The sequence below is a fragment of the Paenarthrobacter ureafaciens genome, assembly GCF_004028095.1.
GTDB lineage: Bacteria > Actinomycetota > Actinomycetes > Actinomycetales > Micrococcaceae > Arthrobacter > Arthrobacter ureafaciens.
In genome coordinates this window covers 1,533,716-1,759,525 of the sequence record NZ_SBHM01000007.1, presented here as the reverse complement: position 1 = coordinate 1,759,525, position 225,810 = coordinate 1,533,716, and the positions used below count along the sequence as shown (strand labels likewise).

At 63.6% G+C, this 225,810-nt stretch carries 226 protein-coding genes, 3 tRNA genes and 1 riboswitch (2 of these 230 only partly in view); of the genes, 109 read left to right on the top strand and 120 right to left on the bottom strand.

Features of this window, described 5'->3' with window-relative positions; all coding sequences use genetic code 11:
* The 10 genes from AUR_RS12585 to AUR_RS12540 all read left to right on the top strand — a co-directional run.
* Positions 1-1,543: the 3' portion of a GcvT family protein gene (locus AUR_RS12585; protein WP_021471080.1), read on the top strand. It extends 950 nt beyond the left edge of the window; 1,543 of the gene's 2,493 nt are visible here — the last part of the coding sequence; its start codon lies beyond the left edge, outside the window; its stop codon occupies positions 1,541-1,543.
* Positions 1,544-1,651: 108 nt separating this feature from the next.
* Positions 1,652-2,278 (top strand): cyclodeaminase/cyclohydrolase family protein, encoded by a 627-nt coding sequence (locus AUR_RS12580; protein ID WP_021471081.1) that lies wholly within the window; start codon positions 1,652-1,654, stop codon positions 2,276-2,278.
* Complete coding sequence (locus tag AUR_RS12575) at positions 2,275-3,177, top strand: bifunctional 5,10-methylenetetrahydrofolate dehydrogenase/5,10-methenyltetrahydrofolate cyclohydrolase (protein WP_021471082.1); 903 nt, start codon at positions 2,275-2,277, stop codon at positions 3,175-3,177. Before AUR_RS12580 ends, AUR_RS12575 begins: the two co-directional genes overlap by 4 nt.
* A 28-nt stretch (positions 3,178-3,205) precedes the next feature.
* Positions 3,206-5,527 carry an FdhF/YdeP family oxidoreductase gene (locus tag AUR_RS12570; RefSeq protein WP_062094853.1) on the top strand — a complete coding sequence of 774 codons (2,322 nt, stop codon included), beginning with the start codon at positions 3,206-3,208 and terminating at the stop codon, positions 5,525-5,527.
* 224 nt (positions 5,528-5,751) lie between these two features.
* On the top strand, positions 5,752-6,969 hold the full coding sequence (gene fdhA / locus AUR_RS12565) for a formaldehyde dehydrogenase, glutathione-independent (RefSeq protein ID WP_021471085.1): 1,218 nt from the start codon (positions 5,752-5,754) through the stop codon (positions 6,967-6,969).
* Positions 6,970-7,137: 168 nt separating this feature from the next.
* The gene (locus tag AUR_RS12560) at positions 7,138-8,505 is read left to right on the top strand and encodes a molybdopterin molybdotransferase MoeA (protein ID WP_082694389.1); all 1,368 of its coding nucleotides are present in this window, start codon (positions 7,138-7,140) and stop codon (positions 8,503-8,505) included.
* Positions 8,493-9,374 (top strand): formate dehydrogenase accessory sulfurtransferase FdhD, encoded by an 882-nt coding sequence (fdhD, locus tag AUR_RS12555; protein ID WP_021471087.1) that lies wholly within the window; start codon positions 8,493-8,495, stop codon positions 9,372-9,374. The genes AUR_RS12560 and fdhD overlap by 13 nt, the downstream gene beginning before the upstream one ends.
* Before the next feature lie 62 nt (positions 9,375-9,436).
* Positions 9,437-10,243 (top strand): IclR family transcriptional regulator, encoded by an 807-nt coding sequence (locus tag AUR_RS12550; RefSeq protein ID WP_021471088.1) that lies wholly within the window; start codon positions 9,437-9,439, stop codon positions 10,241-10,243.
* A 258-nt stretch (positions 10,244-10,501) separates the two neighbouring features.
* Positions 10,502-12,523 carry a BCCT family transporter gene (locus AUR_RS12545; RefSeq protein WP_241650919.1) on the top strand — a complete coding sequence of 674 codons (2,022 nt, stop codon included), beginning with the start codon at positions 10,502-10,504 and terminating at the stop codon, positions 12,521-12,523.
* 39 nt (positions 12,524-12,562) lie between these two features.
* Positions 12,563-12,790 (top strand): hypothetical protein, encoded by a 228-nt coding sequence (locus AUR_RS12540; protein WP_021471090.1) that lies wholly within the window; start codon positions 12,563-12,565, stop codon positions 12,788-12,790.
* A gap of 97 nt (positions 12,791-12,887) precedes the next feature.
* Here the strand turns inward: AUR_RS12540 and AUR_RS12535 are convergent, their stop codons facing one another.
* Positions 12,888-13,574 (bottom strand): fasciclin domain-containing protein, encoded by a 687-nt coding sequence (locus AUR_RS12535; RefSeq protein ID WP_062094849.1) that lies wholly within the window; start codon positions 13,572-13,574, stop codon positions 12,888-12,890.
* A gap of 266 nt (positions 13,575-13,840) precedes the next feature.
* On the opposite strand from AUR_RS12535, the gene AUR_RS12530 reads away from it, so the two are divergent.
* Positions 13,841-14,419, top strand: coding sequence for a GNAT family N-acetyltransferase (locus AUR_RS12530; protein WP_062094847.1), 579 nt, complete (start codon positions 13,841-13,843; stop codon positions 14,417-14,419).
* Between the two features lie 114 nt (positions 14,420-14,533).
* On the opposite strand, the gene AUR_RS12525 is transcribed toward AUR_RS12530, so the two are convergent.
* A complete protein-coding gene (locus tag AUR_RS12525) occupies positions 14,534-15,331 on the bottom strand; it encodes an IclR family transcriptional regulator (RefSeq protein ID WP_021471093.1) in 798 nt (265 codons plus the stop codon).
* Positions 15,332-15,502: 171 nt separating this feature from the next.
* Between AUR_RS12525 and AUR_RS12520 the strand changes: the two genes are divergently transcribed.
* From AUR_RS12520 to AUR_RS12510, 3 genes are read left to right on the top strand one after another with little or no spacing between them, the layout of a single operon-like run.
* A complete protein-coding gene (locus AUR_RS12520; protein ID WP_062094845.1) occupies positions 15,503-16,231 on the top strand; it encodes a CoA transferase subunit A in 729 nt (242 codons plus the stop codon).
* A gap of 32 nt (positions 16,232-16,263) precedes the next feature.
* A complete protein-coding gene (locus AUR_RS12515) occupies positions 16,264-16,962 on the top strand; it encodes a CoA transferase subunit B (RefSeq protein WP_062094843.1) in 699 nt (232 codons plus the stop codon).
* Positions 16,959-18,188, top strand: coding sequence for an acetyl-CoA acetyltransferase (locus AUR_RS12510; RefSeq protein WP_062094841.1), 1,230 nt, complete (start codon positions 16,959-16,961; stop codon positions 18,186-18,188). The genes AUR_RS12515 and AUR_RS12510 overlap by 4 nt, the downstream gene beginning before the upstream one ends.
* Here the strand turns inward: AUR_RS12510 and AUR_RS12505 are convergent.
* A complete protein-coding gene (locus tag AUR_RS12505; RefSeq protein ID WP_241650918.1) occupies positions 18,161-19,006 on the bottom strand; it encodes an ankyrin repeat domain-containing protein in 846 nt (281 codons plus the stop codon). The two genes, AUR_RS12510 and AUR_RS12505, sit on opposite strands and share 28 nt — an antisense overlap.
* A gap of 9 nt (positions 19,007-19,015) precedes the next feature.
* Positions 19,016-19,591 carry a GlcG/HbpS family heme-binding protein gene (locus AUR_RS12500; RefSeq protein WP_062098965.1) on the bottom strand — a complete coding sequence of 192 codons (576 nt, stop codon included), beginning with the start codon at positions 19,589-19,591 and terminating at the stop codon, positions 19,016-19,018.
* 186 nt (positions 19,592-19,777) lie between these two features.
* Between AUR_RS12500 and AUR_RS12495 the strand changes: the two genes are divergently transcribed.
* The 5 genes from AUR_RS12495 to AUR_RS12475 all read left to right on the top strand — a co-directional run bounded on the left by AUR_RS12495 (position 19,778) and on the right by AUR_RS12475 (position 24,127).
* On the top strand, positions 19,778-21,064 hold the full coding sequence (locus tag AUR_RS12495; RefSeq protein ID WP_082694387.1) for a sensor histidine kinase: 1,287 nt from the start codon (positions 19,778-19,780) through the stop codon (positions 21,062-21,064).
* Positions 21,061-21,687 (top strand): response regulator, encoded by a 627-nt coding sequence (locus AUR_RS12490; protein ID WP_062094839.1) that lies wholly within the window; start codon positions 21,061-21,063, stop codon positions 21,685-21,687. Before AUR_RS12495 ends, AUR_RS12490 begins: the two co-directional genes overlap by 4 nt.
* A gap of 54 nt (positions 21,688-21,741) precedes the next feature.
* Positions 21,742-22,308: an HdeD family acid-resistance protein gene (locus AUR_RS12485; RefSeq protein ID WP_021471101.1), complete on the top strand. Its 567-nt coding sequence runs from the start codon at positions 21,742-21,744 to the stop codon at positions 22,306-22,308.
* Between the two features lie 82 nt (positions 22,309-22,390).
* Entirely contained in the window at positions 22,391-23,197 is an 807-nt protein-coding gene (locus tag AUR_RS12480) for an exodeoxyribonuclease III (protein WP_031216106.1), read from the top strand.
* A gap of 33 nt (positions 23,198-23,230) precedes the next feature.
* Positions 23,231-24,127, top strand: coding sequence for a DUF8083 family protein (locus AUR_RS12475; RefSeq protein WP_021471103.1), 897 nt, complete (start codon positions 23,231-23,233; stop codon positions 24,125-24,127).
* 51 nt (positions 24,128-24,178) lie between these two features.
* Here AUR_RS12475 and AUR_RS12470 read toward each other — a convergent pair whose 3' ends face one another.
* The 5 genes from AUR_RS12470 to AUR_RS12450 all read right to left on the bottom strand — a co-directional run bounded on the left by AUR_RS12470 (position 24,179) and on the right by AUR_RS12450 (position 28,955).
* The gene (locus AUR_RS12470; RefSeq protein WP_021471104.1) at positions 24,179-25,231 is read right to left on the bottom strand and encodes a LacI family DNA-binding transcriptional regulator; all 1,053 of its coding nucleotides are present in this window, start codon (positions 25,229-25,231) and stop codon (positions 24,179-24,181) included.
* A gap of 166 nt (positions 25,232-25,397) precedes the next feature.
* On the bottom strand, positions 25,398-25,604 hold the full coding sequence (locus tag AUR_RS12465) for a hypothetical protein (protein ID WP_062098963.1): 207 nt from the start codon (positions 25,602-25,604) through the stop codon (positions 25,398-25,400).
* Positions 25,605-25,669: 65 nt separating this feature from the next.
* Positions 25,670-26,554, bottom strand: a complete 885-nt coding sequence (locus AUR_RS12460; protein ID WP_128397165.1) for a carbohydrate ABC transporter permease — start codon at positions 26,552-26,554, stop codon at positions 25,670-25,672.
* Between the two features lies 1 nt (position 26,555).
* Positions 26,556-27,575 (bottom strand): carbohydrate ABC transporter permease, encoded by a 1,020-nt coding sequence (locus tag AUR_RS12455; protein WP_021471107.1) that lies wholly within the window; start codon positions 27,573-27,575, stop codon positions 26,556-26,558.
* 84 nt (positions 27,576-27,659) lie between these two features.
* Positions 27,660-28,955 (bottom strand): ABC transporter substrate-binding protein, encoded by a 1,296-nt coding sequence (locus AUR_RS12450; RefSeq protein WP_021471108.1) that lies wholly within the window; start codon positions 28,953-28,955, stop codon positions 27,660-27,662.
* Positions 28,956-29,211: 256 nt separating this feature from the next.
* Here AUR_RS12450 and AUR_RS12445 point away from each other — a divergent pair, with 256 nt between their 5' ends.
* Positions 29,212-29,616, top strand: a complete 405-nt coding sequence (locus AUR_RS12445; RefSeq protein ID WP_031216108.1) for a helix-turn-helix domain-containing protein — start codon at positions 29,212-29,214, stop codon at positions 29,614-29,616.
* A gap of 27 nt (positions 29,617-29,643) precedes the next feature.
* On the opposite strand, the gene AUR_RS12440 is transcribed toward AUR_RS12445, so the two are convergent.
* From AUR_RS12440 to AUR_RS12410, 7 genes are all read right to left on the bottom strand, one after another.
* Positions 29,644-30,351, bottom strand: a complete 708-nt coding sequence (locus AUR_RS12440; protein WP_062094837.1) for a DNA alkylation repair protein — start codon at positions 30,349-30,351, stop codon at positions 29,644-29,646.
* A 94-nt stretch (positions 30,352-30,445) separates the two neighbouring features.
* Positions 30,446-31,060, bottom strand: coding sequence for a hypothetical protein (locus tag AUR_RS12435; protein ID WP_062094835.1), 615 nt, complete (start codon positions 31,058-31,060; stop codon positions 30,446-30,448).
* On the bottom strand, positions 31,057-31,704 hold the full coding sequence (locus AUR_RS12430; RefSeq protein WP_021471112.1) for a DUF6286 domain-containing protein: 648 nt from the start codon (positions 31,702-31,704) through the stop codon (positions 31,057-31,059). Before AUR_RS12430 ends, AUR_RS12435 begins: the two co-directional genes overlap by 4 nt.
* The gene (locus AUR_RS12425) at positions 31,701-32,081 is read right to left on the bottom strand and encodes a hypothetical protein (RefSeq protein WP_062094833.1); all 381 of its coding nucleotides are present in this window, start codon (positions 32,079-32,081) and stop codon (positions 31,701-31,703) included. Before AUR_RS12425 ends, AUR_RS12430 begins: the two co-directional genes overlap by 4 nt.
* Positions 32,078-32,269, bottom strand: coding sequence for a DUF2273 domain-containing protein (locus AUR_RS12420; RefSeq protein WP_021471114.1), 192 nt, complete (start codon positions 32,267-32,269; stop codon positions 32,078-32,080). The genes AUR_RS12425 and AUR_RS12420 overlap by 4 nt, the downstream gene beginning before the upstream one ends.
* Positions 32,266-32,691 (bottom strand): Asp23/Gls24 family envelope stress response protein, encoded by a 426-nt coding sequence (locus AUR_RS12415; RefSeq protein ID WP_052474348.1) that lies wholly within the window; start codon positions 32,689-32,691, stop codon positions 32,266-32,268. The genes AUR_RS12420 and AUR_RS12415 overlap by 4 nt, the downstream gene beginning before the upstream one ends.
* A 143-nt stretch (positions 32,692-32,834) precedes the next feature.
* Positions 32,835-33,356 (bottom strand): hypothetical protein, encoded by a 522-nt coding sequence (locus tag AUR_RS12410; RefSeq protein WP_062094830.1) that lies wholly within the window; start codon positions 33,354-33,356, stop codon positions 32,835-32,837.
* 176 nt (positions 33,357-33,532) lie between these two features.
* Here AUR_RS12410 and AUR_RS20730 point away from each other — a divergent pair, with 176 nt between their 5' ends.
* From AUR_RS20730 to AUR_RS12395, 3 genes are all read left to right on the top strand, one after another.
* A complete protein-coding gene (locus AUR_RS20730) occupies positions 33,533-34,210 on the top strand; it encodes a DUF6318 family protein (RefSeq protein ID WP_277749644.1) in 678 nt (225 codons plus the stop codon).
* Between the two features lie 127 nt (positions 34,211-34,337).
* Positions 34,338-35,159, top strand: a complete 822-nt coding sequence (locus AUR_RS12400) for a hypothetical protein (protein WP_241650917.1) — start codon at positions 34,338-34,340, stop codon at positions 35,157-35,159.
* 217 nt (positions 35,160-35,376) lie between these two features.
* Complete coding sequence (locus AUR_RS12395) at positions 35,377-35,676, top strand: DUF4193 domain-containing protein (protein WP_021471120.1); 300 nt, start codon at positions 35,377-35,379, stop codon at positions 35,674-35,676.
* Positions 35,677-35,691: 15 nt separating this feature from the next.
* Here the strand turns inward: AUR_RS12395 and AUR_RS12390 are convergent, their stop codons facing one another.
* Entirely contained in the window at positions 35,692-36,504 is an 813-nt protein-coding gene (locus tag AUR_RS12390; RefSeq protein WP_062094826.1) for a glycerophosphodiester phosphodiesterase, read from the bottom strand.
* Positions 36,505-36,537: 33 nt separating this feature from the next.
* Positions 36,538-37,251 carry an MgtC/SapB family protein gene (locus AUR_RS12385; protein ID WP_062098959.1) on the bottom strand — a complete coding sequence of 238 codons (714 nt, stop codon included), beginning with the start codon at positions 37,249-37,251 and terminating at the stop codon, positions 36,538-36,540.
* Positions 37,252-37,718: 467 nt separating this feature from the next.
* On the opposite strand from AUR_RS12385, the gene AUR_RS12380 reads away from it, so the two are divergent.
* The 6 genes from AUR_RS12380 (at position 37,719) to AUR_RS12355 (ending at position 44,199) form a co-directional block, all read left to right on the top strand.
* Entirely contained in the window at positions 37,719-38,654 is a 936-nt protein-coding gene (locus AUR_RS12380; protein ID WP_021471123.1) for a carbohydrate ABC transporter permease, read from the top strand.
* Positions 38,651-39,532 carry a carbohydrate ABC transporter permease gene (locus AUR_RS12375; protein WP_062094824.1) on the top strand — a complete coding sequence of 294 codons (882 nt, stop codon included), beginning with the start codon at positions 38,651-38,653 and terminating at the stop codon, positions 39,530-39,532. The genes AUR_RS12380 and AUR_RS12375 overlap by 4 nt, the downstream gene beginning before the upstream one ends.
* A 57-nt stretch (positions 39,533-39,589) precedes the next feature.
* Entirely contained in the window at positions 39,590-40,954 is a 1,365-nt protein-coding gene (locus tag AUR_RS12370; protein WP_069696081.1) for an ABC transporter substrate-binding protein, read from the top strand.
* A gap of 78 nt (positions 40,955-41,032) precedes the next feature.
* Positions 41,033-41,761, top strand: a complete 729-nt coding sequence (locus AUR_RS12365; protein ID WP_082694557.1) for a GntR family transcriptional regulator — start codon at positions 41,033-41,035, stop codon at positions 41,759-41,761.
* A gap of 87 nt (positions 41,762-41,848) precedes the next feature.
* On the top strand, positions 41,849-43,042 hold the full coding sequence (locus tag AUR_RS12360) for a CaiB/BaiF CoA transferase family protein (RefSeq protein WP_021471127.1): 1,194 nt from the start codon (positions 41,849-41,851) through the stop codon (positions 43,040-43,042).
* Complete coding sequence (locus AUR_RS12355) at positions 43,039-44,199, top strand: acyl-CoA dehydrogenase family protein (protein ID WP_021471128.1); 1,161 nt, start codon at positions 43,039-43,041, stop codon at positions 44,197-44,199. Before AUR_RS12360 ends, AUR_RS12355 begins: the two co-directional genes overlap by 4 nt.
* A gap of 189 nt (positions 44,200-44,388) precedes the next feature.
* Here the strand turns inward: AUR_RS12355 and AUR_RS12350 are convergent.
* From AUR_RS12350 to AUR_RS12340, 3 genes are all read right to left on the bottom strand, one after another.
* Positions 44,389-44,464: transfer RNA gene (locus AUR_RS12350), tRNA-Phe, on the bottom strand.
* Positions 44,465-44,512: 48 nt separating this feature from the next.
* Positions 44,513-44,586 (bottom strand) — tRNA-Asp (locus AUR_RS12345).
* A 105-nt stretch (positions 44,587-44,691) separates the two neighbouring features.
* Positions 44,692-44,764: transfer RNA gene (locus tag AUR_RS12340), tRNA-Glu, on the bottom strand.
* Between the two features lie 233 nt (positions 44,765-44,997).
* On the opposite strand from AUR_RS12340, the gene AUR_RS12335 reads away from it, so the two are divergent.
* A complete protein-coding gene (locus AUR_RS12335) occupies positions 44,998-45,999 on the top strand; it encodes a DMT family transporter (protein WP_021471129.1) in 1,002 nt (333 codons plus the stop codon).
* 14 nt (positions 46,000-46,013) lie between these two features.
* Here the strand turns inward: AUR_RS12335 and AUR_RS12330 are convergent, their stop codons facing one another.
* Positions 46,014-46,937 (bottom strand): carbohydrate kinase family protein, encoded by a 924-nt coding sequence (locus AUR_RS12330; RefSeq protein WP_062094818.1) that lies wholly within the window; start codon positions 46,935-46,937, stop codon positions 46,014-46,016.
* Positions 46,934-48,004: a LacI family DNA-binding transcriptional regulator gene (locus AUR_RS12325; protein WP_021471131.1), complete on the bottom strand. Its 1,071-nt coding sequence runs from the start codon at positions 48,002-48,004 to the stop codon at positions 46,934-46,936. Before AUR_RS12325 ends, AUR_RS12330 begins: the two co-directional genes overlap by 4 nt.
* A gap of 127 nt (positions 48,005-48,131) precedes the next feature.
* Between AUR_RS12325 and AUR_RS12320 the strand changes: the two genes are divergently transcribed.
* The gene (locus AUR_RS12320; protein WP_021471132.1) at positions 48,132-48,581 is read left to right on the top strand and encodes a metallopeptidase family protein; all 450 of its coding nucleotides are present in this window, start codon (positions 48,132-48,134) and stop codon (positions 48,579-48,581) included.
* A gap of 10 nt (positions 48,582-48,591) precedes the next feature.
* Entirely contained in the window at positions 48,592-49,512 is a 921-nt protein-coding gene (locus AUR_RS12315; protein ID WP_062094816.1) for a cation diffusion facilitator family transporter, read from the top strand.
* A 39-nt stretch (positions 49,513-49,551) separates the two neighbouring features.
* On the opposite strand, the gene AUR_RS12310 is transcribed toward AUR_RS12315, so the two are convergent.
* Both AUR_RS12310 and AUR_RS12305 read right to left on the bottom strand, forming a co-directional pair.
* The gene (locus AUR_RS12310; RefSeq protein WP_062094814.1) at positions 49,552-52,401 is read right to left on the bottom strand and encodes a PEP/pyruvate-binding domain-containing protein; all 2,850 of its coding nucleotides are present in this window, start codon (positions 52,399-52,401) and stop codon (positions 49,552-49,554) included.
* 21 nt (positions 52,402-52,422) lie between these two features.
* On the bottom strand, positions 52,423-53,460 hold the full coding sequence (locus AUR_RS12305) for a universal stress protein (protein ID WP_062094812.1): 1,038 nt from the start codon (positions 53,458-53,460) through the stop codon (positions 52,423-52,425).
* 423 nt (positions 53,461-53,883) lie between these two features.
* Here AUR_RS12305 and AUR_RS12300 point away from each other — a divergent pair, with 423 nt between their 5' ends.
* Positions 53,884-54,492, top strand: coding sequence for an FAD-dependent monooxygenase (locus AUR_RS12300; RefSeq protein WP_021471136.1), 609 nt, complete (start codon positions 53,884-53,886; stop codon positions 54,490-54,492).
* Between the two features lie 147 nt (positions 54,493-54,639).
* Here the strand turns inward: AUR_RS12300 and AUR_RS12295 are convergent, their stop codons facing one another.
* Positions 54,640-55,425 (bottom strand): NlpC/P60 family protein, encoded by a 786-nt coding sequence (locus AUR_RS12295; protein WP_021471137.1) that lies wholly within the window; start codon positions 55,423-55,425, stop codon positions 54,640-54,642.
* Between the two features lie 3 nt (positions 55,426-55,428).
* Positions 55,429-55,591: riboswitch (cyclic di-AMP (ydaO/yuaA leader) on the bottom strand.
* A 179-nt stretch (positions 55,592-55,770) separates the two neighbouring features.
* Positions 55,771-56,409: a copper resistance CopC family protein gene (locus tag AUR_RS12290; RefSeq protein ID WP_128397164.1), complete on the bottom strand. Its 639-nt coding sequence runs from the start codon at positions 56,407-56,409 to the stop codon at positions 55,771-55,773.
* 113 nt (positions 56,410-56,522) lie between these two features.
* On the opposite strand from AUR_RS12290, the gene AUR_RS12285 reads away from it, so the two are divergent.
* The 5 genes from AUR_RS12285 to AUR_RS12265 all read left to right on the top strand — a co-directional run bounded on the left by AUR_RS12285 (position 56,523) and on the right by AUR_RS12265 (position 64,940).
* A complete protein-coding gene (locus tag AUR_RS12285) occupies positions 56,523-57,965 on the top strand; it encodes an NCS2 family permease (RefSeq protein WP_021471139.1) in 1,443 nt (480 codons plus the stop codon).
* A gap of 155 nt (positions 57,966-58,120) precedes the next feature.
* Positions 58,121-59,068, top strand: coding sequence for a formimidoylglutamase (gene hutG / locus AUR_RS12280; RefSeq protein WP_062094806.1), 948 nt, complete (start codon positions 58,121-58,123; stop codon positions 59,066-59,068).
* Between the two features lie 65 nt (positions 59,069-59,133).
* Complete coding sequence (locus tag AUR_RS12275; RefSeq protein WP_021471141.1) at positions 59,134-59,625, top strand: hypothetical protein; 492 nt, start codon at positions 59,134-59,136, stop codon at positions 59,623-59,625.
* A gap of 67 nt (positions 59,626-59,692) precedes the next feature.
* Positions 59,693-64,615 (top strand): NAD-glutamate dehydrogenase, encoded by a 4,923-nt coding sequence (locus AUR_RS12270; RefSeq protein ID WP_062094804.1) that lies wholly within the window; start codon positions 59,693-59,695, stop codon positions 64,613-64,615.
* A gap of 103 nt (positions 64,616-64,718) precedes the next feature.
* A complete protein-coding gene (locus tag AUR_RS12265) occupies positions 64,719-64,940 on the top strand; it encodes a hypothetical protein (protein ID WP_021471143.1) in 222 nt (73 codons plus the stop codon).
* 195 nt (positions 64,941-65,135) lie between these two features.
* Here AUR_RS12265 and AUR_RS12260 read toward each other — a convergent pair whose 3' ends face one another.
* From AUR_RS12260 to AUR_RS12250, 3 genes are all read right to left on the bottom strand, one after another.
* The gene (locus AUR_RS12260) at positions 65,136-65,384 is read right to left on the bottom strand and encodes a hypothetical protein (protein WP_021471144.1); all 249 of its coding nucleotides are present in this window, start codon (positions 65,382-65,384) and stop codon (positions 65,136-65,138) included.
* A gap of 188 nt (positions 65,385-65,572) precedes the next feature.
* Complete coding sequence (hutH, locus tag AUR_RS12255) at positions 65,573-67,165, bottom strand: histidine ammonia-lyase (RefSeq protein ID WP_062094802.1); 1,593 nt, start codon at positions 67,163-67,165, stop codon at positions 65,573-65,575.
* The gene (locus tag AUR_RS12250; protein ID WP_062094800.1) at positions 67,166-68,887 is read right to left on the bottom strand and encodes a urocanate hydratase; all 1,722 of its coding nucleotides are present in this window, start codon (positions 68,885-68,887) and stop codon (positions 67,166-67,168) included.
* Positions 68,888-69,115: 228 nt separating this feature from the next.
* On the opposite strand from AUR_RS12250, the gene AUR_RS12245 reads away from it, so the two are divergent.
* A complete protein-coding gene (locus AUR_RS12245) occupies positions 69,116-69,547 on the top strand; it encodes an SRPBCC family protein (RefSeq protein WP_062094799.1) in 432 nt (143 codons plus the stop codon).
* Between the two features lie 10 nt (positions 69,548-69,557).
* Here AUR_RS12245 and AUR_RS12240 read toward each other — a convergent pair whose 3' ends face one another.
* On the bottom strand, positions 69,558-70,358 hold the full coding sequence (locus tag AUR_RS12240) for an IclR family transcriptional regulator (RefSeq protein ID WP_062094797.1): 801 nt from the start codon (positions 70,356-70,358) through the stop codon (positions 69,558-69,560).
* A gap of 265 nt (positions 70,359-70,623) precedes the next feature.
* Between AUR_RS12240 and AUR_RS12235 the strand changes: the two genes are divergently transcribed.
* Positions 70,624-72,063 (top strand): amino acid permease, encoded by a 1,440-nt coding sequence (locus AUR_RS12235; RefSeq protein WP_062094795.1) that lies wholly within the window; start codon positions 70,624-70,626, stop codon positions 72,061-72,063.
* Between the two features lie 104 nt (positions 72,064-72,167).
* Here the strand turns inward: AUR_RS12235 and AUR_RS12230 are convergent, their stop codons facing one another.
* Together AUR_RS12230 and AUR_RS12225 are read right to left on the bottom strand one after the other, a co-directional pair.
* On the bottom strand, positions 72,168-72,917 hold the full coding sequence (locus AUR_RS12230; protein WP_021471150.1) for a 3-hydroxybutyrate dehydrogenase: 750 nt from the start codon (positions 72,915-72,917) through the stop codon (positions 72,168-72,170).
* Between the two features lie 4 nt (positions 72,918-72,921).
* A complete protein-coding gene (locus AUR_RS12225) occupies positions 72,922-74,304 on the bottom strand; it encodes an MFS transporter (RefSeq protein ID WP_021471151.1) in 1,383 nt (460 codons plus the stop codon).
* A gap of 145 nt (positions 74,305-74,449) precedes the next feature.
* Here AUR_RS12225 and AUR_RS12220 point away from each other — a divergent pair, with 145 nt between their 5' ends.
* Positions 74,450-75,367 (top strand): LysR family transcriptional regulator, encoded by a 918-nt coding sequence (locus AUR_RS12220; RefSeq protein WP_128397163.1) that lies wholly within the window; start codon positions 74,450-74,452, stop codon positions 75,365-75,367.
* A gap of 49 nt (positions 75,368-75,416) precedes the next feature.
* On the opposite strand, the gene AUR_RS12215 is transcribed toward AUR_RS12220, so the two are convergent.
* A complete protein-coding gene (locus AUR_RS12215) occupies positions 75,417-76,265 on the bottom strand; it encodes a spermidine synthase (RefSeq protein WP_062098955.1) in 849 nt (282 codons plus the stop codon).
* 205 nt (positions 76,266-76,470) lie between these two features.
* Here AUR_RS12215 and AUR_RS20315 point away from each other — a divergent pair, with 205 nt between their 5' ends.
* Positions 76,471-76,644: a hypothetical protein gene (locus tag AUR_RS20315; RefSeq protein WP_164888680.1), complete on the top strand. Its 174-nt coding sequence runs from the start codon at positions 76,471-76,473 to the stop codon at positions 76,642-76,644.
* Between the two features lie 4 nt (positions 76,645-76,648).
* Here the strand turns inward: AUR_RS20315 and AUR_RS12210 are convergent, their stop codons facing one another.
* Entirely contained in the window at positions 76,649-77,320 is a 672-nt protein-coding gene (locus tag AUR_RS12210) for an O-methyltransferase (protein ID WP_062094793.1), read from the bottom strand.
* 39 nt (positions 77,321-77,359) lie between these two features.
* Positions 77,360-77,692: a thiamine-binding protein gene (locus AUR_RS12205; RefSeq protein WP_062094791.1), complete on the bottom strand. Its 333-nt coding sequence runs from the start codon at positions 77,690-77,692 to the stop codon at positions 77,360-77,362.
* A gap of 92 nt (positions 77,693-77,784) precedes the next feature.
* On the opposite strand from AUR_RS12205, the gene AUR_RS12200 reads away from it, so the two are divergent.
* Complete coding sequence (locus tag AUR_RS12200; RefSeq protein WP_021471157.1) at positions 77,785-78,414, top strand: TetR/AcrR family transcriptional regulator; 630 nt, start codon at positions 77,785-77,787, stop codon at positions 78,412-78,414.
* Between the two features lie 38 nt (positions 78,415-78,452).
* Here AUR_RS12200 and AUR_RS12195 read toward each other — a convergent pair whose 3' ends face one another.
* The 4 genes from AUR_RS12195 to AUR_RS12180 all read right to left on the bottom strand — a co-directional run bounded on the left by AUR_RS12195 (position 78,453) and on the right by AUR_RS12180 (position 80,898).
* Positions 78,453-78,764: an AzlD domain-containing protein gene (locus AUR_RS12195; RefSeq protein ID WP_021471158.1), complete on the bottom strand. Its 312-nt coding sequence runs from the start codon at positions 78,762-78,764 to the stop codon at positions 78,453-78,455.
* The gene (locus AUR_RS12190) at positions 78,761-79,522 is read right to left on the bottom strand and encodes an AzlC family ABC transporter permease (RefSeq protein WP_021471159.1); all 762 of its coding nucleotides are present in this window, start codon (positions 79,520-79,522) and stop codon (positions 78,761-78,763) included. The genes AUR_RS12195 and AUR_RS12190 overlap by 4 nt, the downstream gene beginning before the upstream one ends.
* Positions 79,519-79,902 (bottom strand): DoxX family protein, encoded by a 384-nt coding sequence (locus AUR_RS12185; protein WP_021471160.1) that lies wholly within the window; start codon positions 79,900-79,902, stop codon positions 79,519-79,521. Before AUR_RS12185 ends, AUR_RS12190 begins: the two co-directional genes overlap by 4 nt.
* Before the next feature lie 105 nt (positions 79,903-80,007).
* Complete coding sequence (locus tag AUR_RS12180) at positions 80,008-80,898, bottom strand: glycerophosphodiester phosphodiesterase (RefSeq protein WP_062094789.1); 891 nt, start codon at positions 80,896-80,898, stop codon at positions 80,008-80,010.
* A gap of 49 nt (positions 80,899-80,947) precedes the next feature.
* Here AUR_RS12180 and AUR_RS12175 point away from each other — a divergent pair, with 49 nt between their 5' ends.
* Positions 80,948-82,303: a DUF445 domain-containing protein gene (locus AUR_RS12175; RefSeq protein WP_062094788.1), complete on the top strand. Its 1,356-nt coding sequence runs from the start codon at positions 80,948-80,950 to the stop codon at positions 82,301-82,303.
* A 67-nt stretch (positions 82,304-82,370) separates the two neighbouring features.
* Here the strand turns inward: AUR_RS12175 and AUR_RS12170 are convergent, their stop codons facing one another.
* From AUR_RS12170 to AUR_RS12160, 3 genes are read right to left on the bottom strand one after another with little or no spacing between them, the layout of a single operon-like run.
* Positions 82,371-83,162, bottom strand: coding sequence for a 5-oxoprolinase subunit C family protein (locus tag AUR_RS12170; protein WP_021471163.1), 792 nt, complete (start codon positions 83,160-83,162; stop codon positions 82,371-82,373).
* A 30-nt stretch (positions 83,163-83,192) separates the two neighbouring features.
* On the bottom strand, positions 83,193-83,942 hold the full coding sequence (locus tag AUR_RS12165) for a LamB/YcsF family protein (protein ID WP_062094785.1): 750 nt from the start codon (positions 83,940-83,942) through the stop codon (positions 83,193-83,195).
* Entirely contained in the window at positions 83,926-84,765 is an 840-nt protein-coding gene (locus AUR_RS12160) for a hypothetical protein (protein ID WP_062094783.1), read from the bottom strand. Before AUR_RS12160 ends, AUR_RS12165 begins: the two co-directional genes overlap by 17 nt.
* Before the next feature lie 93 nt (positions 84,766-84,858).
* On the opposite strand from AUR_RS12160, the gene AUR_RS20310 reads away from it, so the two are divergent.
* Positions 84,859-85,029 carry a hypothetical protein gene (locus tag AUR_RS20310; protein WP_164888679.1) on the top strand — a complete coding sequence of 57 codons (171 nt, stop codon included), beginning with the start codon at positions 84,859-84,861 and terminating at the stop codon, positions 85,027-85,029.
* 30 nt (positions 85,030-85,059) lie between these two features.
* Here AUR_RS20310 and AUR_RS12155 read toward each other — a convergent pair whose 3' ends face one another.
* The 3 genes from AUR_RS12155 to AUR_RS12145 all read right to left on the bottom strand — a co-directional run bounded on the left by AUR_RS12155 (position 85,060) and on the right by AUR_RS12145 (position 89,196).
* A complete protein-coding gene (locus AUR_RS12155) occupies positions 85,060-86,058 on the bottom strand; it encodes a LacI family DNA-binding transcriptional regulator (protein ID WP_062094781.1) in 999 nt (332 codons plus the stop codon).
* Between the two features lie 535 nt (positions 86,059-86,593).
* On the bottom strand, positions 86,594-88,036 hold the full coding sequence (locus AUR_RS12150) for an SLC13 family permease (RefSeq protein WP_062094779.1): 1,443 nt from the start codon (positions 88,034-88,036) through the stop codon (positions 86,594-86,596).
* Positions 88,037-88,068: 32 nt separating this feature from the next.
* Positions 88,069-89,196, bottom strand: coding sequence for a PrpF domain-containing protein (locus AUR_RS12145; RefSeq protein ID WP_062094777.1), 1,128 nt, complete (start codon positions 89,194-89,196; stop codon positions 88,069-88,071).
* A 238-nt stretch (positions 89,197-89,434) separates the two neighbouring features.
* On the opposite strand from AUR_RS12145, the gene AUR_RS12140 reads away from it, so the two are divergent.
* The 4 genes from AUR_RS12140 to AUR_RS12125 all read left to right on the top strand — a co-directional run bounded on the left by AUR_RS12140 (position 89,435) and on the right by AUR_RS12125 (position 92,682).
* On the top strand, positions 89,435-90,373 hold the full coding sequence (locus AUR_RS12140) for a LysR family transcriptional regulator (RefSeq protein WP_062094775.1): 939 nt from the start codon (positions 89,435-89,437) through the stop codon (positions 90,371-90,373).
* An 80-nt stretch (positions 90,374-90,453) separates the two neighbouring features.
* Positions 90,454-90,666 carry a hypothetical protein gene (locus AUR_RS12135; RefSeq protein WP_062094774.1) on the top strand — a complete coding sequence of 71 codons (213 nt, stop codon included), beginning with the start codon at positions 90,454-90,456 and terminating at the stop codon, positions 90,664-90,666.
* 73 nt (positions 90,667-90,739) lie between these two features.
* On the top strand, positions 90,740-91,897 hold the full coding sequence (locus AUR_RS12130) for a Gfo/Idh/MocA family oxidoreductase (protein WP_062094772.1): 1,158 nt from the start codon (positions 90,740-90,742) through the stop codon (positions 91,895-91,897).
* A complete protein-coding gene (locus AUR_RS12125) occupies positions 91,894-92,682 on the top strand; it encodes a TIM barrel protein (protein ID WP_062094770.1) in 789 nt (262 codons plus the stop codon). Before AUR_RS12130 ends, AUR_RS12125 begins: the two co-directional genes overlap by 4 nt.
* Before the next feature lie 82 nt (positions 92,683-92,764).
* On the opposite strand, the gene AUR_RS12120 is transcribed toward AUR_RS12125, so the two are convergent.
* Complete coding sequence (locus AUR_RS12120) at positions 92,765-93,760, bottom strand: Gfo/Idh/MocA family protein (RefSeq protein ID WP_062094768.1); 996 nt, start codon at positions 93,758-93,760, stop codon at positions 92,765-92,767.
* Position 93,761: 1 nt separating this feature from the next.
* The gene (locus tag AUR_RS12115; protein WP_062094767.1) at positions 93,762-94,946 is read right to left on the bottom strand and encodes a Gfo/Idh/MocA family protein; all 1,185 of its coding nucleotides are present in this window, start codon (positions 94,944-94,946) and stop codon (positions 93,762-93,764) included.
* A gap of 126 nt (positions 94,947-95,072) precedes the next feature.
* Between AUR_RS12115 and AUR_RS12110 the strand changes: the two genes are divergently transcribed.
* Together AUR_RS12110 and AUR_RS12105 are read left to right on the top strand one after the other, a co-directional pair.
* On the top strand, positions 95,073-96,098 hold the full coding sequence (locus AUR_RS12110; RefSeq protein ID WP_062094765.1) for a LacI family DNA-binding transcriptional regulator: 1,026 nt from the start codon (positions 95,073-95,075) through the stop codon (positions 96,096-96,098).
* Positions 96,099-96,166: 68 nt separating this feature from the next.
* Complete coding sequence (locus AUR_RS12105) at positions 96,167-97,981, top strand: thiamine pyrophosphate-requiring protein (RefSeq protein ID WP_062094763.1); 1,815 nt, start codon at positions 96,167-96,169, stop codon at positions 97,979-97,981.
* A gap of 68 nt (positions 97,982-98,049) precedes the next feature.
* On the opposite strand, the gene AUR_RS12100 is transcribed toward AUR_RS12105, so the two are convergent.
* On the bottom strand, positions 98,050-99,399 hold the full coding sequence (locus AUR_RS12100) for an MFS transporter (RefSeq protein WP_062094760.1): 1,350 nt from the start codon (positions 99,397-99,399) through the stop codon (positions 98,050-98,052).
* 245 nt (positions 99,400-99,644) lie between these two features.
* Here AUR_RS12100 and AUR_RS12095 point away from each other — a divergent pair, with 245 nt between their 5' ends.
* The 3 genes from AUR_RS12095 to AUR_RS12085 all read left to right on the top strand — a co-directional run bounded on the left by AUR_RS12095 (position 99,645) and on the right by AUR_RS12085 (position 102,144).
* A complete protein-coding gene (locus AUR_RS12095; RefSeq protein WP_128397161.1) occupies positions 99,645-100,121 on the top strand; it encodes a MaoC/PaaZ C-terminal domain-containing protein in 477 nt (158 codons plus the stop codon).
* Between the two features lie 36 nt (positions 100,122-100,157).
* The gene (locus AUR_RS12090; RefSeq protein ID WP_082694535.1) at positions 100,158-101,354 is read left to right on the top strand and encodes an acyl-CoA dehydrogenase family protein; all 1,197 of its coding nucleotides are present in this window, start codon (positions 100,158-100,160) and stop codon (positions 101,352-101,354) included.
* A gap of 175 nt (positions 101,355-101,529) precedes the next feature.
* Positions 101,530-102,144 (top strand): TetR/AcrR family transcriptional regulator, encoded by a 615-nt coding sequence (locus AUR_RS12085; RefSeq protein WP_062094757.1) that lies wholly within the window; start codon positions 101,530-101,532, stop codon positions 102,142-102,144.
* 109 nt (positions 102,145-102,253) lie between these two features.
* Here the strand turns inward: AUR_RS12085 and AUR_RS12080 are convergent, their stop codons facing one another.
* From AUR_RS12080 to AUR_RS12055, 6 genes are all read right to left on the bottom strand, one after another.
* Positions 102,254-102,733: a MaoC family dehydratase gene (locus AUR_RS12080; protein WP_062094755.1), complete on the bottom strand. Its 480-nt coding sequence runs from the start codon at positions 102,731-102,733 to the stop codon at positions 102,254-102,256.
* Positions 102,734-102,777: 44 nt separating this feature from the next.
* Positions 102,778-103,647 (bottom strand): HpcH/HpaI aldolase/citrate lyase family protein, encoded by an 870-nt coding sequence (locus tag AUR_RS12075; RefSeq protein ID WP_062094753.1) that lies wholly within the window; start codon positions 103,645-103,647, stop codon positions 102,778-102,780.
* Positions 103,647-105,413: an acetyl/propionyl/methylcrotonyl-CoA carboxylase subunit alpha gene (locus AUR_RS12070; RefSeq protein ID WP_062094751.1), complete on the bottom strand. Its 1,767-nt coding sequence runs from the start codon at positions 105,411-105,413 to the stop codon at positions 103,647-103,649. Before AUR_RS12070 ends, AUR_RS12075 begins: the two co-directional genes overlap by 1 nt.
* A 33-nt stretch (positions 105,414-105,446) precedes the next feature.
* Complete coding sequence (locus AUR_RS12065; RefSeq protein ID WP_062098950.1) at positions 105,447-106,268, bottom strand: fumarylacetoacetate hydrolase family protein; 822 nt, start codon at positions 106,266-106,268, stop codon at positions 105,447-105,449.
* Positions 106,265-107,800 carry a class I adenylate-forming enzyme family protein gene (locus AUR_RS12060; RefSeq protein WP_062094749.1) on the bottom strand — a complete coding sequence of 512 codons (1,536 nt, stop codon included), beginning with the start codon at positions 107,798-107,800 and terminating at the stop codon, positions 106,265-106,267. The genes AUR_RS12065 and AUR_RS12060 overlap by 4 nt, the downstream gene beginning before the upstream one ends.
* A 141-nt stretch (positions 107,801-107,941) precedes the next feature.
* Positions 107,942-108,532, bottom strand: a complete 591-nt coding sequence (locus AUR_RS12055; protein WP_031216133.1) for a TetR/AcrR family transcriptional regulator — start codon at positions 108,530-108,532, stop codon at positions 107,942-107,944.
* A 160-nt stretch (positions 108,533-108,692) separates the two neighbouring features.
* Between AUR_RS12055 and AUR_RS12050 the strand changes: the two genes are divergently transcribed.
* The 3 genes from AUR_RS12050 to AUR_RS12040 are packed head-to-tail and all read left to right on the top strand — an operon-like array spanning position 108,693 to position 111,686.
* Positions 108,693-109,793, top strand: coding sequence for an alkene reductase (locus AUR_RS12050; RefSeq protein ID WP_031216134.1), 1,101 nt, complete (start codon positions 108,693-108,695; stop codon positions 109,791-109,793).
* A 26-nt stretch (positions 109,794-109,819) separates the two neighbouring features.
* On the top strand, positions 109,820-110,596 hold the full coding sequence (locus tag AUR_RS12045; RefSeq protein ID WP_021471188.1) for an SDR family NAD(P)-dependent oxidoreductase: 777 nt from the start codon (positions 109,820-109,822) through the stop codon (positions 110,594-110,596).
* A 4-nt stretch (positions 110,597-110,600) separates the two neighbouring features.
* The gene (locus AUR_RS12040; protein WP_062094746.1) at positions 110,601-111,686 is read left to right on the top strand and encodes an MBL fold metallo-hydrolase; all 1,086 of its coding nucleotides are present in this window, start codon (positions 110,601-110,603) and stop codon (positions 111,684-111,686) included.
* A 75-nt stretch (positions 111,687-111,761) separates the two neighbouring features.
* Here AUR_RS12040 and AUR_RS12035 read toward each other — a convergent pair whose 3' ends face one another.
* The 6 genes from AUR_RS12035 to AUR_RS12010 all read right to left on the bottom strand — a co-directional run bounded on the left by AUR_RS12035 (position 111,762) and on the right by AUR_RS12010 (position 117,012).
* Entirely contained in the window at positions 111,762-112,100 is a 339-nt protein-coding gene (locus tag AUR_RS12035; RefSeq protein WP_021471190.1) for an EthD family reductase, read from the bottom strand.
* Positions 112,101-112,110: 10 nt separating this feature from the next.
* Positions 112,111-113,688, bottom strand: coding sequence for an acyl-CoA carboxylase subunit beta (locus AUR_RS12030; protein ID WP_062094744.1), 1,578 nt, complete (start codon positions 113,686-113,688; stop codon positions 112,111-112,113).
* Positions 113,689-113,765: 77 nt separating this feature from the next.
* Positions 113,766-114,218 (bottom strand): cupin domain-containing protein, encoded by a 453-nt coding sequence (locus AUR_RS12025; RefSeq protein ID WP_021471192.1) that lies wholly within the window; start codon positions 114,216-114,218, stop codon positions 113,766-113,768.
* Between the two features lie 167 nt (positions 114,219-114,385).
* On the bottom strand, positions 114,386-114,964 hold the full coding sequence (locus AUR_RS12020; RefSeq protein WP_062094743.1) for a PIN domain-containing protein: 579 nt from the start codon (positions 114,962-114,964) through the stop codon (positions 114,386-114,388).
* A gap of 13 nt (positions 114,965-114,977) precedes the next feature.
* The gene (locus AUR_RS12015) at positions 114,978-115,652 is read right to left on the bottom strand and encodes a helix-turn-helix domain-containing protein (RefSeq protein WP_021471195.1); all 675 of its coding nucleotides are present in this window, start codon (positions 115,650-115,652) and stop codon (positions 114,978-114,980) included.
* Positions 115,653-115,755: 103 nt separating this feature from the next.
* Positions 115,756-117,012, bottom strand: coding sequence for an FAD-dependent oxidoreductase (locus AUR_RS12010; RefSeq protein WP_062094740.1), 1,257 nt, complete (start codon positions 117,010-117,012; stop codon positions 115,756-115,758).
* A gap of 107 nt (positions 117,013-117,119) precedes the next feature.
* Here AUR_RS12010 and AUR_RS12005 point away from each other — a divergent pair, with 107 nt between their 5' ends.
* The 5 genes from AUR_RS12005 (at position 117,120) to AUR_RS11985 (ending at position 122,029) form a co-directional block, all read left to right on the top strand.
* Positions 117,120-117,941, top strand: a complete 822-nt coding sequence (locus AUR_RS12005; RefSeq protein WP_021471197.1) for an IclR family transcriptional regulator — start codon at positions 117,120-117,122, stop codon at positions 117,939-117,941.
* 103 nt (positions 117,942-118,044) lie between these two features.
* The gene (locus AUR_RS12000) at positions 118,045-119,175 is read left to right on the top strand and encodes a cupin domain-containing protein (protein WP_062094739.1); all 1,131 of its coding nucleotides are present in this window, start codon (positions 118,045-118,047) and stop codon (positions 119,173-119,175) included.
* Positions 119,175-120,008, top strand: coding sequence for a fumarylacetoacetate hydrolase family protein (locus tag AUR_RS11995; protein ID WP_062094737.1), 834 nt, complete (start codon positions 119,175-119,177; stop codon positions 120,006-120,008). Before AUR_RS12000 ends, AUR_RS11995 begins: the two co-directional genes overlap by 1 nt.
* Entirely contained in the window at positions 120,008-120,775 is a 768-nt protein-coding gene (locus AUR_RS11990) for a maleylpyruvate isomerase family mycothiol-dependent enzyme (protein ID WP_062094735.1), read from the top strand. Before AUR_RS11995 ends, AUR_RS11990 begins: the two co-directional genes overlap by 1 nt.
* A 162-nt stretch (positions 120,776-120,937) precedes the next feature.
* The gene (locus AUR_RS11985) at positions 120,938-122,029 is read left to right on the top strand and encodes an AAA family ATPase (RefSeq protein ID WP_062094734.1); all 1,092 of its coding nucleotides are present in this window, start codon (positions 120,938-120,940) and stop codon (positions 122,027-122,029) included.
* Between the two features lie 180 nt (positions 122,030-122,209).
* Here AUR_RS11985 and AUR_RS11980 read toward each other — a convergent pair whose 3' ends face one another.
* From AUR_RS11980 to AUR_RS11930, 11 genes are all read right to left on the bottom strand, one after another.
* Positions 122,210-122,422, bottom strand: a complete 213-nt coding sequence (locus tag AUR_RS11980; RefSeq protein ID WP_021471202.1) for a hypothetical protein — start codon at positions 122,420-122,422, stop codon at positions 122,210-122,212.
* A 46-nt stretch (positions 122,423-122,468) separates the two neighbouring features.
* Complete coding sequence (locus AUR_RS11975) at positions 122,469-123,989, bottom strand: NAD-dependent succinate-semialdehyde dehydrogenase (protein ID WP_062094732.1); 1,521 nt, start codon at positions 123,987-123,989, stop codon at positions 122,469-122,471.
* Between the two features lie 23 nt (positions 123,990-124,012).
* Positions 124,013-124,816 carry an HpcH/HpaI aldolase family protein gene (locus tag AUR_RS11970; protein WP_031216140.1) on the bottom strand — a complete coding sequence of 268 codons (804 nt, stop codon included), beginning with the start codon at positions 124,814-124,816 and terminating at the stop codon, positions 124,013-124,015.
* Positions 124,801-125,586 carry a 2-oxo-hept-4-ene-1,7-dioate hydratase gene (gene hpaH, locus AUR_RS11965; protein WP_021471205.1) on the bottom strand — a complete coding sequence of 262 codons (786 nt, stop codon included), beginning with the start codon at positions 125,584-125,586 and terminating at the stop codon, positions 124,801-124,803. Before hpaH ends, AUR_RS11970 begins: the two co-directional genes overlap by 16 nt.
* A 112-nt stretch (positions 125,587-125,698) precedes the next feature.
* Positions 125,699-126,505, bottom strand: coding sequence for an IclR family transcriptional regulator domain-containing protein (locus AUR_RS11960; RefSeq protein WP_021471206.1), 807 nt, complete (start codon positions 126,503-126,505; stop codon positions 125,699-125,701).
* Positions 126,506-126,581: 76 nt separating this feature from the next.
* Positions 126,582-127,445 carry an alpha/beta fold hydrolase gene (locus AUR_RS11955; protein ID WP_021471207.1) on the bottom strand — a complete coding sequence of 288 codons (864 nt, stop codon included), beginning with the start codon at positions 127,443-127,445 and terminating at the stop codon, positions 126,582-126,584.
* Positions 127,442-128,431, bottom strand: coding sequence for a DODA-type extradiol aromatic ring-opening family dioxygenase (locus AUR_RS11950; RefSeq protein WP_021471208.1), 990 nt, complete (start codon positions 128,429-128,431; stop codon positions 127,442-127,444). The genes AUR_RS11955 and AUR_RS11950 overlap by 4 nt, the downstream gene beginning before the upstream one ends.
* A gap of 12 nt (positions 128,432-128,443) precedes the next feature.
* Complete coding sequence (locus AUR_RS11945; protein ID WP_021471209.1) at positions 128,444-130,054, bottom strand: bifunctional 3-(3-hydroxy-phenyl)propionate/3-hydroxycinnamic acid hydroxylase; 1,611 nt, start codon at positions 130,052-130,054, stop codon at positions 128,444-128,446.
* Between the two features lie 56 nt (positions 130,055-130,110).
* The gene (locus tag AUR_RS11940) at positions 130,111-131,163 is read right to left on the bottom strand and encodes an ABC transporter substrate-binding protein (RefSeq protein WP_021471210.1); all 1,053 of its coding nucleotides are present in this window, start codon (positions 131,161-131,163) and stop codon (positions 130,111-130,113) included.
* Between the two features lie 10 nt (positions 131,164-131,173).
* Positions 131,174-132,340 carry an ABC transporter ATP-binding protein gene (locus tag AUR_RS11935; RefSeq protein WP_062094730.1) on the bottom strand — a complete coding sequence of 389 codons (1,167 nt, stop codon included), beginning with the start codon at positions 132,338-132,340 and terminating at the stop codon, positions 131,174-131,176.
* Entirely contained in the window at positions 132,337-134,163 is a 1,827-nt protein-coding gene (locus AUR_RS11930; RefSeq protein WP_021471212.1) for an ABC transporter permease, read from the bottom strand. The genes AUR_RS11935 and AUR_RS11930 overlap by 4 nt, the downstream gene beginning before the upstream one ends.
* Positions 134,164-134,315: 152 nt before the next feature.
* Between AUR_RS11930 and AUR_RS11925 the strand changes: the two genes are divergently transcribed.
* Entirely contained in the window at positions 134,316-135,134 is an 819-nt protein-coding gene (locus AUR_RS11925; RefSeq protein WP_082694536.1) for a CPBP family intramembrane glutamic endopeptidase, read from the top strand.
* Between the two features lie 31 nt (positions 135,135-135,165).
* Here AUR_RS11925 and AUR_RS11920 read toward each other — a convergent pair whose 3' ends face one another.
* Positions 135,166-135,729 carry a MarR family winged helix-turn-helix transcriptional regulator gene (locus AUR_RS11920; RefSeq protein WP_062094727.1) on the bottom strand — a complete coding sequence of 188 codons (564 nt, stop codon included), beginning with the start codon at positions 135,727-135,729 and terminating at the stop codon, positions 135,166-135,168.
* A gap of 85 nt (positions 135,730-135,814) precedes the next feature.
* Between AUR_RS11920 and idi the strand changes: the two genes are divergently transcribed.
* The 6 genes from idi to AUR_RS11890 are packed head-to-tail and all read left to right on the top strand — an operon-like array spanning position 135,815 to position 141,662.
* Positions 135,815-136,363: an isopentenyl-diphosphate Delta-isomerase gene (idi, locus tag AUR_RS11915; RefSeq protein WP_021471215.1), complete on the top strand. Its 549-nt coding sequence runs from the start codon at positions 135,815-135,817 to the stop codon at positions 136,361-136,363.
* Positions 136,360-137,469 carry a polyprenyl synthetase family protein gene (locus tag AUR_RS11910; protein WP_069695564.1) on the top strand — a complete coding sequence of 370 codons (1,110 nt, stop codon included), beginning with the start codon at positions 136,360-136,362 and terminating at the stop codon, positions 137,467-137,469. The genes idi and AUR_RS11910 overlap by 4 nt, the downstream gene beginning before the upstream one ends.
* On the top strand, positions 137,466-138,371 hold the full coding sequence (locus AUR_RS11905) for a phytoene/squalene synthase family protein (protein WP_062094722.1): 906 nt from the start codon (positions 137,466-137,468) through the stop codon (positions 138,369-138,371). The genes AUR_RS11910 and AUR_RS11905 overlap by 4 nt, the downstream gene beginning before the upstream one ends.
* Entirely contained in the window at positions 138,368-140,041 is a 1,674-nt protein-coding gene (gene crtI / locus AUR_RS11900; RefSeq protein WP_062094721.1) for a phytoene desaturase family protein, read from the top strand. The genes AUR_RS11905 and crtI overlap by 4 nt, the downstream gene beginning before the upstream one ends.
* Positions 140,041-140,436, top strand: coding sequence for a lycopene cyclase domain-containing protein (locus AUR_RS11895; RefSeq protein WP_062094719.1), 396 nt, complete (start codon positions 140,041-140,043; stop codon positions 140,434-140,436). The genes crtI and AUR_RS11895 overlap by 1 nt, the downstream gene beginning before the upstream one ends.
* Positions 140,433-141,662: a prenyltransferase gene (locus tag AUR_RS11890; protein WP_062094717.1), complete on the top strand. Its 1,230-nt coding sequence runs from the start codon at positions 140,433-140,435 to the stop codon at positions 141,660-141,662. The genes AUR_RS11895 and AUR_RS11890 overlap by 4 nt, the downstream gene beginning before the upstream one ends.
* Here AUR_RS11890 and AUR_RS11885 read toward each other — a convergent pair.
* Positions 141,657-142,241 (bottom strand): MarR family winged helix-turn-helix transcriptional regulator, encoded by a 585-nt coding sequence (locus AUR_RS11885; RefSeq protein ID WP_082694537.1) that lies wholly within the window; start codon positions 142,239-142,241, stop codon positions 141,657-141,659. The two genes, AUR_RS11890 and AUR_RS11885, sit on opposite strands and share 6 nt — an antisense overlap.
* A gap of 89 nt (positions 142,242-142,330) precedes the next feature.
* Here AUR_RS11885 and AUR_RS11880 point away from each other — a divergent pair, with 89 nt between their 5' ends.
* The 4 genes from AUR_RS11880 (at position 142,331) to AUR_RS11865 (ending at position 144,824) form a co-directional block, all read left to right on the top strand.
* On the top strand, positions 142,331-143,167 hold the full coding sequence (locus AUR_RS11880) for a tryptophan-rich sensory protein (protein ID WP_375338549.1): 837 nt from the start codon (positions 142,331-142,333) through the stop codon (positions 143,165-143,167).
* 41 nt (positions 143,168-143,208) lie between these two features.
* A complete protein-coding gene (locus AUR_RS11875; protein ID WP_062094715.1) occupies positions 143,209-143,949 on the top strand; it encodes a GAF and ANTAR domain-containing protein in 741 nt (246 codons plus the stop codon).
* A 150-nt stretch (positions 143,950-144,099) separates the two neighbouring features.
* Entirely contained in the window at positions 144,100-144,588 is a 489-nt protein-coding gene (locus tag AUR_RS20560) for a hypothetical protein (RefSeq protein ID WP_225740066.1), read from the top strand.
* The gene (locus AUR_RS11865) at positions 144,588-144,824 is read left to right on the top strand and encodes a YegP family protein (protein ID WP_021471224.1); all 237 of its coding nucleotides are present in this window, start codon (positions 144,588-144,590) and stop codon (positions 144,822-144,824) included. Before AUR_RS20560 ends, AUR_RS11865 begins: the two co-directional genes overlap by 1 nt.
* Here the strand turns inward: AUR_RS11865 and AUR_RS11860 are convergent.
* From AUR_RS11860 to AUR_RS11845, 4 genes are all read right to left on the bottom strand, one after another.
* Positions 144,786-147,149 carry a glycoside hydrolase family 65 protein gene (locus tag AUR_RS11860; protein ID WP_021471225.1) on the bottom strand — a complete coding sequence of 788 codons (2,364 nt, stop codon included), beginning with the start codon at positions 147,147-147,149 and terminating at the stop codon, positions 144,786-144,788. The two genes, AUR_RS11865 and AUR_RS11860, sit on opposite strands and share 39 nt — an antisense overlap.
* Positions 147,150-147,179: 30 nt before the next feature.
* Positions 147,180-147,905, bottom strand: a complete 726-nt coding sequence (locus tag AUR_RS11855; RefSeq protein WP_062094713.1) for an HAD family hydrolase — start codon at positions 147,903-147,905, stop codon at positions 147,180-147,182.
* Positions 147,906-147,919: 14 nt separating this feature from the next.
* Positions 147,920-148,960 carry a LacI family DNA-binding transcriptional regulator gene (locus AUR_RS11850; RefSeq protein ID WP_021471227.1) on the bottom strand — a complete coding sequence of 347 codons (1,041 nt, stop codon included), beginning with the start codon at positions 148,958-148,960 and terminating at the stop codon, positions 147,920-147,922.
* Positions 148,961-149,173: 213 nt separating this feature from the next.
* Complete coding sequence (locus AUR_RS11845) at positions 149,174-149,797, bottom strand: alpha/beta hydrolase (protein ID WP_031216152.1); 624 nt, start codon at positions 149,795-149,797, stop codon at positions 149,174-149,176.
* Positions 149,798-149,823: 26 nt separating this feature from the next.
* Here AUR_RS11845 and AUR_RS11840 point away from each other — a divergent pair, with 26 nt between their 5' ends.
* Positions 149,824-150,246 (top strand): helix-turn-helix transcriptional regulator, encoded by a 423-nt coding sequence (locus AUR_RS11840; RefSeq protein WP_021471229.1) that lies wholly within the window; start codon positions 149,824-149,826, stop codon positions 150,244-150,246.
* A gap of 48 nt (positions 150,247-150,294) precedes the next feature.
* Positions 150,295-150,696 carry a VOC family protein gene (locus tag AUR_RS11835; RefSeq protein WP_021471230.1) on the top strand — a complete coding sequence of 134 codons (402 nt, stop codon included), beginning with the start codon at positions 150,295-150,297 and terminating at the stop codon, positions 150,694-150,696.
* 39 nt (positions 150,697-150,735) lie between these two features.
* On the opposite strand, the gene AUR_RS11830 is transcribed toward AUR_RS11835, so the two are convergent.
* The 3 genes from AUR_RS11830 to AUR_RS11820 all read right to left on the bottom strand — a co-directional run bounded on the left by AUR_RS11830 (position 150,736) and on the right by AUR_RS11820 (position 153,399).
* Positions 150,736-151,851 (bottom strand): glutamate--cysteine ligase 2, encoded by a 1,116-nt coding sequence (locus tag AUR_RS11830; RefSeq protein ID WP_062098944.1) that lies wholly within the window; start codon positions 151,849-151,851, stop codon positions 150,736-150,738.
* 39 nt (positions 151,852-151,890) lie between these two features.
* Entirely contained in the window at positions 151,891-152,346 is a 456-nt protein-coding gene (locus AUR_RS11825; protein ID WP_062094711.1) for a hypothetical protein, read from the bottom strand.
* A gap of 276 nt (positions 152,347-152,622) precedes the next feature.
* The gene (locus tag AUR_RS11820) at positions 152,623-153,399 is read right to left on the bottom strand and encodes a GAF and ANTAR domain-containing protein (protein ID WP_062098942.1); all 777 of its coding nucleotides are present in this window, start codon (positions 153,397-153,399) and stop codon (positions 152,623-152,625) included.
* A 188-nt stretch (positions 153,400-153,587) separates the two neighbouring features.
* On the opposite strand from AUR_RS11820, the gene AUR_RS11815 reads away from it, so the two are divergent.
* The 6 genes from AUR_RS11815 (at position 153,588) to AUR_RS11790 (ending at position 158,864) form a co-directional block, all read left to right on the top strand.
* Positions 153,588-154,016 carry a hypothetical protein gene (locus AUR_RS11815; RefSeq protein ID WP_069696047.1) on the top strand — a complete coding sequence of 143 codons (429 nt, stop codon included), beginning with the start codon at positions 153,588-153,590 and terminating at the stop codon, positions 154,014-154,016.
* 23 nt (positions 154,017-154,039) lie between these two features.
* Positions 154,040-154,249, top strand: coding sequence for a hypothetical protein (locus tag AUR_RS11810; protein ID WP_069696046.1), 210 nt, complete (start codon positions 154,040-154,042; stop codon positions 154,247-154,249).
* Between the two features lie 509 nt (positions 154,250-154,758).
* On the top strand, positions 154,759-155,547 hold the full coding sequence (locus tag AUR_RS11805) for a DeoR/GlpR family DNA-binding transcription regulator (RefSeq protein WP_128397160.1): 789 nt from the start codon (positions 154,759-154,761) through the stop codon (positions 155,545-155,547).
* The gene (locus tag AUR_RS11800; RefSeq protein WP_062094700.1) at positions 155,544-156,530 is read left to right on the top strand and encodes a 1-phosphofructokinase family hexose kinase; all 987 of its coding nucleotides are present in this window, start codon (positions 155,544-155,546) and stop codon (positions 156,528-156,530) included. Before AUR_RS11805 ends, AUR_RS11800 begins: the two co-directional genes overlap by 4 nt.
* 2 nt (positions 156,531-156,532) lie before the next feature.
* Positions 156,533-158,560, top strand: a complete 2,028-nt coding sequence (locus tag AUR_RS11795; RefSeq protein WP_062094698.1) for a PTS fructose transporter subunit IIABC — start codon at positions 156,533-156,535, stop codon at positions 158,558-158,560.
* A gap of 28 nt (positions 158,561-158,588) precedes the next feature.
* Positions 158,589-158,864, top strand: coding sequence for an HPr family phosphocarrier protein (locus tag AUR_RS11790; RefSeq protein WP_021471238.1), 276 nt, complete (start codon positions 158,589-158,591; stop codon positions 158,862-158,864).
* Positions 158,865-158,943: 79 nt separating this feature from the next.
* On the opposite strand, the gene AUR_RS11785 is transcribed toward AUR_RS11790, so the two are convergent.
* On the bottom strand, positions 158,944-159,900 hold the full coding sequence (locus AUR_RS11785; protein ID WP_021471239.1) for a DNA topoisomerase IB: 957 nt from the start codon (positions 159,898-159,900) through the stop codon (positions 158,944-158,946).
* 44 nt (positions 159,901-159,944) lie between these two features.
* Positions 159,945-160,424 carry a Dps family protein gene (locus tag AUR_RS11780; RefSeq protein ID WP_021471240.1) on the bottom strand — a complete coding sequence of 160 codons (480 nt, stop codon included), beginning with the start codon at positions 160,422-160,424 and terminating at the stop codon, positions 159,945-159,947.
* Between the two features lie 313 nt (positions 160,425-160,737).
* Between AUR_RS11780 and AUR_RS20305 the strand changes: the two genes are divergently transcribed.
* The 4 genes from AUR_RS20305 (at position 160,738) to AUR_RS11765 (ending at position 162,598) form a co-directional block, all read left to right on the top strand.
* Positions 160,738-160,908: a cytochrome c-type biogenesis protein gene (locus AUR_RS20305; protein ID WP_164888678.1), complete on the top strand. Its 171-nt coding sequence runs from the start codon at positions 160,738-160,740 to the stop codon at positions 160,906-160,908.
* Positions 160,909-161,049: 141 nt separating this feature from the next.
* Positions 161,050-161,565: a DUF6328 family protein gene (locus AUR_RS11775; RefSeq protein WP_021471242.1), complete on the top strand. Its 516-nt coding sequence runs from the start codon at positions 161,050-161,052 to the stop codon at positions 161,563-161,565.
* 3 nt (positions 161,566-161,568) lie between these two features.
* On the top strand, positions 161,569-162,279 hold the full coding sequence (locus AUR_RS11770) for a DUF6766 family protein (RefSeq protein ID WP_021471243.1): 711 nt from the start codon (positions 161,569-161,571) through the stop codon (positions 162,277-162,279).
* Between the two features lie 52 nt (positions 162,280-162,331).
* Positions 162,332-162,598, top strand: coding sequence for a DUF7218 family protein (locus tag AUR_RS11765; RefSeq protein WP_021471244.1), 267 nt, complete (start codon positions 162,332-162,334; stop codon positions 162,596-162,598).
* Positions 162,599-162,695: 97 nt separating this feature from the next.
* On the opposite strand, the gene ku is transcribed toward AUR_RS11765, so the two are convergent.
* Positions 162,696-163,580: a non-homologous end joining protein Ku gene (ku, locus tag AUR_RS11760; RefSeq protein WP_062094697.1), complete on the bottom strand. Its 885-nt coding sequence runs from the start codon at positions 163,578-163,580 to the stop codon at positions 162,696-162,698.
* 38 nt (positions 163,581-163,618) lie between these two features.
* Here ku and AUR_RS11755 point away from each other — a divergent pair, with 38 nt between their 5' ends.
* The gene (locus AUR_RS11755; protein ID WP_128397159.1) at positions 163,619-166,138 is read left to right on the top strand and encodes an ATP-dependent DNA ligase; all 2,520 of its coding nucleotides are present in this window, start codon (positions 163,619-163,621) and stop codon (positions 166,136-166,138) included.
* 71 nt (positions 166,139-166,209) lie between these two features.
* Here the strand turns inward: AUR_RS11755 and AUR_RS11750 are convergent, their stop codons facing one another.
* Entirely contained in the window at positions 166,210-166,470 is a 261-nt protein-coding gene (locus AUR_RS11750) for a hypothetical protein (RefSeq protein ID WP_021471247.1), read from the bottom strand.
* Between the two features lie 45 nt (positions 166,471-166,515).
* The gene (locus tag AUR_RS11745; RefSeq protein ID WP_062094694.1) at positions 166,516-166,713 is read right to left on the bottom strand and encodes a hypothetical protein; all 198 of its coding nucleotides are present in this window, start codon (positions 166,711-166,713) and stop codon (positions 166,516-166,518) included.
* Between the two features lie 269 nt (positions 166,714-166,982).
* Here AUR_RS11745 and AUR_RS11740 point away from each other — a divergent pair, with 269 nt between their 5' ends.
* Entirely contained in the window at positions 166,983-167,753 is a 771-nt protein-coding gene (locus AUR_RS11740) for a putative protein N(5)-glutamine methyltransferase (RefSeq protein ID WP_062094692.1), read from the top strand.
* Between the two features lie 275 nt (positions 167,754-168,028).
* Positions 168,029-169,651, top strand: a complete 1,623-nt coding sequence (locus AUR_RS11735) for an MFS transporter (RefSeq protein ID WP_021471250.1) — start codon at positions 168,029-168,031, stop codon at positions 169,649-169,651.
* Positions 169,652-169,767: 116 nt separating this feature from the next.
* On the opposite strand, the gene AUR_RS11730 is transcribed toward AUR_RS11735, so the two are convergent.
* From AUR_RS11730 to AUR_RS11705, 6 genes are all read right to left on the bottom strand, one after another.
* The gene (locus tag AUR_RS11730; RefSeq protein WP_062094690.1) at positions 169,768-170,922 is read right to left on the bottom strand and encodes a fumarylacetoacetate hydrolase family protein; all 1,155 of its coding nucleotides are present in this window, start codon (positions 170,920-170,922) and stop codon (positions 169,768-169,770) included.
* 7 nt (positions 170,923-170,929) lie between these two features.
* Entirely contained in the window at positions 170,930-172,420 is a 1,491-nt protein-coding gene (locus tag AUR_RS11725; protein WP_021471252.1) for an aldehyde dehydrogenase (NADP(+)), read from the bottom strand.
* A 51-nt stretch (positions 172,421-172,471) separates the two neighbouring features.
* On the bottom strand, positions 172,472-173,659 hold the full coding sequence (locus tag AUR_RS11720; protein WP_062094688.1) for a mandelate racemase/muconate lactonizing enzyme family protein: 1,188 nt from the start codon (positions 173,657-173,659) through the stop codon (positions 172,472-172,474).
* A gap of 10 nt (positions 173,660-173,669) precedes the next feature.
* Positions 173,670-174,503 carry a carbohydrate ABC transporter permease gene (locus tag AUR_RS11715; RefSeq protein WP_062094686.1) on the bottom strand — a complete coding sequence of 278 codons (834 nt, stop codon included), beginning with the start codon at positions 174,501-174,503 and terminating at the stop codon, positions 173,670-173,672.
* Complete coding sequence (locus AUR_RS11710; RefSeq protein WP_062094684.1) at positions 174,500-175,375, bottom strand: carbohydrate ABC transporter permease; 876 nt, start codon at positions 175,373-175,375, stop codon at positions 174,500-174,502. Before AUR_RS11710 ends, AUR_RS11715 begins: the two co-directional genes overlap by 4 nt.
* 107 nt (positions 175,376-175,482) lie before the next feature.
* The gene (locus AUR_RS11705; protein ID WP_062094682.1) at positions 175,483-176,742 is read right to left on the bottom strand and encodes an ABC transporter substrate-binding protein; all 1,260 of its coding nucleotides are present in this window, start codon (positions 176,740-176,742) and stop codon (positions 175,483-175,485) included.
* Positions 176,743-176,852: 110 nt separating this feature from the next.
* Between AUR_RS11705 and AUR_RS11700 the strand changes: the two genes are divergently transcribed.
* Positions 176,853-177,593, top strand: a complete 741-nt coding sequence (locus tag AUR_RS11700) for a FadR/GntR family transcriptional regulator (RefSeq protein WP_021471257.1) — start codon at positions 176,853-176,855, stop codon at positions 177,591-177,593.
* A gap of 17 nt (positions 177,594-177,610) precedes the next feature.
* Here the strand turns inward: AUR_RS11700 and AUR_RS11695 are convergent, their stop codons facing one another.
* A complete protein-coding gene (locus AUR_RS11695) occupies positions 177,611-179,020 on the bottom strand; it encodes an aminotransferase-like domain-containing protein (RefSeq protein WP_062094680.1) in 1,410 nt (469 codons plus the stop codon).
* Here AUR_RS11695 and AUR_RS11690 point away from each other — a divergent pair.
* Both AUR_RS11690 and AUR_RS11685 read left to right on the top strand, forming a co-directional pair.
* Positions 179,019-179,951 (top strand): DMT family transporter, encoded by a 933-nt coding sequence (locus AUR_RS11690; protein ID WP_062094678.1) that lies wholly within the window; start codon positions 179,019-179,021, stop codon positions 179,949-179,951. The genes AUR_RS11695 and AUR_RS11690 overlap by 2 nt on opposite strands.
* A gap of 22 nt (positions 179,952-179,973) precedes the next feature.
* Positions 179,974-180,597, top strand: a complete 624-nt coding sequence (locus tag AUR_RS11685) for an FMN-binding negative transcriptional regulator (RefSeq protein WP_062094676.1) — start codon at positions 179,974-179,976, stop codon at positions 180,595-180,597.
* A 57-nt stretch (positions 180,598-180,654) separates the two neighbouring features.
* Here the strand turns inward: AUR_RS11685 and AUR_RS11680 are convergent, their stop codons facing one another.
* On the bottom strand, positions 180,655-181,203 hold the full coding sequence (locus AUR_RS11680) for a GNAT family N-acetyltransferase (protein ID WP_225740067.1): 549 nt from the start codon (positions 181,201-181,203) through the stop codon (positions 180,655-180,657).
* Positions 181,204-181,381: 178 nt separating this feature from the next.
* Here AUR_RS11680 and AUR_RS11675 point away from each other — a divergent pair, with 178 nt between their 5' ends.
* Positions 181,382-182,425, top strand: a complete 1,044-nt coding sequence (locus AUR_RS11675; RefSeq protein WP_021471262.1) for an FUSC family protein — start codon at positions 181,382-181,384, stop codon at positions 182,423-182,425.
* 135 nt (positions 182,426-182,560) lie between these two features.
* Here the strand turns inward: AUR_RS11675 and AUR_RS11670 are convergent, their stop codons facing one another.
* From AUR_RS11670 to AUR_RS11635, 8 genes are all read right to left on the bottom strand, one after another.
* Entirely contained in the window at positions 182,561-183,346 is a 786-nt protein-coding gene (locus AUR_RS11670) for an SDR family NAD(P)-dependent oxidoreductase (protein ID WP_062094674.1), read from the bottom strand.
* Between the two features lie 82 nt (positions 183,347-183,428).
* A complete protein-coding gene (locus AUR_RS11665; protein ID WP_062094672.1) occupies positions 183,429-185,306 on the bottom strand; it encodes an IucA/IucC family protein in 1,878 nt (625 codons plus the stop codon).
* Entirely contained in the window at positions 185,303-185,893 is a 591-nt protein-coding gene (locus tag AUR_RS11660; protein WP_062094670.1) for a GNAT family N-acetyltransferase, read from the bottom strand. The genes AUR_RS11665 and AUR_RS11660 overlap by 4 nt, the downstream gene beginning before the upstream one ends.
* Positions 185,890-187,224, bottom strand: coding sequence for a lysine N(6)-hydroxylase/L-ornithine N(5)-oxygenase family protein (locus AUR_RS11655; protein ID WP_062094668.1), 1,335 nt, complete (start codon positions 187,222-187,224; stop codon positions 185,890-185,892). The genes AUR_RS11660 and AUR_RS11655 overlap by 4 nt, the downstream gene beginning before the upstream one ends.
* Positions 187,221-188,783 carry a pyridoxal phosphate-dependent decarboxylase family protein gene (locus tag AUR_RS11650; RefSeq protein WP_128397157.1) on the bottom strand — a complete coding sequence of 521 codons (1,563 nt, stop codon included), beginning with the start codon at positions 188,781-188,783 and terminating at the stop codon, positions 187,221-187,223. Before AUR_RS11650 ends, AUR_RS11655 begins: the two co-directional genes overlap by 4 nt.
* A gap of 186 nt (positions 188,784-188,969) precedes the next feature.
* On the bottom strand, positions 188,970-189,389 hold the full coding sequence (locus tag AUR_RS11645) for a hypothetical protein (protein WP_128397156.1): 420 nt from the start codon (positions 189,387-189,389) through the stop codon (positions 188,970-188,972).
* Positions 189,386-192,925, bottom strand: a complete 3,540-nt coding sequence (locus AUR_RS11640) for a DUF11 domain-containing protein (RefSeq protein ID WP_241650916.1) — start codon at positions 192,923-192,925, stop codon at positions 189,386-189,388. The genes AUR_RS11645 and AUR_RS11640 overlap by 4 nt, the downstream gene beginning before the upstream one ends.
* A gap of 380 nt (positions 192,926-193,305) precedes the next feature.
* Positions 193,306-194,919, bottom strand: a complete 1,614-nt coding sequence (locus AUR_RS11635; RefSeq protein ID WP_241650915.1) for a sigma-70 family RNA polymerase sigma factor — start codon at positions 194,917-194,919, stop codon at positions 193,306-193,308.
* Between the two features lie 139 nt (positions 194,920-195,058).
* On the opposite strand from AUR_RS11635, the gene AUR_RS11630 reads away from it, so the two are divergent.
* Positions 195,059-195,661: a hypothetical protein gene (locus AUR_RS11630; protein ID WP_062094661.1), complete on the top strand. Its 603-nt coding sequence runs from the start codon at positions 195,059-195,061 to the stop codon at positions 195,659-195,661.
* Positions 195,662-195,664: 3 nt separating this feature from the next.
* Here AUR_RS11630 and AUR_RS11625 read toward each other — a convergent pair whose 3' ends face one another.
* Positions 195,665-196,021 (bottom strand): GNAT family N-acetyltransferase, encoded by a 357-nt coding sequence (locus AUR_RS11625; protein ID WP_128397154.1) that lies wholly within the window; start codon positions 196,019-196,021, stop codon positions 195,665-195,667.
* Positions 196,018-197,358: an acyltransferase family protein gene (locus AUR_RS11620; protein ID WP_021471273.1), complete on the bottom strand. Its 1,341-nt coding sequence runs from the start codon at positions 197,356-197,358 to the stop codon at positions 196,018-196,020. Before AUR_RS11620 ends, AUR_RS11625 begins: the two co-directional genes overlap by 4 nt.
* Positions 197,359-197,527: 169 nt before the next feature.
* On the opposite strand from AUR_RS11620, the gene AUR_RS11615 reads away from it, so the two are divergent.
* On the top strand, positions 197,528-197,947 hold the full coding sequence (locus tag AUR_RS11615; protein ID WP_031216166.1) for a VOC family protein: 420 nt from the start codon (positions 197,528-197,530) through the stop codon (positions 197,945-197,947).
* A gap of 14 nt (positions 197,948-197,961) precedes the next feature.
* Here AUR_RS11615 and AUR_RS11610 read toward each other — a convergent pair whose 3' ends face one another.
* The 5 genes from AUR_RS11610 to AUR_RS11590 all read right to left on the bottom strand — a co-directional run bounded on the left by AUR_RS11610 (position 197,962) and on the right by AUR_RS11590 (position 203,321).
* The gene (locus AUR_RS11610) at positions 197,962-198,354 is read right to left on the bottom strand and encodes a DUF1304 domain-containing protein (RefSeq protein ID WP_062094660.1); all 393 of its coding nucleotides are present in this window, start codon (positions 198,352-198,354) and stop codon (positions 197,962-197,964) included.
* A 55-nt stretch (positions 198,355-198,409) separates the two neighbouring features.
* Entirely contained in the window at positions 198,410-199,285 is an 876-nt protein-coding gene (locus AUR_RS11605) for a class II fructose-bisphosphate aldolase (RefSeq protein ID WP_062094658.1), read from the bottom strand.
* Positions 199,285-200,754: a GntP family transporter gene (locus AUR_RS11600; RefSeq protein ID WP_021471277.1), complete on the bottom strand. Its 1,470-nt coding sequence runs from the start codon at positions 200,752-200,754 to the stop codon at positions 199,285-199,287. Before AUR_RS11600 ends, AUR_RS11605 begins: the two co-directional genes overlap by 1 nt.
* A 141-nt stretch (positions 200,755-200,895) precedes the next feature.
* The gene (locus AUR_RS11595; RefSeq protein ID WP_021471278.1) at positions 200,896-201,795 is read right to left on the bottom strand and encodes an NAD(P)-dependent oxidoreductase; all 900 of its coding nucleotides are present in this window, start codon (positions 201,793-201,795) and stop codon (positions 200,896-200,898) included.
* Positions 201,796-201,818: 23 nt separating this feature from the next.
* Positions 201,819-203,321 (bottom strand): four-carbon acid sugar kinase family protein, encoded by a 1,503-nt coding sequence (locus tag AUR_RS11590; RefSeq protein WP_128397153.1) that lies wholly within the window; start codon positions 203,319-203,321, stop codon positions 201,819-201,821.
* Positions 203,322-203,454: 133 nt separating this feature from the next.
* Between AUR_RS11590 and AUR_RS11585 the strand changes: the two genes are divergently transcribed.
* Entirely contained in the window at positions 203,455-204,258 is an 804-nt protein-coding gene (locus AUR_RS11585) for an alpha/beta fold hydrolase (protein WP_128397152.1), read from the top strand.
* A 71-nt stretch (positions 204,259-204,329) separates the two neighbouring features.
* Positions 204,330-205,031, top strand: a complete 702-nt coding sequence (locus AUR_RS11580) for a FadR/GntR family transcriptional regulator (RefSeq protein WP_062094652.1) — start codon at positions 204,330-204,332, stop codon at positions 205,029-205,031.
* Positions 205,032-205,104: 73 nt separating this feature from the next.
* Here AUR_RS11580 and AUR_RS11575 read toward each other — a convergent pair whose 3' ends face one another.
* The gene (locus AUR_RS11575; RefSeq protein ID WP_241650914.1) at positions 205,105-206,076 is read right to left on the bottom strand and encodes an AraC family transcriptional regulator; all 972 of its coding nucleotides are present in this window, start codon (positions 206,074-206,076) and stop codon (positions 205,105-205,107) included.
* Between the two features lie 161 nt (positions 206,077-206,237).
* Here AUR_RS11575 and AUR_RS20300 point away from each other — a divergent pair, with 161 nt between their 5' ends.
* The 6 genes from AUR_RS20300 to AUR_RS11550 all read left to right on the top strand — a co-directional run bounded on the left by AUR_RS20300 (position 206,238) and on the right by AUR_RS11550 (position 212,802).
* Positions 206,238-206,393: a hypothetical protein gene (locus tag AUR_RS20300; protein WP_021471283.1), complete on the top strand. Its 156-nt coding sequence runs from the start codon at positions 206,238-206,240 to the stop codon at positions 206,391-206,393.
* A 145-nt stretch (positions 206,394-206,538) separates the two neighbouring features.
* Positions 206,539-207,327: an SDR family oxidoreductase gene (locus AUR_RS11570; protein WP_062094648.1), complete on the top strand. Its 789-nt coding sequence runs from the start codon at positions 206,539-206,541 to the stop codon at positions 207,325-207,327.
* 58 nt (positions 207,328-207,385) lie between these two features.
* Complete coding sequence (locus AUR_RS11565; RefSeq protein WP_062094646.1) at positions 207,386-208,624, top strand: styrene monooxygenase/indole monooxygenase family protein; 1,239 nt, start codon at positions 207,386-207,388, stop codon at positions 208,622-208,624.
* 42 nt (positions 208,625-208,666) lie between these two features.
* Positions 208,667-210,385 carry a flavin reductase gene (locus AUR_RS11560; RefSeq protein WP_062094644.1) on the top strand — a complete coding sequence of 573 codons (1,719 nt, stop codon included), beginning with the start codon at positions 208,667-208,669 and terminating at the stop codon, positions 210,383-210,385.
* 13 nt (positions 210,386-210,398) lie between these two features.
* Positions 210,399-212,003 carry a phytoene desaturase family protein gene (locus AUR_RS11555; RefSeq protein ID WP_062094642.1) on the top strand — a complete coding sequence of 535 codons (1,605 nt, stop codon included), beginning with the start codon at positions 210,399-210,401 and terminating at the stop codon, positions 212,001-212,003.
* A gap of 7 nt (positions 212,004-212,010) precedes the next feature.
* Positions 212,011-212,802: a cyclase family protein gene (locus AUR_RS11550; RefSeq protein ID WP_021471288.1), complete on the top strand. Its 792-nt coding sequence runs from the start codon at positions 212,011-212,013 to the stop codon at positions 212,800-212,802.
* A gap of 68 nt (positions 212,803-212,870) precedes the next feature.
* Here the strand turns inward: AUR_RS11550 and AUR_RS11545 are convergent, their stop codons facing one another.
* The gene (locus tag AUR_RS11545; RefSeq protein WP_062094639.1) at positions 212,871-213,302 is read right to left on the bottom strand and encodes a universal stress protein; all 432 of its coding nucleotides are present in this window, start codon (positions 213,300-213,302) and stop codon (positions 212,871-212,873) included.
* Between the two features lie 154 nt (positions 213,303-213,456).
* On the opposite strand from AUR_RS11545, the gene AUR_RS11540 reads away from it, so the two are divergent.
* A complete protein-coding gene (locus AUR_RS11540) occupies positions 213,457-214,263 on the top strand; it encodes an SDR family oxidoreductase (protein ID WP_021471290.1) in 807 nt (268 codons plus the stop codon).
* Between the two features lie 94 nt (positions 214,264-214,357).
* The gene (locus tag AUR_RS11535; RefSeq protein ID WP_031216171.1) at positions 214,358-214,567 is read left to right on the top strand and encodes a dodecin; all 210 of its coding nucleotides are present in this window, start codon (positions 214,358-214,360) and stop codon (positions 214,565-214,567) included.
* Between the two features lie 67 nt (positions 214,568-214,634).
* On the opposite strand, the gene AUR_RS11530 is transcribed toward AUR_RS11535, so the two are convergent.
* Entirely contained in the window at positions 214,635-215,516 is an 882-nt protein-coding gene (locus AUR_RS11530; RefSeq protein WP_021471292.1) for a helix-turn-helix transcriptional regulator, read from the bottom strand.
* A gap of 185 nt (positions 215,517-215,701) precedes the next feature.
* Between AUR_RS11530 and AUR_RS11525 the strand changes: the two genes are divergently transcribed.
* The 5 genes from AUR_RS11525 to AUR_RS11505 are packed head-to-tail and all read left to right on the top strand — an operon-like array spanning position 215,702 to position 220,512.
* Positions 215,702-216,523 carry an aldo/keto reductase gene (locus AUR_RS11525; protein ID WP_021471293.1) on the top strand — a complete coding sequence of 274 codons (822 nt, stop codon included), beginning with the start codon at positions 215,702-215,704 and terminating at the stop codon, positions 216,521-216,523.
* 26 nt (positions 216,524-216,549) lie between these two features.
* Entirely contained in the window at positions 216,550-217,521 is a 972-nt protein-coding gene (locus AUR_RS11520) for an aldo/keto reductase (RefSeq protein WP_021471294.1), read from the top strand.
* Positions 217,518-218,585 (top strand): SDR family oxidoreductase, encoded by a 1,068-nt coding sequence (locus tag AUR_RS11515; protein WP_021471295.1) that lies wholly within the window; start codon positions 217,518-217,520, stop codon positions 218,583-218,585. The genes AUR_RS11520 and AUR_RS11515 overlap by 4 nt, the downstream gene beginning before the upstream one ends.
* 47 nt (positions 218,586-218,632) lie before the next feature.
* Entirely contained in the window at positions 218,633-219,463 is an 831-nt protein-coding gene (locus AUR_RS11510) for an aldo/keto reductase (RefSeq protein WP_021471296.1), read from the top strand.
* Between the two features lie 23 nt (positions 219,464-219,486).
* Positions 219,487-220,512 (top strand): lactonase family protein, encoded by a 1,026-nt coding sequence (locus AUR_RS11505; protein ID WP_021471297.1) that lies wholly within the window; start codon positions 219,487-219,489, stop codon positions 220,510-220,512.
* A gap of 72 nt (positions 220,513-220,584) precedes the next feature.
* Here AUR_RS11505 and AUR_RS11500 read toward each other — a convergent pair whose 3' ends face one another.
* The 8 genes from AUR_RS11500 to AUR_RS11465 all read right to left on the bottom strand — a co-directional run.
* Positions 220,585-220,815, bottom strand: a complete 231-nt coding sequence (locus AUR_RS11500) for a hypothetical protein (RefSeq protein WP_062098936.1) — start codon at positions 220,813-220,815, stop codon at positions 220,585-220,587.
* Positions 220,812-221,000, bottom strand: coding sequence for a hypothetical protein (locus AUR_RS11495; protein WP_082694541.1), 189 nt, complete (start codon positions 220,998-221,000; stop codon positions 220,812-220,814). Before AUR_RS11495 ends, AUR_RS11500 begins: the two co-directional genes overlap by 4 nt.
* Before the next feature lie 139 nt (positions 221,001-221,139).
* A complete protein-coding gene (locus AUR_RS11490) occupies positions 221,140-222,162 on the bottom strand; it encodes a hypothetical protein (RefSeq protein WP_062094635.1) in 1,023 nt (340 codons plus the stop codon).
* A 5-nt stretch (positions 222,163-222,167) separates the two neighbouring features.
* Positions 222,168-222,677 (bottom strand): RNA polymerase sigma factor, encoded by a 510-nt coding sequence (locus AUR_RS11485; protein WP_021471300.1) that lies wholly within the window; start codon positions 222,675-222,677, stop codon positions 222,168-222,170.
* A gap of 69 nt (positions 222,678-222,746) precedes the next feature.
* Positions 222,747-223,802 (bottom strand): HoxN/HupN/NixA family nickel/cobalt transporter, encoded by a 1,056-nt coding sequence (locus tag AUR_RS11480; protein WP_062094633.1) that lies wholly within the window; start codon positions 223,800-223,802, stop codon positions 222,747-222,749.
* Positions 223,802-224,689: an urease accessory protein UreD gene (locus AUR_RS11475; RefSeq protein WP_062094630.1), complete on the bottom strand. Its 888-nt coding sequence runs from the start codon at positions 224,687-224,689 to the stop codon at positions 223,802-223,804. Before AUR_RS11475 ends, AUR_RS11480 begins: the two co-directional genes overlap by 1 nt.
* The gene (ureG, locus tag AUR_RS11470) at positions 224,686-225,303 is read right to left on the bottom strand and encodes an urease accessory protein UreG (protein ID WP_062094628.1); all 618 of its coding nucleotides are present in this window, start codon (positions 225,301-225,303) and stop codon (positions 224,686-224,688) included. Before ureG ends, AUR_RS11475 begins: the two co-directional genes overlap by 4 nt.
* A 16-nt stretch (positions 225,304-225,319) precedes the next feature.
* A protein-coding gene (locus AUR_RS11465; RefSeq protein WP_062094625.1) for an urease accessory protein UreF crosses the window boundary here: on the bottom strand, positions 225,320-225,810 show its 3' portion. It continues 190 nt past the right edge of the window; only the last 491 of its 681 coding nucleotides appear in the window; its start codon lies off the right edge, out of view; the stop codon is at positions 225,320-225,322.

The window sequence follows — 225,810 nt, the reverse complement described above, 5'->3', positions numbered from 1 at the left end:
GATCCTTCCGGCCCTGCGTGAAAGCGAAATCGAAGACGGCTTCAACGGCATCTTCTCCTTCACCCCGGACGGCGGTTCCCTGGTGGGCGAGTCCAAGGAACTGGACGGCTTCTACGTGGCTGAGGCCGTGTGGGTCACCCACTCCGCAGGCATCGCCCGCGCCGTTGCCGAGGTCCTGGTTGACGGCAAGTCGCAGATCGACCTGGGCGACTGTGACATCCACCGCTTCGAGGAAGTCCAGCTCACCCCCGAGTACGTCAGCGAAACCTCGCAGCAGAACTTCGTGGAGATCTACGACGTCCTGCACCCGCTCCAGCCCAAGCTTTCTCCGCGCAACCTCCGCGTCAGCCCTTTCCACGCCCGCCACAAGCAACTGGGCGGCTACTTCCTGGAAGGTGCCGGCTGGGAGCGTCCTTACTGGTTCGAGGCCAATGCCGAACTGCTGAAGGAAATGCCGGACGAGTGGCAGCCGCCGGCCCGCGATGCCTGGTCCGGAATGTTCAGCTCCCCGATCGCGGCTGCTGAAGCCTGGAAGACCCGTACGGCAGTGGCCATGTACGACATGACGCCGCTCAAGCGCCTGGAAGTTTCCGGCCCCGGCGCCTTGAAGCTGCTCCAGGAACTCACTACCGGCGATCTCGCCAAGAAGCCCGGAGCAGTTACCTACACCCTCCTGCTGGACCACGCCGGCGGCATCCGAAGCGACATCACCGTTGCACGCCTGGATGAGAACACCTTCCAGCTGGGCGCCAACGGCAACATCGACACCGCCTACTTTGAGCGTGCTGCCCGCCAGCAGACGGAGAACGGCGGCGCGGGCGACTGGGTGCAGGTCCGCGACACCACCGGCGGCACTTGCTGCATCGGCCTGTGGGGTCCGCTGGCCCGCGACCTGGTCAGCACCATCAGCAGCGACGACTTCTCCAACGACGGCCTGCGCTACTTCCGCGCCAAGGACGTGGTGATCGGTGGCGTTCCCGTCACGGCAATGCGACTGTCCTACGTTGGCGAACTCGGTTGGGAGCTCTACACGAGCGCGGACAACGGCCAGCGCCTGTGGGATGCGCTGTGGAAGGCCGGCCAGCCGTTCGGCGTCATCGCCGCGGGCCGCGCCGCCTTCAGCTCGCTGCGCCTCGAGAAGGGTTACCGTTCGTGGGGCACGGACATGACCACGGAGCACGACCCCTTCGAGGCCGGCCTCGGCTTCGCGGTCAAGATGGCCAAGGAGAACTTTGTCGGGAAGGCAGCCCTGGAGGGCCGCAGCGAGGAAAGCTCCGCCCGCCGCCTGCGCTGCTTGACGGTCGACGACGGCCGCAGCTTGGTGCTGGGCAAGGAACCGGTGTTCTACAAGAACCAGCCGGTGGGTTACGTCACCAGTGCGGCGTTCGGCTACACGGTTCGCAAGCCGATCGCGTACGCGTACCTCCCGTCCGCAGTGTCCTTGGGTGATTCGGTGGAGATCGAGTACTTCGGCCGCCGCATCCAGGCGACCGTCACCGAGGATCCGCTGTACGACCCCAGCATGAGCCGGCTCCGGGGCTAGTCCCCCGCCGCACCCACGGCTTCCAAGACACGCGGCCCGGACCCTATCCCTCGCAACCGGGTCCGGGCCGCTGTCTGTCCCCTTTCTTTCTCCAGCCCAGGAAGACACATGATCAGCTCAGAAACAGTCAACGATTATTTGGCCAGGCTCGCCGCCCGCCAACCCACACCGGGCGGCGGAGCGGCTGCGGCGTTGCATGCTGCCCAAGGTGCCGCACTGGTGGCCATGGTGGCCCGTTACACCACGGGTGAGAAGTACGCGGAGCATGCAGGACTGGTTGCCCGTATCACCAACAGCGCCGATCACCACCGCACCGAAGCGCTCCGGCTGGCCGATGCCGACGAACACGCCTTCCAAGGGGTCATCGATTCCTACAAGCTTCCTTCCGACACCCCGGAGCTCAAGACCGCGAAGAAAGCGGCGATCGACGCTGCCCTGGTCCAGGCCGCGCAAACGCCCGCCCAGCTCATCAAGCTTGCCGGCGAGATCGTGGACCTCGCCACGGAACTTTTCGAAGCGGCCAACCCGAACGTCATCAGCGACGTCGCCGCTGCCGCCGACGCAGCCCGGGCGGCTGCCACCACCGCACGCATCAACATCGACATCAACCTTGTGGCCATCAAGGACGATGCCACCCGGACCCGCCTTGCCGGGCAGACCGACGGGCTGGAAGAGAAGGTGGTCCTCGCCGCTGACACCCTGTCCCGCCGCGTCCGCGAAAGGATCCTCGCATGAGTGCAGAAGTGCTGTCCGGCAAGGGGCTTGCAGGCCTCATCCGGCAACGCGCCCAGGAAGAGGCCCACGCCCTGGATAGCCAGGGAGTCCGTCCCACGGTGGCCGTCGTGGTCGCTACCGACGACGAATCAACCCACTGGTACGTCCGGTCGATCGAACGCGCCGCGGAACGTGCAGGGATCGACTGCCGGATTGTGGACCTCGGCCACGACGCCACCGAACAGGTCCTGGCCGCCGTGCTCCGTGACCTCAGCGCGGAGGCCTCGGTGCATGGCATCATCCTCCAGACTCCCCTGCCTTCGGGTGTCCGTGCGGACAGCCTGGTCGGGCTCATCGCCCCTGAAAAGGACATCGACGGCGCCAACCCGCTGAGCCTCGGCCGCCTTGCCGTGGGGCAGCCGGCCTTCGCGCCCGCAACAGCGCGGGCCGTCGTCGAGCTTCTGGACCACTTCGAGGTTCCGACGGCGGGACGCAACGTGGTCGTCGTCGGACGTTCTGCCGTGGTGGGCAAGCCGTTGTCGCTGCTGCTGCTCGCCAAGGATGCCACCGTCACCGTCTGCCACTCCCGCTCAGGTGCGCTGGAGCCGTTCACGCGGCCCGCCGACGTCGTGGTGGTGGCCGCCGGCCGCACCGGGCTGCTGACCGGCAGCCACGTGACGGAAAAGACCGTGGTGGTGGACGTCGGCACGAATGTCCTGCCCGACGGTTCCCTGGTGGGCGATGTGGACGAGGCGAGCGTCAGCGGCGTCGCAGCGGCCTTGACGCCTGTTCCGGGTGGCGTAGGCTCGGTGACCACGGCATTGTTGCTGCTGCACACCACCGAAGCCGCCCGTCGGCAGGCACGTGTTACCGGCGGCACCGTACCCGCCGTCCAGCCTGTACCTGCCGGCGCCGCCTGACCATTTCCTGATCTGGAGGGAAGATCACATGGCTTCCAAAGCCCCCCGTGAAAACATCGACGAGTCGAAGCTGACCGTCACCAAACCCAAGACCAAGGCCGTTGGTATTCCGGCCGTTGCCAATGCCTTGAAGATCTCGTTCGAGCAGATGGGACCGATCCGCAGCGCGCAGACGCTGATGGCCGTGAACCAGCTGGATGGTTTCGACTGCATGGGATGCGCCTGGCCGGAGCACGAGAAGCGCAACGCGGCGGAGTTTTGCGAAAACGGGGCCAAGGCAGTGGCTGAGGAAGCCACCCGGCGCAGGGTCACGCCCGAATTCTTCGCCAAGCACTCCGTCGCTGAGCTGAAGACCCGCGACGACTACTGGCTGGGACAACAGGGACGCCTGACCCACCCCATGGTCCTGGAAGAAGGCGCCACCCATTACAAGCCCATCAGCTGGGACGACGCCTACGACCTGATGGCCGAGGAACTCCGCGGCATGGACAACCCGGACGAAGCGGTGTTTTACACCTCGGGCCGGACCTCCAACGAAGCGGCGTTCGTCTACCAGCTCCTGGTCCGCGGCCTGGGCACCAACAACCTGCCGGACTGTTCCAACATGTGCCACGAATCGTCCGGCTCCGCCCTCGTGGAGACAATCGGCATCGGCAAGGGCTCCGTGAGCCTAGCCGACCTGGAAACAGCGTCGCTGATCTTCGTCGCGGGCCAGAACCCGGGCACCAACCACCCGCGCATGCTCAGCGCGCTGGAAAAGGCCAAGAAGAACGGAGCGATCATTGTCTCCGTCAACCCGCTTCCCGAAGCCGGGTTGCTGCACTTTGAAAACCCGCAGCATGTCAAGGGCGTCGTTTCCGGCACCAAGCTCACCGACGACTTCCTGCAGATCCGCGCGGGCGGCGATCAGGCCCTCTTCCAGGGTCTCGGCAAATACCTCCTCGAAGCCGAAGCGGGAGGCCGCGCAACTCCCGGCCTGGACACCGTGCTGGACCACGATTTCATCAACAACTACACGGTGGGCATCGACGAATACCTGCGCTACCTCGAGAAGGTTGAGTGGGACGACATCGTCGAAGCGACCGGCCTGCCCCTGGAGCAAATCCGGGCCACCGGCGAACGGCTCCTCGCCTCCAACGCCACGATCGTTTGCTGGGCCATGGGGCTGACACAGCACAAGCACTCCGTGCCCACCCTGCGGGACGTGGTGAACGTCCTGCTGCTCCAAGGCAACATCGGCAAGCCGGGCGCCGGCGTTTGCCCCGTTCGAGGGCACTCGAACGTCCAAGGCGACCGGACCATGGGCATTTTCGAGAAGATGCCGGAGAAGTTCCACGACCGCCTGGACCATGAGTTCGAGTTCCTTTCACCGCGCGCTCACGGTTACGACACCGTCGCGGCCATCAGGGCCATGCGCGATGGCAAGGTCCGGTTCTTCATGGGCATGGGAGGTAACTTCGTCCGCGCAGCCCCGGATTCACAGGTAACAGAGGACGCGCTGGCCAACACGGCGTTGACCGTCCAGATCTCCACCAAGCTGAACCACTCCCACCTGTCCACCGGGCGCCGCGCACTCATCCTGCCTACGCTGGGCCGGACGGAGAAGGACACGCAGGTGACGGGCGACCAGCGGGTCACAGTGGAAGATTCCATGAGCGCAGTGCATGCCTCCCGTGGACGGCTGAAGCCCGCCAGCGAGCACCTGCACTCCGAGGTGGCGATCGTCTGCAACCTTGCGCACCGCCTGTTCACCGATGCCCAAGGCCACCCGCTGCCGGGCGCACCCCGCGCGGCATGGCTCTCCATGAGGGACGACTACACCCTGATCCGGAAGCACATCGAAGGCGTGATTGACGGCTTCGAGAACTTCGAGGACCGCATCCAGCACCCCGGCGGCTTCGTGCTGCCGCACCCGCCCCGCGATGCCAGGAAGTTCGATACTGCCTCGGGCAAGGCCCACTTCACGGGAAACGAGTTGGAATACATCAAGATTCCGGCCGGCCGCCTGGTCCTGCAGACCCTCCGCTCGCATGACCAGTACAACACCACCATCTACGGCAAGGACGACCGCTACCGTGGCATCCACGGCGGCCGCCGGGTGGTCCTCATCAACGAAGCCGACATCAGGGAACTCGGCTTCGCGGACGGGGACATGGTGAACCTGATTTCCGAGTTCGACGGGGTCGATCGACTCGCGGAGAACTTCCGCATCGTTTCCTACTCAACGCCCAAGGGTTGCGCCGCCGCTTACTACCCGGAAACCAACGTTCTGGTTCCCTTGGACTCGGTGGCCGACACCAGCGGCACGCCCACGTCAAAGTCGGTCATCATCAGGCTCGAAAGGAGTTAGGAAAAGCTGTACATGCTGTGACCACTGTCATAGTATGTGACTGATATATCTTTTAGGTTCTTCAAAAAATATCAGATCGAGAGGATCGGAAGCGTCAGCTGTCCAATTGTCCGTGAACGGTGCTTCGGTGGCCTGAAACCTGGGGAGGTATTCCTCATCGAAGCATCGCTTTCGGGCAGTTGGACCCCATAGTTCCCGCAACACCAACTGTCCAAGGAGTGTTCATGTCAGGAAACAGAGCAGTCGCCTACAAGGAACCCGGCGTCGTTGAAATCATCGACACCGAGTACCCGACGTTCGAACTCAAGGACGGACCGGGCGTCAACCCGGCCAACGTCGGCAGGAAGGTGCCCCACGGCGTCATCCTGCGCACCGTGACCACCAACATCTGCGGATCGGACCAGCACATGGTCCGTGGCCGCACCACGGCGCCGAAGAACCTGGTGCTGGGCCACGAAATCACCGGTGAAGTGGTTGAAGTGGGACCCGACGTCGAGTTCATCAAGGTGGGCGACATCGTTTCGGTGCCGTTCAACATTTCCTGTGGCCGTTGCCGGAACTGCAAGGAACGGAAAACCGGCATCTGCCTCAACGTCAACCCGGACCGCCCCGGCAGCGCCTACGGCTACGTGGACATGGGCGGCTGGGTGGGAGGCCAGGCAGAATACGTCCTGGTCCCCTACGCGGACTGGAACCTGCTGCGCTTCCCGGACCGTGACCAGGCCCTTGAGAAGATCATGGACCTCACCATGCTCTCGGACATCTTTCCCACCGGCTTCCACGGTGCCGTCACCGCGGGCGTGGGCGTTGGCTCCACCGTGTATGTTGCAGGTGCCGGTCCGGTGGGCATCGCTGCTGCCGTCGGCGCCCAACTGCTCGGTGCCGCCGTCGTGATTGTGGGCGACATGAACGAAGAGCGCCTGGCGCAGGCGCGCTCCTTCGGGTGCGAAACCGTCAACGTCTCCCAAGGCGATCCCAAGGACCAGATCGAGCAAATTCTCGGCGTTCCTGAGGTCGATTCCGGCATTGACGCCGTGGGCTTCGAGGCCCGCGGACACGGCAAGGACGCCTCGCACGAGGCACCCGCCACGGTGCTGAACTCCCTCATGGACATCACGACGGCCGGCGGCGCGCTCGGCATCCCGGGCCTGTACGTCACCGGCGATCCCGGCGGAATCGACGAGGCAGCCAAGCACGGCTCCCTGTCCTTGTCCCTGGGCACCGGTTGGGCCAAGTCCCTGTCCTTCACCACGGGCCAGTGCCCGGTCATGAAGTACAACCGCCAGCTCATGATGGCCATCCTGCACGACAAGGTACAGATCGCCAAGGCAGTCAACGCCAAGGCCATCCCGCTCGAAGACGCACCCCGCGGCTACGCCGAATTCGACGCCGGTGCGGCAACAAAGTTCGTACTGAACCCCAACGGCTACGTGAAGGCCTAGCACCAGTACGTCAGCCCGGATACCGGGGGCGGCACGGCACAACGGGAAGGCCGGCCGCCCCCGGCGTCCGTTTTTAAGGCTTTATCAACAGTTTTGGCAGTTGTCAGGCAACGACTTTTAGGGAGTCGTCAGGCACCGGCCTTGATCCAACCCAGGAGATGGAGATCCATGCTTGTCCGGGAAGTCTCCGACGTTTCGACCGCAAACGGGTCCTGCAACAAGAACCACGGAGCTACGTGGTCCGCAGCGCGCCAGGCAGCCTTTGACTGTGCCCGCCCCCTCGGAGCTGCTTTGGTACCGCTTGCAGAAGCCATCGGGAGTGCCCTGGCTTTGGAGGTGAGGGCCCGCCAGGACATTCCGCACTATGCGTCCTCGGCCATGGACGGGTGGGCGGTCAGGGGCTCCGGCCCCTGGATTCTGGTTGAGCGCGGCACCCGGCTTGAACGCGGCACCCGGCTCTTCCCGGGCGAGGCAAGCACCATTGCCACGGGTGGCGTTGTCCCCGAGGGCGCAACGTCCATCCTCCGGAAGGAAAGCGGAATGCTGACCGGGGACGCCCCAGGCGCCCGGAATCTCGTCCTCATTCCCGAAGCGAAACCGGGTGAGGTATCTGCCGGCCGCCACATCCGTCCGGCTGGTGAAGAAGCAGCCGCCGGTGATGTCCTCATTCCCGCGGGAACCCTTTTGAACCCCGCCCACATTGCCCTCGCCGCCGTAGCAGGCCACGACGAGGTGGCCGTGCAGCGCAAGCCGCTGGTCGCCGTCGTGCTGACCGGCTCGGAAGTGGTCACTTCGGGTGAGCCCGCGCCGGGACAGGTGCGCGATACGTTCGGGCCGCAGCTTGGCGCCGTCATTTCGCGGCTTGGCGGCGTTCCGTCCGGGCAGCGCAGGATCGGCGACTCCTATGAAGAATGGCTGGCCGCCCTGGGCGGTGCTGCCCTGGGCGGTGCAGGCAGCCCGGCTGGTTCAGTCAGCGCGGCTGTTTCAGGCAGCGGCCAACCGGCGGATGTCATCATCACCACAGGCGGCACCGGCAAGTCCGGGACCGATCATTTCCGCACTGTAGTTGAGGCCTTGGGTGGGCGCCTGCTGCTTGACGGGATCGCCATGCGGCCCGGCCACCCCGCCGTGCTGGCCGCGCTCCCGGATGGCCGCTTCATCATCGGACTGCCGGGAAATCCGCTGGCGGCCATGGTTGCCCTCATCACCATCGGCGAACCGTTGCTGGCCGCCCTCGGCAACCGGCAGCCGCCCGACACCGTGATCATGACCTCCGGCGCGGATTTCGAGCCGGATCCCGTCAGGACCCGGCTTGTCCCCTGCACTTTTGTCCACGGCTTGGCCATCCCGGCCTCCCACACCGGCCCCGGCATGATGCGTGGCCTCGCATGGGCGGACGGAATCATGGCGGTGCCGCCCCAGGGGGTCGAGGCCGGCCACGCTGTGCAGGTCATGCCACTGCCGTGGGTCCAACCACCGCAGTTCACGGACAGGCCTGTCACCAACGAACAAAGGCACGCCCCATGGCACGCATGACGCAACGCCGGAAGATCCACCGTTTCCAACTGGACGGGACCGGCGCCGAACACCCCATCCGGTTCAAGGAAGACGTACTGGCCGCCGAAGAGCCGCTGGAAATCCGTTTGGGCGGCACGTCATTTTCCGTGACCATGAGGACTCCGGGCGACGACTTCGACCTCGTGGCGGGGTTCCTGGTGTCCGAAGGCATCATCCGCCACCAGGCCGAACTCGTGTCCCTGCGCTTCTGCGCGGGCGAACGGGACGGCATCCAAACCTTCAACGTGGTGGAAGCACAGCTCCGACCGGACGTTCCCTTGCCGGACACCATGAGGCACGTCTACACCTCCAGCTCATGCGGCATCTGTGGCACTGATTCCATTGAAGCTGTCCGGAAGACCATCCATTTCGACGCATCGCAGGACGCCCTCCAGGTGCCTGTGGACGTGCTCGCCGAACTGCCCGAACGGCTGCGGGACGCACAGGCCGTCTTTGACAGGACCGGCGGAGTCCACGCCGCAGGTCTCTTCAAGGTGGACGGCTCCCGGCCGGAACTGTTGTGCCTGCGTGAAGACGTGGGCCGTCATAACGCGGTGGACAAAGTGGTGGGCTGGGCGCTCAGGCAGGGCCTGCTGCCGTTGTCCGGCCTGGTCCTGCAGGTCTCCGGGCGGGCGTCGTTCGAGCTCGTCCAGAAGGCCGCCCTCGCGGGAATCCCCGTCCTGTCAGCGGTCAGCGCCCCGTCCAGCCTGGCAGTGGAACTCGCGGCCGAAACGGGACTGACCCTGGTGGGCTTCAGCCGTGGACGCAGCCTCAACGTGTACGCCGGCAGGGAACGGGTGGGCCTCCCGCTCCGCACGGGCCTTGAGGAGGCCACCGTGAGTCCCTGATCCCCTAGACCCGGGACGGGCCCCAACGCCGGCCCCGTGACGGGCCAGTCTAGGATGTGACCATGGCCGCACGCAGCAACCCGGACATCGACAATGACGCAGAGACCCAAAGCGGAGGCGTCCAGTCTGTAGACCGCGCGCTCCAAATCCTGGAGATCCTCGCCCGCAAGGGTGATGCCGGCGTCAGCGAGATCGCCGAGGAAATGGGCGTGCACAAGTCCACGGTGTCGCGGCTGGTGGGTTCGCTGGTCACCCGGGAGCTGGTCCGCCAGAACAGCGAACGTGGCAAGTACCAGCTTGGGTTCGGCATCCTGCGCCTGGCCTCGTCCATTCCCGGCAGGCTGAGCGTGGTGCACGAGGCCCGCGAAGTCCTGGAAGCCCTCGCCGGTGAGTACAAGGAAACCGTCAATCTTGCCGTGCTGCGTTCCAACTACGCCGTCAACGTGGATCAGGCCATGGGTCCTTCCACCCTGGCCACCTACGACTGGGTTGGCAGCCTCACGCCCCTCCATGCCACGTCCAGCGGGAAGGTGCTCCTGGCTGCGTTGACCGCGGACGAGCGAACCCAGGTCTTCAAAGCAGTGGGCCTGCCTGCCCGCACGCCCCGGACCGTGACCAACCGTGGAGATCTCGAGAAGCAGCTCCACGATGTTGCACGCCAGGGCTACGCGATAGTGCATGAGGAATTCGAAATTGGCCTCACCGCTATTGCCGTGCCTGTCTTCAACCATTTGGGGACCGTCATTGCGGCCGTCAGCATCTCCGGCCCCGCATTCCGCTTCGCTCCCGAAGACCAGCCCGGCCTCATCGAGGGGCTCCGCGAGGCAGGCCTCGCCATCAGCGCCAAGATGGGCTACCGGCACCAGTAATTTCGGCCGTCCGTAACGCCTTTTTGCATAAGTCCAGCTCAAAGCCAACTGGTATATCAATGTGCGTCAAAGAAGCGAAAGTGCTTGACTTTCGGGTGTGACGGGGCGCACTCTGTTGCATAACGCGAATGTTGTTGATTCTTGCGGAACGCTCACCGGCCCCAATCCGGTAGCAATCCGCCCGTTATCCGGAATCGGTCCCACAACCGGGCCTCGTAGAAACGCAAGCCCATGACTCGCCGAGCAAAGGACCCGCTCATGGCTATAAGCAGTGACACAAAATCCCTGACACCAGAAGAGTTACCGGCAGACAATACGCCGGCTGAAACTCCGGCTGACAAGGAGCCCACCACCAGGGAAACGCTTGATGAAGTCATCAGCGTTTCCCCCGATGAATCAAACCCCGCAGTCCTCGACCCCGAGGAAGGCACGGCAGAAACCCTCCCCGACTCTGAAGAGTACGAACAGATCCTGGAGGAACTTCGCAACGCCAAGACCGAGCAGGCCGTCTCAGCCCGCCGGAACCGCAAACTTACCCTCGACAAAGTCACCTTCGGAATCACAGGCGCCATCGCCGTCGCCTTCGTGGTCTGGGGATTTGTTGGCAGGGACAGCCTCTCTGAAACCTCCAAGGGGGCCCTCAACTGGGTCATGGAGTACACGGGATGGCTGTTCATGGTTCTCGCCTCGCTTTTCGTGATCTTCGTGCTGTGGCTTGCCTTGGGCAAGTTCGGCAACATCCCGCTGGGCAAGGACGGCGAGAAGCCCGAGTTCCGCACCATCTCCTGGGTAGCGATGATGTTCGCAGCCGGCATGGGCATCGGGCTCATGTTCTATGGAGTTGCCGAGCCGCTGTTCCACTACATCTCGCCTCCGCCCGGCACGGTGGATGGCCGTACGCCCGATGCCATCCAGACCGCCATGGCCACCTCGATTTTCCACTGGACGCTCCACCCATGGGCGATGTACGCAGTAGTCGGCATCGCCATGGCCTACGGCACCTACCGCCTCGGCCGGAAGCAACTGGTCTCCGCGGCCTTCACCTCGCTGTTCGGCATCCGGATGGTGGAGGGACCCCTCGGGAAGTTCATCAACATCCTGGCCATCTTTGCCACGCTCTTCGGAACGGCAGCTTCCCTGGGCCTCGGTGCCCTCCAGATCGGCAGCGGCCTGACGTCCAACGGTTGGATGGGCGAAGTCGGCACCCCCGTCCTTGTAGTCATCGTTGCCATCCTGACGTTCTGCTTCGTGGCCTCGGCCGTGTCCGGCATCAGCCGCGGCATCCAGTGGTTGTCCAACATCAACATGGTCCTGGCCGTTGTCCTGGCCTTGATTGTGTTCGTTGCCGGCCCCACGCTCTTCATCCTGAACCTCATTCCCTCCGCCGTAGGCGACTACGCCCGCGACCTGGCCGAGATGTCCTCCCGGACCGAAGCAGTGGGAGATGACGCCCTGCGCAGCTGGATGACCAGCTGGACCATCTTCTACTGGGCCTGGTGGATCTCCTGGACGCCCTTCGTTGGCCTGTTCATCGCCCGCATCAGCCGTGGCCGTACCATCCGCCAGTTCGTCACCGGCGTCCTGCTGGTACCGAGCATCGTCAGCGTCATCTGGTTCTGCATCTTCGGCGGCACTGCCTTCCACGTCCAGCAGGAAGCAGACAAGGCGGGGACTCCCGGCTTGGTGACAATGGTCGACGGCGCCCCCTCCATCAACTTCGACGGCGCCCTTTTCGATCTGGTCAAGAACCTGGGCATGCCCGAGTGGCTCACTGTGGGTGTCATCGCGCTGGCCATGGTCCTGGTGGCGATCTTCTTCGTCACCGGTGCGGACGCCGCTTCCATCGTCATGGGATCCCTCAGCTCCAACGGTGCCGAACACCCGCGGCGCGGAGTAGTGATCTTCTGGGGAACCCTCACCGGTGCAGTTGCAGCTGTCATGTTGCTTGCCGGCGGTGATGAACCCTCGGAAGCCTTGTCCGGCCTCCAAAGGGTCACCATCGTGGCCGCCCTGCCGTTCATCCTGGTCATGCTGCTGCTTTGCTTCGCGCTCGCCAAGGACCTCAGGCGCGATCCCCTGTCGCTCCGGCGTCGGCTGGCAACCTCCGTGGTGGAGCGGGCCATCCGCACCGGCGTCGAACAGCACCGCGGTGTCCAGTTCGACCTCGTCACCAAGCACGAATGCGCGGAGACCTGCCCGGATTCGGACTGTCCCGGCGGTACGCCTACCGGCAGCATCCCAACCGTTGACAGCACGCCGCGGTCTCCTGAAGACAAGTAGCGAACACTCCCCCAACCACCAGCAGTAAGGTGTCACATCATGACCTCAACCTCCGTGGCCTCCGTGGCTTCAGACGCCTCCGTGGCCTCCGGCGCTTCCCCGGCGCACAGCACCCTCCACGTCATCAAGGATTCCAAGGACCAGGTATCGTTCACCGTTGATTCAGCCAACCCCGTGACGGTGCGCATCGAGCTCAGCGGCGGGTGCCCGTGCGGCTCGGAACACTCACGGCCAGGTTCCTACGTGGACAGCGACCTGGGAAGGTAGGCCGTTGCCCCGGGACATAAGCCCGGGGCCAACATAGAGACAGCAACAGGGCGGGTGCCGGATTTCCGGCACCCGCCCTGTTCATGCGTGGAGGGGTTTACTTGGGCATCAGCACGGAGTCGATCAGGTAGACCGTGGCATTGGCAGTCTGCACGCCACCGCAAATGACGTTGGCGTCATTGACGGTCAGGGCGTCCTTGCTGCCACCCACCGTCACTTCGCCGCCCTGGACGGTCTTGTGGGTTCCCACTACCTGGTCCGGGGTCAGCTGTCCGGGGACAACGTGATACGTGAGGATCTTGCTCAGCAGGGCATCGTCGGTCTTGAGCGTTTCGATCGTAGCGGGGTCAATCTTGGCGAACGCGTCGTCAACGGGAGCAAACACCGTGAACTCGCTGCCGTTCAGCGTGGAGACGAGATCCACCTTGGGGTTCAACTTGCCGGATACTGCGGCGGTCAGGGTCTTGAGCAGCGGGTTGTTGGAGGCGGCCACGGCAACGGGATCCTGCGCCATTCCCGCAACCGAACCTGCGCCGTCGGGAACCTGGGCGGCGTAGCCGGCGCAACCCGGGCCGACCAGGTTGCTGGCGGGATCCATGGCTGCGCTGGAACCCATCGATTCGCTGGCGGAGGCTGATGGCGACGGTGCCATGGAGGAGGTCTCCGGGGCCGCAGAGGACGAGGGGGAGCTGGAGGTGCTCGAACCACCACAGGCCGTCAGTCCCATGAGGGCGGCTGCGGTGAGGCCAACGAAGGCGAGGGCGGGGCGCTTGGTGGACAACATGTCATTCTCCTTGCTCTGAGGAACCTGGTGCTGGGTCCATTCGGGTGTGGGACACGGGCGGTCCGGCGTCGCTTCCGCTCTTCCGGTTTTGTTTGTGTCTCATCAGCTATTCGGAGGTGATGTCCGGGTGGATGGGTGTGGATTGAAAAAATTTCAAAGGTTACTTTCTTTCACCTGTTTTCCCACGTCAGGTCCGGGCCCGGCGCCCTCTCCCCCATCCCGCCTGACTATGGCTAAATGCCCCATGCCGGTGACAGGATGGGCGGATGGCAATCGAAGTGCGGCCCGCTACGGTGTTCGACGACGTCAAAACCATGGTCGGCCCCAGGAATCCAGGCTCAAACGTGTGCTGGTGCCTGAGTTACCGCATCCCGTCCAAGCTGAACCAGAGCCTCCAGCGGGAAGAGCGCGGCAAGTTCGTGGAAAAACTGGTTGCCGAAGACCCGCCTCCCGGCGTGTTGGCGTACGACGGCGGCGAGGTAGTTGGATGGGCGGCCGTCCACCCGCGCGCGGACACCAGTTTCGCAACGAGCCGGAAGATCCCCCATGTGGACGATTCCGAGGTTTGGTCCGTGTGGTGCATCCGGGTGCGGCCAGGCCACCGGGGCAAGGGAATTTCCCATCACCTGCTTCGCGGCGCCGTCGAGCTGGCCAGAAGTCATGGCGCTCCCGCGATCGAGGGCTACCCCGTGGACAACAGGGGCAGCAAAGTGGACCTCACCATGGCGTACGTCGGCACACGAAGGCTTTTCGAGAAGGCGGGTTTCACGAAGGTCGCTGAAACCACGTCCGTCCTTAACGGCTTCCCGAGGGTCCTGATGCGCTTGAACCTCGATTCCGCCTAACAACCCCGTCCCGCTTACCCCCACCTACCCCGACCTACCCCCACCTACCCCCACCTACCCAACTAGGTCGCATTTGTGCGCGTTTTGCCCGCTCAAAACGCGCACTAATGCGACCTAGTTGGGGGCGGAGCGCTGCAACCGTGACGTCATCCTGTGGGCTTCCTCGAGCAGGAGCTTGCCCAGGAACTCCTGGCGGTCGCCCCTGAACCGGGGTTCGATTCCGGTCAGGGAAAGCGCCCACGCCGGACGTCCTTGGGGATCGAACACAGCGGCGCCCATCCCCCAGCTCCCCTCAAGGACCAGCCCCGGGTTTACCGAATAACCAGCCAACCGGGTCTTCTCCAGGTTCTCCCGAACCACCCCGGCAGGATGTCCGGCCGCAAAGTCGCCGGCGTGCGCTTCCCAGTCCGTGAGCAGCACGTCCTGTTCCTCCTCCGGCAGGAATGCCATGATCGCCGTCCCGGCCGAGGCCACCCCCAGCGGGAACCGCACGCCTTCATGCAAAACGAATGACCGAACAGGGAAGGAACCTTCCTCCCGCAGGACGCACACCGTCTCGTTGCCGCGCCTGATGGAGAAGAACGCGCTCTCCCCCGTCTCGGCCGCGAGCCGCCGCAGGGACGGTCGTGCGATGTCCTCCATGGGAAAACGGGCAGCGGCCACGGACCCAAGCAGGAAAACTTCAGGTCCCAGGACCCATTTTCCGGTGGCTTCCTCGTGTTCCACCAACCCCTCCGCGGCCAGGGACGTCAGCAGCCTGTACGCAGTTGGCCGGGTCAGCCCGGACTCGCGGACCAGCCCTGCCAAGGACATGCCTTCCGGCTTGCGGCCGACGAGCCTTAACAGGGCAGCGACCCGCCCAACCACCTGGGCACCCTGAACGGGAACGGCGGGAACGGTGTGTGCGGCCAATGGGACTCTCCTTGAGATTTCGTCCACATTATGGACAGCTTTCAGTCTAGCGTCCACAGCGTGAAGTGCTCAAGCTTCCGGCTATTGCCACACAAAGGCACCGCTCCTAGGCTCGAAAGCCACAACGCTAACGTCCACAAAGTGGATTACCCACTCAAAGAGGAGTCCGGAATGTCCAAGATCCATCCCGACGCGCCCCAAGCGCTGCAGGACCTTTTGACGGACGGCATGACAATCGCCGTCGGCGGCTTTGGCCTCAGCGGTATCCCGGCGGACCTTATCGGGGCCCTCCGCGATTCAGGCGCGAAGGACCTCACCATTGTGTCCAACAACATGGGCATTGATGGCAAGGGATTGGGTGTCCTCATTGAGGCCGGCCAGGTCCGCAAGGTCATCGCTTCCTACGTCGGCGAGAACAAACTCTTCGCCGAGCAGTACCTTGCCGGAAAGCTCGAGGTCGAGTTCACTCCGCAGGGCACGCTGGCCGAACGCCTGCGCGCCGGTGGCGCCGGTATCCCCGCCTTTTACACCCGGACCGGTGTGGGCACCTTGGTTGCCGAAGGCAAGCCCCATGAAGAGTTCGACGGCGTCACTTACGTCCGCGAGCGCGCCATCACCGCCGATGTCAGCCTGGTCCACGCCCAAACCGCGGATACCGACGGCAACCTCATTTACCGCTACACCGCCCGGAACTTCAACCCGGTGGTGGCCACGGCAGGCAAGGTGACCGTCGCCGAGGCGGAGGTGATCGTGCCCTTGGGCGAACTCGATCCGAACCACATCGTGACCCCGGGCGTCTACGTTCAGAGGCTGGTCCAAGCAAGCAACAGGATCAAGGACATCGAGCAGCGAACGGTCCGTCAGCGGCTCGAAGACCCTGCCGTCCAAGAAGCAGTCTAAGCAGCCGTCCACGCAGAAAAGGAGCACACACCATGGCATGGACACGTGACCAAATGGCCGCCATCGCGGCCGAAGAACTCAACGACGGCGACTACGTCAACCTCGGCATCGGCATCCCCACACTAGTAGCCAACAACCTCCCGGACGGCGTTCGGGTGGTCCTCCAGAGCGAAAACGGCCTGCTTGGTATGGGCCCGTTCCCTTACGAAGGCGAGGAGGACGCCGACCTCATCAACGCCGGCAAGCAGACTGTCACCATCAATCCCGGCGGCAGCATTTTCGATTCCGCCACCTCGTTCGGCATGATCCGGGGCGGGCATGTGAAGGTCGCGATCCTGGGCGCCATGCAGGTGTCCGGCAGCGGCGACCTCGCCAACTGGACCATCCCCGGGAAGATGGTCAAGGGCATGGGCGGCGCCATGGACCTCGTCGCCGGAACACCCCGGGTCGTGGTCCTGACCGAACACAACGCCAAGGACGGTTCAGCCAAGATCGTCCGCGAATGCACGCTTCCCCTCACGGGTTTGAACTGCGTGGACAGGATCATCACGGATCTCGCCGTCTTCGACATTGAGCCGGATGAGACGCACGACGGCGGCACGCGCCTTGTGCTGACCCGTCTCGCCCCGGGCGTCACTGTGGAAGAGATCCGCGGGAAGACCGAGGCAGAGTTCGCTGTGGCGCTTATGGACACCGCTGTTGAAGAGACCCTCGAAGGAGCTACGGCATGAGCCTCAAAGACCGGTTTGGCAAGGACATCCTGCTCACGGGGTGGGGCCACAGCAAGTTTGGCAAGCTCACGGACCAGACGCTCGAAACGTTGATCGTCCAGGTGGCCGGTGAAGCCATCGCGAACTCCGGACTTGAGCCCAAGGACATCGACGAGATCTACCTGGGCCAGTTCAACTCAGGCATGCAGCCCCTGGGGTTCACGTCGTCCCTCGCGCTGCAACTTTCGGCAGATCTCGCCAACGTCCCCGCCACCCGGACGGAGAACGCGTGCGCCTCCGGTTCGGCAGCGTTCCAACAGGGCGTCAAGGCGTTGCTCGCCGGGACGGCAAGGAATGTGCTGGTGATTGGTGCGGAGAAGATGACCGACGCCGGCGCGGACGTCGTGGGGGCCGCGCTCCTGGGTGCCTCGTACGAGATGGCGGGAAAACCGTCCACTACGGGATTCACCGGCCTGTTCGCGGAAGTGGCCAAGCACTACGACAAGCGGTACGGCGCGGGTACGGCAGGTTCAGGCATCGCCGGTCCGGGCTTCGAGAATGGCCTGGGCGATGTGCTCGGTTCCATCTCCGCCAAGAACCACCACAACGGCATGAGCAATCCATACGCCCAGATGCATCGCGACTTCGGCGTGGAGTTCTGCCGGACCATCTCGGACAAGAACCCGATGGTGGCCGATCCCTTGCGCCGCACTGACTGTTCGCCCGTCTCCGACGGTGCCGCCGCCGTCGTACTTTCAACCCGGGAAACCAACGGCGCAACCGCAGCTGTTCGCCTTGCCGGTTTCGGGCATGCCAACGACTTCTTCCCCGCGGAGAAACGCGACCCCACCGAATTCGAGGCAACGCGCGTCTCTTGGGAGCGGGCATTCACCATGGCAGGAGCCGGGGTGGATGACCTGGACTTCGCCGAGGTCCACGACTGCTTCACTATCGCCGAGCTCATCATGTACGAAGCCATGGGACTGGTCCCCCGCGGCCAGGGTGCCTGGGCCATCAAGGAAGGCTGGGTGTACAAGGACGGCAAGCTGCCGGTCAACGTGTCCGGCGGCCTGAAGGCGAAAGGACATCCGGTGGGTGCCACCGGTGTATCCCAGCACGTCATCGCTGCCATGCAGCTCAGTGGCACCGCCGGGGACATGCAGCTGGCCAATGCCCGTCGCGGCGCAGTCCAGAACATGGGCGGCGTCGGCATCGCCAACTACGTGAGCATCCTCGAGGCGCTGTAGCACCCAAGTAAGTCGCAGCAGAGCGCGTTCTGGACGTCCAAAATGCGCTCTACTGCGACCCAGTTGAGCGGTCCCGGATTAGCTAAGCGGTTCCGGATCAGCTCAGCGATCTCCGTGAACCCCAGCCGCTCCGCGTTTTGCAGGGCAGTCCGGCCCTCCCGATCCCGGATGTCCGGGTCTGCTCCGGCCTCAAGGAGTTGCCGCACGACGTCCTGTTGCCTCGGCCCGCCGTCATTGAGCAGGACCGCTTCCTGCATGGCAGTCCAGCCCAGGTTGTTCACGTGGTTCACCGGAACGCCCGCGGCGATCAGGATCCGCACCGTCTCCGTATGCCCGTGCTCGCTGGCGGGGATCAGCGCTGTTCCGCCGTACCGGTTGGTGCTGCGGACATCGGCTCCGGCTTCCAAGGTCAGCTGCAGGACCTCGTTGAACCCTTCCGCACCGGCGTACAGGAATGCCGAGTCCTGGATTGCGTCCTTGGCGTTCACGTTGCCGCCGGCAGCGATCAGCTCCCGAACCCGGACGGGATCGTTGGCTTTCGCGGCAAGTATCAGCTGCCGGTCGGTTTCCATCTGTGCCTCCGCGGACAGGGTTGGTGGTTTCGCCGGGGCAGCAGCCGACGACGCCGGACCCGCCCTTGCGCTCGACGGCCCGGCCTGGGCGGGGGCTGCTTGGGAGGCATTCGGCGAGGCGGTCGCCGTCGGGCTTGTCGGTTCAGGTGGCGCAGTCGGGGCGCAGCCGGCGACGAGCCCGGCAATCAGCACCGTCGTCATCAGCACGGTTCCACCAGCCCGGCCGCTCCCGTTCCACGCACCCATGCTCCGAGGCTACTTCGCGGCCGCGGCCAGCGCATCGGCTCCGGCGGCTGCGCAGGCCTCGTCGAGGGCGCCGTCGGGAGCGCCCCCGACGCCGATGCCCGCCACCGAGGCGCCGTTCACCTTGAGCGGCACACCCCCGGCCAGGAAGAGGGTGCCGGGAAGGTCTGCGATGGACGGACCGTTGCCGTTGACGCGCTTGGCCAGTTCACTGGTGGGCGCACCGAACGCAGCGGCCGTGTAGGCCTTCTGCTTCGCTGCTTCGATGGTGTGCTCGGCGGCGTTGTCACCGCGGAGGAGGGCTTGGACCGTCCCGAAGCGGTCCACCAAGGCCACGGTCACGAACGGCAGTTTGTCCGCCTGGCATTTGGCGAGCGCCGCAGTGACTGCCTTGCCCGAAGCGCCCACGGTGATGCGGTTCTGTGCAACCACATTCTCCGGGGCAGGCTGGACATCGGCCGGCACCTTCGCGGCAACGGTCGCCGGTGCAGCAGGGGCGACGGCGTTGGCCACAGCGGTGACACCGCCGGTGAGCAGCAACGCTCCGGCAGCAGCAGCACCGGCAATCATCTTGTTCGACTTCTTCATGGTTCTCCTCAGGTCGGCCATATGCGTACCCCTCCATGTTTCCCGGGGTCAACCGACGCCCACATCGGCCGGTCGCCGCTCGCACGCTCAGCCTTTTGGGCGGCCGTATCAGCCAAAAGGTGGAGAGACCAGCGGGGGCGCGGGATCTAGCATGGAAAGAGCGCCCTCAACACACCAGGAACTCCCATGAAACCCGCCCGTCCCAGGCCCGACACCACGCCTCCGGCCCCACTCCAGGGGGATGGCCGCATCGATGTTGTGGTGCATTGCGGGTTCGCTGTGCTCATGGTGGCCTCGGGGGTCCGCTACGTCATGCGCCACTCCCCCGCGGACAACCTCTGGACCATGGCTCTGGCGGGTGCGGTCTGCGTCCTCTACGCAGCCACGGCACTCCCCGCCCGCCGATCTGGCGCTTACAGCCCGGCTCGGGACCGCCCGGGGACGCAGCCCACACCATGGCTCCCGTGGACCGTGGCTCTGCTCGGAGCCTGGGCAGTGCTCGTAGTGGCCGCCCCCAGCTTCGCCTGGTGTTCCTTCGCGATCTTCTTCCTCGGCAGGAGCGCCCTCAGCGGCTGGGCCGCATATGTGGCGGGCGGCGTGACCGCGGCCGCCACCGCCGTCGGGCTTTTCCGCATGAGTGACTGGACCGACGTCGCCATGGTTCTGGGTCCGCTGGCCGCCGCTGCGCTCCTCACGCTGATTTACGACAAGATCGAACGCGATGCCGCACTGCAACGCCGGCTCCTTGCTGATGTCTCGCAGGCGCAGGAACAACTGGCAGCCAGTGAGCGCGCTGCGGGGATTGTCGCCGAGCGGGAACGGGTTTCCCGCGAAATCCATGACACTGTGACGCAGGGGCTGGCCAGCAGTTTGCTCCTCCTTGAGGCCGCGCAACGATCTTGGCCCGAGGCGTCGGCCAGGGACGATCTGTTCAAAGCCACGGACCTCTTGCGCCACAATCTTGCCGATACGCGCAGCCTGGTCCATGAACTGTCGGCGCCCGGCCTCGAGACTGGCCCCTTGGCGGAAGCGCTGGAGCATGCGGCCCGGCAGTATGTGGAGTTGATTGCCGTGCACGTCACCGGGGACCCCCGCCCCGTCCCGCCGGAGGTCCGGCACACCCTGTTGCGCGTCACCCAGAGCGCGGCAGCGAACATCAAACTCCACGCCGGCGCGCGGAACGCGAGCATCACACTGGGTTACTTGCCGGACGCGGTCACCCTGGACGTGTACGACGACGGTCGCGGCTTTGATCCCGCAGCGGTACCTCCCCCGTCGGCGGCCGGAGGGTACGGCTTGCGGGCCATGCGGCAGCGTGTTCACCGGCTGGGCGGAGAATTGTCCGTGGAAAGCAGTCCCGGCGAGGGCACCATCATCGCCGCGCAGTTGCCACTGACCGGATCCAGCACCGGTTCCAACTCCAGCACCGGCTCCGCCACCGGTTCCAACTCCGAGACAAAGGGATCGCCATGACCACCATCTCCGTGCTCGTCGTGGATGATCACACCGTGGTCCGGAGCGGGCTCAAGGCGCTGCTGGGCACCCAACCGGACATCGCCGTCGTCGCCGATGCCGCTTCCGGCGAGGAAGCGCTTATTGCCGCGGCAGAGTATTCTCCCGACGTTGTGTTGATGGACCTCGCGATGGGTTCGGGCATGGACGGCATCGAGGCCATCAAGCAGTTGCGCGGACGCCGCCCGCGGCAGGCGATCATCGTCTTCACCACCTACGATTCCGACGCCGACATCGTCAGGTCCGTGGACGCCGGCGCAATGGGCTATTTGCTCAAGGACGCAGCACCGGACGAGATTTTCTCCGCGGTGCGCGGCGCGGTCCTGGGCAAGAGCGTCATGAGCGCTCCGGTGGCATCGCGGCTCTTCCAGCAGCTCCGCAACCCCGATGAAGTCCTCACGCCGCGGGAAGCCGAGCTGCTCAGCCTCCTCACCCAGGGACTCAGCAACCGCGATCTCGGCAAACGCCTCTTCATCTCCGAGGCCACTGTCAAGACCCACTTGGCGCACATTTACGCCAAGCTCGGAGTGGACACACGGGCGGCAGCCATCGCCACGGCCATACGCCGGGAAGGAATGCGGTGAAATTCCCGGCTTCTCCCTATACCTCCTGCGTTGAGCCGGGATTAAACTGACGCTATGTCGGAGGCCGTTGGTCGCAAGATGTTCAAGCATTCCGGTACGGCTTTGCTGTTCCGGGGAGTCCTTGCCGTGCTGTTTGGCCTTCTGGTGGCGGCGCTGCCGGTGGCCACGGTGTTCGCGCTTATTTTCGTGTTCGCGATTTTCGCCATCACGGACGGCCTCACCAACATCGCGCACTATTTCTACGATCCGTCGCGCCATTCCCGCTGGACCATGGTGGGCGGCTTCATTTCCATCGCCGCAGGCATTGTGGCGCTGGCGTGGCCGGGTATGACCGCCGCTGCGCTCGGAGTGCTGATCGGCCTGTGGGCTTTGGTCCTTGGACTGTCCGAGATTGTCCTGGCCTTCGCCGCGAGGAACTCCGTGAACGGCTGGCCCGTGTGGTTGCTGACCGGCGTGGTCACTGCCCTCTTCGGCCTGCTGGTACTGGTCAATCCTGGTCTCGGTTTCCTGGGCATGGTGGGCATGTTGGCCGCCTTCGCAGTGGTTGCCGGACTGCTCTTGATTGTCTGCGGTTTCAAAATGCGCCGGGGCTCCACCAGCCCCCTGATCTACGCGCACTGACCTCCGCCCGCCGCAGCGTCCCCGCAGCAGCAATCCTCCGGTTGGGGATGCACTCTGCGCCAAGTTCGGTAAGTTAGTGGCTGTGAAGATAGCTACCTGGAACGTGAACTCCCTCCGCGCCCGCGCCGACCGCGTTGAAGCCTGGCTTGAGCGCAGCGACTGCGATGTCCTGGCCATCCAGGAAACCAAATGCAAGGACGACAACTTCCCGTGGGAGCTGTTCGAACGCATGGGCTACGAGGTAGCGCACTTCGGCGTCAACCAGTGGAACGGCGTCGCCATCGCCTCGCGCGTCGGCTTGGAAGACGTCGAGCGGACCTTCGTGGATCAGCCGGCCTTCGGCAAAGCCGGCAAGGATCCGGCCCAGGAAGCCCGTGCCATCGCAGCTACCTGTGCCGGCATGCGTATCTGGAGCCTGTACGTCCCCAACGGCCGCTCCCTGGACGACGAACACATGCCTTACAAGATTAAGTGGCTTGAGGTCCTCCGTGGCCAGGCGGCTGAATGGGTCCAGGCTGACCCGAACGCCCAGATCGCCCTCATGGGCGACTGGAACATCGCGCCCTTCGACGAGGACGTGTGGGACATCCAACTGTTCCGCGACAACAATTTCACCCACGTCAGCGAACCGGAGCGGGCAGCGTTCCACGCCTTCGAGACCGCAGGCTTCACCGACGTCGTCCGCCCCTACACCCCCGGCCCGGGCGTCTACACCTACTGGGACTACACCCAGCTGCGCTTCCCCAAGAAGGAAGGCATGCGGATCGACTTCTGCCTCGCCTCGGCACCGTTGGCCGCCCGCGTCACAGGTGCCTCCATTGATCGTGAAGAGCGCAAGGGCAAGGGCGCCTCGGACCACGCACCCGTGATCGTGGAGCTCGCAGACTAGGCACCGAACCGGACAAGAAAGGGGCTGGCTGACATGGGTGGAAAGCTGTACCGAGGCCAGGCCGGCCTGCCCTTCTCTTCCTCCCTCCGCATCTACGAACCCCTCGAGGCATTTCCGCCGGAACAGCAGCGCCAACTCGTCGCCGACGGTGACCGCATAGGTTCCAGGGCCGCCGTCGAGAATGCGGAGCTGCAGGCGTCCCTGGGACGCATCACGCGTTCCGGCGGCGACCCCTTCCCTACCGGCCGAACGGACCTCGTGCGTATGACGCGGGTTCCGGGCGGGCGGCATGCCGCCCCCGGTCCGGGACAGGAAGAAGCAGCGCACGACGCCGGACGCCTCCTCTACTGCCCCAGCCAGCTGGTGATTCGGGCCGGTTTGGCAGCGAATGCCTTGATGGACGGCGTTCACGGACCGTTGGCTGATCTCCTCATCCCGGTTTCCCAGCGGGACAAACACCAGCAGCGGATCGACCGCATCAACGCAGGTGACGATGCTAAGCGTGTGCATACGCGGGCTTCCACCTGGGGGATCCCCTTCAGCTGGTTCTCCCTGTTCGCCGAATCGGACCGCAAGGAAGTGGTGGAGTCCGATGGCCATATCCAGACCGTCAGGGTGTGGACTCCCCTGACTGAGGCCCTGGAACGGGCACGTTTCGCGGTGGCCCACTTGGCTCTGGCTGCCCCGGACCTGGACATGCTGGACGATCTCACCCAGTTGACCGAATGGCTGGAGCTGTTCCACGTCCAATCCATGGTTGAACTGGATTACGGTGCCGTGGCAGACAAGGTCTATCCCGACGAGTCACCCATGGATGTTCGTCTCGGAATTGAGTGCCTCGCGGAAGGGGACATGACGGGAGCGGCTGCGGCCTACCGTCGTCTTGCCTCGCGGTGGATCCCCATCAGGCAACTGGCACGGGCTTCGTAGTTACCGGCCGCTCAGCGGCAGGGCGGGCCGCTCAGCGGATCGCGGGGCAGGTCAGCGGCAAGGCGGGGCCGTGGTCTCCCTGATGATCAGTTCATGCGGAGCAACCTGCGATCGGACAGCGCCGTGATGGCCGTCCAGCTCGTCCAAGAGCATCTTGGTGCCCAGTTCAGCCTGGTTGTCCGGTCTCTGGCCCACCGTCGTCAGCCCGAGTGAAGCAGAAAAGTCGTGATCGTCGATGCCGATCACGGAGAGGTCCTGCGGAACCCGGACGCCGTGCCGGTACGCCTCGAAAATTACGCCCATGGCCATCTCGTCCGAGGAGCAGAAGATCGCCGTCGGCTTGCGGCCGGGCTGATTCCACAGGCGGGTGAACGCCTGTTGCCCACTGGCGACTGTGAAGTCACCCCACTGGTCCCATTCGGGGCGGACCTCCAGTCCGGCGTCGGACATCACTTCCTGAAAGGCCCGGATCCGCACCCGGGGAACATCGAAGTTCAAGTCCGTCTCGTCGTCGCCGTGGAGCAGGGCGATGTCCTTGTGCCCCAGGTCCAGAAGATGCCGCACGGCGGTGGAGGCGGCGTCGTAATCGTTGATCCCTATATAGGGGCAGTTCTCAACGTGGCCACCCACCACCACCAACGGGATATCCAGCTTATGGAGGTGTTCCTGTTCGTCCTCGCTCAGGGCCATGCAGAGCACCAGCAGGGCGTCGATCTGTTTGTAGACCATGGTGGAACTGAACAGCCGTTCGCGGTTGCTGCCGTGGCCGCCGAGGTTGAACAGGGAGAGGTTGTATTTCCTGGAATGCAGTTCCCTGTCCGCCCCCTCGATAGCTTTCGAGAAGAACCAGCGGCTCACGAACGGGGCCAGCACGCCGATGGTGCGGGTCCGCCCGGTAGCCAGGCCCGACGCCGAGGACGATGCCACGTATCCCAAGGAAGCCGCGACATCCAGGATCTTTTCGCGTGTTGCCGGAGATACCCGCGGCAGCCCCCGGACGGCCCGGGAAACGGTCGCCGTCGAGACCCCCGCGGCCGCCGCGACATCCTCGATGCTGACCCCCGTATGACCGCCACGCTGGGACCGTTCGTTAGTTTTTGCCACTTTAGCCCCCTCAAAGGTGCATGCCGAAGGCCGAGGGCTCCTTCCCGAACGGCGCGTTAAAGCCTATCTGTCCCGGGAGCCCTTCTTCATTTCGCGCAGGGATTGTTTCGACCCGCTGTTAATTCGACCCGCTGTTAAGTTGAGGTGCCGCCTTGTTGCGGGGGCCTCAGCTGAGGCGACGCGAAGTCCTTTCAGGTAGTTTGCGGCGGAGCCTGATCATGCCCCACAGCGCGAGTACCGTGGCCAGGAGGCCCAAGGCCCAACCCAAGGCGGGCTGGGTTGTGACTTCCATATAGATGGTGACTGCCAGGAGAACCAGCGCCCAGAAGCCAAGGAGTCCGATGATGATGTCGAAGTCCTCCCCGGAGCGCACGCGCTTTGTGTGGGGATCGACCTTCCGGGCTGCGGCGGCTTGCTGGCGTCGGTTTGCTGAGCTGCTCACTTCACTGCACCTGCCGTCAGGCCGGCGACGATCTTGCGTTGGAACACCAGCACCAGGACGACCAAAGGAATGGTGACGATGGTGCCGGCTGCCATGATCGCGGTGTACGGCTCCTGTTGTGGCTGGGAACCTGCGAAGTAGGCAATGGCCACCGTAACCGTCCTGGTGTCATCGTTGGACAACTGGCTGGCAATCAGGAACTCGTTCCATGCGGAGATGAAAGCCAGGATTGCCGTAGTGAACGTGGCCGGGGCCGCGAGCGGCAGGATCACCTTGCGGAATGCCTGCCCTTGGGTGCAACCGTCGATCCGGGCCGCTTCTTCGAGTTCCCACGGCATTTCACGGAAGAACGAGGTCAGCGTGTAGACCGTCAGCGGAAGCACGAAGGAGATGTTCGGGATGATCAGCGCCTGGTAGGTGCCCATCCAGCCAATGTTCGTAAAGAGCTGGAACAGCGGGGTCACCAAAGCAACACCCGGGAACATCGAGGCACCCAGGATGAAGCCGAGCACCACGAACTTGAACCGGAAGTTCAGTCGTGCCAGCGCATAGGCTGCAAAGACGCCGACGATCAAGGCGATCAGCGTGGTGACAGCACCAACAAAGAGGCTGTTGAGCAGGTTCTTGCCGAAGTGGTTGCCGAGGCTCTCGTCAAACACCGTAGCGAAGTTATCCCACGTGAAGTGTGTGAAGAACGGCGTTGTGTCAAAAGTGAACCCAACGTCCCGGAACGCCGTGACGATCATCCAGTAGAAGGGTGCCAGACACCAGATCAGGATGACGATTGCGCTGATGTAGGTGCGGAACGATCCCCAGTTGAACGGGCGCTTCGGCCGCTCTGCAGGAGCAGTGGAAGTCCTTGAAGCTGTGGCTGTGGCCATGTCACTTTGCCTTTCCGGACGAAGAAGCGGCATCGACCGCGTTTGCCCCCAGGAATCTGACGAAGATGAAGGCAACGATGAAGATGACTATGAACGTGATGGTCGATAGCGCCGCGGCCGAATTGAACCCTTGCCGGATTTGTTGCACTACCAGGATGGAGAGAGTGGTGGTGCCGTTGGCGCCTTGGGTCATGATGGCCGGGAGGTCGTACATGCGGAGGGCGTCCAGCACGCGGAAGAGGATCGCAACCATCAGTGCGGGCTTGACCAGCGGAAGCGTGATGAGGCGGAAACGCTGCCACGTGGACGCGCCGTCCACCTTCGCTGCCTCGTAGACCTCATCCGGGATCAGTTGCAGGCCGGCAAGGATCAACAGAGCCATGAACGGAGTGGTCTTCCAAACATCCGAAATGACGATCGCCCACTTGGCAGGCCATTCCGATCCGGTCCACAGGATCTGGGTGCCGAAGAGTTTGTTGGCAATGCCCTCAAAAGCGAAGATGAAGAACCACAGCTTGGCCGTCACTGCCGTGGGGATGGCCCACGGAACCAGGACGGCTGCGCGGATGATGCTCCGGCCACGGAAAGCGCGGGCCATGATGATGGCCATCCAGAAGCCGAGGACCGTTTCGAAAGCCACCGTAACTACGGTGAAGAAGAACGTGGTGCCCATGGCGTCCCAGAATTGCGCACCCAGGGTTCCTGGAGGACAAGCCACGGCGCCACCACCGGGGGCGGTGCATTGCTGTGCCAGCCAGTGTACGTAGTTGTCGAAGCCGGCGGGGCCGCCTTCGGAGAAGAAACCCGTTGCCGGATCAAGTCCCGAGTCCTTCTGGAAGGACATGATGATGGCGTTGATAACCGGGTAGATGATGACGATTGCCAGCAGTACCAGCGAGGGTGCCAGCAGCGTGTACGCCCAGCGACCCTGGGTCACCTGCTTACGGTCGGCGCTTTCGCGCCCTGGCATCTTGTGGCCGGCATCCGCCGTCGACTGCTGTTTTTGCAATTCTGTTGACATGGCAAGACTCCTGTCAGGGAGAAGGCCGTAGCCGAGTCCGGCCGTCCGCCTGGAGGGCGAACGGCCGGACGTGGGCCCGGGTGGTTACTTGGCTCCGGCCGACTCGATTGCCGCCTGCATGTCGGAGATCGCCGAATCAACGGTCTTCTCACCCTTGAGTGCTGCGTAAGCGTTGTCCTGGACAGCCTTGGTGACGGCCGGGTAGAACGGCGTTACGGGACGCGGCACGGCGTTCTCGATGGACGTCTTCAGCACCGGCAGGTAAGGCAGCGCGGTGACAAGTTCCTGATCGTCATACAGCTTGGTCAGCACCGGGGCGAGTGAACCCTGGGTGGCGTAGAACCGCTGGGTCTCTTCGCTGGTGATGAACTTGATGAAGTCAGTAACCGTTGCCTTGTTCTTGGAGTAGACGCTCATGGCAATGTTGTGGCCACCCAGCGAGGAAGCGCCAGGGCCGTCCTTGCCGGGAAGCGGAGCCATCTTGAAGGTGTCCTTCACGGTGGAGGAACCATCAGTCTTGGCCAGGTTGTAAACGTACGGCCAGTTGCGGTGGAAGAGGAGCTTGCCGGCCTCGAATGCCTGGCGTCCCTGCTCTTCCTGGAAGGTGATGGCCTCGGTGGGGATGTTGCCGTCCTTGTAAGCCTGTACCAGGTTGTTCAGGCCTGCCTTGGCCTCGGCGGAGTTAACTGCGGCCTTGCCGGAATCGTCAACGATCTTGCCGCCGGCAGAGTTGATGGCCTCCGCGGCGTTGACCGTAAGGCCCTCGTACTTCTGGAACTGACCGGCGTAGCAACCGATGTTGTTCTGCTTGGCGATGTCGCACATCTGCATCATCTCGTCCCACGTCTTGGGCGCATTGGGCACCAAGTCGCCGCGGTAGTAGAGGATGCCGCCGTCAGAGCTTTGCGGGGCTGCATAAAGCGTGCCGTTGTAGGTGGCGCTCTTGACCGTCGACTCCAGCATGCCGTCGGTTGAGATAGCCGTCTTGTCCTTGAGCGGCTGCAGCCAACCCTTGGCAGCAAATTCGGCTACCCAGATCAGGTCAACGCTCATGACGTCGTAGTTCGGGTTCTTTGCCTGGAAGTTCTGGACGAGGTCATCATGCTGCTGGTCAGCCTGGTCCGACTGCTCCTTGAACGTTACTTTCTCGTCCGGGTGCTCGGCGTTCCACTTTTCGATCAGGGGCCGAACAACGTTGCTGTTGTCCTTGCCTTGTACGTAGGTGATCGGCCCACGGCCGTCAAGGTTGTTGGCCGCGTCGCCGCTTGCACCGCCGCCGCCGTTGGTGCTTCCGCCCCCGCCCCCGCCGCCACATGCAGTGAGGGACATAGCCAAGACTCCGGCGATCGCTGCCGGAAGAAGGTACTTCTTCGATTTCATGCTGGGAACTCCTCAGTGAGTGGACCAGGTGATTTCCGCGGTGCGGTTGATGTGGTGAGCCTCACACTAGCGAGGTGCCCGTATCGAATGCAAGCGCTTACACCTAAGTTAATCACACTGATACCAAGCAACCTGCCCATTTAGTTTTTTGGTATCTTCCCGGGCGTGAATTAGCACCCTGGACGGCCCTTGATCCAAGCATTGAAGCGGCCCCTCGATTTGATTGCCCATGGTTGCCTATGGAACAGTGGGAAGTGTGGATGAACTCGAAGCACTGCAAACCATCGGACGACTCATCAAGGAAGAGCGGTTGGCCCAAGGGATAAGCCAGGTGCAATTGGCCAAGCAGGCCGGTACTGCCATCAAGACCGTCAGGACGCTGGAGTCGGGCACCCGCCGGACCCAGGAGATCAATCAGCGCAAGCTGGAGAACGCCCTGGGGTGGCGTGCCGGGTCGGTTTCGGAGGTCCTCAAGGGCAAATCCACCTTCGCGCCGGACCAAATCACTCCCGACGACATGCGGACCACTGACGGTTCCCGGCAGGCATCCAGCCCACGGATGGCCGTTCCGGCAGCCTCGAACGCCCGGGCCTCGCACCTCTCCGACGAGGAACTCCTTGCTGAACTGACGTACCGGATGATGCAACGCAACAGGGGCTGACCCGGCAAGGCTGGCTCTCCGCGGGGGCTACAGCGACTTGCGGCGCACCATCTCGTTGATCCAAACGGGTGCAAAAGGCGACGTGCAGTTGGGCGGAGTCGGGTAGTCCTTCAGGACCTCCAGGCGTTCGCCGATGTCCAAGGCCCGGGCGCGGTGCTCCGGGTGTTCGATGCCGATCTGGGCGAGGCACTGGTTCATGGCCCACTGCAACCGGTCCGGAACGCCCTTCATGCGTGCCTCGATGATGTCCAAGAGACTTTCCAAATCCAGGCCTTCAGGTTTCTTGACGACGCGCTCGGAGGTCAACGCCCACCCGGCACTTGCCACCACAGGATCCGGGTCAGCGAACCAGGCGCTGCGGAGGTCCTCGGCGTGCGGGCTCTTCTTCACCACATAGTTCACGAGCCAGTCCTGCACCTTGGGAGTGCGGGATTCCCGCAGCATCCGGTCCAGTTCCCCGCGGTCAGAAGCCTTCGGCCGGCAGATCAACAATGCCAGCAACCGGGCCGCGGTGTCGCCGGTAGCCCATAGCTCCCGGGCAAGATCCTGTTGGGTCTTCAGCCGCTTTGCAACGGCCCGCAATTTGCTGAGATTGACCCCGTGATCGTCGCCGTGTTTCACATTGACTTCGCGGTGCCTCGGTTCTTCCAGCGCAGCCAACTCCGCCATGACATCGGACAACACCGGGGCGTCGGGAACGGTTTTAGCCGCTGTTCCAGCGGAACTCACAGCCATCGGAACCTCCTGTCTACCTGGCCGCCAAACTTAAGGGAATGCCCCGGTAACGCTTCACCCAGGCGACGTGGGGCAGGGCAACTCGGGGCAAGATTCAGCGCACGCGCTCAGCCTTGGTGAACTTAGCGCGTGCTCCGGAAACCATGTGGACCAGGACAGGCGTCTTCTTGCCGATCACAAGGTCCAACGCCTCAACCATCTGCGAGATCTCCGCGGCCAGAAGGTGCGGAGCAACCCCTTGCCTCGGTTGAACCCGGATGCGCAGACCCGGCTGCCCCTTGTACTCGTAGGTGGCAACCGAGGCCCCGGCAAGGTCCGGCCGGTCCGACAACGCGGCCCGGAGTGCCTGCTCAGCCACGCCACCGCCGATCCGGACTTCGCCTGCAACCTGGCTGTCGTCGTCGTTGCCGGCTACCAACAGGTTGGCCCGTCCCTTGCCCTGCTGCGCAAGCCAGGCGACCATCCCCACGATCACCACAACAAGCACCAAGCCCGCCACAATCCAGAGCCAGCTCTCCTCGCGGCCGGGAAAACGCGTCCGGCGGAAGGCGTCCTCAGTTCCGGCCCACACGGACCCCGCCCAGCCGTGCCACCACTCGGCGACCGCCGGGACGGTGGCCAACAGCACCAAGAGCAGGCCGATAGCCAACAATTTCGCACCAATAATGAAGAGCAGGATGCGGTTCAGGGCCCGGGGTGTTCCGTTCATGCGCCGATCACCCCCGAGGTGCCCAGGTTGACCCGGACGGCGGGCATGGGCACGGGAGACATTTCCTCCAACTCAGCTTGGACAGCGGCAAGGACGGCTTCCTCGCTGACCCTGCTGCCCGACGTCGGGCGCACATTAACCACCACCAGGCGCTGCGAGACCACCACCATCACTTGTTCCTGCGTGACGTTCGCAGCCAGCCGCGCACGGCGCGCCAGGGCGGAGGCCAGCACCTCATCATCAACGACGACGGCGATCCTCGGGTCCCGTAACAGGTGCCTGGCGCGTCGGCCGGGAAGAACTGCGTGGAGGAAGAAGTACAGGCCCACCATGGCGACAACTGCCCCGCCAGCGCCCAGGAGGAGTGGAGAGATGCCGGCGGGAAGTGCGATGATGCGTTCGGCTGCCGTACCGGGATCGACCAGCCACGGCGGTTGGCCTACTGCGCGAACGCCCGCTTCCAGCAACGCGTAGACACACAGCAGAATCACCAGCACGGCTGCGATTCCCGACGCACCGGCCCTCGATGAGTGCGTTTCCCTCCGCAGGATCTGGCTCATTGTTGCGTCTTCACCGGCTACAGGCGGTGTTTCCGGGGGTTGGTTTGCCAGCGTGGGCGCTTCCGTTTCCTGATCCTGGGTCACTTGACCCGACCCCCTTCCGTGACGTGGGCTCCGCTGATCCTGATGTCCACACGGCTCAGCTGCGAGCCGCTGAGCCGCATGACACTGTCCAGGATGCTCGCTTTGGCGGCGACTGCCCGGTCCCAGATGGAACCGCCGAACCCTTGGACCCGCTGGGGTTGGCGAAGAACTTCGCTTAAGGCGGGGACGCTGATCGGTGCCACGATGGACAAAGCCAGCAGGCCGTCGTCGTCCGCCCAATCAGCGCGGATGTCCGACGCAGGGACGCCGAGAGCCTCGGCGGCCGCCGCCTGCGCCAACGATGTCAGAGCCTGGGTGCTGATCCGGTTATGGCCGGCCAGGCTGGTGGTGGTTTCCACAGCCTCAGCCACGCTCATGAGGACGAGCGCCGGCCGGTGATGGCATCGAGGACGCTGCGGAGATCCAACTTGCCGTCAGCTGCACGCCCCAAGAGGGCACCAATGCCCATGAACAGCAGCGAAATGACAAATCCCCAGAATCCGAACTGGAATGACATGAACGCCACGAAAGCGCCAATAGCGATACCCACAACTGTCATGCTCATTGGAGTACCTCCTTATCCACCGTGACCGCCTTGGCGGTGGTTGGTTTTTGTGGCGGGGCTATATAGACGTCCGTGATTTCGACGTTGACCTCTATGACCTGCAGGCCCACCAGTTCCTCGACCGCACGGTATACAGCCGCGCGTACCTGGTTGGCTACGCCGTGGAGCGGGTGCCCGTAGAGGGCCACCAGGTTGATGTCCACAGCCACTTGGGTTTCGCCCACTTCGGCGCGGACGCCGGCGGCGTGGTCCGAGCTGCCCACGGCATCACGGATGGCACCGAGCGCACGGGAGGGACCTGAGCCCAAGGAGTACACGCCCGGCACCGCGCGGGCGGCGATGCCGGCCACTTTGGCGACGGCGGCCTCGGAGATGATGGTGCGGCCCGTACCGGGAATGGCGCCTTCAGGCACGGGATTCATCTGGACGTTGTGATCGGGCACGTTGTGTTCCGGCACGCTTTGACCGGGCACGCTCTGGTCTGGCATGAGCACTCCCCTTCTCTTGGATACCACCCTAGCGCCTGCCCCCGACGCTTTGTGAGAGAAGTATGTGCGCGGCGCCTCTACTTGCAGTTCTTGTCCATCCAGTGCTCGATCGGCTTCAAAAGCTCCTCGAATTCCGGCTCCCCGAATTTGCTGAAATCACTACCTGCAGATTCCGTGTAGGCACGCAGCTTTTCAAATGCCGGCTTCAATTCCCCGGGCACCTTGTCCTCCAATTGGGACAATTCCTGCCGGGCCTTCTGCAAGTCATCGGGATTTCCACCCGCGAGTGCCGCCAACGGCAGGAGCGTCACGCTGAGCATGGTGGCGCTGACTGCCAGGCATGCCTCGGACAACGACGAGAACTGGCCGTAGTTCCCGTCTACCCCGGGGCCGGTAGCACTGGCCTCCGCAGAGGGCACAGCAGAGGGCGCGGCAGAGGGCAGGTCAGCCGCCGGCGCCGGACTGGACGCGGCAGACTCCGCGGCCGCAGGAGTTCCCTGCGGAAGGGGTAAGGGGATGGCGCACGCCCCGAGCGCCATGGCCGCTGCCACCAGAATCCCCGCCAGCGTGGACTTTCTTGAACGGCTCGTTGCGGCCATGATGCACCCCGTTTGGACTATTGCGATGACGAGCAGGCGAGGGCAAGACTACGCCCGACGCCCCGCCCTGAACAGAGTCCGAGTTATCCACATATGGGAAATTTCGCCGTGATTCCATCGGGGGCTGCTGCCTAGACTGGCCGACACTACGCCAACCTGCTTCCGGGGGATTCTGCATGCCATACCGCCCAACCGATTCGTTCGCCCCTGCCCGCCTTCGCGGCGCCGGCCTTGCGCTGGCCGCGGCGCTGTTGCTGACGGGCTGCCAAGGCGGCACACCCTCCCCACCAAACACGACGACGGCGGAACCCACCTCCAGCGCTACGCCGACCGGCGCTCCTGCGCCCGGAGCGTCTGAGTCCGGGGCAGCTGGCGCTCCTTCCGCAGGCGAGTACAAGCCGGCTGACGCGAAAGGCAAGGCCGAGAACGTACCCGTGCCCGTCATGCCTGAGCTGGCGAAGGAGAACTCGAAGGAGGGGCTGGAGGCGTTTATCCGGTACTGGTACGCGCAGCAAAACTACGCCGCAGAAAGTGGAGAAACTCAACGATGGGCAGAGTCCTTCGAACCAGGATGCCGTGCATGCAACAGGATATTGGAAGGTATCACGGACAGTCACAGAGACGGCCGGTGGTTGGTTGGCGGGCGAATTACCCTCCCAGCTATAGAACCGATTTCGAACGGCGGTGGAGCAAGCCAACTAGTGAGGGTGCAAGTCGTCCAGCAAGAGATTGACTACTTCAATGCTGATGGAAGCGTCGGCAGGGCCTCCGAAAGCTCCACCAATTCAGCTTTCGAGCTAACAGCCGCGTACAGCGACGAATGGAAAGTAGTTGACCTTGCTCTCATCCGCTAAGTCGCGCCCAGCGCTGCTCTGGCTTATGGTTTCAATTCTCTTTCTAGCTGCGATATCGCTGGAGGCGCCGGCCCGAGCCGATACAGGTAACTGGGCAGGAACGAATAACGCGACTGGGACGCTGGACGTGGGCCGAACGACCACCATCGATGCTTCGACCGGCCAGTTGGCGTCTCAGCTTTCCAGCGGAAACGGAGCCGCTGCTGCATCCGAGGACCCGAACCAGTACATGGCCGATACCCACTGCCGCGCCGACGGGCCAGACACCGTGGACCCCGGCTGCCTCACCCTCGCCTGCCCACCATCACCCAACGGCGCCACCGGCACACCCGTGATCTGGAAAGAAGCCCCCAAAGCCATCACCAACCCCGGCTGGACCGACTGGATCCCCGTCACCGGCCCCACCTGCCTCTACGGCCCCGAACCCCACAACATCCTCGACGACATCGCAGCCCGCATCCTCACCGACTTCCGCCAACTACCCCTCAACCCCGGAACCCTCACAACCCAACCCTTCCCCAACACCCTCATCGGGGCACCCACCAACTTCTACGCCACCACCACACCCCAAACCTTCAACCTGACCATCCTCGGACAAAACGTCCACCTCACAGCCACCCCCACCACCTACACCTACACCTACGGCGACGGCCAAACCCTCGGACCCACACCCACCACCGGCCACCCCATCCCCGACACCCAATGGCTCACCACCACCACCCAAACCAGCCACACCTACACCACCACCGGCAACTACCCCGCAACACTCACCACCACCTACACCGGCACCTACACCGTCAACAACGGCCCACCCCTACCCATCAACGGAACCCTCAACCTCACCACCACACCCCAAACCATCCACGTCTGGAAAACCGAAACAGCACTCGTCGCCGACACCTGCGAACAAAACCCCCACTCCTGGGGCTGCCCCGGCACCAACGACTAAAACCACCAACCCGGGCACCAGAAACACAGCCGCACCGCCACCACCCACATCGACGGCAAAACCCACCCAAATCGACGGAAAACCGCACACTGCGGCATCAAAGAAGGTCGCAACGGCACAGCCAAGAGACAAATGAGGTTGCACAATTCATAAGCATGCTTACAATGAGACACCGGGGCCGCATCGGCTCACCCATACTTCGTGAAGGAGCGCAGCCATGGCAACGGATTACGACGACCTTCGCCCGGAGGTCAAAGAAGCCCAGGAACAGTCGCTGGAAGCCTTGCAGACAGCAAGCGCCCCCACAGCAATGACTGCCGTCCTTGAGGTGGAAGAAAGCGATGAGCCGGACTCAAGCACACCGGCAGGCGAGTTCATCGCCGAGGAGCTGGTAGTCGCCGTCGTTCCGCCTCAGGAGGACGAATTCACGTGTTCCTCCTGCTTCCTGGTTCACCACCGGTCGCAGATCGCACGCGAAAAGGGCGGACAGTATTACTGCACGGAATGTGAAGGCTGACCACCGGACTTCACATCACCGCAGCATGGGCAGGCTTATGGGCCTGGGAACAGGGACCTCCCGCCCCAAGCCCGCGAAGGTGGTCCGGGCCAAGGCAACATCGTTGACGCATACTCCGTCCACACCCAGACTGACTGCGTTCGCAATCTGCTCCGCCGTGACCAAAGTCCACGGGTATACCTTCAGCCCGGCAGCGTGCGCCTGAGCCACGAGCTTTTCGTCCAGGAGGTTGACCTCGGGGGCCACCGCCTCTGCTCCGGCGGCGAGCGCAGCTTCGATCAGCGCGCAGGTGTCGGACGGGTACAGGCCCGGGTCCGGAACAACAGCGTCGCGGCACAGCGCCACCCTGGGGACACTGGGAATCTCCTCCCCCATGGCCTTGATGACGAGGGGATCGAAGCTGCGCACACGAAGCGCCTGCCCGGACTCGTGAATCCTCAGGATGTTGGCCAGCCACCACACGATCGAATGGCTGTACTCCCTCCCCTTCGCCCGATCGGTCTTGACCTCAATGTCCAGGACCACATCGCCCGCGTTCGCGAAACGCATCAGTGCCAAGAGCTCTTCCAACGTGGGAGTCCTTGCCTCAGCGCCGACGCGATGGACGGCCTCGGGCAGCACTTCCACGGCAGCCTCCCGAAGTCGGCCATCACGAATGTCGCGTCCATTGACGATGGAATCGTGACGGAGTGCCAATTGGCGATCAGAGGTAAGCCAGATGTCCACTTCGATGGCGTCAACGCCAAGCGTCAGTGCCTCGACGAAGCTGGCCAAGGTGTTCCCGTGTTGCGTTGCAAGGACACCCCTGTGGCCTTGGATTTCTATCATGAAGTGATTCCTTGTGTGGGTTGAAGGTTGCAGCTACTCGGCGTCATCGACGATGGACACCTCGGTGACCGCTGCGAGTTGCGAAAGCCTGCTGACGACGTTCGACGCGGCCATGGTGCCTTCGATCTCCAGTTCGATCTCAATGGACCCGGTGGTCGAGGCGTCCTCATGCTTCATTAGTCTTTCCACCACGCGTTTCGTTTCGTCGGAGGCCCTGATGGTCGCAAAACCCTGGACGCGGAACCCTTCCTCCGTGCACGTGGTGAGGACGTCCCGCAAAGCCCCAACGCCGTCGTCGTAAGTCACTCGGAGGACCCACTGCTGCGGGAGTCCGGAGCGCAACTTGGCCGATAGAACCGGGTAGGCATAAACGATGAGGAAATGGGCGGCCGTTACGAAGACCGCGGGAAGCGCCAATCCGGCGCCGGCCGACGTCCCCACGGCGGCCGTAATCCAAATCGAGGCCGCGGTGGTGAGGCCTCGTACTTGGTTCCTCCGGACGAACACGAGCCCGGCCCCGATGAAACCGATGCCGGAAACGACCTGGGCCGCCAACCTCGACGGGTCCAGCCTGACAAGGTCAGCCATCAAGACATCGCTAAAACCATATTTGCTGACCACCATGAAGAGGGCAGCACCCAGACCGACCATTGCGTGGGTCCGCATTCCGGCCGATTTATTCTTGCTTTGGCGTTCAAACCCGATAGCCGTGGATAGAACCAACGCCACCGCGAGCGCCACACACATCTGCCACCATTGCGTATCCCCATCAAAGATCAAGCCGTTGCTCCAGTTCCAGTTCTGCGCTTGGGAGTCCCCAACAGCCCATGGTCAGCTCGGGATCCCTGGGGCGGGGACACCGAAGACCATGAACAAAGTCCTCAAGCTTTCCGGCATTGCCGGTCCATTCTGAGCGGAGGTCTGGAACTCTCGCTCGGGCTGCCCGGTCGGGCTGCCCGGTCGGGCAGTGCAGGATATTTGTAAGGACGTTAGCACAAGTCACGCAAGCGGCACTTCCGAGCTATTGCGTTGGGACAGTCTGGGCGGTAGGTTAGCAGCAGAAGAAAGGCAGATTGTCAGGTCAACCGCCCAAAGACCCGATCAGCCACGATGAGCGTTGCCCCCAGACAACATGACTAAGAAGTCAGAGGTCTGTGGTGAGCGCTGTAGGCACCAATCGTCCGGAGACTGCCCGGGAGCCAAGCAACCCCGGCATGCGAAGCCCGTCCGGTGGACGCGGAGAACCGCCCGGCCTCAAGCGGAACAGCCGGTGGAACAGACGCACACGCCGGGACGCATGGTTCTTTATCCTGTTCGCCGCACCCAACGTAGCCCTGATCCTCCTCTTCACTTACAGACCCCTGCTCACGAATTTCTATTACTCCACCCTGGACTGGACGCTGGGAGCAGCAACCGCCACAAACGTGGGGTTTGCGAACTACGTCGAGTTCTTCTCATCGGCTGATGCCGCAAACGTCCTGGGAACCACGGCAGTATTCACCGCCACGACGGTAGGTGGCGCCATGGCGCTCGGCCTGGTGGTGGCGCTCGTCTTGAATCAAAAGCTGAAGGGCAGGACCTTCGCCCGGGCAGTTGTCTTTGCCCCCTATGTCCTTTCGGGCGTCGGGGTCGGATTGGTTTGGCTCTTCATTTTCGATCCGACCTACGGAGCATTGTCCTGGCTCCTCCGCTCCGTGGGGCAGGCGAGTCCTCAGTGGGTCAACGACCCCAAGCTGGCGCTGACGATGGTCATCATCGTTTACGTCTGGAAAAACCTGGGCTACTGCGCCGTCGTTTACCTGGCCGGGTTGCAGTCCATCCCGCCCCAGCTGATGGAAGCGGCCGCCCTGGATGGGGCCTCGAGCCTGCGCCGGTTCTGGACGATCGTGGTGCCCCTGCTTTCTCCCACTACGTTCTTCCTGCTGATTACATCCCTGCTGAGCTCGCTTCAGGCGTTCGACATCATCCGGATCATGACGCCATCGGGCAATGGCACCAGCACGCTCATCTTCGATTCCTATCTCCAAGCCTTCGGGTCATATAACCGGGCAGGCTACTCCGCGGCCATTTCGGTGGTCCTGTTCGCAGGTCTGCTGGTCATGACGGCTGTGCAACTCCGGTTCGTGGAACGAAAGGTTCACTACTCATGAGCACTACTCCCGTTCAGCCCCTTCCAGCCGATGCAAAGCCTTTGTCCTGGCGGAACCTTGGCCGGACGATTGCCACTGGTTACGTACCACTCGCCCTCGCCACCCTTGTGGTATTCGTTCCTCTCCTGTGGATGATGCTCTCGTCGTTGAAGGCACCGGGAGAAATTGTCACCACCGAACTGGCTCTCCTCCCAAAAGAGCCAAGCTTCCAAAACTATGCGGAGGCCACGTCCACCGTTCCCTTTCCGAGGTTCTTCCTCAACAGCGTGATCGTGACGGCAATCGGCTCAACGGTGAAGTGTGTACTGGCCATCTTCACCGCCTACGCGCTGGTCTTCATCCGCTTCCCCTTCAAGAGGGTGATCTTTCTCCTGATCCTGGTCGCATTGATGGTTCCGCCGCAGGTAGCCGTGCTGCCCAACTACGTCCTGATCGCCGGCATGGGCGGACTGAATACTTACTGGGGAATCATTGTTCCCTCCCTGGGCACAGCCTTTGGCACATTCCTGCTGCGCCAGCACTTCCTTACACTCCCGCCGGCCATTCTGGAGTCTGCGGAAATCGACGGGGCCGGGCATTGGCGCAAGCTCTGGAAGATCGTGGTTCCAGTCTCGATGCCCAGCATCGCCACGGTCGCGCTGGTCACGATCGTGGCCGAGTGGAATGAGTACATCTGGCCGCTGATCGTCACTGACCACCCGGACATGATGACACTGCCAGTGGGGCTGACGCAGCTCGTCAACAGCGAAGGAAGCACCCAGAACTGGGGCATGCTCATGGCCGGCTCGGTGATCGTCCTGCTGCCGATCCTGATCGTCTTCGCTGCTCTCCAGAGGTACATAGTGTCCGGCCTGACGCAGGGCTCTGTAACCGGCTAACGCTCCGTTCGAACTTGCCATCAACTTTTCAGCACCCAATGAAAGGCACCTATCGTCATGTCCACTACATTCACCCGCAAGCAGTTTCTCACCGTAGCCGGCGCGGGCCTCGGCACCCTGGCATTGGGAGCTTGCGCCGGCCCCTCAACGGATGGCGGCGGTCCGGACACCAAAGCCGTGGCGGTGGACTGGTCTACCATCAAGCCGGCCAGCAGCATCAGCTACATGTCCAGCCACCCGGGCAAGTCCCGGGATACGGAGCTGCTGCTGATCGAGTCATTCCAAAAAGAAAACCCCGGAATCACAGTGAACCTCGTTACCGGTGGGGCGAACTATGAAGAGGTTGCCCAGAAGTTCCAGACCTCGCAAGCAGGCAACGACGTCCCCGATGTTCTGCTCGCATCGGACGTCTGGTGGTTCCGGTACGCACTCTCGGGTGCGATTCTGCCCCTCAACGAACTTCTGAAGGCCACCAACACTGACATCTCCGGTTATGTCCCTGGACTGGTCAGCGACTATGAGTACGACCAGAAACAATGGGCCATCCCTTACGCCCGCTCCACTCCGCTCTTCTATTTCAACAAGGACCATTTCAAGGCAGCCGGGGTACCCGAAGGGGCTCCGGCTACCTGGGAAGAATTCGCGGAGTGGGCACCGAAGATCAAAGCCGCCAACGCTTCCGCGTCCGGCTACCAGAATGCCTACCAGTACCCTGCGATTGCGGGGTACGCGGGCTGGACACTCCAGAACCTCCTGTGGGGACGCGGAGGTGCGTGGTCCAAGGAGTGGGAAATCACTGCCGACTCCGAGGAATCAGTCGCTGCCATGCAGTGGGTGCAGGATTCCATCATCAAGGACTCATGGGCAGGCGTTTCCTCCAAGAATGCCCTCACCGACCTCCAGGCCGGCGCGGTCAGCGCAACGATCAGTTCCTCGGCCGACCTCGCCACCGTCATGAAAGCCTCGAAGGAGTCCGCCATGCGCATCGGTGTGGGCGTCCTCCCCGGCGGAGACGTCAGCAAGTCTCCGGTATCACCAACCGGCGGGTCCGGGCTGGTCATTGCCAGCAAATCCACCCCTGAGCGTCAACTCGCAGCCGCCATGTTCATCGCCCACGTCACCAATGCCGGGAATACTGCCAAACTGTCCGCTGCCACGGGGTACGCACCGGTTACCCAAACCGCGGACGTTTCGGCAATCCTCGCCCAAACGCCGGAGTTCCAGGTGGTTGTTGACCAGCTCAAGCAGACCCGGAACCAGGATTACGCCCGCACCTTCCTGCCGGGTGGGGACCAGGAGCTGGCCAAGGCAGCGACCAAAATCATGAACGAGAAGGCCGACGTGAAAACCACCATGTCGGAACTCAAAGCATCCTTGGAATCGATCTACAACAAGGACGTGAAGCCGAAGCTGAAGTCCTGACGACGGCGACGTCGGCACCCGGCCGGGTGCCGACGTCGTAATCTCTGCACCGCAGAACCCAGACCGTAGAATGCCTGCATGAGTAGCATGCAACAGATCGACCATGGCCAATCCCTGACGGTTCAGGTCACCAACATGCTGCGTGCAGCCATCACTTCCGGCGAGATGGGCCCGGAAGAACACTTCTCGGCAATCGGATTGGCGGAGAAGCTGGGAGTCTCCCGAACGCCGGTCCGGGAAGCGCTTCAATTGCTCGAAAAAGAGGGAATCGTCCGCATCGAGAAGAACCGCGGTGTGCGGGTGCTTCAGATGTCCTTGGATGAGATCGTGCAGATCTTCCAAATCCGCATCATCCTCGAGCCGCCTGCGGCAGCCCGCGCGGCGGAGGTGGCCACCGACGAAGATTTGGCCAACTTCCGAACCCTGCACGGCCGTATCCTTGACGCTGCCGCCCGCGAGGACGGGCCGGCAACTTTACAGGCTGACAAGGACTTTCACCTGTTCCTGATGGAGCTCGCGGGCAACCCCCGCCTGTTGGCCTTGGACGGCGAACTACGCAATATGGTGCTGGCCCATGGGCTGGTCACTATCCCGTCGGCCCGAAGCAGCCAGGACCTGGCCTGTGACCGCAAGGACATCCTGGCCGCGTTGGAGCGCAGGGATTCCCGGGCAGCAGCCGGAGCCGTACGGGACCATGTCACCCGGACCGCTCACTTGTTGATCAGCGGGGTCTGCGCCCGGACGCCTGGCCTGTCAGCAGACGAGTACCTCTCTCAGCTCGAGCAGCTCACCAAATTCTCCCGCTGACTCCACGGGTATTTACAGCTTTCCGAAAGTGCCCTACAGTTGCATGCAACCTCAGTAGCATGCAACATACAAGCGAAAGGATGCGAAGTGGCATCCCCCAGCTCCTCCGAGTCCCCCCTGAGCCAACCGCTGGCCGGAATCCGGATCGCGGATTTCTCGCGCGTTTTGGCAGGTCCCCTGTGCACCATGATGCTGGCGGACTTTGGCGCCGAGGTCATCAAGATCGAAAGCCCGGCCGGCGACGACACCCGGGCATGGGTACCGCCCGTGGACCATCACGGACGGGGAACGTATTTTGCCAGTGTCAACCGAAACAAGCGATCGGTGGTCGTGGATCTTAATACGGACGACGGACTGGCTTACGCCCGCGAACTGACTGCGGAATGCGACGTAGTGGTGGAGAACTTCCGGCCGGGCGTCATGGCCAAGTTTGGGCTGGACTACCAGACCTTGTCCGCCGGGCGGCCCGACCTGGTGTACTGCTCCATCTCCGGGTTTGGAACGGGCGCCGGATCCGCACTCCCCGGGTACGACCTCCTCGTCCAAGCGCTCGGCGGCCTGATGAGCATCACCGGGTCGCCCGAGACGGAACCGACCAAAGCCGGCGTCGCACTGGTTGACGTACTCACCGGACAGAACGCCTTGACGGGCATCCTCATGGCACTGCGCGTCCGTGACACCACCGGCCACGGTCAGGAAGTCCACGTCAATCTGCTCTCATCGCTTCTTGCCGCTTTCGTCAACCAGGGAACAGCAACGCTCGCTACCGGGAACTCCCCGGCCCGCATTGGCAACGCACACCCAAGCATCGCCCCCTATGAAACTTTCCGGACCAGAGACGGCCTGCTTGCCATCGCGGTCGGCAACAACAGGCAGTTCGGTGCGTTGACTGAAGCCCTTGGGTTGAACAGCCTGACCGAGGACCCCCGCTTTCGCACCAATGAACTTCGGGTGGCATCACGCGTCCCCTTAAAGAGGATCCTCGAACAGGCACTGGAAACTGATTCCGCCGCTCATTGGCAGGCCAAGCTTCTCGAAGCCGGGGTACCGGCCGGCAAAGTCAATGACATCGGCGAAGCTTTGGCGCTCGGTCACTCCCTGGGTCTTGAACCTTCCGTTCACTTCACGGACCCAATCACCGGCCGCTCATCAGTCCAACTGGCCAATCCCATCCGTTTGTCCGCTTCCCCCGCCACGTACCGGCAGGCACCGCCCACCCTTGGTGAACACCAAGGCAGCACCTTCACTTCCATTTCCCCGAACACGAGAGGTTCCGCATGAACAGCATCAGCGATCTGATTGACTTCGATTCCTTGCTCACCCCGGAAGAACGGAAGCTGCGGGACAGAGTGCGCGCCTTCGTGGACGCGGACATCAGGCCGAACATTGCGCAATGGTACGAATCGGCCACTTTCCCGTTGGAGATAGTTCCGGAACTCGGTCGGCTGGGCCTGTTGGGAATGCATTTGCAGGGCTACGGCTGCGCCGGGGGCTCCGCGGTCGATTACGGATTGGCAGGCGCCGAACTCGAGGCCGGCGACTCCGGCCTACGGACCTTCGTCTCAGTGCAGGGCTCGCTGGCCATGAGTGCCATCTACAAGCACGGTTCCGAAGAGCAGAAGCAGGAGTGGCTGCCCGCCATGGCCAAGGGCGAAGCAATCGGCTGCTTCGGACTGACCGAGCCCACCGCCGGCTCCGACCCCAGCGGCATGAAGACCTTTGCGCGTCGCGACGGAAACGACTGGGTCCTTAACGGCTCCAAGCGCTGGATCGGCCTGGCATCGGTAGCCCAGGTTGCTGTTATCTGGGCCCAGACCGAAGAAGGCATCAGGGGGTTCGTGGTTCCCACGTCCACCCCGGGCTTTACCGCGACGCCGATCGAGCCGAAGCTGTCCATGCGCGCCTCCATCCAATGCGACATCGATCTGGTGGACGTGCGCCTGCCCGAGTCCGCGGTGCTGCCGAACGTGGTGGGGTTGAAGGGTCCTTTCAGCTGCCTTAACGAAGCACGCTACGGGATCATTTGGGGTGCCATGGGCGCGGCCCGTGATTCTTTCGAGGCCGCCCTGGCCTATTCACAGGAGCGCTTGCAGTTCGACAAACCCCTTGCGGGCTACCAGCTCACGCAGCAGAAGCTGGTGGACATGGCGCTGGAAATCAACAAGGGCTTCCTGCTCGCGCTGCACCTTGGCCGGAAGAAGGACGCCGGAACCTTGCAGATCGACCAGATCTCCGTGGGCAAGCTCAACAACTGCCGCGAAGCCATCAAGATCGCCCGCGAGGCCCGGACCATCCTTGGCGGCAACGGCATTACCTTGGACTACTCACCGCTGCGGCACGCGAACAACCTGGAGTCGGTCCGCACTTACGAGGGCACCGACGAAGTGCACACCCTCATTCTCGGCAACAAGCTGACCGGCATTCCCGCCTTCCGCTGACAGGCTGCGGGTTACCGGCGGACAACTGACTGGGAAATGCTCGACGGCGGCGCCCGGCCACCGGAACAAAAGGCCGGGACCGCCGCTGCCGTAGCCCATAAGACATAGGGCCAATGCGGCAACGAAATTCCCCAACGCAAAAACCCCGCTATTTCCAAAGTCCTGACGACTGGAAATGCGGGGTTTAGCTGGTGGCTCCGACCGGCGTCGATCCGGTGACCTTTCGATTTTCAGTCGAACGCTCTACCAACTGAGCTACAGAGCCTAGGTGACATGTCACCTTGAGAACCGGAATTCCTTCCGGCGCTCAGAGCGACCCTGACGGGACTTGAACCCGCGACCTCCGCCGTGACAGGGCGGCGCGCTAACCAACTGCGCTACAGGGCCTTGCTTTGCGGTATCTCTACCGCGCTTTGCAGTATCTCTACCGCGTTTTTTTCAAGGCTTCCAGCTTACCAGACTTTTTCAGTCCGATTTACCACTTGCCTTGCGTACCCCCAACGGGATTCGAACCCGTGCCGCCGCCGTGAAAGGGCGGTGTCCTAGGCCGCTAGACGATGGGGGCCTGAACTCAATTCGAACTCGCAGCAGAAGACAACGCTTTATGCGTTCTTTTCCGCTCTCGCTCGTCCGAACTGGACTCTAAAACCTTAGAGCATGGATGGCGATAATCCAAAATCGAGAGGAGCGTGACCTCGGACACGTCCAAAAACAGCGCACAGGACATTGGCAGTTTTTTGCTCTGACGCGTCCGAAATCCGCCAGCCCCACGGTCGGATGCCGCGCTAGATTTGCCCTATGACAACCCCCACCCCGGCCGGATCCGGCCAGCCCTCCGGCGACCAGGAGCGCAGCATCCCCGCGCCGGTCGCCGCGGCAACCATCAGCAAAGCCGGCATAGCCGCCGTCGTGGTCACCGTAGTCCTGTGGGCTTCGGCTTTCGTCGGCATCCGGGCGGTCGGCCCCAGCTTCTCCCCCGGCTCCTTGACGTTGGGACGCTTGGCCGTTGCCGCCGTCGTGCTTGGACTGGTGGTGCTGCCGACGCTGAAGGTGTGGCCGAAAGGCCGCCAGTGGCTGCCTATCGCAGCCTACGGGGTGATGTGGTTCGCCGGCTACAACGTGGCGCTGAACGCCGCCGAGCACATGCTCGACGCCGGTACCAGCGCCATGCTGATCAACGTCTCACCGATCCTGATAGCGGTCATGGCCGGCTTCATCCTGAAGGAAGGCTTTCCGCGCTGGTTGCTGATCGGCAGCGCGGTGGCCTTTGGCGGGGTTGCGATGATCGCGTTGGGCTCCGGGCAACGGTCGACGGCGGACGTGGCCGGCGTGTTGTTGTGCCTGCTGGCCGCTGTGCTCGCGTCTGTCAGCGCCATCCTGCAGAAACCCGTCCTGCGCACGTTTACCGCGGGTCAGGCCACCTGGTTCGGCATCATGGTTGGCGCCGTGTGCTGCCTGCCCTGGACAGGCCAGCTCATCAGCGAAATTCAGTTGGCGCCGATGGCAGCCACGTTGGGCCTGGTCTACCTCGGCGTTTTCCCGACGGCGATTGCCTTCACCACATGGGCTTACGCGCTGTCCTTGATTCCTGCCGGAAAGATGGCCGCCACGACGTACCTCGTCCCGGGAACCACCATTCTTATTTCCTGGGCCGTCCTGCAGGAAGTGCCCACGATCTGGGGTTTGCTGGGCGGCGTGGTGTGCCTGCTCGGCGTAGCGCTGACCCGCAGGACCCCCAAGGCGGAGCGCACAACAGTACTGCGCGCGTCCAAGTCGAGGACGCGCGCAGTAAAAGGTTAGGTTTCAGCGAAAAGTCAGCGGGCCATTCCGGCCAGCAGTTCCCGGTGCGTGGGCGGGTTCGCCCCGGAGCGGCCCACAGTGATGGATGCCGCCATGGAGGCGGTGGTGCCGATCCTCTCCAGCACTGTCGGAGCCAGGCCATCGCTTCCCCGAAGGAGCAGTCCCAGGATCAGCGCGGACATGTACGAATCCCCCGCTCCGATCGTGTCGGCCACCGTGGACGGGATGGCCGGGACATTCAGCTGGGTCTCCCGCGTGGCCATGAGGGATCCGTTCGCCCCCTGCGTCACCACGGCCAGCACGGTCCCCAGGGACAGCAGGTGGCGGGCCGTTCCCGCCAGGTCCTTGCCCGGATACAGCCAGCGGGCATCGTCTTCACTCATCTTGACGACGTCGGTCAACGGCACCAGTTCCTCAAAGAGGGAGAGGGCCTCGTGGTGGCTGCCCAGGAGGTCGCGGCGGATGTTGGGGTCGTAGGTGACCATGCATCCGCCCTGCGCCTGTTCAAGCATGCCGCGCACGACGCTTGCTCCCGGCTGCAGGAACGTGGCGATGGAACCGGTGTGCAGGATCCTGGGCGCGTAAGGGAGCACCACGGGAGGCAAGGACCAGTCAATGTCGAAGGTGTACTCAGCGGACCCGTCGTCGCCGATCTGTGCCGTAGCCGTGGCCGTCTTCCCCAACGACCTGGAACCGGGAAGCAGAACCACCCCCGCGCTCTGGAGGTGTTGGGTGATGGCGTCACCGCGGTCGTCGCGTCCGATCGCCGTCAACAGGCCGGCTTTGATGTCCAGGCGCCCCAGGCCGTAGGCCACATTGGCAGGTGAACCGCCCGGATACTCGATCTGCCCATCCGGAGACTGCACGATGTCGATCAGCGCCTCACCCACCACGACGACGTCGAGGGGTTCGGGTGCGAGGGAGGGGGTGGCGGTCATGCGGTTCCTGTTCGTTGGTTGGGGAGGTGTGGAGGTGCGGCCACGGAATGACGTTCAACAAGGGGACATTCGAACAATTCAGTGTGGCCCGGGGTTGGCGTACCGGCAAGGATCAACTCCACGGCACGCCTTCCCATGTCAATGAAGGGCAGTTCCAAGGTAGTCAGGCCGGGCCGCAGATGGGGTGCGAGTGACTCCTGGTTGTCGAAGCCGACCACGGACACGTCATCCGGAACGGCCAGCCCTTTCGACGCCAGCGCCTGGTAGGCGCCCCACGCCGTGCGGTCATTACCGCAGAAAATCGCTGTGGGCGGGCGATCCCCGGCCATCAGCTCAAGCGTCCTCCGGTAACCGCCGGCTTCGTCGCCGTCCCCCGCGAGGTGCAGTCCGCCGTCGTATGCAATACCCGCCTCTGCGAGCGCCTTCCGGTAGCCTTCAAGCCGCCCGACGACGGCAGGCAGTCCGTCCTCCACCGCACCGATGTTGATGAAACCGATCCTTCGGTGCCCTGCCCGGATGAGGGTCCGGGTGGCGGTGTACCCGCCGAGCACCTCCGACGGCGCGATGCTCGCGAAGGCGCCGCTGCGGTCCTGCGCGTTAAGCACGACGGCGGGCAGCTCACCCAGGACGTCCGGAACATCCACCTTCCGGTGATACATCGAGGCGTAGACCACCCCGGCCACTTTGTGCGAGAGCATGGCTTCGAGGGACGCAGCCTCCAGCCCGCGGTCTCCGCCCGTGTTCACCGTGAGCAGCAACATCCCGGCCTCCCATGCCCGGGCTTGTGCGCCTTCGATGATCTTCCCGGCAAAAGGTGCGGTGGCCACGTGGTCCCCCACGAAACCGATCATTTCAGCAACGCCTTCGCGGAGAACCTTCGCGTGGGCGTTGGTGCGGTACCCCAGCTCCTTGGCGGCCTGATGGACGCGCCGCCGGGTTTCCTCCGAGACCCTGGCTCCCCCCACGTCGTTGAGGACCAGCGATACCGTGGCTTGGGAAACGCCCGCAGCGGCCGCCACGTGGTGCATCGTGGGGCCGGACTTGCCGCTGGTGCCGGGCCGGGTCATGGAAGCCTGTCTGTCGTGCGGCTCCGGCTTGATTCAGGGGTTCAGTTATACGCATAACCGGGCCTCGAAAACAGTAACTCTCATCACACCCCGCGTCAATGCCGCACGCGGGCGTTACAGTCGGAACATGCCCGCAAATCTTCCTCCAGGCCTGCCTATCATCCCTGACGGCGACCTTCCTTCGTCCCCGTTGCGGGGCCGGGCCGCCCCCTTCCGGATGACGCCGGAGGAGTTCGAGGCCGCCGTCGAAGATGCTTTGCACATGATCCCGCCCAAGGCAGCCAGCGCCATGGACAACGTGGCCGTCTTCATTGAGGACACCTACGTTCCGCGCCCCGGCGAAGACCCGGACACGGTACTGCTGGGCCTCTACGAGGGCGTCCCGCTGACGGAACGCGATTCATGGTGGGAGGCGGGTTCGCTCCCGGACCGCATCACCATCTTCCGCCAGCCCATCCTGGACATCTGCACCACCCGCGACGAAGTCATCGAGGAAGTGGCCATCACGGTGGTACACGAGATCGCCCACCACTTCGGCATCGACGACGACCGCCTGCACGAACTCGGCTGGGGCTAGCCTTAGAAGCATGGGGCACGACCACAACCACTCGCACGGACTCACTGCAACCGGCAGGCATCGCAAGAGACTCATAGCCGTCCTGGGCATCACCCTGGGCGTGGTGGGTATCCAGGTGGTCGGCGCCATTATCTCCGGTTCCCTTGCGCTGCTGGCCGACGCCGGACACATGCTCTCCGATGCCGCCGGCGTGTTCATCGCGCTCATGGCGGCCTGGATCGCGACGCGCCCCGCCAGCGATCAACGCACCTACGGCTACCAACGGGCCGAAGTGCTTGCCGCCCTGGCCAATGCCCTGGTCCTGATTGTCATCGCGGTGGTGATCATGATCGAGGCCATCCGCAGGTTCGGCGAAACCCCGGAGATCCACACCGACATCATGCTGTGGGCCGCAATTCTGGGTGCCGCAGCCAACCTCGTCTCACTGTTGATCCTCCAAGGCGCGCAGAAGGAAAGCCTCAACGTACGCGGCGCCTACCTGGAAGTCCTGGGCGACCTCCTCGGCTCGATCGCCGTCATTGTGGCCGCCGTCGTCATCATGACCACGGGCTTCAGCGCTGCGGACCCCATCGCCTCCATGCTGATCGCGGTCATGATCATCCCCCGCGCCTGGCACCTCCTCCGCGACGTAGTGGACGTGCTGCTTGAAGCCACCCCCAAGGGAGTGGACGTCAACATGATCCGCGAGCACATCCTGGCCGTGGACGGAGTGGTGGAGGCCCACGACATCCATATTTGGACCATTACCTCGGGAGTGCCGGTGTTCTCGGCCCACGTGGTGGTGGAAGACGAACTTCTCAACGCCGCCGGCGCGGACAGCATCCTTGACCAACTGGGGTCCTGCCTGGGGAGTCATTTCGATACCGAGCACTGCACCTTCCAGCTTGAACCGGTGAGCCACTCGGAGCACGAATCCCACCAGCACGCATAGCTGCATTCGCTGTGCCGTGCCGGGCTTTGAAGTGCCTGTTCAGGCGGGCGTTACCGTTCCGGAGGCGCCGTCTACCGTGATGCGCTGGCCGGTTGCGATCCGCACGGTGGCATCGGGGACGCCCACGACGGCGGGAATCCCGTACTCGCGCGCAACCACGGCCCCGTGCGAGTTGGGACCGCCCATTTCCATGACCAGGCCTCCTGCCGTCAGGAAGAGCGGCGTCCAGCCCGGATCGGTTGAAGGCGCCACCAGGATTTCGCCGGGCTCCAGGTGGGCTCCTACCGGGTCCATGACCACCCTCGCCAGCCCCGTCACTGTCCCGGTCGATGCCGCACTGCCGGTGAGTACTCCCGCGGACGCGTTGGCCGCTGGCTCTTTGGCTCCGGGATCGACCACGGCTTCGGGTTCTGTTCCGTCCGAGAGCAGCATCCGCGGGATGTGGCGGCGCTGCAGCTCACGGTCGTAATCCTGGCGGCGTTCCGCCACCACCGGCTGGAAGCGGGTTCCGGCCAAGGCGAGTTCCACGTCCTCGAAGTCCAGGAAGAAGACGTCATCGGCCTCGTCCAAACGCCCTGCTTCTGCCAGTTCCCGGCCGATCCGCACCATGTGCCTCCGCACCTCGGCCAGACCAAGGACCAGGTTGTATTTGGGCAATTCCCGCAGGCCCGCGTAGCGGCGCGTGCGATCGAGGGCGAAGCGGATCACCGCGGCGTGAAGGGCGCTCTTGGTCCTGCCACGGGCCACCAGGCGTGCAACCTGGTCTTCGGCTTCGGTGGCGGCATTTTCAAACTGCCGGGGCGGGTCGGGTTGCGGCGTGGGTTCCGGCTGCCGTGGAGAACCTCCGGCCCCGGGAGCACCGCCGCCCTGCCCAAGCCGCAAGTAGTTCCCAAGAACTCCAAGAATGTGGGTGGGTTCCTCCGACCAGCGCGGCATCCCGATGTCTATCTCCGCGACGGCCCGGTCCCCGTATTCGGCAAGGAACCTCTCAAGACCGGCTTGCGGACGTGCCGGAAGCCCACCTGCCTTGTAGGCCTCCGCCAGTTCTGCGGCGCCACGGGAAACGAAGAACTCAACTGCTTCCGGGTCCTGTCCGATCTTGCTCGCCAACTCCCAGAGCGCAAGGTCCATCTCGGTGGTGACGTTATGGGGCAGGCCACGAATAACTGTTTGAAGTTCGTCGTAGGAAACGTCGGGACCCAGCAATTTCCGGACCAGTGCCAGCAGGGCAAAGCCAAGTGCCGGAAGGGGCAGGACCTGGGGAACTGTGGCAAAAATCCGCTCTCCGAGGATTCGCTCCACATGCTGCAACCTCTGATGGCTCGTGGCGGAGACGGGAAGATCGAAGGCGTCCTTCAAGTCTTGGCTGACCTTATCCAGTTGCCTCATGGCCGCTGCGGGCCTGAACAGACCCCGAAGGACCGTTTCCGGCACCCGGTATCTCGCTGCAACAGGAGCCACATGGCGGATCAGCTTGAAAGGAGTCTTGTTGGTCATGGCGAATCGGGGGTCTTCGCTGAGGCGCCGGATCAAAGCGGCGGACCGGGCCTCCATAATGTCGAAAATCCTGGGCGCAAGGGCCCTGCCCACCCTGCTCCGAAGCACTGAAGTGATGTCGAAGAAGATCCGCTGGCCAGCCTCGTAGTACGGCGAAGGGCCCGTGCGCGGGTCCGGCACGTCAAAGCCGGCCCGGCGGGCGACGCAGGAAGCAATCAGCCTGATTCCCGCCAGCCCCATGGGCGTCAGGGGCCGGGTGAGGCCCTGGGCCAGGCTGAAGTTCAAGAACGCATGCTCGCCCCCGGAAGACGGCGTCCTTGTTGGTCGCGGGTACAGGGTGGTGATGGGCCGCGCCTGCGTCAACCACAGCTTCCCGTCCCGGTCCATGGCCCACTCGGTGTCCTGCGGAGCTGCGTAGTGTTGTTCCACGCGGTCGCCCAAGGCCGCGAGCGCCCGGATCTGGTGGTCCGTGAGGCAAGGTTCCACCCGCGAAACTTCGCCGTCAGTCCCGATCGCCGCAGCGTCAAGCCCGGTCTTTCCAAGCTGTCCGGAGTGTTCAACCCGTTCAGTCCCGCCACCGGGCAGGGGCCGGATCTCGACTCTACGGTCACCGATGGTGCGCGTCAGGATCTGGAGGCTCCGGATATCCACCACGTACTGGTCGGGATTCACCGCGCCGGAGACCACTGCTTCGCCCAGGCCGGGACTCGCATCGATGACCGCCTCCTGCCGACGCCCGGTCAGCGGGTTGGCCGTGAACATGACGCCGGCGGTGGCGGCGTCGATCATCTGCTGCACTACAACGGCGAGCGCCACCGTCGAATGCCGGATCCCGTGTGCAGTCCTGTAACTCGCCGCCCGGTCAGTCCACAGGGAAGCCCAGCACCGGCTCACTGCGTCCAGCACGGCATCCACGCCAACCACATTCAGGAAAGTGTCCTGCTGGCCGGCAAAGCTCGCAAAAGGCAGGTCTTCCGCCGTGGCCGAGGACCGGACAGCAACCGGGACATCCGGGCCCAGCCTGTTGTACGCCGTGCGGACTTCTTCGGCCACCTCTGGAGGAACACCGGCAGCCAGCACTACGGAGCGGGCACGGGCCGCCAGGGCATCAAGGGAAGAATCAACGACGTCGGTCCCGTCCAGGGCAGCCAGCACCTCACCCAACGCTGCGCCGTCAAGCGCCCGGCGGTAGGCCGCCGTCGTCAGGCAAAATCCGGGCGGCACCGGCAAACCGGCGGTGGCCATTTCACCAAGGTTGGCGGCCTTGCCGCCAACCTCCGCCAGCATGCCTGAACGAATCCGGTCCAACGGAAGGATGAAACCGTACCCGGCTGTTGAAGCCTTCCCGGTTTGCCCGCCCTGCTGCGGCCCTTCCGCCGCTTCACCGTCCATGCCGCCGTGAAGCGTCAGGTCCTAGTCGTTGCCCAGCATGGGGCCGAACTTGGGCCTGTCCGCAAGCCTGGAGTCTTCGCGATCCGGGACCACCATGACCGGTCCCTTGGCGTGGTGCAGCACGCCGTCCGAGGTTGAACCGAGGAGCATTCCGGCGAACCCGCCGCGTCCACGGGTGCCCAGGACCACCAGTTCCACTCCCCTGCTGGCCTCCACCAGGACGTCCACGGGAGAGCCGTCTGTCAGCTGGGTTTCCACCGTGAGATGCGGGAAATGGCTGCGGAGCCAGGCAACGCCGGCATCCAGTTGGACCTTGATATCCGCGAACAGGGCATCCCTGTCCAAGGGGGCCGGCACCCAGGCCAGCGAGCCGCTGTACTGAGGCACAGCGCAGACTACCCGCAGCTTCGCGCCCATGCGTTCTGCCTGTTCAGCAGCCTCAAGGACCGCCACTCGCGCCTGTTCGGAGCCGTCAACACCAACTACAACAATGTTCTCCACAGTGCGGGGACCGGCCTTCGCGTGTTCGGCCTTGATGTGCTTGTCCTCGGTGCTCTGGCCCAGGCGGTCGGCGCAATACAACGGCACCGTCACTGTGGGGCACTTCGCGTGGGCCGGCAGCGCGCTGCTGACGGAGCCCAGCAGACGGCCGACGAATCCACCGCGTCCGCGGCTGCCCGAAACCAAGAGGGCGGCTTCCGCGGAGAGATCCAGCAGGACACCGGCGGCATCCCCGTTCTCCACCGAGGCGTCAACGTCGATGTTGTAGCCGGAAACCTTCTCCATGGCCTGTTTGGCGATGGCTTCGGCGCCTTCCCGGATCATCGAGTCGTCCACCGTTGCGTATCCGCCGTCCAACCCTGAGGCGGCGAAGATCGGCACTGAATAAGCGGTCACGATGTGCAAGGGAAGTTGCCGGCGTTCGGCTTCACGCGCTGCCCACACCAAAGCGCATTGTCCGTGTTCGGAGCCGTCCACTCCAACCACGATGCCGCCCGGGGCTACTGCTTCCGCGTCACCGCCGCGGGGATGTTCAACGTGACTACCGTGCTGGTCCATTTGGGGCCCGCCTCTCCACCTGCTGCTTGATGTTCCGGCCATTCTGCCAGAGGTTCAACGTAGGGGTGTTACACCTCACGTTGTGCGCTAATGTCCGTGAACGAGGAAGCCACGGGACTTCCTCGTCCAATGCCAACTATTCTCGTTTGCTTATAGCGAATCAAGGCGGCTTTTCCGCTATCTGCATAACGGTCCGGGCTCGGTTTCAAGGCCCTCCCGGGACGCCCCGGGAAGAAGTAATAACACGCTGTCAGGAAGGCTACCCAACGCCCCAAAAGTTCTGTAGTGTTCGAGTCACCGAATGGCCGGTGAGAGTGTTCCAGAACACATACCGGCCATTTATTTGCGACCGTTTGGGGAACCGGAAGCGTCCAATCCTGCCTTTGGGCACGTACGTCAAGGAGGAACCACGCAGTGTCACTCATGCCTGATTCCGCCACGGAGCGAACCACCACCGTGGTGATCGGAGCCGGACTCTCAGGCCTCGCCGTGGCCAGCGAACTCAGCCGCTACGGCGTGGGCTCGATCGTGGTGGACGGCTTCGGCCCACTGGCACAGACGGGTCCTTCCGTGCATACCGGCATGCTGCAACGCTGCGAGGTAGCCGATCCCGCTTCCATGCTGGAACGGAACCAGATCCTCCGCCACCTGCGGAACTACGCGGCCAGTCACCACCTGGATGTACGCAACACCACCAAGGCGGTCCGGCTGGACCTGCTCACGGCTGCAGAAACTCCCCTCGCATCCCCTCGTCAATGGGCCGTCCACACGGCGCACGGCATTCTCCTTGCCGACCACGTTGTAGTGACGCGTTGCGCGCAGAGCCAGCTACGCAAGATGCTGGCCGAGCTGGGGATTGCCGTTGGTCAGAACCTTGTGGCCGCCATGCGCGCGGTGGGCATGCATCTGGTGGGAGTGGGAGAACTCATCACGCCAACCCCCAAGGAAGTCCTCCGCCAGGCCAAGGCGGTGGGGCAGGCCATCTCTTCGAAGGTGGCACTTCCAGCAGCGCCCGGCCTCGCGATCGCCTAAGCCCGGCAACCCCCACAGCGGCACCAAGGCAGCCCTGAAACAGGGCTCTTGGAGCAGGGGCCTTAGACCAAAAGCCTTAAACCAAAAAACCGGCACCCCGGGAGGAGAAAACCTCCGGGGTGCCGGCCTTTTTGTGAAGCGTGAAGCTTATGCGCCGGCGCGGACGTACGTGAGCGGGCCGGTTGCGGTCAGCCAGCTGATCGGGTGGATGCCGGTCTGGTTACCGTTGATGCCACCGGAGATGGCCTGGCCATTGCCGATGTAGATGGCAACGTGGCCGGACTGGACGATCATGTCACCGGGCTGGGGATCACTGACAACCTTGCCGTAGTTCATGAATTGCATGGGTGCAAGGTCGCCCACCGGGATACCTGCGGAGCCGAGGGCCTTTTCGACCATGGCGGTGCAGTCCTGCATGACACCGATCTGGGCGTAAGCCGAGGCAACCATTGCTGCGTTGACGCCGCCAACAGCGGGTGCCGGGGCAGGTGCTGCGGGAGCAGCAGCGGCAGGTGCGGAAGCAGCAACCGTGGCGGTAGCGGCGGGAGCAGCAGCCTTGGCTGCGGCCTTCTTGGGAGCCTCAACAACCGGAGCCGGCTTCTCGATGACCGGTGCTGCCACGGAAGCAACAGCGGGACGCTCGAAGTTGACGGTGGCCGTTGCTGCGGCAGTGACAACCTTGTTGGGGGTTTCGGCAACGGTTTCAGCAACCGTGGCGGGGCTGGAGTCCCGCTGGACCGGAGCCTGTGCCGGAGTTTCGGCAGCGTGCGCAGCAATGGAACCGGTCAGGACAAGACCCGAAGCTGCAGCGATGACGGCTGCCTGGCGGCCAGCGCCTGAAGCGTTGCTGGCAACTGCCTTGGAGATGGAGATGAACGGATTGGGGCGTACGCTGTCCGCCTTACGACGGCCGCGAAGAATGCGTGAAGACATGAAAGAGCCTCTCCCGATGCCTGCGAGGTTAGCTGTCGGATTCGGATGGGAGTCACCCGGCCACTATCCACCGCTGTTCAGCGGAAGCTTCGTGGCTTCACCCCAAGGCGCGCTCATTGGCGGCCTAAAATGGGTTCCCCGTCTCTGCCGTAGGTATGTCTGCGAACGGATTCCGACCTGCGGCAGAGCTAGGCAATCAGGCCGGAAGTGCGCCGAATGCGGATCGGGCACAGGTACTACCGTACGCGACGATCACAGCAAAGTCACATTTAAGTAACGAGAAGTGGGCGTCGAGCGTGTCGCAGTAACCGTTTCGAGATTTTCGCAGATATGTAGAAAACCCCGTCATTCCGCGGATTTATCGCCCTCGGCATCATTGGAGGCAGCCAATTTCCGACGGGCTGTAACGGCCAGGAAAATAACGAGCGCAACAGCTAATGCAGCAAACGCCACGATGCTCCACGGGAACGGCTGGGAGGCGTCCGGAGCCGGTTCGCTGACGGGGGTTCCGGGGGCCGCAGTTCCTGCGCTCGGAACAGTGCCCGAACCTGCCTGGCCCGACGCGGACGGCAAGGCTCCCGCGGTGGCCCCCTCCGACGTCGTGCTTCCTGCTGTTGCCGTGAATGTAAAGGTGCCCTCGATGGGGTGCGAATCGGAGCTGACGACGCGCCAAACCACCGTGTACTGGCCCGCCGGAGCGCCGGGGCGCAGTTTTTGGACCGCCTGGTTGTCGATGATTTGCACGGCGCCGTCCGCCCAGTTCTCCCCGCCCGCGGTCACCGACATGCCCGAACCAATAGCCAGCGGCCGGTTATTGAACGTGACGGAGACCGATGCCGGAACTTCCGCAACCGTGGCTCCGCTGGCCGGACTCGTGGATTCTGCGGCGTCGTGCGCCGATGCCGGGGCGGCGCCGAAAAGCAGCGCCGAGGCGAAGGCGAGGGCAGCAACGACGGCGGCCAGGAGCGGGCGGATGGTGCGCATGGGGCGGTTTCTCCTAATGTTGGCTTCCTTACAGACTAGGCGAATCGTCAGGCCTCCCCGCACGGGCGGGCATAGGATTTGAGAGCACACTCACACGATCCCCGGAGACATCCATGCTTAAACAGGGTTCTGCAATCGACCGCTACTTCAAGATCTCCGAACGTGGATCCACGTATTCGCGGGAAATCCGTGGCGGCTTCGCGACCTTCTTTGCCATGAGCTACATCGTGGTCCTGAACCCCCTCATACTGTCGGGGGCTGACTCGAGCGGGGCATCGCTGGGCTTCACGGCCGTCGCCGCCACCACGGCCTTCGTGGCAGGCATCCTGACCATCCTCATGGGTGCTTGGGCCAAGCATCCCTTTGCCGTAGCCACAGGCCTGGGCGTCAACGCGTTCGTGGCCGTCACCGTCGCCTCGCACCCGGGCCTGACATGGCCGGACATGATGGGCCTGGTGGTCCTCTCCGGCCTGACCATGCTGATCCTTGTCCTCACCGGGTTCCGGACCGCGGTCTTCAAGGCCGTCCCCGAGGCGCTCAAGACCGCGATCGTGGTGGGCATCGGTCTCTTCATTGCGCTGATCGGCCTGGTCAACGCCGGCTTCGTGCGCCGCATCCCCGACGCCGCCGGAACCACCGTTCCGCTGGGCCTGGGCGTGGACGGCAAACTCCTGGGCTGGCCGACGCTGGTGTTCGCGGTCGGCCTGGTCCTCACCATCGCGCTGGTGGTGCGCAAGGTACGCGGTGCCATCCTGATCGGCATCATCGTCTCCACCGCGCTGGCTGCGATCCTTGAATTCACCCTGCATATCGGCCCGAGCAACGACGGCACCACCATCAACCCCCGTGGCTGGTCGCTCGTGGCGCCCAAAGTGTCCGAGTGGGGCGCTCCGGACCTTTCCCTGATCGGCAAGGCCAACCCCTTTGGCGCCTTCGAACACCTTGGCTTCATCGGTGCCGCCCTGCTGGCCTTCGTGATCCTGCTCAGCATCTTCTTCGACGCCATGGGCACCATGGTGGGCCTGGCCAATGAGGCCGGAACCGTGGATGAGCACGGCAACATCCCCAATGTGGACCGCGTTCTCCAGGTTGATGCGCTCGGCGCGATTGTGGGTGGCGGAGCTTCGGTGTCCTCCAACCAGATCTTCGTCGAATCCGGCGCCGGCATTGGCGAAGGCGCCCGGACCGGCCTGGCCTCGATCGTCACCGGTGTCCTGTTCCTGGTGGCCATGTTCTTTACGCCGTTGATCAACCTGGTTCCCTTCGAAGCCGTTGCGCCCGCCCTTGTTGTGGTGGGCTTCATGATGGTTTCGCAGGTGGGCAAGATCGACTGGCAGGACTGGGGCGTCGGCATCCCGGCGTTCCTGACCATCGCCCTCATGCCGTTCACCTACTCGATCGCCAACGGCCTCGGCGCAGGCTTCATCTCCTACGTCCTGATCCGCACGTTCCAGGGCCGCGCCCGCGAGGTACACCCCTTGATGTGGGCTGTGGCTGCCGCATTCCTGCTGTTCTTCGGCATCGGCACCGTGGAGGAACTGCTCGGGGTGAAGTAACTCCTCGCCGAGATGGCATTTGATGACAATGTTCGGCGCAAACATTGTCATCAAATGCCATCTCGCGGCGTCTCCGGGGACCATGATCCGGAATTTCAGACAGTCCGGACCCGGAACTGCTGGCATTGGCAGTCCGGGTCCGGTGTGCTTAAACCATGGAAACCAGCGCCCCCGCCGTAGACGTCACCCCCACCGCGTGGACCGGCCGCTTCGACGGCGACGGCCCCGAGCACCGCCGGTGGTGGCAAGCTGTGGCTCCCCACGCTGCCCGGACCGCCGCTGCCGGCGTGCGCTCCGCCGTCGTACTGGGCTTCTGCAGCGACGCAGGGGTTCGCCGCAACAAGGGGCGGGTGGGTGCTGCCGCGGCTCCGGCCGCGATCCGTGCGGCGCTTGGTCCGCTGGCGTTCCACCTGGACCGGGAGGTGTTCGACGCCGGTGACGTGGTGGTGGAGGGCGACCAGCTGGAGGACGGCCAGGCACGCGCCGGACGTGCCATCTCCGGACTGCTCGACGCCGGCAACCTCACCGTTGTGCTTGGCGGGGGCCACGAAACCGCGTTCGCCAGCTACCTGGGGGTGGCCGGCTCCGAAGTCCTGCGCGGCAAACGGCTGGGTGTGCTGAACCTTGACGCCCACTTTGACCTGCGCGACGAGCCCGTCCCGAGCTCGGGAACGCCGTTCCTCCAGATGGCCCAGGAGGAAGCCGCCGCTGGCCGGGAACTGCAGTACGCCGTCGTCGGTATTTCCGAACCCAACAACACGCGGACCCTGTTCGACACAGCGGAGCGGCTGGGCGTGAAGTATCTATTGGACGAGGGGTGCGCGCCGGAGGTCGTGGAGACGTTCGTGGCCGATTTCCTGGCAGGCATCGACGTCCTTTACTTGACGATCGACCTTGATGTGATGCCCGCAGCGGTGGCGCCCGGCGTCAGCGCTCCGGCCGCGTACGGAGTGCCGCTGCCGGTGATCAGCGCCGTCTGCAAGCAAGTGGCCGCCAGCGGGAAGCTTGTGCATCTTGATGTGGCGGAATTGAATCCTGAGTTCGACATTGACGGGCGTACCGCCAAGGTGGCTGCTCGGTTGGTGAACACGCTGCTGGCCTAACTGTGTTTGGCTAACCCTTTTGCTGGGCACATCATCCCCATAGCCTTGTGGAGGGAAGGATGGCGATGAGCACGACTCCTGTGGATGTTCCGCGAAAGGGCACTGTCCGGAATAAGTGGTCCTGGGTGGCCGGACCGGTGGCCGTTGCCCTGGGTCTGGGCGCCCACGTTGTTTCCGGTGGAAGCGCCCCGGCCATCCCCATCCTGCTGGGATTCGTGGCTTTGTCTGCCTTGGCGGCCCAGCTGATCACACACTGGATCCACGGACCCATCTTGCTGCTGCTCATCTCCGGGGCGGCGCAGCAAGTGCTGTTCTTCGGCTTCGATGCCTTGGGTGGTTCCTTTCCCGGCCTCGGTTCCCTGGACCACCTGCACGGCACGGGGCAGATCCCCGCGGACCTCCCTGCCGCAGTGTCCGGTGGCGGCGCCGTCCACGGGGCGGACCTGATGCTCTACACCCACGCCGCCGCGGCCATTCTCACGTTGCTGATTGGCGCAGGCGTGGCGAAGCTGGGTCACAGGCCCGTACGTCGTCCCGCAACTCGAGATGGCATTTAATGGCAATGTCCGGCCCAAACATTGCCATTAAGTGTCATCTCGCGGGGTTTAGGGCGATCATGAAAGCATGGCACCCGGGAATGAGCCGGCCGATGGGTTCCTGACCGACTACTACGAACACGTATCGGACGACGACGTCCGCAATTACACTCCGGAGACACTCCTTGAGCGGGCCCGCTACCATCGGACACTGGCCGAGCGCCGCGAGCCTGGGCAGGCCCTGGTAGGCATCCTCCACGAGACCGATTCCAGCGTGGTGGCGATCGTCGCGGATGACCTGCCGTACCTTCTCCCCTCCGTCACGGCCGAGATTGCCCGGGACACCTCGTCCATCCGGCTCTTGGTCCACCCGGTGTTCCGCGTCGAACGGGACCCTGCAACGCACCGGCTCACCCGAATCCGCAGCGGTCCGCACCGCACGGGATTGCCCACCGGGGTGGCGCCTTCCCCGGCAACGCACGACGACGGCGACCGCACCGAAGCGTGGATGGCGCTGGACATCCCGCGCTTGGCGGACGAGGACGGCACCGAACTCCTGATTGCCCGGATACATGCCGTGTTGAAGGATGTGCAGGCCGCCGCGGAAGATGCCGACGCCATGCACGCAGGTTTGGAGCAGACACTCGCGGAGCTGGAAGCCGGCACAGGCTCGGGCGAAGATGCAGTGAAGGATTCCCGTGAAGCACAGCAGCTGTTGCGATGGTTGGACGCGGGAAACTTCGTCTTCCTGGGCTACCGGGCCGGCGGCTCCGGCGGATCGACCTCCCGCGCCGCCGGCTCCGGCGCTTCAATCGGGCAGAGCGGCGGCCTGGGGATCCTGCGCGAGCCCGGAGACCCCAACAGTCCCACCACGGTGCAGGGCCCACTCCTAACGCTCACCAAGTCCACCAAACGTTCCACGGTCCTCCGTCATGCCTACCTCGACGAAGTAACGGTAAGGACGCCCGCCGCCCGGGAACACACCTTCGTGGGCTTGTTCTCTCCCAGCTCCTCGGCCCACCCGGTGCTGGACATCCCTGTCATCCGGGACACCGTGTCCGAGGCGTTGCGGACTTTGGGCTACCCGGCCTCATCGCATCACGGCAAGGAACTCCTGGCCGTGATGGACGCCTACCCACGGGACGAGCTGTTCCACATAGAGGCATCGCAGTTGGCCCTGCACGCCCGGGACATTCTCCGCTTGCAGGAGCTGCACAGCACCCGGCTGTTCCTTCGTCCCGATTCGTTCGGCCGGTTCATGACTGCTTTGGTGTTCCTACCGCGCCGTCGTTACAACACAGCCGTTCGCCTGAACATCGAACGGGAACTGCGTGAAGCGTTCGGCTCGGATGACATCGAGTTCGAGTTGCGCTTGGGCGAATCCGCAATGGCCAGGGTCTTCTTCCGGATCCTGCTCCCGGCGGCGCCGTCAGGATCCAGCCAGCACAGAGCAGACGCCGGCACACCCCCACCTGGCGCCGGCCCGCACGAGGCGCCATCCGCCGTCGTCGATTCCGCCGCGCTGGAGCAGCGCATCATTGCCGCCACGCGTTCCTGGGCCCAAGGTCTGGACGAGGCGCTTCAGGCCGCCTACCCGCGGGAGGAGGCCGGCCGGCTTTCCGGGCTGTGGGCCGCTGCTTTTCCAGCCAGCTACAAAGCGGACTATGAAGTGGAGGACGCGGTAGCGGACATCGCGCGGTTTGAGAGTTTCCTTCCCGGCGAGGATGAACAGGACCCCATCTTGTCCGTGTACACCCGTCCGGGCACCGCAGTCCTGGCTGAGGACGCCCGCGTGCGCCTTTACCTGACCCGGCCCAAGAGCCTCACCCAGATCCTCCCGTTGTTCCACAATCTGGGTCTCCAAGTGCTGGACCAACGGCCGTTCGATGTCCAGCGGGCCGATGGAAGGCAGTTCTTCCTCTACGACCTGGGCTTGAAGTACCCGCGGGGCGTGGATCCCGTCGCAACGGGTCATTTGCTCGCCGTGGCGTTCCAGGCGGCGATGCGCGGGGACTCGGAGTCGGACGCCTTTGATGCGTTGGTCATTCGGGAGGGCCTGGGTTGGCGGCATGTTGCCGTGCTGCGGGCCTATGCCAAGTATTTGCGGCAATTGGGCAGTGCCAATTCGTACAGCTTCATGGCGGAGACCCTCCGGACCAACCCGGCGGCAACCCGCGCGCTGTTGGAACTGTTCGAAGCCAAATTCAACCCGGACCTGATCGCGGCTGACCTGTTCGAACCGGACCCGGGTGCGCACACGGGCGACGGGGATGTGTTTGAAGAGGGCAGCAGTGAACTGAGCCACCGGACACAGGCCGTCCACGCAGCGCGGGCCAGGCTCGCCGAAGCCATCGACGCCGTCCCCGTCCTTGATGCCGACAGGCTGTTGCGTTCCCTGGCCAGCCTGGTGGAGGCCACCCTGCGGACCAACTTCTACCTGGACAGGCCCTGCCTCAGTTTCAAGGTCAGCCCCGCCGGTATCCCTGCTGCGCCGGCACCGCGGCCGAAGTTTGAGATCTGGGTGTACTCGCCACGCGTCGAGGGCGTTCACTTGCGCTTTGGAGCGATCGCGCGGGGAGGTTTGCGCTGGTCGGACCGGCGGGAGGATTTCCGCACGGAAGTCCTGGGACTGGTGAAGGCACAGACCGTGAAGAACGCGGTGATCGTCCCTACCGGCGCCAAAGGCGGGTTCTTCCCCAAACGGCTCCCGGACCCGGCAGAAGACCGGGCCGCGTGGCTCGCCGAGGGCCAGGAAAGCTACCGCACTTTCATCCGTGGCCTGCTGGACGTGACGGACAACCTGGTGCCGGACCCCGACGGCGGACCGGCCGGCCGCGTCGTGCCGCCGCCCCGGGTGGTGAGGCACGACGGCGCCGACTACTACCTTGTGGTTGCCGCGGACAAGGGGACGGCTGCCTTCTCCGACCTCGCCAACGCCATAGCAGCGGAGTACGGCTTCTGGTTGGGTGATGCCTTCGCGTCGGGCGGATCGGTGGGCTACGACCACAAACAGATGGGCATCACCGCCCGGGGCGCCTGGGAATCGGTACGCCACCACTTCAGCGAGCTGATGATCGACTCCCGCGCAGAAGACTTCACCGTGGTGGGGATCGGGGACATGAGCGGTGACGTCTTCGGCAACGGCATGCTCCTGTCCAACCACATCAAGCTGGTGGCAGCGTTCGACCACCGGCACATCTTCCTGGACCCCAACCCTGACCCGCTTGCTTCCTACGCGGAACGGGAGAGGCTCTTCACACTGCCCCGCTCGTCCTGGGCGGACTACGATGCCAGCAAACTGAGCCCCGGCGGTGGCGTGTTCGCCCGCTCGGAAAAGTCCATCCGGATCAGCGAACAAGTGCGCGTTGCCTTGGGCCTGCAGGAAAACACGACGGCGATGACCCCGCCGGAGCTTCTGCGCGCCGTACTAACGGCACCGGCGGACCTCGTGTACAACGGCGGGATCGGAACCTACGTGAAGGCTTCCACGGAAACCAACGCGGACGTGGGAGACAAGTCCAACGACGCTATCCGCGTGGATGCCACGCAGCTCCGCACGCACATCATCGCCGAGGGCGGGAACCTTGGCGTGACCCAGCGCGGCAGGATCGAAGCTGCCCTGGCCGGGATCCTCGTGAACACGGATGCGATCGACAATTCCGCCGGGGTTGAATGCTCGGACCACGAGGTGAACATCAAGATCTTCCTTGACCGCATGATCTCCGCCGGAAGGATGCCCGCGGCCGAACGCACGGCGTTCCTGCAGGACCTCCAAACCGAAGTAGGGCGGCTCGTCCTGAAAACCAACGACCACCAGAACACCCTCCTGGTCAACGACAAACAGCTGGCCCTGGAGTGGAGCCCCAGCTTCGAACGGACCATGGACTGGCTGGAATCGGTGACGGACATGGACCGGAAACTGGAATCCCTGCCGTCCAACGAAGAGCTGCGCGCCCGGGTCCTTACGGGCAAGGGCCTGACCACCCCGGAACTGGCAGTGCTGGCGGCCTACGCCAAGATCGAGCTCGCCCGGGAGCTGACCGACGGTGGACTGGCCGATGATCCGTGGTTCTCGCAAACCCTCCATTCCTACTTCCCCAAGCAGCTCTCCGAAAGGTTCGGCGAGCACCTTGCCACCCATCCCCTCCGCCGGGAAATCGTGGCCACGGTGGTAGCCAACGACATGATCAACGTGGGCGGGATTTCCTTCGCCTTCAGGGCCATGGAGGAAACCACCGTGTCCGCTGCGGCAGTGGCCCGTGGATTCGTCGTCATGCGCCGGATCTGGGATTTTGATGCGGTGACAGAGGCAATAGCGGCAATTCCAGCGAACATCCCCACTGAGCATGGAGCGGCGGTCGCTTTGGACATGCGACGCCTGCTGGACCGTTCAGTGCGTTGGTACGTCACCCACGACTTCCGCGACAAGCCCGTAGCCGATGCGTTTGCCCGACTGGAAAGCCCCATGGCATTGATGCGGTCAAACTTCACGCGCTTCCTGCATGGATTCAACTTGAGCTTTTCGCTGGACCTTCTTGCCCACTCGGACGCCGTGGGGCTGCCTCATCAGCTGGGGCTCCGTGCCTCCGAGTTGCTGGTCAGCTACGGGCTGCTGGACATCGCGGCGATTGCCGAAGAGCTTCAGGAACCCGCAGAGGCTGTGGCCGAGGTGTACTTTGCCGTGTTCGAGCGGATCTCGGCCATCCGTCTGCTGCAGCACATCACCCGGCTCCCCCGTGACACCCACTGGGAATCCCTTGCGCGTGCTGCCCTGCGGGACGACATGTACCTCGTGCTGGCGGACATGACCCGGGCGGTTGTCCGCCACACACCCCGTTCCCCGGCTGCTGCCCATGACCCCGTGGAGCGGATCATGGACTGGGAGCGCGGAAACATCGAACAACTGACGCGGATCCAGGAGACCATCCAAGAGGCGATCAAGCCCGGACCCATGGATATCGCAGCCCTGTCAGTGGCCGTTAAACTGCTCCGGGCAATGGTCCGGAGATGAGACACGGATCACATGGTTGCCAGTCATCTTACAAATAATTGGCTTGAAGGTTTTATGATTGTCGGGTCGCCCTCGCATGCGACAAGTAAGAGGAGGCCCCCAAATGACCACTGCTACGACAGTAGAACGCGAGATTCGCCTGTCCTTTTCGAAGGCAGACGAAATCCACGACGGACTTGACCGTGCCGTGGATGCCCTCATTGAGAGCGCCGCTGCAGACGCCAACTGCGGCATCCTGGTGACCCGGCACGAGCCCGGCACCTACACCGTGGCCCTGGACGAATCCGTTCCCTTCGGTCAGACCCACGAAGTCCTCGCTGCCTGAGCCGCTCTTCAGCAGCTCGCAGCGAAACACAACCGGGGCCTGTCCCTTCCGCACTACTACCCGCGGAAGGGACAGGCCCCGGTTTGTCGGTTAAGCGGCACCCATCCAGGTCGCATTACTGCGCGTTTTGAGCGTTCAAAACGCGCGGTAATGCGACCTAGTTGGGTGCTTGGGCGCTTGGGTGAAGGAGGGTGCTTAGGCGCGGCGGAGGATCACGCCGTCGGACTTCATGAAAAGTTCCTTGCCCTCTTCGGTGACGCCGGGTCCCGAATGCTCGAGCCACAACACGTTGCCGCTCAGGGAGACCTCTTCCACCAGACCGGCTGCGATCACGTGGGCGTACTTGATGACTTCCACCCGCTCCCCGACCTTCAGCTGCCTCCAGTCGGCAACCGTTGCCGCGTGTGCGCTTCTTCTGGAAAGTACTGCTCCCCGTGCCTTCATTGAACTTCTACCCCTTTGTGGATGTTCTCTGTTAGTTATTCACTTGACCGTCAAGCCCGGGACACCGTTGTCGCCGGACGTGACGTACACCATAAGTATTACTACATTTGCCACGCCCCGGACGTTGCGTTGCGAACAATTTCCGGGGCGTGACAAATTTGCCGCTCAAATGAGCGTTTTATTCGACGTCAGGCCAAAACCCCGACGGCGGATTCGGCGGCCGCGCGGACCGCACCGGAGCCAACCAGGCGGTCAGCCGCTTCCAGTTCGGGCGACAGGAACCGGTCCGTGCCCGGCCCCTGCACCACTTCCCGAAGCACCCCGATCACGGCGGTACCCGCCGGACCCGGGGTGAGTTCGCCGTCGGAGAGCTGCGTCCGGATGTCCAGGGCGCGTGCGCTGGTGACCAGTTCGACGGCGAGCACCCGCCGGAGGTTCTCCACGGCCTTGCGCAGCTTCCGCGCCGCGTGCCAGCCCATGGAGACGTGATCCTCCTGCATGGCGGAGCTCGGTATGGAGTCCACCGACGCCGGAACAGCGAGCCGCTTGTTGTCGGAAACAAGGCCGGCCTGCGTGTACTGGGCAATCATCAGGCCCGAATCCACGCCCGGATCCGCGGCAAGAAATGCCGGGAGGCCGTGGGAACGGGCCGGATCCAGCATGCGGTCCGTGCGTCGCTCGGCAATGGAGCTGAGGTCAGCAACAGCGATGGCAAGGAAGTCCAGCACGTAGGCCACGGGTGCGCCGTGGAAGTTGCCGTTGGACGTTACACGGCCGTCGGGAAGGACCACCGGGTTGTCGATGGCTGCGGCGAGTTCGCGGGAAGCCACCAAGGCGGCATGGTCCACGGTGTCGCGGACTGCTCCGGCAACCTGCGGTGCGCAACGGAGCGAGTAGGCGTCCTGAACCTTGGTGTCGTTGATCCGGTGGGAAGCCACGATCGGTGAGTTGGACAGCACCCGGAGCATGTTGTCCGCGCTGGCAGCCTGGCCCGGGTGGGGACGCAGGGCTGCGTGCAGCTCGGGAAGGAATACCTGGTCAGTGCCAAGGAGGGCCTCCACGCTGAGGGCTGCGGTGACATCGGCCGTCGCCAGCAGGACGCGGAGATCGGCGATGGCCATGAGCAGCATTCCCAGCATGCCCTCGGTGCCGTTGACGAGGGCCAGGCCCTCCTTCTCAGCGAGCGTGACCGGCTCGATGCCGTGCTGCGCGAGCAGCTCAGCAACAGGTGCCTTGCCCTCGGCGCCGTACAGTTCGCCGTCGGGCCCTGTTGCTTCGCCCTCACCCATGAGAACCAGCGCACAGTGGGACAGCGGTGCGAGGTCGCCGGAGCAGCCCAACGAACCGAACTCGCGGACCACCGGGGTGATGCCTGCATTGAGGACATCCACCATGGTCTGCAGAACCACGGGACGGACACCCGTCCGGCCGGACGCGAGGGTCTTGGCGCGGAGGAACATGATGCCGCGGATGACTTCCCGCTCCACCGCGGGTCCCATGCCGGCAGCGTGGCTGCGGATCAGCGACTTCTGCAACTGGGTGCGGAGGTCGTTGGGGATGTGGCGGTTGGCCAGCGCGCCGAAGCCCGTGGAGATGCCATAGGCGGGGACGTCGCTGGTGGCGAGCCCGTCAATGTGGGCACGGACCTTGGCGACGGTGTCCAGGGCCTCCGGGGACACGGTCACCTTGGCGCCGTGGCGTGCGACGGCGACGACGTCTTCCGGGGTTACCCCGCTGGAGCCGAGGGTCACCGTGAGTTGTTCGTTCGAGGTTATAGTCATTTACTTACCTTCATTCATGGGGATGCGGACGCCGCGTTCCTTGGCTACCTCAATGGCGCGTTCGTAGCCTGCGTCGGCGTGGCGGATGACGCCCATGCCGGGGTCGTTGGTCAGGAGTGCGGTCAGCTTTGCCGCAGCAAGTTCGGTGCCGTCGGCCACGGAGACCTGGCCGGTGTGGATGGAGCGACCGATTCCCACGCCGCCGCCGTGGTGGATGGATACCCAGGTGGCGCCCGAGGACGCCGCGGTGAGTGCGTTCAGGAGCGGCCAGTCGGCGATCGCGTCCGAGCCGTCCCTCATGGCCTCGGTCTCGCGGTACGGAGACGCGACGGAACCGGAGCCCAGGTGGTCGCGGCCGATCACGATCGGGGCCTTGACCTTGCCTTCGGCCACGAGCTTGTTGAAGAGCAGGCCGGCCTTATGGCGCTCGCCATAGCCAAGCCAGCAGATGCGGGCCGGGAGGCCTTCGAACTCCACGCGCTCGGCGGCGGCGTCGATCCACTTGTGCAGGTGCTTGTTCTCGGGGAACAGTTCCTTGATGGCCTCGTCAGTGACGCGGATGTCTTCCGGGTCTCCGGAGAGCGCCACCCAGCGGAACGGGCCAAGGCCTTCGCAGAACAGCGGCCGGATGTAGGCCGGGACGAATCCGGGGAACTCGAAGGCCCGGCTGTAGCCACCCTTGCGGGCTTCGTCGCGGATGGAGTTGCCGTAGTCGAAGACCTCGGCCCCGGCGTCCTGGAATTCCACCATGGCCTGTACGTGGCGGGCCATGGAGGCCTGGGCTTTCTTGGTGAAGCCCTCCGGGTCGGCTGCAGCCTCGGTGTGCCACTCTTCCACCGTGATGCCCTCGGGCAGGTAGGACAGCGGATCGTGGGCGGAGGTCTGGTCAGTGACGATGTCGATCGTCAGTTCGCCTGCCTTGTGGCGGCGGAGCAGTTCCGGGAACACCTCGGCGGCGTTGCCCACATAGCCCACGGACCAGCCGCGGCGTTCTTCCTTGGCCTTGAGCACCTTGGCGATGGCGGTGTCCAGGTCGGTTTCCACCTCGTCGAGGTAGCGCTTGCCGGCGCGGCGGCGCAGGCGGGTCTCGTCGACGTCGACGATCAGGCATGCGCCGTCGTTCAGCGTGACGGCGAGCGGCTGGGCGCCGCCCATGCCACCACAACCGCCGGTCAGGGTCAGCGTCCCGGCCAGCGGCCCCTCGGACTCGGCCCCCGCGGCCACGCGGCCCTCTTCAGCGAGCTTGCGTCCGACGGCGGCAAAGGTCTCGTAGGTGCCCTGCAGGATGCCCTGGGTGCCGATGTAGATCCATGAACCGGCAGTCATCTGCCCGTACATGGTCAGGCCCTCGGCCTCGAGCCGGCGGAACTCCGGCCACGTTGCCCAGTCCCCCACCAGGTTGGAGTTGGCCAGCAGCACGCGCGGCGCCCATTCGTTGGTGCGGAACACGCCCACCGGCTTGCCGGACTGGACCAGAAGGGTCTCGTCCTTCTCCATGGTTTCCAGGGTCCGGGTGATGGCGTCGAAGGCATCCCAGGAACGGACGGCCCGGCCGGTGCCGCCGTAAACCACCAGATCGTCAGGGCGCTCGGCGACCTCGGGGTCGAGGTTGTTCATCAGCATGCGCAGCGGTGCTTCGGTCTGCCAGGACTTGGCGGTGAGCTCCGTGCCGCGGGCGGCTTTGACCGGGCGGGCTCCTGTTGTGAAATCGGCGGGTGCCATGGTGGCTCCTTCTCTCGGTGGAACTTTGTGATTGAAAGATCTTCTGTATCCAGTAGAGCCCCTCCGTTCCGCTCGTGGAACGGCTTTTGGATGGGTGCTGTCCGGTATTACAGACCCAACTAGCTCGCATTAGTGGTTGTTTTGAGGGCTCAGAACAACCACTAATGCGAGCCAGTTGGGTTGTGCGGGGATCTCGAATTCAGGGGTGAAGAAGAGCATGCTGAACGCATGGGAACTTACAAGGTTTCGACCGTCATCGCAGCGCCGCCGGAGCAGGTCTTTGCCACCTGGACGGATGCGGACCGCTTCAAGGAGTGGATCGGAGGGGTTACCCGCGTGACAGACCGTGTTGGTTCAGTTGATGAGCCCGGCAGCCGGTACACGGTGTGGTTCGGGCGGATGGCAAGCCCCACCGAGGTCCTTGCCGTCGAGCGCCCCAAACACCTGCGGACGCGCTTCGGAAACGCGATCCTCAAGGGCGAATCGGATGTGACATTCCTGCCGGAAGGTGCGGGCACACGGCTGAACCAGGAGTTCGTGACCCGGGGATTCATCGCGGGAATCTTTGGGCGGCTGTTTTCCCTGGGCTCGTACCGCGGGAGCTTCCGCGGCGAACTGGAGGCGTTCCGGGAGATCGTGGAACGCGAAGCACGGAGCTAGCCAGCTCAGCTCAACCGGCCGGACGGCCGTGGATGCGGACGGACAACTCGTCGGCCGCCTTGCGGATGCGGGCAGCGAGTACCGGCCATTGCTCCGCCGGCACTTTGTCCTCCAGGAACGTCACGGCGACTGCCGCAGTCGGCCATCCCAAATGGTCCGTAACAGCAGCCGCGATGGACCCGAAACCCGGTGTCACTTCGCCGTTTTCGGTGGCATATCCGCGCTGCCTGACCTGGTCCAAGTGCGAGGACAGGGCCGAGTACTTCATGATGGGAAATTCCACTTCGTGCCGCGAAGTGAAGGCGGCAGCGTTCGGGTACAGGGCACGAACCTGCGATTTCGGCAGCGCAGCCAGGATGGCCCGCCCGCTGGCGGTGAGGTGGCTGGGTAACCGGACCCCGACGTCGGTCACCAGGCTGGGGCGGTTCTTGGCGCGTTCCTCAACGATGTACAGCACGTCGCGGCCGTGGAGGACGGCAAGGTGGGCACTCTCGCCAATGGCGTCAACAAGGGAGGCCAACATGGGCCGTCCGAGCCGGGACAAGGGCTCTTGCCGGGAGTAGGCCGAGCTGAGCTCGAAGGCGCTGATCCCCAGCCCGTAGCGCTGTTCTTCGTGGAGGTGCAGCACGAACCCGTTGGCCTCCATGACGCCCAACAGGTGGTACACGCTGGAACGCGGCAGGCCGAGCGCGGTGGCTATGTTCGACGCCGCCATGGGTCCGCGGCGGGAAGCCAGCAGCTTGAGGATGCGCAAGGTGTTCTCTGCGGCCGGGACCTTGGATTTTCCGGTTGCCAGTGGCGTGGATGTCATGTTGCCTCATTGCTCGGGTGTTCTTGGGGGTTCCTTCAGGAGGCGAAAGTTCCTGCTTGTCCGGTATCCCGTACTTAAGGATGCTCCCCTTCCGGGCATCGTGGCCAGCATTGGGGACCGGGACGCGTCCGGGATACCAGACTATGTGCGCATTTACCCAAGTGTCTGCGATCGAAGACAGCAAACCGCCGTGAATCCGATCACAAGCGGGTCAAAAGTGATCTGCTGGATAGCGATCCCCTCCCAAAGACGAGAAGGTTTTACCATGCAACAAACCAAGCTGGCTCTGGAGACCCCTGCCCTCCAAGCTGCAGGTTCGGCACTCAGCCGCGGCCTCAACGTCCGCCATATCCGCTTCATGGCACTCGGATCAGCCATCGGCACCGGGCTCTTCTACGGTTCGGCCTCGGCCATCCAAAAAGCCGGACCCGCCGTCCTCCTCGCCTACATCATCGGCGGTGCCGCGGTGTTCATGGTAATGCGGGCCCTGGGCGAAATGGCCGTCCGGCACCCGGTCTCCGGCTCCTTCGGCCAGTACGCCAGCCGGTACCTCGGACCGTTCGCGGGCTTCGTGACGGGATGGACATACGTCTTCGAGATGGCCATCGTTGCCATCGCCGACGTCACGGCCTTCAGCATCTATATGGGCTTCTGGTTCCCGCAGGTGGATAGATGGATCTGGATCCTGGCGATCATTCTCTTCCTCGGTGCCCTGAACCTGTTGAGCGTGAAGGTCTTCGGCGAGCTCGAGTTCTGGTTCTCGCTCATCAAGGTTGTGGCGATTATCGCCATGATCGTTGGCGGCGCAGCCATCATCGCCTTCGGCTTCCAGTCAGGGAACGACGGCGGAGGCGTGGCACCGGGGTTGGGGAACCTGGTGGAGCACGGCGGTTTGTTCCCGAACGGTTTCGAGGGCCTCCTGGCCGCGTTCGCCGTCGTGATGTTTGCCTTCGGCGGGATCGAAACGATCGGCATTACCGCGGGCGAGGCCGCCGACCCCAAGAAGGTCATCCCGAAGGCAGTGAACACCGTTCCCGTCCGCGTGCTGCTCTTCTACGTCCTCACCCTCGGAGTGCTGATGAGCATCTTCCCGTGGAACGAGATCGGCAGCAGCGGCAGCCCCTTCGTCCAGATCTTCGACGGACTTGGCATTCCGGCCGCACCCCATATCCTCAACGCCGTGGTGATCACGGCAGCATTGTCCGCCATCAACAGCGACATCTTCGGAGCCGGACGCATCCTCTTCGGCCTGGCCCAGCAGGGCCACGCGCCCAAGAGCTTCGGCAAGATTTCCCGGCATGGCGTTCCTTGGATGACCGTGGTGATGATGGGTGGCATCCTGCTGGTGGGCGTCGTCCTGAACGCCATGATTCCCGAGGACGTGTTCGTGGTAATCGCTTCCATCGCCACGTTCGCCACGGTGTGGGTGTGGGTCATGATCCTGGCATCACACGTGGCCATGAAGCGTGAGATCAAGCGGAAGGACCTGCCGGCGTCGGAATTCGGTTCCCCGTTGTGGCCGGTCGCCTCGATCCTGACCATCGCTTTCATGGCCATGGTGATCGTGATCCTTGGTGTCTTCGAGGACACCCGCGTTGCCCTCTACGTAGGCGCCACCTGGCTGGGCCTCCTGTTCGTGGCCTACAAGCTGTGGGTCCGCGGTGGTGGCCTCCGCCGGGCCGAGTTGGTCGACGAGACTGTGTGATCCCATCTTCCCCGCGCCGAGGTGACAGTTAATGCCAATGTTCGACGCGAACATTGGCATTAACTGTCACCTCGCGGGGAGTGAAGGGCGGGGGTGCGGGTGCGTTACCTCGCTGACCAGCCGCCATCCATGGTGTAGCTCGCGCCGGTGACCATTCCGGCGTCGTCGGAGGCCAGCCAGGCCGCCAGCGACGCCACCTCGGAAGGCTCCACCAACCGTTTCACCGCGGACTCCGTCAGCATCACCTTGGCGAGCACCTCGGCTTCAGGGATGCCGTGGAGCCTCGCCTGGTCGGCGATCTGCCGCTCCACGAGGGGCGTGCGGACGTAGCCGGGGTTGATGCAGTTGGACGTCACCCCGCGCTCCCCGCCCTCCAGGGCAGTGACCTTGCTGAGCCCTTCGAGCCCGTGCTTGGCCGAAACGTAGGCGCTCTTGTACGCCGAGGCCCGCAGCCCGTGGACCGAGGAGATGTTGATGATCCGCCCGAAACCGTTGGCATACATGTGCGGCAGGGCTGCGCGGATCAGCAGGAACGGCGCTTCCAGCATCAGGGCCACAATTCGCCGGAACTCTGCGGGGTCGAACTCCTCGATGGGCGCAACCTTCTGGATCCCGGCGTTATTGACCAGGATGTCGCAGTCGATGCTGAGCGCGGCGAGCGCGTCGGTGTCGAGCAGGTCGATTTCCCACGCGGTACCGCCCAGCTCGTCGGCGAGTTTCCCTGCCCCGGAGGCGTCGACGTCGGCCACTACTACTTTGGCCCCGCGGGCGGCGAGTGCCCGCGCACAGGCGGCCCCGATTCCGCTCGCGCCCCCGGTCACCAGAGCCTTGCGGCCATTCAAGGTGTTGTCCATCAGATCAGCCCTTCGAAGTAGCGGTGGCCAGTCCGTGGCGCTCAGCGTCCGCTGCGTCCACGTCCTGAAGTGCGATGCCCTTGGTTTCCTTCAAGGACACGACGGCGACGGCGGTGATGGCGCAGGCGACCACCAGGTAGATGGCGGTGGGCAGCCAGGAGCCGGTGTCCTTGAGCCACTGGGTTGCCAGCAGCGGCGCCAGCGAGCCGGCGAAGATGGACGTCACCTGCGAGCCGAGGGAAACACCGGAGTACCGCATGCGGGTGGGGAAGAGTTCGGACATAATGGCCGGCTGCCCCGCGTACATGAAGGCGTGCAGGCAGAGCCCGATTGTCACGGCGAGCACGATGATCACGGCGTTCTTGGTGTCGAACATGGGGAAGGCGAAGAACGGCCATACAGCTCCGGTGATGGCACCCACGAGGTACACGGGCTTGCGTCCCCACGAGTCCACCAGGCGGCCGACCTGCGGGATGACCAGGAAGTGGATGACATGGGCGATCAGCAGGGCCAGCAGCAACGATGAAGTGTCGTACTTGTGGACGCTCTTGAGGTAGACGATCGCGAAGCTCACCACGAGGTAGTACATGATGTTCTCGGCAAAACGCAGTCCCATGGCCTGCAGGATGCCCTTCGGGTACTTGCGGATGACTTCACCGATGCCGTAGCTGATGGCCTTGGATTCCTCCACCTGCGCCTTGGCTTCGAGGAAGATGGGTGCCTCGCTGACGTGGGTGCGGATGTAGTAGCCAACGAACACGATCACGGCGGAGAGCCAGAACGCTACGCGCCAACCCCAGCCCAGGAACGCCTCGCTGCTAAGGGTGGTGGACATGATGAAGAGGACCAGCGTTGCCAGGAGGTTGCCAACGGGGACTGCGGCTTGCGGCCATGAGGACCAGAAGGCGCGTGAGTTGTTGGGGCTGTGTTCGGCGACGAGCAGTACGGCGCCACCCCATTCGCCGCCCAGCGCGAAGCCCTGGATGAAGCGCAGCGCCACCAGCATGGCGGGGGCCCAGTAGCCGATGTCCATGAAGCCGGGGAGGCAGCCCATGAGGAACGTGGAGACGCCGACGATCACGATTGTCAGCTGCAGCGTGGGCTTGCGGCCGAGTTTGTCGCCGATTTGCCCAAAGATAATCCCGCCCAGGGGCCGGGCCACGAAGCCGACGGCGTAGGTGATGAAGGCCTGGATGATGCCGTCAAGCTCGTTGCCGGTGCTGGGGAAGAAGTACTTGCCGAAAACCAGGGTGGCCGCTGTGGCGTACAGGAAGAACTCGTACCATTCCACCACCGTGCCCACCATGGACGCGGCCACGATCTTCTTCAGCCCGGATCCTTTGCCGTTGTTCCCGGCCGTTGATGTGGAGCGTTGCTCTACGCTCATATCCATCTCCTCAGTGTCCTCTTTGACAGTGCCCTATCTTGGTTCGCGCTGTGATCCACAACACGAAATGCTCCACTGAGTATTGCTGCACATTCGGCGCGCCTCAATGACCAAAGAGGCACTTGCTATGTGCAAAATTGCAGACATGAACCCAAATCCGGATGATCTGCTCATCCTCCTGGCCGTCTCGCGTTCGGGAAAGTTCACGACGGCGGCACAGGCCTTGGGACTGAACCACACCACCGTCTCGCGCAGGATAGCGGCGCTGGAAAAGGCGCTCGGCGGCCGTGTCCTTGCCCGGGCTGCCGGCGGATGGGAGGTCACGGAACTCGGAGCCGAGGCCGTCCAGGTGGCCGAGCGGATCGAATCCGCCGTCAGTGCGCTGGGACCCGACGACCGCGCACCCGACCCCATTGCCGGCGTCGTACGCATGACCGCAACCGACGGCTTCAGCGCCTATATCGCGGCACCTGCAGTGGCGCGGCTGCGCGAGGAGCACCCCGGGTTGAGGGTGGAGATCGTTACGGTGACCCGGCGGGCACTGCAGCAGCGATCCGGCCTGGACATCGAAGTGGTGGTGGGAACGCCGCAGGTGCACCGGGCGGAAGCGACCAGGCTCGGCGATTACCGCTTGGGGATGTACGCGTCACAGGCGTACCTGGCCAGCCATGGAACACCGGCCAGCGTCGAAGAGCTGACCCAGCACCAGCTGGTGTACTTCGTGGACTCAATGCTGCAAGTGGATGACCTCGACGCTCCCCGAAGACTGGTCCCGGCAATGCGTGACGGCCTGAGTTCCACCAACGTGTTCGTCCACGTGGAAGCCACAAGGGCGGGGGCAGGGATCGGCTTCCTGCCGTGCTTCATGGCCGACCGCCACGCCGACCTGGTCCGGCTGCTGCCCGAAGACTTTGCCGAGCTGCTCCCCTACTGGATGGTCCTGCGGCCGGACTCCATGCGCCGCCCCGCGGTAGCCGCCGTCGTACATGCCCTCAAGGCCGAGACAGCGAACCGGCGCGAAGAGCTGCTGGGCCGCCCTACCGGCCGCCGAGATGACAGTTAATGGCAATAATTCGAGGAAACATTGCCATTATTTGCCATCTCGCGGGGAGTCAGGGGGTGGGCTCGGGCTCGGGGGTGGGGTCGCGCCGAACGGGGGTCCCGGCCGCGAAGGCGCGGACTTGGGCATCATTCCAAATGTGCGCGGGGACTGCTCCGCCCAGGAGCCTGCGGGCCAGTGTGGGATCGTCGCCGAAAGGGACGTGGCTGCCTGCCATGATCATGTTCCCGTAGCGCCGGCCCTTGAGCATGGGCGGGTCGGCGATGATCAGCGTGTGCTCGAAGGTATCCGCAATCGTGGCTGCGTCGGCCCGGGCGTTCTTGAGGTCCGGCGCATCTCCGGAATTCACCACATACAGCCCGTCAGAGGCCAGCACCGCGTCAGCGTGGGCGTTGAATTCCCGCGTGGTGAGGGCCCGGGGCGTGAAGGCCCCGGCGAACACATCGCGGATGATGAGGTCCCGCGTGTCAGGGGTGAGCGATTCCGTTACCTGCCGGGCCTCGCCCACGCGGATCCGCAGGAGCGGCGCCTTGGGGAGATCGAACCAGCCCCGCACATACTCAGCCAGTTTTCCGTCGAGCTCCACCACCACTTGCCGGGCTTCAGGGTAGGCCGCGTTGAAGTAGCGCGCCATGGAGCACGCTCCGCCGCCCAGGTGCAGGGCACGCAACTTGGGCCTGGATTCACGGGGCCAGCGGGACTCCACCAGCGCCGCAATCCAGCGCATGTACTCGAAGTCCAGGAACAGGGGGTCAGCGAGGTCTATGTGCGAACTCAGCACCCCGTTGATTTTCAGGAGCCAGCCGTTTGAATTGTCAGGATCCGGCAGCAGTTCACAGTCCCCGGTATCGATGTAATAGACGCCGGCTACCGGGCCGTCAGGCCGGGTGCCCTCAGGCACTTCGATGACTGCCGCCGTCGAACGCCCGAAGCGGGCCGACTTCGGCTCCTTTCCGGATCTGCCGGATTTATTTCCCCTGGCCACTAGTTCCGCACCGCCTCAGTCATGCTTCAAGACTAGTAGCTGACATCGCCCGACAGCTGAACACTGCAACGATTGCTAAGGCTGCTTACCATTTAAGCGGGATCGGTCATAAGATCACTTCATGGAAGTGGAAGCGACGATGTGGGCAGAAGTGTTCTCCGTGGTCGTCGCGTGGTTGACGGTAGTGGGCTTGCTGATAGCCCGAGTGCCCAAACCGCCAAGCCTCCTGGAGGATGCGCCGGTCGACGTCGAACCGGGCGAAGAGTCCGCGCGCATTCCGCGCGCTGACGCATAAGCCCTCAAAGGATCCTTGCCATGGCAAAGCCGTCCCAGCCCTTGGTGCCCACTGTTTGGATGGCGGTAGCGTCAAGCCGGGGATCCTGACCGAGCTTCTCCAGTACCGCCACAATCCCCGGGGCGTTCACCACGTCGCGCTGGGGATCAAGGATGGCACCATCCCAGATGACGTTGTCGATCACAATTACTGTGCCCGGATGGCCCAGGCGAATGGCCCAATCGAGGTAGTTGGAATCGTTCTCCTTGTCCGCGTCAATGAACACGAAGTCGAACGACTCCTCGGAGACCAGCGTCGGAAGCGTATCCAGGGCCGGCCCCACCCGGATATCCACCTTGTGGCCCAGTCCCGCGGCGTCGAGGTTGGTCCGCGCAACGTCGGCATGCTTCTGAAGGTATTCGCACGTCACCAACCGCCCGTCGTCGGGAAGTCCCTGCGCCATCCACATGCTGCTGAAACCGGCCAGCGTACCGATCTCCAGAACCCGCCGCGCACCGGAAAGCTGCACCAGCATCTTGAGCAGCTTCCCGGCATTCGGCGCCACCTCGATGGCCGGCATGCCGGCTTCGGTTGCCGACTTCAGGGCGCGCTGATGAGCCGGGCCGGGATGTACGACGACGTCGGTCAGGTACCGCTCCACGTCTTCCCATCCGTGCTCGGTTACGTGTTCAATCATTGCCCCAGTCTGGCACCCGGGGCACAGGGACGGAAGGTGCTACTCCGCGTTGGAAATGGCCTGTTCCAAGCGCTCCACCTTGCCGGTCAGTTCACCCTCGTAGCCGGGGCGGATGTCAGCCTTGATGACCAGGGAGACCCGGCTGCCGAAGCGGCCCACTGCCTCCGTGGCGCGTTTGACCACGTCGAAGACCTCGTCCCACTCACCCTCGATGGTGGTGAACATGGAATCGGTGTGGTTGGGCAAGCCGGATTCACGGACGATCTTGACGGCGGCCGCGACGGCGTCGTGGACCGATGCGTCTGCCGAGGGCTCACCGGCGGGGGCGGATGCGGGCTGGCCCGAAGGCGCGACTGAGAATGCAAGCAACATAAAACCAGTGTTTCATGTGCCGGTTTGTCATATTAACGGCCTACTCCCGCGTAACCACTGGGGATCAGTGCCGCGTTGCTAGTCTGGGCAGCATGGAACAGCCCTCAGAACGCAAGCCCCTCAGGGCTGACGCGGCACGCAATGTGGACAAGATCATCACTGCGGCGCGTCAATGTTTCCGCGAACAAGGTCCCGACGTTCCCCTGCAGACCATTGCCGCCACCGCGGGGGTTGGTCCGGCCACGCTGTTCCGCAATTTCTCCGACAAGGAACAACTGGTGTTGTCCGCCCTTTCCAGGGAGCTGCGCCAGCACGTCGACCCCGTAGCCCAAGCCGGCTTGGACGGCATGGACGCCGCCGAAGGCCTCTTCAACCTGATTGATGCGCTGATGCGGGTTGCCAGCGACGAAGCGAACCTGCTCAGCGCTGTCGCCGGCCGCCGCGGGCTCCTGCTCGGCATTACGCAGGGGCTCATCGAAGCCATGGCCACCTTGCTGGAGCGCGGCCAGGGCCAGGGCTCCCTTCGCCGCGACATCACCATTGAGGACATGGTCCGGCTGGTGGCGATGCTCATCGGCGCCGTGGACACCATGGAACCCGGCTCCGAGGCATGGAAACGCCCCGTGGCTTTGGCGGAAGACGCCATCCGGACCGAACGCCTGCCGAGGCCGCTTCCGGAGCAATCGGACATTCCGGGCTTCTCGTTCAGCGGGCGGGGCTAACCGCACGATTCCGGCCCGGCCATCATCTCTACCCCCGGTCAACCCCAGCCGAGAAGCCGCAGCAGGGCAGCAGCCCCCGCACCGGAAATCACCACCACCAGGAACGGCGCGCGGAGCCAGAGGGCGACGGCGGCAGCCACCAGCGCGCCGATGCGGGCATCGAGTACCAGGCCTTGCCCGGAAGCCACCGCATTGACCACGGTGAGGGATGCCAGCAGGCCGATGGTCATAGTGCCGGCGATGTGCATGATTCGCGGGCTTTGCAACAGCTTGGCGGGAACGAAGTAGCCCACCAGCTTGGTCAGGTACGCCAGTCCGCAGGCGATGAGTATCCACACCCAGAGGTTCATTTTGTACCTCCTTCATAGTGGGCGCCATGCTCACCAACGCGGTGTCCGTGGTCCGCGGCGTACGGGTCGATGTCCGGCTCCAACCCTTCATCGAGCCGGGCATGGCTGAACCAGCCGATAACGCCCGCCACCACCGCTGCTACGAGGATGGGCACACCCGAAGGAACGAAGGGAACGGCCAGGATGGTAGCCAAGGCGCAGGCGGCGGCGATGGCCCACGGTTCCCGGCCTTTCAGCCGCGGCCACAGCAGGGCAAGGAAAGCAGCCACCGCGGCACCATCAAGGCCCCACTGCTTGGGGTCCCCCATGGCGTCACCGGCCAAGGCTCCTATGGCCGTGAAGATATTCCAAAGAATGATTATTCCGATTCCGGCAGTCCAGAACCCGCGGCGTTGTTCATCCGCATCCGACTGTCCTGACGCCGTCGCGGTCGATTCATCAATGGTGAGATGGGCCGCGGCGTAACGTTTCCACCCGCCCGGGCGCAGCATCGCATTCATTTGCATGCCATAGATTCCGTTACGCAGGCCGAGCAGCGCACTCGCTGTCATCGCTGCGACTCCCGAGCCGCCGCCGGCCACCACGCCAATGAAGGCAAACTGCGAACCGCCACTGAACAGCAACAGACTCAGTGCCATGGTTTGCCAGAAATCAAACCCCGAAGCCACGGACAAAGCCCCGAAGGATATGCCGTACAGCCCCGTGGCAATACTCAGCGAGACCGCGATCTTGAAGGCGGGTGAGTTCTTCAGCTTCACTTCCGCAGGCTCCAGGACCACACGATCAGCGGAACTTGCAGTGGCAGACGCAGAGTATGCACCCGTCGCTGCTTCTGCGTTCCGCGCGGACCGTAGGCCCGGCGCAGCGCGTCAATATGCCCTGCAAGGAATGCGAGCAACATGGCTGTGGTGGCGTCGGCGGCCACTTTGCGGGTGGCAGGGATCATGAGTCCGACGGCGGCTGCTGCTTCGAGCAGGCCGGAGGAAGCGATCCATTCCTCGCGGGACATAACAGCCAAGGGCCCACGTGGTCCCGCTGCGGGTTCATCCTCGCGGCAAAGGTAGTCGGGAACCACGGGAGCATAGAAGGCAGGGTCCCGGAAGTGCTTCATGGCACTGGCCAGCAGGAGACCGCTCATACCCATGGCCGAGAGCGTATGTATTGCCTTGGGTAACCTTCGATGCGACATGAGACCACTCAATCACAACGCTTGGCACGCCCGCCAAAAATTTCTCTGCTGCGGCTACGTGCTGGGGACGCTGAGCTGGGCAAGGACCCGGGCCGGGTTGTTGGTGGTGATCTCGTGGATGCCGAGCCCTTGGCACAGGGCTACGTCGTTTTCCGAATCCACGGTCCACACCCGGAAGATGCGACCGGCTTCCAACCAACGCTGGACGTTGAGCGCATGTTCGCGAACGTAGTCTATTCCCGGACCGGCTATGCCCACCTCGCCCTCATTCAGGACGCGTTCAGCTTCCTCTTGGGTGGCACGCATGACATTGGCCACGGCTCCTGCGGTGATCGGGCCCAATCCCAGCCCTTCACGGATCTCTTGAACCGTAAAGTTGTCCACCAGTTGGCACACATGCTCCGGCGGGACCGTTTCCAACAAGCGCTGTATGGAGTCCGTATCAAAGCTCATGAAGGAGATGTGGATGTTGTCCAGCCGGGAATCGTCCGCTGTCCAGCCTTCCCCGGCGAGAAGTTCCAGTACGCTGTCCTCAAGTTTGAGTTGGTAGGGACTGGGGTGTTTCAGTTCAATGGCCAGGCCGATTTCGCGTCCCGCTTCCCTGAGGATGTCCAGCAGTTCGGGCAACGTCAGGAATTGCTCGGCTATTCCACCGTAAGCATCCGGGATCCTTGCGCCTTTCCAAGAGGAGAAGTCAAGGGACCGGAGCTCTTCCAGCGTCCGCTCCGAGACGGGTCCGGTTCCTGTGGAGGTGCGGTCGAGGGTGGCGTCATGGAGAAGCACCACATGCTGGTCGCGGGTGAGGTGGACATCGCACTCAACCCCGTCGGCGCCGTCCGCGATCGCTTTCAAATACGCAGCCCTGGTGTGCTCGGCGTAAGTAGCGCTGGCCCCTCGATGTGCATAGACCTTGGGACGCGCAGGGGCGAAGGATTCGCTGCTCATGCAGACACCGTAACCTACAGTGCTGCACGCACCGGGCTAGTCTGGGCTAATGCAGGTGAACTCTGAACAAATCCCCGCCGAAGACGTCACCAACCAGCCACAGCCAACCCAAGCGCAAGGTGCCCGGCGAAGCAAGGCGCGCTCCGCCGTCGTCGGGCTTTCCGCCGGCGACCTGGAAAAGGCTGCCGCGCTGCGCCGGATGAAGCGGCTGGCGCTGTCCCTGCTGATCGTCATGGCCGTGATCTTCCTGTTCGCTTTTGCCCTGCAGAAGCAGTACCCGTGGCTTGAGTATGTGCGCGCAGCGGCCGAGGGCGGCATGGTGGGAGCACTGGCTGACTGGTTCGCGGTGACGGCCCTGTTCAGGTATCCGATGGGGCTGAAGATTCCGCACACGGCCATCATTCCCCGCCGCAAGGACCAGATCGGCGAATCCCTCAGCGACTTCGTGGAGAGCAACTTCCTCTCCCAGGAGGTTGTGCAGGACAAGTTGGTGAGCATCGACATCGCCCGCAAGGCCGGAACATGGCTTTCCGCCCCGGGCGGCGCGGAGCGCGTGGCCAAGGAAGGCGGCGCCATGATCCGTGGCGCCTTCACCGTCCTCAACGACGACGACGTCCAGGCCGTCATCGAGGGACTGGTACGCAAGCACCTGCTGACGCCGCCGTGGGGACCACCCGTCGGCCGGATGGCTGAACGGATCTTCGCGGACGGACACCACCACAAACTGGTGGACCTCCTGGTGGATCGTGCCGCCGACTGGGTGGACGCCAACCACAACACAGTGAACCGGTTGGTCTCGGACCGCTCTCCGGTCTGGGTGCCCACGTTCGTGGATGGGATGGTGGGAGACAAGGTCTATGTGGAGCTCTTGAAGTTCGTCCGCGCCGTTCAGAACGACCCCAACCACCAGGTCCGCCAGTCCATCGACTCCTACCTCACCGACCTGGCGCAGGACCTGCAGCATGATCCCGCCATGATCGAACGTGCCGAGGCCATCAAGGCACAGATCCTCGGCGACCCCGAGGTCCGCGAACTTGCCTCCCGCACCTGGGGAACGGTGAAGACCGCCTTGCTCACCGCCGTCGACGATCCGGACAGCGAACTCAGCCAGCGCTTCAAGGGAGCCGTCCGCGACTTCGGTTCGCGGCTGGTCAATGACGACGAACTGGCGGGCAAGGTGAACGCGTGGATCGGTGATGCCGCCGGATACCTGGTGAACACGTACCGCTCGGACATCGCCGGAGTCATCTCGGACACCGTGGCCCGTTGGGATGCCGAGGAAACCTCGCAGAAGATCGAGCTCCAGGTAGGCAAGGACCTTCAGTACATCCGGATCAACGGCACCGTGGTGGGAGCTTTGGCCGGTTTGCTGATCTTCACGGTGGCGCACCTGTTGTTCGGTTAGCGCCTGCGGTTCGGCCAGCAATTTTCTCAGAATCGGCCCCCGGTGAGAAAATCCGGGCGCCGCTTTCTCAGCCCAGCAGGTGCACCATCTGCCCCGGCCGCGCCTGGCCGAGGGCGTCGAGGTCCTCGTCACGCACCGTGGCTATGACCGGGGATGCGCTCGTGGCCGGGTGGTCGGCGAGGGCGATCACGGGAAAGCCCGACGGCGGCAGGAGGACCGAGCCTGTCACCAACTGTCGGGAGCGGGGCGGGCCGGGTTGATGGTCGCCGGGCGTGGCGCTGGAAAGTGGCCGGCCGGCCAGCCGTGCCCCAACCCGGTCCGACTCCGGCGAGAGTATCCACGGTTCCTTTGTCAGACGAAGCCAGGTTCCGGCGTCGTAATCCTGCGCATCCGGGCCGGGGGCAACCCTGGCAACTACGGGGCGTTCAGAGTCCAGGGCCCGCCGCGCGGGCAGTCCCACGGCGGGAAAACCTTGGCCGTGCGGCCGGCCGAAAGCCAACGTCCGCCCGGTACGGAGCACGTCGGGCTGCGGCACGATGCCGCCTTGGATCGCGAGGTAGTATCGGATTCCGAAGTGGGCCCTGCCGAACTCCACCACCGCGCCAGGAGCCACCCTGAGTGCCTTGTTTTGGGGCAGTTCCGAGCCGTTGAGCCTGACCATGCCCTCAGCACCCGAAACTGCGATGGCCGAGCCGGTAACGAACCGCAGGCGCAGGCCCCCCACAAGGATTTCAAGTCCCGGCGCCTCGGCGGCATTGCCCAGCAACGCGTTGGCCAGCTGCAACGAAGCCCGGTCCAGCGCCCGGTCCGGGGACACCACCAAACCCTGCGTACCGGCGTCCATCACAATTGCGCTCACTCGGGCCTCCTTTGAACCGGGAACCACAGTTTAGGCGAACGCTTGGATCTCCACACCTGCCCGTTCCAAGCCTTTGCGGACTGCCCCGGCCATCGCCAAGGCTTCGGGCGTATCGCCGTGAATCCACAGCGAATCAGCCTCGACCGCCACAACAGTGCCGTCGTGGGCGACGACTTCCCCGCGGGTGGCCAGCCGGACGGCCTGCGCCACTGCATCGTCGGAGTTTTGCAGGACGGCGCCCTCCTGCGAACGGGGCACCAAAGTTCCGTCCGGGTTGTAGGCGCGGTCAACGAACGCTTCGCGGAACACGGGGTGTCCGGCTTCTTCCGCCAGGGTCAGCCACGCCGAGCCCGGCAGCCCCAGGACCGGCAATCCGGGGTCGTAGGCATGAACGGCGGCAACCACGGCCTCGGCTTGCTCTGTGTCCCGGACCAGCCGGTCATAGAGGGCGCCGTGCGGCCTGACATAGTCAACGGAAGCGCCCACGGCATGGGCCACTCCGTCCAGGGCACCCAACTGGTAGAGCACGTCGCCGAACAGTTCGTCGAAGCTCATGTCCAGCGCACGACTGCCGAACCCGGCCAGGTCCGGGTAGCCAACATGCGCTCCGACCCGGACATCAAGGTCGAAGGCCGCGCGGCAACTGTCCAACATGGTGAGTGGATCTCCGGCGTGGAAGCCGCAGGCCACATTGGCGCTGCTGACGAGCCGGAGCATGGATGCATCATCACCCATCGACCAAGAACCGAATGACTGTCCGACGTCAGCGTTGAGGTCCACGGGCGCCTCCTTCCAGGACAGGAGCGTTTTCCAGGACAGGAGCGTTTTCCAGGGCAGGCGCTTCGGGTTTGGCGAGCAGCTCGCCCGGGATCGTGTCCGGCAAGGCACCGAAAGCGTCCTTGGCCGTTGCGACAACCGCCCGTCCCATCATGAGGTTGCCGGCACCGCCCACTACTGCGCCGACACCGAACGGAAGGGCCCTGCCCAGGAAGGCAGTACCTTGCCGCTTGATGAGGTTCTTGAGGAACGCACGCTGGATGGCGTCCCTGATCACGCCGAAGCCGCTGCCGGGGATCTTCTTTGTCAGCGTGGTCCCCCACGCATTGGTCACGCCCTTGCTCCGGCCGAGGGACTGGCCGCTCAACGCGCCCAGCAGCGACGTGCCTTCTTCGCCCAGCATGATGGCCATGACCATGGTCCGGGCGCGTTCCGGATCGGTCAGCCGGATACCGTGCAGTTCAGCCAGCGAGGACGCGTACAGCGCCGTGGTTTCCAGGAATCCAACGGTCGCGAGCGCCGAAAGACCCAGCGACGCCGCGGTTCCCAGGCCCGGTACGACGGCGATGGCACCTACCCCTGCTCCCCCGCCGGAGACGGCGGTCAGGTAGTCGCGCTCCAGTTTCGCGGCAAGCTGCACTGGTGTGGCGTTCGGGTGCCGGCGCTGCATCCGCCGCAGGTTGGCCAGGACCAGGGGCCGTTGCACTTCGACGGCTTTTAGCAGCACGTTATGCACGCCGGGCTTGGTGTTGCCTTCGGCGTCGAACACCGCATTATGGGCAGTTTTCTGGGCGATTCGCACCGCCGGATTGGATCGCTTTGGCATCTTCACAGCCTAAGCCACCCACCACCCCGGGCGTATACTAAGGACACTTATAAATTTCTTGTGCCTGATTTGGTCCGATCGAAGGAGCCCCCCGTGAACCCGACCGATACGCCCGAAGAACAGCAGCCCCGCCACCACACCGACGCACCGGCCGAAGGACAGCCCGAAGGCTGGCAGCCCGAGGACGAAGGCGCACACACCCAGGACCCCGCTGAAGGCGGCGAGGCAGGAGACGACGGCGAGACCCCGCCGTCGGACGCTTAGCCCAGCTGCCGCACAACCAGGGGTAGCGCGCTAGCGGGTCCCGCCGCTTGGCGCGGGCCCGGTGGTGCCGCGAACCACCAGGTGAGGGATCCGGACAAGGTGGGCGGCCGGCGTCGTACTTTCCAAGCGCTGGATGGCACGGTCGACGGCGGCACTCGCCAGGAGCGGCGCGTCCTGGCTGATCGAGGACAACCGGATGTAGCTCAAACGGGCGAACTGGCTGTCGTCATAGCCCAGCACGGAAACATCCTGCGGAACGCGGAGTCCGGATGCGCGGAGGCTTTCCAGGATCCCCAGTGCGCAGCGGTCATTGAACGCGAGCACGGCGGTGGGCAGATTGTCCTGCAGTTCGCGTCCGGCCCGTATTCCGTCCTCTTCGGTGGGACCGCCCGGAATCACCCTTGGTTCCAGGCCCAGCCCGGCCATTTCGGCAAGGTAGGCCTCCCGGCGCTGCGGACCGCTCACCATGCTGCCGCCGTCGACGTGGGCGATTCGCGTGTGGCCCAGCGAGGTGAGGTGCCCCAGGGCGATGCGGATTCCCTCGCGGTCGTCACTGCTGACTGAGTCGAGGGACTCCCCTACGTCGTCACGGAGGAGGCTGACCACGGGAAGCCGCGCGGCAAACCCGGCAAGTTCCTGTTCATCCAGGGTGGGCGAGATCATGATCAAGGCTTCGCAGCCCAAGTCCACAAGCGCCTCAACAGCGTGATTTTCCGTCCGGTCCCGGGTAACGGCACTCAGGGCAAGCTCGTAGCCACGCTGACCCGCCGCCGCGTACGCCGCGTCCACGATTTCGGCGTGGAAGGCGTGCGAGGTTGAAAACGTCACCCCCAGGAGCCTGGTACGGCTGCTCCGCAGGAGGCGGGCGCGGCTATCCGGGCGGTAGCCCAGCAGCCGGGCTGCTTCCTGGACTTTGCGCCGCGTGGCTTCGGATGCACCGGGGGCGTCCCGCATGACGATGGATACGAGGGCGCGGGAGACACCCGCCGCTTCCGCGACGTCCATCAACGTTGGCCGCTTGCCGGTCATGGCCCTCCTCTGCTCGGAGAGCCAGTCTATAGAACGATCTAAGACTCAACCCGCAGGTCTGCGTTCAAGGATAGACGTGCGGCCGGCCGCGACTCAGACGACCGACCGCACTAGCCCGGTTATACGCAGTGACGGCGCCCCGGGCGGGCCCCAGAACCCGCCACATCCCTCACTGCTAACTCAGCGTTGATCACGCGGCATGGGCCGAAAAGGGCGACGGCGCAGCACGCGGTTCAACGACTAGGGCACTGGTTATGTGTGCACCTTCGCGGGATCGTGACGCTGGGTTCTGAGCAATATTTTGGCGCTGCCTCCGGACGGCACTTGAGGGGCAGGATTCTGTGTTCCTGGCCGGGACCAGAGGGAGGGAGCGCCGGGCGGGTCTCAGGGCAAAACGAAGGCAAGGCGACCAGGGGTCGCCTTGCCTTCGTTTTGTGCCGATGATGGACCTGCACCCGACCGTCGGGTTTCCTGTTGCGTGGGAACGCAGGTCCCCTTGGCACCTGCCGGACGGAGGTCCGGCGGGCTGTGGCTGCTACATGATTCCCGTGGGAACCAGCAGCGCCCAAGCGAGGGCCGGAGCGGCGAGGACAACTCCGCCGGCGTACATCATCAGCTGGCGGTAGACGCGCTGGCGGTCTGCTTCCCGGGCGTTCGCCACCACCAGGGCTCCGTCAGTGGAGAAGGGCGATACATCCACAACGGTTGCAGCGATGGCAAGGGCCGCCACCGTACCCGACGCACTGAGGGAACTGGTAGCCAGCAGCGGGCCCGCCATGGGGATAAATGCGGTCAACAGGGCGGTGGACGATGCGAACGCCGAGCCGACGCCAATGACGTAGCAAAGAACCAGGGCAATCAGCAGGGGCGCTCCAAGAGCCAGGGCCATCTCGGCCAGCGTATCGATCACGCCGACGTGCTGGAGCAAGGAGACGTAGGTGATCATGCCGGCGACCAGCAGGACGGTGGACCACGAGACGCCACCGATGAAGGTCTGGTGTTCCTTGATGTTGACGAACGCCAGCAGCAGGCCTGCGGACAGGGCCACGAACCCGATCGGCATGTGGAAGCCCAAGGTGCAAACGAGGATGGCGACGATCAGGGCCAGCGTGAAGAACTGCTGCCCCGTGGGCCGTCCGATGCGCGGAGTGTCCAGGGCGGTGTATTCGTTGGAATGCTTGTCCCGGAGCTTGCCGAGGAGCGCAAACAGCACGATCGTCAGCGCGGACAGGATGAAGTTAAGGGCGAAGCTGGCCAGGAAGAGCGCACCCTGGTCGATGGGGAAACCGTTCTTGTTGGCGATGTCGTGGACCAGCACGCCGGCCACGGATAGCGGCGAGAAACCGCCGGCGTGGGCACCATTGATGACGAAGGCCCCCATCAGGACGGGGTGGAGGCGGGACTCGTAGGCGAGGCCGAGGGCAGCCGGGGCCAGGAGTGCTACTGCTGCAGGAGAGAAGGTTCCCAGCGCCGTCAGGGCAGCGGCCATCAGGAAGAACACCCACGGAAGCATCATGGTCTTGCCGCGGACAAGACGGACACAGCTCTGCACAATGATGTCGATGGACCCGTTGCGTTGCGCCATGCTGAAGAAGTAGGTGACACCAATGATGGTCAGGACGATGCTGGCGGGAAATTCCTCCAGGATCTGCTTGTCCGTCATGCCAAGGACGAAGTAGCCCACGCCGAACGAGGCAACCAGGCCCATGACGCCGATGTTGAGCGGCCACTTGGTGGCAACGACGAACATCACGACGAGGATGACCAAGGGAATGATCTGGGTGATGGTCATGGTCGGCTCCGTATCCGAGGCGGCCGAAGAGGTGCCCGGGACACCCCCGAACAGGAGGGCGGCCATGCCCAGAAGGGCGATGACGGCTGCCGTCACCAGAAGAATACGACGACGACGCTTGGGTGGCGCAGTTTGGTCCTGCGACGCGGGGGTTGGGGTGGTCTTTTCTGCAATCTTTGTGGTCATGATGGCTCTCTCTTCATTGAGCAGCGGCCTCGTCATCGAGTAGCGCCGGCAAGGGAAGCCCCTGCCTCGGGTGCCTTGATATCGAGGGTTTCGGGGAGATGGATGGTGGTGGAGGCAATGGTGCGGGCCGTCCGGTCCACGCCGACGAGCAGGGAACCGTCCCGTTCCTCGCTCCATGTTTCGATGACGCCCGCCGGAGTGCGCAACCGGAGCGTCGGCGATGCGAAACCTCCCAGGAACCGATGCATTACCGTGCCTGGCGTCCTGGCTGCGAGCGTGAGCGCAATGCTTCCTGTAATCGCCAGCGCGGGGTGGGGCTTACCCATGGACAGCATCATGATGCCGGCGTCACTCCCTTGATCGGTGGACGGCGGAGGAGCGACGATGGCGACCTTCGGAATGGCCCTGGCCGCCGCGCCGGCCGTTGCGGCCAGGCCCATGCGCACGGCTGCCTGGCGACGGATCCGTTCCAAGGTTTGCAGCAGCAGCTCGACGCCGCCGAACCAGGATTCGTACGCCTCCGGATCCAGGCCAAGGTCTTCGGCCCTGATGATCACCACCGGAGCGCCGGCATCCACCATCGAGACGTTCCACGTGGTGCCGCCCACCGTCAGGGCATCAATCGCCGCGCCGGACGGGAGGAGGCGGCCGGTGGTCTTGCCTGCGGGATCCAGGAATCCAAGCCCCACCTGGTGTCCGGGGAACGGCACTCCGGGCATTTCCGCCAGGGGCTCGGCAGGAAGGCCGGCATCCGGGGTGGCTATCCGTTGGATGATGATCTGCCCGGTGTTCGTATTGCGGGTGACGATTCGGGTGACGTCACCGCGTGGAACCACCCAGCCTTTCTCGATCGCGTACAGGCCAACCACGGCCGAGCAGTTGCCGCAGTTGCTGCCCCAGTCCACCGCCGCTTCCTCGATGCCTACCTGGGCAAAAGTGAACTCGACATCTACATCGCCGGCCTGCGGCCTGTGCAGGATCATCGCCTTGCTGGTTGTGGAGGTAGCTCCGCCCACGCCATCAATCTGGCGGTGGTCCGGACTGCCGAAGAGGCGCGGAAGCAAGACATCCGGGCTTGCTTGGGTCTTCTCCAGCTGTGCTGATTCAAACACCCAGCACTTACTGGTGCCGCCGCGCATCCATTCTGCTTGGATCTTCATGGTCTATTCCTTGCTTCTCGACGCCCCGGGTGTTGAGGGGATATTTCGAGAATGAGCCAGATCACAAATGAAGACAATGTTGGACTTCTTGATGGGGATGTAGCAGTGCTTCATTCACTGGCAGCAAAGCACAGAACGCCGGCATGGAACCCCCCTCTTTCGTCAGAATCGGTACTGAAGTGCCGGGATCAACCCCGTGAATGCATAGAATGAACCAATCCTGAGGAGGGGTAAAGCATTGCTTAACGATGATTCCCAAAGTCTTTTTGATATCCGACGCCTGGCCCTCCTGGTGGAAGTGGTTGAGCAGGGCTCCATCACGTCAGCGGCGGAATTGATGATGTACACGCCGTCGGCGGTCTCGCAGCAACTCCGGAAGCTCGAGCAGGAAGTCGGACAGCCATTGCTCAACCGCCGCTCCCGGGGCGTCGTCCCCACGGAGGCGGGGCAGGTCCTGGCGGGTCACGCCCGGAAGATCGTTGAACAGATGATGGCCGCCCAAGCCGATCTTGCCCAGATAGCCGGACTCAAGCGCGGGTCACTGGCGGTAGGGACCTTTCCCACGCTGGCCGGGTCCTTCCTTCCCCTGGTGATCCGGGTCTTCAAGAAGCGCTACCCCGCAATCGGACTGTCACTCCGGAGCGCACGCTTCGACGAACTCGTCTCCGACCTGCAGTCGGGCGTCACGGGGTTATGCCTGCTGTGGGACTACCCTTGGAACCGCTTTCACGACGACGCGATCCGCGTCACCGAGGTTTTCCAGGAAAGCACCGTCCTTCTCATCTCCCGCAGTCACCCCCTGGCTGAGCGGGACGAAGTCCGCATGGAGGAGTTGAGCAAGGAATCATGGATTGTCCGCGCCGAGGCGCACCCCGTTGTGGAAGTGCTCAAACGCTCGGCGCACGACGCCGGTTTTGAACCGTCCATCGGCTTCCTCGCCAATGACTACCAGGAGGCGCAGGCGATGGTCAGCGTCGGCATGGGCGTGGCGATGGTCCCCCGGACCGCCGTGGCCCTGCAACACCCCGACGTCAAGGTCATCCACCTGGGGGACGCCGCACCTATGCGCCGCATCCTGCTCGCGCAGCGGCAAGACAAGGTTTACGCTCCGGCAGAAGTAGCGTTCCAATCCACGCTCATGGAACTGGCAAACAAGCACGCAGGGGATTACCTCTAAGGCGCGAAACGCCAACACGTTCGGCCCCCGCAACCTACTGGTCCATTAACGACAACCTTTGCGGTGCAGGAGCGTGTGCGGTGAAACCCCTTTTTCTTGTTGCACTGGCAAGCCCCACCTTTGAGAAGCTGGATGTCCACGTCCTCCTCATGACCGGGCTGGTTTTGGTCACCGGGCTAGGAGCAGCAGTGTGCATCATGCTCCTCCTGCTGTTGGCGCCCGTCCTCCATATCCTTCTGGCCACTCGGACAACAAAAAAGAGTGCCGCCCGAAAGTCGGCGCCGAACGACTAGAACGATCTAGACAGCCGACGGTCCCTGTGCCACCATGATTCCACTAGAACGATCTAGAAGCATAGGAGTCCCGTTGAGCTACCTCCATCACCCCGCCGCCGCAGACCAGCCCGTACGCGTTGCCTTGATCGGCGCAGGCTGGATCGGCAAATTCCACGCCGAGTCCATTGCCAAGCGCATTCCAACAGCACACCTTGAAGCAATGACCGATCCCGTTCTTCCCGCAGTTCAGGAACTCGCTTCCACCTTGGGTGTTCGAAAAATCAGCACGGACGTCCAGGATGTCCTCGCGGATCCGGACGTTGATGCGGTCCTCATCGCCGCACCCATGCGCTTCCACTCCGACCTCATCACGGCCGCCGCACACGCGGGCAAGGACGTTTTCTGCGAGAAGCCCGGCGGCGCCACCCTGGATGAACTCGACGCCGCCATCGACGCAGCGGCGAGCGCCGGCGTCGTACTCCGCTTCGGCTTCAACCGGCGCTACTCCAGCGACTTCGCGGCCGCACGCAAACTGATCGACAGCGGCACGGTGGGGACCCCGCAATTGCTTCGCTCGCTGACGCGCGACCCCGGGACCGAGGCCGGCATCAGGAACCCTGAACGCATCGCACCGGGAACCATCTTCCTGGAGACCCTGATCCACGACTTCGACACCCTCAACTGGCTCAACCCGGGCGCCGTGCCCGTGAAGGTCCACGCAGTTGCGGATGCCTTGGTGGCACCCGAGGCGAAGCCGGACGGCCTGCTGGATACCGCCGTCGTGACCGTCACTTACAGCAACGGCGCAATCGCCGTGGCGGAGGCCAATTTCAACGCCCTCTACGGATACGACGTCCGCGGCGAGGTCTTCGGCTCCGCCGGCATGGTCACGGCGGGTTCGCCGCAGGCCACGAACGCCACCAGCTTTACGGCCGCAGGGGTCACCTCGGACACCACGCGGCTGAACATCGATCTGTTCCGTGACGCGTACACGGCCGAACTTGCGCACTTTGTGCACGACGTCGCCGTTCGGCGGGGCTATGCACCGGAGGGTACGACGGCGGCCACTGCGCCTGCCGCCGTGGCAGCGCCGGGTGGTGTGGACGCGCGGAATGCCTTGGCTGTGGCGCTGGCCGCGGTCAAGTCCGCGGCAACCGGCCTGCCTGTTGAGGTGTCCGACATTGCAGAGTTGCGGGCCGCCGAAGGTGCCGTGGAATTGCAGGGCTTCGTGGAATTGCAGGGAGCATGAGCTTCCGCCTGGCAGTCTGCGCAGAGATGGTCTACGGCGAGCTGCCCCTGATCGACCGGGTGCGCAGGATCCACGACCACGGCTTCGACGTGGAACTGTGGGACACCCGTGGACAGGACATCCCTGCCCTCGCCGCGACGGGAGCCCGGTTCTCGTCGATGAGCGGCTACTTCGGCGGCAGCGTCGTCGATCCTTCAAATGCCCATGAAGTGCTGGCCTCGGCAGAGAAGCTGATCCCCACCGCATTGGAGCTGGGGGTGGAACGAATGGTGGTCCACCCGGCGGAACTGGGCGAAGGTGGACGTGCCGTCCGGCCCACCCACCGGTCCACGGGAGAAATGTGGCTGACCGGGCTCCGCACGTTGGAGAAGCTCGGCGCCTTGGGCGAACAGCATGGCATCACGTTCGCCTTGGAGAACCTCAACACGACCCTTGACCACCCGGGTATCCCGTTGGCGCGGGCAAAGGACACCCTTGCGTTGGTGCGGGCAGTGGACCATCCGAACGTGAAGATGATGCTGGATCTCTACCACGCACAGATCGGCGAAGGGAACCTGATCGAACTGGTCCGTGCGGCCGGGCCGGACATCGGGGAGATCCAGGTGGCGGACGTTCCCGGTCGATTCGAGCCCGGGACAGGAGAAATCAACTACCCGGCCATCGCCAAGGCACTACGGGACGCCGGGTATGCGGGAGTGATCGGCATGGAGGCGGGTGCGATCGGCGGCCAGGGAGTCGAGGCAGGCGACGCAGCACTGTCGGCCTTCCGCGCCGCGTTCGCCTAACCCTGCCCCCACCCCTCCCAACTGGGTCGCATTTGTGCGCGTTCTGAGCCGTCAAAACGCGCACAAATGCGACCTAGTTGGGTTAGTACTTGATGGGTTCCATGCGGCCGGAGCGCAGGGAGAGCGTGGCGGCCTCGGCGATGGCTTGGGCTTTCAGTCCGTCGTCCAGGGTCGGGATCGGGGCGGCACCGCCTTCGAGGGAGGACACGAACGCCGCCAACGCTGCGGCATACGTCGGTTGGACGCGTTCGAACCAGCCGGGGTGGAGGCCATCGTCCACCACGGACGCACCGGAGTACCGGGAGACTGCGCCGTTGCGGTGCCGGCGGGCTTCCACCATTCCCTCGGAGCCCATGATCTCGATCCGCTCGTCGTACCCGTAACCGGTGCGGCGCACGGAATCGATCTGGACCAAGGCCCCTCCGGGGAGCCGCAACGTGACCGCGGAGGTATCGACGTCGTCGTACTGCGCGATTCCCGGCTCAGCCAGAGCCGAACCCGTTGCGAAGACTTCCACCGGATCCAAGCCTGAAAGCCACCGCGCGAGGTCGAAGAAGTGGACGGTCTGGTCGCGCATCTGGCCGCCGGAGACGGCCACGTAGGACAGCGGCGGCATGGACGGTCCGCGGGAGGTGAGCTGGATGAGCTCCACCTTGCCGATCTCCCCCAAGTCCACCACGCGCTTGAGTTCGGCATAGTCGCGATCGAAGCGGCGGTTGAAGTCCACCATCACGGCCACGCCGCTCTGCTGCGCGAACGCCGCGGTTTCCCGGGCGCGGTCAAGGTCCAGGTCGATGGGCTTCTCACACAAAGCGGCAATTCCGACGGCGGCAGCCCGGCGCAGGTGTTCAGCGTGCGTATCGGTGGAGGAGGCGATAAAGACAGCATCGATCCGGGATGGGTCGATGACTTCCTCAAGCGAGGTCGCGGCTACGGCTCCGTGCGCGACGGCGAGTGCCTCCGCCCGCTGCTGGTCAACGTCGTACACCAGGCGGAAATCGATGCCGGGGTGGGCGGCCAGGTTGGCGGCATGGACCGAACCGATGAAGCCGGCTCCCAGAAGGGCGAAACGGGGCATGTCAGGCAACTGCTTTCTCGAGGGCGAACGCGGGGACTTTCCACGCGGAATCGTCGTTGTGGGAGGCGGCGACGGCCTCAACGAACTGGACACCGACCAGGCCGTCAATGCCGGTCGGGAAGGAGAGATCACGCTCCGGGAGTGGCGTGGAGTCACGGCGGGCGCGCAGGGACTCGGCGAGGTCTGAGTAGAAGTTGGCGAAGGCCTCAAGGAAGCCTTCCGGATGGCCGAGGCCCACCCGGGTGAGCCGGGACGCGTCGTCGTGCAGTGTGCTGAGACCGTGAGTGAGGATGGTGGTGGCACCAGCGAGGTCCTGCACCTTGAGGTGGTGCGGATCCTCGTGCAGCCACTCGAGGCTGCCCTTTTCGCCGTAAACGCGGATGCGGAGGCCGTGGTTGTGGCCGGTGGCAGCCATGCTGGCCCACAGCCGTGCGGGGACGTTGCCGGTCAGCTCGAGTTCCACGGTGGCGTTGTCGAAGACGCGACGGTTGGGCACGAACGTTTGCAGCCGCCCGGACAGGCGCTCGGCTTCGAGGCCCGTGATGTAGCGCAGGAGGTGGAAGGCATGCGTACCCAGGTCGCCCACCACGCTCGGGAAACCGGCGATGTCCGGGTTGGTGCGCCAGCCGGCCTGCTTGTGGCCGAGTTCTTCGAGCGGCGTCGCCGCCCAGCCGGAGGCGTGTTCGACGTCGACAAACCGGATGGCGCCCAGCTCGCCCTTGCGGACCATCCGCGCGGCCTGGCGGACCATGGCGTAGGCGGAGTAGCAGTGCGGGACCGCGAGGATTGCATGGTTTTGGTCCGCGACCCGGACGAGCTCCGCAGCCGTGGCGGAGTCCTGGGTCAACGGCTTCTCGCACACCACTGAGATGCCCTTGTCCAGGAAGGCTTTGGCGAGCTGGAAGTGGCTGTCGTTGGGCGTAGCGATCACCACCACATCCACGCCGTCTTCGCGGGCCGCCTCAGCGGCTGCCATCTCCGCGACGTCAGCGTAGTTGCGGTCCGCGGCCACGCCAAGTTCGACGGCGACCTGCCGGGAATTGCTCCGGTCACGGCCGAAGATCCCGGCCCGCAGATCGTAGTGGCCGTCCAGCCGCATGGCGTAGCGGTGGGTCTTGCCGATGTCGGCCCCCGGCCCCCCGCCTACCATCCCGGCGACCAACTGCCGCGAATTCGGTGCACTCATACAAGATCCTCATTGACTCTTTGGAATTTACTTGGACCGGTCCATATTGGAGTGAGGAACAGGGTCTCGTCAACCCCTAAGCTTGAAGATCGAGCCGATTCCGCCGGACCGAGAGGAAGCAGCACCGTGACTGACGCGCCCAAAGTGGCGGCACCAAAACCCACCATCCGTGATGTGGCGAGTGCTGCCGGCGTTTCCAAGTCCCTGGTGTCGCTGGTCCTCCAAGGCTCCGCTAACGTGAGCGAGAGCCGCCGTCGTGCTGTCCTGGAAGCCATGGAGCAACTGGGTTACCGGCCCAACCGCCTGGCCCAGCGCTTGTCCGGGCCGCGCAGCGGAACTGTTGGCGTGATGCTCAACGACATCCGGAATCCATGGTTCGTGGAGTTGCTGGAAGGGCTCACGGCATCGCTGCACGCCGCAGGGGTTTCTCCGGTCCTGGCCGACTCGTACACGGATAACCGCGTAGGCCGGAGCTCCGTGGAGACGCTGCTGGAACAGCGCATCGATGGCCTGGTGGTGGTGGGTACAACCCTCGAGTCCGCCGCGATCGAAGCTGCCTCGCGGAACATTCCGGTGGTACTGGCCGGCACGCGCGAACCTGAACTTCCCGGGGTGGACATTGTGGTCAATGACGACGACGCCGGCGCCCGGCAAGCCACCGAGCACCTTTTGCACTTGGGTCACCGGAGAATCGCGCACCTGCAAGGGCCCGGCATCGTTGGCAGGCTGCGGCGGGAATCGTTCGAGCGCTCAATGCTCGACGCCGGACTGGAACCGGTGGTCGTGTCCGGCGGGGTAAGCGAGGAGTCGGCCTACGCGGCCGCAACCCGCCTGCTTTCGAGGCCGGGACGCCCTACCGCGATTTTCGCGTACAACGACATCGCCTGCATCGGCGCATTATCGGCCGCGGATGACCAAGGGTTGGCTGTACCCGGGGACCTCTCACTGGTTGGCTACGACAACACCTACCTCGCCAAGATCCGCCATCTTTCGCTGACCTCCGTGGACAACGGCAACCTCGCGGTGGGCGTCGAGGCCGGAAAGTTCATCCTCGAACGGCTGACGACGCCCGATCTTCCGGCCCGCCTGCATCAGGTGCCGTCCCGTTTGCAGGTGCGTGGGTCCTCGGGGGACGCGCCCCGGGAGGGGTGACGCCGCCCGGGACGGGTGGCACCTGGGGGCCCTCCCGCCAAATCAATAAGTATGCTTACCATAGCCTCATGACTCAGCGAACGGTTTCGGATCTGATCGTGGAACGCCTCAAGGCCTGGGGCGTGGACAGGGTGTTCGGCTACAGCGGGGACGGCATCAACGGCTTCATGGGAGCACTCCGCCGCTCCGAGGGCGAGGTGGAATTCGTCCAGGCCCGGCACGAGGAAGCTGCGGCCTTCATGGCGGTGGGCCACGGCAAATACACCGGCGGGGTGGGTGTGGTCACTTCCACCCAGGGCCCCGGCGCAGTTCACCTGCTGAACGGCCTCTATGACGCAAAGATGGACGGCGTGCCGGTGGTCGCGATCATCGGGCAGCAAAGCCGCACGGTCCTGGGTTCTGCGTACATGCAGGAGATCGATCTCCTGACCCTGTTCAAGGATGTCGCCGCTCAGTTTGCCCAGCTGGCCAGCTCCCCCGAACAAGTCCCCATGCTGATCGACAGGGCGTTCCGCACCGCCTTGGAAACGCGGACTCCCTGCGTGGTGATCGTTCCTCACGACCTCCAAACAGCCGAAGCCCCGGAGCTCGAACCCGAGCACGGCATTGTGGTCACTGCCCCCGTTTGGCGCCCGGCCCGGGTAGTGCCGCGGGACGAGGACCTTGATGCCGCAGCGGAGATCCTCGCACAAGGCGAACGGGTGGCGTTCCTGGTGGGCCAGGGCGCCCGCAAGGCACAGAAGGAGGTGGTGGAACTGGCGGAACAACTGAATGCCGGCATTACCACCAGCCTTCTCGGCAAGCCCTATATGGACGAAACGCTCCCCTTTGCCACGGGCACCATGGGGCACCTCGGGACCACGGCGAGCGGCCATCTCCTGGAAAACTGCGACACCCTGCTGATCGTCGGATCCAACGATCCCTGGACGGAGTTCTACCCCAAGCCCGGGCAGGCCAGAGCGGTGCAGATCGACATTGACGGGCGGAAGATCGCCAACCGCTACCCCGTCGAAGTCGGCTTGGCAGGCGACGCCGCCGAGACACTCCAACAGCTCGCTTCCCGGTTGGCTGCCAGGGGGCACGAAAAGGAGGCCGAACGCGCCCGGTGGCGTGCCGACGTCGAAGACCAAGTCCGCGCCTGGCGGAAGTTGTCGGCGGAACGCGCCGGGATTGCCGCGAGCCCGGTCAACCCGGAGCTGGTGGTCCGCGAGTTGAACGGCCGGCTCCCGGAGAACGCACAAGTAAGCGTCGACGTCGGAAGTTGCGTTTACTGGTACGCGCGCCAGCTGACCCTCCCGCAGGGAGTCCCGGCGCACCTTTCCGGAACCCTCGCCAGCATGGGTTGCGCCATCCCCTACGGCTTGGCTGCGAAGCTCGCCCACCCGGACCGGCCCCTGGTGGCATTGGCGGGTGACGGCGGCATGCAGATGCTGGGCGTTGCTGAGCTGATCACCGTGGCGCACCGCTGGCGGGACTGGGCGGATCCCCGTTTTGTGGTGTGCGTCTTCAACAACCGGGATCTCGCCGAGGTTTCGTGGGAGCAGCGCGAAACGGAAACCGAACCCCGCTTCAACGACAGCCAGGAGCTCCCGGACTTCCCGTTCGCCGCATATGCGGAGTTGCTTGGCCTGAAGGGTGTCTCTGTGGACGACCCCACACAGCTTGGCGCCGCGTGGGACGAAGTCCTGGCAGCGGACAGGCCGGCCGTGCTGGAAGTGCTGACGGATCCCAACACTCCCCTGCTGCCGCCCTTCCCCGCCGGTGAGCAGAAGCTCGAAGGCATGCAGTCGGCCTTGGACGAGGAAGGTGCGGACGGCGCCTATGCCCGGAAGCTGTTGGACGCTTACGCGGAGGGAGAGGCCCGGTTGAGGGAAGGGTCCTAAAGCAAAAGGACCTCCGGAGCCGGCCTGCCTGGGCAAGTCCACGGCCCCGAAGGTCCTCTTGGGCGGAATTAGTGCTCTTCGTGAAGGGACCGCTTGTAGCGCTCCGGGAGCAGCATGGTGGCGATCATGGACAGGATCACCAGGCCCAGTCCGATACAGGTGAGGGCCAGGGTGCCGTTTTCGGTGTTCTGGAAGATCCAGGCGGCGACAAAGGGGATCGGGGCACCGAAGATCAGGCCGGCCATGGTCATCCCAAGTGCGGAGCCTGTGTAACGCATGGACGTCGGCAGGGCCTCGGAGAAGAAGGCGGCCTGCGTGCCTGCCGTGACCTGAATACCGCACAGTGCGAGCGCAATGATGGCAGCGCTGGCCGGGAAATTTATGGAGTTCATGATCGGGAACATGGTGCCCGCGGCAATGCCCTGCATGGTGAGTCCGAGCAGGAAGGTCTTCTTCCGTCCGATCCGGTCACTCAGGCGTCCGCCCAGCACTGCGGCCGGAATGGAGACCAGGTTGGCCATGAGCAGCAGACCGAAAGTAATGGAGTTGTCGTAGCCGAGTTCCTTGGTCAGGTAGTTCACGGCGTAGGTGACGCTGATCCAGAACAGGCCTGCGGAAGCAGCCCAAGAAAGAACGAGCTTGATGACCGTGCCGGGCTTCTTTGCAATGACGGCCAGCGCTCGCTCCTGCGGAACAGCTGATTCGGCTGCCTTTTTCTGGTTTTCCTTGAAGGCCGGCGTTTCCTCGATGCGACGGCGGATGAAAACGCCTACAACCAGCAGCAGGACACCCATGAGGAACGGAACGCGCCAGCCCCAGGAGGCGAAGTCTTCCTTGGAGAGGAACATAGCCAGACCGGTCAGCGTGAGGGAAGCAAAGGTTTGCGCAAGGGGGGAACCTGTGGCCAGGATTCCGCCGTACAGTCCGCGGTGCGCTGTTGGCGCATGCTCGACGACGAGAACCTGGACGCCTGTCGCCTCGCCGCCGAGGGCGAAGCCTTGCATGAAGCGGAGGAACACCAGCAGGGTCGGTGCAATGATGCCTGCAACCGCGTAGGTGGGCAGCAGGCCAATGAGTATGGACGATGCTCCCATCAGGACCAAGGTGAACATGAGGACGTTCCGACGGCCGATCTTGTCGCCCAGGGCGCCGAAGACGATGCCACCGAGGGGACGGGCCACCATGCCCGCACCGAACGTGGCGAATGAAGCCAGAATGGCGGTGTTCGTATCGAAGCTGGGGAAGAACAGCTGGGGGAAGAGGGTCGCGGACAGTGTGCCGTAAACGGCGAAGTCGAACCACTCCAGCGCTGTTCCGAAAGTGCCGCTAACGACGGCCCGGCGTGACGTCTTGGGATCAAGGGTTGCTGCATCGCCTGCGGCAGGCGCGGACTGAACAGGATTAGCTAATTCCGACATTGGAACTTCCTTGCGTTGTTGATAAGCCAACTTTAAGCCGGGCACCTGCCTGAGAGGATTTCCGGTAAGAACAAGCGTTCGTTTTTAGTGTAGGTGTGACCTGAGTCGCACGCAAGAGCGAATTTCGGGAAGCCGCGAAGCATTCCGTACGAACGCCCGTTAGTCTATGCTTGGTAGTGCTTGGTAGTGAAGGTTCAGCGGCGAACGTTGCTGGACTCCCGTCGTCGATGCCTAAGGGAGAGCAGATGAGCGAGCAGGTACAGGAAAGACTCGTCAAGGGACGCCCGGACCATTTCTGGGACGACCTGGTCACGGGCGATCGGCTGAAGAGTCCGGGAATCACTATTTCCGAAGCCCATCTGGTTCAGTGGGCCGGACTGACCGGCGACTGGGTATCCCTCCACCTCGATGAGGAGTATGCCTCCCGGACCCCCTTCGGGCAGAGGATCGGTCATGGTCCGCTCACTCTCTCCTTGGGCCTGGGCCTCATGACGCAGACCGGGTACTTCACCAATGTCATCGCGTGGCTTGGCCTGGACGCTGTCCGCGCGGTCCAGCCCGTCTTGATCGGCGACACCATCCACGTCGAGGCAATCGTCAGCGAGGCACGCGAGACCAGCAAGCCCGGCTCGGGCCTCTGGACTATCGACTACACGGTGCTGAAGCAGGACGGCAGCACTGTCATGACCTTCTCCAGCAGCTTCCTGATCAAGCGCCGCTGATTCCTGCGGCAAGAGCACCACAGCAAGGACACTTCCATGAGCATCACCACAGAACACCAGGCGTCTTCCCGGGTCGAGAGCGACAAGCACAAATCCCCTGAAGAGCTGCGGGCCCGCCTTGTCAGCTTCCTCGAGGAACACGTGACCGAGGAAAGCCTGATCGCCCATGACGAGGACGAAACCTACGACGTCGAGTTGTTCCGGGCACTCGCCAAGGCCGGATTCGTCCAGCTTGAGTCGCGGATCGGCGGCGCCAAGGCCAAACACCGCAGCCAAACGATCGTCCTCGAGGAACTCGGTGCCCGCGCTACCTCCATGGGCGTGAGCTTCGTAGTCCAGTACATGGGTGTGGAATTGCTGCATTCCTTTGGCACCCCTGAGCAGCAGGAACGCTTCCTGGCACCGCTCTTCGCCGGCGATGCCAAGATGTCCTTCGCCCTCAGCGAGCCTGCCGGCGGAACGGACGTGGCCCGGGCCATGACCACCAAGGCCGTGCAGCAGCCGGACGGGTCCTTCGTGATCAACGGCGCCAAGAAGTGGATCGGCGGAGCATCCGATGCCGACTATCTGATCGTGCTCGCACGCACCAGCGGGATACAGCGCTCCTCCATTGATGGAATCACCATGTTCATCGTTCCGCGCAGCACGCCCGGAATCGAGACCCAGTCCATCGACACCATGGGCATCCGCGCCTTGGAACAATGCGACATCCAGTTCACGGATGTGCGTGTCCCTGCCGAACTGGTCCTCGGCCACGTAGACAAGGGCTTCCGCCACGTCCTGGGAACCCTCAATGGCGAGCGCTTGAACGGAGCCGCTGTTGCCTTGGGAATCGCGCGGGGAGCCTTGGATTACATCGTGGGCTACGTGAAGGAACGCCATGCCTTCGGTCGCCCCATTGGTGCCTTTCAGGCCCTGCAACACAAGCTGGTAGACAGCAGCGTCAAAGTGGAGAGCGCCAGGCTCCTGCTCGAAAAAGCCGCCCTGGCTTCGGACGAATTGGCCGGCGCCGATGAAACCCTTTCGGCGATGGCGAAGCTGGCCGCAGCCGACGCAGCCACCACCGTCACTGACGTCGGAATGCGGGCCATGGGCGGATGGGGATTCCTGCGGCAATTGCCCATGCAGCGCTACTTCCGCGATGCGCGCCTCTACACCTTTGCCCCTCTGACCGATGACATGATCCGGAACTATATCGGAGAGCAGCATCTGGGGCTCCCCCGGTCGTACTGAGTCGGGCAAACCCAGGAAAATCTGAAGACAGCCGCCGGACGCCACCAGCGTTCCGCCGTCGAAGGACACTTGTTTGCTTGCTGTGCGCGCCTCCTCCGGGGCCAACGCATCACAGGCAAACAAGTGTCCGTGCGTTAAACTTTGAGCAAGCGAAAACGACGATAGGTGGCGCCACATGGTTGCAACGACTGAGCGCGGAACCGCGCAGGCCATCCGCGAAGAAGCAGCAAAGCTGTTCTTCGAACGCGGCTACGACGGAACCAGCCTGAGGCAGGTCGCCTCGGCCGTCGGCCTCATGGTGGGGAGCCTGTACAACCACATCGACAGCAAGGAAAACCTGCTGCTGCAAATCATGGGCGGCATCATCGATGACCTCCTGGACAGCGCCCGCAAAGCTATCGAGATCGACGGCGACGCTGTGGACAAGCTGCAGGCAGCACTGACCGCCCACCTGAAGTTCCACGCCGAGCGCGCCCAGGAAGTCTTCATCGGCAACGCCGAGCTCCGTTCCCTTTCCGACGACGCCCGCAACGTGGTGATCGCCAAGCGCACCGAATACGAACAGTTCCTTCAGGACCTCATCGAAGAAGCAGGCCGTGCCGGCCTCGCCGAGGTCATCGATCCCCGGATCCACGTCTACAGCATCGTTGCCCAGGCAACCCACATTGCCGGCTGGTTCAAGCCGGGGGGGCGGATGTCACTCGACGAGATCGTGGCCGTTTACACCAAGCTCGCCCTTCGTGAACTCAACGTTCCCGACGCCGACGCCCGTGTGGACAAGACCAACTAGCCCGCGGTGCCGCCGTCGTAAATCGCATGATTCGGGCCGGTCAGCAACTGCTGACCGGCCCGAATCTCTTGGTGGATCCTCGGGGCGCCCCACCAGGCGCCCCGAGAGACTATGCGCTGGCGACTGCTTCTACCGGAGCCGTCTCGCGCCGCTTCATGAGCGCAGTGCGGCGGACGACGCACACGAGCTCGTTGTTCTGGTTGTACCCGCGGTGCTCGATACCCACGATTCCGGTTTCCGGCCGTGAGTTGGAGACCCGCTTGTCCAAAGCTTCCGTCTCCACACGCAAGGTGTCGCCGAAGAAGACCGGCTTGGGGAACTCGATGTCGCGGAAGCCGAGGTTGCCCAGGGTGGTCCCGAGGGTGGTGTCCTGGACGGGCACGCCGGTGACAACGCCCAACGTAAAGATGCTGTTGACGATCTGCCTGCCGTACATGCTCTTGGCCGCGAACTCAGCGTCCAGGTGCAACGGCTGCACGTTCATGGTCAGCGTGGTGATGAGCAGGTTATCCGTCTCGGTGACGGTCCGCGTGACTTCGTGGCGGATTACTTCGCCTACCTGGAAGTCTTCGTAGTACATTCCGGCCATGGTGTGTCTCCTGTAAGTTATCGGGCCTGGTGGCCAGTTGGTGCTTAGTTGCTGCCCGCGAAGGCGAGTGCCTGGCGGGCGTGGTTGGCGTGGGCGAGGTCGATGTGGTCGCCGCGGTAGGAAACAGCCCCGTGTCCCTGGCGCTGGCCTTCCTCGAATGCCTCCACAAGGCCTTGGTAGTAGCCCCGCATGGAGTCGGAGAGTCCGTACGATTCGTTGGCCACGGGCGCGTGCGAAGGATGGATCAACACCTGCCCCGTGTAGCCGAGCCCGTGGTTGGCAGAGGCGAAGGCCTTCAGCCCCTCAAGGTTGTGGACTTCCTGCCAGAGGCCCAGGACGATGCTGCGGAGCCCGGCAGAACGCGCCGCGACCACCACTTTGCTGCGGAGGTACAGGGTTTCGATCCCTTCGGCCGTCCACGCGAAGCCCACCTCGCGGGAGACGTCCGCGTCCTTCGCGGCCGCTGCCATGACTCCACCCACCCGTGGGCCGGCGAGGATCTCGTCCACCTTGTTGATGGAGGCAGCCGTTTCCAGCGAAGGAATCAGTTCCACGGTCCCCTTGGGCACGTCATTCAGGATCTCGCCGGCGGATACCAGGGCGTCGAAGCGGACCACATCATCCCGCGAGAAGAGCTTCGGCAGCAGGAAACCGGTCAGCCTGGCGTGCGTGGTTTCCGCGATGTCCTTGCCGAAGTGCACGGTGTCCAGGGCGTTCGGACGGATCAGGATTCCCTTGTCACTGCTGTGGGCGTCCAGGGCGTCCTTGGCGTTGGCCCGCGCCAAGGCCTTGTCCGCTTCCGGAACGGAGTCCTCGAGGTCGATGATGATGGCGTCGGCTTCAGAGGCCAGTGCTTTGTCGATCCAGCTTCGCTTGTGGCCGGGGACAAAGAGGATTGAACGGAAGGGCTTCATCAGGCTGCACCTTCCAGGACGAGCTGGGTAAGCAGGGTTCCTGCGGCCATGGAATCGCCGACCACTGCGTGGATGGGTCCTACGATGCCGGCCGCCGGCGCCTGGATGGGGTTCTCCATCTTCATCGCCTCAAGGACGAAGAGGACATCGCCCGGGGCTACCATCTGGCCTTCTTCGACGTTGACCTTGATGATGGTTCCCTGCATGGGGGCCTTGACGCTGCCGTCACTGGCCTTGCCCTTGCCGCGGGCCCGGGTGCTGCGTGTCCGCTGCCCGGCCGACGCTTCCTCGGCGGGAGCGGCGGGGTACGCAGCCGTGGCGCCCGCGAAAGCTCCCGGGCGGTCGGAGAACTGCGGAATGATGTAGAACCGGCCGCCCACCTCAACCTCGTTGCGGGCCAGTGGTTCTTCTTCTTCCGGTTCCTCCGAGAAGTCGACCTTCTCTTCCAACCAGCGGGTGGTGAACTGAGCCGATTTGAAGTCCTCGTGCCGGATGACTGCCAGCGAGGCGGGGACGGTGGTGGGGACGCCGCGGACGAGCAGTTCCTGGAGTCCCTGTTCCAGCCTGGCCAGCGCGGTCTCGCGGTCCGGGCCGTAGGCGATGAGCTTGCCGATCAGGCTGTCGTAGTAAGGCAGGACCTCGTCACCGCTTTGGTAGCCTGCATCGAAACGGAGCCCCTCGCCTTCAGGTGCCTTCAGCTCCTCGATGAGTCCCGGAGCGGGGAGGAATCGTCCGCCGGCGACATCTTCGGCGTTGATGCGGGCCTCGATGGCGGCACCCTGCGGCACCAGCGAATCACGGATGCTGAGTTCCTCGCCGGCGGCAACCTTGATCTGTTCCGCGATGAGGTCCACGCCGTGCACCATCTCGGTGACCGGGTGCTCCACCTGGATACGGGTGTTCATCTCCAGGAAGTAGAAGTTCTCCCCCTCCACCAGGAATTCCACGGTTCCTGCTCCGGTGTAGCCGACCTGCTCGGCAAGCCGGACTGCGGCGGCCCCCATGGCGGCACGCAGTTCCGCGGACAGGCCCGGGGCCGGTGACTCTTCGACGAGCTTCTGGTGGCGGCGCTGCACGGAGCAGTCCCTGTCACCCACGTAGACGGTGTTGCCCAGTTTGTCCGCGAAGACCTGCACCTCTACGTGCCGGGCACTGGTCAGGTACCGCTCCAAGTAAACTTCCCCGTTGCCGAAGGCTGCGGTCGCTTCACGGACCGCTGCGGCTACGGCTTCCTCAGCTTGCTCCTCCGACTCCACGAGGCGCATGCCACGGCCTCCCCCGCCGGCAGAGGCCTTCACCAGGATCGGGTAGCCGTGCTGTGCGCCGAAAGCGATCACATCGGCCGCACCGGAGATCGCGTCCCGTGAGCCGGGTGCAAGAGGCACCTCGGCGGCGACCGCAACAGCGCGGGCAGCCACCTTCTCTCCCATGGTGGAGATGGCTTCGGGGCTGGGGCCGATGAATGCCAGTCCGGCGTCCACCACAGCCTTGGCAAAGGCTGCGTTTTCAGAGAGGAAGCCGTAGCCGGGGTGGATCGCCTCTGCGCCGGTCTCCAGGGCTGCGCCGATGATGCGCTCGATGTTCAAGTAGTTCTCGCTGGCTGCGCCTGCACCCAGGTTCACGGCCTCATCGGCTTCGCGGACGTGCATCGACGCAGAGTCGGCCTCGGAGTGGACAGCCACGGACTTGATGCCAAGCGAACGGCAGCTGCGGATGACCCGTACGGCAATTTCGCCACGGTTGGCGATCAGGATTTTGCTAAACATGGTGGTTCCTTGTCGTGTCTTAAAGTCGGGGCGTCAGCGGAGGACGCAGCGGTTGCTCGCGGAGCCGAGGGTGTTGATGCTCGTTTCAAGGATGGAACCGGCCTCAAGGAACTCCTTGGGGTTCATTCCATCTCCAACCCCGCCCGGGGTGCCGGTGAGGATGACGTCTCCGGCCCGCAGCGTGGTGATGGCCGAAATATATTGGATGAGCTCCACCGGGCCGAAGACCAGTTCCCCTGTGCGAGAGTGCTGCTTGGTGACCCCGTCCACGGAGCAGCTGATATCGAGGTCCGGCTCAGCTCCTGTCTCGTCCGAGGTGACGAAGTAGGGGCCCAGGGGTGTGGTTTGGTCGAACGTCTTGCCTTGGAGCCACTCCGGCGTGCGGCGTTGGAAGTCACGGGCGCTGACATCGTTGGCTACCGAGAAACCGGCGACGGCGTTCCTCGCCTCAGTTTGGTCCGCGCGGTTAACGGTGGTGCCGACAACCACGGCCAGCTCCGCTTCCCAATCGACGCTGGCAGAGCCGGGCGGGAGCACGATATCGTCGTGCGCTCCGATCAGTGAGTCGGAGAACTTGGCGAACAGGGTGGGATGTTCGGGCAGTTCCCGGCCCATCTCAAGGATGTGGTCCCGATAGTTCAGCCCGACGCAGATGATCTTCCGCGGTTCGGTAATCACCGGCGCGAAGTCGGCGTCGTCCGGGCTGACGGGTGAGCCGGCCGCCAATCCCGACCACTCCGGAGCCCCGGCCCTCAGCCAGGCCCCCACGTCGGTGAAGTCGAGCGGAACCAGCTTGCCGCCGTCGAGCACTGCCGCCCGCGTTCCGTTTTCAGTGCGGATTGTTGCCAGTTTCATGCGTTCCATCCCAGATTTACTTTGAGCTGGCTCTTCACCAGTTTTCCTGCTGCGGACCGGGGCAGTTCCTCCGGTCGCATGAACACCATCTTTTTGGGGATCTTGTAGCCGGCCAGGTGCTGGCGAAGGAACGCCGAGAGCTCTGCGGCATCGACGCTGACTCCGCTGCGCAATACCACGACAGCCCGGACTTCCTCATCCCACTTGGGATCCGGAACACCGACGACGACGGCCTCCAGGACGGAGGGGTGCATGTGCAGGATCTGCTCGATCTCGGCTGAGTACACATTTTCCCCGCCCGTCTTGATCATTTCCTTGAGGCGGTCGCGGAAGTAGAAGTAGCCGCGTTCATCGCGGGTAGCGAGGTCTCCGGTGTGCAGCCAACCACCCAGCATTGCTTCTGCCGTGGCATCCGGGCGACCGTAGTAGCCGGTCATGATGCCTGGCCCGCGCACGCAGATCTCGCCGAGTTCTCCAGGAGCCACTTCCTGTCCCAAGGGATCCTGCAGCTGGGCTTCCACCAGGAAGTACTCCGTACCGATCGAGCCGTCCACCGCAGGATCCAGCATGTCCGAGGGCTTGAGCCTGGTGACCATGGGACCGGCTTCAGTGAGGCCGTAGCGGAAATAGAGCTCCGTTCCAGGGAGCATTTCCGTAAAGAGTTGCTTGTCCGGCATGCGAAGCAAGCCGGCGCCGGTGTGCACGGCCTTCAGGTTCTTGCGGATAGCCGGATCGCCAAGGACGCCCGTGTCCATGAGCTTGCGCATCATGTTGGGGATCATGAACGTATTGGTGATCGACTCCCGGCCGACCAGGTCAACCACGGATTCTTCAGTGAATTTCTCCGCTATGACACTCGTGGCGCCCGCGATGAAATGTGGCACGAGCCAGCACAGCAGGCCTGCGGAATGGAAGAGCGGAGTGACAATCAGTCCGCGTTCGTTTTCCCGGCTGCCGACTCCGCAGTCGTACATTTCATTAATCGCGTTCGCCATGGCCGAGCGGTGGGACAATACGACGCCTTTGGGGGTACCCGTACTGCCGCCGGTGTAGATGATGCACAGAGCCGACTCAGGTGTGGCCACATCTTCGATGGGGCCGGTGCCGACGCGAAGCGCCTCGATCTCGCGACCCTGCCGGACCACCATTGGCAGTTCCTTGTCGCCTTCGGCGAGGATCTGCAACGCCTCTTCGAGGAGCGGAAGGTGCGCTTCCTCGGCGAGGATGACCTTGGCTTCCGTTTCCAGGATCCCTGCAGCCAGCTCAGCCGGGGCCCACCGCCAGTTGTAGGCGATGTAGACACCCCCGGCAGCGGCGGTACCAAAGAAGGCTTCGGCGTTGAACACTGAATTTCCGGCCAGTACTCCCACGCCCGTGCCGTGGACCACGCCCGCGTCCCTCAGTCCCCTGGCCAACTGCCACGCCCTCTCGGCGGCCTCGCCGAAGGTGACTCTGCCGTCGACGCCGACGAACGCTTCCCTCGCGGGATTGCGTCGGCTGTTCAGCCGGATCCAGTCTCCAATAGTTCGCATCGTTGCCTCTCTGGAACCAAAAATCTGCTGTCAGAAAGCTGCCGACATTGGCAACTCCTTCGATACGAACAAGCGTACGTCCGAACGAGCGTTTGTGCAATGTGCCACAGAGAATTAGGCGGGTTTTTGAAGGATGTGGGCTCAGGCACCCTCGACGCGGAGCTCACGGAGGGCCATGCGGGTGTAGATCTCCACGATTTCGTCCAGGGACATGCGCCCGCCCGGCTTGAACCACCCTGCAATGTGCGTTGCTTGGGCAACAAAGCTGTAAACATGAAGGCGCGCATCCACCACATCGGCCAGCCCCGCGCGGCCGGCCTCCTCGATCAGGTCCTGCAGGAGCAGTTCATACTCGTGGCGCTTGGCGATCACCACGTCCCGCGCTTCCTTGGAAAGGGAGCGCAATTCGGCGTTGCCAATGAAGACTTCGCGGGCGCGCTCAGCATGGAATTTCAGGTGCGCGGCCAGGGCGGCCCGAAGCCTGGCGACGGCATCACCGTCGAAGTCGATCGCCAGCTTCATGGAAGCCATCAGGTCATTCATGATGCCGCCCATGATCTGGAGCAGCAGGTGCTCCTTGCTGTCGATGTGGTTGTAAAGGCTCCCCACGCGGAGCCCTGACGCCGCGGCAACCTGGCGCAGGCTGGTGGCGTCATACCCGCGCTCGAAGAACAATTTGGCGGCCTCGGCCCGAATTACTTCGGCGCTGCTCCGCTCCACAAGCTCCGTCATTGCTGCCACCTTTTCTGTGATGCGCCGGCATTTTTCCTTGTCCGCCACGCCGGATTGCAGCGTGGGGCGGGCGGGCGCGCATGTTGACTTTCCTGTCACAACCTCGTTCACTGAAACTTGAACGTACGAACGATCGTACTCCTTGGATTGAAGGTGTGTCTTGTTCGATCAGCTTTTTCAGCCAATGGACCTTGGCGGCCAGACCCTGCCCAATCGCATGGTCCTTCCGCCCCTGACGCGAAGCCGGGCCGGGGACAACGGCGTCCCCACTCCCCTCATGGCGGAGTACTACCGTCAGCGCTCGGGTGCCGGGTTGGTCATCAGCGAGGGCACGGTGGTTTCACCGCAGGGCGCTTCCTACGCAAGGGTGCCCGGGCTTTATTCAGAGCATCAAGTACAGGGCTGGCGGCCCGTGGTGGCAGCGGCAAAGTCCCAAGGAGCTGCGGTCTATGCCCAGTTGTGGCATGTGGGACGGCAGGCCCATTCTTCCGTGCAGCCCGACGGCGGCAAGCCCTGCGCGCCGTCGGCCATCGCCATCACGGGATGGCAGTACAGGAGCCCGCAGGGCCGGGTCCCCTTCGAAGAGCCGCGTGAGCTCAGCATCCACGGAATCCGGGAAATCGTGGAGCAGTTCGCCGTGGCAGGACGCAACGCCATGGCTGCCGGCTTTGACGGAGTGGAACTGCACGCGGCAAACGGCTACCTCTTCGACCAGTTCCTCAACTCCAGCTCGAACCGACGGACCGACCAATACGGCGGATCCGTGGAGAACCGTCTGCGCTTCCTCAACGAGGTCATCGACGCCGTCAGTTCCCATGTGCCTGCAAACAGGATCGGCGTGCGCATTTCGCCATCCTCAACGTGGATGGACGTCTTCGATCCTGACAAGCGCGCCCTTTACTGTGCCCTGGTCCGCAGCATCAGCCCGCGCGGCCTCGCCTACCTCCATCTGGTGGAGCCGGGAATCGCCGGAGCAGTGGACAGCGCCGACCACGCAGAACCCATCACCAGCTCCGAGCTGGGCGCACTCTTCGACGGTCCCGTCATCGTCACCGGCGGGCACACACCGCGAACAGCGGCAGCGACCATCGGATCCGGGGAAGCGGACCTCGTGGGCTTCGGAAGGCTCTTCATCTCCAACCCGGACCTGCCGCTGAGGGTCCGGTTGGGTGCCGAGCTGGCCGGGCTCCGCCCTGAAGGCCTTTACGGCGGCGGGCCCAAGGGTTACACAGACTATCCCGCACTTCAAACTGCCAACTGAAATCCGGACCAGAGAGGGACCAGACCATGTCCGAGCAAAACACCGCCACGCAGCGCAACCTCAATGTGCTGATTACGGGAGCCGCGGGCGGTATGTGCCGCGGTATCAACAAGCGGCTGGGCAACGCCGGACACACGCTGGTGTGCGTCGACCTGGACCTGGAACGCTGCCAAGCCGCCGTCGACGAACTCCGCGCACAAGGAATCAACGCTCATGCGTTCGCCGCGGACGTGACGCGGGAGGACGACGTCGAGCGGTTGCGTGCCGCTGTCAACGAGACGGTGGGTGAGGTCCACGCACTGGTCAACGCTGCCGGAATCCTGGATCGGAAGATGCTCTTGGACCACAGCGTCGCGTCCTTCTCACGGGCGATCGACATCAACCTGGTGGGGCCGTTTGCGCTCATCCGAGCCTTCGCGGAGGACCTGCTCGCCGCCAACTGGGGCCGTATTGTCAACGTCTCCTCCATTGCCGGGACCACCGGCTACCCCTACCCGAGCTATGCCGCATCCAAGGCCGGGCTCTCCAACCTCACCCGCTCGCTGCTGGTGGATTTCTGGGGCACCGGCATCACCGTCAATTCCGTGTGCCCGGGCGTAGTGGACACACCCATGGTGATCCGGGAAGTGCGCGACCAGGTTCCCAACAAGGTACCCACAGGCAAGATCGTGGACCCCGATGAGATCGGCGCCCTGATTGCGTTCCTGTTGACTGATGATGCGCGGAGCATCAACGGCGCGGACCTGGTGATCGACGGCGGGGCCACCCAGGTCTTCCGCCTGTTCGACCCCGCCCAAGGCTGAACGCGTGGAGATCACCGGCACGCGGCAGCGCGAGGCGTGGTTGAACAAAGTCCAACCTCCTGTCGAGAACGTCGGCGAAGGGTTGTGGTCCATCCCCGTAGTGTTCCCGGGCAACCCCATGCGTTACACGCTGTCCTACCTTCTTTTCAGCGGCCCTGACTACCTTGTCATCGACCCGGGCTTCGACAGCCCGCAAGGACGGTTGGACCTGCAGGCAGGCCTCCGGGCAGCCGGTGTTGGGCTGACAGACGTCACGGGCATTGTGGCGACGCACTTTCACACGGACCACCTGGGAATGGCGTCCTGGCTGAGGAGACGGTCAGGCGCCTGGCTTGCGCTGGGCCAGGCCGAGCAGCGCCATATCTCTGTCTTTGACGATCCCGCCGTCGAGAGCGAAGCGGACCGGGCCCGCATGCGCTCGTGGGGCGTCCCCGAAGGCCGGCTCGATGAAGCTGCCATGAACGTGGACAAGCTAATGCATCTCAAGCAGCTTGCGGATCCGGATCTTCGGCTGGGCGACGGTGACGCGGTCCCCATCCACGGTCGGCCGCTCACCGTCGTCGAAACCCCCGGCCACACACCCGGCCACATCTGCCTCCGCGACGCCGGCCGCGAAGTCTTCCTCAGCGGAGACCACGTACTGCCGCGCATCTCCCCCAACGTTTCCCTGGAGATCCGCGGCGACGCCGACCCCCTGCGCAGCTGCATGGAATCCCTTGGGCGTTTGGAGGCGGAGACGCACTTCGAGGTCCTGCCGGCCCACGAATACCGCTTCAGGGGACTCCGGGACCGGGTGCTGGCACTGAAATCCATGAACTTGGAGCGCTCGGAAGAAGTAATGCGGGAACTGGAGGCGCAGGGGAACCCCACTGTGTGGTCAGTCGCGTCGCGGCTCACGTGGTCCCGCGGCTTCGATTCCCTGGGGAACCTCCAGCTCCGGCTGGCCCTCAGCGAAACAGCCGCCCACCTTCAATACCTGCGCACTTCGGGCGTGAACCACACCGTTGAAGGGCTCCCGACGGCGGAACCCGCCTTAATAGGGACGGCCCACCGGGGCGTGGGGTCGAACTGCGCAGGCCTGAACTGCTGAATGCCTGATCTGCAATGGCCAAAAGGGCCGGATCCCGACGGATCCGGCCCTTTTGGTCTTCAGCTTGTCCGCGCCTTACGAAACAGGGACTGCTTCCACAGGCTCAAGGTCAACCTCGACCTCTTCAGCCAGGAACCACTGCATGTCGGCCAGGAACTCATGCTCGTGCTCGAACAGTTTCCGGGCTTCTTCACCCGAGTACGCAATCTTCACACCAGCAACCGAATCGAACCAGAGCTCGGCCATCCCGTTGAACGGCCACTCCTTGCGGTGCTCGATCGCCGGGTTCTGCCTGTAGCGCCGCAGCCCGGGAAGTTTGCGTACCAGGACGGGATGTTCGACGTTCCACTTGTACAGGAACTCATCCCGGCTCACGCCCTCCTTGGCTTTGAGGACTGCCACCACTTTGATCATCCGCGTCCCCCTAGGCCGGCGTGACAGCTTGGCGGCGCTCCACCGGCACGGCTTTGCGGCGGCCGTAGAGGTCCAGGCGGACCATCAGGTCCGAGCGCAGCTCATTGGCGGGGACCACAGCCTCAACGGCGTTGGCATTGGCGATCTTGAAGACGTCGATTCCCTCGGCGTACTCGGCCTGCTTCTCGGCAATGAACTTGCGGCGCTCTTCCGGATCCTCGATTTCGTGGATCTGGTTGTAGTAGACGCCGTTCACGGCAGCGTCCGGGCCCATGAGGGCGGGGCGGGCCGTCGGGAGGGCGATGACGGCATCCGGGTTCATGGGAGCGCCGGACATTGCCAGGTAGCCGCCGCCGTAGGCCTTGCGGACCAGCACGGTGATGCGCGGGACGCGGCACTCTGAGACTGCGAAGATCATCTTGGCGCCGTGACGGATGATGCCCTGGCGTTCCACGGCCGAACCGATCATGTACCCGGCAATATCCACCAGGAAGATGATGGGGATGTTGTAGGCGTTGCAGATCCAGATGAAGCGTGCGGCCTTGTCCGAGGAATCAGGGAAGATCGAGCCGCCCATGTGCTTCGGCTGGTTTCCCACCAAGCCCACTGGACGTCCACCGATTCGGGCGAAGCCGGTCAGCATCTCCGGCGCGAAGAGTTCCTTATACGGGAACCAGCTGCCTTCATCCACCAAGGATTCAACGAACTCCTCCATGTCGAAGACCTCGGCCTCCCGAAGGGGGACGATCTCCTGCAGCGTGCGGCCAGGGCGCGGTTCAAGGGCGGGGGCCAAGGGTGCGGGTTGCTCCCAGTTGGCCGGGAGGAAGCTGAGCCAAACGCGGATTGCGGCGATGGCTTCTGCATCATCTTCAACCAGGACGTCACCCAGGCCGGAGACGCTGCAGTGCATTTCCGCGCCACCCATTTCCTCAAGAGTGACCTTCTCGCCGGTGACCATTTCGGCCAGGCGGGGCGAACCCAGATAGGCCGTGGCATGGCCTCGGACCATGATGGTCATGTCGCACAGCGCGGGAACGTAAGCCGAACCGGCCGGGGACGGACCGAAGAGTGCGCACACCTGCGGGACACGGCCGGAGATCTGGACCTGGTTGTAGAAGATGTTGCCCCAGGCATGGCGGCCCGCGAAGCTCTCGAACTGCTCGTCGATGCGCGCACCGGCGGAATCGAACAGGTAAATGAGCGGGATTCCCGCGGCGTTGGACTTCTCTTGGGCTGCGGTGATCTTCTCGAAGGTCCGGTTGCCCCAAGTGCCGGCCTTGACGCTGTAGTCGTTCGCGATGACGCACACCTGGCGGCCGTCGACGCGACCGAACGCGATAACGACGGCGTCTCCCGGGAGCCCGTCTTCGAACCGGGCCAACAGGCCGTCTTCAATGTATTCGTTGTCGTCGAACAGCAGGGCGAGGCGCTCACGCACCAGCAGCTTGCCGGATTCAATGATCTTCTTTCGGTTCTTCTCTGAACCGCCCAGCCGCGACTGTTCGAGCTTCTCCTGGAGAAGTTCGTGCACGGTGGGGGCTTCGGCGGTCGCCGTCGACGCCTCTACTTCCGTGATGGTGGTGCTCATACAGGCCTCCAGTTGAAACAGCAGGGTAAATACTTAGGTGTCTCAGTATTGGAGCGAGCGATCGCTCGCCTCATCCGCTACGAGCGGTAGTCGATCTCCAGGTCAACGATGTCCTGGTCCTCGAGGTTCACCACGATGTTGTCCGGCGTGCGGGTGGTCATCCAGACCAGCTCTTCAGTTTTGCTGGCGTTGCCTTCAATGTGCGGCATGTACGGCGGAACGAAGACGAAGTCCCCTTCTTCGAGGTAGACGATCTCGCTATAGCCTTCGCCGTACCGGATGAAGCCGCGGCCCTTGAGCACGTAGCCACCCGTGTTGGCCTCGCCATGGTGGTGGGCGCCTGAGATTTCGCCCGGACCCGTGTAGACCTTGCCGAACCAAAGGCGCTCTACCGGGCTGTTTTCCTTGCTCACGCCGGAGATGCGGCGGGCGTTCTGCGTCTGGCCAGGCGCAGCTTCAAGTTCGCTCGCCCGGTGAACGCGGAAAATGTCGGTGTTCTTGTTGATGTCGAAGGCGACGTCAGTAGTCATCGCTGGTCCTTTCGAAGTCGAATCGAGGCACGTTCCGGATCGTCCAATAGCGAAGAACGAACGTCCTTTAGTAAGTATCCAGCGAGGACGGCACCAGGTCAAGACGAACGTTTGTACGTATCGGAAAAAAGTTAGGCCGGCTCTTCATGGGCGGTCCGCAGCAAAGGCTACAGAAGCTCTCGGATGAGGGAAGTTGCCGCTTTCAGGCAATACAGCCTGTCAAGCGTGTCCAGGATCTCCATCGCCGACTGTTCGGCATGTCTGGTCCCGGATCGGCTGGCCATCGCTTGGATTGCCGCAACGCCGAGGTCCGGTCGCAGGGAGACGGTCTCGTAAGCGAAATCTTTGGCGCTGACAATCTGGATGCCACTCGGGATCTTGTCGACTGGGAAGTCACGAAAGTTGGCAGTAACTATACTTCCCGCTCCACCGACCACTGCTGCGGCCAGCACGTGTTCATCGTCGGGGTCGGGCAATCCGTAGGACCCGTCTAGCCCTTCCCAGTTCTTCACGATCGCATCCGGAAAGTGAAGCCGCAGCTGAGTACTCAGGTGAAGCGCTTTTTTCGCTGCACCCTGTTCTGAATCACCCCGTTTGATGCGCTTCCGCTCTTCATTCACCTCAACCTCTTCGATAATGGCTTCACTGAAGACAAAGCGGTACGCCCCCTCAAACGCCAGCGACAGCAAAAAGTTACGTTGAGTGCTGGGCCAGAGGACACAACTGTCAAGCAGGGCGGTGAACATACTCCTTAGAGTTTCACTTTTGTCGAGCTCGGCGTCTGCGGCCTGCTTCTGCTCGGGCGTACTTTAGGTCCTCGATAAGTGTCGCGGGGTCTTCATCATCGATGGCACCAAGTGAAGCTAATGCTGCGTGCTGCTCAGCTTTCCTCTCGTTCTTGAAAGCCAAAACATCCTCAAGCCTGACTCGTCGATGGGTGGCCGGTTTCTCAAACGGAATTTTGCCTGCATCAAGAAGCTTCACGAGCGTGGGACGCGTTACGCCAAGGAGTTCTGCGGCCTGTTGTGTAGTGAGCGTCATGGAACTCGGAGTGATTGTGACGGCCAGTCCCTTACGCATAGCTTCAACAGCCTTGACCAGCACATCGTAGATTTCAGAAGGGATCTCCACCTGATCGCCCGCGGCGGATCCTGACAGGAAGAATTGCGGCCGCGGCGCAGCCCCAGTCCGCTCAGTGTGCGCCTCCATGAAGTCGTAAATTTGGCCAGCTTTCAGAGCTTCGGGGGCGAAAAAGGTTTCCTTGACGGGGGCGGGACTTGTGCTCATGGCAGCAGGCTCTCTGGGCTGTGTACTTACGCTTGTCGCTTTTTCGTTTTTTTCGTTTATCTTTTCCTCATCGTAATGCCGCATGGCAGCGCTGTCGAGCGTGGCGACGAACTCATGGGTGTACTGCAAGACTTCGGCGGCAGACACGAGGCCGGCGCCCGACGCACAAAAGCCGCCTGCCGCCGTCGTACTCTTCCCGTGAAGTACGACGGCGGCAGGCGGCTTTCGCGTTAGGCGCCGCGTCAGGGCGTCAGGCAGGGACCTTTCCGGTGGCGACGACCTTGGGTGCTTCCGCGGCAGGTCCGCCGGGGACGCCCTGGGCGTAGAGCCAGTCGTTGTACTGGAAGTCGTTGTCCTTGCGGCTCTTGAAGAGCAGGTTGCGGAGGGTACGGCCGATACCGGAGACGTGCCACGATTCGCCCCAAACGCGGGCTGTGCGCTGGACCCGTGCGGTGCGCTCCGCGCGGGCTACATTGAAGGCCCGGATAGCGTCGTCCCAACCCGCCGGGTTGATTCCGTCCTCAGTGAATACCGTTCCAGCGCTGGCGTCCTGCAGTACTGCGGCGTCTTCGAGTGCCTGGCATGCGCCCTGGGCGAGGTACTGGAGCATGGGGTGGGCCGAGTCGCCCATCAGGACCATGCGGCCGGACACCCAGTTTTCGATCGGATCGCGGTCATACATGGGCCAGCGGATGCCGGTGCCCAGATTGGCCAGGGCTGCCTGCACCGCCGGGATGCAGTCCTTGTAAGCGGCCTCGAGCTCATCCACGCCGCCGTATTGCTCCTCGCCGCTTTCGAACGAAGGCGACTTGAACACGGCCACCGTGTTGAGGAGCTCGCCCTTACGCAGCGGGTACTGCACCAAGTGGCAGTCCGGCCCGAGGTAGACCACCACGTCCTCAAGATCGGCTTTGGGTGTTTCATCCGTAATGGGCACGGTTCCGCGGTAGGCAACGTAGGCCGAAGAGACCGGCTCGTCGTTTGCCACCAGCGGACGCAGGGTGGACTTCAAACCGTCGGCGCCGATGACGACGTCCGCTTCATAGTCCACGCCAGCCTCGGTGTGCACGATCCCCCGGCCGTTCACCGTTTCCACGCTCTCAACCATGACGTCGTTCACCAGCTTCACGCCTGCCTCCTGGCACCCTTCAAGGAGGACCCGGTGCAGGTCGCTGCGGTGGATCACAACATATGGTGCCCCGTAGCGTTCCTCAAACTCCCCCTTGAGGCTCTGGCGCGTCAGTTCCTCGCCGGTCACCGCATCACGGAAAACCAAATGCTTGGGTTGCACTCCGATTTCCAATGCCTTTTCCAGCAGGCCCCAGCGCTTGAGGACACGGGTGGCGTTCGGTGCCATCTGCAGCCCCGCACCCACTTCCCCGAACTCCGGCGCGCGTTCCACCAGGGTGACGTTCGCCCCGTTCTCGCGCAGTGCGAGGGCTCCGGCAAGGCCGGCCATTCCCCCTCCAACAACCAGGACATCAGTAGCTGCGCCGCTCTCCGTCATGTGCTTGCTCCTTGGAATGTGGCCCCGATGCTTTCTGCAAAGGGAACGGTTGATGTGTTTCCCCTACTGTCAGGACCGTTGGCACGCGTTACCAATACAATTCTGTTGTGCAGAAGAAAACCGTTGCCTCCTCCGTGTCCAAGCCACTGCAGAAGCGGCCCACGTATTCCATCGAAGCAGTGGACAATGCGCTGGTCCTTCTCCAGTTGCTCCGCGACGGCGGGGCCTTGCGGCTCAAGGATGCCGCTGCCGAGTTGGGCGTTGCGCCCTCAACGGCGCACCGCCTCCTGGCGATGCTCGTCTACCGCGGCTTCGCAGTCCAGGACGAAAACAGGCGCTATGTGCCCGGCCCGGCCATGGGCGTAGGCCCTGCCGGACTCAGCTGGACCAGGATGCTGCGCGAGCTTGCCCAGCCGCACATGGAACTCCTTTCGGCGCAGCTCAACGAGACCGTCAACCTCATGGTCCGGGTGGGAACAAAAGTGCGCTTCCTGGCAACCGTCGAAGGCAGCAATGTGTTGCGGATCGGAGATCGCCAAGGAGCGGTACTGCCCGCCAACCTGACCTCCGGCGGCAAAGCGATGCTCGCCGAATTGGAGCCGGCAATGGTGGAGCAGCTGTTCCGCAGCCACAATGCCGAAATCGGGGGTGACACTATTTCGGACCGGGACTACCCCGCATTCACGCGGGACCTGGAGTCCGTCCGGAACAACGGATTCGCGGCGAACTTCGAAGGTACCGAGGAAGACGTCAGCGCCCTGGGCATGGCCCTGCACAACAGGCATGGCGCGGTGGTGGGCGCCCTGTCGGTCGCCATGCCGTCCACCCGCTTCCGTAAAGTGTTCGACGACGGATTGGTCGCCGCCCTGCGCGGCACCTGCCGGCAACTTGAGGTGGACATCGCGGCCAATCCGGCGGACCCCGGGTAGCCACTGTCCTGCCTTAGATTCTGTACAGCAGAATCTTCTGTGCCGTAACCCAAAACCTTCCTAGGTTTGAACAAATCCGTTCGGACCCATTGAGGAGGGCCCCGTGTCCATCAGCGCCGAGAACACGACTCACGAATCCGTGGCCGCCAGCCACGCCTTGCCGGAACCGACTCCCGAGGAGCAGGCCCAGCTGGACCAGCTCTACAGGGACTTCGACAGGGAGAACCTGGTCCCGCTGTGGAGCGACATCGGAAACCTCATGCCGATGGTCCCGGCACCGAAAGCCATCCCGCACGTATGGCGTTGGGACGATCTCTATCCCCTGGCCGCCCGCGCCGGCGATCTGGTTCCCGTGGGCCGCGGCGGGGAACGCCGCGCCATCGCGTTGGCAAACCCCGGCCTGGCCGGCGCCCCGTACGCCACCCCCACGCTCTGGGCCGCCATCCAGTACCTGGGCCCGTGCGAAGTCGCTCCGGAACACCGCCACTCCCAGAATGCGTTCCGTTTTGTGGTGGAAGGTGAAGGCGTCTGGACCGTCGTCAACGGCGATCCCGTAGCCATGCGCCGCGGCGACTTCCTGCTCACTCCCGGTTGGCACTTCCACGGCCACCACAATGACACTGACCAGCCCATGGCCTGGATCGATGGGCTGGACATCCCCTTCGCGCACTACGCTGACGCCGGGTTCTTCGAGTTCGGCACCGAGCGGGTCACCGACGAGGCAACCCCGGATATCTCCCGGTCCGAGCGGCTCTGGGCCCACCCAGGGCTGCGTCCGCTCTCCGGCCTGCAGGACACTACCAACTCCCCCATCGCTGCATACCGCTGGGAACACACCGACGCCGCCCTGCGCGAACAACTCCTGCTCGAGGACGAAGGACACCCGGCCACTGTTTCCCAGGGCCACGCCGCCATCCGGTACTCCAACCCGACCACGGGCGGGGATGTCATGCCCACCATCCGGGCAGAATTCCACCGCCTCCGCGCCGGAGCTTCCACCGAGCCCCTCCGCGAGGTCGGCTCCAGCGTCTGGCAGGTCTTCGAAGGCACAGGAACCGCTGTGCTGAACGGCGAAACCAAGCAGCTGGCCAAGGGCGACCTGTTCGTGGTGCCGTCCTGGCAGGAATGGTCCCTGCAGGCCGGGACTGAATTCGATCTTTTCCGGTTCAGCGACGCCCCGATCTACGAACGACTGAACTTCAACCGCAGCTACTCCGAAGGACGCAACAAGTAATGAGACTCCTCACCCTCCGCACCGAAACCCCCTCCGGCAAGGGCACCGTAGCCGTCCGCCAGGACGGAGACACCCTCACCGAGATCCCCGGCTTCGCCGACGTCGGCGAGCTCCTGGCCAGCCCCAACTGGGAAGAAACCGCCAAGGCGGCCAACGGCGCAACGCACGCGCTGGACGGCGCCGACCTCGCCGCCGTCGTACCGGCACCGGGCAAAATCATCTGCGTAGGCCACAACTACCGCAACCACATCAAGGAAATGGGCCGCGAAGTTCCCGCACACCCTACCCTGTTCGCGAAATACCAGGAATCGTTGATCGGCCCGAACGACGACCTCGCGTTGCCGCAGGAATCGGACACCGTGGACTGGGAATCGGAGCTCGCAGTGATCATCGGCAAGAAGGGCCGCCGCATCTCCGAGGCCGACGCCGCCGACCACATCGCAGGGTACGCCGTGCTCAACGACGTCTCCATGCGCGACTACCAGTTCCGCACCATCCAGTGGCTGCAGGGCAAGACTTGGGAAAACTCCACCCCGTTCGGCCCGGCGCTGGTCACCAAGGACGAGTTCAGCGGAGGCCTCATGACCACGGCAGTTGATGGCGAAATCCAGCAACAGACCCCCACCAATGACGTGGTGTTCACCCCGGAATTCCTGGTCTCCTACATCTCCACCATCATCACCCTGAATCCCGGAGACGTGATCGCCACCGGCACCCCAGGCGGCGTGGGCCACGCCCAGGAGCCCAAGCGCTACCTGCAGGAAGGCGAACTCCTGACCACCACCATCGAAGGCCTCGGCCAACTGAACAACCGCGTGGTCAAGGAAGCCTGATGGTCGCCCGCCACGACCTCACCACCGATCCGCGCCTGCAGGAAGACCTCCTGCAGGCGCGGCGCGGGACCGCGTTCTTCGCCCGCAAACTCAACGAACTCACAGACGAAGAGCTCGACGGCGGCACCCGCCTCCCCGGGTGGACCCGCCGCCACCTTGTGGCACACGTGGGCTACAACGCACGGGCCATCGCGCGCCTTATCGAATGGGCCGGCACCGGCGTTGAGACGCCCATGTACTCTTCGCCCGAAGCGCGGGGCGAGGAAATCCAATTCGGCGCCACGCTCTCCCCCATCGCCCTGCGGAATCTGTTCGGCCACTCCGCTGTGCACCTGTCTGTGGAGTGGCGGGATCTTCCCGACGCCGACTGGTCCAACGAGGTCCGCACCGCCCAGGGACGCACGGTCCCGGCATCGGAAACGGCCTGGATGCGCACCCGCGAAGTGTGGATGCACGCCGTCGACTTGGACAACGGCGCCACCTTCAATGACATCCCCGCCCCCGTACTGGAACGGCTCCTGAAGGACATCACGTCCGCTTGGCGTACCCGCGAAACGGACACCGGACTCCTCATCAAGGTCACCGGCACTGCCGAGAACGGCACCGATCTCACGTTCGGCGACACAAGCGCCGCCGACCCCACGTTCGTCAGCGGACCTCTTGCCGCCGTCGTCGAATGGGCCGCCGGACGCGGCAACAGCGGGGTGACAGCCGCCGGGCCGGATGCACGGGCCGGCGAGGTGCCCGCTGCGCCCATGTGGATCTAGGCCGTAACGGAATAGACGCCTCCACGCTCATTTCTCCAGCTTGATGCTACCGCTTCGCCTGCACGCGCTTGCCTGAATGGACGGTTACGGCCTAGAGTGGCTGAAGCTTCACCAGTTTCACCACTTTCACCTAGTTTCACCTGTCTGCTATCTGGAGGTGCCGTGCTTAACCCCTTCAAGCCGACGGCCGGCGCCACCCCACCTGCCTTGGTGGGACGCGCGGGACTGTTGGACGAGTTCGAGTACGGCCTACAGCAGGGTTCCGGGGCGCCGGGGCTTCTGACCATCATCACGGGCTCCCGGGGCATCGGCAAGACCGTGATGTTGAATGAAGCCGAAGGCATCGCACGCGAGCAAGGCTGGGCAGTCATCTCCCGGACAGCAACCCCTGGCTTCCTGGGCGGGATCGGTGATGACATGCTGCGCCTTCTCGATGAGCTCGGAGATGGCCCTCCGTCCCGGAAGATCACCGCATTCTCCGCGGCAGGTTTCGGGCTCACCACACAACTACCTCCCGAGCGTGCCAATGATTGGCGCCGGATAGGAGGCGAGTTGCTGCGCAGGCTCGGTGAAAAGGGCACGGGTCTGGTCATCACCATCGATGAGATCCACGCCGTCGACCGCACGGAAATCTCTCAGCTGGCCGCCGATGTCCAACACTTCATCCGCGAAGGGCTGCCAGTCGGTCTGATCTTCGCCGGCCTGCCGTCGGCCGTGTCGGACCTCCTCAATGAAGGCGTCGCGACCTTCCTCCGACGGGCCGACCGGATCAATCTCCACGAAGCGGCCATCGCCGAAGTCACCGCGTCCTACAAAGAGCTCTTCAGCCAGGGCCGGATTGACGTCACCCCCGGGCTCATCTCCAAGGCCGCCGAAGCCACGGAAGGGTACCCCTTCCTGATCCAGCTGGTTGGTTACTTCCTCTGGCTCGAAGCGGGCAAGGCAGAATGGGCTTTGAACGAGGACAGCGTTGAGCGTGCCATCAGGGCCGCGGAACGACGGAACAGCCTGGTGGTCGTCGAGTCGGCACTGTCGGATATTTCTGACAAGGACCGAGAGTTCCTGGATGCCATGGCGGCCCAGGATGGTCCGTCGACGGCCGGTCAGATCGGCGGGATCCTGCAAGCCAAACCCAACCTGGTGTCCAAGTACCGGAAGCGGCTTATTGCCGCGGGCCTGATCGAGTCCGCCGGCTACGGGAAAGTCGATTTCGCAATCCCCGGACTGCGGCAGTACCTCCGCGACCAGGGTTGAGCGGTTTTTCGACCATTGCGGCAACACCGTAGTAATCCACGATCGTCACCGGTCCGCTGCCCGGCGTCGCCGAATGGGCCGCCGGACGCGGCAGCAGCGGTGTGGCCGCCGCCGGGCCGGATGCACGGGCCGGCGAGGTGCCCGCCGCGCCAAAGTGGATCTAGAGGACCCGAACGGCTGCTAGTTCCTCATTGCCTGGTCGCGCTCATAGGTCTGCCCGAACGGCACATCAGGAGACAAGAGCACCGAATAGTGTTCAAAGCTACGCCGGATGACAAGCACCCCGTGCTTCCCCTTGGTTCGCGCGTCCTCATGGGCCGCGCGAACTGCGGCTTCCAGCTTTTCGTCTATTTCAGTCGGCTGATTGACTCGAATTTCGGTAAGAATCTGCATTGGGGTCCTTCTTAGGCAGTTGCGTCGTCCCTCAGTGGGTCAACAGTTAGTTGGCGTAGGGGTCGGCAATCCCGATGTACTGGGTGGTGGTGTATTCGGCGATCCCTTCGGAACCGCCTTCGCGGCCGAGGCCTGACTGTTTAACCCCGCCAAATGGTGCTGCCGCGTTGGAGATGACCCCGGCGTTGAAACCGACCATGCCGAACTCGATCTGCTCAGCCACCCGCAGCAGCCGGTTGAAGTCGCGTCCGTAGAGGTAGGCAGCGAGGCCGTACTCGGTGGAGTTGGCTTGGCGGATCGCTTCTTCCTCGGTGCTGAACGTTGTCACCGGGGCAACGGGGCCGAAGATTTCCTGGCGGAGGATCGCTGCACCCTTGGGAACGTTCGCCAGGACGGTGGGCGGGTAGAAGTAGCCGGGGCCGTCCGCGGGGGTCCCGCCGGTCAGGGCGGTAGCTCCGGCGTCGACGGCGGCAGTCACCAAGGCGTGCACGTCGGCGCGGGCGCCGGCGTCGATCAGCGGCCCGACCTGGGTAGTGGGCGCGGTTCCCCGGCCTACGCTCAGGGACCCCATGGCCGCGGCGAACTTGCGCGTGAATTCCGCGGCAACAGCTTCGTGCACCAGGAACCGGTTGGCGGCCGTGCAGGCCTCCCCCATGTTCCGCATTTTCGCGGCCATGGCCCCTTCGACGGCTTTGTCCACGTCGGCGTCCTCGAACACGATGAACGGAGCGTTTCCGCCCAGTTCCATGGACGTCCGCAGGACATTGCCTGCCGCGTCCGCCAAGAGTCGCTTGCCCACCGGCGTCGACCCCGTGAAGGAAACCTTCCGGAGCCGCGAGTCCCTCATCAGGGGGCCGGAGATGCCGGAGGCAAAAGAGGACGCAACGACGTTGAGGACGCCTGCCGGAAGCCCGGCGTCGAGCATGGTCTGGGCGAAGTACTGAGCCGTCAGGGGCGTGAGCTTGGCGGGTTTGAGGACCATGGTGCAACCGGCCGCAACGGCAGGCGCCACTTTGCGGGTGGCCATCGCCAAGGGGAAGTTCCAGGGCGTGATCAGCAGGCAGGGACCAACCGGCTTCTGCTGAACCAGGATCTTGTTCTTGCCTTCCGGCGTGGTCAGGTACCGTCCGTAGTCCCGGACGGCCTCCTCCGCGAACCAGCGCAGGAATTCAGCACCGTAGGTGACCTCGCCCCGGGCTTCTGCCAAGGGTTTGCCCATTTCCAAGGTCATCAAGAGGGCGAACTCGTCCGCCCTCTCGGTGACGAGTTCAAAGGCACGGCGAAGGATCTCGGACCTGACACGCGGCGCCGTCGCGGCCCAGAAAGGCTGGGCGGCGTCTGCGGCATCGAGCGCAGACACCGCATCCTCGCTCGTTGCGGAGGCGAGGGTCGCAAGTACCTCACCGGTGGCGGGGTCATGGACATCGAACGTGCCGCCGTCGGACGAATCGCGCCACTGGCCCCCGATCAACAGGCCGGTCGGCACAGACGCCAGCAGATCGGATTCGTGCTGGCGGGTTGCGTCCACCAACGACGCGAATGACGTCAAAGCGGTTGAAGCAGTCATGGGAAGTCCTTTTGGATCGTATGTCAGTAACTTGCTGGAGTGCTTCCGACCAACGGTCGGACGAACTTCGCAGCGAAGCCTTCGGAAGCGCGGGCAAGCACCGCAACATCGGCGCCGACCAGCACGAAGGAAGCTCCGGCGTCGAGATAGGAACGGGCGGTCGCCTCATTGAAGGCGTTCACGCCGGCGGGCTTGCCTGCCGCTTGGGCGGCTTTGATGCAATGCTCGACGACGGCCCGCACCTCCGGATGTTCCTGCTGTCCCAGCAAGCCCATCGAAGCGGCCAGGTCCGATGGGCCCATGAAGATGCCGTCCACACCGTCCACGGCGAGGATTTCCTCTACCACCTCGGCGGCGGCACCCGACTCAATCTGCACGGTGAGGCTGATCGATTCGGATGCGGTGGCAAGGTAGTCCGGAACACGGTTCCACCGTGCGGACCGGGCCAACGCTGAGCCCACGCCACGCACACCGTGCGGCGGGTAGCGGACCGCGGCGACGGCCGCCTCCGCTTCTGCAGCCGAATTGACCATGGGAATCAGCAGGTTTTGCACGCCCAGGTCCAGGTACTGCTTGATCACCACAGTGTCGTTGACCGGGGGGCGGACCAGAACATGGATGGGGTAACCGCTTGCGGCATACAACTGGGCCAGGATGGATTCCAAGCCGTTGGGGCAGTGTTCAGCGTCGATCAGGAGCCAGTCCAAGCCGGAACCGGCGCAGATTTCGGCCACCAGCGGGCTGCCGGAGCACACCCACATTCCGGCCAGGGGCCTGTCCGCCGCTGCCAGCGCCGAATGGAAAGTGGGGCTTAGTTGAAGTGGCATGTCACTACTCCCAGGGGTCCGTAATCAGCAAAAACGGTGTCTCCCTTGGAGACCCACATAGGCCGGGTAAAGGAACCGGCCAGAATGATGTCGCCGGCTTTCATGGAGTCTCCATGCGCGGCGATCTTGTTGGCCAGCCAATGCACTCCGTTGGCCGGGTGTCCCAAGACGCCCGCAGCAACGCCCGTCTCTTCCACCACCTGGTTTTTGTAGAGGATGGCTGAGATCCAGCGGAGATCCACGGCGTCCGGCTTCACGGGATTGCCGCCGATCACCATGGCGCCCATGGCCGCGTTGTCGGAGATGGTGTCCACGATGGTGCGGCCCTCCATCTCGATCCGTGAATCCAGGATTTCAAGGGCGGGAACGACGTACTCGGTGGCGTTCAGGACATCGAAAATGGTGCAGCCAGGCCCATTCAGGCCTTCCTTGAGGACAAAGGCAAGCTCTACCTCAACGCGAGGATGCGTGTACTGGTCCCATGCCACGGAGCAGCCGGATTCGAGGACCATGTCATCGAAGATCGCACCGTAGTCCGGCTCCGTGATGCCCGTGGCCAACTGCATCGCCCGCGAGGTCAGGCCGATCTTGCGGCCTACCAGGGTCCGGCCGGCTTCCTCGTTCCGGCTCCGCCATACTCCCTGCACGGCGTAGGAATCTTCCACCGTCATGTCCGGGTAGCGGGCAGTCAGGAGGGGCACCGGTTTTCGGTCGCGTCCGGCCGCCACCAACTCATCGGCAATCTGTTCAATGACTGTTTGGTCAAGCATGCATCGATCTCCGTTCAAGGATCGCTAAAAGTGAAGGCCCGGCACTGGAAGGCAGGCCGAACGTGCGGGAGGCCCGGAAGGCCCTCCCGCGTGGAAATGCGGTGATGGATTCCTAGGAGAAGTTCGCTGCCGGTCCGTAGGAGGCGATCGCGGCGTCGATCTTGTCCCTGGTTTCGAGCAGCTGCGGCAGGAACTCGTCTTGCAGGGTCTCCAAGGAAACACGGGCGGTATGCACTGCCACGTTGATTCCTGCGATGACGTTGCCGTTCGCGTCATGGATGGGAGCCGCGATGGTCCGCACGCCCACTTCCACTTCCTGGTCCACCAGGGACCAGCCCTGCGCACGGACTTCGGCCAGGAGTGCAAGGAATTCCTCCCGCGTCCACCCTGCTTCATCCAGGTCGTTCGTTTCCTGGCGCATTTCCAGGTACGAGTCCAGCTCCTCCGTCGGGAGATTGGCCAGGATGACCCGGCCCAGGGCCGTCAGCAGCGGGTCAATCCGGGTACCCACCCGGACGTTGAACGTCATGATCCGCTTCTGGGTGGAGGCGCGGGCGATGTAGTAGATCCAGTCCTCGTCGAACACGCCCACGGAGCATGCTTCGCCGAGCCTGCTGTTGAGGTCGTTGAGGAACGGCTCCACTACCGCCGGAAGTTCAACCGAGGAGAGGTAGGCGTAACCGATATCCAGCACCCTGGGCCTCAGCCGGAAGAGTCCATCCTTGTTGGTGACGTATCCGAGCTTTTGCAGGGTCAGCAGCAGCCTTCGGCTGCTCGGCTTCGACAGCCCGGTAGCCCGCGCAACCTCGGAAAGTGTCATCTTCTGACGCTCATCCGAAAAAGCGCGCAGGACTGCCAGCCCCTTTTCCAGGGACTGCACGAAGTCGCCATCCCTTTGGATGACCGGGCTGATTTCCATAGAGCCATTCTGCCCCAGTCCAGCCTCCTCCCCCGGGACCTCTACCCCTGCCGCATCCGGATACGCCGTCACCCCGCTACCCGTTCCTTCCGTGTTCGGCCAGGAAGCCCCGCACAATGCGGTTGAAGTCCGCCGCACGTTCCACCTGGCTCCAGTGGCCGCACTGGGAGAACAAATGCAGATCCGCGTGCGGAAGCACTTTCACCAGGTCGAAGCTCCGGCTCGCGGGAATCACCGCGTCTTCACGGCCGTGGATCAACAGCACCGGCACCTGAAGGTTTTCCAGGACGGCGAAGTCCAACGGCAGTTCCTCCCGGTCGCGGTCCCTGGCAGCAATGACTTCCTTGAAGCGCGCGGAAGCAACCTCGGATTTCGACGCCACATACCGGGCCTGCACCAACTCATCAGTGACCAGGGAATGGTCCACCACAAAGTCGGTCAGTGCCCGGCGGATCCCGTCCACCGTGATTTCCGGAGTGGCGTGGCTGGTCAGAGCCTTGGTTCGTTTGGCCCCTCCGGTACCCATCGAAATCAATCCGGCCAAGCGCTCCGGGTAGTCGATGGCGAACTGGAACGCCACCCAGCCACCCAGCGAGTTGCCCACCAGCCAGGTCTTCTCGATTCCCAATGCATCAAGGACGCGCACGGCGTGATCCACCCAGGCTTTGATGCCGTAGGCGGTGCCTTCGGCAGCAACGGTCTGCCCGAATCCGATCAGGTCAATGGCGATCGCCCGGTTTTCCTGCCCAATGTCGGCGAGGTTCAGCCACCAGTTGGCAGCTGCGGAAACGCCCGTCCCGGACCCATGGAGGAAGAGCACCGGGGTGCCGGTACCAATCTCGTGGTAGTGCGTGAGTTCGCCGGGGGCGGTCTCGAGCCATTTGTCCTCAAGGCCGAAGAAAGAGTCCGTCACGTACGCAGGACTCGCTACCTCGGTCATGGCTGGTTCCCGGTGACAGCGCCGGCTGCGCTGGCCTGAAGCGCAGGGGCAGCTTCGACCTCGGCAAATCCTGCAGCCAGTCCCATGCCGGTGACCCAGCGGGGTACGGGCTCGTAGGCGACCGTTGCGACGTCACCGCCCCAGGCACCCAGGCCTGCGATCCACGAGGCAACCTCGTGGGCGCCGTTGCCAGCCACCTCTTCCATCTGGTCCGGATCGATGGACAGGAGGTCCTCCAGCGGTCCGCCGGCAAGGCGGTCCAGGAACCAGCGGTCCCACTCTTCGTTGATCTTGCCTTCGTGGTGGTTGGCGATCCGTTGGGCCAGGTTTTCTTCGCGGGCCTTGTTGTACTCCACCACCTGGTCGCGGCCGTCAATGAGGAACTCGCGGGTCTCATGGTCGGTGGCCTCATCGTAAGGAGACATGGGCCGCACCCAGTGCGAGAGACCGCCGGAAGCGAGGATGAGGACCTTGAGGTCGTCATCCATTGCGCGGATCGCGTCGCCCACTGCTTTGCCGAAGCTGTAAGAGCGGCGGAGGGTAGGCCGCGGTGGCGCGCTGCAGTCCACCATGACCGGAACCACCGGAATGTTCATATCCGGCACCAGGACCTCGTAAGGCTGGGAGATTCCGTGGTCCACGCCCATGCGAAGCGAGAACGCGGGGTCGAAACCGGCCTCGCGCACGGCCTCGATGATTTCCAGGCCAGCACCGTTCCTGAAGGGCAGCGGGCCCTGGTATCCGCCGTAGTCGCCAAAGCTTTCAATCTCGCCCGTGCCAATGCAGTACGCCGGCATCAGGTCGAAGAAGAAGTTGCGGAAGTGGTCCGGTCCGAAGATCACCACCAAGTCCGGGTTGAGCGCCTCAACGGTCTCCTTCATCTTCCCGGCTCCTGCTGCGAACGCCGAACCCGGGCCTTCGACGTCGAAGGATCCGTCCCAGAAGGGCGAGTGTGACATGGCGATGTAGCCAACGATCTTTGCCATTGCGGCCTCCTCTTAATTTCCTGTTGCGATGGTCGTCTTGACGGGCAGCACTTGGCTGAACCGCTTGGTCATGGTGTTGGCCGCATCCGCCGCGCAGGACGCTGCAAGGTAGCGGTCCGGACGGATCACCAGGATTTCGCGGTCCTTGCGTCCGCGCGCCCAGTCACGGAAGCCGCCGGCGACGTCGTCGAGCAGGGCAGTGTCCTCACCCACCGTGTTGAGGTGCTCGCCTGCGCGCGACCTGTTGACCCGGGCCAACGTGGCTCCCAACGACTTCCAGTAGGCCAGCGATTCGGCGTCGAGGTGCTCTGCCGGGTCCGTGTTGATGCCGACGACGGCGAACCAGTCGCCAAGTGCCTCATCAAGCTTGAGCCGCTCGCCTGAGGCGTTCTCGACGTCGGGCTGGATGAACATCTTGCCGATCGGCGCCTTGGGCGAGGCGTCAAGGACGACGCCGCGGTCGTAGTAGGGCATCGGCTTGAACTTCATTTGAAGCAGGTAGTCTCGCGTGGCAGGGATTCTCTGCATGGCCCGGAGCCCGTAACTGCGAAGCTTCTCTCCGGCCTTGGTCTTAGGTCCGTAGACCTTCCCCAGGGTGGTGGCCAGCTCAACCAGTGCCTTGGCGTGTCCCCTGCGTTCCTGTCCGTACGTCTCCAACACGGAGGGAGAGACGCCGTGGGCGAGGACAGCAGCGAGCTTCCAGGCAATGTTGGCGGCGTCGCGGATGCCGGAGTTCATTCCCTGGCCAAACCATGGCGGCTGCAAATGCGCGGCATCTCCAGCGAGGAAAGCCCTGCCGATGCCAAAGCGGTCCGCGACGCGTGAGTGGTGCGAATACACGCGGGCCTTATCCAGGTCGGGCATGGGGCCGGTCCAATTGAAGTGGGTCCGGATGAGCTTTTCCACTTCTTCCGGTCGCACCATCTGCTCATCGGTTTCGTGGTCCTCCAGCCGGAATTCGAAGCGGCGGTATCCGTACGGCAAGTCGATCGAGACGTAGGGGCGTCCGCTGCTGATGTAGTTGCCGGAGAACGGTGCGTGGTAGGTGGAATCCTTGAGGTCCACTACCAGCCAGCGGGCCGCCAGGGTGGTGCCTTCCAGTACCGCGCCGATGAGCTTCCGCACCGTGCTGCGTCCGCCGTCTGCACCAACAACGTAGTCTGCTTCAATGACGGTTTCATTTCCGTCGGCGGCGCTGATGGTGGCAACTACGCCGTCCGGCCCCTGGGTCAGCCCGGTGAGCTCACGGCCAAGGAGGATGTCGACGTGCTCAAAGCGGGTGAGGCCCCCACGGAGACGCTTTTCCAAGAGCGGCTGCAGGAAGGAGTTCCTGCGGGGCCATCCAAAAGGCTGCCCGGAAGGTGCGATCTCGGCGAGCTTGGTGCCCTCGGAATCGAACCAAATCAGCGCCTGGTTCTGGATCATGTCCGAATGCACTTCGGTGCCAAGACCACAGGACTGAAAGACGCGCAGCGACTCGTCATCCACACCCACACCGCGGGGGTAGTCGATGATGTCCGGAGAGCGGTCGATGATGACGGTTCGAATGCCGTAGACGCCGAGCAGGTTGGCGATGGTGTCGCCGCAGGGGCCTGCCCCGACGATGAGTACCTGGGTTTTCACTGTGTTCCTCTGAGTATGTGGTGCCCGCGGGCGTAACTGTCTCGTGCAGCGTGGAGCTAGAACTTGCTGCCTAGCAGGTCAAGGGTCTTGCGGTACTTTTCAGCGCCCGGGTAGTCAATCTCAGTGGATTTGCCAAGCTTTTCCGCACCTTCGGGCAACGGAGCACCCGGCATTGTGCCGAACTCAAAGACGTGCTTGGCTACGGACGCCTGGCCTTCGGCGGTAAACATCCAGCCGACCAGGAGGCGGGCAGCGTTGGGGTGCTTGCTGCCGTCCAAGGCGGCGTAGGCAACGTCCGAGTAGTAGGCGCCGTCTTCCATGGTGGCGAATCCAAGGGGAGCGCCCTGCTTCAGCTGGCGCATGTACGTTCCGTAGCCTGCCACGAGGGAGAGATCGCGTTCACCGGATACAACCGACTGGAGTGCAGTGGCAACGGACGGGTAAATTGCCGGGTTGGTTTCCTTCTTCAGCTTGTCGATCCATCCCTCATCAATGGCCCCGGACTCAAGGGCTGCTGAGAACACCTGCGGAGTGGCACCGCTCTGCTTTGGGTTTGCAATACCAATCCGGCCGTTCCACTTCGAGTCGGCCAGGTCGGCCCACTTGCTCGGAAGGTCAGCGGTGGTCAGCTTGTTCGCGTTGTAGGCAGTGGCGTAAAGGTGGCGCGAGGGGACCGACCACAGATCGTCATGGCCGCGGAACTTGCCGTCAAGGGCGTCTGCTTCAGCCGGCTTGTACGGAGCCAGGTAGTCCTTTTCTACATAGCGTTCAACATCAGAAACACCGATGTGGACAAGGTCGGCCGCAAAGCCGCCAGCCACTTGTTCCCCTTCAAGCCTGGCGTCCAGTTCCTGCCCGAAGATATCAGCGGTAGTGATCTTGATGCCCGGGTACGTCTTGGCGAAGTCCTCGTAGACCGCCGCATAAAGGTTTTCCGTAGGGCCGTAGATCTGAAGCTCACCCTCGGACTTGGCGGCTTCATAGAGTCCGGCGAGAGTGGTGGGAGTGTCTGCCGCGCCCGAATCACCCGGAGCGTCGTTGCCGCTGCAGGCCGTCAGTGCGAGCAATGAACCGACGGCCAGCGCGATGGCTGTTTTCTTGAATTTCATGGTGTTCCTCTTAGTGGTTTGCTGTTGCTTTGGCGGGCTCGGAGGTGACGGGGGCTGCGGAAGCCTTGCCCTGCCCACCCTTCCGAGTGCCTTCGACAATGACGACGGTGCCAATGGGAGGCTGCGCCAAGGCCGGCTGGCCGACGTTCAGGTCCCTCGCGTAACCTGGGCGCACCCTGGCGACCAAGTCCACGGCGCCGTCGGTGATGACGATTTCGACGTCGTCTCCCAAGTGCGCTTTCGAGCTCACGGTGCCCACGAACGAGTTCTCGGGGACGATTCCGCCGTCGTAGGGGTGGACGCGAACCAAGCGGGAGCGGATGGCGGCCGTCACGTGCTGCCCTGCCTTCACCGGGCCGGTGGTGGCCGCCGAAAGGCGGTTGCCGTTGCCGATTTCAACGGTTGCCAGGGAGTCGCTTCCTTCGGTGACAGTGGCGTTGAAGAAGTTGTCGAAACCGACGAATTCTGCGACGAACGCCGTCTTGGGGGCGACGAATACATCCTTCGGTGCACCCTCCTGGACGATCTTGCCGTCCTGGAGCACCAAGACCCGGTCCGCGAGGCCGCCGGCGTCTTCCTTGTCGTGGGTGACGTAGACGGCGGTGGCACCCAGGTGCTGCTGGATGCGGCGGATTTCCCGGCGCATCTGGGCACGAAGGTTGGTGTCAAGGCTGGAGAGTGGTTCGTCCAAGAGCAGGAGCCTTGGCCGGGCGACTACTGCGCGGGCCAGGGAAACGCGCTGCTGCTGTCCGCCGGAGAGCGTTCCGGGGTACGAGGCCCGGTGTGCCCACAGGTCCACCATGGTCAGGGCCTCCTTGACCCGCTCCTGGATCTCGTCCCGGCTGACCCGTGCCCGCTTGAGGGGGTAGGCCACGTTGTCGAAGACGGACTTGTGGGGCCACAATGCAAAGCTCTGGAACACCATGCCCAGGCGGCGCTGTTCCGGCGCACGGTTAATACCGGTTGCTCCATCGAACACCGTCTCGTCGCCGAAGCTGATGGATCCGCCTTCGGGGGTCTCCAGTCCGGCCACGGAGCGAAGGAGGGTGGACTTGCCGCAACCCGACGGGCCGAGCAGACAGACGAATTCGCCGTCTTCCACCGTGAGGTCCACGTGGTCGAGCACAGTCCGACCGCCGAAGGACTTGTGCAGTCCCTGAATGCTGATTCCGGTCACTTGGAGGCTCCTTCACGAAGTACTGATGGGGTGTTGCTTTCCAGGCGGGCCGCGTTCCGGCGCAGTGCCCGGCGAACGAGGGCCCGGATGATGACGACGACGATCGTCGCCGCGAGTGCCAGGGCCGCCATGACCCCGGTGAAGATGACGTACAGGGCAGAGGCGAGAACGGTCTCGCCGCTGTTGTGGTAGCCGAAGCTGATGGTGGAGATCATTTCCGTGCTGGTGCTGCCCAGGAGGACCGGGACGTCCAGGATGCCTGACATGGTGATCGCCACGAGGAACCAGGCGGCAATCAGGCTTGGCGTCATCAACCGAACCGTCACCGTGCCGATTGCCCTCAGGAAGGTGTCGCCGGAGATCCGGGCGGCCTCTTCCATGTCCACGCCAATCTGCGCCAGGGCGCCTTCGATGGTGCGGGTGGCGAGCGGGACCGTTGCGACAGCGAGGCCAACCACCAGGATCCATACGGTCCCGTAGAGGCTCCGACCGCCCGGGGTGGTCAGTACCGACCACAGGAAGGCCAGGCCGAGAACGAGGCCGGGCATAGCTGCCGGCACCCAGGACGCCAACTGGATGTAGCGGCCCAGCAGTCCCTTCATTCGGACAAAGGCAAAGCTCACAACAAAGGCAAGGACCACAGTCAGGAGGCCTCCCACCACGGCCACGATGATGGTGGTTTCAAGCGCCTTCATGACGTTGGGGGTATTCAGCAGCTGCTGGATGTTCGCCGTGGAAAGTTCCGCCGAACCCAGATAAGGCTGGAAGGCGCTCAGGACCACTTGGAAGACCGGCAGCACCAAAGCAACCAGGAAGTACAGGAGCATGGCCGCAACCACTGCCCACTTCCATTTGCCCGGATCGCGCAGGCTGGTGTCCTTTGAACGGCCTCCCACCGATGTATAGGACTTGCCTCCGCCGGTCAGCTTGAGCTGCATTATCACCAACACGGCGAGGATCAGGACAATCACCAAGGAGGAAGCGGAGGCCGCAGGGTAGTCAGCTTCGTATCCCCCGCGGAGATAGTCGAAAATGTGGGTTGCGTAAACGGTGATCCCGGCAGGCAGGCCAAGGACGGCGGGCGTCTCGAAGGCCTCAAGCCCCTTGACGAAGACGAACAGGCTTGCCGCCATGAGAGCGGGCAGGAGCGCAGGCAGCTCGATTCCGAAGAATGCCCGCGTCCTGCTGGCACCGCTGATCCGTGCAGCCTCTTCCAGTGCGGCATTCTGGTTGCGGAAGGCGCCCAGGATGATGAGGTAGGCAAGGGCCGCGGCTTTAAAGACCGTCACCATGATCAGGCCGAACCAGCTGCGGGTATTGAACGCAGCAGCCAGGGCGTCCAGGCCGATCGAATCCAGGAACCTGTTGATCAGACCGGATTCGCCCGCACCCAGCATCGCCCAGCTCAGCGCGTACAGCACGGTGGGCATGGCCACCAGGATGACCATCACCGGAGTGATCAACCGGCGGAACATGACGTTCATCCGGGTAGTCACTGTGGCGAAGAAGATCGCCACAGCCATGGAGGCTACGGTGATCGCCACCGAGTAAAGCATTGTGGCACCCAGCGCTGAGTACGTATCCGGGTCACTGAAGACCTTCTCAAAACCACTCAACGTCCAGCGCTGGTTCTTTGCCAATGGCGAGGACTTGAAAGCACCGAAGATGAGCATGGCCAGCGGCCATACAAAAAGCCAGCTGAAGATCACCAGCCCAACTGCCTTGGCAAGTACTCCCAGGGTGTTCTTGCGGGTGATCGGCCGGCGCATCCGCCGTCCGCCGTTCTGGTCGGTGCCCGGCGGCTTCTCTGCCAGTACCGTCATCGGTTCCTCCTGGAGTCTTCACATCGTTGTGCGTACGCATTCCGTACAGCTCTTACGCATTTCGTACGGTAGTTCCAGATTATGGAAAGGAACTTGAGATGTCAATCACTTTGATCCAGCCGGAAATGTGATCGTCCTGACATGCTGGAGTAGTGACGAACCTTTCGGCTGAAGTGCCGCGGACAGCCCTCACGTGGAAGCTGCTGCCCGCGGCCCTTCTCTCCGCTTCCGCAGTGCCGCTGTTTGCCATCCGCGACGACGCGACGGGCTACTCGCTGCTCGCCCTCAGCCTGATAACGGCTGCATTCATTGATCGTCAGCTCCTACGGCACCTGGCCTTGGTGGCGGCGGGCGTGGTAATCATCAGCCTCGTACCGCTCAACGCGGACCTCAGCCTGGAACACATGGCCCTCATGGGCGGGGCGCTGGCTTTGGCGGTACTGGTCCCGTGGCTGGTTTCGCGCTTCATCTACCGGGAAAAAGTCATCCGGTTCCCCGTCAATACAGGCCGGAAGTGGCCGCTCGCGGCAAAGTTCTACTTGGTGGGAGTAGTAGCACTGGGCTACTTCATCCTGCCCGCCTACCTGATTAATACGGGCGTGTACACGAACTGGCCGGACGCCTCGGACCCCACCATCTTCTGGCGGCTGTTCCTTGGCGTGAACACCGTGGGCATCTGGGACGAGCTGTTCTTCATCTGCACAACGTTTACCCTGTTGCGGCAGCACTTTCCGGACTGGCTGGCGAATCTGCTGCAGGCCGTGGTGTTCTCGTCATTCCTGTGGGAGATCGGCTACCAGGCCTGGGGGCCGCTGCTGACCTTCCCCTTTGCCCTTCTTCAGGGCTACACGTTCAAGTTGACCAAGTCCTTCACCTATGTGGTGTCGGTGCACCTGATTTTCGACTTCGTGCTGTTCCTTGCCCTGGTGCATGCCCATAACCGGGACTGGCTTCCGATCTTTATCTACTGAGACTGCAGCGGTAATAGCGCACTGGAAGGCGTTACTCCCAGCTGGTGTTCTCCAAGGAGATCTCCTTGGCCATGTCATCCAGGAACCGCATCACAACGTCCCTTTCGGCGGGGGTCAACCGAGCCGCCGCAATGAACTTCCGCGCGTGCTGGCGTCCCACCGTCCGCATCGCCGCCGCATGCGTTTCCGGGGTGATGAAGATGGCCAGGGCCCGCCGGTCGGAGGGGTGGGGCTCCCGCGTGATGTGCCCGGCACGCTCCAAGCGGTCCAGCAATTTGGTGGTGGACGCCGTCGATATATGCAGGTGCGCGGCTATGGCGCCGGGCGTCGCCAGCACATTACTGTTGGCACAAACAATGAGGTAGTGCAGTGCCCGCATGTCGGAGGCGTTAAGACGCATGTACTTGAGCGAAGCTTCGGATAACCGTTGTTCGGCCTCGCTGAGCCTGCCCATGGCAGCCATCAGCTCGTTGATCTGCCTCAGATCGTCCTCACTAAGCCCCTCCCGGTCCACAAGCTCATGCAACGGATCGTTGGCATCCAGGTTATAGAGACGGGAAGAGGGCTGGCCGTCAACTTCTTCCCTTTTAAGCATATGGGTATGTTACACCTATCTGCCTACATGGTAGTCTTCTTTCTAGCTTGTCTAGCAATTATCGGCGTTGAAGGAAGGCTCAGGAATGAACACAGTAGAGATGGTGGTCCTTCTAGACGACGCCGGGCGGCACATCGGCGAGGCACGCAAGTCCGAGGTCCACACGACCGAAACCCCGCTCCACCTGGCCTTCTCCTGTTACCTCATGAACCACGCGGGTGAAGTCCTGTTGACGCGACGCTCCCCGGAAAAGAAAGCCTGGCCCGGAATCTGGACCAACAGTTTCTGCGGCCACCCGGGGCCCGGAGAAGAACAAGAAGAGGCCGTGATGCGTAGGGCCCGCTTCGAACTGGGCACCGACGTGACGCGGATTGAGTTGGCGCTCCCCGACTTCCGCTACAGGGCGGTGGACCCCTTTGGCATTGTCGAGAACGAGATCTGCCCCGTCTACACAGCCCTTATACACGGTGAACTGAAGCCCAACCCCACGGAAGTCGCGGACTGGGTCTGGGTGACGCCGGACCTGTTGTCCGGGGCGCTGGAACACTCCGCTTCCGCATTCAGCCCGTGGCTTGCCATGCAGTTCCCCCAGCTCATAAAGTCCGGGGCCCTCCAGGCCGGAGCGAGGGCATGACGCTCATGGCGAACGTCGTCCGAACCCGCTCACACCTCTGTTCCGCCATCGAAGGCGAACTGACAGGCCTCATATCTACGCGTTCCAACTCGGCACGGGCCTACGGACCGGAGTTCAGCCGGCTCTGGGACATTGCCGGCGAGAACATTCTCGGTGGAAAATTCGTGCGGCCGCTGCTGCTCGTGGAAACCTATGACGCTTTCGACGAACACGCCCGGGACCGCAGCACAGCCATCAGCATTGCAGCCGCGATCGAGCTGCTGCACTACGCGTTCCTGCTGCACGACGATGTGATCGACGGCGACCTCGTCCGCCGCGGCCGCCCGAACCTGGTGGGAGCCCTCCTTGCCGAGGCGGGCCAACTGCCGCCGATGGACCAAAGGCCCGACGCCGGCCGTCCGGACAGCGCCCTGCACTGGGCACAAACCGGTGGCATCCTCATGGGCGACATGCTTCTCGCCGCTACCCACCAGGCTTTCGCCCGCGTGGACCTTCCCCACCCGCTGCGCATCCGGCTCCTGGACCTCTTGGAACACACCATCAACGAAACCGTGGCGGGCGAGCAACTGGACGTGGGACTCGGTGACGGCATCATCGCACCGGAGCTCGAAACCATCCTCACCATGTGCGGCTACAAGACGGCAACGTACACCTTTGAGCTGCCGCTGCGGGCAGCGGCGACCCTTGCCGGCGTCGAACCTTCCGTGGAGTCCGCGCTTGCGACGGCGGGACGGCATCTGGGCCTGGCCTTCCAGCTCCAGGACGACTTCCTTTCAACCTTCGGGGATCCGCGCCGGCACGGCAAGGATCCCTTTTCCGACCTCCGCGAAGGCAAGCAAACCGCCATCATCGCCTACGCCCGGAAAACCAGCGCATGGGCGGAGATCGAGCCATGGTTCGGCCGGCCCGATCTCTGCACCCAGGACGGCGAGAATGTCCGCCGCCAGCTCTCCGAATGCGGCGCGGAGACGTTCGTCCAAGGCCATATCGACCAACAGACGCGGGCGTTCCACGACGTCCTCGCCGACACAACCAACCCCATCCCGGACAAGGTCCGCAACGTCCTGCTGGACCTGGCAGCACAGCTTGAAGGACGGCAATCATGAGCGTCGACGTCGACACTTCCTTTACGCAATTCACCCGCACGGCCGAGCGTGCGGCCAACCAGGTGATTTCCGCCTACTCGACCTCCTTTGGGCTGGCCACCCGCCTTCTGGGCCCGCGCCACCGGCAGCACGTACGCAACATTTACGCGTTGGTGCGGGTGGCCGATGAACTCGTGGACGGAGTTACCGCGGAGGCTGGCCTGAGCCGACGGCAGCAGAGCGAAGCGCTCGACCACTTCGTGGACGAAACACACCGTGCGCTGGAGCTTGGCTACAGCAGCGACCTCATCATCCACGCTTTCGCGCAGACAGCCCGCGCGGCAGGCATCGACGCTTCACTGGTGGATCCGTTCTTCGCGTCGATGCGCACGGACCTGGGCGGGCAGGATGCTGCCCCGGCTGGACCTCTGCGTTTCGACTCCGCAGCCCACCAGGGCTACGTCTACGGCTCGGCAGAAGTAGTGGGCCTGATGTGCCTGCGCGTTTTCATGCGGGGCCAAAGAATCGACGACGCCGATGCCGCCGCACTGGAGTACGGCGCGGGAAGGCTCGGGGCCGCCTTCCAAAACATCAACTTCCTCCGAGACCTCTCCGACGACACCGCCCGGCTCGGCAGGAGCTACCTGGGCACGGCGGACCATCTCGAGGACCGGGACCGGATGGAATGGATCAGCACCATCCACGCCCAACTGGCCGATGCCAACGCCGTCATCCCGCTGTTGCCGCATGACGCCCGTGCCGCCGTCAGGAGCGCCCTGGCCCTCTTTGCCGCGCTCACCCGCCGGCTCGAGCGGACATCCATCGCCGAACTCTACGAATCCCGCGTCCGTGTTCCGGACGTCTTCAAAGCCGGCCTGGCTGCCCGCGCAGTCGCCGCCACGTGGTTGGAGCCCCGCGCATGACTTGCAGCACCAGGACCGTAGTAGTGGGCGGCGGCATCGCCGGCCTTGCCACAGCGACCCTCCTCGCCCGCGAAGGACACGAGGTCCAGCTCCTCGAACGGCTCCCCCGTGTCGGAGGCCGCGCAGGCACCCTGGAGAGGGACGGTTTCCGTTTCGATACCGGCCCCTCCTGGTACCTGATGCCCAATGTGTTCGACCATTTCTTCGAATTGCTGGGCACCAGCACCGGAGAACAGCTTGACCTGCGAACGCTGAGCCCCGCCTACCGCGTCTTCAGCGAACCGCACGACGGCGGCCGTCCGGTCCCGCTGACGGTTCCGTTGGGCAGTGACAAGGTCATGGAAACCTTCGAACGCGTGGAGCCCGGCAGTTCCAAGCAGCTGGCAACGTACCTGGCCTCCGCGCGGAACACCTCGGACATGGCGGAGCGGTTCTTCCTCTACAACCCCTTCACCAGGCTGAAGGCCTTGATGCAGCCCGAGGTGGTGCGGAGCCTCCCCGAGCTGGCCAAGTTGCTGGCCATGCCGCTGGAGAAGTTCATCGCAAACCGCTTCCAGGACCCGGTGCTGCGTCAGGTGCTTGGCTATCCTGCGGTCTTCCTGGGGACCAACCCGGCCGATGCTCCCGCCATGTACCACCTGATGAGCGCCTTGGACCTCGGTGACGGCGTCCAATACCCCATGGGTGGCTTTTGGCACTTGGTGGAACGCCTTGAGGCACTCGCCCTCGAAGCCGGGGTACGCATCCGGACCGAAGCGCAGGTCCTCCAGATCACCACGCGCGAGGCCCCACCCAAGTCCCGGGAGCGGTTCACCCCGCGCGGACATTTCCAAAGGCCCGCCCCGCTCCGGGTCCGGAAAACCCGCGAGGTTACCGGCGTCAAGTGGTGCGACAGTGAGGGCGGCGAACACTTCAGCGTCGCGGACATCGTGGTCTCCGGAGCCGACCTGCACCACACTGAAACAAAGCTGCTGGACATCCCGGACCGCAGCTACCCCCGCGCCTGGTGGCAGCGGCGCACCAGCGGGCCGGGAGCTGTCCTGGTGATGCTGGGCGTACGGGGCAACCTCCCTGAATTGCCCCACCACTCGCTGTTCTTCACCCGCGACTGGGAGGCCAACTTCTCGGCCATCTTCGGCAAGCCTTCCCGCGTCCCGGACCCCGCTTCCATCTATGTGTGCAAACCCAGCGCAACAGACCCCGGCGTCGCCCCGAAGGACCACGAGAATCTCTTTGTGCTCGTCCCCATTCCCGCCGATCCCTCGCTGGGCGCCGGCGGAGCAGAAGGGGGCGGAGACGCACTCATCGAGGGCATTGCTGATGCCGCGATTGACCAAATCGCGGACTGGGCGGGCATCCCGGATCTCCGCGAGCGCATCGTGGTCCGGCACACCATAGGGCCCGCCGACTTCGCCAGGGACTACAACTCGTGGCGCGGCGGCATGCTGGGCCCTGCCCACACACTGGGCCAAAGCGCCATGTTCCGGGCCCAGAACGCGTCCAAGAAGGTCAACGGCCTCTACTACGCCGGTGCCACCACGGCTCCCGGCGTCGGTGTCCCCATGTGCCTCATCAGCGCCGAGCTGGTCCTCAAGAGGATCCGCGGCGATCACAGCCCCGGACCAACCCGGGTGCAGCATCCTGCCTGGGTTTCAGGCAAGGTGGGCTGATGGGAGTCATCTATCTGGCGTCGCTTCTTGCCGGCATCGTTTGCATGCTGCTGCTGGACCACCGTTTCCGGCTCTTCTTTTGGCATGACGCCAAAGCGGCAACGGTGGTCACCGCCGTCGGGCTGGCGTTCTTCCTGGCCTGGGACATCGCTGGAATCGGGCTGGGGATTTTCCTGCGTGGAGAAAGTGCCATTGCCACCGGCATCCTGTTTGCCCCCGAGCTTCCCCTTGAAGAGCCCGTGTTCCTCCTCTTCCTCATCCTGTGCACCATGGTCCTCTTTACGGGCGCGCGGGAGGTCCTGGCGCGGGCGGCGGACCGGAAAGGGACGGGCGGCGCGTCAGCAGCCGCACGCTCTTCGCACGGAAAGCCGGCGCGCGAACGGGAGAACGCATGACGTACTTGTGGCTCGCCCTCGCCTTCGTGGTTGCTTCCGCGGTGGCAGGAGTCGCGTTTGCCCGGGGTGCCGGCCGCCGGCATTGGCAGGCCACGGGTATCGCCTTCGCCGCTTTGGCCGTGCTCACGGCGGTGTTCGACTCCGTCATGATCGGCATGGAGTTGTTCCACTACGATTCCCAGCACCTGCTTGGCGCAAGCATCGGGCTGGCGCCTGTTGAAGACTTCGCTTATCCGCTGGCCGGCGTGTTGGCTCTTCCCGGCTTGTGGGCCTGGATGACGCGCCGCAGGCGAACACTGGACGGAGGCCACCCCACCACGCCGCACGCCGACGCCAAAGCCGGTTCCACCGACGGGCTCACGGGGCTGCTCCCCCAGGCCTTCGTCGCGTCCCGGCCCATCAGCTGGATCAACACCGCGTACCCGTTCGCCGCGGCCATGCTGCTAACCACCCGCGAGGTCGATTGGGTCCTGATAGTGGGCACGTTCTACTTCCTGGTTCCCTACAACCTGGCCATGTACGGCATCAACGACGTCTTCGACTACGCCTCGGACCTGAAGAATCCACGAAAAGGCGGAATCGAGGGTGCCCTCCTTGCGCCGCGGCTGCACCGGCCCATGCTGTGGCTCGCGGCCGTCACCAACGTCCCGTTCCTGGTGGTCCTCGCTGCCGCAGGCGGCCCGGCCTCGTGGCTGCCGCTGTTGGTGAGCGCCTTCGCGGTGGTTGCCTACTCGGCGGCGGGGCTGAGGTTCAAGGAACGCCCCGTGCTGGATTCCATCACGTCCAGCACGCACTTTGTGAGCCCGGCAGTGGTGGGGCTGGCTATCGCCGGAGCCACGGTCACGCCCGGCTTGGTCATCCTGTTGGCAGCATTCTTTATGTGGGGCATGGCCGCCCACGCGTTCGGCGCCGTGCAGGATATTGAACCGGACCGGCAGGCAGATATCGCTTCGATCGCCACAGTCTTCGGTGCCCGGCGAACCGTGCGTACCGCCGTCGTGCTGTGGCTGCTTGCCGGTCTTGCCATGCTGGCCACCCCCTGGTCCGGGCCGCTGGCGGCCCTGATCGCCATCCCCTACATCGTCAATTGTGCCCGTTGGTGGAACGTGACGGATACGACGGCGGCGCGCACCAATGTGGCGTGGCGGCGGTTCATTTGGCTCAATTACGGCTCGGGTTTCCTGGTGACGCTGATCCTCATCCTCCAGTGGAGCCTCACGTCATGAAGGCTGTGAATCCCCCGCTGCGGCACCCGGTTCCCCGTGACCGGCCCCGCCATCCACTGTGTTCCCGCCATCCACTGTGTTCTCGTCGTCCACTGTGTCCAGGGCTTGGCGCATATCCCGCAGGAAAGCCGTCACCACGGCAGCTTCCTCCGGGCTCAGCGCGCTGGCCACGTCCATCATGCGGCGGTGCATGCCGCCCAGGGTATGCCGGACTTCCTGGTCCGAAGCCGGAGTGGCCCGGAGGATCAGTGCCCGCCGGTCGGTCGGATGCGGTTCGCGGCGGATGTGGCCGGACTCCACGAGGCGGTCAATCAGGGTGGTCATGGACGCCGAGGTTATCCCGAGCCGCTCGCCCAGATCCTTCGGCTTCATTACGCGACCGTCGGCCTCGGCCTCGAAGAGGTAACGCAGGGCCAGCAGGTCCTTTTCGCCCATCAGCATGGATGAACGCGTCCGGCGCCGCATGGCTTGCTCGGACACCCTGTAGTCGCGCAGGGCGTTCAGCACGTCCACGGCCTTTTCCTTCTGCACCGGGTCTTTTCCGTACCAATAACCCTTTGCGTGGTGGTCCGCGTCCATCCTGTGTTTCCTTCGATCAGCTTGAAGCTCGTTTCCCTAGCATCTGATACTAAGTCCCTGCACGTGCCGGAAGGAAAGAGGCTGACAGAGTGAATATTTCAGAATCCACCGATTCGACGGCCCGGAATGACCTTGCGCGCCAGGTTTCTGTGACCCTGAGCCTGGTTGTTTGCATTGTTGGTTCCATGATCGGCGTCGGAGTTTTTGGCGGAACTCCCATCGCCCAGGCGGCGGGCGGCGCCCTCAGCGCGGACTCCACGTTGCTTGCGCCGGCCACGCCTGCGTTCTCCATCTGGTCCGTGATCTACACAGGGCTGGTGGCTTACACGGCATGGCAGTGGCTGCCTTCGCAGAAGAGCAATCCACGCCAACGGTCCCTGGGCTGGGTGGTTGCTTGCTCCATGCTGCTGAACGCCGCGTGGATCCTGTCGGTCCAGGCGGGTTGGCTGCCGGTCAGCGTGCTGGTGATCGTTGCCCTGCTTGTGGTTTTGGTGGTCGCTTTCCGGCGCTTCATTTCCCGGCGGCCCGCGTCAGTGCCGGAGGCCGTGGTGGTTGACGGAACCCTCGGCCTGTACCTTGGCTGGGCGAGCGTTGCCGTCTGCGCGAACATTGCCGCCGCCCTGAAGGCCGCCGGCTTCTCCGGCTTTGGTTGGCGACCGGAAGTCTGGTCCATCGCCGTGCTGGTGGTGGTGGCCGCCGTCGGAATCGCTGTGGCTGTCAAAGGTGAGGGTCGGCTGGCACTGGCAGCCGCCATCGCGTGGGGGCTGGCTTGGATTACTGTAGGCAGGAGCGCGGACTCTCCCGAGTCCGCACCGACGGCCATAGCTGCAGCCGCAGCCGCAGCCGCCGTCCTGGGAGCCGCGATCATTGTGCGGACCCGTTCCATGACAGCCCTTGCGCGTGTGCGCAGCGGGCAGGAAAGGTAGTTCGCTTGTTAGGTGAGGGGCAGGCTCCTACATTTGGAGCCATGAGTGACCAAGAGAGGTCCGACGACTTCGAGCAACTGGTGGACCTTATCTCCGGCACGGAAGACATCAAGGATTTCCTGGATGGCCTGACCAACTTCTCAGCTGACATGATGAGGCGCGCCACCGGAGTGGACATCGAGTGCGCCGTGACGCTGCGCCGCCGCAAGCGCACAGCGACCATCGGCGGCAACAGCGAACGCGCCATCATCCTTGACCGGATCGAACAACGCCTTGGCGAGGGCCCGTGCGTGGATGCACTGGAATCCGGCGAACCGAAGGTCCTGGAGGACGCGCATAAGGATCCGCGGTGGCCCGTGTACGCGCAGGAGCTGCTCGCCGAAGGCATCACCAGCGCACTGGGCGTGCCCATGGAACTGGGGGACGACTCCAAGGCGGTCCTGAACGTCTTCGCTCCCAGGCCCGGGGTCTTCACCACCAAGGCGATCGCCGACGCGGTCCTCTTCGTCAAGATGTCCAGCAAGGCACTCCACCTTGCCGTCCGGATGGCAGCCTCCAACCAACGCGGCGACGACCTCCAGTCGGCCATGCAGAGCAGGACCGTCATTGACCTTGCGTGCGGCATCATCATGTCGCAGAACCGGTGCTCACACGACGAAGCTTTTTTGATCCTCCGGCGTGCTTCCGGCAACGGGAACCGCAAACTGCGCGACGTCGCCCAGGCAATCGTTGACAGGGTTGCCGGGACGCCGCAGACGAACAGCGCACATTTCGACGAGTAATCAGCAAGGCAAGTAGTCAGTAAGCTGGGTATTATAAACTCGTTTTACGAACTTTTTCGTAATCATTGAATGACATAACTCACATTCTGTAAGCTACTTTTCATAGTCACGCAGCCGGCTTCCTTCGCTCTACGTTTCGGGGAGGTCCGCATGGCCCCCAACACCGTCAAAACCACCTACTCGCATGGCGTAGCGCCGTTCGCGGCCCCCATTGCTCGACGAGGAGCATCAAGGCCGCACGACCTGCCCAACAAACCCGACGCGCTCCTTGGCGCCATCGCGGTCCGCCAACTATTCCGGCGTTGGCCGCTGGTCCCGACGAGGGAATTGGAACGCATCCGCCACGTCCTGGTCCATTGCGACCAATTGGGCTCGGCGGACTCGCACCATCTCTCCGAACCTGCCAAAGCGCTGCTGGAGCTCATCTCATCGGAGCTCGACCGCCGCAGGAACGCCGCGATGGCGGCCCATCCCGCAAGTGGCAGGCCGCGGGCCGCACGCACGGAAACGCCGACTCTCCCCGCAAGGCGGGAGTCGACAGCAAGGCGGGAGTCGACTGCACGGCGGGAGTCCCCTGCCGCGCGGAAGTCGCCGCCCCGTCAGGAGTCACCGGACCGGCGAGAGGGGAGCGCCGCCTGATGGCAGGACATTTTGAACTGATCGATGCCGCCGGCGGCGACTGTCGCGTACGCCTGGTGGACGCCGACGGCATCGAACTGGCCCTGTCCATGTGCTTCCATGACAAGGACTCCGCAGCCAAGGGGATCTATTCGCTACGGGAAATCGCGGCCAGCGGCCTCATCGAGGACCACACCCGGCCGGCCCCGGCGGGACTGCTACTGCCCCACGATCGGGAGTCCCGCCGTCGGGAATGAACTCGGGAAGATCGACGGCGGCGGCACGGGGACCGCATCCAGCGGTACCGTGACCGTCGTCGTCGTGCCCACCTGGACTTCCTGGTTGCGGACGTTGACCGGCAACGGTTCCTGGCTGTACTCAGGTCCGGGGACCAAGGTCAGCGCGATGGATCCCTGGGACAGTTCCACGGACAACAGGCGCCCTTGGACCTTGAGCCGGAACGCCAGGCCGTCCCATTCCGTGGGCAGGCGCGGATCGAAGCGCAGCACCTCGCCTTGGTCCCGCATGCCCGCGAAACCGCACACCAGCGAACTCCAAATGCCACCGGTCGACGCGATGTGGACGCCGTCGATGGTGTTGCCGTGGGAGTTGTCCAGGTCGATGAAGAGCGCTTCCGTGAAGTGCTTCAGCGCCACGTCGCCGTAACCCACCTCGGCCGCCATGATGCCCTGCACGCAAGCGGACAGGGTGGAGTCGCCCGTAGTGATGGGATCGTAGAAGTCGAACGCCCGCTGCTTCTCCTCAGCGGAGAAGTCCTGCCACTGAAGGAACATGGCCAGGACCGTATCGGCCTGCTTGAGGACCTGGTGGCGGTAGATGACCAACGGGTGGAAGTTCAGCAGGAGCGGGTACTTGGACTTGGGGGTGTTCCAGTCCCAGGGCTCCAGTGTCATGAAGTCGTTGTCCTGGCTGTGGACTTGCAGATGTGGATCGTACGGCAGTGACATGCGTTCCGCGGCCTGCCGCCACACCAGGCGCTCGGTATCGGCAATACCCTCATGCTCGAGCGCCGCTGCCGCACGCAGGTTGAAGCGCGCCATGACGTTTGTGTAGAGGTTGTCATTCACCACGGCCGTGTACTCGTCCGGGCCCGTCACGCCATGGATGTGGAACAAACCGTCCTTGCCGAAGAAGCCCAGCGACGCCCACATGCGGGCCGTCTCGATGAGAAGGTCCGCGCCCACCTCGGCTTCGAAGGCCGCATCCCCGCTGGCCCACTCATAGCGGTTGGCCGCGAAAGCGATGGCGGCGGCAATGTGGAACTGTGCCGTTCCCGCGGCGTAATAGGCGCTGGCTTCCAGTCCGTTGATGGTCCGCCACGGGAAAAGGGCTCCGTCCACGCTTAGCTCCTTGGCCCGGATACGGGCGTCGGGAAGCATGGCATGCCTCGACTCAAGGACTTTCCGGGCCCCGGTCGGGTTGGTGTAGGTGAGGTAGGGCAGGAGGTAGACCTCCTGGTCCCAGAAGTAGTGGCCCTCGTAACCCGAACCGCTGACGCCCTTGGCCGGGATACCTGCCACACCGGCACGCGCCGTGGCCTGGGAGAGCTGGAACAGTGCCCAACGGACTGCCTGCTGGAGTTCAGGCTGTCCGCCGATCGCAACATCCGCGGTGGTCCAGTACGTGTTGTAGTGGGCCTGGCTCTGGGCCAGGATGTCGGAAAACGGCACCAGGTTTGCTTCCGCTTCCGCTGCCAGGCTCTCGCCACGGTCTTCGGCGTCGTCCGCGGAACCGGCCACGACATAACTGACCGTCTTCTCCAAACGGAACGGCCCGCCGCCGGTAATGGCCAGCACGTAACGCACCGAGGACTCGTCCTCGGCCACGACGGTCTCGAACGGCTGCTCGGGCGAGGAAATCCAGTGGTCCACTGCCATGGCCACGCGCTGCCGGGACTCGGAAGTCTCCCACGCCAGGCGCAGCGAGCCATCGGCTCCGTGCAGGTGCAGGGGAAGGAGCACGCGGCCGGCGTGCCGTCCGGAACGCCGGGGATCGTGGACCGAATGGTCCTCCACGGGCTGGTCCTGGCGGTTCACGACGGCGGATGTGATGTCCGCGGACACGTCACGGTCCGCAGTTATGGACAGTTCAAGCCCAAGGCAGCCGCGGGAATCGAACCCCACCGCACGCCGCTCCACGGTGGTGACCACTGCGCCGGAGCGGCAGGCCCACGTGGTTGATTCCTCGTAGACACCCGTGGAGAAGTCGATGCTCCGGTGGTAGTCCAGCACTGTGGATTCGGACAGGCTCAGGGCTTCGCCGTCGATTGTCACCGTGAAGTTGTTGGCGTCCGGGACATACACGATGCGCTGGCCGGTGCGGGCAAAGCCGTACGCGTTCTCCGCGTGCTTGATGTCCCAAATCTCATGGAACCCGTTGATGAACGTACCCGGGAGTTCGCCGTCCCCGCGCGTGGAGTGCGCGCCGCGCACACCCAAGTGGCCGTTGCCGAGCGCAAAAAGCGTCTCCAGCGTCCCTTCGTCACCGGGGACGTGGATGTTTTCCACGAGCTTCCACGGTTCACACGGGAAGCGCAGCCGGTCGGAGCTGATCAGTGCCATGGGCTGTTGAATTCCTTCGAAAAAGTAGGGTTAGAGAAGATCATCGAGGTCGTCGACCACCAAAGTGGCACCAGCGTCCAGCAGCGTCTGCCGACCCGCCCCGCGGTCCACGCCGATCACCGACATGAAGTTCCCGGCCTTCCCGGCCTGCACTCCGGAGACGGCGTCCTCCACCACGATGCATCCCTCCGTGGGAACACCCAGCAGCGAGGCGGCATAGGTGAAAGTTGCGGGGTCCGGCTTTCCGGGAAGCCCGACGCCGGCGGCAACCTGCCCGTCAACCACCACCTCGAAGTGGTGGTCAAGCCCGGCGGCCTTCAAGACTGCCGGTGCGTTGCGGGAGGACGAAACCACCGCCACCTTCAGGCCCAGTTCCAGTGCTGCATTGATGAATTTGACCGACCCTGGGTAGGGCTCCACGCCGCGCGTATCCACGATCTGGTTGAAGATCGCGTTCTTACGGTTGCCCAGGCCCTGCACGGTCTCATTCGTGGGGGCGTCGTCTGCGGGTCCCTCCGGCAGGGTGATGCCGCGGGAGGTCAGGAAGTCCCTGACGCCGTCGAAGCGCGGCTTCCCGTCAATGTGGTCGAAGTAGTCGCTCTCCCGGTAGCCGTCGGGGTGGCCGGCCTCGGCAAGGTAGCCGTCGAAGAGTTCCTGCCACGCCTGTTCGTGCACCACGGCAGTGGGCGTCAGCACGCCGTCGAGGTCGAAGAGCAGCGCCGAAGCGCCGGTCCAGGCAGTACGAAGTTCAGTCATGTGCGTTTTCCGTTTCAGCGCCGGTGGCGCGTGGTCTTGCGTTCGATGAGCTTGGTGTCGAGGAGGTGGGTTGCAGGTTGGTTGGGGGTATCGGTATTCAAAAGTCGCTCGCAGAGCAGGTTGGCCGCGAAGGCGCCTTGGTCTGCAACGGGCTGGGCCACGGTGCTCAGGCCAAGGAACCAACTCATGGGGTGATCGTCAATGCCGATCACGGACATGTTCTTCGGCACGGAGAATCCGTGTTCGCGCAACGCCATCAACGCGCCGAACGCCGCCTCGTCGCAGTGGGCGAACACCGCGGTTGGCTTTGCACCCCGTGCAATGAGCTCGGTCATGGCCCGCCGGCCGTCGTCTATGCCGGGAGCACAGGCAACCACCAGGTCCGGGTGGACGGTGAGGTGGTGGTCATCCAAGGCACGGCTGAAACCACGGAACCTCGCTGTTGTTGCCTGTTGTCCGCGTCCTGCCGGCTGTGCCGGAGCGACGTCGCTGAGGACGGGTTCGGTATTCGTGAGAACCGCCAAGTCCCAGTGACCCAGCTCCAGCAGGTGTGACGTTGCCTGCCAGGCCGCATGTTCGTCGTCGATTCCAACATTGTCCCACGGAACATTCCGCAGGCCGACGCTGGCCACTGCCAGCCCCGAAGCTTCCAAGGCTTCCACCTCGGAGGGGTCCAGGTCAACATTAAGCAGCAGCACGCCGTCGACTCTTTGCGCCAGTGACTCGAGCCGGCCGAACACCTGCTGTTTCACTGTCTTCTTGTTCCGGAGGCTGATCAGCATGGTGTCATAGCCGCTGTCGCCGAATACTTCTTCTGCTGCTTCCACTGCCTGGGAAAAGAACCAGGTGGTGGCGGTGGGAGCAATGATGGCTACGGATCCTGTGCTGCCGCCGGCCAGCCGCGAAGCAGCGGCCGAGGCCTTGAATCCGAGCTTGCTGGCGGCTTCCGCCACCTGCCGTTGGGCCTTCTCCGAAACGTTGGGGAGATTCCGGAGGGCCCGGGAGACGGTGCAGATGGACAGTCCGGAGAGGACTGCCACGTCCTGGATGGTCACCCTGTGAGTCCTAACCATGCAACACGGCCTCAACCCTTTCCATGCTTGAGCAACACCTTGCGGGGCGGCGCCGTCGGCCACCGCAGCCAAAAGTGTAAGCGCTTACAATTTTGTCATTCAACACTGTGTGGTCGAACATTGGATTGTGACGCGAATCTCACGGAAAGCTTGATTCGAGGGCGCGGGTGACGTCTAATCCCCCGGCCCAACTGCCTAGCGGGGGCCGAGGACGTAATACCGCAGGAAGGCGCCCACATCCACCAGTTCAGCGGGCTCGATCCTGTGCCCCATCCCGGGATACGTCCGGGCCGTAAGGGCGGTGTTGGCGTTGAGCCAGCCGTCGGTATGTTCGATCGCTTCGTCATTGATCACGGGGTCGGCCTTGTCCCTGCCCCAGAAGAAGGGCGGCGGGGCGTCGAAGGACTCGCTGAGGGCCAGGAGGTCGTTGTCCAGCACGAAACCGGACAGCCCAACCGTAGCCACGAATTGCTCCGGCTTCAGGCGCAGGAGCGTGCTGGCCATGGCCATGCCTTGGGAATACCCCAGGAGGCTGACGCTGCTGTGGTTGTTCCGGACGGTGTTGATCCAGTCGAACACCCTGTTGGTGGAGGAGATAACGTCCGCGAAGTCATTGGTAAGGAAGTAGTCCAGCAGGAACCATCCGTAGTGGTCGCCAATGACTTTGGGTCCGCGCAAGGCAACGCAGGTGAACTCTTGCGGCAGGTGCGGGAAGAGTGCCGCCATCCGTTCCTCGCTGGTGCCGTAACCGTGCAGCATCACCAACAACGGCGTACCCGCGCGCTCGTTTTCCGGCTTCGACCAAACCACTGAATCCATGGGCATGAGCCTAGTAGACTGACCGCATGACTCCGCAGGAACTGGCCAACCTGGCCCACTTGCGGCGGGCCCGCGACTTCATCGATCGCGAGTACGCGCGGCCGTTGGACGTTCCCACCATGGCAGCCGGCGCCCTCATGTCGCCGGCCCACTTCTCGCGCCAGTTCAAGGCCGCTTATGGTGAATCGCCGTACAACTACCTCATGACCCGGCGCATTGAGCGGGCCATGGCGCTCCTCCGCGCCGGTGCCACCGTCACCGACGCCTGCATGGAGGTGGGCTGTACGTCCCTTGGTTCCTTCAGCTCGCGTTTCACGGAAATCGTGGGAATGCCGCCCAGCGAGTACCGCGCGCTGGAACACGAGGCCGTGAAAGCCATGCCAAACTGCATCGCAAAGCAGCACACACGCCCGGCCAGGAACCCGCCTGCAGCAGCCCTCAAAAGCTGAGCAGGATCGAAGAAGCACGGCGTTCACCGCTGCAATAGCGTGGGCCTCATGAACATTTCCCTGAAGTACGCACATGTAACTGTCACTGATATCGACGAGTCCCTGGCGTTCTACCGTGACGCGCTGGGCCTGCAGGTGAGGAACGACGTCGGCTCCGACGGGCAGCGCTGGGTGACCCTTGGCAGCGACGCGCAGCCGGACTTGGAACTGGTCCTCTCGCCCCCGCATGCCGGCCGCTCCCAGGCCGACGGCGATGCCATCCAGGAACTCCTCACCAAGGGCGTCATGCCCATGCTGGTCTTCACCACCGATGACCTCGATGGCACGTTCGAGAAGCTCCGCGCATCCGGCGCGGAAGTCCTGCAGGAGCCCATCGACCAGCCGTGGGGTCCCCGCGACTGCGCGTTCCGCGACCCCTCTGGGAACCTGATCCGCTTTAACCAGGGCTAGGGATCCGCTTCCGCCGGGGCATCCGGTGGAGGCCGTCGGTCACCCGGTGAGGAGGCCGGCGTCGGGCACTCCGTACCGGTGCGTGGAATCAATGGCCTCCGTGACGACGTCCGCCAGCCGCATCCCCCGGCCGTAGGCCTTTCGCTGGAGCCGCTCGCCCGTTCCGCGCCGGAGTATCGCCGACACTCCGGCGCGCGCGGGTTCGAGGTCGTCCGCGTCCGCGAGCGCCTCGTGGACGTGCGCCAGCAGCGCTTCGAGCACTTCGGCTGCCGGGGACGGACGCAGTTCCGCGGGATGCAGCAAGTGGTTTTCAACCCCAAAGCGGCTGGAGCGCCAGTTGGCCATGCGCAGCACGCTGGTGAGAACGCCCGACGGCGGAACCCCCTCGCGCCATTGCCTCGCCGACGTCTCTACCAAGGCCCGCGCAAGGACAGCAATGGTGAGGGCATCCTCCGCGTAAAGGCACACATCGGCGATCCGCAGTTCCACCGTGGGGTGTCCGCGCGAAAGCCGCGCGTCGAAGTAGATCATGCCCTCATCCAGAGGCACGCCCGTCTTGAGCAGCTCCTCCAGCACGGACCTGTAACCATGCTCGGAACCGAAGACGTCCATGGGGCCGGCAGTTGGCCACCTGTTCCAGATCTGGGTCCGGTAGCTGGCAAACCCAGTATCGACGCCCATCCAGAACGGGGAGTTGGCGCTGAGGGCGAGCAGCACGGGCAACCAGTGCCGCATGCGGTCAAGGACAGCTACGCCTTCTTCGGGGTTTTCGATGGCAACATGCACGTGGAAGCCGCAGGTGAGCTGCTCCCTGGAGACCAGCCCGAACTCCGTTCCCATGGTGGCGTACCGCTGGTTTCCCAGGGTGGGCGTCGCATGGAATACCGGCGGCGTTGCCAGCGCCGCAACGCGGGCGCCCAGGGTCCGGGCGGCAGAATCCGCGAGCGCCCGGCCAAGGTGGATCTCCTCGCGCAACTGAACGGCCGAGGTACAGGGGCGGGAGTTCACCTCAATCTGTTCCTGTTTGAACTCCGATTTGAGCGAGGGCCCGTCATCCGGTCCTGTGGTCTCGAGGATTCCGTTGGCAAGGGCCAGCGGAATCCCGTCCACAGGATCGGCAATGAGCAACTCTTCCTCTACGCCGAACGTACGCATGGCCACCCCTCCCCACCGGATACGTCTATAGAGCCGGCCTCATCCGACGTGCGGAACCTCCGTTTGGAAGCCGCAGCGGCAGTGCAGCACCTGGGTTTGCAGGTACACCTCCAACAAGCTTGGCCCGCCCGGATCGTCAGTGTTCCGGGGCGCCTCGATGAATTGTTCGGCCGGGCGGCCCAAGGTCATGGGCTCACCGCAATGGGTGCAGCTGTACCAGAGACCTGTTGCGGCTGAAGAGAGGAATTCCGCCTGGATGTGGGGCGCGAGCTCCGCCAAACGGACAGCGTGGGCGTAGAACGTATCGCATTCGCTGCAGGTGTAGCTGACTTCAACAATTTCGGACTGGTTCGGCGCGGCTTCAACCACGGTTTCAACAAAGATGTAGGAATCGGTATCGCAGACGGTGCACCAGGGACGGGATCCGGTGTCTCCGATCGCGGGTGTCGCCCCGGTAAGGCGTTTCGGGGCGGGAAGCGGGGAACCAAGCGTCATTGCCATTCTCCTTTATTGCAAGCACCACCGGGGCCGGTGGTTTCCGACAACCGTCCCTTGCGGGACGCACTGAACAGCGTCGGGTGAAGCGATTGCTCCTGTAGGAGCTGCATGTGAAATGGCGGCGAATGCTAACGAAGGATTGCGCCGCACTGCGGACCATCATTGCGGATGGTCCAAGTCATGAGGCTCCAGGGGCTGGTGGCTTAACCCACCTATGAATTTAGTTCAACAGTGCGCGGCCTCACAAGGGATGGCGTCCGGAGTCCCCAGGTGCTAAGGCTCAAAGTGCGACACAGGGGCGGCACCAGCTACCGATTTGATGAGCGACTCGGCGATGTCGCGCAGCTTCTGATTCCGCCCGTTCGACGCCTTCTTGAGAATCTCGAAGGCCTCTTCCTGGCTGCAACGGTTTTGACCCATGATGATTCCGCACGCGAGGTCGATCGCCGTTCTCGAAGACATCGCCTCGCGGAGGTCCTCCGCATGCTGCTGCCTGGTCCCGATTCGAACGGCCAGACGCAAAGCCTTTTCGGCCTGGCTGCCGTAAAGATCACAGCCCCGGATGATGGAGTCCGTGAAGATCCGGGCCTTGGGAGCGAAGAAGTTCAGGGCAGCCGTAGCACCCTCGTCCAATTCAAGCGGAACGCAGAGGGCTGAGAGGTGACCTCGTTGGGCGATGACCGAGCAGTAATCTGCCCAGCGTTCTTCTGTTGAAGTGTCGTGGACAAGCACGGTCTTGCGCTCCCGCATGGCGTGCAGGCAGGGACCGTCACCGTATGCCTGCTGGACCTCGTCGATGAGGCGCGCCTCAGGGCTGCTTCCGGCGACGGTCAGGGCTTTGCGGCGTCGGCTCAGGGTCACCCCGCACAGAACTTCGACGCCAACCTCAGCCGAAACCGCCCCGGAGGAAAAGACCGCGAGTTCATTGAGGAACCCGTTCACGTCTTCGCTGTCGATCACCAGGTCCTGCAAGTGTTCGGCGACGGGGACGCCCGCTTCGCCACCTAGGAAGCCGGCTGCATCCGGAGCCGCAACATTGTTGGAAGACACCGCTCCATGCTGCATTTCATCCATGCTCCCATAGTAGGAGTGTCCGGTTCCGTGAGGTTAGGTGTTGGCAAAATCCTTGCATCTGCTGTGCGCCTATGTGCACAATCTAGCTACAGTCCGCGTTGACGGACCCGGCTTCACAGCTCATGCAGACGGGCGCCCAGCATCACTGTGCAAAGGTGCGTCCCATGCCCGCCCAGCCGGCTTCGAGAGTTCCCGACGAAGCGCATCAGCCCCCTGACGAGCCCCTGTGGTGTTCCCGGTGCGATTCCGACCAGTTCCTGCGGGTCAACTCGATCCAGTCGCACTACCCGCCCGCGCCCAACATGGTGAATGTCAGCTACGAATGCGCTGCATGCCGCTACATCTACTCTCAGCTGGCCAGTGTCCAAAAGGTAGCCATCATCGTCAACCGCCCGGGCTCACCTCAGGGCATGTTGAAGTTCGGCGGCCAGTACCTCCACTGCGGGGAGCCCATGAAAACGCGCAGTTGCGAGCTTCGACGCATCGAGGCGACCTTGGCCCTGGGAAAGGGCCAGCCCCAGTCTTACGAGGTCCACCTCAACACACGCATCCTTGGGTGCAAATGTGGCTTCCGGATGGAGATTCCGGACTAAACCGGTCAAAAGGGAAGAGTGACATGCAAACAGAGAAGCGCAGGACAGAGCCACGGGTTGCCAGCTCCGAACCCCGGTCAGGGCTCAAGCACAAGCTGCCGGATCCGCCCGATCCGGACAACCTCCCCATCGACTATCTTGGAGCCGGCTGGGATTCCAGCAGCTTCCCCTCAGCGACACCCCGGACATTGCGGCCGCAGCACTATGTCCGTGGCCGGAGCACCAAGCCATGAGTGAAGCGCACGGAGAGGGTACTGCTGCGCGGAGTCCCGGACCGGAAGACCAACCCGCGCCAACGCGGGAGCCAAGTCCCACTCCTGAGCCCGTTCCCCTCCCCGAGCCCGGCCCTCCGCCGGTTCCTGAGCCGACGCCGGAACGGGAACCCGGGGATTCGCCGCCGGAGTAGCCAAAGAAACGAGGTCACAACCGGCCGGGTTTGCCCGGTCGGCTGAGATGACCATTCAGAACAACCCATGGACCGGATCCTGGTAAATCCCCCAGTCAGGATCCCAAAGAGGGCATGTCGCACTACAGGGAGTGCGACATGCCCTTGCTGCGTTCCCACACATTCCCACCTGTTCCCACCTGCTCCCACCTGCAGATCTGTGTTTATGTGGCTTTACCCTTGACGAACCCACATAAACAAAGATAGAGTCAAGCAATTCCACATTAGTTGTGACAGTCATCACGGCAGTGGAACCAACGAATCAACCGACTCGAAGCTTTACGCAATGGAGGGTAAGTGTTCGCCGAAGAGCGCCAGCAACTGATCTCCGCACTCGTTACAGAGCGTGGACGGGTGAGCGTCACTGAGCTGGCGGACCGATTCAGCATCACCACCGAAACCGTCCGGCGCGACCTGGCGGCACTGGAAGTTTCAGGCAACCTCAGGCGCGTCCACGGCGGGGCAGTCCCGTCCGACAAGTTGAGCACGCGCGAAGAAAGCATCCAGGAACGCGCCATCAAGCGCAAGGCGGAAAAGCTGCGCATTGCCGCTGCGGCGTTGGCCATGATCCCGGACTTTTCCTCGGGCAGCGTCCTTTTGGATGCAGGGTCCACCACGGAAACCCTGGCGGACCTGCTGGCCCAGCACCCCGCGGCGAACGGTTCGGACGAGCTTGTAGTCATCACGAACGCCATGCCCATCGCCGGCAAACTCTCCACCGTCGCCGGAATCTCCCTGCAGGTTCTTGGCGGTCGGGTCCGCGGCCTGACGCAGGCCGCCGTCGGGCAGTCCACCGTGGAGGCCGCCCTCCGCCTCCGCCCTGACATTGCCTTCATCGGCACCAACGGCCTCCACGCCGGGTTCGGTCTCAGCACCCCCGACCCGGAGGAGGCCGCCGTCAAGGCCGCCTTCGTGACCTCGGCCCGCCGCGTGGTAGCCCTCGCCGACTCTTCCAAGCTGGACACGGAGACCCTGGTCCAGTTCGCCACCCTGAAGGATGTGGACACGTTGATAACTGACAACGAACCCCCTGCCGATCTTGCAGCTGCCTTGGCAGAAGCCGGCGTTGACGTGGTGGTCGCATGATCGTCACTTTTACGGCGAATCCGAGCCTGGACCGCACCGTGGAACTTCCCGCGGCGCTTGCCCGGGGCGAGGTACAGCGCGCCCTCCACGTCCACCAGGAATCCGGCGGCAAAGGCGTGAACGTTTCCCGCGCCCTGGTGGCATCGGGACTCGAAACCGTGGCCGTTCTTCCCGGCGCCGATGCGGATCCCGTCCTTGCCGGACTTCACGACGCAAAAGTTCCGTTTGCGGCCTTGCCCATCGGCCAGGCGCTGCGCAGCAACGTCACGCTCACCGAGCCGGACGGCGTCACCACAAAGATCAACGAGCCCGGCCCGGAGTTGAGCGACGAACAACAGGAGGCCCTGATCGGGTTGCTGCTGGACCGCTCCCGTGGCGCCAGCTGGGTGGTCCTCGCCGGTTCGCTCCCACCAGGAGTGCCGGCTGATTACTACGCCACAATTGCACGGCGGCTTCGCTCCCGCGCCGATGGCACGGACGCTCCCGGCATCGCCATCGACTCCTCAGGAGCGCCGCTGGCCGCTGCCGTGAAAGCCGACGCCGCGGGAAAGCCTGACCTCCTCAAGCCCAACGCCGAGGAACTTGCGGAACTCGCAGCCGCAGCAGGCTTCGCAAGTGTCTCCACGGCTGAGGAACTCGAAGCGGACCCGGCCAAGGCGGCACAAGCAGCCGCCGCCGTCGTCGAAAGCGGTGTGGGCGCTGTCCTCGCAACGCTTGGGTCCAAGGGCGCCGTCCTTGTGACCGCAGAGGGTGCGTGGCTGGCCACGCACCCGCCCATCCAAGCAGTAAGCACAGTAGGTGCCGGCGATTCGTCCCTTGCCGGCTACCTGCTGGCTGCAACCCAAGGCCGTTCCCCGCAGGACTGCCTTCGTCAAGCCGTGGCACATGGTGCCGCTGCCGCATCGCTGCCGGGCTCCACTGTCCCGGCAGTCCACCAGACAACCCCAGACGCCGTAACCATCACGGCCCTCCAGAAGGACTAACAGTGACCCAGCTGATCACACCCCAATTGGTCACCCTCGACCAGAACCTGGGCGACACCCCCGCCGACGTCATCCGCGTCCTGGCCGGCAAGGTTGCCGCCTCCGGCCGGGCTTCCGAAGTGGAGGGCCTCTTTGCCGACGCCTTTGCCCGCGAGCAGAAGACTGCCACCGGCGTACCCGGCGGGATTGCCATCCCGCATTGCCGTTCGGCCGCTGTCACCGAGCCCGCCCTGGCCATGGCACGCCTGGCCCACAAAGTGGACTTCGGCGCCAAGGACGGCCCTGCGGACTTGATCTTCTTCATCGCAGCCCCGGACGGCGCGGACCAGGAGCACCTGAAGCTTCTCTCCAAGCTCGCCCGTTCCCTCATCAAGAAGGACTTCACGGCCGCACTGCGTGCTGCCTCCTCTGAGCAGGAGATCGTTGAGCTCGTTGACGGCGCCCTTGCTGACAAGCCGGCCGCGCACGCTGCTCCGGCACCTGCTGCAGCGGCCGCACCTGCCGCCGCTGAAAGCACGACGGCGGCTACCGGACCCAAGCGCCTCGTGGCCGTCACCGCCTGCCCCACCGGAATTGCGCACACGTACATGGCAGCCGACTCGCTGGTTGCCGCCGCACAGGAGGCCGGCGTAGACCTGCAGGTGGAGACCCAGGGTTCCTCCGGCGCCAAACCGCTGGACCCGGCGGTGATTGCCGCGGCAGACGCGGTGATCTTCGCCGTCGACGTCGACGTTCGCGGCAAGGAGCGCTTCGCCGGCAAGCCGGTCATCAACGCGCCAGTCAAGCGTGGCATCGACGAGCCCGCCAAGATGGTGCAGGAAGCCCTCGCGGCCGCCGACGATCCGCACGCACGCCGCGTCCCCCACTTCGGTGCGGAGGAGCAGGCCGAGCGCGAAGCCGAAGAAAAGGGTGAGCACATCGGGCAGAAGCTCAAGCGTGCCCTCTTGACCGGTGTCTCCTACATGATCCCGTTCGTCGCAGGCGGCGGCCTTTTGATCGCCCTTGGGTTCCTGCTGGGCGGCTACGACATCACGGCCGTGGCGGACAAGGTGGTGCTGGAGAACAACCTCGGCAACCTGCCCGAAGGCGGCCTGGCCATCTACCTCGGCGCAGTGGCATTCAAGATCGGTGCCCTTTCCATTGGCTTCCTGGTGCCGGCGCTGGCCGGTTACATTGCCTACGGCATCGCCGACCGTCCCGGCATCGCACCCGGCTTCACGGCCGGTGCCGTGGCCGGATTCATGGGCGCAGGGTTCCTCGGCGGCTTGGTGGGCGGCCTCCTGGCGGGCGTCGTGGCGCACTGGATCGGCACGTGGCAGGTGCCCCGCTGGCTCCGTGGGCTCATGCCTGTGGTCATCATTCCGTTGCTCGGATCGATCGTCGCTTCCGGCCTGATGTTCCTTGTGCTGGGCGGCCCCATCAAGAACCTGACGGACGGCTTGAACGCATGGCTTTCCGGCATGACCGGCGCGTCGGCAGTGGTCCTTGGCATCATCCTCGGCCTCATGATGTGCTTCGATCTTGGCGGCCCCGTCAACAAGGTGGCCTACTCCTTCGCAGTTGCCGGACTGGGTGCGGGCGCAGTTGCCAACCAGGCTCCGTGGCAGATCATGGCAACCGTGATGGCTGCCGGCATGGTTCCGCCGCTGGCAATGGCACTCGCCACCCTGATCGACAAGAAGCGTTTCAGCCTCGCCGAGCGTGAGAACGGCAAGGCGGCGTGGCTGCTGGGTGCCTCGTTCATCTCCGAAGGCGCCATCCCCTTCGCGGCCGCCGACCCGCTCCGCGTCATCCCCGCCAGCATGGTGGGCGGCGCACTGACCGGCGCCCTGTGCATGGCAACCGGAGTGACGTCCCAGGCTCCGCACGGCGGAATCTTCGTCTTCTTCGCCATCGGAAACCTGCCGATGTTCGTCATCTCGATTCTGGCAGGCACCGTGGTTTCGGCCCTCATCGTGGTGGCCCTCAAGCGCTGGGCCGTTCGCAAGCCAGCCGCGGCCGAGGCCGAAGCAGTTCCCGCAACCGTCTAAACGTCCCCAAACCACCAAGGAGTAAGAAATGACCGAACGTACCGCCACCATTGCCAGCCGTGTGGGCCTCCACGCCCGCCCTGCGGCCATCTTCGCCGAGGCTGCCGGCGAGCTCGACCTTGAGGTGACCATCGCCCGCCAGGGAGAGCCTGCCGACGAAGCCATGGACGCTGCCAGCATCCTTTCGCTCATGAGCCTTGGTGCCGAGCACGGTGACGTGGTGGTTCTTCGCGCAGAGGGCGAGGGTGCAGATGCTGCCTTGGAGAACCTCGTGAAGATCCTCGAAACGGACCACGACGCCTAAGCACACCTCCTGACCAGGAAGCCTGGCCGTACCCGGAAGGGTGCTGCCAGGCTTCTTTCTTGTCTACAGCGGCAGTCAGTCAGGTTTGCTTTGCGATGAGGAACTCGGCAATGGAGGGCTCGGTGGGCTTCACGTCCATGAGTTCGCCGGACAGATATGCCTCCACGATCCGCGGGTCCACGTACGACGTACGAGCCACGGTGGGCGTGTTGCCCAGCAACTCGGCCGCCTCCTTCATGGCCCTCACCAATGCCTGCGGACGGGTCATGGTGCCTTCCGTTTTCAAGAGGCATAGCGCCGCTGCTGCGGTCCCCTTCCACGTGCGGAAGTCCTTGGAACTGTAGGCCTCCCCCGCGATGCTGCGGAGGTACTCGTTGACCATGGAGCCATCCAAGGGAACCCACGAGCCGTTGGCCTTGTAAGCCAACAGCCGCTCCTTGCCCGGCCTGCGTGAGAGTGGCTCAAGGAAAGCGGCCAACGCCGGATCATTGATGGAGGTGTCCCACCATTGGCCGCTCTTGCCGGGAAACTTCAGGCCGACGGCGTTTTCCTTGACGCGCGCGTGGCGGCACCGCAGGGTTGTCAGTCCGTAGGACCCGTTCTGCTTCATGTAGCTTTCAGATCCGATCCTCAATGCTCCAAGGTCCATGAGCCGGACAGCGGCCGCCAGGGTTTGCTGCCTGGGATCGGAAGTGTCTTTCAAGTGCAACGTCACGGCGCGGCGGATGGACGGGAAAGCAGAGCCCAGTTCGGCTGCGCGTTGGAACTTCTCGTTGTCCTTACGCTCCCGCCACCGGGGGTGGTAGATGTACTGGCTCCGCCCGGCCGCGTCCACCCCGGTGGCCTGGATATGGGCGTTTTCGTACGGGCTGATCCAGACGTCGGTCCATGCAGGAGGGATCGCCAGCGCATTGATGCGCTGGCGATCCTCTTTGTCCAGCAATGTCCCGTCGGGATGCCGGTAGCTGAACCCTTTACCGGAGCGGCGCCGCACGATGCCCGGCTTGGAAAGATCACTCCGCCGTAGCCTGACCATGGTTGCTCCGCCTGTCCGGTTGGGCCGCGTTGATGCTTTGTCGTTTATGCTTCGTCCGGGTCCGTCACGCTGGCGTTGGCGCCCATGATTTCGGCGTTGATCATCCAGACCAGCTGCTCAAGGCGGGCGATGAACTCGTGGAGGAGGTCCGCCGTCGTGGGGTCTTCCTCATCCACTTCGTCGTGTACGTCGCGCATGGTCTGGACTGCCCGTTCCACGCGTTCGGTAACCAGTTTGACGGCGTCCTTGGTGTTGACCAGGCCGCCGGGGAATTCCTCCAGGCGGGTGCCCTTGGCGATTGTGGAGCTACGGCCGTCCGGCAGGGCGTGCAGGGCACGCATGCGCTCGGCGGTGTCGTCGGCGAACTGGCGGGTGGCGAGGACCAACTCGTCCAGCTGGAGGTGCAGGTCCCTGAAGTTGGGCCCCACGATGTTCCAGTGGGCCTGCTTGCCCTGGAGCTGGAGTTCGATGAGGTCTGTCAGGACGACCTGAAGGTTGTCTGCGAGCTGCTGTGACGCTTTCATGTGTTCCTCTCTTTGACGGCCATTGAACGACAAACCGACACCGCCAACCGCTCTGCGGAAAATCGGTCAATCATCAGGTGACGACTTCAATAAGACTTTCATAAGGATGCTTAGTAGTACAATGGAGAGTGTCGCTGTTCACAACTGGCGAACTTCGCACCAGCGAGGATCGGTTTTCGACGGCGGCACTGGCACCTTGGGAGCTGGAGGGGTTTTCAGGTACCGGCATAACTCAATCGAAGTAACAGGAAATGCATAGTCAGGAATCCGGCAAATTTCATTCCGGGTTCACGCAGAAAGGAATGTGCTGACCATGAACACGCTTCTGATCATTGCTGGTGTTGTGGCAATTGTTTTTCTTCTGGTGGGCGGTTTCTCCTCAGCCCTCAACTGGCTCCTCTGGGTGGGCATCGTCCTCCTGGTAGTCGCAGCCATCGGGTGGCTTCTCAGCTTCATGTCCGGACGCAGGGGCCACACCGTTTAGGCGTACGCCACCATCAATCCACGCCGGCGCAGGATGCCGGAAAGCCTTGAACATCCGTCTACCGCGAGGGCTGTTCCAGCAGCAGCGCAGCTGACTGCAGGGGCAGTCCTCCGGCGCACTATACCCGCTGGAGGTGCCTGAATGGCAGAGTCCGATCCGGTCGCCCGCACCGGGAGGAATGAATCCACAGAGGAGCGGATGGACCGCAACTGGATGGAACTGATCCAGGAACTGCGCGTCCTGCAGACAGGCGTGCAGATCCTGGGCGGCTTCCTCCTGACGCTGCCGTTCCAGGAGCGCTTCGAGGAACTCGACGAGTGGCAGGTCACTCTCTATCTCTGCAACGTCCTCGTTGCTGCACTGACCACCATCCTCATAGTGATGCCCGTCAGTGTGCATCGGCGTCTCTTCCGCAGGGGCCTGAAGGCCGCCCTCGTGTCCAATGCGGATCTGGTGACCAAACTTGCCCTGGGCGGCGTGGCCCTGCTGATCGTGGGCTCGGCCGCGCTGGTTTTCGATGTGACAATAGGGCGCACCGCAGGCCTGGTCACCGGCGGGACCATTATTTTGATTGTCCTGGTCATCGTTGTGGGAATGCCTTTCTGGATTCTTCGACGCGCCGTGCACAACAACAACGGGAACTCCCCTCAGGAGTGAGTCATGCTCAAACCGACCAAGCACTCCGAACCGTCAACCGACGCCCGTCCCAATCGGAATTGGCTGAAGGACCACGGCCTGCTGCTTGCCAACGCGGGCCTGTTCGTCGCATTCCTGGGCGGCATGATCATCTCCGGGGCGAAGACTTACAGCGAAGAGCAGCAAACCCACGGAGGATCCCCGGTAGGCATCCTTGAATACATCACCACCGGCGACTTCGTTGAGGCCGTCTTTGAAAACTGGGAGTCCGAGTTCCTGCAGATGGCCATGTACGTGGTCCTCACGGTCTTCCTGTTCCAACGGGGTTCCTCGGAATCAAAGCCCGTGGACAAGGCTGCTCCCCAGGATGAAGATCCCAGGGACGCTGGAAAGTCAGCCAAAACCCCGTGGCCTGTGCGCCGGGGTGGCTGGGTACTGAAGATCTATGAGCACTCCCTGTCGGCGCTTCTTGGCATCCTGTTCCTGGCTTCCTTCACGCTGCATGCCATCGGCGGCACGTCCGCCTACAACGAAGAACAACTCAGCCATGGCCAAGCCACTGTATCCGTCTGGGAGTACCTCGGCTCCAGCCAGTTCTGGTTCGAGTCATTCCAGAACTGGCAAAGCGAATTCCTGGCCGTGGCCGTACTGGTGGGAGCTTCCGCCTACCTCCGCGAACGTGGCTCTCCCGAATCCAAACCCGTTGCCGAACCGCACTACGAAACGGGTGCCTGACAAACGCAGTTGCCTGACAAACGCAGTCGCGCCCAAAGAAAGGATCAGCATCATGCCGGAAAAGAAGAATCCAAGCCTGAAGGATCCGGAGCTTTACGAAGAACTCCGCGATGACGGGGCTTCCAAGGAAAAGGCCGCGCGGATTTCCAATGCCGCTGCCGCCAAGGGACGGAAGGAAGTGGGACGCAAGGGCGGGAAGTCCGGCGACTACGACGATTGGACCGTGGACAAACTCAAGTCCCGCGCCAAGGAACTCGGATTGAAAGGGTATTCGGACAAGAAGAAGTCCGAACTCATTTCAATGCTCCGGAATCACTGACCCCAACCCATGTAAGTAGCAGTAGATGCCTTTTTGGGCGTTCAAAACGGCATCAGCTGCGACCTGGTTGGGAGAGGCCGGGGATAACGACGTCGGATCACGCCTTTTTCTTGGCACGCGCCTTTGGCTTACTGGCAGTTGTGGTCGATTTGCTGGTTTTGCTTGCGGCAGCCTCGTCGTCGGACGCTTTTTCCTTGCCGCGCTTTTTATCCAGGCTGCGCTTCAGCGCTTCCATCAGGTCGATGACGTCGCCGCCCTCGGCTTCGCCTTCCGTGGCACCGAAGGTGGCCTCCGTATCCAGCGCCTCGCCCTTTTCAAGCTTGGCCTCAATCAACGTTCGGAGCTGGACCTGGTAGTCGTCGGTGTATTCGTCGGGGTCGAAATCGTGCGCCATGGATTCAACAAGCGCGGAAGACATCTCCAATTCCTTGTCCGAAATCTTGATATCGGTTTCAAGGGAGGGGAACTTGGCTTCCCTGACCTCATCTCCCCACAGCAGCGCCTGCAGCAACAGGACGTCGCCACGCACACGCAGTGCTCCCAACCGCGTCTTCTGGCGGAGGGCGTACTGGACAATGGCGATCCTGTCCGTATCTTCCAGCGTTTGCCGCAGGAGCATGTAGGCCTTGGGGGACTTGGAATCCGGTTCGAGGAAATAGCTTCGCTCATACATGATCGGGTCCAACTGTTCGGCAGGGATAAACTCCACTACCTCGATTTCCCGGCTATTCTCTTCAGGCAGGGATTTCAGTTCCCCTGCCGTAAGGACTACCGTTCGCCCTTCTTCTTCGTAGGCTTTATCAATGTCCTCATAAGCCACAACTTCACCGCAAATTTCGCATTTGCGCTGGTAACGAATCCGTCCGCCGTCCTTGTTGTGCACTTGGTGAAGGCTTATGTCATGGTCCTCCGTGGCACTGTAGAGCTTGACTGGTACGTTGACCAGACCGAACGCGATAGATCCCTTCCAGATGGCCCTCATGAACCCAGTCAACAGCACAAGGCAACGGAGGAGAAGAGGTGGCAGGAAAGCAGAAGGAGCGTGTCGTCGTTGAGGGTCATGAGCTGACCCTCACGAACCTGGGCAAAATCATCTACCCGGAGACCGGCACCACCAAGGCCGAAGTGCTGGCCTACTACGCCGCGGTTGCCCCCTACCTGATCCCCGCGGCGGCCAACCGGCCCGTGACGCGCAAGCGCTGGGTGAACGGCGTTGGAACGGCAGAAAACCCGGGCGAGGTCTTCTTCCAAAAGAACCTGGAAGACTCGGCGCCCAGGTGGATTCCGCGGGTCACCATCCACCATTCGGACCACGCCAATGTCTACCCCATGGTCAACAGCCTCGCCACGCTGACGTGGATGGCGCAGATCGCGTCATTGGAAATCCACGTACCGCAGTGGCAGGTGGACCCTGCCGGCAACCCGTTGCGCCCCGACCGCTTTGTCCTCGACCTCGATCCCGGGCCGGGCGCAGGCCTGCCCGAATGCGTTGAAGTTGCCCGGCTGGCCCGGTCCATCCTCCAGGACATGGGCATGGAGCCGGTGCCGGTCACCAGTGGCAGCAAGGGCATCCACCTCTACACGGGCTTGGAGGGCACGCTGAAGTCCGATCAGGTCTCCGCCTTCGCTCACGAACTTGCCCGGGCCTTGGAAGCGGACCACCCGGCGTTGGTTGTGAGTGACATGAAGAAGTCCCTCCGCAACGGAAAAGTCTTGGTTGACTGGAGCCAGAACAGCGGCAACAAGACCACGATTGTCCCGTACTCGCTGCGCGGCAAGGCGCACCCCACCGTCGCCGCTCCGAGGACCTGGGCGGAGCTCGAAGACCCGGACCTGGACCACCTCGACTACACCGAAGTGATGGAACGGGTCAGCACTGGCGAGGACTTCTTCGCGCCGATTTCCGGCCGGCACCTCCCGCCGCACGGTGAAAACGACGACGTCGGAAGGCCGGGTTCCGCGTCATCGGATGCGAACCCGGGTGGTCGGGAGAAGCTGACGGTGGAGGGCCGCCTGTCCAAGTACGTAGGAATGCGTGATCCGGGCAAGACCCCGGAACCTTTCCCGTCGTCGTCCGGTCCTTCCGTAGGCGACGCGTCCCGGAGGTCGTCCGAACAGCCCAAGCCCGGAGACCCTGCCCCGCCCGGCGGTATCTTCGTCATCCAGGAACACCACGCCCGGCGATACCACTTGGACCTGCGCCTGGAGCGGGACGGAGTACTGGCCTCATGGGCGCTGCCGCGCGGCGTCCCGGAAACGCCGGACCGGAACAACCTTGCCGTGCATACCGAAGACCACCCCATGGAGTACGCCGATTTTGCGGGTGTCATCCCCAAAGGCGAGTACGGTGCAGGGACCATGACCATCTGGGACCGCGGCGAATACACGGGCGAAAAATGGCGCGAAGGCAAGGAAGTGATCGCCACCCTCACGGGGGAACCAGGCGGTGGCTTGGGCGGAACAAAGCGGCTCGCCCTCATCAACACCGGCGACCGTTGGCTCATCCACCTCATGAAGGAACAGCCCGGAGGCCGCAGGGCGCCGAAAGCGGCACCAGAACCACCCAAACCCGGACCGATGCAGGACTATGCGCCGATGCTGGCGACGTCGGGCACCACCGATGATCTGCACGGAGGTGACTGGCTCTACGAACTCAAATGGGATGGCATCCGCGCCATCATCACCGGAACCGAAGGCAAAATCCGGCTGATGAGCCGCAACGGCAACGACCTCACGGCCACCTACCCTGAGCTGACGGACCGGTCCTGTTGGCCCGACGGCGACTTCGTGGCGGACGGCGAAATAGTTGCCCTCGGGAAGGGTTCGCGGCCCGACTTCGGCTTGCTCCAGCAGCGCATGAACCTCGTCAAAGCCGGGGACATTGAGCGGGCCCGGGCTTCGGTTCCCGTGCAACTGATGCTTTTCGACCTTTTGTACGACGACGGCGCGGACCTCACCGGGCTGCCCTTCCGCGGCCGGAGGGAGCGGCTCGCAGCCTTTGCCGAACGCCTGACTGGCGGTTGCCCGCTTCATTTGTCCGAGGTACTGGACCATGATGTGGACGACCTCCTGCATGTGGCGTCCGATCTCAAACTGGAAGGCGTGATGGCCAAGAAGGCCGGGAGCCGCTACTCCCCCGGGCGGCGCAGCCGGGCGTGGATCAAGCTGAAGCTCGAACAGAGCCAGGAGGTAGTGGTTGGCGGCTGGCGTCCGGGCGCCGGAGCCCGGAGCGGAACGTTCGGCTCGCTCCTCCTGGGGGTCCCCCGTGACGGGAAGCTGCATTACGTGGGACGCGTGGGCACCGGCTTCAAGGACTGGCAGCTGAAGGAGATCATGGGCAAGCTCGAGTCCCGTGCTGCGGAGGAATCGCCCTTCCTGGATATTCCGCGCGAGGATGCCGCGGGCGCACGGTGGGTGGATCCGGAGCTGGTGGCTGAGGTGACTTTCGGGGAGTGGACCGGCCCGGGCCGTTTGCGGCATCCGGTGTGGCGGGGTTGGCGGCCGGACAAGTCTCCTGAGGACGTGAACCAGCCCAACTGACTGGCAATAGGGGTTGTTCTGAGCGCTCAGAGCAACCACAAATGCCAGTCAGTTGGGCTGGAAAGTGGTGATTAGGAGGAGTGCGGCATCTGCGGTCGGCTGGTCCGGTGGATCGCTGTCACAGCTGCGCCTTGTCCCATCCGGCCGTGGGCCTGGTTGCGGTCCTTGGGATGACGTTTCTTGCCGTTTCCGTCCGGCCACTGCCTCGTTTGTCCGGTGCCGAGGGTTGCCGCGATGGCGGTCGGCTCAGGCATGGGGGCCATGTCCATGGACTCCACCAAATGGCTTGCTACCTCGGGGTTGATGCTGCCGGATTCTTGATTGGCGGTCATGGTTCTTCCTTTCTCCAATGAAACGAAGGGACTTCAATTTTAGGCCTACCAGCGGACCTTTTTCATGGTCTTGGCCTGCTTTCCGCTGGCGTGCGTTGGCTTGTGGCCCTTGCCGGTGCTTTTCCAGCCATCGGGGGTGCCGCCGCCGGATTTGCTGGCGAGCATGGCCCTCTGGGCGTCGGTCAGTTTGGACTTAATGCCGCCCGAGGCGGCTTGGTTGTTGTCGGGGGTGTTGGCAGTCATTAGTGAACTCCTCAAAGGTTTTTACAATCCTGGAGAGGCGCACGAACCACGGCGTCACGGTGCGATCATGAAGCAAAAGAGGCGACAACGGGAACGGCATGGAGGCAGGGCCTCAACAGGCGTGGATTTTTGTCGGGTGAAACTCGGCGGCGCACAAAGGCACAGGCCGGTTTACTCAAAAATCAGTGTTCCCATGCGTCACACCATAGCTACCTTGCCCGGTGTTTGTGAACCCCTCCGGGCACCGTGATTTTGTTAGCATGACCCCAATGTCTCCGGATCCCGCCGTCGTCCAAGCGCTTCGTGCCGCCGGCTGCGTCTTCGCTGAAGAGGAAGCCGGGCTGCTCATGGAAGCCGCCCGGAGCGATGAAGACTTCGCGTCGATGGTGCAGCAGCGCATCAGCGGGATACCCCTTGAACACATCCTGGGGTGGGCCGAATTCTGCGGACGCCGCATGGTGGTGGAGACGGGCGTTTTCGTGCCGCGGCGTCGCACGGAGTTCCTGGTGCGTCAGGCGGCCTTGGTCGCCGAGCCGGGCGCCGTCGTCGTCGATCTTTGCTGCGGTTCGGGCGCTATTGGCGCTGCCTTGGGCGACCTGCTGGGCAGTTGCCAGCTGTACGGCGCGGACATCGACCCCCTGGCTGCCGCATGCGCCGCCCGGAACATCGGCCCGCGTGGCGGCCAGGTATTCCAGGGTGACCTGTTCGAGCCACTGCCCCCGGAACTCCGGGGCCGCGTGGACGTCCTGATGGTCAACGCCCCTTATGTTCCCACAGGCTCGATCGCCATGATGCCGTCTGAGGCCCGCCTTCACGAACCGATGGCAGCGCTCGACGGCGGAGGTGACGGTCTGGACGTCCAGCGTCGCGTCGTGAGGGACTCTCCGGAGTGGTTGTCGCCCGGTGGAGCACTGCTGATTGAGACCTCGGACGTACAGGCGTCGGCGACCGCCGCGTTGATGGTCGGCGTGGGGCTCCGGGCGAGCGTCCTTTTCGATGGGGATCTTGGGGCAACGGTGGTCCTCGGACGGTGGCCCTAAGGGTGCAATAGGTTAGCTTTCGCGGTGAAAAAGCTGCCGTTTGATGTACTTCACTAAACAATTTGATAACGGCATGCGGCCGGCACCTACTTCCCTGTTATGACGGGGCAAAACCGGGCAAAGAGAAGTAAGTTTGCTTAGCAATACGTACCCCGAAGTGGCCCCAAAACCCGATCCCAACTCGGATTGGTGGGCAAAACCGCGTAAAATTGAACACCTGCCCAGAGCGGGGCAGCAGAAGTCGCAAGCAAATGACCTCCCTAGGAGAAGCCCAAATGCCCATAGACCAAAGCAACACCGTCTCTCCGGACGGCGCAAGGAACGCCTCCGGAAACAAGGTAGCGGCAGGCCACGAACCGGCCGCTGCGAAAGTTGGTAAAAGCACCAAAATGCCGAAGCTTCGGACGAAGCGCCGGTTGAAGGAATCCGACGTGAACGTCGTGAACCAGCCGATGCTGAAGAAAGCACTCGGCGGCACTATCGTCGGCAACACTATGGAATGGTACGACGTAGGTGTCTTCGGCTACCTGATCACCACCATGGGACCCGTTTTCCTCCCGGAAGCTGACCCGTCCGTCCAGACCCTCTTCCTTCTGGGTACGTTCGCCGCCACCTTCATCGCCCGCCCGCTCGGCGGTGTGGTCTTCGGTTGGCTCGGCGACAAAATCGGCCGCCAGAAGGTACTCGCAGCAACACTGATGCTGATGGCGGCAAGTACGTTCGCCGTCGGACTCCTGCCCGGCTATGCGCAGATCGGTATCTGGGCAGCCGCGCTCCTGGTGATCCTCAAGCTCGTCCAGGGCTTCTCGACCGGCGGTGAATACGCCGGGGCAACCACGTTCGTGAGCGAATACGCACCGGACAAGCGCCGCGGCTTCTTCGCGAGCTTCCTGGACATGGGCAGCTACATCGGCTTCGCGCTCGGTGCCGCCCTGGTGTCAGTCCTGCAGCTCACGCTGGGACAGGCAGCCATGGAGGAATGGGGCTGGAGGATTCCGTTCCTGGTAGCCGGCCCCCTGGGCATCATCGCCGTGTACTTCCGGACGAAGATCGAGGAATCCCCGCAGTTCCAGGCAACCCTGGACGCCCAGGAAGCCCTCGCAAAGGACGCTGCTTCGCATGACGTGCACGTGGCCAAGGGCCCGATCGGCATCATCAAGGCCTACTGGCGCCAGATCCTGCTGGCCATGATTCTTGCCGCAGCAGCCAACACCGTTGGCTACGCACTGACCTCGTACATGCCCACATACCTGACGGACTCCAAGGGCTACGACCCCGTCCACGGCACCTTGCTGACCATCCCGGTCCTGGTGATCATGGCCCTCTGCATTCCGCTGACCGGCAAGCTTTCCGACCGCATCGGTCGCCGCCCCGTGCTGTGGATCGGCGCAGGCAGCACGGTCGTCTTCTCCATTCCTGCCTTCATGCTCATTGGCATCGGAGACGTATGGTCAACGCTGTTCGGCCTCGCCCTGATCGCCTTCCCCGTGACGTTCTACGTATCCAACCTGGCCTCGGCTCTGCCGGCCCTGTTCCCCACGTCCAGCCGTTACGGCGGAATGGGCATTGCCTACAACTTCTCGGTAGCGATCTTCGGCGGCACCACCCCGTTCATCGTGCAGGGCCTGATCGAAGGTACCGGTGACGACATGATGCCGGCGTACTACCTGATGGCAACGTCCATTGTTGGCGGGATCGCGATCTTCTTCCTGCGTGAATCCGCGAAGCGTCCGCTTCCGGGCTCCATGCCCAGCGTGGATACCGAGGCCGAAGCCCGTGAACTCGTGGAAACCCAGGACAGCAACCCGCTCATCAACCTGAACGAGATGCCGTTCGATGGCCAGCCCGTCAGCGATGTGGCCTTTGGCCGGGACAAGAAGGACCTGACACCTGCTTAGGACTTACTTGCCTGCGACTTCTGCGCGCGTACCCGATAGTTCGCGGTAACCGAACCGCCCACCGTAGCCACCAACCACAAGGCGCTCTCCTTGAGGTTGGTGGCTACGGCTGTTAACTAAACCTTTTTCACTCCAGCCAGATAGCTAAACAAAGCCCCGATCCCAAAAGTCCACGGCTCCATGTCTTCCGTGGCATGGACCTGGTTCACCAGCGTTCCAAGCTGCGCACTGCTAATGGTTACAACATCAGCGTTCTTATGGGTGAAGCCGAGCCCTTCCGCGTCGCGGTCCTGTGTGGGGGCGAAAAGCGTTCCGGTAAAAAGGGCAAAACCGTCCGGGTATTGGTGGTGCCGGCCGTGCGCAGCAGTTACGAGTTCCTCGAAGGGACGGCTGATCCGGCTAAGGCTGTTCCGGCCCTCAAGACGGTAACCGTCCACCCCTTCCACAGTCAGGGCTATCTCTTCGGTGCGAAGGGACTCCAACGTGAATCCGCCATGGAACAGCCGGATGAACGGGCCAACCGCGCACGAGGCATTGTTGTCCTTGGCCATTCCCAACAGGAGGGCACTTCGCCCTTCCACGTCCCGGAGATTCACATCATTGCCGAGCGCAGCGCCCTTGACCCTGCCTGCGGAATCGACCATGAGGACGAGTTCCGGTTCGGGATTGTTCCACGAAGAAAACGCGGGAATACCAACGCCGGAACCGTAACCCACGGCTGACAACACAGGAGCTTTAGTAAATACCTCCGGATCCGGGCCAAGCCCCACCTCCAAGTACTGGGACCACATGCCTTGGGCGGCCAGGATTTTCTTGGCCTCCAGGGCCTGTTTGGATCCGGGACGGACAGAAGCCAAACCGCCGTCGAGGGCTTTGTTGACGCTCTTCCTTACTTCCGCAGCACGGTTGAAGTCACCTTCGCACCGTTCCTCGATGACACGTTCCACCATGCTCTCCACGAAGGTCACGCCGCAGGCTTTAATCACCTGCAGGTCCAAGGGCGCCAGAAGGAAAGGGAGGTTGCGGTCCCCTGTCGCGGAGTTTTGGACCACCTCTTCCAGTGCCCATGGAAGAACATTCGAGCCACTGCTGAGAACCAGGTCCGCGGGATCGTCGTTTTCCAGGAGTTCCGAGACAGTGCCGAACATCGGGGTCAGGTCCACAAGTTCCTCACCCCGGACCGCCACTACCCGCGGGCCTTGGCTATTCGGATCCCAGATTCGCCCAACCAGCACGGAGTCCGCGCCGTCCGATGGCAGGATGTCCGGCATGTTTGACTTATTCACTGACTTTTCCTTCCGGGATTGGTGAATCCCAAGCTCCATCCACCCGGCGCCGGATCCGCCACGGATTGTCATCACGCAACGGTGCCGGCAGTTGGGACGGCGGGAAGGAATCGTAGGCCACAGCCCGCATGAACCGAGCGATCGCCGCCGTTCCCACGGACGTGGTGGTTGCCGTGGTGGCCGGGTAGGGTCCGCCATGGTGCTGTGCATAGCTCACCGTCACACCTGTGGGCCAGGCGTTCCACAGCAACCGGCCGCAGCGTTCCCGCAGAGTGGACAGCAGATCCGAGACGTCTTCGTGGGGTTCGGCATGAACGGTGCCGGTCAGTTGCCCCACCATTAATCCTGCCAGGGAGACCAGGTCATCACCTGGGTGATACTCCACTACTACCGCAGCCGGTCCGAACATCTCCTGTTCAAGGATTCCGGGATGTTTGCGGACGTGATCAGCCGTGGTCTTCAGGATAGTAGGGTGGGGCGCCTCGGAATCGTCCCCTGCCAACAGCACGTCTACGCCGGGTGCGGCCCGCACGGTTTCCACGGCCCGATCGAAGCCTTCCCGCAGTCTGGGGCTAAGGAGCGGGCGGCGCGGCTTGCCTGCGACTTCCCGATTGAGAATGTCAGAGACGTCATCACCGTTGCCGGTTAAGGCGGAGGAGTACCCCGGGACAAAGAGAAGCCCAGGTTTGGTGCAGAATTGGCCCATCCCCATAGTGAACGACGACGCGAAACCGGCCAGGATCTCATCGCGGCGCAACTTCCAAGCAGCTTCAGTGACGAACACAGGGTTGATGCTGCCCAGTTCTCCGTAGAAAGGGATGGGTGTGGAACGTCGTGCCGCCCGGTCGAACAGCGCCCTTCCTCCGGCGGTGGAACCAGTGAAGCCAATAGCCTTTACCAACGGGTGGTCCACCAGGCATTCAGCTGCCGCCCGTCCGATGATGGTGGAGAAAAGCCCCTGCGGAGCACCCACCGATTCCAACGCTTCCTCCACGATCGCACCTGTGCGCAGGGCAAGCTGCAGGTGGCCTTCGTGGATCTTATGCACCACTGCACACCCGGCGGCGAGCGCAGATGCACTGTCTCCACCCATGACGCTGAACGCGAAGGGGAAGTTGGAGGCCCCGAATACGCCTACGACGCCCAGAGGCACGGAGACGCGACGGATATCCGGCCGCGGACCCATCCCCCACGTCGGATCGGCGTGGTCGATGGTTGCGTCCAGGTGTTCTCCCCGGACGACCTCCTCCGCGAACAACCGTAGTTGGAAGACGGACCTCTTGAGCTCGAAGGAAAGCCTTCCCTCGTCCAAGTGGGTTTCTTCTTGTCCCAGGGCCACCAGCTCATCTGCATTCGCTTCCAATGCAGCGGCGATGCCCCTTAACCATGCGGCACGCGTGCCCGGGTCGATGTCCCTTGCTTGTTCGTAGGCCGCGTGGGCGGCGGTGGTCCTGGTGTTTGTTTCCTCGACTGTGGTGAACATTGTCCCTCCTTCCACGATTTCTTTTTGGGCTTGCATGTAATCGCTTGCCACCTAGCCCACCGGGGTGGTTTCGAGGTTGAAGAAAGACCTCGCGTCCGGAGGACGGATGTCCGCAACCGCATCGGTGAAAATGCGCATGGGGTGTGGTGTGTAAGGGTGTTCCGCGATGGCGTCGAAGTCGAGTTCGATGCCCAGACCAGGTCCTTCCGGGATGAGGACGTCGCCGTCCTCAGTCAGCGTCAGCCGTTCACTGGAAATTTCGCTTCGCCACGGCACGTCAGTGGCCATGATTTCCAAGTAGCGGAAGTTCGGCACCATGGCGCCGAGCTGCAACGTGGCGGCCGTGCTGAGAGGTCCGCTGGGGTTGTGCGGGGCGAAGGGAATGTACTGGGAGGCAGCAAGCGTGGCGATGAATTGCAGTTCCATAAGTCCACCGGCATGCGTGACGTCCGGCTGTACGTAGTCAACGGCGTGCCGGCCCAATGCCGGCACGAACGTGCTCCGTCCGATCCAACGTTCCCCCGCAGCGATGGGCACGGGAGACTTGGAACGGATCTCCACGAGGGAATCGATCCCGTCAGGCGGGCACGGTTCTTCGAAGAACACGGGGTTGAATTGTTCGAGTTCGCGGGCCACCCTGATAGCGGTCGGAACGTCGAACCTGCCGTGCCCCTCGATGAACAGTTCGACGTCGTCCCCCACCGCCGCCCGTACGGCGGCCACTGGTTCCAGCATCCGTTTCAGGTCCCGGGGTTCGAGGGTGAGATCTGCTGCTTCAAACGGATCCCATTTGAGGCCCCGGAACCCTTGTCCGATGGTCTGCACGGCGGCCTCGGCAAAGTCTTCCGGGGTGCGGGCTCCGGAAAACCACCCGTTGGCATAGGCCCGTACCCTATCGCGGACCTGGCCGCCGAGCATGCGATGAACCGGCACCCCGAGTGCACGGGCAGAGACATCCCACATTGCCATTTCCAATGCGCTCAAGGCGGTCATGGAAACGGGCCCGCCCCGCCAGTAGGCATCTCTGTTGAGCTGGTAGATCGTTTCCGTGATGCGGGTTGGATCTTTGCCTCGAACCGCATCCGCGAGGACGGCCACGGCACCCACCACGGCGTGCTCCTGTCCTTCAAGGGTCGCCTCGGCTACTCCAGTAATTCCTTCGTCGGTGCTGAGCCTGACGAAAATAAGGTTTGTCCGATAAAAATCGACAACTACGGTATCGAGGTTGGTTATTTTCATAAGTGAGTCTTTATCCCTTAACCGCGCCGGCAGTCATGCCGCTGACGACGTATCTCTGTGCAAAAAGGTAAAAAGCGACTGCGGGCAGCGTGAACAGCAGACCGACCGCCATGATGCTTTGGATAGAGGTGTCCTGCTCCCCGATGAAGCCGGCCACGCCAACCGAGGCCGGTTGCAATGACTTGTCGAAGACGAACGTGACCGCAAAGACGTATTCGTTCCAGGCGCTGAAGAACGCGATGACGGCAGCGGCGGCGATTGCCGGCGCGATGAGCGGCAGGATGATGCGGAACAGTACCGTGGGCGGGTTGCTTCCATCCACGCGTGCAGCCTCGTCGAGATCCCGAGGAACTCCGTCAATGGCTCCCTTCAGAATCAAAGCCACCACTGGCAGGGCGAAGGCTGTGTCCGCAAGGATAAGACCGTGCAAGGAATTCAGCAGGTCAAATCTGCGGAATACGGCGAACAGTGGAACCACCAACAGCGCTTCCGGAAGCATCTGCGTGAAAAGCAAGGCGAGGCCAACAGTTGCTTTCCCCCTGAAGCCAAACCGGGACAGCGCATAGCCCAAGGGCACACCCAAGGCGATGGACAGTACGGTAGTGCCCGCGGCAACGACGAAGCTGTTGGTGAGCCATCCGACAACCTGGCCGTCAGCCAGGGCTTCGCTGAAAACGTTGAGTCGGGAGAAGTCCGGAAGCACGTTGATCGATGGGCCGAACAGGTCTTGATCAGATGTCAGTGCCGTGACGAACATCCAGTAGACCGGGAAGATAGCGAGCCCCAAGACAACCAGGACGGCCAGCATGCGTGCAGTCACGCCAAGGTGTAAGCGGCGCATCATGCCTCCTTAGCGGCCGCACGTGCGACCAGTCGACTACCGATAATGACGATGAGGGAGATGACGATGCCCACCATCCCGATCGCGGCGGCTGTGCCGAGTTGCTTTGACTCGAATGCCTGCGAATAGAGGTCGATAACAAGGGTCCGGGTGGAACCCAGGGGCCCACCGCGCGTCATGAGCCAGATCAGCTCGAATCGCCGCAGAGACCAGATGGTCATAAGTACGGCCACCAAGCCGATGGTCGGTTTCAGCACCTGCCAGGTGACCACGCGGAAGATCATCCAGCGCCCTGCGCCGTCAACTTGCGCTGCTTCGACGAGTTCCTGCGGCACACTTTGCAGCGCAGAGAGCAGGACGACGGCAACAAACGGGACCAACTGCCAGATAGTGGTCATGAGAATGGCCGCGAGAGCCAGGCTGGGATTATCCAGGACGCCGTTCTCGCCTGTGTCTATCCCCAAGCCTTTCAACACCCGGGTAAGGAGGCCGAATTGCGGGTTGAACATCCACACCGCTATCAGCGCCACGGCGATTCCGGGAGCAGCCCACGGCACGGTGACCAAGGACCGGGCCACTGCCCGGCCCGGGAACCTGCCGTTCAACAGGAGAGCCACTACCAACCCCAGTCCCACCGACCCGACAACGCAAGCGGTGACATACAGAAGGGTGGTGAGCAGGGTCTGCCGGAACGACGGGTCCCCGAGAACGGACTGGTAGTTCGCCAGGCCGACCCAAACGTTCAGGGTCGGGTTAAGCAGCGTTGTCCGGGTGAAACTTAGCCAGACTTCCTGCAGGAGCGGGAAGAGCTGGAAGATGCCGATGTAGAGGACAGCCGGGGCAAGGAAAAGATACGGTGTCCACGGACTGCCCACCGCGCTCCTGCGCCGGCGCTTGCGTGGGGACGGGGAAGCGGGTTTGGAAGTGTTCCCGGGCCCCGGGGACCGCGACAGCAGACGCGGTCCCCCTTTTTGGCCGCTCATTACCTAACCAGCTCCTCGGCCTGCTTCTGGGCCTTCTCCATGGCGGTCTTCATGTCCTGCTGGCCCTGAAGGGAAGAAAGCACCTCAGTGACAACAATGCGGCGGATGTCCGCGGTCTGGGGACCGAAGCCGTTGACGATCTGCGGAACACCGGACTCGGTCAGCTTGTCCAATTCGGGGAGGAACGGGTATTTCTCCAGGCTCTCGGCGCTGCGTTCGGTGGGCGTGGCCACGCTGCTGGCACCCAGCACTTCCTGAAGCTTGACCTGCTGCTCGGGCTTCAGGATCCACTGGATGAAGTCGAGGGCGGCGTCCTTGTGCTTGCTGTTCGCGTTGATGACGATCGGGGCCAGCAGGGAACCCTGTTTCTTCTCAGGGAACGGGATCCGGGCAACGCTGAAATTCAGTGCCGGGTTGGCTGACTTGGTAGCGGTCACGTAGCCGCCGTTGTTGAGCTCCATTCCAACCTTGCCGTTGGCGAACATCTTGCGGAAGGTGGCCGCATCCGCGCCCTTGGGAATGACGTTGGCGTCGTAAAGCTCCTTGTATTTTTCCAGTCCTTCAATCACCTTGGGCGAATCCAGGGTGAGCTTCCCGCCGTCGGACCAGTCACCGCCGAAACCGAGCACGTAGTTGTAGATGTCCTGCCACACACCTGCTTCTTCTGCCTGAGTCTGACGGAAGGCGAGGCCGTACACGTCACCCTTGGTGGTGGCCTTGGCCGTTTGCATGAACTCGTCAAAGGTTTTGGGAGCCTCGGGGATGAGGTCCTTGTTGTAGAACATGCCGTAGTTGGAGTTCTCGAAGACAACGCCGTAGCGGTGGCCGTCGACGTTCAGGTACTTGTCCGGCCCGGCAATCAAGTTGAGCTTGGACGCGTCGATCTTGTCGTCCAGGGGCTCGAGCAGGGCAGAAGCTGCTGCCGTGGAGAACTCGGGCATATCAAAACGCACCAAGTCCGGACCTTCTCCACCGCCCATTTGTGTCAGGACGGTCTGGCCGAAGGTCGGGTAAGGGACCGAAGCAGCCTGGACGGTTACCGTACTCTGGCTCGCGTTGTACTCATCGATGAGCTTTTGCAAGCCCGGTCCGCGGCCCGGGTCCCCGAGGGTGGAGGCGGCGAAGGTGATGGTCGCCGGCTGCGGGGAGCCGGAGTTATTCTCCTGGGATGGCGAGCAACCAACAAGAACGGTGGCTCCCACTGCAACGGTGGCGAGGACAGAGAAGGTCTTCGCGCGGCGGTTGGGTCGAAATGGCATAGCTACTCCTTCGTATGCATCTTTCCGTGAGACGCAGCCCACATATTTGAGTATTATTACTAATAATAGGTATAAAGGCAATAGTCAGGTTAAAGGGGTAGGGTACCGCTATGACAAACCTGCACACCGAGCTGGTAGACATGCTCGGGCTACGCATCGTGCGCGGAGACTACCCTCCGGGTACGCGCATCGATGTGGACTCTCTGGAGCCGGAATTCGGAGTCAGCAAAACGGCGATGCGGGAAGCGCTGCGAGTGATCCGGGAAAAGGGCTTGATCGATTCGTGGCCGCGCCGCGGAACAATCGTCAATGACCGGAAGTCATGGAAGCTGCTGGACAGCGACGTGATTAAATGGCGCCGCGCAGCCCGGCGCGATGACGACCGCCTCCTGGCCGAACTCTCCCAGTTGAGGGATGTCATAGAGCCGGCCGCGGCAAAGCTTGCTGCACGGTTCAGGAAACCTGAGGACCTGGAAGCCCTTGAGAAGGCATTTGCCGAATTCGAAGCATCAGGCCGCGATGTTGAACGGCTCGCCGCAGCGGACCATGACTTTCACCTGAGCCTGCTTCGGGCAACCCACAATGAACTGATGATGCGCCTCGACGTTGTGATCGTGCACGCACTGAGCGCCCGGAACCGCATCCAGCATCACCCGGGAGGTCACTGGCTGGACCCGGTACCGGACCACAGGTCCATCCTGGATGCCATCAAAAAGGGTGATCCGGAAGCGGCCGAGGCCGCAATGCGGTACGCGATCCGCGAATCCGACGTTGATTTGAGGAGCGGCGAACCGGAGTTCGAATCGCCCTTGGATTTTCCTGGCCTGGATACAGACCTGCATACCCGATAGCGCGAAACAACCCCAAACTACCTCTGCCGCTTCAGCGCCCCACCGATAATTCGCACCCCTTCCGGGAACGCTCCCGGGTTGGGCCCGGCATAGTTGAGCCGGACATACGGCCCTTCGGGTTCGGCAGGGAACCACTCGGAACCTGCGGCGATCAGGACGCCCGCCGCCTCGCAATCCTTGGTGAGGCGATCGGCGTCGGCCCCGTCCGGAAGCCGCAACCAGAGGTTCAGGCCGCCCTTGGGCAGGTGCGTCAGGTGGGCCTCCGGGATGTGTTCGCTGAGGCTGGTGGCCAGAAGATCCCGCCGCGACTGCAACTGGGCCGAGACTCCCCGGAGGTGGGTTTGCCACCCGGGCTGGGTGACGACGTCGAGCGCGGCCGCCTGCAGGAGGCCGCTGACGTACATCGACTCAGCGGCCTGCGCGGTAAGGATCCGCTCCCGGGCCGGGCCGCGGGCGACCACCGCCGCCACGCGGATGGACGGGGACACGCTTTTGGTCAGCGAGCGGATGTAGAGAACGTGCCCTGAGTCGTCCTTCGCGGCTACCGGTACGGATGGGGCGGTGATCCCGAAGTCGTGGGCCCAGTCGTCCTCCACAAGGAAAGCGCCATGGGCCCGCACCACGTCCAGGACTTCCTCGCCGCGCCGAACCGACCACTGGGCACCGGTTGGGTTCGCGAAGTTGGGTTGGGCGTAGAACATGCGGGCGCCCGTCTCTTCGAAAGCACGGGACAGCTGTGCGGGGTCAGGACCGTCCGGCCCGCTCGGTACCGGGACCACGCGGACACCCGCCTGCGCGGCCGCAAGCAACGCGCCCCAATAGCTGGGCGACTCCACCAGCAGCGGCTGGCCGTGACCCACCAGGCCGCGGAAGATCGAGCTCAGGCCGCTTTGGCTTCCGGGAAGCACGACGACGTCGCCGGGCTGGGGCGGCGTCACGCCAACCGGCGTTGAGGTACTAAGCTCCTGCGCGAACCACGACTGCAGCTCCGGCAGACCCGCGACGGGCGGCCTGGACAACGCGGCCTCGCCACGCGCCGCACGCGTCAGTGCCGAACGAACCAGCCTCTCTGGGAGGAGCTCACGCGCCGGGTACCCGGAGTGGAAAGCAATCACATCATTGGACGCACTGCGCATCGCAGCGGTGTTGGTTAGCCTGGGTGCCTGGAGCGCGCCAAGGGCAGCCGTCTGCCACGCATAATCCACCGGACGCGCGGTGCGGTAGGCTCGGACGAACGTTCCAACGCCGGGACGGCTCTCGATAAGCCCTTGGGCGGTGAGTGTCCTCAGTGCCTTTTGTACTGTCACAGGGCTCGCTTGGTACTCCGCCACGAGTTGGCGGGTAGAAGGCATTCGGGCCCCGGGGGCGGCTGCGGCAATCCACTCTTTCAGTCGCGAGACTATCCGTGAACTGCTATCGTTGTTCATGAACCATAATAGTAGCGCTACTCTCATTCAGTCGCCAGCGTTACCCACGCCAACCGCATCCGGAATTTGGTGGGGGCTTGTGGGCGTGTTCGCCTTCTCCTTCACGGTTCCCTTCACACGGGTGGCCGTGGATGGGATGTCGCCCCTGTTCATTGGAGCCGGCCGGGCAGTCATAGCCGCCGCCCTTGCTGCCGCTGCCTTGGCAATCACCAAGCAACGCTTTCCCCAAGGCATGCAGTGGTTGCGCCTGGCAGTAGTAGCCGGCGGAATCGTGGCCGGGTTCCCGCTACTCACCACCTTTGCCCTGACCAGCACTTCCGCGAGCCACGGCGCGGTGGTCATTGCCCTTCTCCCGGCAGCAACAGCGACCGTGGCCGTCATGCGGGGACGCGAACGTCCGAGGCCCCTGTTCTGGGTGCTCACGGGGGTGGGCGTGGTGGCCGCAGTGGTTTTCGCCCTGGCGCAGTCGGGCGGCTTTGAGTCACTTCACTGGGCTGACCTTCTCCTGCTCGGAGCCGTTGTAGCCGCCGCTATCGGCTACGCGGAAGGCGGCCTGTTGGCCCGCGAACTGGGTTCGTGGCAGACCATCTCCTGGGCCCTGGTGGTGGCGTCCCCGGTCATGATCCTGTTGACAGCCATGTCGCTGGCGTCTGGCTTCCCTTCCACGACGCCGGCCGGATGGGCGGCCTTTGCCTATTTAGGCGTGGTCAGCATGTTCCTCGGCTTCTTCGCCTGGTACCGCGGGCTTGCCATCGGGCCCATGGCCCAAGTCAGCCAGATCCAGTTGGTACAGCCCGTCATGACCATCGCGTGGGCAGCTCTCCTGCTCGGCGAGTCCCTCACCCTGACCACCGTCATCGGCGGTCTCATGGTGATCCTCTGCGCAGGTGCCGCCGTGCGCGTGAGGCTCGCGCCGCCGTCGCGCCCCTAACCCAAGCCGAAAGGACACTTCCATGTACACCCCCGCCCACTTCGCCGCTTCCGAAGAGGCCATTGAGGCGCTGCTCCGCAACTCCGGGGCCGCGAACCTCGTGACCATGACACCGGACGGCCTGCTCGCCACGCTCCTGCCTTTCATCTACGACCCCTCCGTTGGGGACCACGGCGCCCTGCAAACCCACATGGCGCGCAACAATCCCCAATGGTCAACGCCGGTGACGGGTGAGGCGTTGATGATCCTTCAAGGTCCGGACGCCTACATCTCCCCCTCCTGGTACGCCTCCAAGGCCGAGCATGGACGGGTGGTTCCCACGTGGAACTACTCCACCGCGCACGTCTACGGCCGGCTGGTGATCCATGACGACGGCGAGTGGCTGGGAAAGCACGTCCGGCAGCTTTCGGATCACCACGAGTCGGCGATGGCCCGTCCCTGGTCGGTGGACGAAGCACCGCAGCGCTTTATTGCCGGGCAGCTGAAGGCGATAGTCGGCGTCGAGCTTGTGATGACGCGCGTGGAGGTGAAAGCGAAACTCAGCCAAAACCGGACGCCGGCTGATGTGGAAGGCGTCATCGCCGGACTCCGGTCGGTAGGCGACGCTGCCAGCGCAGCCGACGTTGAGCGGGCACGGAACTCATAGACTCGGCAATGAGGCGTCCAGGAGGGGCCAAGGCGCATTCGCCTGCGGTGGCGGAGCCTACGCGGGCGGGACCACCGGGCGCCACATCGCCACCCGCGGCCAGCGCGTCAGTCCCAACTCCGCCTCATGCTCCATCAGGCGGGTGAGCTCCGGGCCCCACAGTCCGGCGTCGAACACCTCAAAACCGAGGCGGCGATAGTACGGCGCGTTCCAAGGAACGTCCCGGAAGGTGCTGAGGGTCTGCCGGTGCATGCCGTGGCCCCTCGCCCAAACCCGGGCGGCATGGAGCAGTTCCCGGCCGATGCCTTGGTGGGCCTGGTCCGGGTGAACACTCACCTGTTCCACATGGGCGTTTCCGTCCACCACGTCCACAAGGATGTAGGCCACGGGGTAGTCGAGGCCGTCGACGTAAACCCAGGCCCGTCCCGCAGAGACATACTCCTGCAACACGTCCACGGGAAAGGGTTCGTCGTCGGCAATCTGGTCCATGCCCAAGGAACGGAAGGCCTCCCCCGCGGCGCGCTCAATGGTCTGCAGCTGCCCGAGGTCATCCGAATGCGCCAGCCGGATCATCGGCCCGGATCCGGTGTTGCAGGGGCCTGCCACGACATGGTGGAGCGGGTTCTGCAGACGAAAGCTACGGGCATATCTCGATCTTTCCAGATTCCTCTGACAGTCCTTGCTACGCGTTGTGACCGGGCTTATGGCAGCTCGCGCGGCAATCCTGATAATTTTCGGACGTGAGCCTTTAGCCCACAAGCCCTTGATGATTGGTGGTGTTCCCATGTCCGTGTTCATGACGCACGCCCGGGAACTTCACCGGATCGGTCCGGCGAACAACGACAGGCTATCGGCCGTACGCGTCGGGCTCAGCGTGGTTGTGCCTGGACTCTTCCTCATTGCCATCGGCCGGCCCGAGCTCATGATGTACGCGGTGTTCGGTGCCTTGACAGGCATGTACGGACGCAATGAATCGCACCAACTTCGGCTCAGGCACCAAGCACAGGCGGCGCTCTTGCTGGTGGGCGGGTTGTCCATCGGCACCTTCCTGTCCGTCAACCATATTCATTCGTGGTGGCTCGTGCTCGTGGCTACGCTTTTCGCGGGGGCCGGCTCTTTCTTCTGTGATGCCGCGAAGCTAAGGCCCGTAGGACCGTTCTTCGGAATCCTTGCCTTGGGCGCCTGCGCCTCGGTGCCGACCAGCGTTCCATTTACGACGGCGGTGCTCATCGGTGCTGCCTCGGCAGCGTTCTCGATCGTGGTTGGCTTTGCGGGGTGGTTGCGAACCCGCTCATGGGAACGGGGTGCGGTCCGGGACGTACCACTGTTGCGCGGGCCTCTACGGCAGTCAGCCCTGGTCCATGCGACGCGCTACGTCCTTGCAGTCAGCGCGGCCGGGGTTTGCGGCGTACTCAGTGGCAGCGGCCACCCGCACTGGGCCATGGCAGCAGCGGCCGTCCCGCTGGCCGGTGCCGATCTGCCAAGCCGGGTCCACCGGGGCATCCACAGGATCGTGGGGACGTTCCTCGGCTTGGGGGTGGTCGCCGTCGTGCTTTTCCCGAGTCCGGTGTCGCCGCTTCAGTACTTCCCAAGCCACGGCCCGGTGGTACTCGCGGTGATCGTGATGTTATGCCAGTTCCCCACCGAGCTGTTCATGGCCAGGCACTACGGCTGGGCCATGGTGTTCTTCACCCCCGTAATCCTGCTGATCGCGCAGCTGGCGGCACCCATGGATCCGGGAGTGCTGGTGCTGGAGCGGGCCGTTGAGACGTTCGTGGGAGCGGTCATCGGAATTGCCGTTGCCGTGGTGGTGCAGCGGCGGCGCTAAACCGACTCCGTTGTCAGTCACGTCACGGACGTCTGGCACTGTTCCCTGCTCAAGCGCTGCAGAAATCGCGACCACTTCAAGGGGCGATGCCCAAAATGTCCCACTTCATGTGGGGCATTTACCAGCTTTGGGCCGTTAGTCCTCCGTCTTCGCCGGGCGCCTCGGCGGGCCTGCGGTCAGCTTTGCCGGGAGGACGCGCGCGAAGAAGGTGACCACCTTGTACCTCCGCGTCGGGATGGACACAGCTTTGCCTTTGGCGTTGTCCTCGAGGCCTTCACGAACCACCCGCTCGGCCTTCAGCCAGAGGAATCGCGGCGCCACGGACTTATCCATGCCCATGCGATCGTGAAACTCCGTGTGGGTGAACCCCGGGCAGACTGCGGTGACCTGTACGCCTGACTTTGCATAAGCGGTGTTCGCCCAGCGGCTGAATGTCACCTGCCAGGCTTTGGCCGCGGAATAGCTGCCCCGGTTGGCGAAGGCCGCCACGCTGGCCACGTTGATGATCCGGCCCTTGCCCCGCGCCAACATGACCTCAAGGACGGCGTGGCATAGCTCCATGGGAGTCTGGACGTGGAGGCGCAAGTGCGCCCGCTCTTCCTCAAGATCGTTGTCCTCGAACGACTTCAAGAGCCCGCTCCCCGCGTTGTTCACCAGCACGTCCACGGGCCTGCTTGCGTCCCGCAGGCGGTCCGCCACTGCGGAAACCCCGACGTCGGAGGTCAGGTCCGCCGGCAACACCTCCACCGAGATACTGAAGTCGCGCTCGAGTTCCTCGGCCTTGGCTTTGAGTCGCTCTTCATCGCGGGCAACCAGGACCAGATGGTGCCCGGCTTCGGCAAGCTGGCGGGCGAACTCCGCGCCCAGGCCGGCGGTGGCTCCGGTGACAAGGGCAGTGAGTTCGTTGGCTCGAGTGGTCATGGCCCTACCCTAGCGTCCCGCAACTCCTCCGCCACCCCACCGAGTTGACACTTAATGACAATGTTGGCGCGGCGGATTGTCATTAAGTGTCAACTCGGCTCAGGGCGAGGGGACGAAACGAGGTACAGGCGAACTTTGCCAGAGGATTGGCCAAACGTCCCGCCATTTGGAGGCCCCCGGAGGGATCGGAGATATCCAGCATGTGCTGGTTGTTCCGCAACTGCAGCCTGTTGAGGCAGGACAACTCGAAGTCCGGGGCGAAGAGGTCGTGCCTGTCGAACTGATCGGCGAGTTCGGGGTGGCGGGCCTGGTATTCCCGCAGCACCGATGCAGCAGTCCCCCAGAACTCGTCTTCGCGCATCGTTCCGTCCTCAACGAGGATCGCGGAAAGGAAGCGGAAGATGCAGTCGAAGACGTCCGTAAAGATTGCCAACACCATCTGTTCGGCCGGGATCTCTGCCTTGATGCGGGAAACTTCCCCGGGCAGTTCCAGCCTGTCCCCCATCACCACGATTTCCTCGGCAATGTCCTTCATGATCGCCCGCACCGGTACGCCGTCCTCAAGGATCAGGATCACGTTCTCGCCGTGCGGCATGAATGCGAGCTCGTAGTTGTAGAGGCAGTGCACCAATGGCACAAGGTACGCGTCGAAATAGCGGCGCAACCATTGCGTGGGCTCCAGCCCGGAGCGCGCAATCAGCGACGAAACCATCGAGGCGCCGGAAGCATCGACGTGCAGCAGGGATGCCATGGTTGCCAACTGCTGGCCATCCTTAAGCAATGGCAGGGGACTTTCCCTCCACAGGGCAGAGAGCATCTTCCGGTACGGCGAATCCTTGGCCGACGCAGCCTCGAAATAGTCGTTGCGGTAGCCGATCGCCGCACTTTCCTTGATCATGGCCAAGCCCCGGTCCTGGAGCTCCTGGTCTTTGGTGATCAGTTCCTGCAGCCAGTCGTTGATGGCCGGCGTGGCCTTCATGTACTGCGGCGACAACCCTCGCATGAAGCCCATGTTCAGCACGGACATCGCGGTCTTCACGTAGGCCTTCCCGGGCGAGGTGGCGTTGAAGAACGTCCGGATGGACTGTTGGGCCTGGTAAGAATCCTCGCCATGGCCAAGGTGCACGATGTGTTGCTGTGCGATTTCCGCAGCAAAAGTCACAGTGAGTTTGTTGTCCCATTGCCAGGGGTGTACCGGCATGAAGAAGTAGTCCTCGGGATCCAGCCCTGAGGCGGAGAGCCCCGCGTTGAACCAAGCCACGGTAGCCGGGCCCAATTCCGCTTCAAAGTGCGCCTTGTAGTCCAAACCGGCACTCGACGTGAACACGGCCTTGGACCGATGGACCGCGATCCACTGCAGCTGGACGGTAGCCCCGGTCTCGGGTGCAAAAGCGTGGTAATCCTCAATACCAAAACCCAACCGCCCGTTGTTGGCCACGAAACAGGGGTGGCCCTCGGCCATGCTGTGCTCGATTGCCTGGAAGTCAGCCGCAACATCCGAGCCACCCGTCACGCCGGCGGCCAGTTCAACGGACCCGAAGGGTTTGCCCTGCTTGTACGCGTGGCCGGCCAGGGTGCTGCTGATCTCTTCCAGATACACCGGCAGCATGTCCATCCCGATGCCGAGCGTTTGGTGGAACTCGGCAATGAAATCCAAGGCATCCAGCGGCAGCTTCCCGCCATCCCCGTGCCGGCCGATCGAGTCCGGGAGCACGGACCAGTGCTCCAGTTCCAAGACCCGGGCGCGGAAGCGGTACTCCACTGAACCGTCGTCGCTCACCACCTTGTAGAGACCAATTCCGTCCGCCTCTTCGCGGATGAGTTCGGGAACAAGGATGCGTTCATGCGAGAACTCTGCGAGCGCTTTGCGGACCAGGTGCCTGTTGGCAACGGCCCAACGCTCCGGCGTCAGGTGGGCAACCGGCGACTGTGCTGTTGCGGCCTCGGCTGTGCTTGTCACTGGGTTTCTCCTTTGGTCGCCGCGGCGGGCACGGCCGGAATCGGGGTCAGGGTGGCGAGAAAGTCCTCGCGGGTACAGAAGCTAAGGAGCCCCTGCTTGTGGTCCTCAGCAGGGTCGACGGCGGGAAGAGTCACCACGCCGTGCGGGCGGAAGCCCACCTTCTGGTTGAGGAGATGGATCTTGTGGTTCCGGGCATCAGGCTCGACGACGACCCGCCGGGTTCCGGGATCATCGAAGAGTTCTGTCATCACGGCTTGCATGACGGACGTGGTGAAGCCGGATTGAGGGGTTCCGCTCGGCGGCGATACCAGCAGGTGCATTCCCACGTCCCCGGGCTGTACTTCGTAGACGTCCGCCAACGGGGACGCTTCCGGAAGGTACCGTTCCATGAGGAAGGCGGGCACTCCGCCGTCGAGCCCCAGGAATGCCTGGTGGTGTCCGGAGGCGGCGATGCCTGAGTACTCCTCAACAACGTCCTGTTCCGTGCATCCGGCCATGCCCCAGAACCGCGCGTACTCCCGGCTCACCCAGCTGTGGAGGACGGGTGCATCGGCTACCGGATCGACGGGACGGAACGTGAACCTCATACACGTGCCCCTACGGTTTCGGCCTGCACTGCGGCAGGTGCGCCAAACTGCTGGAAAGCGATGCTGCGCTCGATCGGGTAGATCTCCCGGCCCGTGATTTCACGCAGGATGCAGGAATTGCGGTACGCGGCCATGCCGAGGTCCGGGGTAACGAAGCCGTGGGTGTGGAGTTCCGCATTCTGTACAAAGATTTCGCCGGGTTCGACGCCGGTCCCGTAGTTACGGTCGACGTCGAGCCGCCCTTTGTGGTCACGGCGGAGGCGGTCTTTGATGCCGGCCAGGAATGCCGGTTCCCTGTAGGCATAACCGGTGGCCAGCACCACGGCTTCGGACTCCAGCTGGTAGTCGCGTCCGTGTTCCTCGTGGCGGAGCTGGAGTGTATGGGTCCTCCTGCCCGCATCCCATTCGGCAGCGTTCAGTGCAGAATGCGTATGCAGCCGGGTGTCCACCATCCCGGAAAGGCTCTTGGTGTACAGGAGGTCATAGATATCGTCGATCAGGTCCGAGTTGATGCCTTTGTAGAGGTTTTTCTGGTTCCTGATCAATGAGTCACGCTGCTCGGACGGCAGGGAGTGGAAGTAGTCCACGTACTCCGGGGACGTCATTTCGAGCGTTAGCTTGGTGTACTCCAAGGGGAAGAAGCGCCCGGACCGCGTGACCCAGTTGAGTTGATAGCCGTGGACGTCGATTTCCTGGAGCAGTTCGTAGTAGATCTCGGCCGCGCTCTGTCCGCTGCCCACGATCGTAATGCTCCGTTTGGATTGCACCTCACTCTTCCTCGACAGGTACTCAGCGTTGTGGAGGACGAGTCCCCCGCCGTCGACTACCCCTGCACAGGACGCTGGAATGTACGGCGAGGTACCCGTGCCGAGGACCAGCCGTCGGGAGCGAAGCACCTCAGCGCCATCCGGGCCCTGCACCGAAAGCCGGTACACGCCGTCGTCGTAGGCCACATCCAGCACATCCGTGCCAAAACGGACGGAATCGAGCTGGCCGGCTACCCACTGGCAGTACTGGTTGTACTCGGCGCGGAGCGGGTAGAAGTTCTCCCTGATATAGAAGCGGTACAGGCGCCCTGTCTGTTTCAGGAAGTTCAGGAACGAATACGGCGACGTCGGATCGGCCAAGGTTACGAGGTCGGCCATGAAGGGGACCTGCAGGTGTGCAGGCTCGAGCATCATGCCTGGATGCCAGTCGAACGAGTCCCGACGCTCAAGGAACACGCAGTCCAGCTCCTCCACCGGTTCACTCAGCGCGGCCAGACCCAGGTTGAAGGGCCCGACGCCGATTCCCGCGACGTCGTAGATCCTGCCTTTGTCCGGGGTGCTCATGCAGCGGCCTCCGTAGTGTTCGAGAGCAGGCCGGCGCCCGTCCGGCGGATGAGTTCAATGATTTCCTGGATATCCCCCAGGGATGCTTCAGCATTGAGCAGGGTGAATTTGAGGTAGTGATGCCCTGCCACCTTGGTGCCGGCCACTACGGCTTCACCCGAAGCGAAGATTGCTGCGCGGATTGCCGGGTTGAGAAGGTCCGCGGCATCGTCGTTCAGGGCGACTCCATCCACGAACGGGCGGTAGCGGAACACCAGGGTGCTGAGCTGCGGTGCGGCAGCCAGTTCGAATTCTGCATCCTCAGCCAGCAGTGTGCCCACGCGGCCAGCGAGCTCGATCGCCTCGTCGAACAGCACGCCGATAGCGTCCGCCCCCATGATCCGGAGTGTCAGCCAAAGCTTCAACGCATCGAAGCGGCGGGTGGTCTGGATGCTCTTGTCCACCTGGTTGGGAATGTCGGCTTTGGCCGCACTTTCCGGATTCAGGTAGTCGGCGTAGTAGGTGACATGGCCGAGCATGGCACCGCGCCGGACCAGCACCGCGCTGGAACTGACCGGCTGGAAGAACGTTTTATGGAAATCGACGGTCACCGAGTCGGCCACGTGGATGCCGTCAAGAAGATGCCGGTACCTGCGCGAGACGAGCAATCCTCCGCCGTAGGCAGCGTCGACGTGGAGCCACGAATCGTAGGCCCGGACGAGCGCCGACACCTCGGCAAGCGGATCCACCGAACCGAAGTCGGTGGTCCCCGCAGTGGCCACAACCGCCATGGGCACCAGCCCGGCATCGTGCGCTTCCGCCAGGGCTGCCGCCAGCGCAGCGGGATCCATGCGGTGGTCTTCGGAGGTGGGAACCGCGATCACCGCGTCGAATCCGAGGCCGAGCATGGAGGCCGACTTCTGGATGCTGAAGTGACTGTCTGCGGAGGTGAAAATGCGGAGGCGATCCAGCAGGTGCGGCAGGCGCACTTCGGGGCTGGTCGCACGGAGTTTGGCCACCGCCTGGTTGCGCGCGATCAACAGCGCCTGGAAATTGGACTGGCTTCCACCGGAGGTAAACACGCCGTCGGCCTCTGCGGAGAAACCAATCCGCTCAGCAGTCCAATCGATGAGGCGGCGTTCGATCATGGTGGCCCCGGCACTTTGGTCCCAGGTGTCCATGGACGAGTTCACGGCAGAAAGGACTGCTTCGCCCACAAGTGCCGGAATGACCACAGGGCAATTCAGGTGCGCCGCGTAACGGGCGTCGTGGAAGTAGATGGCGTCCTTGAGGTAAAGATCGTCGAGTTCGTCGAGGGCTGCAGCCGTATCCGGCAGGGGACGGTCCAGGTCCACGGCTTCCACTTTCGCCTTCAGCGCTGAAGGTGCGACGCCGGTGAACGGCCGGGCGGTTCGCTGCACTTTTGTGGAAACAGCGTTGACGCCCTGCAGAACCTGCGCCACATAATTGGGCGAATTTCGCGCGTTGAACAGCTGGCTGGTGGCAGCGAGAGCCAGCTCCACTTTGGAGCCGAAATCCTGCTCCTGAGCTATCCGCTCCTCGACAGTTGGTGACGTCACGTCAGCTTCCTTCCGTTGCACTAGTTAGCATAGGCACACCTTACTTAGGTTTACCTTAACGTCAAACTCTTGTGACCTAATTGCTTCCGAAGTCAAAGAGAAGCGGCCGCCCGGAGGGTGATCCGGACAGCCGCTTCCAGCGCCGCACAGGCCCCACTGCAAGAGCCCGCGCTTTTGAGCAGCGCGCTACAGCACGCTGGCTCCGAGGACGCACTTGGCCTCTGTCCCTGGCTTGGCGATTTCAGCTTCAACCGACCAATCCAAAGCCTTCCCCGGCTGAGCACCCGTGAACGATCGCTCGCCGCGTGCCAGTACTACCGAGGTTGCCGGGTCCACCCAACTCACCGAGACCTTGACGGTGCCCTTGATGCCGTCCGGCGGAGTCACGATCCCCTTGGCTGTCACTTTGCCGGTGGCGGTATCACAGGAGGTCATCTTGGCGGCTTCGATGATCCCGGTGCCCGGGTTCGCCGGCTTTGCCTCACCAGTAGTAGCCGCTTGCGTTGTAGTGTTCGACGGCGACTGGCCGCCGCTTCCAGACGACGAACAGCCGGCAAGCACTGCCGACATGAGTAGCGCTGTCATGCACGCGACTGACTTCTTCATGGACGTGCTGCCTGCTTCTTACGGCGTCCCACAAGGAACAGGACCAAGCCAGCGCCAACTATCAGAACACTGATGGGTAGCACGGTGAGGACAACACCTGTGAAGGCCAGCGGTTCTTCAGCCCGGTCCGGACCCGTCGCCTCCGTCGTCGGGAAGTTGATCACAACGTTTGCCGGCGGCGTTGACACCAGACTTCCCGTTGTCGAACCTGCCGACGCCGTGGCCGTATTGAACACTTGGCCGGCATTAATGTCCGCCTGGGTGATCGCATAAGTCGCCTTGGCAGTGACCGTCTCACCCGGGTTCAGCACGCCGGGAGTTCCAGGCCAGCGGTGATCCAGCGCGGACAAACCGGGCATCGCGTCCCGGATGGCGACGTCCGTCAGGACAACGTTGCCGGTGTTCTTCGCCGTGAAGTTGAAGGTGATAATGTCACCGACCTTCGCGGGATCTCCGATGGCGGAACCGTCAGCGGTCTTGAAGAACGCAAAACCCGCGTCTGGAGACAACGGAGTGTCGGTGCCGGCAGCTGGCGGTGCAACTACGGGACCCGTAGGTGGCGTTCCCGTGGTGGTCGCCAGGTTGGCGACGTGACCGGCGTCGATATCCCCCTGCGTGACCGTGTACGTTGCCTCTGCCGTGACCGACTCGCCCGGGAGCAACTCCCCCGGGGTGCCCGGCCAGACGTAGGTCAGAGCCGACAATCCTTCCATTTGGTCATCAATCGACACTTTGTTCAGCTTCACGTTGCCGTTGTTCTTGGCCGTGAACCGGTAGACGATGTGATCGCCCACGCGGGACGGTCCATCAGATGCCGCGGCCGTGGCTGTCTTGCTGAATTCCATCGCCGGGGCAGAGGTCAACGGGGTATCCGTTACTCCCGGAGGAGGCGTCACAGCGGGACCTGCGGGCGGAGCACCAGTGATCGTGGCCGAGTTGACCACGTGGCCAGCGTCGATGTCCGCTTGGGTGATCGCGTACGTGGCCTTCGCCGTGACCGACTCGCCCGGGAACAACTCCCCCGGGTTGCCCGGCCAGCTGAAAACCAGCGGGGACAGCCCAGCCAGCGGATCATCGATCGTCACATCCGTCAGCTTCACGTTTCCGGTGTTCTTCGCCGCAAACGAGTACGTGATGACGTCACCGACCTTGGCCGGATCCTGAACGCTGCTCGAATCAGCCGTCTTCGTAAGCTGCAGCCCCGGGGCCGGAGTCAGCGGAGTGTCCGTCGTTCCCGGAGGCGGCGTCACAGCAGGACCTGTGGGCGGAGCGCCTGTGACCGTCGCCGAGTTGACCACGTGACCGGCGCTGATATCGGCCTGAGTGATCGCGTACGTGGCCTTCGCCGTGACCGACTCGCCCGGCAACAGCTCACCGGGAGTTCCCGGCCAGCTGAAAACCAACGGTGAAAGGCCTGCCAGGGGATCGTCGATCGACACGTTGGTCAGCTTCACGTTGCCCGTGTTCCTTGCGGTGAACGTGTACGTGATGACGTCACCAACAACGGCCGGTTTGCGGATCGCCGAAGTATCCGCCATCTTGCTGAACTGCAACGCCGGAGCCTTGGTCAACGGAGTATCCGTACCCGACGGCGGCGTCGTTAACGGAGGCCCGGTAGGAGGATTACCAGTAGCTACCGCTGAGTTGGCAACGTGACCGGCGTCGACGTCGGCCTGTGTGATCGCATACGTTGCCGTCGCTGTGACAGTCTCGCCCGGAAGCAGCGTTCCAGGAGTTCCGGGCCAGGCGTAAACCAACGGCGAAAGGCCGGCCAGGGGGTCGTCAATGACTACGCCCGATAGCGCGACGTTACCGTTGTTCGCGGCCGTGAACGTGTAGCTAATCACGTCACCAACCTGCGACGGGGACTGTATCCCGGACGGGTTGGCCATCTTGGTAAACGTCAACTGAGGGGCCTGAACGGCTGTGTTGGTCAGCACGCAACTGATATCCGCCCCGGCCACCGGAACCAACTCCAACGAACCACCGAAAGCTGCCCGGCGAGGCAGGCCTGTCTGCAAACCGTTGGCATCCGTGCAACTAATGGCCTTGGCGTATCCCGACAGGTTGGGGCCCGACTCGGTGAGATAGTACGTACTACCGGCGTTGGCCACATACTGACCCGTAACCCCGGTACCAGCCGAGACGGCAGCGCCCGAGCCGGTGGTGGTTGAGTTAGCTGTGTTATTGACCACCGTTCCCGTGGCGGAGCCCTCACGGATTTCAACCGTGAACTGGTCTGCGGCTGCCGTTCGTTCAGCGCCCAGTGCTTTGCTCAGTGCCAGGCGGGGAGCGCGGACCACCAGACTGGCGTCCGCCGGCGGGTTCAGGTTGGTCGCGATGTTGGCAGGACCGTTGACGTACGTGCCTTCGGCCGCGGCGGTGACATCCACGGTGATAGTGCAGGACACCATTCGGGAGGCCAGATCTCCGCCGGTCACCGTTATGACGTTGCCGCCGGGATTGGCCGTCGTCAGGAACGGGTCGGTTCCCGGCGCCTGGACGCAGGTTCCGCCGAGGTTCGGCACATCGGCCACGACGACGCCGGCAGGGAGAGTGTCCGTGATGGTCCAGTCGCTCTTGGCATTGAGTTCATCGGTGTTGGTGACTGTCAGGGTGAGGGTGGACGTCCCGCCCGGACCGATAAGGCCCGGGGTAAAGGACTTGTCCAACTGCGGCGTGACATCAACCAAGCGCACGTTGTCAAAGGCACCGTCGTTGCCGTCGGTGGTTCCATTCGTGTTCCACATCTCCAGGCCCAGCGACTCGGTGGTTGCCTGGAAGGCAACGTCGGAGGTCATGGAATTGATGCGGACCGACTTGGTCACAGTGCCGAAGACGCCGCCGACGTTGCTGGTTACTTCTTGCTCGGATGAGGTGACATTGGGATCCGTTGTCGATTGGCAGCCGTTGAGGGGAGCGCCGATTAGTGTCACGTTTCCGAGTTCGTCGCTCCGTGCGAATTGATAGGAGGGGTCCCCCGCCGGCAAGCCACAGTTCATGTACGCCGTATCCACACCGAACGTGTAGTAGTGACCGGGAGCCACTGCGATAGGCGCCGCTGTTTTGAACATGAGACCGTCGGTGGGCCCCGTGGGGAGGGTATCGCACGTGCCACTCGATGTGCTGGTGGACCGGCACTCGGTGTACGAGCTGTTTACATGGTTCGTGGCGGGCGAGTTGGGCGTGAATTCCTGGCCCATGGCCAGCGCCAGCATGCGCAGGAACTGGTAGCTGCGAACACCGCTGGAATCGGCACAACGGTTGTTCGAGGCTGTACCGGCGCTTCCGGAGACGGCCCAGGCGGGTGTGGTGGTGTTGTCCTGGCTCAGGATGACGCCGTTGCATCGAATCCCGTTGATCCATTGAGGCGACCCCGTGTACATCTGTCCTGAGGCCCCGGTGTAGGCGGTTGATCCGGAGGCGGAATAGGACTGGGCTCCAAGCGCGGTGTCATCCGTCCCATTTTCGAAGTCCTCGTTGAAGACAACGGTGCCGGATTGTGCGACACCCGGCGCCCCTGGGGTTGTTGCCAAGGCTGATGACGCTAATGCACCACCCAGCCCCATCGAAAAGACAGCTGTGGCGAGCACACTTGCCAGCAGCTTCATGGGTAAGGAATGTCTCATGGGCTCGCTTACTTCTCCCGGCCATGAGAAGTCCTCTCCGCTGGGTCGGAGCGGACTTCACGGCTCCGGCATTTCGGTGGTTGCACGCCACCTGGCTAGCGCCGGTTTCGGGAGACTCGTGTCGCCGAAAGCTGCGGCATACTTCAGCAGTAGAGACCGACAGTCGGCTCACCACTTATCTGTGGGCGCAAGACAGCTTTCGTGTCGCGAATTTCGAAGTTTTTTGGTTAATTCAGCCAACCCACGAGGTGATGGCATGTCTGGCGGCCGGATTCGCGAGGCGCTGGCTAATGAAAGGCGTTGCTGAATGTCTTGGTGACGATGCCCTGGCCGCCGAACTGGTAATGCAGGGTGCCCCGGTCCGCGGCTACCGGCATGGCGACCACAAGTTTGAAATCCAGGCCGTGAGGATCAAGAGCAGGAGTTGCACACCGGACCTGCCGGCTGTTTTCCGCCGCGCTGGAACATGTCCATCCCGCGGGGCTGGTGGTCTTGCCGGCAACAAACGTGGCTTGCTCCGGCAGGCTGAAGATTGCCTCGGCGGATTCCGCAGGCCCGTTGCCCGTCAGCGAGAACACGAGGTTCAGTTCCCTTTCCGTGGGAATGGAACCGCGAACCGCGGTGAAAGTCGCGTCAACGGTTCGGGCAGGCGGGACGGAGGCTGCGTTCGATGGTGCGGGCGTCGACGTCGAAAGAACAACCGGTGAGTCCACAACCGATGCCGCCCTTGGAGCAGCGGGCGCAATCGGGACCACGACGACGGCGGGCCGCGGAGCCGGGGACGCCGCAGGTTCCGTGGGGGCCGCCGCAGGAGGGACCGACGTCGGGGTGGCAGCCGGCGGTTCGGCGCGGCCGGAAGGCGTGGCGGAAGGCTCGACGACCGCGGGCGGTGCTTCTGTCGCGGAGTCCGGTGCGGCCGTCGTCTCGGAACCGGTGGGGACCAGCGCAGCAGCCAGCCCGGCAATAGCGAGGGCTCCCGCCACCACCGCGGCGGTGATCTTTCCCGGGCTCCCGGACCTCCGGGCATCACTGGAAGCCGCTGCTACAGACGTCCCTCCGGGAAGGGGTGCTGTCCCCGACAAGTAGGCCGCCACGACGTCGGGAGTGAAGGCAACACCCGTGAGCAGCGGGAACAGGAGCGTGCGCATGCCGCTTTGAATGTCGTTGAGTTCCACGAGCAAGGCGGTGCATTTGGCACAGCCGGCCAAGTGCGCGTCCACTTTTTCGCGGGTAGTGCGCTTCAAGGCGTTCCGCGCATACTTCCCCAACTGGCTGGAGAACTCTGCGCACCCGTCGTCGGGTGATCCGCCGATGTGGAACTGAAGGTACGCCTGCCGCAGGCCCTCCCGCGCCCTGAGGGCAAGTGACGACACGCCGTTCGGGCTCAACCCGATGAAAGGAGCCGCAGCCGCCGGTTTCAAGCCTTCAATGTCGATGTGCCACAGGACTGCCTGCCAGCGCTCGGGCAATGACCTGAACGCCTTGGCCATGACGGCTGACTCGAATTCATTGATGATGCGGTCTTCATCTATAACGACGGAGTCCAGAACGCCGTTGTCACCCGCAACCGGCACTCGGCGCGACTTGCGGTTCCGGTCGTGGGCTGTGCGCCGAACGACGGTGAGCAGATAGGATCGGAAGTACTCTTTGGGGCCTTTGCCCTCAGTCAACGACTGGTAAATGGAAGCGAAGGCCTCTGCCACGACGTCGTCCGCATCGCTGAAATTGTCAGCCTGCGTCCGCGCGACATAGAGGGCTGCGTTCAAGTGGCGCCGGTACAGGACATCGAAGGCTTCCTGGCTGCCTTCCCGCACCAGGGCGATCGCCTGGGGGTCGGTGTAATCATCCAACGCCAAGGTCGGGGCACCACCGTCACCCCCGACCTCCGATACTTGATCCACAAACAATAGTGTTACATCAGATTGCGGGCCACTTGAAACAAGATGCGTAACCGGATAATACGATCGCGTCATCTGCGTCACGATTCGCCCCTAAGGCCCACTAAGGGGAATATCACGCCCCCAAGTGGATCGAGGATCAATGGACCTCCGCGGTAACCGCCACACGCTGAAGCTCGTCCGCGCCCTGAATCAAGGCACGCCGGGACGGCCGGAAAAGGTTGCGAGAGGCCTGCCCGGACGGCGTTCCGGAGCCTTGAGCCGCAAGAAGCATGCCGGCCGGGTGGCCCTCCTTTACAGGGCTGACAGGACGCACGCCGTACCTGGCGATACGGTCATCTTCACCGCATGGGTCACCAATGACTCACGCAGCCACCTAAGGCAAGTGCGCCTCATTCCGCGATCCTTCACCAACGAGGGCATGGACTCGCTCAACTACACCTCGAACCCCGGATCCGAGGAGTTGGAGGTACCAAGCCTGGAGCCGGGCCAGACCATGATGAGGACTTTCTCGTACAGGGTCACTGATGCGGACCACCTCCACGGAGGCAGCCTGATCAGTGCGATGCAGGTGCAAGCCACGTGCCGCGGCGAAATTATCGCCGACGAACACGACGCGATCGTTTCGCTCAACGGAGCGCCTACGGGATGGATGTCCGGTCCAGCGCGCCCGGAGGTGGCCTATCGCCCTTCCAGCCGCAGTTCTTCCTTAAAGCCCCGTCGACGTCCCGGGCGGTTGGGTTAGGGCCTACTCGTTGTCCGGTTCCCCCACCGGCTTCTCCGCCGGCCAGTCGACGTCCAGCTCGTAACCCTCGTGCTTCTGCAGGTAGGCAGCGATATACGGGCAGTGGGGAATGATGCGCTTTCCGGATGCCACCACGTCGTCCAGTGCAAAGTGCGCCAGAACCTTGGCCAGCCCCTGGCCCTTGAACTGGGGCTTGGTCTCCGTGTGCGTGAAATCGATGTGACCGGGCCGGTTGATGAACTGGGCAATCACAGCCAGTTCACCGTCGGCACGCAGCTCGTAGCGGTGGAATTGGTCGTTGCGCACTGTGGTCACGCCAGCGCGGAACGAGTCTGCCAAGGAGTCGGTTTGCTCGGTCATGATTCGAGATTGGCACGTAAACCCTGCTCTGGCAATGCGGAGAGTTGGTGGTTCCGCTCGCCGGAAGCTCCCACCGGAGCCGGCGGCAGCACCGGCGTCGGGACCCTGCCAAGCAGCAGGACCGCGAGCGCGAAGCAGGCAGCTCCGCCACCCAGCAGCGCCAGCGTCAGGCCGTTGAACGCGGCGTCAGCGACGGGAACAAAAACGACGACGGCGGCAGTTACCACTGCGATCCTGGAGGGGCCCCGGGCGTGACTGGCCGCCGTCGGACGGTCCTCGAGGCGTCCAAGAAGCGCGACGGTAGGTAGCAAGAGGCCCACGACCGCGCAGAACACGGGGATCCGCGCCCACCACCATTCGGCAGTGCCGGCTGAAGGCTTTGGAAAGTCGGTCAGCAACAGGAGCGCGGACATGCCCACAAGGAGGGGAAGATGCCACAGGTAGACCGTCATGGAACGGCGACCGGCAACAGCAACGACCCGCTGCACCCAGCGTACGGAGCCGAGCCAGCGCACACCGGGCCGGAGCAGCTGAAGCGTTGCCGCCTGGGATACGCCCAGGAGCAGCAGGCACAGGTTGGGCGGGTTGATGTTCACCACCATATTGCCTGGATAGAGGCCCACCCCGGTGGCAAGCCCGAGCAGGAGGTTGCTGAAGACCGCCATCCCGAGCAACCACGGACGGCTGCGATGCTCAAAATAGCCGTCCACCATGAAGAAGCCCAGTTGCTGCACCGCGCACCAGACAAAAATCAGGTTGGTGAAGGCCAGCAAGGGGATGGCGCCCCTCAAGGAATCGACGGCGATGATCAGGGCAACGAGCGCCCCGAAGGTCGCCAGCGGGTGCCGGTCATGGAGACGGGCCAGCAGGGGGATGCTGAGCTGCGCGGTCAGGAACGCCGCAAGGAACCAGAGCGGCATTGCGGCGCCTGTAGTCATCAGCTGGATCACTTGCGGATGGACGCCCAGCAGCAGTGCCGCCCACAGCCCCGCCCACATTAGGGCCAGCAAAGCCATGGCAGGCCGGACCAACCGCAGGAGCCGGAGCTGTGCGAAGTCAAAGCCTGTGCCACCCCGCGCTTTCAAGCGCCGCCATGACTGCAGCCCGGTGACGCCGCCCAGGACGAAGAACAGAGGAACAATCATCAGGAGCCACACCACCGGCGTGAACCACGCTTGCTCCATGAGGGTGTTCTCAGTGGTGACTGTTCCGTCCCGGTGCAGTACCGGGCTGACCATCATGCAATGGGCCACTACCACCAAGAGCAGGCAGACAAAGCGCACAAGGTCGATTGCCGGGTCGCGCTGCGCAGGTTGACTCTGCCTTGCCCTTTCCATGGCTCTCCCTAGGATGCATGCTCTGTGGTGCTACACCATTGTCCGCCCGAGCGGTTGGTGGGACCAGAGTCCGGGGGGCTGCCGTTGTGGAGGGACGGCTCATGATCCTTGTCCACAAAACGTGGACCAAGTCTGGACGGAGCCACCTGCAACCGGCAGGATCAAAGCCATGACAACTTCCATTTTTGTGAACCTGCCTGTCAGCGACCTCGAGGCGTCCAAGGCCTTCTACACCGCACTCGGATACACCATCAACCCGAACTTCACGGATGAAACCGCAGCCTGCGTGGTTTTCAGCGACACGATTTACACCATGCTCCTGACGCACGACAAGTTCTCCCAGTTCACCAAGCAACCCATCGCCGACACTCACAACTCGACGGCGGCCATCGTTGCGCTTTCGGCCGACAGCCGTGAAGCTGTGGATGCGCTTGCCACCAAAGCATTGGAAGCGGGCGGTACGGAAACCTATGACGCCCAGGACCTCGGGTTCATGTACAGCCGCGCATTCCGGGACCTCGACGGCCACCACTGGGAAGTCTTTTGGATGGACCAAGCCGCAGCCCAGGATGGTCCGCCCGCGTCCTAGCGGCAAGGACTTCTCTACGGCAGCAGGAGGGCCACAATCCCGAGCACGACGGCGAGCAGCGGGGTTGTGCCTTGAAGCACCGCGGCGCGGAGGTACTTCCGCCCGCTGGCCGCGAGGACCAGGGCCGCCAGCAGCATGGATCCGCACGAGCTGAACACGAGGGTCCAGCCAACCTGCGGAGCCCCGGCCCAGATGGCAACAATGCCTGCCAGAGCCCCGACTGCGAGGAAGAGGTTGTAGAAGCCCTGGTTGTACGCGAGCGGTTTGGTGGTTACGGCGTCCGCCTGCGATGTGATGCTGAAGCGTTTCCAAGTGGCCGGCTTGGTCCAGGTGATGGACTCCATGGTGAAGATGTAGACGTGCAACAACGCTGCCACCAGGGCAAAAATCAGGGAGGCCAGGATCATGAGTTGATCCTAGCCTCCCCTCGTCCCCGTTTGAGGACTGTTGGTGCGCTTGCCGTCAGGCGTTCAACATCGCCAGCGTGGCACCGGCGAACGACCATGCCGAGCCGTTCCAACGCGCCAGCAAGCCTTGCAGGTTCTCGCCGTCCGCACGGTGCGCCGCGGTCTCAGCCTCGAGCGTGGCGAGGATCCCGGTGCGGAGCTCGGTGTTGAAGTTCACCTTGCCCACCTGCATGGCGGACGCTTTGGAGAGCTCACTGGCTGGAATGCCGGACGCGCCATGGAGCACCAACGGAACATCGGTCCGGGCGGCGACGTCCTGCAGGACGTCCCAGCGGATGTTGGGCTCGCCCGTGTACTTTCCGTGCACGTTACCCACCGCAATTGCCAGCAACTGCGCGCCGGTTCGCCCGACGAAGTCGCTCACCTGCTCCGGATCCGTCAAACCCGCAACGGAAGGACCGGCGTCGGGGGCTTCACCCGAGGCGCCGAACGCCCGGTCCTCGTCCCCTGCCAAGCCACCCAGCTCCGCTTCAATGACGACGTCGGCATGGCCGTCGGCGTCGAGCATGGCACGGACTTCGCGAACCAGGGCGATGTTGTCCTCGTAGGCCAGGGACGAACCATCGGCCAGGACGGCGTCCGCACCGGCATTCACGGAGTCACGGATGACCTGCAGGTCGGAGGCGTGGTCCAACTGCACGGAGACCGGAACACCGGCATTGTCTGCCAGTCCCCGCAAGGCTGTAATGAGCCGCAGCCCGTTGGGCGTTGCCGCGGTTTTCGGGGCTACCAGCAGGATCACGCCTGACCGTGCTTCCTCGGCCGCCGAAACCACGGCCATGGCGGTGGTGAAGTCGTAGCACGTGAAAGCGGGAACGGCGGATCCGGAGGCCAGGGCAGAGCTGACCAGCTGGTCGAGTTGGGCACGCATCAGTGGCCCAGCCCGCCCACGAGGATCCACGCCACGTACGTCAGGGCGAAGCCGGCCAAGCCCAGGATGGTGGTGAGGACGGTCCAGGTCTTGAGTCCGTCGGACACGGTGAGGCCGTAGTAGCGGACCACGGTCCAGAAGCCAGCATCCGTAACGTGGGACAAGCCGAGCGAACCGAACCCGATGGCGATCACGATCACGGCGATCTGGGCCGGCGAGTAGCCGCCTTCCATGACCGCGGAGGTGAGCAGGCCCGTCGTCGTGACGATTGCGACGGTTGCCGAGCCCTGCGCGGCGCGGAGGGCGAGGGAGATGATGAAGCCGAGCACGATCACCGGCAGGCCAAGGCTGTCCAGGGTGTGGGACAGTGCGGCACCGATGCCGGACGTGCGGAGGACTTCGCCAAACACGCCACCGGCTGCAACAACCATGAGGATGGATGCGACGGGAGGAAGTGCGCCTTCGAAGATCTCTCCTGTTTCCTTCAGGGACCAGTGGCGGCGGACCGCCAGCAGGAAGAAGGACAAAGCAACGGCAACCAGAAGAGCGAAGAACGGGTTGCCGATGAACGACGCCACTCCGTACCAGTAGTTGTCCTTGGGGATGGTCAGCGTGCCGACGGTGCCAAGGAGGATCTGGACGATGGGAGCGGCGATCAGGAACATGATCAGGCCGGGACGCGGAGGAGCGATGGCGCGGGCTCCGGGCCCGTCGTGGCCTACGTGAACCAGGGTTTCGGCCGAGCCGAACTCTTCCACCTGTGCTTTGACGCCGGGGAGCAACTCGTACTCCTTGCGGTTCATGATGCTGGCAACCCAGTAGGACAGGAAGCCGAGCGGGACACAGATGATGAGCGAAATAAGCGTGATGAGTCCGATGTCGGCGCCGAAGACGCCGGCGCCGGCAACGATGCCCGGGTGCGGCGGGACGGCCACATGGATGGACAGCATGATGCCGGCCATGGGCAGGCCGAACTTAATCGGGTGCACGTTCGCGATCTTGGCGAAGGCGTAGACGATCGGGACGAGGACGATGACGCCCACTTCAAAGAACACGGGAATGGCAACAAGGAAGCCGACCGCGGTCAGCGCGATGGCTACCCGCTTGGCGCCAAGCTTCTCCGTGAAGTGCGTGGCCAGCGACTGCACGCCGCCGGAGACCTCGATCATGCGGCCAAGGATGGCACCGAGGGCGATCAGCAGCGCAACCTTGCCCATGGTGCTGCCCACACCCGTGGTCACCACCGTGAAGATGTCCTTCAGCGGGATCTGCGCCGCGACGCCTACAAGGATGCTGACGGCCAGGAGTGCGACGAATGCCTGGATCTTGAAGCGGATGATCAGCACCAGCAGCAGTGCGATGCCTGCAGCGGCGATGGTCAGCAGCAGCGGAGTACCCAGCTCCACTGCGGGTTTGATGGCGGGCGCGTCGGCCGCGCGAACCATCAAGGAGTTAATGAGGGGGTTCATTGGGGGAAATGTCTCCTATGACATACCGGTCCGGGGACCGGCGAAAGGTGGCGACGACGACGGAGGGGGGACCGCCGTCGTCGCGGGTTTTACTGAGGTGCTGAAGCGCCCATGCGGACGCTGGCGGGGTTGCGGCTCCGCTTAGGCGGTGCGCTTGGCGGGTGCCACAACCTTGATGACGGCGGAGTCGTCGGCAGCGGCGAGGCCCTGGGCCTGGCCGAGGAGGTAGAGCTGTTCGGCGGCGGCTGCGACGGGAGCAGCCAGGCCGGCGGCGCGGGTGGCCTTGCCGACGATTCCCATGTCCTTGACGAAGATGTCCAGGCGGCTGAGGACTTCGGCGCCTTCTTCAGTGTAGGCCTCCAGGATGCGCGGGCCGCGGTTGGAGAGCATGAAGGATCCCGCAGCGCCGGCTTCGAGCGCGGCGAGGGTCTTGGCTTGGTCAAGGCCAAGCGCGTCGGCGAGGGCCATGGCCTCGGCAGCAGCGGCAATATGGACGCCGCACAGGAGCTGGTTGACGGTCTTGAGGGCCTGGCCGTCACCGGGCTTGTCGCCAACGATGCTGAGGGTGGAGGCAAGGAGCTCAAGGGCAGGACGGGCCTTCCCGAGCGCCTCGGGCTCTGCGCCGACGACGATCAGGAGGTCGCCTTCCCCGGCGCGCTTCGGGCCACCGGACAGCGGGGCGTCAACAAGGGACACACCGTATTCGGCAAGCTTGGCCACCGTTGCCGGAATGGCCTCGGTGCCCACGGTGCTGCCGAGGATCACGACGGCGCCCGGCTTCAGGACGGGAGCCACGCCGTTCTCACCGAACAGGACGTCGTTCAGCTGCTCGCCGTTGCGGACCGCCAGGAGCAGGGCGTCCGCGCCTTCGGAGGCTTCGCGGGCAGTGCTGAAGGTCTTGATGCCTGCCGCGGCGGCGAGATCCAGGCGGGCTTCGGCGATGTCGAAGCCGTGGACGGTCAGCTCGGATGCAAGGCGGGTTGCCATCGGCAGGCCCATGGCACCCAGGCCGAGGACGGTAACGGTGTAGTTGCTGGTCATGATGTTCTCCGTTGAAGGTGTTTCTAGAAAGTGCTGCTGAGTTTGCGGGTGACGTGGGCCAGTGACTGGTCGTCGCCCACGTTGCCGGCGAAGACGATGTACGGGATGCCCTTCGCGGGGCCGTCCACGGGTTCCCAAAGGGAGACGATTCCGGGAAGCATCGGCCCCCGGACAATCGCGTGGCGGATTTCCAGGCCGTGCGCTGCAACGTCGGAGGAAGTGATGCCGCCCTTTGCGATGACGAAGCGCGGCGGGAAGGTCTTCAGGGTCCGGTTCACGACCGATACGACGGCGGCAGAAACAGTGCGGGCGATCTGCAGGCTCGCTGCGGGATCGTCGGTCTTGATGAGCAGGCGGCTGGTGTGGACAATGACGTCGCCTTCCCGGAGGGCATCGACGACGTCGCTGACCACTGTTGCGATGTACTGCTCAGCTTCCGCTGCTGTTTTGGTTTCGGCAACGAGTCTTTCCACGTCGATCTCGATGATGCGGGCGCTGCTGTGTTCGCTGGTGAGGACGTTGAGTTGGCGGGTGGTCAGGCCAACGTGTGAGCCGACCACAATCAGGCCCCCGGCGGTGGAGGGTGTGTTGCCGGCGTAGGCCTCTTCTCCAGTGAGGGCCTCGCGGATCTCCTGGCCGATGCGGCCACGGACGAACGGCGGGCCAACGCGGTAAAGGAGCTTCTTGCCGCGGCGTTCCGCTTCTTCCAGGCCGAGGGCCAGCGCACGGAAGTCATTCTCGGTGACGATGTCCGCCACAACCGGGGTGGAGTCGGTGGCCGGCTCGATGGCGTCGGCGATCGCCTTGGCTGAGATGGCGGGATCCTGTGCCGAGGCGCCGGCGCGGATGATGTTCAGGTCCAGGACAATCACGTCCTCCGCGGGGAAGCGTCCCTGTGACTTCTCCTCCACATACTTGGCCATCCGGGAATTCGAGAACCCGAACGTGGCGTCCTTGGCGAATTCGGTCTCAGCAACCGGGGTGAGTGAGCCGGCGTCGTCCCCGGAGTCGCGCATGTAGTGCACGCCGCCGATGGTGACGCGGCCGGCGTCGGGGAAGGCGGGAACAATCACGACGCCGTCCGTGGCACCGCCCGTTTCTGCAGCCACGGTTGCGGCGATGACGTCAGGCTCCAGCGGGTAGTGGCCGCGAAGGGTGGAGTCGCTGCGGCTCACGAAGCCTAGGGTCACGATGCCGGCAGCTGCGGCAAGGGCGTTGCGGACGATTTCCTCGTTACGCGCCGCCGCCTCGGCCGGGTCCAGGCTGCGGGTATTCGTCAGGACGTAGACGGCGGGCTTGGTCTGGTTCCGGCGGATGTGATCGAAGGCCCACGTGAAATCTTCCACGTCCCAGCGGGTCAGCACCGCGAGGTCGGCAACGGACTGGGTACCCGTGGGGTCGTCGTCCAGGACAACCAGGATGCGGGGGCTGTTCGCCGAGGACGCTGCAACGGCGTCGGCCACCAGCTGAGCAGGGATCTGAACTTCCGCCGGGAAGGCGGCCAGGACTTCGGCTTCAGGGATCACGGAACACTCCATCGTGGGAAATCTAAGCGGCAATGATTGTGAATGTAAGATGTCAGACATCTAACATTTCAATGCCAGTGTGACACAGCGCTCCTTACCGCGCAAGGCGATCACGCTGGCTAGGCTAGGGACCATGGCTGACATCGGGGTCCCGCCCTGCTTTGTTGACGTTCGCGAGCCCTCCGAGGCCCCGAACAACCAGCCCCCTGCAGTCCTGATCCATGGCTGGGCATCCGGCTCGGCTTACTGGGAGCCCTTGGCCTCGAAGCTTGTGGAGCGCGGTCAGACCGTGTGGATCCTGGACCTCCCCGGTTACCACGCCGGCCAGGAACTTCCGCAGGACTTTGAGTGGACCTTGGAGACGGCTGCAGCATCGGTTGGAGCCACGATCGGGCGAATGACTTCCGGCCCCGTACACCTGCTGGGTCACTCCATGGGAGGCAGCGTCGCCCTGACGTTGGCCGCAGCACGGCCGGACCTCGTGGCTACGCTGACGCTCTTGGGAATGGTGCCCGCGCCGCCCAACGCCGGTTTCCGCAACCTGATCCGGGAGCAGGTGGAGCAAGGACACTTCGATGCAGGGTTCGTCGGGAAGTGCATGAGGGCCTGGTACGGGGATCTCCCTGCGGAGGATCAAGAGAAGCTCAGCAAAGGCTTTGACCTGCCCTTCCGGGTCCTTGCCCCGAGCGCATTGGCGGCCATGACCGGCGTCGGGCCTTCAATACCCGGGCGCGTCCTGGCGCCCCTGCTGGTCATCGCCGGAGTGGGCGACCGCGTGCGTTCCATCGACCAGATGACTGACTTTGCAGCGGCTGCTCCAGGCAGGCGGCTCAAAGCGGTGGAGAACGCGGGGCACAGCGTCCACTGGGAACAGCCGGAGGCATGCGCTGTGACGCTGATGGAGTTTTGGAAAACAAGCCGGCCACTGCCAGCGTAAGATGTCTGACAACCATCCTGCCCAAGGGGGAACCGCGGGATGGGAGATCGGAAGCAAGGAAAGGGGGACCCATGGCACGCAAGTCGCTGGTCGGCGTCGTTGCTGATGAGCTGCTGGACAGGATCGTCGCCGGCGAGTTTCCGCCCGGCACTGTAGTCCCGGGCGAGCTGGAGCTCAGCGCGCGCCACGAGGTGAGCCGCATGACGGTCCGCGAAGCCATGAAAACCCTTGAAGCCCAGAAGATCCTGAGTGTTGAACGCGGCCGGGGAACGTTCGTGAACCCCCTGAATCAGTGGACTTCGCTCGAGGCCGTGCTGCGTGCGGCGTCCGAAGGTACCAAGGACGCGGCGGCCGCCATCCAGCTCATCGAACTCCGGCGCATGCTGGAGACCGGCGCTTGTGAGCTCGCCGCCGGCCGCATTTCGGACGAGGACCTCGAGGTCCTCAAGGATCACGTGGAGCAGATGCAGTCCGCCCATGAGATCAACGATGTTGCAGCGTTCGTCGAGGCCGACCTCGCCTTCCACGACGTCATTCTGCACGCCTCCGGCAACGTGTTCGTAGCCGTACTGTTCGAGCCGTTGCATCGCGTGCTCGAGGCCCGCCGCACGCAGACTTCGGCGGTTCCCGAGATCCAGGAACACGCCATCAAGCACCACCGCAGCATCACCACGGCTCTGGAGTCCCGCACCGCCAACGACGCCCGGCTGGCCATGGATGAGCACATGCAGCAGACCCTGGACGATCTGAAGACGTACGTGCTGGAGGCCTAGCGCGTCACCGATCTGACTGGCAGCAGGGGTTGTTCTGAGGGCTCAGAGCAACCCCTAATGCCAGTCAGTTGGGCTAGCGGCGCAGGCTCTCCGACGGCAACTCGCCGAATGACTGCAGGTACAGCGCCGAGAACCGTCCTTGGTGGGTAAACCCGCACAGCTCGGCCACTGCGGTCACCGTTTGCTCCCTCGGATCGGCCTCCAAGAGCATCTCGCGGGCGCGGTCCAGACGGATCGACCGCAACAACTCCGACGGCGTAGCACCGCATTCCGCCCGGAGCGCCGTCTGCAGCGTGCGCACCGATACACCAAGGCACTCCGCGATGTCCGGCACTGTGAGTTCCTCGAAGGCATGCCGCTCCAACAGCTCGCGGCATTCCCTGACCAAGCGACTCTCCGTTTCCACATCCCGCATCCCCGGCTCCGGAGCTTCCATGGCCATCAGCAGCCGCGACATCATGCTGTCCGCCAGCAATCCCTGCACGAACGCAGGCGTGGCCGCTTGCGGCTTGCTGATCAGGTCATCGTGAAGTTCGACGACGGACCTCAGGAACGCCCTGCCGGCCGCGGTTGTGAGGTCCATGCCGTAGCCGAGCCCGCCTTTGGGCTCCAGGCCACCGTTGAGTGATGTGGCCACCCGTTCAAGCGCAGTCCGGCGAACATACACAATCAGGTGCGGGCTGCCCGCATCCCACGACATGCTGAAGGGGCGGTCAACAGGCGGGACGGAAGCCATACGCGGGGTTGAATCAACGCTGACTGACCCCACCTGCATGGAGGCGTGGCCCGCCAATGGGATCTGGACCAGATGGAAATCCTGCAGGCCCTCCGGCTCAATCCGCACATCGGCCCCGTAATCCAGGAACTCGATCCCTACATCCCCGCGGTGCAGCGAACGCAGCTTCATGTCCACGGCAGCCTTGCTGGCACGGGGCGCAAGTTCATGGCCGCAGAACAGCTCGGCAATTTTCGCGTGCGCCTCGTCAACATCCCTGGTGGCAGTCGTCGGCCGCCCACGCAAGACGTCGCGGGGAAGGATCCTCACCACATGGCACCTACCTAGGGTCTGGCTACGGCATTTCGCTTTCCGGATGATCCTTACGCCTGGCGGATATTCCGAACCTGAGCAGCTGCCTAAAGTCGCTCTTAGACCAAGTATGACGTACGTCATATTTCCGCAACAGCACTGAAGGGAGGTGAAACTCCGTGAAGAACATCAAGCTGGTACACGACCGCCGCCATGAGTGGGAGCGGCACTTTGAGGCCTGGGAAAAGCAGCTGCGCACGCCGGAGGCAACGGTGACGTCCGCCCCTTGGGTTGGGTGGCTCGAGGAAGACGACGACCAGTACCCCGGCGATTGATTCCGCCTCCGTTGCGCATTCCGGATGACGTCCGCGCCAAGTGGATATTCCGGGAGGCCGGCGGCTACCTAGAGTCACTTCACAGCGAATATGAAGCACGCCACATTCGCTCATCAGCAGAATCCACAAAGGAGAGGGTTTGGCCATGTCAGGACTCGAAGGCAGGACCGCAGTGGTCACGGGCGGAGCAACCAAAGTGGGCCAAGGCGTTGTCACTGCGTTGCGCGACGCAGGAGCCACTGTGGTGGTAGCCGACATTGACCCCGACGGCGGTACGGTCTCCAAAGCGCTCGGGGAAGGGATCCACTACTCCCACACGGATATCACGGACGACTCCGCCCTCAACGAGTTGATCGAGGAGACAGTAGTCCGCCACGGCGGCCTGGACATCCTGGTGAACCTGGCCTGCACCTACAAGGACGAAGGCGCAGGCTCCGGCCGTGAGGACTGGCTCGAGGCCCTCAACGTCAACCTGGTCAGCGCAGTAATGGCCGCCAACGCGGCCAGGCCGCATCTGGCAAAGTCCGGACACGGTGTGATCATCAACTTCACCTCCATTTCCAGTTCCGTTGCCCAGACCGGCCGCTGGCTCTACCCCGCCAGCAAAGCTGCGCTGGTCCAGGTCACCCGCAGCATGGCCGTCGACTTCGCCCCGGACAACATCCGGGTCAATTCGGTGAGCCCCGGCTGGGTATGGAGCAACATCATGGATTCCCTCAGCAACGGAAACCTCGACAAGACGGACGCTGTTGCCGCGCCTTTCCACGCCCTCAAAAGAGTGGGCCGGCCACGCGAAGTGGGTGACGTCGTCGCCTTCCTGGCGAGTGACCAGGCCAGTTTCGTGACCGGCGCAGACTGGGCCGTGGATGGCGGCTATTCGGCACTGGGCCCGGAACGCGCCGAAGAGACCATCCCCCTCCTGGCCGCCAACTAACCCCCAAAAATCCACCCGACCGCTTCGAAAACGTCCCCACCATAGAAGGGCAAGAACCATGACGCAACGCCACATTACGATCGTCGGCGCAGGCCAGTCCGGCCTTCAGCTGGGCATCGGCCTGCTGGACGCCGGCTACCAGGTAACCACCATTTCCAACCGGACGTCGGAAGAGATCCGGGACGGAAAGGTTGCCTCCAGCCAGTGCATCTTCCACAACGCCCTGGAGCACGAGCGGGCGTTGGGACTTGATTTGTGGCCCGATGCACCCACCGTTGACGGGATCTCGTTCACCGTCCCGCACCCCGAACTTCCGGGTGAGAAGGCCATCAGCTGGGCCTCGAGGCTGGACAACCACGCCCAGTCCATCGACCAGCGCGTCAAGTTCCCCAGGTTCATGGAGGAGTTCATCAAACGCGGCGGCGAGCTGGTGTTCGAGGATGCAGGCGTTGATGAGCTGGAACGCTATGCACTGAACTCGGACCTGGTGATCGTGGCCGCCGGCAAGGGCGAGATCGCCCAACTCTTCACCCGGGACGCTGAACGCAGCACCTATGACACACCCCAGCGCGCTCTGGCCCTCACCTACGTCACCGGCTTGAAGCCCCGCGAAGAGTACTCGGCGGTCTCCTTCAACCTCATCCCGGGCGTGGGCGAGTACTTCGTTTTTCCAGCCCTGACCACCAGCGGCCCCTGCGAAATCATGGTCTTCGAAGGCGTCCCGGGCGGTCCCATGGACGTGTGGAAGGGCCTTACTCCGGACGAGCACCTGGAAACATCCAAGAACATCCTTGAGACCTTCCTTCCGTGGGAAGCCGAACGGGCTACTGACGTCCAACTGACCGACCCCAACGGCATCCTGCAGGGCCGCTTCGCCCCCACCGTCCGCCACCCGATTGCCACGCTCCCCAGCGGGAAGCAGGTACTTGGCCTTGCCGACGTCGTGGTTTTGAACGATCCCATTACCGGCCAGGGTTCCAACAACGCCAGCAAGTGCGCGGCGTCGTACCTGCAAAGCATCGTTGAGCACGGCGACCGCCGCTATGACCCGGCATTCATGCAGGCCACGTTCGAACGCTATTGGGATTACGCCCGACACGTTGCACACTGGACCAATGCCCTGCTGGCTCCTCCCCCGCCGCACGTCCTTGAGTTGCTGGGCGCGGCAAACCAGGTTCCGGAAATCGCGCACCGCTTTGCCAACGGCTTCAACCACCCGCCGGAATTCCAGGAGTGGTTCATGTACCCGGACAAAGCCGAGGACTACCTCGCAGCCCTGGGTGCCAAGGTTTCCTGACCCCGGATTTTCATAGCACGCCCCTGCTAATAAGGATTTACCATGCGCACAATCGCAATCATCGGAGCCGGCGAATCCGGCGCCCAGCTGGCCTTGGGCCTGCAACGGGAGGGCTACGCCGTCACGCTGTTCTCGGACCGCTCAGCAGCCCAAATCAGGTCCGGAAAAGTCATGTCCAGCCAGTGCATGTTCGCACCCGCCTTGGACGCCGAAGCACAAATGGGAACCGCGATTCCCGACTCAGGAGCTGCCCCCGCCATCGGCTCCATCCACCTGCGCGTTGAGGGCCAGGAACCGATTGAGTGGGAAGCCCCCCTGGACGGCCCGGCAAGGTCCGTTGACCAGCGGCTCAAGAGCGCGCACTGGATCGAACGGTTCGTCGCGAATGGCGGCGACTTCCGGATCGAGAAAGTCACTCCCCGCCTTCTGGAAGAACTGGCCCGGGACTACGAGTTGGTGATCGTCAGCACCGGAAAGGGCGAAATCGGGCAGGTGTTCCCCCGGGACAAGGCCAAGTCGCCGTTCGACCGTCCCCAGCGGGTGCTGGCGCTCAATTACGTCACCGCTACCGGAACGGACGACGGCGGGGCTGCCGCCATCCGGATGTCCATGGCGCCGGGAGTGGGTGAGTTTTTCACTTTCCCGGGGCTCACCGCGTCCGGCCCCTGCCGCATGATGGTGTTCGAGGGAGTGGTGGGCGGCCCCATGGACTGTTGGTCCGGCGTCGTAAGTCCCGAAGACCAGCTGGAGCGTTCGCTGCAGCTGCTCCGGGACCATTTCCCGCACGAGGCCGCCGCTTTCGAAGGCGCCGCTCTGACCGACGACGGCGCCACGCTCCTGGGACGCATCACTCCGACGGTGCGGTCCGCGGTAGGGGAACTGGCGAACGGCAGCCTGGTCTTCGGGCTCGGCGACGCCGTGGTCCTGAACGATCCGCTGACCGGCCAGGGGTCAAACAACGCGACGCTGGCAGCCAAGTACTACCTCGATGCGATCGTGCGCCATGGCCGGCAACCGTTCAACAGGGAATGGATGGAGCGCACGTTCGACGAGTTCTGGCGCGGGTGGGGCCAGTGGTCGGTGGCGTGGACGAATGACCTGCTCAAGCCGCGTCGGGACCATCAGGCCACCCTCCTGCGCGAAGCCGCCGAGCATCCGGCACTGGCCGCAAGCATTGTGGCCGGGTTCGACGATCCGCGGACTTCCTACCCGTGGTGGTTCGACCCGACGGCGGCTGCGGACTTCATGCAGGCGCGCAAGGAAGAGGACTCCGCCGTCTTCGATGTGCGTGATTTCCGTAGCGCACTGGGCCAATACGCAACCGGCGTCACGGTAGTCACCACGGTCTCCCCGGATGGCCGGAAGGTGGGCATGACGGCGAACTCCTTCACGTCAGTGTCCATGGAACCGCCCTTGGTCCTGTGGTGCCCCAGCAAGCGGGCCCCGAGCCTGACGGATTTCGAGGAATCGACGCACTTCGCCATCAACGTCCTGGCCAGCGATCAGCACGTGCTGTCCCGCCAGTTCGCTACGCCGGCCTCGGACAAGTTCCAAGGTGCCGAAACCACCGAAGGCATTGCCGGGGTGCCCGTGCTGGACGGCGCGGTTGCTACCTTCCAGTGCCGCACAGTGTCGCGCCACGACGCAGGCGACCATGTGATCTACGTTGGCGAAGTGGAGAAGTACAGCAACGACGGCGGTTCTCCCCTTGTGTTCCATAGCGGCAAGTACCACGCGACAGCCAGCCACCCCGACTTCTGAGAGGGCATCATCCATGAACGACGTTGCCGTCATCGGCTCCGGTATCAACTCCCTGGTTGCCGCTGCGGAGCTTGCCCTCGCCGGACAACAGGTCTGCCTGATCGAGCAATCCGACCGGCTGGGCGGCTTCATCCACTCGGGTGAACGGACTCTGCCGGGGTTTATCCACGATTCGTTTTCGTCGTGGCATCCGCTCTTTGTTTCCGGGGGCGCGTACGCCGTGTTGGGCAGTGAACTGCACAAGAGGGGCCTGGAGTACTGCAACACGGACGGCGCCGTCACCGCGTCAGTGGCTGCGGACCCTGTGACCGGCGAGCACAGGGTGGCCCTTGCCCACCGGGATCCTGCGGAGACGGCGAAGACCTTCAAGCACCCGGCGGATCAACAGGCCTACCTCACCATGCTCGATGACCTGGGCCGTCACGCCGGGACCGTCTTCGGGGCGTTCGGGGCGGAATTGCGGTCCCCCAAAGAGCTCGCACGGCTGGGCTTTGGCGCTGTGCGGACCGGCAAAGTGAAGGCCAACGAGGCCTTTCTCAGGGACGCCGTGATGAGCGGCCGCAACTATCTCCGCAGCCGCTTCGATGGTTGGGAAACGGACCAGCTGTGGTCGCCCTGGCTCCTGCACGCAGGCCTCGGCCCGGACCAGGCAACAGGTGGCGTGATGCTGCCCGTGATGGCCATGAGCATGCACACTTTCGGCTTGCCGGTGGTCAAGGGCGGAGCCGCACGCTTTGTTGCGGTCTTTGAATCGCTGCTCCGGGACAACGGGGTGCGGATCATGCTTGGCACCGAAGCCCGGGAAATCCTTTCGGTGTCCGGCTCGGTGACCGGGGTCCGCACCTCCGAGGGGATCGTCCAAGCGGACACCGTGCTGGCCAACGTCTCGCCCCAGGCCCTCTACACCCGCTTGCTGCCTGATGCCCCGGCACACCTGGCCGACGCCGCCCGCAGGTATCAAAACGGCCGCGGCGCCATGCAGGTCCACCTTGCCCTGGACAAGCCGGTCCAATGGTTGGATCCCCGCCTCAACAAGGTTCCGCTGGTCCATATCAGCAACGGATCGGACAGCACGGGCATCGCGTGCGCCCAGGCTGAGGCGGGACTCTTGCCGGTGGAACCAACCATCGTGGTGGGACAGCAGTGCGTCCTGGATCCCTCCAGGGCACCGGAAGGCAAAGCGACGCTGTGGCTGCAGCTCCAGGAGGTTCCGTTCGAGCCGGTAGGGGACGCTGCGGGTGAGCTGTCCGTGGCCGAGGGTTGGTCGGAGAAGCTGAAGCAGGCCTACCTGCACCGTGTCCTTGAGCGGCTTGAGCAGTTCGCGCCGGGAACGCAGGCTACCGTTCTGGCCTCGGACATCATCGCCCCCACGGACCTCGCTGCAATCAACCCGAACGCTGTTGGCGGTGACCCGTACGGCGGCTCGGCCGAGCTCTTCCAGAACCTGCTCTGGCGGCCGTTTCCACAAGCCGCCGGGCACCACACGACCGTCAAAGGACTTTGGCACATCGGGGCTTCCACCCACCCCGGCCCGGGCCTCTCCGGCGGTTCAGGCCACCTCGTGGCACAGCGTCTGACAACCAGGAAATCCAACCCTTTCAAGCGAAACCAGCGATAGGAGAACAATGTCTGTTCTGGCCGGGCTCACTGCAGCCCTTTCCAACGGCTCGGTGAAAATCATCGACCTCACTACCCCGCTCAGCCCCGAAACCCCCATCCTGAACCTGCCGCAGCCTTTTGCGAACACGGTCGGGTTGTCGGTCTCGCCGGTCAGCAACTTCGACGACGCCGGCCCGGCGTGGGCGTGGAACGACGTCACGGTGGGCGAGCACGCCGGAACGCACTTGGATGCTCCGGTCCACTGGATCACGGGCAAGGACGGCAAATCCGTGGACAAGATCGAGCCGCACCGCCTCGTAGGTCCGCTGGTGGTGCTCGACAAAACTGCGGAAGCCACCGCAGACCCGGACTTCCTCCTGGAACCGGAACATTTTGAACAGTGGCAGGAAGAGCATGGCCCTTTCCCGGAGAACTGCTGGGTGATCTTCCGGACCGGCTGGGCAGCCCGGGGCGCCGATGCTGCCGCTTTCGTGAACGCGGACGACGCCGGCCCGCACACTCCCGGGGTCTCTGCGGCAGGTGCCAAATGGCTTGCCAGCAACGCCTCCATCAGCGGCTTCGGCGTTGAAACCGTGGGGATCGACGCCGGCCAGGCGGGCTCCCTGGACCCGATGTTCCCCGTCCACTCCTTCCTCCTGGGTGCGGACAAGTACGGCGTGACCTCGCTCCGGAACGTGGACCGGCTGCCGGTTACGGGCGCCACCCTGGTTGTTGCTCCCCTGCCGATCGTCGGCGGCACAGGCAGCCCCAGCCGCGTCTACGCGCTGGTGGAAAGTGGTCCCGTGGAAGAGCGGTAGCCCATCTGACTGGCAGCAGGGGTTGTTCTGAGCCCTCAGAACAACCCCTACTGCCAGCTACTTGGGTCTTAGGCGTCCACTTCCGTGTTCACGATGTAGACGTCGCACGGGGCGCCGTGGGCCACGCTGTTGGCGATGCTGCCCAGCACGCGGCCAAGGCCCTTCATGCGCTTGTTGCCCACAACGATCAGGGATGCCTTGTTGGACTCGGCGTAATTGATGAGGGCGTTGGCCGGCGTACCGCGGGCAGCGTAGTACTTCACGCTGTTGTCCGGGATGTCCAGTTCCTCGGCCACCTTGCGCGCAACGTACTCGGCGGAGTCCGCCGAGGAGACCGTAATGCGATCGCTGCCACTGCCGAACTCTTCGATCCGGTCATCAGAAAAGCCGCTGATGACGTGCAGTTCCGCGCCGAGTGCTTTGGCCATCTTGGCTGCCGCCACGGCTGCCCGCTTGGCCGTTTCGCTGGCGTCAACGCCGACGACGATCACTTCTGACATGAGTTCTCCTCATTGATGGATTCATGGGTGGTGGTCCGGTGGTACTTCAAAGAAATTTACACGCGATCACCAGTTGCCGCTGCTCCTTGTTTACGGCCGTGTCCCAACGGGTAGGGATACGGTATCGGCTCGATCACAACCGAAAGGCAGGATCATGGCACAGCAAGCTTTCAACCCGACGACGGCGATCGTCACGGGTTCGGATTCCGGCATTGGCCGCGCCACGGCGGTCGCGCTGGCCAAAGCAGGCATGGACGTGGGAATCACATGGCACTCGGATGAGCAGGGCGCCCAGGAGACGGCCGAAGAAGTCAGGGGCCTGGGCCGCAAGGCAGTAGTGCAGCAGCTGGATACCACCAGGATTCAGGAGACGGCGGCGACGATCGATCGGCTGGCCGACGAACTTGGCGGCGTGGATGTGTTCGTCAACAACTCAGGAACCGGAGACGGAACCAAGTTCCTGGAGCTGGACTTTGAGACGTGGATGCAGACGTTGGACACCAATCTCAACGGTGCTTTCGTAGCCATGCAGGCGGCAGCCAAGCGCATGGTGGACGCAGGCCGCGGCGGGCGCATCATCGCGATCACCAGCGTGCACGAGTTCCAGCCGCGGGTAGGCGCATCAGCGTACGACGCTTCAAAGCATGGACTCGGTGGCCTCATCAAGACCATGGCACTGGAGCTGGCGCAGTACGGCATCACGGCCAACAACGTGGCACCCGGTGAGATCGCCACCCCCATGACGGGCCAAACGGACGAGGACCCGCACCGGGAAGAACGTCCCGGAGTACCCGTGGGCCGCCCCGGCGACGCACGCGAGATTGCCGCCGTCGTAGCTTTCCTGGCGTCCCCCGAATCCAGCTACGTCAATGGCGCCTCCTGGCCCGTGGACGGCGGGATGCTGCAAATGGGACCACAAGCGGGTTCGCACATCACCAGCAACGATTGGCGCGAAAACTAGCTCTGGCCGCACGAACTTCCGTGGGCTAGTCTGCATGGACGGCCTGCGCGCAGGCCCGATTTCCAGGATTCGTAACACGATGATGAGGAGCACCATGGCTGACCACACATACAGCGTTTCCGAGATTGTAGGAACTTCCACCGAGGGCGTCGACGACGCCATCAAGAACGCCATCGGCACAGCGTCGCAAACCTTGCGCAACCTTGATTGGTTCGAGGTCAAGGAAATCCGCGGCCACCTCGAGGATGGTGCGGTTGCCGATTGGCAGGTCACCATCAAGCTTGGCTTCCGCCTGGAGCGCTAGGCGCCAGCCACGGCCAACCGCTCGCCGAATTGACAGTTAATGCCAATAATCACCGCGAACATTGGCATTAACTGTCATCTCGGCGGGCGGGTTCTGGAACCTCAGTAACCGTGTCCGGCTCGCCGAAGCTGCTCAGCAGCGTCAAAGCGTCCGACGACGGCGAACCGGCCTTTGCGGAATAGACCCGCAGGTGCTGGTCGGCGTCGTCCGGGAGACTCAGGGTTTCGAAGTTCAGTTCAAGGTCGCCCACCACGGCATGGTGCAATCGGACTGTTCCGGCGGACCGCGAAGCTACCCTGTGCCCGGCCCACCATTGGCGGAATTGCTCGCTGTGAACGGCGAGTTCGCCTACCAGCTGGTTGGTTTGGGGATCGTTCGGGTGGCGGCCCACATCCATGCGCAGCGCTCCAACGGCCTCGGCGGCAACGGTCTTCCAGTCCCGGAACAGCGTTCCTGCGCTGGCATCCAGGATGAGCCAACGGGTCAGGTTCCTTTCCGCGGCGGGCAAGGAGGTGAAGTCGGTAAACAGCAGGTTGGCCATGCGGTTGGCGGCCAGGACGTCAGTCCTGCGTCCAAGGACCATCGCCGGCACGTCGCCCACTGCGTCCAGCAACTGCCGCACGGCCGGACGCACTTTCTGAACCGGCCCCGGCCCCGCGGCCGAGTTGGCGCAGTGCGCAAGAAGGTCCATCATGTGGGCCCGCTCCCCCGCATCCAGGCGGAGTGCCCTCGCCACGGAGTCCAGCACCGCCTTGGACGGATGGATGTTCCGCCCCTGCTCCAGGCGGGTGTAGTAGTCGGTGCTTACTCCGGACAGCCTGGCCACTTCCTCCCGGCGAAGCCCCGGGACCCGGCGGGAGCCGGTTGAACCGAGCGTGCCGGCGTCTTCCGGGGAAAGGCGCGCACGCATGACCTTGAGGAACTTTCCGAACTCAGCGCTTTGACCCATCCATCCATTCTGCCGGTGCAACAGCCGGCGCCACCACCTCTTTGGGTAGGACTGGCAGACCTAGGAAAAACAGGATCACGCACTTCTGCTGACGTAGTGGCCAAAACTGAATAGGCTCAAAGCAGAGCCTCCGAAAACGTTTTCCGGAGATCCGACAACGCACACCACTTTCGAAGGAGACCCTCATGCCAGAGTTGACATTGAACAACGGCGTCACCATTCCGCAGCTTGGATTCGGTGTCTTCCAAGTGCCTCCGGAAGAGACCCAGAAGGTAGTGGAAGACGCCCTCGAGGCCGGTTACCGTCATATCGACACCGCCGCGGCTTACCGCAATGAAGCCGGCGTTGGCGCCGCAATTGCAGCTTCCGGACTTTCCCGGGACGAGGTCTTCATCACCACCAAGCTGCGCAACGGCGAGCAGGGCGAGGCCTACGACGCTTTCCAACGCAGCCGCGACGCGTTGGGCCTGGACTTCCTGGACCTCTACCTGATCCATTGGCCCGTCCCGTCCCAGGGGCTGTACACCAAGGCATGGAAGGAAATGGAGAAGCTCTACCATGACAAGCAGATCCGCGCGATCGGTATCTCCAACTTCCTCGCCGACCACGTGGACACCCTCCTGCGCGAGTCCGAGGTAGTGCCGGCCGTCAACCAGATCGAACTGCACCCCACCTACCAACAGGCCGACCTGGCCGCCAAATGCCGCGACCTCACCATCGCCGTCGAGGCTTACAGCCCGCTCGGCCAGGGCAAGGACCTCAACGCCGAGCAGGTGGCGCTCGTCGCAGCGGCACACGGAACCACTCCCGCCCAGGTGATCCTCGCCTGGCACCTGGCCCAGGGAACCATCGTGATCCCCAAGTCCGCGGACTCCAGCCGCATGCGCGAGAACTTCGGCGCTGCGGACCTGAGCCTTACCGAGTCCGAACTTGCGGCCATCACCGCCCTTGAGGCGGGCGCGCGCATCGGTTCCGATCCCGCCGTCGCCTCCTTCACCCAGATGTAAGCCCGGCACTAACAAAGGACAACAGCATGCAGTACACGCATCTTGGCCGCTCCGGCCTGAAAGTCTCCCGCCTCTGCCTGGGCACCATGAACTTCGGCCCTAAGACCGAGGAAGAGACGTCCCATTCGATCATGGACTCCGCGCTGGATTCCGGGATCAATTTCTTCGATACCGCCAACGTCTACGGCGGCACGGAACATCGCGGCTGGACCGAGGAAATCATCGGCCGCTGGTTCGCCAAGGGCGGCGAGCGCCGGGAACGCACGGTGATCGCCACCAAGCTCTACGGCACCATGACGGACCGCCCGAATGAGTCCAAGTTGTCCGCCCTGAACATCCGGCGCGCCTTGGATGCCAGCCTGAAGCGGCTGCAGACGGATTACATCGACATCTACCAGTTTCACCACATCGACCGGGACACTCCGTGGGACGAGATCTGGCAGGCCATCGAGGTGGCCGTCCAGCAGGGCAAGATCCTTTACTCGGGCAGCAGCAACTTTGCCGGGTGGCACATCGCCCAGGCCCAGGAGGCAGCACACCGGCGGAACTACACGGGCTTGGTGAGCGAGCAGTCCATCTACAACCTGTTCCGCCGCGAGCTGGAACTCGAAGTGATTCCGGCAGCGCAGCAGTACGGCCTGGGCCTGATCCCGTGGTCTCCCCTGCAGGGCGGCCTGCTGGGAGGCGTGCTCAAAAAGGAAGAAGAGGGCGTCCGACGCACCGAAGGACGCGCCTTGGAGACCCTGCGCCAGCACGAAGACCAGATCCGCCAGTACGAGGACTTTGCTGACGAACTGGGCCATGCACCCGGCGACGTGGCTCTCGCCTGGCTGCTGCACCAGCCCGCGGTGACGGCACCGATTGTGGGTCCCCGCACCCAGGAGCAGCTGGACTCCGCCATCCGCGCCCTGGACGTCACTCTCAGTGACGACGCCCTCAAGCGGCTGGATGACATCTTCCCGGGCCATCGCCCCGCTCCCGAGGATTACGCCTGGTGACCGACCTTCACACAGGCATCCTCGGAAAAGCAGCGGACACCGTCTCGCCGCGGAACATCCTGTTCATCGGCGGGACCGGCGTCATCAGCACCTCGGCGGCTGAACGCGCCGTGGCGCTGGGCCACCGGCTGACCATCCTTAATCGGGGACGGTCAGCCGGGCGGCCGGTCCCGGACGGCGCCGAAGTGTTGCATGCGGACATCCGGGAACCGGCAGCGGTGCGTGAGGTACTTGGCGGCAGGGAGTTCGACGCCGTCGCGGACTTTATCTCCTACACTCCGGACCAGGCCCGGACTGCAATGGAGTTGTTCCGTGGACGCACGGGCCAGTATGTGTTCATCAGTTCAGCGTCGGCTTACCAAAAGCCGCCTACCACCCTGCCCATCAGGGAATCCACGCCCCTGAAGAATCCGTTCTGGCAGTACTCGCGGGACAAGATCGCCTGTGAGGAACTCCTGTGGGAGGCGTACCGTGAACAGGATTTCCCCGTGACGGTGGTGCGCCCGTCCCATACTTACGATCGCACCAAGATCGCGATGGTGGGTGGTTGGACGGACATCCACCGGATGCGTGCAGGACTGCCTGTGCTGGTCCACGGCGATGGAACGTCGCTATGGACGCTGACGCACAGCCGCGACTTTGCCAAGGCATTCGTCGGGCTCCTCGGGCGTCCGCAGGCAATCGGCGAGAGCTACACCATCACCTCGGATGAGTTCCTGCCGTGGAACCAGATCTATGGGCTTTTCGCCAGGGCCGCGGGTGTTGCGGAGCCGGAGTTGTTCCACGTGTCCTCGGAGACCATTGCGGCCCACAGCGCGGAACTGGGTCCCAACCTGCTGGGCGATCGTTCCCACTCGGTTGTGTTCGACAACTCAAAGATCAAAGCCCTTGTACCGGATTTCACTGCCACTATTCCTTTTGCCGATGGTGCCCGGGAAATCGTGGAGTGGCACGACCGGCATCCTGAACTGCAGGTGGTGAAGGATGACTACATGGAGTTGACTGACCAGCTCTACGACTGGTCGCGGCGGACACTGTTGCCAAGCACCACGTCCGCGGCGTAGAAAAGCAAGGAACCTGTCTTTTTCGTTCAGCAAAGGAGATCGTGCCCATGGCGTCAGCCCCGCTCATAGAACTCAATGACGGATACAAGATCCCGCAACTGGGCCTTGGCACGTGGCCGCTGGATGACACCCAGGTTGCGAAGGCCGTTGAGGAAGCCGTGTCGCTCGGCTACCGGCACATCGACACCGCGGTGAAGTACGGCAACGAGGCCGGGGTGGGCGAAGGAATCCGGAACAGCGGGGTGGACCGCGGCGAACTGTTCATCACCACCAAGCTCGACGGTGAGTTCCAAGGCTCCGGCAAGGCCGTCGCCGGCCTGGACGGCTCCTTGAAGCGTCTTGGCCTTGAGTACGTGGACCTGCTGCTCATCCACTGGCCGCTCCCCCGGCGCGATGAGTTCGTTTCCACCTGGAAGACGTTCGAAGAACTGCAGGCATCGGGCAAGGTCCGTTCCATTGGAGTTTCCAACTTCAAGCCCGCCCACCTGGACCGGCTCTTTGCGGAGACGGACGTGGTTCCCGCCGTCAACCAGATCCAGATCAGCCCGGCCATTCCGCGGACAGCCGCCCGCGCCTTCAACGAACGCAACGGCATCGTCACGGAGTCGTACAGCCCGCTCGGCGCAAGAAGCGATCTCCTGAACGCCCCTATTTTGGCCAGTCTCGCCGAAAAGCACGGAAAGACCCCCGGCCAGGTGGTACTTCGCTGGCACGTCCAGCAGGGCCTGGTTGCCATCCCCAAGACGGCCAACCCGAAGCGCATGCAGGAGAACCTCGACGTCTTCGATTTCGAACTGGACAGAGAGGACCTGGACCGCCTGCAAACCCTCGACGCCGGGCCAGACGCGGGAGTCGATTCCGACGTCCAAGGACACTAGGGGAGGAACTGAGCGTGGAATCAATGATCTGGACCGGATCCTACACAGCAGACCGCAACGCCAAGGGCGAAGGCATCGGCGCCATCTCCATCGACGGGCAGGGAAACCTCACCTCCCTGGGCCTGGCCGTCTCCGCCGATTCGCCCTCATTCCTGGCACCGCACCCCACACTGCCCATCCTTTATGCGGTAGCCGAGGAGGCCGGCACGGTGCAGGCCTACCGCCGCACCAGAGTGGCCGAACTGGAACCCTTCGGCAAGCCTTGGCCCACGGGTGAGGCCACGTGCCACGTGGCAGCAGACCCGCAGGGCCGCTTCATCATCGCCACCTGTTGGGGCGATGGGCAGGTCATTCTCTTTGAACTGGACGACGACGGCGCCATCACCTCGCGCTTCAGCGCGGAAGCCGCCGTCGACCCTCACCACAATGGACCCACCGACCAGCCGCGGCCAAGCCGCGCGCATTCCAGCCTGATGCTCCCCGACGGCCGGATCCTGACGGCGGACCTGGGGAACGACTTGGTTCGCGTCTGGACTTACCAGCCCGGCAGTGGCCTGCAGGCCGACCACCACGTGGTCCTCCCCAAGGGCAGCGGACCCCGGCACATGGTCCGGCATTCCAGCGGGACAGTGTTCGTGGACACGGAATACTCCCTAGAGGTGGCCGCCATCCGCTCCGAACCGCAAGGCGTCTTCGAGCTCACGGCCATGGTTCCCGTGAGCGTGAACAAGCCGTTCGACGGCGATGCCGCGGCTGAAATCGCGCTCTCACCGGACGGGCGCTTCGCCTATGTGGGGGTTCGCGGGTCCAACCGGATGTGCATCCTGAAGGTGAGCGCCGAAGGAACCAGCCTCGAACCCCTGGCGGACGTTTCCACCGGTGGCGACTGGCCACGTCACCACTTGGTTCGCGACGGCTGGCTGCTGGTAGCGCACGAGGGGTCCAACGACGTCGTGAGCTACAAGCTGGACCCCGCCTCCGGCCTGCCCGACGGCCCTGTCAGCCGCGTGGAAACCGGCTCGCCGAGCGTGCTGGTGCCTGCCTCTTAAAGACGCCGAGATGACATTAGGTGCCAATGCTCCGCTCAAACATTGGCACCAAATGCCATCTCGGTGTTGGTTCTAGGCAGCCCAGACTTCGACGTCGTCCGTGCCGCAGATGAGCCTTCGGCCGCCCGGCTCGAGGATCACCCACAGGAGTTCCTGGTGCTGGGAAACATCGTCCACGCGCCCGGTACCCACACCCCACGCAACGTCATAGATCCACACGCGGTCGCCGGACTGGAGATCGGTCCACTCCGACGCCGGAACGTGCCGGTAGCCGTCAGGCCGGTTGAGAAGGCTCGCCGTCATGATGCTGCCGCGCGACGACGCCACACAGTGGGTACGCCGTTGTGGGCCGGGAGGACGTGGCCCTCGGTAAAGACGTGCACCGTTTCCGGATCGGAGTCCGGGCTCCACAAACCAGAAGCCGGGCAGTGGGAACCGGTAGGCATGACGCGGGTGGCTCGTTCGCGCAGGAGGGCGATGCTCTTCATCGTTGAAACTCGTCCTTGGGTAGGTCTGGCTCTGCCTATGTGAAGCAGATCTCCTCCACCCTATGAAACTTAGGGGACGTTTGTTATGGGCAACTGCACAACCTTCTTTAGTGACGGCGTGCAATTGCCCATAGGGTTTTTACTTGTAGCTCAAACTAAGCAGCATGGCCTTGAGCCGGGCGTACTGCTGGGTTCCTATCCATGCCTTTGCGGCGGCGGGGGTGGCGAAGGTTGGCTGCTTGGTGGAATCGAACACTACGTAGGCGCTCATGATCCCATTCGGCACCCTCACCTGATTGGTTCCCGAGGTCGTAGCTCCCGCCTGCAACTCCGAGGAGATCCTGACATCCATGATGTAAACAGGCGGATCGTTTACCGGGGCCGTTGGCGCGGTTGGCATTCCCTCGTAGGCCGGCCCGTCGTAGGGAACGTACCGGGACTGAGTCGAGGAGAAACCAAATTCGACCTTCTCACCGGAGTTGTCCCTGACTCCCGCAACCACGGCGCGGTCCAGAATCGTCCTCTCCACTGGACCCGCTGTGCCATCGCCGTAGTTTCCGTTGAACACCCGGGCAACTTCGGATCCTGCACCGTCGGAGACACGGGCAATGACTGAGTTCGCTTGGTCCTCCGGCGCAGCGTATGGCCCCTGTTCGGTTCGGATAGTCCAGTCAGCCGGGTATTCGAAGGACAAGTGGCCGTCCGGGAAGGTGAAAGTCTTGAGCGTGGGTGCTTGGACCGGGGGCGTCACCGGTGCTGTCGTGGCCACAGCGGGAGCGGTGGGGGTTGCCGATTGGGTGGGTACCGCCGTCGGGGTGGCCGAAGGCGTTGCGGTAGCGCTGGGTGATGGCGTGGCTGAAGTGCTCGGTGTCGGCGCTGCAGCCTCGGACGATATTGCCGGCGCGGGTGCCGGGCTTACCGTGCCAAAGTTCGATGCCACCAGGACTCCGGCGGTGACGGCAGCTGCACCCAAAAGCAGGCCGCCGGCAATCCGGGCTTTCCGGCGTCGTTTGTCCTCGAGCGAAGAAACGTTCCGCAGCGGGTTGGTGTCGCTGTAGACGGTGGAGCCGGAAAGCATCCTGTGGAGGGCTTCTTCACCGCTTGGTTCCGTCCCGGGTTCGAACGGGTCGATTGCGGCTATCTGGTTCGTGATCGGATCCATGATGTTCAGACCCCCAACTTTTCTGTAGCGGATGCGGAACCTGCAGGCAGTTGTTTCCGGAATGCTGTGCGTGCACGGTGGAGCCGGACCTTGGCTGCGGATTCGCTGCACTGGAGCACTTGGGCGATTTCGGCGGGGCCGAGCCCGTCCCAGTACGCCAACTGGAGGATGTCGCGTTCCTTGTCGCGGAGGCGGGACATTGCATCCTGTACCGCAACGTTGCCGGAGTCGTTCCCGACACGCTCCACCGCCGTCGTACGCAGCTTCTCCTGGAGCGCCCGCTGGCGGTCCCGGCTGCGGTAAGCGTTACCCACCAGGTTGCGGGCGATGCTCAGCAAATAGGGCAACTCCGGATGTGAATCGTCGGCCCATTTCTGCCAGACCACCCGGAAGACATCGGCGGCTATTTCTTCTGCCGCTTCGGCCGACTCGACGCGTCGGCCAACAAACCTAAAAACCGCTGGATAGCTGTCTTTGTGAATGGCGATAAACGCCAGTTCGCGCTCGGAAAGCACGATTTCCCCCTGATTGTAGAGCCCGGAACCTGCAGGATACCCGTATAGTTTCCGGCTCAACCGCGGGGGTTACAGGTGGCCGGAAATATTTGGTTTATTCTTGCCGCGCCATGCGGAAAATCCCCACGCCACCACGAAGAGCCCAACCAGGATCAGTCCGGCGTCACCGAGGTCCATCCCGACGAGCCAGGTGGTTATGGGATCTTCCAAGTCAAACGCCTCGTTCAGGAACCCACCCAACGTGATGACGGAGATAAACAGCGCCGAGACCGCGGAAATGCCGGTAATAACGGCGTTGAACCCGAGCTTCCGTTGGGGTTCGTGAATGGCCGACGCGTACATCTTCATCATGACCACGCCGTTGGCTGAGTCGCAGAGGGTCATGGCTGCAGTGAACGCGAGGGGCAGCGCCATGAGTGCAAGGGGTGAGACTCCGGCCAGCGAGGCTGTGGTGGTGATGACCAGGAGCCCGATGGTCGTGGCGGTGTCGAACCCCAGGCCGAAGAGGAAGCCGATGACGTAGATATTCCGCGGCCTTTCCACCCTTGCTAGCGGCTTGGCGAGCAGCCTCGCAACGAAGCCTTTCGTCTCCAGATCCTCGGCCTGGACCTCGCCGCCCGCTTGGACCTCCCTGTACAACTGCGCTGCACGGATGAACGCCGAGCCGTTGAACAACCCCATGATCAGCAGGAACAGCCCAGCAACGCCGCTTCCGATCAATCCAAGGATCTTGTTCCCGGCGGTGCCATCCTCCATGAACTGTCCGATCACCGTAACGCCCAGGACCACCAGCATCCCGGCCAATACCACCACCGAACTGTGCCCCAGGCTAAAGGCGAATCCGACGCTCACCGGGTCTTTGCGTTGCGCAACGAACTTTCGCGTGGAGTTGTCGATCGCAGCAATGTGGTCCCAGTCGTAGCTGTGTTTGACGCCGGCAACGTACGCCGTGGCCACCAGGCCAAGTGCCAGGGGTTCGGCGCCGCCGGTGGTGCCCACCAACAGAAGTACGACGGCGGCAAGATGCAAGGCGGCCACCGCACCGAAGGTGAAAAAGAGCCGGGTGCGGAGGGACAGCGTTTCACGGTCCCGGTACAGGGCGGCAAACCCGGTGAGCGTCGTCATCAGTACTTCCTTAGATTCAAGGGTTCTTGCCCGTACCAGCGTCCCCTGAGGAATCCGGTACAGGCGTCGAGCAGACCGTTGAGTTCCCCGGTGCTGTTCGACAGCGAACGCAGGACAAGCCCGCATGTCCCGCCCACACTCTGGGTCAATGAAACACCCGAATGCGCACCATAGTCACGGGCAATAAGGTCCAACTCATCCGTAAGCGCTTGGTCTACGCGCGGGTCCACCACCACGAGGGAGCCCACATGGCTGAATCCCTCCATGAAGCCCACGCCTGTCACATCGTCCAACGGCGGCCTGATCACGAGGTTGTCAAGGACCAGGAGCTGGGGGCCGCCCTCCGTCTCCACGTGGATCTCGTTCCGAAGCCCCAGCTCCCGGAACGCGAAGGACGCTCCGTCCGGCGACCACCCGGGTGTGATGACTTCCGCCATGACAAGGCTCGACGACGGGTGGAGACTGGCGTGCGAAACCTGCCTGTAGCGGGCCTCCCTGTAGGCGATGAGCTGGTCGGGAACCAGCTCCAGCCGGGCGCCCTCCCCCAGCCGTATGGTCATGCGCTGCTCTGCAAAGGACCGCGGCGTCCGGTAGATCTTGGTGGCCGATTGCGTGGTCAACAACAACTCCGCCCCGTCCCCGACCTCCACGTCGATGACGAACAGATCAGCACCCAAATAGGCCCCGCCAGGATTGACCATGACATAGCAAACCTGCCCGGTTCCATCCAAATAGTGCGGCCGCAACACCCTCAATGCGCCCTCATGGAATTGATGCGAGGCAACGGATCTGCCGGCCCTCATAGTGATGCCAAGCTCCAACCGTCCCCGCACGGGGCGATCCGGGGAAGCTGCCGGACTAGCGACAACGCTGCTGGCGCTACTCACGACGCCAAGTCGAGCATCAGGACGTCCCGCTTGATCCAGCCAAGGACTTCTTCAAGCCCTTGGTCGGTCTTGAGGTTGGTGAAGCAGAAGGGCTTGTTCCCGCGGAACTCCTTCGAATCCCGCTCCATGACAGCCAGGTCCGCCCCTACGTGCGGCGCCAAATCCGTCTTGTTGATGACAAAGAGGTCGGACTTGATCATGCCCTGGCCGGCTTTCCTGGGGATCTTCTCGCCTTGGGCCACGTCGATGATGTAGATGGAGAAGTCCACGAGTTCCGGGCTGAACGTGGCGGAGAGGTTGTCGCCGCCGGATTCCACGAAGATCACCTGCAGGTCAGGATGCCGGGCTTTGAGCTCCTCGATGGCGGCTGTGTTCATGGAGGTGTCTTCGCGGATGGCGGTGTGCGGGCATCCTCCGGTTTCGACGCCGATGATGCGGTCTTCGGGCAGGACCCCGTTGGCGGCCAGGATCTTGGCGTCTTCGATGGTGTAGATGTCGTTGGTGATGGCGGCCATGGAGATGTCACCGCTCATGTGGCGGGTGATGCGTTCCACGAGCTGGGTCTTTCCGGCTCCGACGGGTCCGCCGACGCCGATGATGATGGGCTCTGTCATGTGTGTCCTCCTTGGTTTAGCTCATGAACATGCGGGCACGCTGCCGCTCGTGCCGCATTTGTGAAATTTCCAGGCCCGGGGCAACCGCCCCAAAGTCGTCCCAGCACAGCCGTGCTACATCCTGGACGGCGGCAGCAACGGCGTCGTGCGCGTTTCGGAGGACGCGCTGCCCGGCGTTCTGGCCGAGCGGAACCGCACGGACGGCGTTTTGCGTCAGGGAGGTGATGGCGGCGAAGAAGTAGGCGGCGAGCGCTTCCGGAAGGGGAACCCCCAGTGAACGCGCGACGACGGCGAATGCCAGGGGTTGATGCCCCGCCGCTGTGCCCTCCCGCACCTGGTTGCGGTACCCGGAAAGTTCGGCGGACGGAAACACCTCCGCCCCGATATCCAATAGCCGGCCACCCATCTTCAGCGAGGCCTCCCGGACTTCCCGGGCCAGGAGGCAGGCGGAGAGCCTGCCGTCCAAGTCCTCAAGGCCGGCGCCCTCGTACAGGAACCGAATGGCGA

Bases quoted from the DNA above. Each gene is read 5' to 3' on its own strand.
- AUR_RS12580 (WP_021471081.1), top strand. From the start codon at position 1,652: ATGATCAGCTCAGAAACAGTCAACGATTATTTGGCCAGGCTCGCCGCC.
- AUR_RS12575 (WP_021471082.1), top strand. From the start codon at position 2,275: ATGAGTGCAGAAGTGCTGTCCGGCAAGGGGCTTGCAGGCCTCATCCGG.
- AUR_RS12570 (WP_062094853.1), top strand. From the start codon at position 3,206: ATGGCTTCCAAAGCCCCCCGTGAAAACATCGACGAGTCGAAGCTGACC.
- fdhA (WP_021471085.1), top strand. From the start codon at position 5,752: ATGTCAGGAAACAGAGCAGTCGCCTACAAGGAACCCGGCGTCGTTGAA.
- AUR_RS12560 (WP_082694389.1), top strand. From the start codon at position 7,138: ATGCTTGTCCGGGAAGTCTCCGACGTTTCGACCGCAAACGGGTCCTGC.
- fdhD (WP_021471087.1), top strand. From the start codon at position 8,493: ATGGCACGCATGACGCAACGCCGGAAGATCCACCGTTTCCAACTGGAC.
- AUR_RS12550 (WP_021471088.1), top strand. From the start codon at position 9,437: ATGGCCGCACGCAGCAACCCGGACATCGACAATGACGCAGAGACCCAA.
- AUR_RS12545 (WP_241650919.1), top strand. From the start codon at position 10,502: ATGGCTATAAGCAGTGACACAAAATCCCTGACACCAGAAGAGTTACCG.
- AUR_RS12540 (WP_021471090.1), top strand. From the start codon at position 12,563: ATGACCTCAACCTCCGTGGCCTCCGTGGCTTCAGACGCCTCCGTGGCC.
- AUR_RS12535 (WP_062094849.1), bottom strand. From the start codon at position 13,574: ATGTTGTCCACCAAGCGCCCCGCCCTCGCCTTCGTTGGCCTCACCGCA.
- AUR_RS12530 (WP_062094847.1), top strand. From the start codon at position 13,841: ATGGCAATCGAAGTGCGGCCCGCTACGGTGTTCGACGACGTCAAAACC.
- AUR_RS12520 (WP_062094845.1), top strand. From the start codon at position 15,503: ATGTCCAAGATCCATCCCGACGCGCCCCAAGCGCTGCAGGACCTTTTG.
- AUR_RS12515 (WP_062094843.1), top strand. From the start codon at position 16,264: ATGGCATGGACACGTGACCAAATGGCCGCCATCGCGGCCGAAGAACTC.
- AUR_RS12510 (WP_062094841.1), top strand. From the start codon at position 16,959: ATGAGCCTCAAAGACCGGTTTGGCAAGGACATCCTGCTCACGGGGTGG.
- AUR_RS12505 (WP_241650918.1), bottom strand. From the start codon at position 19,006: ATGGGTGCGTGGAACGGGAGCGGCCGGGCTGGTGGAACCGTGCTGATG.
- AUR_RS12500 (WP_062098965.1), bottom strand. From the start codon at position 19,591: ATGAAGAAGTCGAACAAGATGATTGCCGGTGCTGCTGCTGCCGGAGCG.
- AUR_RS12495 (WP_082694387.1), top strand. From the start codon at position 19,778: ATGAAACCCGCCCGTCCCAGGCCCGACACCACGCCTCCGGCCCCACTC.
- AUR_RS12490 (WP_062094839.1), top strand. From the start codon at position 21,061: ATGACCACCATCTCCGTGCTCGTCGTGGATGATCACACCGTGGTCCGG.
- AUR_RS12485 (WP_021471101.1), top strand. From the start codon at position 21,742: ATGTCGGAGGCCGTTGGTCGCAAGATGTTCAAGCATTCCGGTACGGCT.
- AUR_RS12475 (WP_021471103.1), top strand. From the start codon at position 23,231: ATGGGTGGAAAGCTGTACCGAGGCCAGGCCGGCCTGCCCTTCTCTTCC.
- AUR_RS12460 (WP_128397165.1), bottom strand. From the start codon at position 26,554: ATGGCCACAGCCACAGCTTCAAGGACTTCCACTGCTCCTGCAGAGCGG.
- AUR_RS12455 (WP_021471107.1), bottom strand. From the start codon at position 27,575: ATGTCAACAGAATTGCAAAAACAGCAGTCGACGGCGGATGCCGGCCAC.
- AUR_RS12450 (WP_021471108.1), bottom strand. From the start codon at position 28,955: ATGAAATCGAAGAAGTACCTTCTTCCGGCAGCGATCGCCGGAGTCTTG.
- AUR_RS12440 (WP_062094837.1), bottom strand. From the start codon at position 30,351: ATGGCTGTGAGTTCCGCTGGAACAGCGGCTAAAACCGTTCCCGACGCC.
- AUR_RS12435 (WP_062094835.1), bottom strand. From the start codon at position 31,060: ATGAACGGAACACCCCGGGCCCTGAACCGCATCCTGCTCTTCATTATT.
- AUR_RS12425 (WP_062094833.1), bottom strand. From the start codon at position 32,081: ATGAGCGTGGCTGAGGCTGTGGAAACCACCACCAGCCTGGCCGGCCAT.
- AUR_RS12420 (WP_021471114.1), bottom strand. From the start codon at position 32,269: ATGAGCATGACAGTTGTGGGTATCGCTATTGGCGCTTTCGTGGCGTTC.
- AUR_RS12415 (WP_052474348.1), bottom strand. From the start codon at position 32,691: ATGAATCCCGTGCCTGAAGGCGCCATTCCCGGTACGGGCCGCACCATC.
- AUR_RS12410 (WP_062094830.1), bottom strand. From the start codon at position 33,356: ATGGCCGCAACGAGCCGTTCAAGAAAGTCCACGCTGGCGGGGATTCTG.
- AUR_RS20730 (WP_277749644.1), top strand. From the start codon at position 33,533: ATGCCATACCGCCCAACCGATTCGTTCGCCCCTGCCCGCCTTCGCGGC.
- AUR_RS12395 (WP_021471120.1), top strand. From the start codon at position 35,377: ATGGCAACGGATTACGACGACCTTCGCCCGGAGGTCAAAGAAGCCCAG.
- AUR_RS12390 (WP_062094826.1), bottom strand. From the start codon at position 36,504: ATGATAGAAATCCAAGGCCACAGGGGTGTCCTTGCAACGCAACACGGG.
- AUR_RS12385 (WP_062098959.1), bottom strand. From the start codon at position 37,251: ATGTGTGTGGCGCTCGCGGTGGCGTTGGTTCTATCCACGGCTATCGGG.
- AUR_RS12380 (WP_021471123.1), top strand. From the start codon at position 37,719: ATGCGAAGCCCGTCCGGTGGACGCGGAGAACCGCCCGGCCTCAAGCGG.
- AUR_RS12375 (WP_062094824.1), top strand. From the start codon at position 38,651: ATGAGCACTACTCCCGTTCAGCCCCTTCCAGCCGATGCAAAGCCTTTG.
- AUR_RS12370 (WP_069696081.1), top strand. From the start codon at position 39,590: ATGTCCACTACATTCACCCGCAAGCAGTTTCTCACCGTAGCCGGCGCG.
- AUR_RS12365 (WP_082694557.1), top strand. From the start codon at position 41,033: ATGAGTAGCATGCAACAGATCGACCATGGCCAATCCCTGACGGTTCAG.
- AUR_RS12355 (WP_021471128.1), top strand. From the start codon at position 43,039: ATGAACAGCATCAGCGATCTGATTGACTTCGATTCCTTGCTCACCCCG.
- AUR_RS12335 (WP_021471129.1), top strand. From the start codon at position 44,998: ATGACAACCCCCACCCCGGCCGGATCCGGCCAGCCCTCCGGCGACCAG.
- AUR_RS12330 (WP_062094818.1), bottom strand. From the start codon at position 46,937: ATGACCGCCACCCCCTCCCTCGCACCCGAACCCCTCGACGTCGTCGTG.
- AUR_RS12325 (WP_021471131.1), bottom strand. From the start codon at position 48,004: ATGACCCGGCCCGGCACCAGCGGCAAGTCCGGCCCCACGATGCACCAC.
- AUR_RS12320 (WP_021471132.1), top strand. From the start codon at position 48,132: ATGCCCGCAAATCTTCCTCCAGGCCTGCCTATCATCCCTGACGGCGAC.
- AUR_RS12315 (WP_062094816.1), top strand. From the start codon at position 48,592: ATGGGGCACGACCACAACCACTCGCACGGACTCACTGCAACCGGCAGG.
- AUR_RS12310 (WP_062094814.1), bottom strand. From the start codon at position 52,401: ATGGACGGTGAAGCGGCGGAAGGGCCGCAGCAGGGCGGGCAAACCGGG.
- AUR_RS12305 (WP_062094812.1), bottom strand. From the start codon at position 53,460: ATGGACCAGCACGGTAGTCACGTTGAACATCCCCGCGGCGGTGACGCG.
- AUR_RS12300 (WP_021471136.1), top strand. From the start codon at position 53,884: ATGCCTGATTCCGCCACGGAGCGAACCACCACCGTGGTGATCGGAGCC.
- AUR_RS12295 (WP_021471137.1), bottom strand. From the start codon at position 55,425: ATGTCTTCACGCATTCTTCGCGGCCGTCGTAAGGCGGACAGCGTACGC.
- AUR_RS12290 (WP_128397164.1), bottom strand. From the start codon at position 56,409: ATGCGCACCATCCGCCCGCTCCTGGCCGCCGTCGTTGCTGCCCTCGCC.
- AUR_RS12285 (WP_021471139.1), top strand. From the start codon at position 56,523: ATGCTTAAACAGGGTTCTGCAATCGACCGCTACTTCAAGATCTCCGAA.
- hutG (WP_062094806.1), top strand. From the start codon at position 58,121: ATGGAAACCAGCGCCCCCGCCGTAGACGTCACCCCCACCGCGTGGACC.
- AUR_RS12275 (WP_021471141.1), top strand. From the start codon at position 59,134: ATGAGCACGACTCCTGTGGATGTTCCGCGAAAGGGCACTGTCCGGAAT.
- AUR_RS12270 (WP_062094804.1), top strand. From the start codon at position 59,693: ATGGCACCCGGGAATGAGCCGGCCGATGGGTTCCTGACCGACTACTAC.
- AUR_RS12265 (WP_021471143.1), top strand. From the start codon at position 64,719: ATGACCACTGCTACGACAGTAGAACGCGAGATTCGCCTGTCCTTTTCG.
- AUR_RS12260 (WP_021471144.1), bottom strand. From the start codon at position 65,384: ATGAAGGCACGGGGAGCAGTACTTTCCAGAAGAAGCGCACACGCGGCA.
- hutH (WP_062094802.1), bottom strand. From the start codon at position 67,165: ATGACTATAACCTCGAACGAACAACTCACGGTGACCCTCGGCTCCAGC.
- AUR_RS12250 (WP_062094800.1), bottom strand. From the start codon at position 68,887: ATGGCACCCGCCGATTTCACAACAGGAGCCCGCCCGGTCAAAGCCGCC.
- AUR_RS12245 (WP_062094799.1), top strand. From the start codon at position 69,116: ATGGGAACTTACAAGGTTTCGACCGTCATCGCAGCGCCGCCGGAGCAG.
- AUR_RS12240 (WP_062094797.1), bottom strand. From the start codon at position 70,358: ATGACATCCACGCCACTGGCAACCGGAAAATCCAAGGTCCCGGCCGCA.
- AUR_RS12235 (WP_062094795.1), top strand. From the start codon at position 70,624: ATGCAACAAACCAAGCTGGCTCTGGAGACCCCTGCCCTCCAAGCTGCA.
- AUR_RS12230 (WP_021471150.1), bottom strand. From the start codon at position 72,917: ATGGACAACACCTTGAATGGCCGCAAGGCTCTGGTGACCGGGGGCGCG.
- AUR_RS12225 (WP_021471151.1), bottom strand. From the start codon at position 74,304: ATGAGCGTAGAGCAACGCTCCACATCAACGGCCGGGAACAACGGCAAA.
- AUR_RS12220 (WP_128397163.1), top strand. From the start codon at position 74,450: ATGAACCCAAATCCGGATGATCTGCTCATCCTCCTGGCCGTCTCGCGT.
- AUR_RS20315 (WP_164888680.1), top strand. From the start codon at position 76,471: ATGGAAGTGGAAGCGACGATGTGGGCAGAAGTGTTCTCCGTGGTCGTC.
- AUR_RS12210 (WP_062094793.1), bottom strand. From the start codon at position 77,320: ATGATTGAACACGTAACCGAGCACGGATGGGAAGACGTGGAGCGGTAC.
- AUR_RS12205 (WP_062094791.1), bottom strand. From the start codon at position 77,692: ATGTTGCTTGCATTCTCAGTCGCGCCTTCGGGCCAGCCCGCATCCGCC.
- AUR_RS12200 (WP_021471157.1), top strand. From the start codon at position 77,785: ATGGAACAGCCCTCAGAACGCAAGCCCCTCAGGGCTGACGCGGCACGC.
- AUR_RS12195 (WP_021471158.1), bottom strand. From the start codon at position 78,764: ATGAACCTCTGGGTGTGGATACTCATCGCCTGCGGACTGGCGTACCTG.
- AUR_RS12185 (WP_021471160.1), bottom strand. From the start codon at position 79,902: ATGAGCGGTCTCCTGCTGGCCAGTGCCATGAAGCACTTCCGGGACCCT.
- AUR_RS12180 (WP_062094789.1), bottom strand. From the start codon at position 80,898: ATGAGCAGCGAATCCTTCGCCCCTGCGCGTCCCAAGGTCTATGCACAT.
- AUR_RS12175 (WP_062094788.1), top strand. From the start codon at position 80,948: ATGCAGGTGAACTCTGAACAAATCCCCGCCGAAGACGTCACCAACCAG.
- AUR_RS12160 (WP_062094783.1), bottom strand. From the start codon at position 84,765: ATGCCAAAGCGATCCAATCCGGCGGTGCGAATCGCCCAGAAAACTGCC.
- AUR_RS12155 (WP_062094781.1), bottom strand. From the start codon at position 86,058: ATGACCGGCAAGCGGCCAACGTTGATGGACGTCGCGGAAGCGGCGGGT.
- AUR_RS12150 (WP_062094779.1), bottom strand. From the start codon at position 88,036: ATGACCACAAAGATTGCAGAAAAGACCACCCCAACCCCCGCGTCGCAG.
- AUR_RS12145 (WP_062094777.1), bottom strand. From the start codon at position 89,196: ATGAAGATCCAAGCAGAATGGATGCGCGGCGGCACCAGTAAGTGCTGG.
- AUR_RS12125 (WP_062094770.1), top strand. From the start codon at position 91,894: ATGAGCTTCCGCCTGGCAGTCTGCGCAGAGATGGTCTACGGCGAGCTG.
- AUR_RS12120 (WP_062094768.1), bottom strand. From the start codon at position 93,760: ATGCCCCGTTTCGCCCTTCTGGGAGCCGGCTTCATCGGTTCGGTCCAT.
- AUR_RS12115 (WP_062094767.1), bottom strand. From the start codon at position 94,946: ATGAGTGCACCGAATTCGCGGCAGTTGGTCGCCGGGATGGTAGGCGGG.
- AUR_RS12105 (WP_062094763.1), top strand. From the start codon at position 96,167: ATGACTCAGCGAACGGTTTCGGATCTGATCGTGGAACGCCTCAAGGCC.
- AUR_RS12100 (WP_062094760.1), bottom strand. From the start codon at position 99,399: ATGTCGGAATTAGCTAATCCTGTTCAGTCCGCGCCTGCCGCAGGCGAT.
- AUR_RS12095 (WP_128397161.1), top strand. From the start codon at position 99,645: ATGAGCGAGCAGGTACAGGAAAGACTCGTCAAGGGACGCCCGGACCAT.
- AUR_RS12090 (WP_082694535.1), top strand. From the start codon at position 100,158: ATGAGCATCACCACAGAACACCAGGCGTCTTCCCGGGTCGAGAGCGAC.
- AUR_RS12085 (WP_062094757.1), top strand. From the start codon at position 101,530: ATGGTTGCAACGACTGAGCGCGGAACCGCGCAGGCCATCCGCGAAGAA.
- AUR_RS12080 (WP_062094755.1), bottom strand. From the start codon at position 102,733: ATGGCCGGAATGTACTACGAAGACTTCCAGGTAGGCGAAGTAATCCGC.
- AUR_RS12075 (WP_062094753.1), bottom strand. From the start codon at position 103,647: ATGAAGCCCTTCCGTTCAATCCTCTTTGTCCCCGGCCACAAGCGAAGC.
- AUR_RS12070 (WP_062094751.1), bottom strand. From the start codon at position 105,413: ATGTTTAGCAAAATCCTGATCGCCAACCGTGGCGAAATTGCCGTACGG.
- AUR_RS12065 (WP_062098950.1), bottom strand. From the start codon at position 106,268: ATGAAACTGGCAACAATCCGCACTGAAAACGGAACGCGGGCGGCAGTG.
- AUR_RS12060 (WP_062094749.1), bottom strand. From the start codon at position 107,800: ATGCGAACTATTGGAGACTGGATCCGGCTGAACAGCCGACGCAATCCC.
- AUR_RS12055 (WP_031216133.1), bottom strand. From the start codon at position 108,532: ATGACGGAGCTTGTGGAGCGGAGCAGCGCCGAAGTAATTCGGGCCGAG.
- AUR_RS12045 (WP_021471188.1), top strand. From the start codon at position 109,820: ATGTCCGAGCAAAACACCGCCACGCAGCGCAACCTCAATGTGCTGATT.
- AUR_RS12035 (WP_021471190.1), bottom strand. From the start codon at position 112,100: ATGATCAAAGTGGTGGCAGTCCTCAAAGCCAAGGAGGGCGTGAGCCGG.
- AUR_RS12030 (WP_062094744.1), bottom strand. From the start codon at position 113,688: ATGAGCACCACCATCACGGAAGTAGAGGCGTCGACGGCGACCGCCGAA.
- AUR_RS12025 (WP_021471192.1), bottom strand. From the start codon at position 114,218: ATGACTACTGACGTCGCCTTCGACATCAACAAGAACACCGACATTTTC.
- AUR_RS12020 (WP_062094743.1), bottom strand. From the start codon at position 114,964: ATGTTCACCGCCCTGCTTGACAGTTGTGTCCTCTGGCCCAGCACTCAA.
- AUR_RS12010 (WP_062094740.1), bottom strand. From the start codon at position 117,012: ATGACGGAGAGCGGCGCAGCTACTGATGTCCTGGTTGTTGGAGGGGGA.
- AUR_RS11995 (WP_062094737.1), top strand. From the start codon at position 119,175: ATGAGACTCCTCACCCTCCGCACCGAAACCCCCTCCGGCAAGGGCACC.
- AUR_RS11990 (WP_062094735.1), top strand. From the start codon at position 120,008: ATGGTCGCCCGCCACGACCTCACCACCGATCCGCGCCTGCAGGAAGAC.
- AUR_RS11980 (WP_021471202.1), bottom strand. From the start codon at position 122,422: ATGCAGATTCTTACCGAAATTCGAGTCAATCAGCCGACTGAAATAGAC.
- AUR_RS11975 (WP_062094732.1), bottom strand. From the start codon at position 123,989: ATGACTGCTTCAACCGCTTTGACGTCATTCGCGTCGTTGGTGGACGCA.
- AUR_RS11970 (WP_031216140.1), bottom strand. From the start codon at position 124,816: ATGCCACTTCAACTAAGCCCCACTTTCCATTCGGCGCTGGCAGCGGCG.
- hpaH (WP_021471205.1), bottom strand. From the start codon at position 125,586: ATGCTTGACCAAACAGTCATTGAACAGATTGCCGATGAGTTGGTGGCG.
- AUR_RS11960 (WP_021471206.1), bottom strand. From the start codon at position 126,505: ATGGAAATCAGCCCGGTCATCCAAAGGGATGGCGACTTCGTGCAGTCC.
- AUR_RS11955 (WP_021471207.1), bottom strand. From the start codon at position 127,445: ATGACCGAGGTAGCGAGTCCTGCGTACGTGACGGACTCTTTCTTCGGC.
- AUR_RS11950 (WP_021471208.1), bottom strand. From the start codon at position 128,431: ATGGCAAAGATCGTTGGCTACATCGCCATGTCACACTCGCCCTTCTGG.
- AUR_RS11940 (WP_021471210.1), bottom strand. From the start codon at position 131,163: ATGAAATTCAAGAAAACAGCCATCGCGCTGGCCGTCGGTTCATTGCTC.
- AUR_RS11930 (WP_021471212.1), bottom strand. From the start codon at position 134,163: ATGACGGTACTGGCAGAGAAGCCGCCGGGCACCGACCAGAACGGCGGA.
- AUR_RS11920 (WP_062094727.1), bottom strand. From the start codon at position 135,729: ATGCTTAAAAGGGAAGAAGTTGACGGCCAGCCCTCTTCCCGTCTCTAT.
- idi (WP_021471215.1), top strand. From the start codon at position 135,815: ATGAACACAGTAGAGATGGTGGTCCTTCTAGACGACGCCGGGCGGCAC.
- AUR_RS11910 (WP_069695564.1), top strand. From the start codon at position 136,360: ATGACGCTCATGGCGAACGTCGTCCGAACCCGCTCACACCTCTGTTCC.
- AUR_RS11905 (WP_062094722.1), top strand. From the start codon at position 137,466: ATGAGCGTCGACGTCGACACTTCCTTTACGCAATTCACCCGCACGGCC.
- crtI (WP_062094721.1), top strand. From the start codon at position 138,368: ATGACTTGCAGCACCAGGACCGTAGTAGTGGGCGGCGGCATCGCCGGC.
- AUR_RS11895 (WP_062094719.1), top strand. From the start codon at position 140,041: ATGGGAGTCATCTATCTGGCGTCGCTTCTTGCCGGCATCGTTTGCATG.
- AUR_RS11890 (WP_062094717.1), top strand. From the start codon at position 140,433: ATGACGTACTTGTGGCTCGCCCTCGCCTTCGTGGTTGCTTCCGCGGTG.
- AUR_RS11885 (WP_082694537.1), bottom strand. From the start codon at position 142,241: ATGGACGCGGACCACCACGCAAAGGGTTATTGGTACGGAAAAGACCCG.
- AUR_RS11875 (WP_062094715.1), top strand. From the start codon at position 143,209: ATGAGTGACCAAGAGAGGTCCGACGACTTCGAGCAACTGGTGGACCTT.
- AUR_RS20560 (WP_225740066.1), top strand. From the start codon at position 144,100: ATGGCCCCCAACACCGTCAAAACCACCTACTCGCATGGCGTAGCGCCG.
- AUR_RS11865 (WP_021471224.1), top strand. From the start codon at position 144,588: ATGGCAGGACATTTTGAACTGATCGATGCCGCCGGCGGCGACTGTCGC.
- AUR_RS11860 (WP_021471225.1), bottom strand. From the start codon at position 147,149: ATGGCACTGATCAGCTCCGACCGGCTGCGCTTCCCGTGTGAACCGTGG.
- AUR_RS11855 (WP_062094713.1), bottom strand. From the start codon at position 147,905: ATGACTGAACTTCGTACTGCCTGGACCGGCGCTTCGGCGCTGCTCTTC.
- AUR_RS11845 (WP_031216152.1), bottom strand. From the start codon at position 149,797: ATGGATTCAGTGGTTTGGTCGAAGCCGGAAAACGAGCGCGCGGGTACG.
- AUR_RS11840 (WP_021471229.1), top strand. From the start codon at position 149,824: ATGACTCCGCAGGAACTGGCCAACCTGGCCCACTTGCGGCGGGCCCGC.
- AUR_RS11835 (WP_021471230.1), top strand. From the start codon at position 150,295: ATGAACATTTCCCTGAAGTACGCACATGTAACTGTCACTGATATCGAC.
- AUR_RS11830 (WP_062098944.1), bottom strand. From the start codon at position 151,851: ATGCGTACGTTCGGCGTAGAGGAAGAGTTGCTCATTGCCGATCCTGTG.
- AUR_RS11825 (WP_062094711.1), bottom strand. From the start codon at position 152,346: ATGACGCTTGGTTCCCCGCTTCCCGCCCCGAAACGCCTTACCGGGGCG.
- AUR_RS11815 (WP_069696047.1), top strand. From the start codon at position 153,588: ATGCCCGCCCAGCCGGCTTCGAGAGTTCCCGACGAAGCGCATCAGCCC.
- AUR_RS11810 (WP_069696046.1), top strand. From the start codon at position 154,040: ATGCAAACAGAGAAGCGCAGGACAGAGCCACGGGTTGCCAGCTCCGAA.
- AUR_RS11800 (WP_062094700.1), top strand. From the start codon at position 155,544: ATGATCGTCACTTTTACGGCGAATCCGAGCCTGGACCGCACCGTGGAA.
- AUR_RS11790 (WP_021471238.1), top strand. From the start codon at position 158,589: ATGACCGAACGTACCGCCACCATTGCCAGCCGTGTGGGCCTCCACGCC.
- AUR_RS11785 (WP_021471239.1), bottom strand. From the start codon at position 159,900: ATGGTCAGGCTACGGCGGAGTGATCTTTCCAAGCCGGGCATCGTGCGG.
- AUR_RS11780 (WP_021471240.1), bottom strand. From the start codon at position 160,424: ATGAAAGCGTCACAGCAGCTCGCAGACAACCTTCAGGTCGTCCTGACA.
- AUR_RS20305 (WP_164888678.1), top strand. From the start codon at position 160,738: ATGAACACGCTTCTGATCATTGCTGGTGTTGTGGCAATTGTTTTTCTT.
- AUR_RS11775 (WP_021471242.1), top strand. From the start codon at position 161,050: ATGGCAGAGTCCGATCCGGTCGCCCGCACCGGGAGGAATGAATCCACA.
- AUR_RS11770 (WP_021471243.1), top strand. From the start codon at position 161,569: ATGCTCAAACCGACCAAGCACTCCGAACCGTCAACCGACGCCCGTCCC.
- AUR_RS11765 (WP_021471244.1), top strand. From the start codon at position 162,332: ATGCCGGAAAAGAAGAATCCAAGCCTGAAGGATCCGGAGCTTTACGAA.
- ku (WP_062094697.1), bottom strand. From the start codon at position 163,580: ATGAGGGCCATCTGGAAGGGATCTATCGCGTTCGGTCTGGTCAACGTA.
- AUR_RS11750 (WP_021471247.1), bottom strand. From the start codon at position 166,470: ATGACCGCCAATCAAGAATCCGGCAGCATCAACCCCGAGGTAGCAAGC.
- AUR_RS11745 (WP_062094694.1), bottom strand. From the start codon at position 166,713: ATGACTGCCAACACCCCCGACAACAACCAAGCCGCCTCGGGCGGCATT.
- AUR_RS11740 (WP_062094692.1), top strand. From the start codon at position 166,983: ATGTCTCCGGATCCCGCCGTCGTCCAAGCGCTTCGTGCCGCCGGCTGC.
- AUR_RS11735 (WP_021471250.1), top strand. From the start codon at position 168,029: ATGCCCATAGACCAAAGCAACACCGTCTCTCCGGACGGCGCAAGGAAC.
- AUR_RS11730 (WP_062094690.1), bottom strand. From the start codon at position 170,922: ATGCCGGACATCCTGCCATCGGACGGCGCGGACTCCGTGCTGGTTGGG.
- AUR_RS11725 (WP_021471252.1), bottom strand. From the start codon at position 172,420: ATGTTCACCACAGTCGAGGAAACAAACACCAGGACCACCGCCGCCCAC.
- AUR_RS11720 (WP_062094688.1), bottom strand. From the start codon at position 173,659: ATGAAAATAACCAACCTCGATACCGTAGTTGTCGATTTTTATCGGACA.
- AUR_RS11715 (WP_062094686.1), bottom strand. From the start codon at position 174,503: ATGATGCGCCGCTTACACCTTGGCGTGACTGCACGCATGCTGGCCGTC.
- AUR_RS11705 (WP_062094682.1), bottom strand. From the start codon at position 176,742: ATGCCATTTCGACCCAACCGCCGCGCGAAGACCTTCTCTGTCCTCGCC.
- AUR_RS11700 (WP_021471257.1), top strand. From the start codon at position 176,853: ATGACAAACCTGCACACCGAGCTGGTAGACATGCTCGGGCTACGCATC.
- AUR_RS11690 (WP_062094678.1), top strand. From the start codon at position 179,019: ATGAACCATAATAGTAGCGCTACTCTCATTCAGTCGCCAGCGTTACCC.
- AUR_RS11695 (WP_062094680.1), bottom strand. From the start codon at position 179,020: ATGAACAACGATAGCAGTTCACGGATAGTCTCGCGACTGAAAGAGTGG.
- AUR_RS11685 (WP_062094676.1), top strand. From the start codon at position 179,974: ATGTACACCCCCGCCCACTTCGCCGCTTCCGAAGAGGCCATTGAGGCG.
- AUR_RS11675 (WP_021471262.1), top strand. From the start codon at position 181,382: ATGTCCGTGTTCATGACGCACGCCCGGGAACTTCACCGGATCGGTCCG.
- AUR_RS11670 (WP_062094674.1), bottom strand. From the start codon at position 183,346: ATGACCACTCGAGCCAACGAACTCACTGCCCTTGTCACCGGAGCCACC.
- AUR_RS11660 (WP_062094670.1), bottom strand. From the start codon at position 185,893: ATGAGGTTCACGTTCCGTCCCGTCGATCCGGTAGCCGATGCACCCGTC.
- AUR_RS11655 (WP_062094668.1), bottom strand. From the start codon at position 187,224: ATGAGCACCCCGGACAAAGGCAGGATCTACGACGTCGCGGGAATCGGC.
- AUR_RS11645 (WP_128397156.1), bottom strand. From the start codon at position 189,389: ATGAAGAAGTCAGTCGCGTGCATGACAGCGCTACTCATGTCGGCAGTG.
- AUR_RS11630 (WP_062094661.1), top strand. From the start codon at position 195,059: ATGGACCTCCGCGGTAACCGCCACACGCTGAAGCTCGTCCGCGCCCTG.
- AUR_RS11625 (WP_128397154.1), bottom strand. From the start codon at position 196,021: ATGACCGAGCAAACCGACTCCTTGGCAGACTCGTTCCGCGCTGGCGTG.
- AUR_RS11620 (WP_021471273.1), bottom strand. From the start codon at position 197,358: ATGGAAAGGGCAAGGCAGAGTCAACCTGCGCAGCGCGACCCGGCAATC.
- AUR_RS11615 (WP_031216166.1), top strand. From the start codon at position 197,528: ATGACAACTTCCATTTTTGTGAACCTGCCTGTCAGCGACCTCGAGGCG.
- AUR_RS11610 (WP_062094660.1), bottom strand. From the start codon at position 198,354: ATGATCCTGGCCTCCCTGATTTTTGCCCTGGTGGCAGCGTTGTTGCAC.
- AUR_RS11605 (WP_062094658.1), bottom strand. From the start codon at position 199,285: ATGCGTGCCCAACTCGACCAGCTGGTCAGCTCTGCCCTGGCCTCCGGA.
- AUR_RS11600 (WP_021471277.1), bottom strand. From the start codon at position 200,754: ATGAACCCCCTCATTAACTCCTTGATGGTTCGCGCGGCCGACGCGCCC.
- AUR_RS11595 (WP_021471278.1), bottom strand. From the start codon at position 201,795: ATGACCAGCAACTACACCGTTACCGTCCTCGGCCTGGGTGCCATGGGC.
- AUR_RS11585 (WP_128397152.1), top strand. From the start codon at position 203,455: ATGGCTGACATCGGGGTCCCGCCCTGCTTTGTTGACGTTCGCGAGCCC.
- AUR_RS11580 (WP_062094652.1), top strand. From the start codon at position 204,330: ATGGCACGCAAGTCGCTGGTCGGCGTCGTTGCTGATGAGCTGCTGGAC.
- AUR_RS11570 (WP_062094648.1), top strand. From the start codon at position 206,539: ATGTCAGGACTCGAAGGCAGGACCGCAGTGGTCACGGGCGGAGCAACC.
- AUR_RS11565 (WP_062094646.1), top strand. From the start codon at position 207,386: ATGACGCAACGCCACATTACGATCGTCGGCGCAGGCCAGTCCGGCCTT.
- AUR_RS11560 (WP_062094644.1), top strand. From the start codon at position 208,667: ATGCGCACAATCGCAATCATCGGAGCCGGCGAATCCGGCGCCCAGCTG.
- AUR_RS11555 (WP_062094642.1), top strand. From the start codon at position 210,399: ATGAACGACGTTGCCGTCATCGGCTCCGGTATCAACTCCCTGGTTGCC.
- AUR_RS11550 (WP_021471288.1), top strand. From the start codon at position 212,011: ATGTCTGTTCTGGCCGGGCTCACTGCAGCCCTTTCCAACGGCTCGGTG.
- AUR_RS11545 (WP_062094639.1), bottom strand. From the start codon at position 213,302: ATGTCAGAAGTGATCGTCGTCGGCGTTGACGCCAGCGAAACGGCCAAG.
- AUR_RS11540 (WP_021471290.1), top strand. From the start codon at position 213,457: ATGGCACAGCAAGCTTTCAACCCGACGACGGCGATCGTCACGGGTTCG.
- AUR_RS11535 (WP_031216171.1), top strand. From the start codon at position 214,358: ATGGCTGACCACACATACAGCGTTTCCGAGATTGTAGGAACTTCCACC.
- AUR_RS11530 (WP_021471292.1), bottom strand. From the start codon at position 215,516: ATGGGTCAAAGCGCTGAGTTCGGAAAGTTCCTCAAGGTCATGCGTGCG.
- AUR_RS11525 (WP_021471293.1), top strand. From the start codon at position 215,702: ATGCCAGAGTTGACATTGAACAACGGCGTCACCATTCCGCAGCTTGGA.
- AUR_RS11520 (WP_021471294.1), top strand. From the start codon at position 216,550: ATGCAGTACACGCATCTTGGCCGCTCCGGCCTGAAAGTCTCCCGCCTC.
- AUR_RS11510 (WP_021471296.1), top strand. From the start codon at position 218,633: ATGGCGTCAGCCCCGCTCATAGAACTCAATGACGGATACAAGATCCCG.
- AUR_RS11505 (WP_021471297.1), top strand. From the start codon at position 219,487: ATGATCTGGACCGGATCCTACACAGCAGACCGCAACGCCAAGGGCGAA.
- AUR_RS11500 (WP_062098936.1), bottom strand. From the start codon at position 220,815: ATGACGGCGAGCCTTCTCAACCGGCCTGACGGCTACCGGCACGTTCCG.
- AUR_RS11495 (WP_082694541.1), bottom strand. From the start codon at position 221,000: ATGAAGAGCATCGCCCTCCTGCGCGAACGAGCCACCCGCGTCATGCCT.
- AUR_RS11490 (WP_062094635.1), bottom strand. From the start codon at position 222,162: ATGGATCCGATCACGAACCAGATAGCCGCAATCGACCCGTTCGAACCC.
- AUR_RS11480 (WP_062094633.1), bottom strand. From the start codon at position 223,802: ATGACGACGCTCACCGGGTTTGCCGCCCTGTACCGGGACCGTGAAACG.
- ureG (WP_062094628.1), bottom strand. From the start codon at position 225,303: ATGACAGAGCCCATCATCATCGGCGTCGGCGGACCCGTCGGAGCCGGA.